At 34.2% G+C, this 230,686-nt stretch carries 213 protein-coding genes, 5 tRNA genes and 6 rRNA genes (2 of these 224 only partly in view); 143 read left to right on the top strand and 81 right to left on the bottom strand.

Annotated features, from left to right (window positions below; all coding sequences use genetic code 11):
* From asnS to ACNRYB_RS02730, 3 genes are all read right to left on the bottom strand, one after another.
* Window positions 1-1,115, bottom strand: the 5' portion of a protein-coding gene (asnS, locus tag ACNRYB_RS02740) for an asparagine--tRNA ligase (RefSeq protein WP_473729156.1). The gene continues 331 nt to the left of window position 1, outside the view; 1,115 of the gene's 1,446 nt are visible here — the first part of the coding sequence; the start codon lies at window positions 1,113-1,115; the stop codon falls past the left edge of the window.
* Window positions 1,116-1,337: 222 nt separating this feature from the next.
* The gene (locus ACNRYB_RS02735; RefSeq protein ID WP_473729155.1) at window positions 1,338-1,634 is read right to left on the bottom strand and encodes a hypothetical protein; all 297 of its coding nucleotides are present in this window, start codon (window positions 1,632-1,634) and stop codon (window positions 1,338-1,340) included.
* 23 nt (window positions 1,635-1,657) lie between these two features.
* Window positions 1,658-4,024: an efflux RND transporter permease subunit gene (locus tag ACNRYB_RS02730; RefSeq protein ID WP_343704830.1), complete on the bottom strand. Its 2,367-nt coding sequence runs from the start codon at window positions 4,022-4,024 to the stop codon at window positions 1,658-1,660.
* A 287-nt stretch (window positions 4,025-4,311) separates the two neighbouring features.
* On the opposite strand from ACNRYB_RS02730, the gene ACNRYB_RS02725 reads away from it, so the two are divergent.
* The 3 genes from ACNRYB_RS02725 (at window position 4,312) to ACNRYB_RS02715 (ending at window position 8,139) form a co-directional block, all read left to right on the top strand.
* Entirely contained in the window at window positions 4,312-5,073 is a 762-nt protein-coding gene (locus ACNRYB_RS02725) for a sensor histidine kinase (protein ID WP_129746558.1), read from the top strand.
* Window positions 5,036-5,755 carry a LytR/AlgR family response regulator transcription factor gene (locus tag ACNRYB_RS02720; protein WP_473729154.1) on the top strand — a complete coding sequence of 240 codons (720 nt, stop codon included), beginning with the start codon at window positions 5,036-5,038 and terminating at the stop codon, window positions 5,753-5,755. Before ACNRYB_RS02725 ends, ACNRYB_RS02720 begins: the two co-directional genes overlap by 38 nt.
* A 113-nt stretch (window positions 5,756-5,868) precedes the next feature.
* Complete coding sequence (locus ACNRYB_RS02715) at window positions 5,869-8,139, top strand: cation:proton antiporter (protein WP_473729153.1); 2,271 nt, start codon at window positions 5,869-5,871, stop codon at window positions 8,137-8,139.
* Between the two features lie 236 nt (window positions 8,140-8,375).
* On the opposite strand, the gene ACNRYB_RS02710 is transcribed toward ACNRYB_RS02715, so the two are convergent.
* The 3 genes from ACNRYB_RS02710 to pyrH form a co-directional block, all read right to left on the bottom strand.
* Window positions 8,376-10,871 (bottom strand): DUF5686 family protein, encoded by a 2,496-nt coding sequence (locus ACNRYB_RS02710; protein ID WP_473729152.1) that lies wholly within the window; start codon window positions 10,869-10,871, stop codon window positions 8,376-8,378.
* A gap of 120 nt (window positions 10,872-10,991) precedes the next feature.
* On the bottom strand, window positions 10,992-11,555 hold the full coding sequence (gene frr, locus ACNRYB_RS02705; RefSeq protein WP_473729151.1) for a ribosome recycling factor: 564 nt from the start codon (window positions 11,553-11,555) through the stop codon (window positions 10,992-10,994).
* Between the two features lie 136 nt (window positions 11,556-11,691).
* A complete protein-coding gene (gene pyrH, locus ACNRYB_RS02700; protein WP_129746553.1) occupies window positions 11,692-12,399 on the bottom strand; it encodes a UMP kinase in 708 nt (235 codons plus the stop codon).
* 157 nt (window positions 12,400-12,556) lie between these two features.
* On the opposite strand from pyrH, the gene ACNRYB_RS02695 reads away from it, so the two are divergent.
* Window positions 12,557-13,072, top strand: a complete 516-nt coding sequence (locus tag ACNRYB_RS02695; RefSeq protein ID WP_129746552.1) for a hypothetical protein — start codon at window positions 12,557-12,559, stop codon at window positions 13,070-13,072.
* Window positions 13,073-13,154: 82 nt separating this feature from the next.
* Window positions 13,155-13,772, top strand: coding sequence for a thioredoxin family protein (locus ACNRYB_RS02690; protein ID WP_473729150.1), 618 nt, complete (start codon window positions 13,155-13,157; stop codon window positions 13,770-13,772).
* A gap of 335 nt (window positions 13,773-14,107) precedes the next feature.
* Here the strand turns inward: ACNRYB_RS02690 and truB are convergent, their stop codons facing one another.
* The 4 genes from truB to ACNRYB_RS02670 all read right to left on the bottom strand — a co-directional run bounded on the left by truB (window position 14,108) and on the right by ACNRYB_RS02670 (window position 16,899).
* Window positions 14,108-14,797, bottom strand: a complete 690-nt coding sequence (gene truB / locus ACNRYB_RS02685; RefSeq protein WP_473729149.1) for a tRNA pseudouridine(55) synthase TruB — start codon at window positions 14,795-14,797, stop codon at window positions 14,108-14,110.
* A complete protein-coding gene (locus ACNRYB_RS02680) occupies window positions 14,797-15,594 on the bottom strand; it encodes an undecaprenyl-diphosphate phosphatase (RefSeq protein WP_473729148.1) in 798 nt (265 codons plus the stop codon). Before ACNRYB_RS02680 ends, truB begins: the two co-directional genes overlap by 1 nt.
* A 90-nt stretch (window positions 15,595-15,684) precedes the next feature.
* On the bottom strand, window positions 15,685-15,939 hold the full coding sequence (locus ACNRYB_RS02675) for a DUF3098 domain-containing protein (RefSeq protein WP_343698127.1): 255 nt from the start codon (window positions 15,937-15,939) through the stop codon (window positions 15,685-15,687).
* 84 nt (window positions 15,940-16,023) lie between these two features.
* Window positions 16,024-16,899 carry a cell division protein FtsX gene (locus ACNRYB_RS02670; protein ID WP_473729147.1) on the bottom strand — a complete coding sequence of 292 codons (876 nt, stop codon included), beginning with the start codon at window positions 16,897-16,899 and terminating at the stop codon, window positions 16,024-16,026.
* Window positions 16,900-17,340: 441 nt separating this feature from the next.
* On the opposite strand from ACNRYB_RS02670, the gene leuS reads away from it, so the two are divergent.
* The 4 genes from leuS to ACNRYB_RS02650 all read left to right on the top strand — a co-directional run bounded on the left by leuS (window position 17,341) and on the right by ACNRYB_RS02650 (window position 22,603).
* Window positions 17,341-20,205: a leucine--tRNA ligase gene (gene leuS / locus ACNRYB_RS02665; protein WP_473729146.1), complete on the top strand. Its 2,865-nt coding sequence runs from the start codon at window positions 17,341-17,343 to the stop codon at window positions 20,203-20,205.
* A 491-nt stretch (window positions 20,206-20,696) separates the two neighbouring features.
* Window positions 20,697-21,545: an alpha/beta fold hydrolase gene (locus ACNRYB_RS02660; RefSeq protein WP_129746545.1), complete on the top strand. Its 849-nt coding sequence runs from the start codon at window positions 20,697-20,699 to the stop codon at window positions 21,543-21,545.
* Window position 21,546: 1 nt separating this feature from the next.
* Complete coding sequence (locus tag ACNRYB_RS02655) at window positions 21,547-22,020, top strand: RNA polymerase sigma factor (protein ID WP_129746544.1); 474 nt, start codon at window positions 21,547-21,549, stop codon at window positions 22,018-22,020.
* Window positions 22,007-22,603, top strand: a complete 597-nt coding sequence (locus tag ACNRYB_RS02650) for a hypothetical protein (RefSeq protein ID WP_473729145.1) — start codon at window positions 22,007-22,009, stop codon at window positions 22,601-22,603. Before ACNRYB_RS02655 ends, ACNRYB_RS02650 begins: the two co-directional genes overlap by 14 nt.
* 64 nt (window positions 22,604-22,667) lie before the next feature.
* On the opposite strand, the gene ACNRYB_RS02645 is transcribed toward ACNRYB_RS02650, so the two are convergent.
* Window positions 22,668-23,663: a hypothetical protein gene (locus ACNRYB_RS02645; RefSeq protein WP_473729144.1), complete on the bottom strand. Its 996-nt coding sequence runs from the start codon at window positions 23,661-23,663 to the stop codon at window positions 22,668-22,670.
* 124 nt (window positions 23,664-23,787) lie between these two features.
* A complete protein-coding gene (locus tag ACNRYB_RS02640) occupies window positions 23,788-24,186 on the bottom strand; it encodes an MmpS family protein (protein ID WP_263524598.1) in 399 nt (132 codons plus the stop codon).
* 167 nt (window positions 24,187-24,353) lie between these two features.
* On the opposite strand from ACNRYB_RS02640, the gene ACNRYB_RS02635 reads away from it, so the two are divergent.
* From ACNRYB_RS02635 to ACNRYB_RS02625, 3 genes are all read left to right on the top strand, one after another.
* Complete coding sequence (locus ACNRYB_RS02635) at window positions 24,354-26,366, top strand: histidine kinase (protein ID WP_473729143.1); 2,013 nt, start codon at window positions 24,354-24,356, stop codon at window positions 26,364-26,366.
* Window positions 26,356-26,985: a response regulator gene (locus ACNRYB_RS02630; RefSeq protein ID WP_239452955.1), complete on the top strand. Its 630-nt coding sequence runs from the start codon at window positions 26,356-26,358 to the stop codon at window positions 26,983-26,985. The genes ACNRYB_RS02635 and ACNRYB_RS02630 overlap by 11 nt, the downstream gene beginning before the upstream one ends.
* Before the next feature lie 102 nt (window positions 26,986-27,087).
* On the top strand, window positions 27,088-27,774 hold the full coding sequence (locus ACNRYB_RS02625) for a zinc metallopeptidase (protein WP_260671646.1): 687 nt from the start codon (window positions 27,088-27,090) through the stop codon (window positions 27,772-27,774).
* A 204-nt stretch (window positions 27,775-27,978) separates the two neighbouring features.
* Here the strand turns inward: ACNRYB_RS02625 and ACNRYB_RS02620 are convergent, their stop codons facing one another.
* The 3 genes from ACNRYB_RS02620 to ACNRYB_RS02610 all read right to left on the bottom strand — a co-directional run bounded on the left by ACNRYB_RS02620 (window position 27,979) and on the right by ACNRYB_RS02610 (window position 30,136).
* On the bottom strand, window positions 27,979-28,449 hold the full coding sequence (locus ACNRYB_RS02620) for an Lrp/AsnC family transcriptional regulator (RefSeq protein ID WP_111365821.1): 471 nt from the start codon (window positions 28,447-28,449) through the stop codon (window positions 27,979-27,981).
* Window positions 28,450-28,703: 254 nt separating this feature from the next.
* The gene (locus ACNRYB_RS02615) at window positions 28,704-29,453 is read right to left on the bottom strand and encodes a uroporphyrinogen-III synthase (RefSeq protein WP_008465120.1); all 750 of its coding nucleotides are present in this window, start codon (window positions 29,451-29,453) and stop codon (window positions 28,704-28,706) included.
* Window positions 29,454-29,467: 14 nt separating this feature from the next.
* The gene (locus ACNRYB_RS02610) at window positions 29,468-30,136 is read right to left on the bottom strand and encodes a DUF4271 domain-containing protein (RefSeq protein WP_473729142.1); all 669 of its coding nucleotides are present in this window, start codon (window positions 30,134-30,136) and stop codon (window positions 29,468-29,470) included.
* 107 nt (window positions 30,137-30,243) lie between these two features.
* Here ACNRYB_RS02610 and ACNRYB_RS02605 point away from each other — a divergent pair, with 107 nt between their 5' ends.
* From ACNRYB_RS02605 to ACNRYB_RS02595, 3 genes are read left to right on the top strand one after another with little or no spacing between them, the layout of a single operon-like run.
* A complete protein-coding gene (locus tag ACNRYB_RS02605; RefSeq protein WP_354591003.1) occupies window positions 30,244-30,969 on the top strand; it encodes a polyprenol monophosphomannose synthase in 726 nt (241 codons plus the stop codon).
* Window positions 30,970-30,979: 10 nt separating this feature from the next.
* Window positions 30,980-32,320: a dihydroorotase gene (locus tag ACNRYB_RS02600; RefSeq protein ID WP_473729141.1), complete on the top strand. Its 1,341-nt coding sequence runs from the start codon at window positions 30,980-30,982 to the stop codon at window positions 32,318-32,320.
* A 9-nt stretch (window positions 32,321-32,329) separates the two neighbouring features.
* Entirely contained in the window at window positions 32,330-32,806 is a 477-nt protein-coding gene (locus ACNRYB_RS02595; protein ID WP_473729140.1) for a DUF4296 domain-containing protein, read from the top strand.
* Here the strand turns inward: ACNRYB_RS02595 and ACNRYB_RS02590 are convergent.
* Window positions 32,801-33,802: an NAD-dependent epimerase/dehydratase family protein gene (locus ACNRYB_RS02590; RefSeq protein WP_473729139.1), complete on the bottom strand. Its 1,002-nt coding sequence runs from the start codon at window positions 33,800-33,802 to the stop codon at window positions 32,801-32,803. The genes ACNRYB_RS02595 and ACNRYB_RS02590 overlap by 6 nt on opposite strands.
* A gap of 184 nt (window positions 33,803-33,986) precedes the next feature.
* Between ACNRYB_RS02590 and tyrS the strand changes: the two genes are divergently transcribed.
* The gene (gene tyrS, locus ACNRYB_RS02585; RefSeq protein ID WP_473729138.1) at window positions 33,987-35,282 is read left to right on the top strand and encodes a tyrosine--tRNA ligase; all 1,296 of its coding nucleotides are present in this window, start codon (window positions 33,987-33,989) and stop codon (window positions 35,280-35,282) included.
* A gap of 255 nt (window positions 35,283-35,537) precedes the next feature.
* Here the strand turns inward: tyrS and ACNRYB_RS02580 are convergent, their stop codons facing one another.
* The 4 genes from ACNRYB_RS02580 to ACNRYB_RS02565 form a co-directional block, all read right to left on the bottom strand.
* Window positions 35,538-36,518, bottom strand: a complete 981-nt coding sequence (locus ACNRYB_RS02580; protein ID WP_473730231.1) for a LuxE/PaaK family acyltransferase — start codon at window positions 36,516-36,518, stop codon at window positions 35,538-35,540.
* A gap of 217 nt (window positions 36,519-36,735) precedes the next feature.
* On the bottom strand, window positions 36,736-37,074 hold the full coding sequence (locus ACNRYB_RS02575) for a T9SS type A sorting domain-containing protein (protein WP_008465102.1): 339 nt from the start codon (window positions 37,072-37,074) through the stop codon (window positions 36,736-36,738).
* 208 nt (window positions 37,075-37,282) lie between these two features.
* A complete protein-coding gene (locus ACNRYB_RS02570) occupies window positions 37,283-38,473 on the bottom strand; it encodes a hypothetical protein (protein ID WP_119793186.1) in 1,191 nt (396 codons plus the stop codon).
* Window positions 38,474-38,610: 137 nt separating this feature from the next.
* A complete protein-coding gene (locus ACNRYB_RS02565; RefSeq protein ID WP_433779355.1) occupies window positions 38,611-41,358 on the bottom strand; it encodes a TonB-dependent receptor in 2,748 nt (915 codons plus the stop codon).
* Window positions 41,359-41,600: 242 nt separating this feature from the next.
* Between ACNRYB_RS02565 and ACNRYB_RS02560 the strand changes: the two genes are divergently transcribed.
* From ACNRYB_RS02560 to ACNRYB_RS02550, 3 genes are all read left to right on the top strand, one after another.
* Window positions 41,601-42,284 carry a response regulator transcription factor gene (locus ACNRYB_RS02560; RefSeq protein WP_008465097.1) on the top strand — a complete coding sequence of 228 codons (684 nt, stop codon included), beginning with the start codon at window positions 41,601-41,603 and terminating at the stop codon, window positions 42,282-42,284.
* A 219-nt stretch (window positions 42,285-42,503) separates the two neighbouring features.
* A complete protein-coding gene (locus ACNRYB_RS02555) occupies window positions 42,504-43,589 on the top strand; it encodes a sensor histidine kinase (protein ID WP_066033437.1) in 1,086 nt (361 codons plus the stop codon).
* Window positions 43,590-43,752: 163 nt separating this feature from the next.
* Window positions 43,753-45,063, top strand: a complete 1,311-nt coding sequence (locus tag ACNRYB_RS02550) for a porin (RefSeq protein WP_473729137.1) — start codon at window positions 43,753-43,755, stop codon at window positions 45,061-45,063.
* 184 nt (window positions 45,064-45,247) lie between these two features.
* Here ACNRYB_RS02550 and ACNRYB_RS02545 read toward each other — a convergent pair whose 3' ends face one another.
* The 6 genes from ACNRYB_RS02545 to ACNRYB_RS02520 all read right to left on the bottom strand — a co-directional run bounded on the left by ACNRYB_RS02545 (window position 45,248) and on the right by ACNRYB_RS02520 (window position 52,942).
* Entirely contained in the window at window positions 45,248-46,327 is a 1,080-nt protein-coding gene (locus ACNRYB_RS02545) for a glycosyltransferase (RefSeq protein ID WP_473729136.1), read from the bottom strand.
* Between the two features lie 216 nt (window positions 46,328-46,543).
* Window positions 46,544-47,119 carry a hypothetical protein gene (locus ACNRYB_RS02540; RefSeq protein ID WP_473729135.1) on the bottom strand — a complete coding sequence of 192 codons (576 nt, stop codon included), beginning with the start codon at window positions 47,117-47,119 and terminating at the stop codon, window positions 46,544-46,546.
* Between the two features lie 63 nt (window positions 47,120-47,182).
* A complete protein-coding gene (locus tag ACNRYB_RS02535) occupies window positions 47,183-50,617 on the bottom strand; it encodes a hypothetical protein (RefSeq protein WP_473729134.1) in 3,435 nt (1,144 codons plus the stop codon).
* A gap of 113 nt (window positions 50,618-50,730) precedes the next feature.
* Window positions 50,731-50,931 carry a hypothetical protein gene (locus ACNRYB_RS02530; protein ID WP_473729133.1) on the bottom strand — a complete coding sequence of 67 codons (201 nt, stop codon included), beginning with the start codon at window positions 50,929-50,931 and terminating at the stop codon, window positions 50,731-50,733.
* A 142-nt stretch (window positions 50,932-51,073) separates the two neighbouring features.
* On the bottom strand, window positions 51,074-52,333 hold the full coding sequence (locus tag ACNRYB_RS02525) for an aspartate kinase (protein WP_473729132.1): 1,260 nt from the start codon (window positions 52,331-52,333) through the stop codon (window positions 51,074-51,076).
* Window positions 52,334-52,453: 120 nt separating this feature from the next.
* The gene (locus ACNRYB_RS02520; RefSeq protein WP_129746530.1) at window positions 52,454-52,942 is read right to left on the bottom strand and encodes a GNAT family N-acetyltransferase; all 489 of its coding nucleotides are present in this window, start codon (window positions 52,940-52,942) and stop codon (window positions 52,454-52,456) included.
* A gap of 171 nt (window positions 52,943-53,113) precedes the next feature.
* Between ACNRYB_RS02520 and fbp the strand changes: the two genes are divergently transcribed.
* A complete protein-coding gene (gene fbp, locus ACNRYB_RS02515) occupies window positions 53,114-54,121 on the top strand; it encodes a class 1 fructose-bisphosphatase (RefSeq protein ID WP_473729131.1) in 1,008 nt (335 codons plus the stop codon).
* Window positions 54,122-54,277: 156 nt separating this feature from the next.
* Window positions 54,278-54,757: a hypothetical protein gene (locus tag ACNRYB_RS02510; protein ID WP_129746528.1), complete on the top strand. Its 480-nt coding sequence runs from the start codon at window positions 54,278-54,280 to the stop codon at window positions 54,755-54,757.
* A gap of 135 nt (window positions 54,758-54,892) precedes the next feature.
* Here the strand turns inward: ACNRYB_RS02510 and ACNRYB_RS02505 are convergent, their stop codons facing one another.
* The gene (locus ACNRYB_RS02505; RefSeq protein WP_008465064.1) at window positions 54,893-55,324 is read right to left on the bottom strand and encodes a TerB family tellurite resistance protein; all 432 of its coding nucleotides are present in this window, start codon (window positions 55,322-55,324) and stop codon (window positions 54,893-54,895) included.
* Window positions 55,325-55,491: 167 nt separating this feature from the next.
* Between ACNRYB_RS02505 and ACNRYB_RS02500 the strand changes: the two genes are divergently transcribed.
* The 5 genes from ACNRYB_RS02500 to ACNRYB_RS02480 all read left to right on the top strand — a co-directional run bounded on the left by ACNRYB_RS02500 (window position 55,492) and on the right by ACNRYB_RS02480 (window position 58,889).
* Window positions 55,492-56,085 carry a HupE/UreJ family protein gene (locus tag ACNRYB_RS02500; protein ID WP_129746527.1) on the top strand — a complete coding sequence of 198 codons (594 nt, stop codon included), beginning with the start codon at window positions 55,492-55,494 and terminating at the stop codon, window positions 56,083-56,085.
* 5 nt (window positions 56,086-56,090) lie between these two features.
* A complete protein-coding gene (locus tag ACNRYB_RS02495; RefSeq protein WP_129746526.1) occupies window positions 56,091-56,522 on the top strand; it encodes a deoxycytidylate deaminase in 432 nt (143 codons plus the stop codon).
* Window positions 56,522-58,099 carry a S41 family peptidase gene (locus ACNRYB_RS02490; RefSeq protein WP_473729130.1) on the top strand — a complete coding sequence of 526 codons (1,578 nt, stop codon included), beginning with the start codon at window positions 56,522-56,524 and terminating at the stop codon, window positions 58,097-58,099. Before ACNRYB_RS02495 ends, ACNRYB_RS02490 begins: the two co-directional genes overlap by 1 nt.
* 16 nt (window positions 58,100-58,115) lie before the next feature.
* Window positions 58,116-58,481, top strand: a complete 366-nt coding sequence (locus tag ACNRYB_RS02485; RefSeq protein ID WP_129746524.1) for a nuclear transport factor 2 family protein — start codon at window positions 58,116-58,118, stop codon at window positions 58,479-58,481.
* A gap of 90 nt (window positions 58,482-58,571) precedes the next feature.
* Window positions 58,572-58,889, top strand: coding sequence for a hypothetical protein (locus ACNRYB_RS02480; protein WP_473729129.1), 318 nt, complete (start codon window positions 58,572-58,574; stop codon window positions 58,887-58,889).
* A 115-nt stretch (window positions 58,890-59,004) separates the two neighbouring features.
* Here ACNRYB_RS02480 and ACNRYB_RS02475 read toward each other — a convergent pair whose 3' ends face one another.
* From ACNRYB_RS02475 to ACNRYB_RS02465, 3 genes are all read right to left on the bottom strand, one after another.
* On the bottom strand, window positions 59,005-59,610 hold the full coding sequence (locus tag ACNRYB_RS02475) for an FAD-dependent oxidoreductase (RefSeq protein WP_129746735.1): 606 nt from the start codon (window positions 59,608-59,610) through the stop codon (window positions 59,005-59,007).
* A 1-nt stretch (window position 59,611) separates the two neighbouring features.
* On the bottom strand, window positions 59,612-59,815 hold the full coding sequence (locus tag ACNRYB_RS02470; protein ID WP_008465053.1) for a hypothetical protein: 204 nt from the start codon (window positions 59,813-59,815) through the stop codon (window positions 59,612-59,614).
* Between the two features lie 107 nt (window positions 59,816-59,922).
* A complete protein-coding gene (locus tag ACNRYB_RS02465) occupies window positions 59,923-60,501 on the bottom strand; it encodes a MarC family protein (RefSeq protein ID WP_091494800.1) in 579 nt (192 codons plus the stop codon).
* Between the two features lie 356 nt (window positions 60,502-60,857).
* Between ACNRYB_RS02465 and ACNRYB_RS02460 the strand changes: the two genes are divergently transcribed.
* The 19 genes from ACNRYB_RS02460 (at window position 60,858) to ACNRYB_RS02370 (ending at window position 85,254) form a co-directional block, all read left to right on the top strand.
* Window positions 60,858-61,427: a DUF3109 family protein gene (locus tag ACNRYB_RS02460; RefSeq protein ID WP_473729128.1), complete on the top strand. Its 570-nt coding sequence runs from the start codon at window positions 60,858-60,860 to the stop codon at window positions 61,425-61,427.
* A 338-nt stretch (window positions 61,428-61,765) separates the two neighbouring features.
* Window positions 61,766-62,743 carry a ribonucleotide-diphosphate reductase subunit beta gene (locus ACNRYB_RS02455; protein ID WP_066033454.1) on the top strand — a complete coding sequence of 326 codons (978 nt, stop codon included), beginning with the start codon at window positions 61,766-61,768 and terminating at the stop codon, window positions 62,741-62,743.
* A 263-nt stretch (window positions 62,744-63,006) separates the two neighbouring features.
* Entirely contained in the window at window positions 63,007-65,400 is a 2,394-nt protein-coding gene (locus ACNRYB_RS02450; RefSeq protein WP_129746521.1) for a ribonucleoside-diphosphate reductase subunit alpha, read from the top strand.
* Window positions 65,401-65,526: 126 nt separating this feature from the next.
* Entirely contained in the window at window positions 65,527-66,369 is an 843-nt protein-coding gene (gene dinD / locus ACNRYB_RS02445; RefSeq protein ID WP_473729127.1) for a DNA damage-inducible protein D, read from the top strand.
* Window positions 66,370-66,611: 242 nt separating this feature from the next.
* Window positions 66,612-68,009 carry a DUF1800 domain-containing protein gene (locus ACNRYB_RS02440; RefSeq protein ID WP_473729126.1) on the top strand — a complete coding sequence of 466 codons (1,398 nt, stop codon included), beginning with the start codon at window positions 66,612-66,614 and terminating at the stop codon, window positions 68,007-68,009.
* A gap of 12 nt (window positions 68,010-68,021) precedes the next feature.
* Entirely contained in the window at window positions 68,022-69,185 is a 1,164-nt protein-coding gene (locus tag ACNRYB_RS02435; RefSeq protein WP_129746519.1) for a DUF1501 domain-containing protein, read from the top strand.
* Between the two features lie 451 nt (window positions 69,186-69,636).
* A complete protein-coding gene (locus ACNRYB_RS02430) occupies window positions 69,637-70,476 on the top strand; it encodes a prephenate dehydratase (protein ID WP_129746518.1) in 840 nt (279 codons plus the stop codon).
* 177 nt (window positions 70,477-70,653) lie between these two features.
* The gene (locus ACNRYB_RS02425) at window positions 70,654-71,799 is read left to right on the top strand and encodes a pyridoxal phosphate-dependent aminotransferase (protein WP_473729125.1); all 1,146 of its coding nucleotides are present in this window, start codon (window positions 70,654-70,656) and stop codon (window positions 71,797-71,799) included.
* 116 nt (window positions 71,800-71,915) lie between these two features.
* Window positions 71,916-72,773: a prephenate dehydrogenase gene (locus ACNRYB_RS02420; protein WP_129746516.1), complete on the top strand. Its 858-nt coding sequence runs from the start codon at window positions 71,916-71,918 to the stop codon at window positions 72,771-72,773.
* Window positions 72,774-72,785: 12 nt separating this feature from the next.
* Window positions 72,786-73,868, top strand: a complete 1,083-nt coding sequence (locus tag ACNRYB_RS02415) for a bifunctional 3-deoxy-7-phosphoheptulonate synthase/chorismate mutase type II (RefSeq protein WP_026728420.1) — start codon at window positions 72,786-72,788, stop codon at window positions 73,866-73,868.
* Between the two features lie 308 nt (window positions 73,869-74,176).
* Window positions 74,177-75,154 carry a ribosome small subunit-dependent GTPase A gene (gene rsgA, locus ACNRYB_RS02410; RefSeq protein ID WP_473729124.1) on the top strand — a complete coding sequence of 326 codons (978 nt, stop codon included), beginning with the start codon at window positions 74,177-74,179 and terminating at the stop codon, window positions 75,152-75,154.
* Window positions 75,155-75,255: 101 nt separating this feature from the next.
* Window positions 75,256-75,708, top strand: a complete 453-nt coding sequence (gene dtd, locus ACNRYB_RS02405) for a D-aminoacyl-tRNA deacylase (protein ID WP_129746513.1) — start codon at window positions 75,256-75,258, stop codon at window positions 75,706-75,708.
* A 64-nt stretch (window positions 75,709-75,772) separates the two neighbouring features.
* Complete coding sequence (locus ACNRYB_RS02400) at window positions 75,773-77,680, top strand: DUF3857 domain-containing protein (RefSeq protein WP_473729123.1); 1,908 nt, start codon at window positions 75,773-75,775, stop codon at window positions 77,678-77,680.
* A 33-nt stretch (window positions 77,681-77,713) separates the two neighbouring features.
* On the top strand, window positions 77,714-79,738 hold the full coding sequence (locus ACNRYB_RS02395) for a transglutaminase domain-containing protein (RefSeq protein WP_473729122.1): 2,025 nt from the start codon (window positions 77,714-77,716) through the stop codon (window positions 79,736-79,738).
* Between the two features lie 244 nt (window positions 79,739-79,982).
* Entirely contained in the window at window positions 79,983-80,309 is a 327-nt protein-coding gene (locus tag ACNRYB_RS02390; protein WP_012022600.1) for a nucleotide pyrophosphohydrolase, read from the top strand.
* 134 nt (window positions 80,310-80,443) lie between these two features.
* Entirely contained in the window at window positions 80,444-81,673 is a 1,230-nt protein-coding gene (locus ACNRYB_RS02385; protein WP_129746510.1) for a 3-phosphoshikimate 1-carboxyvinyltransferase, read from the top strand.
* A 413-nt stretch (window positions 81,674-82,086) separates the two neighbouring features.
* Window positions 82,087-83,136, top strand: coding sequence for a tRNA preQ1(34) S-adenosylmethionine ribosyltransferase-isomerase QueA (gene queA / locus ACNRYB_RS02380; protein WP_008465005.1), 1,050 nt, complete (start codon window positions 82,087-82,089; stop codon window positions 83,134-83,136).
* Between the two features lie 198 nt (window positions 83,137-83,334).
* Window positions 83,335-84,609 (top strand): kynureninase, encoded by a 1,275-nt coding sequence (kynU, locus tag ACNRYB_RS02375; RefSeq protein ID WP_473729121.1) that lies wholly within the window; start codon window positions 83,335-83,337, stop codon window positions 84,607-84,609.
* A gap of 222 nt (window positions 84,610-84,831) precedes the next feature.
* Window positions 84,832-85,254: a YMGG-like glycine zipper-containing protein gene (locus ACNRYB_RS02370; protein ID WP_129746508.1), complete on the top strand. Its 423-nt coding sequence runs from the start codon at window positions 84,832-84,834 to the stop codon at window positions 85,252-85,254.
* Between the two features lie 67 nt (window positions 85,255-85,321).
* On the opposite strand, the gene ACNRYB_RS02365 is transcribed toward ACNRYB_RS02370, so the two are convergent.
* From ACNRYB_RS02365 to ACNRYB_RS02355, 3 genes are all read right to left on the bottom strand, one after another.
* Window positions 85,322-85,894, bottom strand: coding sequence for a hypothetical protein (locus ACNRYB_RS02365; RefSeq protein ID WP_129746507.1), 573 nt, complete (start codon window positions 85,892-85,894; stop codon window positions 85,322-85,324).
* A gap of 148 nt (window positions 85,895-86,042) precedes the next feature.
* On the bottom strand, window positions 86,043-87,839 hold the full coding sequence (locus tag ACNRYB_RS02360; protein WP_473729120.1) for a hypothetical protein: 1,797 nt from the start codon (window positions 87,837-87,839) through the stop codon (window positions 86,043-86,045).
* A 357-nt stretch (window positions 87,840-88,196) separates the two neighbouring features.
* Window positions 88,197-89,753: a hypothetical protein gene (locus ACNRYB_RS02355; protein WP_473729119.1), complete on the bottom strand. Its 1,557-nt coding sequence runs from the start codon at window positions 89,751-89,753 to the stop codon at window positions 88,197-88,199.
* 108 nt (window positions 89,754-89,861) lie between these two features.
* Between ACNRYB_RS02355 and ACNRYB_RS02350 the strand changes: the two genes are divergently transcribed.
* On the top strand, window positions 89,862-92,252 hold the full coding sequence (locus ACNRYB_RS02350; RefSeq protein ID WP_473729118.1) for a penicillin acylase family protein: 2,391 nt from the start codon (window positions 89,862-89,864) through the stop codon (window positions 92,250-92,252).
* A 330-nt stretch (window positions 92,253-92,582) separates the two neighbouring features.
* Here ACNRYB_RS02350 and ACNRYB_RS02345 read toward each other — a convergent pair whose 3' ends face one another.
* From ACNRYB_RS02345 to ACNRYB_RS02325, 5 genes are all read right to left on the bottom strand, one after another.
* The gene (locus ACNRYB_RS02345) at window positions 92,583-93,026 is read right to left on the bottom strand and encodes a hypothetical protein (protein ID WP_473729117.1); all 444 of its coding nucleotides are present in this window, start codon (window positions 93,024-93,026) and stop codon (window positions 92,583-92,585) included.
* A 160-nt stretch (window positions 93,027-93,186) separates the two neighbouring features.
* Window positions 93,187-94,635 (bottom strand): serine hydrolase, encoded by a 1,449-nt coding sequence (locus ACNRYB_RS02340; RefSeq protein ID WP_473729116.1) that lies wholly within the window; start codon window positions 94,633-94,635, stop codon window positions 93,187-93,189.
* A gap of 365 nt (window positions 94,636-95,000) precedes the next feature.
* Complete coding sequence (locus tag ACNRYB_RS02335; RefSeq protein WP_473729115.1) at window positions 95,001-96,509, bottom strand: serine hydrolase; 1,509 nt, start codon at window positions 96,507-96,509, stop codon at window positions 95,001-95,003.
* 74 nt (window positions 96,510-96,583) lie between these two features.
* Window positions 96,584-97,375, bottom strand: a complete 792-nt coding sequence (locus ACNRYB_RS02330; RefSeq protein ID WP_473729114.1) for a helix-turn-helix domain-containing protein — start codon at window positions 97,373-97,375, stop codon at window positions 96,584-96,586.
* 66 nt (window positions 97,376-97,441) lie between these two features.
* Window positions 97,442-98,035, bottom strand: a complete 594-nt coding sequence (locus ACNRYB_RS02325; RefSeq protein ID WP_473729113.1) for a GNAT family N-acetyltransferase — start codon at window positions 98,033-98,035, stop codon at window positions 97,442-97,444.
* Window positions 98,036-98,251: 216 nt separating this feature from the next.
* Here ACNRYB_RS02325 and ACNRYB_RS02320 point away from each other — a divergent pair, with 216 nt between their 5' ends.
* A complete protein-coding gene (locus ACNRYB_RS02320) occupies window positions 98,252-99,595 on the top strand; it encodes an FAD-dependent oxidoreductase (protein WP_473729112.1) in 1,344 nt (447 codons plus the stop codon).
* Window positions 99,596-99,742: 147 nt separating this feature from the next.
* Here the strand turns inward: ACNRYB_RS02320 and ACNRYB_RS02315 are convergent, their stop codons facing one another.
* Entirely contained in the window at window positions 99,743-101,260 is a 1,518-nt protein-coding gene (locus tag ACNRYB_RS02315) for a helicase HerA-like domain-containing protein (RefSeq protein WP_473729111.1), read from the bottom strand.
* A 379-nt stretch (window positions 101,261-101,639) separates the two neighbouring features.
* Here ACNRYB_RS02315 and ACNRYB_RS02310 point away from each other — a divergent pair, with 379 nt between their 5' ends.
* The 8 genes from ACNRYB_RS02310 to ACNRYB_RS02275 all read left to right on the top strand — a co-directional run bounded on the left by ACNRYB_RS02310 (window position 101,640) and on the right by ACNRYB_RS02275 (window position 108,111).
* Window positions 101,640-102,464, top strand: coding sequence for a MotA/TolQ/ExbB proton channel family protein (locus ACNRYB_RS02310; RefSeq protein WP_129746497.1), 825 nt, complete (start codon window positions 101,640-101,642; stop codon window positions 102,462-102,464).
* Window positions 102,465-102,507: 43 nt separating this feature from the next.
* Window positions 102,508-103,119 carry an ExbD/TolR family protein gene (locus tag ACNRYB_RS02305; RefSeq protein ID WP_129746496.1) on the top strand — a complete coding sequence of 204 codons (612 nt, stop codon included), beginning with the start codon at window positions 102,508-102,510 and terminating at the stop codon, window positions 103,117-103,119.
* A 19-nt stretch (window positions 103,120-103,138) separates the two neighbouring features.
* Window positions 103,139-103,696, top strand: a complete 558-nt coding sequence (locus ACNRYB_RS02300) for an ExbD/TolR family protein (RefSeq protein ID WP_129746495.1) — start codon at window positions 103,139-103,141, stop codon at window positions 103,694-103,696.
* A 38-nt stretch (window positions 103,697-103,734) separates the two neighbouring features.
* Complete coding sequence (locus tag ACNRYB_RS02295) at window positions 103,735-104,535, top strand: energy transducer TonB (RefSeq protein ID WP_111365904.1); 801 nt, start codon at window positions 103,735-103,737, stop codon at window positions 104,533-104,535.
* Window positions 104,535-104,765 carry a hypothetical protein gene (locus ACNRYB_RS02290; protein WP_111365906.1) on the top strand — a complete coding sequence of 77 codons (231 nt, stop codon included), beginning with the start codon at window positions 104,535-104,537 and terminating at the stop codon, window positions 104,763-104,765. The genes ACNRYB_RS02295 and ACNRYB_RS02290 overlap by 1 nt, the downstream gene beginning before the upstream one ends.
* Window positions 104,766-104,767: 2 nt before the next feature.
* Window positions 104,768-105,691 (top strand): PstS family phosphate ABC transporter substrate-binding protein, encoded by a 924-nt coding sequence (locus tag ACNRYB_RS02285; protein ID WP_129746494.1) that lies wholly within the window; start codon window positions 104,768-104,770, stop codon window positions 105,689-105,691.
* Between the two features lie 16 nt (window positions 105,692-105,707).
* Window positions 105,708-107,375, top strand: a complete 1,668-nt coding sequence (locus ACNRYB_RS02280) for a tetratricopeptide repeat protein (RefSeq protein ID WP_129746493.1) — start codon at window positions 105,708-105,710, stop codon at window positions 107,373-107,375.
* Window positions 107,376-107,478: 103 nt separating this feature from the next.
* A complete protein-coding gene (locus ACNRYB_RS02275; RefSeq protein WP_066033483.1) occupies window positions 107,479-108,111 on the top strand; it encodes a 7-carboxy-7-deazaguanine synthase QueE in 633 nt (210 codons plus the stop codon).
* A gap of 80 nt (window positions 108,112-108,191) precedes the next feature.
* Here the strand turns inward: ACNRYB_RS02275 and ACNRYB_RS02270 are convergent, their stop codons facing one another.
* Together ACNRYB_RS02270 and ACNRYB_RS02265 are read right to left on the bottom strand one after the other, a co-directional pair.
* The gene (locus ACNRYB_RS02270; RefSeq protein WP_129746492.1) at window positions 108,192-108,737 is read right to left on the bottom strand and encodes a YfiT family bacillithiol transferase; all 546 of its coding nucleotides are present in this window, start codon (window positions 108,735-108,737) and stop codon (window positions 108,192-108,194) included.
* A 16-nt stretch (window positions 108,738-108,753) separates the two neighbouring features.
* The gene (locus ACNRYB_RS02265) at window positions 108,754-109,461 is read right to left on the bottom strand and encodes a class I SAM-dependent methyltransferase (RefSeq protein ID WP_129746491.1); all 708 of its coding nucleotides are present in this window, start codon (window positions 109,459-109,461) and stop codon (window positions 108,754-108,756) included.
* A gap of 72 nt (window positions 109,462-109,533) precedes the next feature.
* On the opposite strand from ACNRYB_RS02265, the gene ACNRYB_RS02260 reads away from it, so the two are divergent.
* From ACNRYB_RS02260 to ACNRYB_RS02180, 17 genes are all read left to right on the top strand, one after another.
* Complete coding sequence (locus ACNRYB_RS02260) at window positions 109,534-110,028, top strand: YkgJ family cysteine cluster protein (protein ID WP_066033485.1); 495 nt, start codon at window positions 109,534-109,536, stop codon at window positions 110,026-110,028.
* 99 nt (window positions 110,029-110,127) lie between these two features.
* Window positions 110,128-111,363 (top strand): ABC transporter permease, encoded by a 1,236-nt coding sequence (locus ACNRYB_RS02255; protein WP_473729110.1) that lies wholly within the window; start codon window positions 110,128-110,130, stop codon window positions 111,361-111,363.
* 407 nt (window positions 111,364-111,770) lie between these two features.
* A complete protein-coding gene (locus ACNRYB_RS02250; protein WP_473728910.1) occupies window positions 111,771-111,911 on the top strand; it encodes a hypothetical protein in 141 nt (46 codons plus the stop codon).
* 359 nt (window positions 111,912-112,270) lie between these two features.
* Window positions 112,271-113,784, top strand: a 16S ribosomal RNA gene (locus tag ACNRYB_RS02245).
* A gap of 129 nt (window positions 113,785-113,913) precedes the next feature.
* Window positions 113,914-113,987 (top strand) — tRNA-Ile (locus ACNRYB_RS02240).
* Between the two features lie 91 nt (window positions 113,988-114,078).
* A tRNA-Ala gene (locus ACNRYB_RS02235) sits at window positions 114,079-114,152 on the top strand.
* Window positions 114,153-114,287: 135 nt separating this feature from the next.
* A 23S ribosomal RNA gene (locus ACNRYB_RS02230) occupies window positions 114,288-117,170 on the top strand.
* A 157-nt stretch (window positions 117,171-117,327) separates the two neighbouring features.
* Window positions 117,328-117,437 (top strand): 5S ribosomal RNA (gene rrf / locus ACNRYB_RS02225).
* Window positions 117,438-119,161: 1,724 nt separating this feature from the next.
* Window positions 119,162-120,675 (top strand): 16S ribosomal RNA (locus tag ACNRYB_RS02220).
* Between the two features lie 129 nt (window positions 120,676-120,804).
* A tRNA-Ile gene (locus ACNRYB_RS02215) sits at window positions 120,805-120,878 on the top strand.
* 91 nt (window positions 120,879-120,969) lie between these two features.
* Window positions 120,970-121,043, top strand: a tRNA-Ala gene (locus ACNRYB_RS02210).
* A 135-nt stretch (window positions 121,044-121,178) separates the two neighbouring features.
* Window positions 121,179-124,061, top strand: a 23S ribosomal RNA gene (locus ACNRYB_RS02205).
* A gap of 157 nt (window positions 124,062-124,218) precedes the next feature.
* Window positions 124,219-124,328: ribosomal RNA gene (gene rrf, locus ACNRYB_RS02200) — 5S ribosomal RNA — on the top strand.
* The 16S, 23S and 5S rRNA genes sit together here with 4 tRNA genes alongside, the layout of an rRNA operon.
* Before the next feature lie 612 nt (window positions 124,329-124,940).
* Window positions 124,941-125,534, top strand: coding sequence for a YdeI/OmpD-associated family protein (locus tag ACNRYB_RS02195; RefSeq protein ID WP_473729109.1), 594 nt, complete (start codon window positions 124,941-124,943; stop codon window positions 125,532-125,534).
* Window positions 125,535-125,635: 101 nt separating this feature from the next.
* Entirely contained in the window at window positions 125,636-126,730 is a 1,095-nt protein-coding gene (locus ACNRYB_RS02190; RefSeq protein ID WP_473729108.1) for an acyltransferase family protein, read from the top strand.
* A 161-nt stretch (window positions 126,731-126,891) separates the two neighbouring features.
* Window positions 126,892-127,311 (top strand): hypothetical protein, encoded by a 420-nt coding sequence (locus ACNRYB_RS02185; protein ID WP_473729107.1) that lies wholly within the window; start codon window positions 126,892-126,894, stop codon window positions 127,309-127,311.
* A 219-nt stretch (window positions 127,312-127,530) separates the two neighbouring features.
* On the top strand, window positions 127,531-127,890 hold the full coding sequence (locus ACNRYB_RS02180; RefSeq protein WP_129749188.1) for a MerR family transcriptional regulator: 360 nt from the start codon (window positions 127,531-127,533) through the stop codon (window positions 127,888-127,890).
* 94 nt (window positions 127,891-127,984) lie between these two features.
* On the opposite strand, the gene ACNRYB_RS02175 is transcribed toward ACNRYB_RS02180, so the two are convergent.
* Window positions 127,985-129,115 (bottom strand): DUF4932 domain-containing protein, encoded by a 1,131-nt coding sequence (locus tag ACNRYB_RS02175; RefSeq protein WP_473729106.1) that lies wholly within the window; start codon window positions 129,113-129,115, stop codon window positions 127,985-127,987.
* 195 nt (window positions 129,116-129,310) lie between these two features.
* Here ACNRYB_RS02175 and ACNRYB_RS02170 point away from each other — a divergent pair, with 195 nt between their 5' ends.
* On the top strand, window positions 129,311-130,429 hold the full coding sequence (locus ACNRYB_RS02170; protein WP_263522057.1) for a TlpA disulfide reductase family protein: 1,119 nt from the start codon (window positions 129,311-129,313) through the stop codon (window positions 130,427-130,429).
* Window positions 130,430-130,512: 83 nt separating this feature from the next.
* Here the strand turns inward: ACNRYB_RS02170 and ACNRYB_RS02165 are convergent, their stop codons facing one another.
* Window positions 130,513-130,908 (bottom strand): helix-turn-helix domain-containing protein, encoded by a 396-nt coding sequence (locus ACNRYB_RS02165; protein ID WP_263522058.1) that lies wholly within the window; start codon window positions 130,906-130,908, stop codon window positions 130,513-130,515.
* Window positions 130,909-131,345: 437 nt separating this feature from the next.
* Here ACNRYB_RS02165 and ACNRYB_RS02160 point away from each other — a divergent pair, with 437 nt between their 5' ends.
* A complete protein-coding gene (locus tag ACNRYB_RS02160; protein ID WP_473729105.1) occupies window positions 131,346-131,960 on the top strand; it encodes a hypothetical protein in 615 nt (204 codons plus the stop codon).
* Window positions 131,961-132,003: 43 nt separating this feature from the next.
* On the opposite strand, the gene ACNRYB_RS02155 is transcribed toward ACNRYB_RS02160, so the two are convergent.
* Both ACNRYB_RS02155 and ACNRYB_RS02150 read right to left on the bottom strand, forming a co-directional pair.
* A tRNA-Val gene (locus tag ACNRYB_RS02155) sits at window positions 132,004-132,078 on the bottom strand.
* Window positions 132,079-132,256: 178 nt separating this feature from the next.
* Window positions 132,257-133,483, bottom strand: a complete 1,227-nt coding sequence (locus tag ACNRYB_RS02150; protein ID WP_473729104.1) for a bifunctional folylpolyglutamate synthase/dihydrofolate synthase — start codon at window positions 133,481-133,483, stop codon at window positions 132,257-132,259.
* Window positions 133,484-133,613: 130 nt separating this feature from the next.
* Between ACNRYB_RS02150 and ACNRYB_RS02145 the strand changes: the two genes are divergently transcribed.
* Complete coding sequence (locus tag ACNRYB_RS02145; protein WP_473729103.1) at window positions 133,614-134,309, top strand: MotA/TolQ/ExbB proton channel family protein; 696 nt, start codon at window positions 133,614-133,616, stop codon at window positions 134,307-134,309.
* 3 nt (window positions 134,310-134,312) lie between these two features.
* On the top strand, window positions 134,313-134,708 hold the full coding sequence (locus ACNRYB_RS02140) for an ExbD/TolR family protein (protein WP_008464192.1): 396 nt from the start codon (window positions 134,313-134,315) through the stop codon (window positions 134,706-134,708).
* Between the two features lie 153 nt (window positions 134,709-134,861).
* Here ACNRYB_RS02140 and ACNRYB_RS02135 read toward each other — a convergent pair whose 3' ends face one another.
* The 4 genes from ACNRYB_RS02135 to ACNRYB_RS02120 form a co-directional block, all read right to left on the bottom strand.
* Window positions 134,862-135,836 (bottom strand): integrase core domain-containing protein, encoded by a 975-nt coding sequence (locus tag ACNRYB_RS02135; protein WP_473728256.1) that lies wholly within the window; start codon window positions 135,834-135,836, stop codon window positions 134,862-134,864.
* Window positions 135,837-136,005: 169 nt separating this feature from the next.
* Window positions 136,006-136,911: an energy transducer TonB gene (locus ACNRYB_RS02130; protein ID WP_473729102.1), complete on the bottom strand. Its 906-nt coding sequence runs from the start codon at window positions 136,909-136,911 to the stop codon at window positions 136,006-136,008.
* 339 nt (window positions 136,912-137,250) lie between these two features.
* Window positions 137,251-138,477, bottom strand: a complete 1,227-nt coding sequence (locus ACNRYB_RS02125) for a Glu/Leu/Phe/Val dehydrogenase dimerization domain-containing protein (RefSeq protein WP_473729101.1) — start codon at window positions 138,475-138,477, stop codon at window positions 137,251-137,253.
* 142 nt (window positions 138,478-138,619) lie between these two features.
* Complete coding sequence (locus tag ACNRYB_RS02120) at window positions 138,620-139,195, bottom strand: chalcone isomerase family protein (protein WP_129748001.1); 576 nt, start codon at window positions 139,193-139,195, stop codon at window positions 138,620-138,622.
* A 495-nt stretch (window positions 139,196-139,690) separates the two neighbouring features.
* On the opposite strand from ACNRYB_RS02120, the gene ACNRYB_RS02115 reads away from it, so the two are divergent.
* The 5 genes from ACNRYB_RS02115 (at window position 139,691) to ACNRYB_RS02095 (ending at window position 143,671) form a co-directional block, all read left to right on the top strand.
* On the top strand, window positions 139,691-140,833 hold the full coding sequence (locus ACNRYB_RS02115) for an acyl-CoA dehydrogenase (RefSeq protein WP_129748000.1): 1,143 nt from the start codon (window positions 139,691-139,693) through the stop codon (window positions 140,831-140,833).
* Between the two features lie 131 nt (window positions 140,834-140,964).
* A complete protein-coding gene (locus ACNRYB_RS02110) occupies window positions 140,965-141,942 on the top strand; it encodes a M28 family peptidase (RefSeq protein WP_473729100.1) in 978 nt (325 codons plus the stop codon).
* Between the two features lie 35 nt (window positions 141,943-141,977).
* The gene (locus ACNRYB_RS02105) at window positions 141,978-142,655 is read left to right on the top strand and encodes an SDR family NAD(P)-dependent oxidoreductase (RefSeq protein ID WP_473729099.1); all 678 of its coding nucleotides are present in this window, start codon (window positions 141,978-141,980) and stop codon (window positions 142,653-142,655) included.
* A gap of 27 nt (window positions 142,656-142,682) precedes the next feature.
* On the top strand, window positions 142,683-143,051 hold the full coding sequence (locus ACNRYB_RS02100) for a four helix bundle protein (protein WP_129747997.1): 369 nt from the start codon (window positions 142,683-142,685) through the stop codon (window positions 143,049-143,051).
* Between the two features lie 5 nt (window positions 143,052-143,056).
* On the top strand, window positions 143,057-143,671 hold the full coding sequence (locus ACNRYB_RS02095) for a SprT-like domain-containing protein (protein WP_129747996.1): 615 nt from the start codon (window positions 143,057-143,059) through the stop codon (window positions 143,669-143,671).
* 100 nt (window positions 143,672-143,771) lie between these two features.
* Here ACNRYB_RS02095 and ACNRYB_RS02090 read toward each other — a convergent pair whose 3' ends face one another.
* The 6 genes from ACNRYB_RS02090 to gcvP form a co-directional block, all read right to left on the bottom strand.
* Window positions 143,772-144,536, bottom strand: coding sequence for an ABC transporter ATP-binding protein (locus tag ACNRYB_RS02090; protein WP_008464208.1), 765 nt, complete (start codon window positions 144,534-144,536; stop codon window positions 143,772-143,774).
* Complete coding sequence (locus ACNRYB_RS02085; protein ID WP_008464210.1) at window positions 144,536-145,282, bottom strand: MlaE family ABC transporter permease; 747 nt, start codon at window positions 145,280-145,282, stop codon at window positions 144,536-144,538. The genes ACNRYB_RS02090 and ACNRYB_RS02085 overlap by 1 nt, the downstream gene beginning before the upstream one ends.
* 79 nt (window positions 145,283-145,361) lie before the next feature.
* Window positions 145,362-146,210, bottom strand: a complete 849-nt coding sequence (locus tag ACNRYB_RS02080) for a glycosyltransferase family 2 protein (protein WP_129747995.1) — start codon at window positions 146,208-146,210, stop codon at window positions 145,362-145,364.
* A 124-nt stretch (window positions 146,211-146,334) separates the two neighbouring features.
* Window positions 146,335-146,859, bottom strand: a complete 525-nt coding sequence (locus tag ACNRYB_RS02075) for a methyltransferase (RefSeq protein ID WP_473729098.1) — start codon at window positions 146,857-146,859, stop codon at window positions 146,335-146,337.
* 296 nt (window positions 146,860-147,155) lie between these two features.
* Entirely contained in the window at window positions 147,156-148,214 is a 1,059-nt protein-coding gene (locus ACNRYB_RS02070; protein ID WP_473729097.1) for a 3-oxoacyl-ACP synthase III family protein, read from the bottom strand.
* A gap of 406 nt (window positions 148,215-148,620) precedes the next feature.
* Window positions 148,621-151,470, bottom strand: coding sequence for an aminomethyl-transferring glycine dehydrogenase (gcvP, locus tag ACNRYB_RS02065; protein ID WP_473729096.1), 2,850 nt, complete (start codon window positions 151,468-151,470; stop codon window positions 148,621-148,623).
* Between the two features lie 194 nt (window positions 151,471-151,664).
* Here gcvP and ACNRYB_RS02060 point away from each other — a divergent pair, with 194 nt between their 5' ends.
* Window positions 151,665-152,477 carry a UbiA prenyltransferase family protein gene (locus ACNRYB_RS02060; RefSeq protein WP_473729095.1) on the top strand — a complete coding sequence of 271 codons (813 nt, stop codon included), beginning with the start codon at window positions 151,665-151,667 and terminating at the stop codon, window positions 152,475-152,477.
* Between the two features lie 20 nt (window positions 152,478-152,497).
* Complete coding sequence (locus ACNRYB_RS02055; protein WP_473729094.1) at window positions 152,498-152,908, top strand: hypothetical protein; 411 nt, start codon at window positions 152,498-152,500, stop codon at window positions 152,906-152,908.
* On the opposite strand, the gene ACNRYB_RS02050 is transcribed toward ACNRYB_RS02055, so the two are convergent.
* From ACNRYB_RS02050 to ACNRYB_RS02025, 6 genes are all read right to left on the bottom strand, one after another.
* A complete protein-coding gene (locus ACNRYB_RS02050; RefSeq protein WP_473729093.1) occupies window positions 152,895-153,356 on the bottom strand; it encodes an SRPBCC family protein in 462 nt (153 codons plus the stop codon). The two genes, ACNRYB_RS02055 and ACNRYB_RS02050, sit on opposite strands and share 14 nt — an antisense overlap.
* Window positions 153,357-153,498: 142 nt before the next feature.
* Window positions 153,499-154,407: a TIGR01777 family oxidoreductase gene (locus tag ACNRYB_RS02045; RefSeq protein WP_473729092.1), complete on the bottom strand. Its 909-nt coding sequence runs from the start codon at window positions 154,405-154,407 to the stop codon at window positions 153,499-153,501.
* A gap of 122 nt (window positions 154,408-154,529) precedes the next feature.
* On the bottom strand, window positions 154,530-154,916 hold the full coding sequence (locus ACNRYB_RS02040; protein ID WP_473729091.1) for a hypothetical protein: 387 nt from the start codon (window positions 154,914-154,916) through the stop codon (window positions 154,530-154,532).
* A 5-nt stretch (window positions 154,917-154,921) separates the two neighbouring features.
* Window positions 154,922-155,281 carry a hypothetical protein gene (locus ACNRYB_RS02035; RefSeq protein ID WP_473729090.1) on the bottom strand — a complete coding sequence of 120 codons (360 nt, stop codon included), beginning with the start codon at window positions 155,279-155,281 and terminating at the stop codon, window positions 154,922-154,924.
* Window positions 155,278-155,559 carry a hypothetical protein gene (locus tag ACNRYB_RS02030; protein WP_066033507.1) on the bottom strand — a complete coding sequence of 94 codons (282 nt, stop codon included), beginning with the start codon at window positions 155,557-155,559 and terminating at the stop codon, window positions 155,278-155,280. The genes ACNRYB_RS02035 and ACNRYB_RS02030 overlap by 4 nt, the downstream gene beginning before the upstream one ends.
* A 56-nt stretch (window positions 155,560-155,615) precedes the next feature.
* A complete protein-coding gene (locus ACNRYB_RS02025) occupies window positions 155,616-156,119 on the bottom strand; it encodes a GbsR/MarR family transcriptional regulator (protein ID WP_129747986.1) in 504 nt (167 codons plus the stop codon).
* Window positions 156,120-156,257: 138 nt separating this feature from the next.
* Here ACNRYB_RS02025 and ACNRYB_RS02020 point away from each other — a divergent pair, with 138 nt between their 5' ends.
* Window positions 156,258-157,520: a cation:proton antiporter gene (locus ACNRYB_RS02020; protein ID WP_129747985.1), complete on the top strand. Its 1,263-nt coding sequence runs from the start codon at window positions 156,258-156,260 to the stop codon at window positions 157,518-157,520.
* Window positions 157,521-157,619: 99 nt separating this feature from the next.
* Here the strand turns inward: ACNRYB_RS02020 and ACNRYB_RS02015 are convergent, their stop codons facing one another.
* The 9 genes from ACNRYB_RS02015 to ACNRYB_RS01975 all read right to left on the bottom strand — a co-directional run bounded on the left by ACNRYB_RS02015 (window position 157,620) and on the right by ACNRYB_RS01975 (window position 167,357).
* Window positions 157,620-158,279: a SanA/YdcF family protein gene (locus ACNRYB_RS02015; RefSeq protein ID WP_473729089.1), complete on the bottom strand. Its 660-nt coding sequence runs from the start codon at window positions 158,277-158,279 to the stop codon at window positions 157,620-157,622.
* A gap of 112 nt (window positions 158,280-158,391) precedes the next feature.
* Window positions 158,392-160,419, bottom strand: a complete 2,028-nt coding sequence (locus ACNRYB_RS02010; protein WP_473729088.1) for a M3 family metallopeptidase — start codon at window positions 160,417-160,419, stop codon at window positions 158,392-158,394.
* A 36-nt stretch (window positions 160,420-160,455) separates the two neighbouring features.
* Entirely contained in the window at window positions 160,456-160,743 is a 288-nt protein-coding gene (locus ACNRYB_RS02005; RefSeq protein WP_473729087.1) for a type II toxin-antitoxin system RelE/ParE family toxin, read from the bottom strand.
* Complete coding sequence (locus ACNRYB_RS02000; protein WP_026727903.1) at window positions 160,743-160,970, bottom strand: hypothetical protein; 228 nt, start codon at window positions 160,968-160,970, stop codon at window positions 160,743-160,745. The genes ACNRYB_RS02005 and ACNRYB_RS02000 overlap by 1 nt, the downstream gene beginning before the upstream one ends.
* Window positions 160,971-161,129: 159 nt before the next feature.
* Window positions 161,130-161,615, bottom strand: a complete 486-nt coding sequence (purE, locus tag ACNRYB_RS01995; protein WP_073418297.1) for a 5-(carboxyamino)imidazole ribonucleotide mutase — start codon at window positions 161,613-161,615, stop codon at window positions 161,130-161,132.
* 105 nt (window positions 161,616-161,720) lie between these two features.
* A complete protein-coding gene (locus tag ACNRYB_RS01990; protein WP_473729086.1) occupies window positions 161,721-162,878 on the bottom strand; it encodes a 5-(carboxyamino)imidazole ribonucleotide synthase in 1,158 nt (385 codons plus the stop codon).
* A 245-nt stretch (window positions 162,879-163,123) separates the two neighbouring features.
* On the bottom strand, window positions 163,124-163,675 hold the full coding sequence (locus ACNRYB_RS01985) for a hypothetical protein (RefSeq protein WP_473729085.1): 552 nt from the start codon (window positions 163,673-163,675) through the stop codon (window positions 163,124-163,126).
* 23 nt (window positions 163,676-163,698) lie between these two features.
* Window positions 163,699-165,801 (bottom strand): TonB-dependent receptor, encoded by a 2,103-nt coding sequence (locus tag ACNRYB_RS01980; protein WP_473729084.1) that lies wholly within the window; start codon window positions 165,799-165,801, stop codon window positions 163,699-163,701.
* Between the two features lie 284 nt (window positions 165,802-166,085).
* Window positions 166,086-167,357 (bottom strand): PQQ-dependent sugar dehydrogenase, encoded by a 1,272-nt coding sequence (locus tag ACNRYB_RS01975; RefSeq protein WP_473729083.1) that lies wholly within the window; start codon window positions 167,355-167,357, stop codon window positions 166,086-166,088.
* 186 nt (window positions 167,358-167,543) lie between these two features.
* On the opposite strand from ACNRYB_RS01975, the gene hpt reads away from it, so the two are divergent.
* The 9 genes from hpt (at window position 167,544) to ACNRYB_RS01930 (ending at window position 177,519) form a co-directional block, all read left to right on the top strand.
* Window positions 167,544-168,074 carry a hypoxanthine phosphoribosyltransferase gene (gene hpt, locus ACNRYB_RS01970; RefSeq protein WP_160782686.1) on the top strand — a complete coding sequence of 177 codons (531 nt, stop codon included), beginning with the start codon at window positions 167,544-167,546 and terminating at the stop codon, window positions 168,072-168,074.
* Window positions 168,075-168,140: 66 nt separating this feature from the next.
* The gene (locus ACNRYB_RS01965; RefSeq protein WP_239452933.1) at window positions 168,141-168,713 is read left to right on the top strand and encodes an adenylate kinase; all 573 of its coding nucleotides are present in this window, start codon (window positions 168,141-168,143) and stop codon (window positions 168,711-168,713) included.
* Between the two features lie 201 nt (window positions 168,714-168,914).
* Window positions 168,915-170,189 (top strand): hemolysin family protein, encoded by a 1,275-nt coding sequence (locus ACNRYB_RS01960; protein WP_473729082.1) that lies wholly within the window; start codon window positions 168,915-168,917, stop codon window positions 170,187-170,189.
* A gap of 87 nt (window positions 170,190-170,276) precedes the next feature.
* Window positions 170,277-171,278 (top strand): GTPase ObgE, encoded by a 1,002-nt coding sequence (obgE, locus tag ACNRYB_RS01955; protein ID WP_473729081.1) that lies wholly within the window; start codon window positions 170,277-170,279, stop codon window positions 171,276-171,278.
* Between the two features lie 233 nt (window positions 171,279-171,511).
* Window positions 171,512-173,656, top strand: coding sequence for a S46 family peptidase (locus tag ACNRYB_RS01950; protein WP_473729080.1), 2,145 nt, complete (start codon window positions 171,512-171,514; stop codon window positions 173,654-173,656).
* A gap of 214 nt (window positions 173,657-173,870) precedes the next feature.
* The gene (locus tag ACNRYB_RS01945) at window positions 173,871-175,226 is read left to right on the top strand and encodes a UDP-N-acetylmuramate--L-alanine ligase (RefSeq protein ID WP_129747975.1); all 1,356 of its coding nucleotides are present in this window, start codon (window positions 173,871-173,873) and stop codon (window positions 175,224-175,226) included.
* 131 nt (window positions 175,227-175,357) lie between these two features.
* Window positions 175,358-176,047 (top strand): RadC family protein, encoded by a 690-nt coding sequence (gene radC / locus ACNRYB_RS01940; RefSeq protein WP_129747974.1) that lies wholly within the window; start codon window positions 175,358-175,360, stop codon window positions 176,045-176,047.
* 3 nt (window positions 176,048-176,050) lie between these two features.
* The gene (locus tag ACNRYB_RS01935) at window positions 176,051-176,737 is read left to right on the top strand and encodes a YjjG family noncanonical pyrimidine nucleotidase (protein ID WP_129747973.1); all 687 of its coding nucleotides are present in this window, start codon (window positions 176,051-176,053) and stop codon (window positions 176,735-176,737) included.
* 2 nt (window positions 176,738-176,739) lie between these two features.
* Window positions 176,740-177,519: a hypothetical protein gene (locus ACNRYB_RS01930; protein WP_473730230.1), complete on the top strand. Its 780-nt coding sequence runs from the start codon at window positions 176,740-176,742 to the stop codon at window positions 177,517-177,519.
* Window positions 177,520-177,534: 15 nt separating this feature from the next.
* Here the strand turns inward: ACNRYB_RS01930 and ACNRYB_RS01925 are convergent, their stop codons facing one another.
* Window positions 177,535-178,812: a replication-associated recombination protein A gene (locus tag ACNRYB_RS01925; protein WP_129747971.1), complete on the bottom strand. Its 1,278-nt coding sequence runs from the start codon at window positions 178,810-178,812 to the stop codon at window positions 177,535-177,537.
* A 171-nt stretch (window positions 178,813-178,983) separates the two neighbouring features.
* Here ACNRYB_RS01925 and ACNRYB_RS01920 point away from each other — a divergent pair, with 171 nt between their 5' ends.
* Window positions 178,984-179,760, top strand: coding sequence for a rhomboid family intramembrane serine protease (locus ACNRYB_RS01920; protein WP_473729079.1), 777 nt, complete (start codon window positions 178,984-178,986; stop codon window positions 179,758-179,760).
* 64 nt (window positions 179,761-179,824) lie between these two features.
* Complete coding sequence (locus ACNRYB_RS01915; RefSeq protein WP_165352460.1) at window positions 179,825-180,331, top strand: hypothetical protein; 507 nt, start codon at window positions 179,825-179,827, stop codon at window positions 180,329-180,331.
* A gap of 1 nt (window position 180,332) precedes the next feature.
* Here ACNRYB_RS01915 and ACNRYB_RS01910 read toward each other — a convergent pair whose 3' ends face one another.
* The 9 genes from ACNRYB_RS01910 to ACNRYB_RS01870 form a co-directional block, all read right to left on the bottom strand.
* Complete coding sequence (locus ACNRYB_RS01910) at window positions 180,333-181,136, bottom strand: DUF2490 domain-containing protein (RefSeq protein WP_473729078.1); 804 nt, start codon at window positions 181,134-181,136, stop codon at window positions 180,333-180,335.
* A 52-nt stretch (window positions 181,137-181,188) separates the two neighbouring features.
* Window positions 181,189-181,923 (bottom strand): 23S rRNA (guanosine(2251)-2'-O)-methyltransferase RlmB, encoded by a 735-nt coding sequence (rlmB, locus tag ACNRYB_RS01905; protein ID WP_473729077.1) that lies wholly within the window; start codon window positions 181,921-181,923, stop codon window positions 181,189-181,191.
* A gap of 84 nt (window positions 181,924-182,007) precedes the next feature.
* Window positions 182,008-182,505 carry a lipid-binding protein gene (locus ACNRYB_RS01900; RefSeq protein WP_473729076.1) on the bottom strand — a complete coding sequence of 166 codons (498 nt, stop codon included), beginning with the start codon at window positions 182,503-182,505 and terminating at the stop codon, window positions 182,008-182,010.
* A 14-nt stretch (window positions 182,506-182,519) separates the two neighbouring features.
* On the bottom strand, window positions 182,520-183,146 hold the full coding sequence (locus tag ACNRYB_RS01895) for an immunoglobulin-like domain-containing protein (protein ID WP_473729075.1): 627 nt from the start codon (window positions 183,144-183,146) through the stop codon (window positions 182,520-182,522).
* A 12-nt stretch (window positions 183,147-183,158) separates the two neighbouring features.
* Window positions 183,159-184,622, bottom strand: a complete 1,464-nt coding sequence (locus tag ACNRYB_RS01890) for a SusD/RagB family nutrient-binding outer membrane lipoprotein (protein WP_473729074.1) — start codon at window positions 184,620-184,622, stop codon at window positions 183,159-183,161.
* A gap of 18 nt (window positions 184,623-184,640) precedes the next feature.
* Window positions 184,641-187,841 carry a SusC/RagA family TonB-linked outer membrane protein gene (locus tag ACNRYB_RS01885; protein WP_129747964.1) on the bottom strand — a complete coding sequence of 1,067 codons (3,201 nt, stop codon included), beginning with the start codon at window positions 187,839-187,841 and terminating at the stop codon, window positions 184,641-184,643.
* A 545-nt stretch (window positions 187,842-188,386) separates the two neighbouring features.
* On the bottom strand, window positions 188,387-189,847 hold the full coding sequence (locus ACNRYB_RS01880) for a SusD/RagB family nutrient-binding outer membrane lipoprotein (protein ID WP_473729073.1): 1,461 nt from the start codon (window positions 189,845-189,847) through the stop codon (window positions 188,387-188,389).
* Between the two features lie 12 nt (window positions 189,848-189,859).
* A complete protein-coding gene (locus ACNRYB_RS01875) occupies window positions 189,860-193,138 on the bottom strand; it encodes a SusC/RagA family TonB-linked outer membrane protein (protein ID WP_473729072.1) in 3,279 nt (1,092 codons plus the stop codon).
* A gap of 87 nt (window positions 193,139-193,225) precedes the next feature.
* Window positions 193,226-194,926 (bottom strand): BamA/TamA family outer membrane protein, encoded by a 1,701-nt coding sequence (locus tag ACNRYB_RS01870; protein WP_473729071.1) that lies wholly within the window; start codon window positions 194,924-194,926, stop codon window positions 193,226-193,228.
* 182 nt (window positions 194,927-195,108) lie between these two features.
* Between ACNRYB_RS01870 and rpsL the strand changes: the two genes are divergently transcribed.
* From rpsL to ctlX, 37 genes are all read left to right on the top strand, one after another.
* Window positions 195,109-195,492 (top strand): 30S ribosomal protein S12, encoded by a 384-nt coding sequence (gene rpsL, locus ACNRYB_RS01865; RefSeq protein WP_007136570.1) that lies wholly within the window; start codon window positions 195,109-195,111, stop codon window positions 195,490-195,492.
* A 24-nt stretch (window positions 195,493-195,516) separates the two neighbouring features.
* Entirely contained in the window at window positions 195,517-195,993 is a 477-nt protein-coding gene (gene rpsG / locus ACNRYB_RS01860) for a 30S ribosomal protein S7 (protein ID WP_008464282.1), read from the top strand.
* 10 nt (window positions 195,994-196,003) lie between these two features.
* Window positions 196,004-198,160, top strand: coding sequence for an elongation factor G (gene fusA, locus ACNRYB_RS01855; protein ID WP_473729070.1), 2,157 nt, complete (start codon window positions 196,004-196,006; stop codon window positions 198,158-198,160).
* 10 nt (window positions 198,161-198,170) lie between these two features.
* The gene (rpsJ, locus tag ACNRYB_RS01850) at window positions 198,171-198,476 is read left to right on the top strand and encodes a 30S ribosomal protein S10 (RefSeq protein ID WP_007803605.1); all 306 of its coding nucleotides are present in this window, start codon (window positions 198,171-198,173) and stop codon (window positions 198,474-198,476) included.
* A 395-nt stretch (window positions 198,477-198,871) separates the two neighbouring features.
* Window positions 198,872-199,489 (top strand): 50S ribosomal protein L3, encoded by a 618-nt coding sequence (gene rplC / locus ACNRYB_RS01845; RefSeq protein ID WP_111379743.1) that lies wholly within the window; start codon window positions 198,872-198,874, stop codon window positions 199,487-199,489.
* Window positions 199,489-200,118, top strand: a complete 630-nt coding sequence (rplD, locus tag ACNRYB_RS01840; protein ID WP_129747960.1) for a 50S ribosomal protein L4 — start codon at window positions 199,489-199,491, stop codon at window positions 200,116-200,118. Before rplC ends, rplD begins: the two co-directional genes overlap by 1 nt.
* Before the next feature lie 7 nt (window positions 200,119-200,125).
* Window positions 200,126-200,416 (top strand): 50S ribosomal protein L23, encoded by a 291-nt coding sequence (rplW, locus tag ACNRYB_RS01835; RefSeq protein WP_008464286.1) that lies wholly within the window; start codon window positions 200,126-200,128, stop codon window positions 200,414-200,416.
* 9 nt (window positions 200,417-200,425) lie between these two features.
* A complete protein-coding gene (rplB, locus tag ACNRYB_RS01830; protein WP_008464287.1) occupies window positions 200,426-201,250 on the top strand; it encodes a 50S ribosomal protein L2 in 825 nt (274 codons plus the stop codon).
* Between the two features lie 6 nt (window positions 201,251-201,256).
* On the top strand, window positions 201,257-201,535 hold the full coding sequence (rpsS, locus tag ACNRYB_RS01825; RefSeq protein ID WP_008464288.1) for a 30S ribosomal protein S19: 279 nt from the start codon (window positions 201,257-201,259) through the stop codon (window positions 201,533-201,535).
* An 8-nt stretch (window positions 201,536-201,543) separates the two neighbouring features.
* Window positions 201,544-201,957, top strand: a complete 414-nt coding sequence (gene rplV, locus ACNRYB_RS01820) for a 50S ribosomal protein L22 (RefSeq protein WP_007803631.1) — start codon at window positions 201,544-201,546, stop codon at window positions 201,955-201,957.
* A gap of 5 nt (window positions 201,958-201,962) precedes the next feature.
* Window positions 201,963-202,721 (top strand): 30S ribosomal protein S3, encoded by a 759-nt coding sequence (rpsC, locus tag ACNRYB_RS01815; RefSeq protein ID WP_008464292.1) that lies wholly within the window; start codon window positions 201,963-201,965, stop codon window positions 202,719-202,721.
* 19 nt (window positions 202,722-202,740) lie between these two features.
* Entirely contained in the window at window positions 202,741-203,166 is a 426-nt protein-coding gene (rplP, locus tag ACNRYB_RS01810; RefSeq protein ID WP_008464295.1) for a 50S ribosomal protein L16, read from the top strand.
* A 12-nt stretch (window positions 203,167-203,178) separates the two neighbouring features.
* Entirely contained in the window at window positions 203,179-203,370 is a 192-nt protein-coding gene (gene rpmC, locus ACNRYB_RS01805; RefSeq protein ID WP_008464297.1) for a 50S ribosomal protein L29, read from the top strand.
* 17 nt (window positions 203,371-203,387) lie between these two features.
* Window positions 203,388-203,648 (top strand): 30S ribosomal protein S17, encoded by a 261-nt coding sequence (gene rpsQ / locus ACNRYB_RS01800; RefSeq protein ID WP_008464298.1) that lies wholly within the window; start codon window positions 203,388-203,390, stop codon window positions 203,646-203,648.
* A gap of 2 nt (window positions 203,649-203,650) precedes the next feature.
* On the top strand, window positions 203,651-204,019 hold the full coding sequence (gene rplN, locus ACNRYB_RS01795; protein ID WP_007803649.1) for a 50S ribosomal protein L14: 369 nt from the start codon (window positions 203,651-203,653) through the stop codon (window positions 204,017-204,019).
* 11 nt (window positions 204,020-204,030) lie between these two features.
* Window positions 204,031-204,345 (top strand): 50S ribosomal protein L24, encoded by a 315-nt coding sequence (gene rplX / locus ACNRYB_RS01790; protein WP_008464300.1) that lies wholly within the window; start codon window positions 204,031-204,033, stop codon window positions 204,343-204,345.
* Between the two features lie 2 nt (window positions 204,346-204,347).
* Window positions 204,348-204,899, top strand: coding sequence for a 50S ribosomal protein L5 (gene rplE / locus ACNRYB_RS01785; RefSeq protein ID WP_008464302.1), 552 nt, complete (start codon window positions 204,348-204,350; stop codon window positions 204,897-204,899).
* Window positions 204,900-204,902: 3 nt separating this feature from the next.
* A complete protein-coding gene (rpsN, locus tag ACNRYB_RS01780; RefSeq protein ID WP_008464305.1) occupies window positions 204,903-205,172 on the top strand; it encodes a 30S ribosomal protein S14 in 270 nt (89 codons plus the stop codon).
* Window positions 205,173-205,250: 78 nt separating this feature from the next.
* Entirely contained in the window at window positions 205,251-205,649 is a 399-nt protein-coding gene (gene rpsH, locus ACNRYB_RS01775) for a 30S ribosomal protein S8 (protein ID WP_008464306.1), read from the top strand.
* Between the two features lie 19 nt (window positions 205,650-205,668).
* Window positions 205,669-206,211 carry a 50S ribosomal protein L6 gene (gene rplF / locus ACNRYB_RS01770; protein WP_129747959.1) on the top strand — a complete coding sequence of 181 codons (543 nt, stop codon included), beginning with the start codon at window positions 205,669-205,671 and terminating at the stop codon, window positions 206,209-206,211.
* A gap of 11 nt (window positions 206,212-206,222) precedes the next feature.
* Window positions 206,223-206,573 carry a 50S ribosomal protein L18 gene (gene rplR / locus ACNRYB_RS01765; RefSeq protein ID WP_008464310.1) on the top strand — a complete coding sequence of 117 codons (351 nt, stop codon included), beginning with the start codon at window positions 206,223-206,225 and terminating at the stop codon, window positions 206,571-206,573.
* 3 nt (window positions 206,574-206,576) lie between these two features.
* Window positions 206,577-207,101 (top strand): 30S ribosomal protein S5, encoded by a 525-nt coding sequence (gene rpsE / locus ACNRYB_RS01760; protein ID WP_085949269.1) that lies wholly within the window; start codon window positions 206,577-206,579, stop codon window positions 207,099-207,101.
* An 11-nt stretch (window positions 207,102-207,112) separates the two neighbouring features.
* The gene (gene rpmD / locus ACNRYB_RS01755; protein WP_008464315.1) at window positions 207,113-207,295 is read left to right on the top strand and encodes a 50S ribosomal protein L30; all 183 of its coding nucleotides are present in this window, start codon (window positions 207,113-207,115) and stop codon (window positions 207,293-207,295) included.
* Between the two features lie 11 nt (window positions 207,296-207,306).
* The gene (gene rplO, locus ACNRYB_RS01750) at window positions 207,307-207,759 is read left to right on the top strand and encodes a 50S ribosomal protein L15 (RefSeq protein ID WP_008464317.1); all 453 of its coding nucleotides are present in this window, start codon (window positions 207,307-207,309) and stop codon (window positions 207,757-207,759) included.
* A 13-nt stretch (window positions 207,760-207,772) separates the two neighbouring features.
* Window positions 207,773-209,119 carry a preprotein translocase subunit SecY gene (gene secY, locus ACNRYB_RS01745; RefSeq protein WP_008464318.1) on the top strand — a complete coding sequence of 449 codons (1,347 nt, stop codon included), beginning with the start codon at window positions 207,773-207,775 and terminating at the stop codon, window positions 209,117-209,119.
* An 8-nt stretch (window positions 209,120-209,127) separates the two neighbouring features.
* Window positions 209,128-209,343 carry a translation initiation factor IF-1 gene (gene infA / locus ACNRYB_RS01740; protein WP_007136545.1) on the top strand — a complete coding sequence of 72 codons (216 nt, stop codon included), beginning with the start codon at window positions 209,128-209,130 and terminating at the stop codon, window positions 209,341-209,343.
* A gap of 12 nt (window positions 209,344-209,355) precedes the next feature.
* Window positions 209,356-209,472 carry a type B 50S ribosomal protein L36 gene (ykgO, locus tag ACNRYB_RS01735; protein ID WP_002987490.1) on the top strand — a complete coding sequence of 39 codons (117 nt, stop codon included), beginning with the start codon at window positions 209,356-209,358 and terminating at the stop codon, window positions 209,470-209,472.
* Window positions 209,473-209,474: 2 nt separating this feature from the next.
* Window positions 209,475-209,849 (top strand): 30S ribosomal protein S13, encoded by a 375-nt coding sequence (rpsM, locus tag ACNRYB_RS01730; RefSeq protein ID WP_008464322.1) that lies wholly within the window; start codon window positions 209,475-209,477, stop codon window positions 209,847-209,849.
* A gap of 8 nt (window positions 209,850-209,857) precedes the next feature.
* A complete protein-coding gene (gene rpsK, locus ACNRYB_RS01725; RefSeq protein WP_008464324.1) occupies window positions 209,858-210,241 on the top strand; it encodes a 30S ribosomal protein S11 in 384 nt (127 codons plus the stop codon).
* Between the two features lie 92 nt (window positions 210,242-210,333).
* On the top strand, window positions 210,334-210,939 hold the full coding sequence (rpsD, locus tag ACNRYB_RS01720) for a 30S ribosomal protein S4 (protein WP_008464326.1): 606 nt from the start codon (window positions 210,334-210,336) through the stop codon (window positions 210,937-210,939).
* 21 nt (window positions 210,940-210,960) lie between these two features.
* A complete protein-coding gene (locus ACNRYB_RS01715; protein WP_008464329.1) occupies window positions 210,961-211,953 on the top strand; it encodes a DNA-directed RNA polymerase subunit alpha in 993 nt (330 codons plus the stop codon).
* Between the two features lie 62 nt (window positions 211,954-212,015).
* On the top strand, window positions 212,016-212,507 hold the full coding sequence (rplQ, locus tag ACNRYB_RS01710; protein ID WP_008464331.1) for a 50S ribosomal protein L17: 492 nt from the start codon (window positions 212,016-212,018) through the stop codon (window positions 212,505-212,507).
* 245 nt (window positions 212,508-212,752) lie between these two features.
* Window positions 212,753-213,862: a glutamine-hydrolyzing carbamoyl-phosphate synthase small subunit gene (carA, locus tag ACNRYB_RS01705; RefSeq protein ID WP_111364448.1), complete on the top strand. Its 1,110-nt coding sequence runs from the start codon at window positions 212,753-212,755 to the stop codon at window positions 213,860-213,862.
* Window positions 213,863-213,973: 111 nt separating this feature from the next.
* Entirely contained in the window at window positions 213,974-215,266 is a 1,293-nt protein-coding gene (gene eno, locus ACNRYB_RS01700; RefSeq protein WP_008464336.1) for a phosphopyruvate hydratase, read from the top strand.
* Between the two features lie 153 nt (window positions 215,267-215,419).
* Window positions 215,420-216,697: a citrate synthase gene (locus ACNRYB_RS01695; RefSeq protein WP_008464338.1), complete on the top strand. Its 1,278-nt coding sequence runs from the start codon at window positions 215,420-215,422 to the stop codon at window positions 216,695-216,697.
* Window positions 216,698-216,759: 62 nt separating this feature from the next.
* Window positions 216,760-217,674 (top strand): dimethylarginine dimethylaminohydrolase family protein, encoded by a 915-nt coding sequence (locus tag ACNRYB_RS01690; protein WP_111424380.1) that lies wholly within the window; start codon window positions 216,760-216,762, stop codon window positions 217,672-217,674.
* Between the two features lie 27 nt (window positions 217,675-217,701).
* Window positions 217,702-218,637, top strand: a complete 936-nt coding sequence (ctlX, locus tag ACNRYB_RS01685) for a citrulline utilization hydrolase CtlX (RefSeq protein WP_473729069.1) — start codon at window positions 217,702-217,704, stop codon at window positions 218,635-218,637.
* A 74-nt stretch (window positions 218,638-218,711) separates the two neighbouring features.
* On the opposite strand, the gene ACNRYB_RS01680 is transcribed toward ctlX, so the two are convergent.
* A complete protein-coding gene (locus ACNRYB_RS01680; protein WP_129748007.1) occupies window positions 218,712-219,338 on the bottom strand; it encodes a MarC family NAAT transporter in 627 nt (208 codons plus the stop codon).
* A 153-nt stretch (window positions 219,339-219,491) separates the two neighbouring features.
* Here ACNRYB_RS01680 and ACNRYB_RS01675 point away from each other — a divergent pair, with 153 nt between their 5' ends.
* The 11 genes from ACNRYB_RS01675 to ACNRYB_RS01625 form a co-directional block, all read left to right on the top strand.
* Window positions 219,492-219,857 (top strand): CoA-binding protein, encoded by a 366-nt coding sequence (locus ACNRYB_RS01675; RefSeq protein ID WP_473729068.1) that lies wholly within the window; start codon window positions 219,492-219,494, stop codon window positions 219,855-219,857.
* 153 nt (window positions 219,858-220,010) lie between these two features.
* Window positions 220,011-220,631, top strand: coding sequence for a recombination mediator RecR (gene recR, locus ACNRYB_RS01670; RefSeq protein WP_129747956.1), 621 nt, complete (start codon window positions 220,011-220,013; stop codon window positions 220,629-220,631).
* Window positions 220,632-220,704: 73 nt separating this feature from the next.
* Window positions 220,705-221,496: a polysaccharide biosynthesis/export family protein gene (locus tag ACNRYB_RS01665; protein ID WP_129747955.1), complete on the top strand. Its 792-nt coding sequence runs from the start codon at window positions 220,705-220,707 to the stop codon at window positions 221,494-221,496.
* Between the two features lie 16 nt (window positions 221,497-221,512).
* A complete protein-coding gene (locus ACNRYB_RS01660; RefSeq protein WP_473729067.1) occupies window positions 221,513-223,960 on the top strand; it encodes a polysaccharide biosynthesis tyrosine autokinase in 2,448 nt (815 codons plus the stop codon).
* A gap of 11 nt (window positions 223,961-223,971) precedes the next feature.
* Window positions 223,972-224,955 (top strand): SDR family oxidoreductase, encoded by a 984-nt coding sequence (locus tag ACNRYB_RS01655; protein ID WP_473729066.1) that lies wholly within the window; start codon window positions 223,972-223,974, stop codon window positions 224,953-224,955.
* A 24-nt stretch (window positions 224,956-224,979) separates the two neighbouring features.
* The gene (locus ACNRYB_RS01650; protein ID WP_473729065.1) at window positions 224,980-226,371 is read left to right on the top strand and encodes a UDP-glucose 6-dehydrogenase; all 1,392 of its coding nucleotides are present in this window, start codon (window positions 224,980-224,982) and stop codon (window positions 226,369-226,371) included.
* Window positions 226,372-226,436: 65 nt separating this feature from the next.
* Complete coding sequence (locus ACNRYB_RS01645; RefSeq protein ID WP_129747951.1) at window positions 226,437-226,901, top strand: UpxY family transcription antiterminator; 465 nt, start codon at window positions 226,437-226,439, stop codon at window positions 226,899-226,901.
* Window positions 226,902-227,179: 278 nt separating this feature from the next.
* The gene (locus ACNRYB_RS01640) at window positions 227,180-228,469 is read left to right on the top strand and encodes a nucleotide sugar dehydrogenase (protein WP_473729064.1); all 1,290 of its coding nucleotides are present in this window, start codon (window positions 227,180-227,182) and stop codon (window positions 228,467-228,469) included.
* Between the two features lie 31 nt (window positions 228,470-228,500).
* Window positions 228,501-229,508, top strand: coding sequence for a mannose-1-phosphate guanylyltransferase (locus ACNRYB_RS01635; RefSeq protein ID WP_129747949.1), 1,008 nt, complete (start codon window positions 228,501-228,503; stop codon window positions 229,506-229,508).
* Window positions 229,509-229,526: 18 nt separating this feature from the next.
* Entirely contained in the window at window positions 229,527-230,573 is a 1,047-nt protein-coding gene (gene rfbB / locus ACNRYB_RS01630) for a dTDP-glucose 4,6-dehydratase (protein ID WP_129747948.1), read from the top strand.
* 49 nt (window positions 230,574-230,622) lie between these two features.
* A protein-coding gene (locus ACNRYB_RS01625; RefSeq protein WP_473729063.1) for an SLBB domain-containing protein crosses the window boundary here: on the top strand, window positions 230,623-230,686 show its beginning. It continues 2,360 nt past the right edge of the window; the window shows 64 of its 2,424 coding nt (coding positions 1-64); its start codon is at window positions 230,623-230,625; its stop codon lies off the right edge, out of view.

Genomic DNA, 230,686 nt, shown 5'->3' with positions numbered 1-230,686 from the left:
GCTGGGTAATCGTATAAAATTACTGGGCATTTAAAGTGTTTTTCTACTAAATAACGTTCGTGTTCTGATTGTAAATCAGCTCCCCATTCGTTGATTAAATATTGGAATTTCTTCTTTTTATTTGGAGTTGAATCTCTTAAAATATCAATTGCTTCAGTGTAAGAAACACGTTTGAAGTTGTTTTCTAAAACGAAGTTCAATTTCTCTAACAGCGCCATTTCGCTTCTTTCAGCCTGTGGTTTTGATTTTTCTTCTTCAAGAAGTCTTCCTTCTAAGAATTTCAAATCGTCTCCACAATTATCCAAAGCATATTTAATTACGTACTGAATAAAATCTTCAGCCAAATCCATGTTGTCGTCAAGATCGTTGAAAGCAACTTCTGGCTCAATCATCCAGAATTCTGCCAAGTGACGAGAAGTGTTTGAGTTTTCTGCTCTAAACGTTGGTCCAAAAGTATAAATCTGACCCAAAGCCATTGCAAAAGTTTCTCCTTCTAATTGTCCAGAAACGGTTAAGTTCGTATGTTTTCCAAAGAAATCTTTTTTGAAATCGATGTTTCCTTCTTCGTTTTTAGGAAGATTATCCAATGGCAAAGAAGTAACTTGAAACATTTCTCCAGCACCTTCAGCATCAGCTCCAGTAATAATTGGTGTGTTTACATAAACGAAACCTTTATCTTGGAAATATTTGTGAACTGCATAAGATAATACTGAACGCACACGCATAATCGCACCAAAAGCATTTGTACGTACACGCAAGTGAGCGTTTTCACGTAAAAATTCTAGAGAGTGCTTTTTAGGCTGCATTGGGAATTTCTCAGCATCAGAATCTCCAAGAATTTCCAATTTAGAAACCTGAATTTCATATTTCTGACCCGCACCTTTACTTTCAACTAAAGTTCCAATTACAGAAACCGCTGCTCCAGTTGTGATTCTTTTTAATGTCTCTTCTGGTGTATTTTCAAAATCAACAACACATTGAATATTATTAATTGTAGAACCGTCATTTAAAGCGATGAACTGATTATTTCTAAAAGTTCTCACCCAACCTTTTGCATTCACTTCCTGTAACGTCGTCGTACTGTTTAATAAGTCTCTAACTTTTGTGTGTTTCATTTTTATATATAATTGATATTAAATAATATTCGTTTTGAACAACTGCAAATATAATCGATAATAATTAATTTTTGAAGCTGTTTCCCGCTCTTCGCTATATCTTTCTATTTTTAAAGAAAAAATAGAAAGGATGCCGCTTCGATCGGGGCTAGGGCATTTGGTTTCATGAGAACCAATTTGTCTTGTTTTGTATTATTTCAGAGATTATGTATGATTCTATAATTAAAATATAAAATCATCTCCAAAGAGTAACGCAACTAAAATTGCTATTAATAACGAAATACAAAAAGCTTTACGGGTTTGGTTTTTTACTAAAAGATTGGATTTTTGTAAAATGAATTTTATTACAACTCCTCCAATCATTGTAAAAACAATAATAGATAAACAAAGAAATATAATGTGGATAAACATTACAAATCGTGCTAATCCATATTGCCCTTCAGCTAAACAATTACTGCTATATAAAAAGAGCAATGCAATTGTCGCAATTCTTCTTTTTAGTATTTTGATTCGTGCCAATTAGTGAAATTCGTGTCTGAAAATTATTTCTCCAAACTCTCCAATTCCTCTTTCCTTGTTTTCTTTTTCTCAAAAGTTAAAACCAATGAAGGCAATACAACTAAATTAGCAAACATTGCAAAAACCAAAGTACAAGAAATTAATCCTCCTAAAGCAATTGTACCGCTGAAGCTTGATAATGTAAAAGTCGCAAAACCTAAAATCAAAACTACAGAAGTGTAGAACGTACTTACTCCAGTTTCTCTCAAGGCACTGAAAACAGATTTCTTTACTTTTCCTTTGTTTTGCATCAGATCATGTTTGTATTTCGCCATAAACTGAATGGCATTATCCACCGAGATTCCGAAAGCGATACTGAATACTAAAATCGTTGATGGCTTTAACGGAATTCCGAAATAACCCATTAATCCCGAAGTAATGCAAAGCGGTAAAATATTCGTAATCAAAGAAGCTGCTACCATTTTGAACGAACGGAATAGATACAGCATCAAAATCGCAATTGTCAAAATCGCAAACAATAATGACTCGATTAAGTTGTGCGCCAAATACGTTGTTCCTTTTTGGAAAACTAAAGCTTTTCCTGTGATCGTAACTTCATAACGGTCTTTCGGAAAAATCTCATCAATTTTTTTGCGCAATTTTCCTTCCACTTTTGCCATTTCATCTGTCCCTATATCTTTCATGAAAGTCGTAATTCTGGCATATTGTCCAGTTGAATCCACATACGCTTTCATTAAGTTTTCTTTGCTGTTTTTGGTTGCATTTTTAGCATAACCCAAAATAAAAGTCTGTTCTTGAGAAGTTGGCAATTGGTAATATTCAGGGTTTCCGTTGTAGAAAGCCTGTTTTGCATATTTAACCAAGTTTACAACAGAAACAGGTTTTGCCAATTCTGGAATTTCAGAAATAGTATTCTGCAATTCATCCATTTTACGAATCGTAGAAGGCTTCATAACACCTTTTTTCTTTTTGGTGTCAATCATGATTTCAAGTGGCATTACACCATTGAATTCTTTTTCGTAAAATAAAATATCTTTAAAGAAAGAAGCGCTTTTTGGCATTTCGCCAATTAAACTTCCTGAAACTTTCATTTGTCTAACTCCATTCAAACTCACAAGAAACAGAACAGCGTAAATGCAATAAACAATTGTTTTCTTGCCTTTAACTATAGCGGTAACCGTATTTAAAAGTGTCGAAATATATGTTTTGTCTAAATGGTATAAATGTTTTGCTTTTGGCAACGGCATAAAACTGTAAATAATCGGCACGATAAAAAGTGTCAGAGTATAAACAGAAAGCACGTTGATAGAAGTTACCAATCCGAATTCAAAAAGTAATTCGTTTCCTGTAATCATCAAAGTTGCAAAACCAATTGCAGCTGTTAAATTGGTCATCAAAGTCGAAGATCCAATTTTTGAAATCACACGCTGTAAAGCTTTTGCCTGATTGTTGTGCAGTTTAATTTCCTGCTGGTATTTATTAATCAGGAAAATACAGTTGGTAATTCCGATAACGATAATTAGCGGCGGAATAATAGCTGTTAAAATCGTGATTTTATAACCAAATAATCCAAGCGTTCCAAACGACCAAGTTACGCCGACAATTAAGATGCAGATCGAAATAAAAGTAGCTCTGAACGAACGGAAGAAGAAAAAGAAAATCAAAGAAACCGTCAATAAAGACGCTCCAATGAAAAGTCCGATTTCGCCTTTCATGTTATCCGCATTGATCGTACGGATGTATGGCATTCCCGAAACTTTAAGGTCAATTCCAGTTGTTTTTTCGAATTTATCGATTTTCGGAACTAAATCATTTAAGATAAAAGTCTTTCTTTCAGCCGTATTTACCAGCGCTTTGTTCATGTAAATTGCAGAACGAACACTTCCGCTTTCTTTGTTAAAAAGCAAACCTTCGTAAAAAGGCAGATTGTGAAACAAATCATACTGAACGCTTTTTAAGTAATTCGCATCAAGCGCTTTGCTTTCGTCAATAAACGGTGCTAAAACAAATTTTTGATTTACAGTATCTTTTTCAAGTTTCTTTAAATCATTCAAAGAAATTACCAAATCAACTTCTTTGGCTTTTTTCAAACCGTTCATTAATTCGGTCCAGGCCGCATAATTTTTTGGTGTAAAGAACTTAGGGTCTTTAAAACCAATAACAATTAAGTTTCCTTCTTCACCAAATTTGTCTAAGAATTTTTGATAATCTTTATTTGCAATATGATCTTTCGGAAGCAAGTTGGCTTCGGTATAAGTCATAGAAAGATTCTTCCACTGATAACCAAAGAAAAGAGTTAAAGCAGAAAGTATAACCAGAATCGTAATTCGGTTTTTAAGTATGATTCGGGCCAGTTTTTCCCAAAATCCAACTTGGACAGTGTTTTTCATAAAATCTTTAAAAATGGATGCAAATGTAGTGAAAAGTGCTCGAAATCATAAATATTCGAATCTATTTTACTTAACGTTAACACAAATTTGATAGTGCTGTTTTTGTCATAATTTGTCTTGTTTTATCTTTAAACCGTAAGGTTTTCCCATATTTGCAAACAATTTCAATTTTAAGAAAACTTAGATTAGATAGTTTTCTAAACGAAAAAGCCTCACACAGATTCAACAGATTGAATCAGATTCAGTAATTTTATTCGTGAATTTGACTTAAATATAAAACGACGCAAATGCAAGAAAACAATACAACAACTTTTATCTTTTTGGCAATTCTGTTGCTTTTAATTGTCATTATTTGTTTCATGGTTTATCAATTAATGCAAACCAAAAAGGCGAAAGAAGATGCAGAAAAAAGTTTTTATGCCTTAGAGTCAAAAGTCAACGATTTGCAATTGGAGAATTTGGAATCAAAACTGAATCCGCATTTGTTTAAGAATATTCTAAATTCGATTCAGTCGCATGCGTATCAGACTTATTTTGCTTTGGATAAACTGGCCAATGTTTTGGATTATATTTTGTACGAAAGCAAAAAGAAGTTTGTAACGGCCAAAGAAGAAATTGATTTTGCGATGAATTTAATCGAAATCAATAAAATTAAAATTAGTCCGCTTTTTGAACTTAAAGTCAAAACCAATATTAATCAGGAAGATAAATTGTATGATCAGCCTTTGCTGGCGCCTTTAATTTCGATTGATTTAATTGAAAATGCTTTTAAACATGCCGATCTTCAAAGTGCAGATGCTTTTATTTCGGTAGTTTTTGAGTTTAAAAATAATGCTTTTTTTATGACGGTTTCCAATAAAATCTCCGATAAAAAAGTATTGAAAAAAGAACGAAGCGGTTTTGGACACGCAACGCTTGAGCACCGTCTTCGCATCATTTATAAAAATAATTTTAAACTCGATAAGTTTATAGAAAACGATGTTTATATTGCTCATCTAAAAATTGATTTACTTGAATACAAAACTGAAATGCTTGCTTCTGGACGATGAAATTCCAGGATTAACGTATCTTAAAATGCTTTGCGAACAGATTCCAGAATTGGAAATCGTGAAAACATTTAATAATCCTGAAAAGCTTTTATCTGATATTCCTGATTTAGATTTTGATCTGCTGATTTCGGATATTGAAATGCCTGGAATTGACGGATTGCATCTGGCTGAAAAATTGCAGGACAAATTGATGATTTTCTGTACAGCTTACAAAGAATATGCAGCAGAAGCGTTTAATATTGATGCGGTAGATTATATTACAAAACCTGTAAAGTTGGAGCGTTTGCAAAAAGCAATCGCAAAAGCTTTTGAACGTTTTGAAAAATCAAATTCAGATAAAAAATTCATTCAGCTTAATACAGACAAAGGAAAAACGCTGTTGTATTTTAATAAAATCCAATATATAAAAACGGCAGCGAGCGATAGCCGCGACAAAACGGTTCTGCTTGCAGATGGAAGTTTTCTAAATTTAAAAAATGTAAAATTCGATACACTTTTGAACGAATTGCCAGATGCCGATTTTTGTAGAATTAATAAAAAAGAAATTGTAGCGGTAAAGGCTATAAAATTTTTTAATCATAACGAAATTGTACTCCATCATTTAGAAGAAAATAATAAAAATACAGCTTTAATCTTAAGCGAAACCTATCGTTCTGATTTTCTGAAAAAGGTAAAATTATAACTTATTACAAAGTTTTTCCGACTTGTTACATACATTGAAAATTAGCTGGAAATTTGCTTTTTCACTTAAAACTCAGTTCTGATATTTGCTGCAATAAATTTAAAGAACGAGTTATGAATAACATTAAGAACTCTTTATTCTACGTAACAATTATTGGCGGTTTTACAGCGCTAATATATTGGGTAATTTCAAAAGGCGCCGCATTAGAAGTGGGGCGAAATATTATAAAGAAAAGCGTTGAAAGTAACCATTGGAAAGACTTTCTTCATTCTATGGTCGAAAACTTGCAGCATCCTTTGGCCATTTTATTGGCACAGATTGTTACCATTATTTTAGTCGCACGTTTATTTGGATGGTTTTTTAGAAAAATAGGACAGCCGTCTGTTATCGGCGAAATGATCGCTGGAATTGTGTTAGGCCCATCTTTGGTTGGAATGTATTTTCCGGAATTTTCAGCAGCTTTATTTCCAAAAGAATCTTTAGGCAATTTACAGTTTTTAAGCCAAATCGGTTTAATCCTTTTCATGTTTGTTATCGGAATGGAGCTGGATTTAAAAGTCCTAAAAAATAAAGCACACGATGCAGTTGTTATCAGTCACGCTAGTATTGTTATTCCGTTTGCTTTAGGATTGTCATTGGCTTATTTTATTTACGAAATCTATGCTCCGATGGGAGTAGAATTTTCTTCTTTCGGATTGTTTATGGGTATTGCCATGAGTATTACGGCTTTTCCCGTTTTGGCGAGAATTGTTCAAGAACGAGGCATGCAGAAAACCAAACTTGGTACTATTGCCATAACTTGCGCCGCTGCAGACGATATCACGGCATGGTGTATTTTGGCAGTTGTTATTGCGATTGTAAAAGCAGGTTCGCTTTTAAGTTCGTTATATGTAATTGGAATGGCGATTTTGTATGTCATTATCATGCTTAAAATCGTTCGCCCATTCTTAAAAAGAGTAGGAGATTTGAACGCAACACGCGAAAGTTTGAATAAACCTGTTGTTGCCATTTTCTTTATTACGCTTTTAATTTCTGCTTACGCATCAGAATTAATCGGAATTCACGCTTTGTTTGGAGCATTTTTGGCTGGAGCAATTATGCCAGAAAACAATAAGTTCAGAAATATATTTATTGAAAAAGTCGAAGACGTTTCAATTATTGTGCTATTGCCATTGTTCTTTGTGTTTACAGGTTTGCGTACCCAAATCGGATTATTGAATGATCCTGAATTATGGAAAATTACGGGGTTAATCATTTTGGTTGCCGTAGTTGGTAAATTCTTTGGAAGTGCATTAGCAGCAAAATTCATGGGGCAAAACTGGAAAGACAGTTTGTCCATAGGTGCCTTAATGAACACTAGAGGTTTAATGGAATTGGTGGTCTTGAATATTGGTTATGATTTGGGAGTATTATCAACAGAGATTTTTACGATGATGGTCATTATGGCTTTGGTAACTACTTTTATGACAGGCCCAGCATTAGATTTTATTGGATTTATTTTTAAAGATAAAGCCACAGCCGTTCCAGAAGAAATTGGAACCAAAAGCAAGTATAAAATTCTGCTTTCGTTTGCCACTCCAGAAAGAGGAAAAAAATTACTTCAAATCGCAAACAGTTTAGTTAAAAAACAAGGAGATAATTCTATTGTAACCGCAATGCATTTGTCGTTAAGCACTGAAGTGCACTCTTTTGATATTAAAGAACATGAACGTAAAATGCTCGTTCCCGTAATTGAAGAATCACAACGTTTGAATCAGAATGTGGTGAGTTTGTTTAAAGTTTCTAATGATATTGATTCGGATATTATTGACACGGCAAATCAAGGAGAATATGATTTGCTTCTGGTTGGTTTAGGACAGTCTATTTTTGACGGAACTTTACTAGGGAAAATATTAGGCTTTACTACCAGAATTGTAAATCCAGATCGTTTGATTGATAAGTTTACAGGAAAAGAAGGATTGTTTGAGAATTCTCCTTTTGATGAAAGAACACGCCATATCATCGCGAAGTCTAAAATGCCAGTAGGAATTTTTATAGACAAAAATTTAGAAGAAGTCAATCAAGTTTTTATACCAGTTTTTAATAAAGAAGATGCTTTTTTAATTGATTATGCTAAAAAACTAATCAATAACAACGGTTCTCAGATTACAGTTTTAGATGCTGGTGGAGAAGTGAGAAATACAAGAGAAATTCAAGAAACCATTCGTTCTATTGAGCAGATTGCCCCAAATCACATCATGGTTATGAATGACAGAACATTGAAGAAAGAGTTTTTAGAAAGCCAAGATTTGATGATTATCAGTCTAGAAAGTTGGAAAAAACTAATAGAATCTCAAAGTATTTGGCTAAATAATTCTCCATCAGTTTTGATTCTTAAACCATAAACTTTTTGAAATTCCAAAAATTTAAAATTCCAAATTCCAATTTTACTTATTGGGGTTTGGGATTTTTTAGCCATGAATTCACGAATTTTAATGAATTTCTTTACGCTGTACTTGTCGAAATCGCACAAATTTACGCAGATTACTAGCGGAAATTTGTGAAATTCATCGATAAAATTTTTGTAAAGTTTTAGTGGGTAAATTTGTGAATTCGTGGCGAAAAAAAATGAATTTTAAAATTAAAGTCCCAGATCAAGAACATAAGAGATCTTAACTGCAATATTATCCTCAAATCTCATTAACTGATTTGGTCCATATCTATAGAATCCGCCTAAACCAAAACCTTTAAAAATTTTGTTCAATTCTATTCCCGATTCATAATACCCTTTATCAAGAGTTTTATATGCTGGCCCGACATGCTGTTCTGGGTTTTCCATGCTTCCCCAAGCCATTCTCGTAACCAAGACCAGTGATGGTCTTACTTTTTTGAAAAGCGTAAGACGGTCAAAACCATGTTTAATTTGAAACATCAAATATTGACTAGAGAAAAACTCATTAAAAAACATCGTTTCAAAAGCATTTCTACCTGCAAATGTGATACGCTGAACGACAGTTTCTTTAGTTAAGTTGTTTGGCGCCGTATTGTACAAATGCGTAATCGGAACATCTCCCATTGCCAATCCTCCCTGCAAAAGCAAACTTGTTTTCTGACGGTTTAAGTATTGTTTTTCGTATTCGGCCTTAAAATCTATTTTGCTAAAAGTAAAATCATTTTCAAACACACTTGGCAGAGATTGTGTGTACTGAAAAGTAAACCTCGGAAATCTTTTATCGCTTTCATTTCTTCCAGTCGGTGTCTGCATATAATTGCTAAATGGCGCCCAAACAATAGAAAGCATTGCTGTGGTCATGACATAGCTAGAGTACAGTTTTCCATTTAGATTAAAAAGATAATCAAATTTTGGTTCAATATAATTTCTTGAAAGTTCTAGAACGGCCTCGGTTTTCGGAATAAATTTGGTTTGAACATTAGCACGCCATCCTATATATTCATAAAAAGTGCTAATATTTATCGGACGCGGATCGTAAATTTTAAAAACACGTTTGTCAACAGAAAAAACAGTACTTGCAATTTCTCGCACATCGTCAGTATAATAACCGTTAAACCAAGTGTTGGTGTGTTTGTCTAATAAAACGCCACCACCGACGCTATATTTAAAAACACCATCTTTTGTTCCGTAAGCGCCGTAGCCTTCAACACGGAAGTATTTAGACAAACGGTCATTCGTAATGCCGCCTACACCAAGACGAAAACCTTCATAATTATTATAACTGATGATTTTTTTCAAGTCCAAATCGACAGGGCCAATCGGATAAAAACCATTAATGATTTTTCGGCCAATTCCTAAACGTTTTTCAATTCTATTTCGAACAGAAAGGCTATCGAGCAATAAATAGGTTTTTTGGCTTTTTAAATCGAGATTTTCTTTGCGGTATGCTTCCCAGAAACTTTCAGGTTTTTTGGCCGCATCGTCTTTAATTTCGATATAAAGCGAAGGGTTTTTTATTGGAGTGTCTGTATTTACTCGAATATCAAAACTATTGCTTTCAGAAAGCAGATAGGTGAAATCTGAGGCTACTTTTTTTCTTCGTTCTAAATTCTCTTCAACATCTCCGTCAAATTGAATCGTACCGCCAAGAATACGAATATCGTCGTCATTTTTTCCTTTTACGATTTTAAAAGTAGTGTTGCTCTGAAACCAGATTTTTTCTTTCGGAATATATTCAAATTCATGAATGCCGCTAATGTCCAAAACGCCTTTAATTCGCATTACTGCTTTCGCGATAGCGTAATTTTCTTTATCAATATACAAAACCCCTTCCAGTCCAGAAGCTCTGTGTTTTGATTTGTTTTTAAAATAAATCATGTATGTGTCACGGCCTCTTATGCTAACGGTGTCTAATAATTTATAATTATAACTTGAAGGAGCATTTTTAGAAATCGGATTTTCGTACTTGGTTTCAAATAATTCGTATTTAGGATCGTAAATCGAAATAGATTGGAGGTTGAAGGCCAGAACTTCATAAATCGGCTGTTTAAAGCCAGCGATTTTTGTGCCTAGAACCGTTTCTTTTAGTTTGTTATTTCCAAACTGATATTGAGAAACTTTTTCAGTTTGAAATAAATGCTGTTTGCTTACAATTTCTTTAAACTTATAATCAGAAGAATCAATGTTTATGATTCTTTTGTTTAAATCTTTATAAGCGGCTGTTGTGTCAATACGGCCGTCAATCGAATCCGGATTGGCGGTTACAATAAGTTTGTTATAGGTTTTGTATTCGAAATTATTAAGTTTCTTTTGCGGATCGTTTACTGCTTTGTTGGCAATAACTTTTTTTATAATATTAAGTGCAGGATTTTCATTAGAAATGATAACTTCTTTTAAATCATCGGTCTGCTGTAAAAGTGAAATCGAATAAAAGGTTTTGCTGTTGATTAAAGCAATAGTTTTCGACTGAAAACCTATATAAGAAACTGTAAGTGATGTCGCAGAGGAACTAATTTTAAAAATAAATTTTCCGTCAACATCTGTAATTGTGTTATTGTTTTCTGAGGTGGTAATGGTGGCAAATGGAAGAGGTTTGTTGTTTGAATCGGTCACGATTCCGTTTATTTGAATTTGCGCCTGAAAAGTAAGCGTAAAAAACAAAGTCAAAAAACAAAATAGCTTCATACAGAATGATATAGTTTCAAAAACGAAAAGAAATTAATTTTCGTATGCAAAAATAGCAATAAAAAAATCCGTCTAGTGCAATAAACCAGACGGATTTTTTATTTTATAATCAAAACTTACTTATACTTTCATGATTTCGGCTTCTTTTGAAGCCAATAACTCATCAATTTTTTTAATGTAAGCATTTGTTAAGTTCTGAACTTCTTCTTCTGCAGATTTACAGATATCTTCTGAAGTTCCTTCTTTTTCCAATTTTTTGATATCAGTATTAGCATCTTTACGAGAATTGCGGATACCAATTTTAGCATCTTCAGCTTCAGCTTTTGCTTGTTTGGCTAAATCACGGCGACGCTCTTCTGTCAAAGGCGGTACACTGATGATGATAACGTCTCCGTTATTCATTGGGTTAAAACCAATGTTAGCGACTAAGATTGCTTTTTCAATAACAGAAAGCATATTTTTTTCAAATGGCTGTAATGTAATTGTTCTAGCATCTGGAACGCTAATTTTAGATACTTGAGAAAGCGGTGTTGCAGATCCGTAATAATCTACAAAAACACCTCCAAGCATAGCTGGAGAAGCTTTTCCTGCACGAATATTAAGAAATTCTTTCTCTAAGTGTGCAATAGTACCATTCATTGATTCCTCAGTACTTTCTAAAATAAAATCTATTTCTTCAGTCATTTTGTTTAGATTTTTAGATTCTTAGAAGATTAGATTTAATTTCTTCTAATTTACGAACTAATGTTATTTTGTTTTTTTGATTGCCTTAAGGTTGAGAAGAATTTAGAAAATCTAAAATTCTATTAATCTAAGCAGTCTATATGTTTACTACAGTTCCTATGTTTTCTCCGTCGCAGATTTTCAATAAGTTTCCAATTTTGTTCATATCAAAAACTACGATAGGCAATTTGTTTTCTTGGCTTAAGGTAAATGCAGTAGTATCCATTACATTTAATCCTTTTTTGATTACATCGTCAAACGAAATAAAATCAAATTTTACTGCAGAAGCATTTTTTTCTGGGTCAGAATCGTAAACACCGTCAACACGAGTACCTTTAAGGATAACATCAGCATTGATTTCTATACCTCTTAAAACGGCAGCAGTATCTGTTGTGAAATATGGATTTCCGGTTCCAGCACCAAAAATTACGATTCTTCCTTTTTCAAGGTGGCGGTCAGCTCTTCTCTTAATATAAGGCTCTGCAATAGATTCCATTTTTAGAGCAGTTTGAAGACGAGTTTTCATTCCTTTATCTTCAAGAGCGCCTTGTAATGCCATTCCGTTAATTACAGTTGCAAGCATTCCCATGTAATCGCCTTGAACTCTGTCCATTCCTGAGCTTGCTCCTGCAACGCCTCTAAATATATTTCCTCCTCCAATAACAATTGCAATTTCTACTCCTTTGTCGTGAATTTGCTTAATTTCATCTGCATATTCGGCTAATCTTTTTGGGTCTATACCATATTGTAAATCACCCATTAGCGCTTCGCCGCTAAGTTTTAGAAGAATTCTTTTATATTTCATGTGTGTGTCGCGTTAATTTGTGCAAATATAGACATATTCTGATTTTTAAAAATAATGTTTGCAAAATTATTTTAAGAAGCTTGAATTAATTAAAATTTTTAATTTTGTAGGAAAATACAATATTTATAAAAATTTAGATCACTAAAAAAAATATCAAATGAAATTCTTAAATGAATATAGTAAAATTGAAGACGAAGGATTTATTAATAATTTTAAAGATGAAGATTTAAGTAATTTAATAAATGAATTGTGTGAATATTGGTTTAAGCATGAGAAATCTGGGAATTCAATGTATTCAAATCCAATTTGGTATTCTTTTGAACATAAGATTTGGAGATTAGGAGAAGATTTGAGGCTTCTTTTAAAGAAGAAAAAGAGCTTTAAAAAATCAATATTAATTCAAAATACAATTATTGATATTCTGAAAAATGATAAATATGGCAAAGGAAGACAAACTTTTGCATTATTGATTGGCGAATTGAAATGTAATTTAACTAAAGATGATATTAAAATGCTTTTAAATGATAGAGATGTTTATGGCCATTTAATTATTTCTTTAAGAAAATTGAAGATTAAAGGTTTTGAAGAAAAAATGAAAATCATTATAAATTCTGAAAAAGGTTGGATAAAGGCAGAAGCTAAAAAGTATTTAGATAAGTCAGCTTCTTGGTAAAATTATCAATAATGTGATAAATGTCATTTCCTCCGTCTTCCTAAAATTCGTATTTTTATTGTATCCTAAAAATGAAATAAATATGAAAAGCATCGTAGCCAAATCATTATTCAATAGTCATCCTTATGTTGAATATAGAAAAATAGTAACCGATTTATTGTTTGAAGGAAAATCAACTGGAAGCGAACAATCAGAAAGTCTTACCAATTATTCAAAATTGAATGAAGCAAGAATGAACCGTTTGGAGAAAACGATTACCATTTCTGATGATATTGCGACTAAACTTCAAAACTTAGACAATCATTATATTTGGCTGGTGTTGTCGGAAGGCTGGTGCGGAGATGCAGCGCAGATTCTTCCAATTTTAAATAAAATGGCTTTGGCTTCTAATAAAAGAATCGATTTGAGAATTGCATTGCGTGATGAAAATGACGATTTAATGAGCCATTATTTAACTAACGGCGGAAGAGCAATTCCAAAAGTAATCGTGATTTGTAAAGAAGCAGGAATTGTACGTGCCGATTGGGGACCAAGACCAAAAGGAGCAACCGAATTAATGGAAAAACATAAAAGAGAAGTTGGCGCTATCGACGAAAAGATAAAAACCGATTTGCAGTTATGGTATCTGGCAGATAAAGGAATTTCAGTTCAGGAAGAATTGGTCGAAATCATGGAAAATATCAAGTATAATCGCCTTTAATCGGATTAATGTGTTGATAAACAGGTGATTTGTTAATAAAATTGTCTTAAAGTCTTTTTGACTTCGATAGAATTTTGTAACTTAGTAAAACTAATCCCACATCTATTATAGCTTTCAGATTTACTCTTTTTATTGGTGTTGATTTAATGGTTAACAATTAAAAGTACACTATTATGAAAAAGTTATTCGAAAGATTTTATGATTTCTTTTCTACATTTTTATTTGGAGGGAAGAATGTGCCTCACTATTAATTTGAGATGAGTATGGAACAACATTACTTGTTTTAGGAGCTTGGCACATTACTTTCAAATTTGTAATGTGCTTTTTTGTTTTAGTTATTTAAAGCTTTCTTCAAATAAAGTAATATCAATCGCATTTTTTACGTCGTAATCGCCAATTTTAGTTCGGCGTAAAACGGTTAAATGCGAACCAGAATTCATTGCTTTTCCAAAATCGTAAGCTAGAGAACGAATGTAAGTTCCTTTAGAACAAACTACTCTAAAATCGACTTCTGGCAATGCAATTCTTGTGATTTCAAATTCGTGAATTGTAGTTTTTCGGCTTTCAATTTCTATTGATTCTCCAGCACGCGCATGTTCGTACAAACGAACGCCATCTTTTTTAATAGCAGAAAAAATTGGCGGTTTCTGATCGATTTCGCCTAAAAACTGTTTTACAGTTTCATGAATTAAAGCTTCGTCAATATGATCGGTTGGAAAAGTCTGATCGATTTCAGTTTCCAAATCATACGATGGAGTAGTAGCGCCGATATAAAACGTTCCCGTATATTCTTTTGCCTGACCTTGAAGTTCGGAAATCTTTTTAGTGGATTTTCCAGTGCAGATTAATAAAAGCCCAGTTGCCAAAGGATCCAAAGTTCCTGCATGACCAATTTTGAACTTTTTAGGAAGCCCGACTTTATTAATTAAAAGGTATTTTAATTTATTAACAGCTTGAAATGAACTCCATTTTAAAGGTTTGTCAATCAATAAAACTTGTCCTTCTAAATATTCTTCAGGTGTCATTATATAATCGTAAGCGGATGAATGAAAAAGTGAATCAATAATAAAATGATTCCGGCAATGATTCGGTAATAACCAAAAACTTTAAATCCGTTTTTAGTCAAAAATCCGATGAAAGTTTTAATTGCTAATAATGCTACAATAAAAGCAACAATATTACCAATTACCAACATGTTTACTTGGTCGTGAGACAGTTCAAAACCCGCTTTGTAATAGTCATAACATTTTTTTGCAGTTGCTCCCAACATAGTTGGAACCGCTAAGAAAAATGAAAATTCTGCTGCAGAAGTTCTAGTCAGTTTTTGAGCCATACCTCCAACAATACTTGCACCGCTTCGAGAAACTCCAGGAATCATGGCAAGACATTGAAATAAACCAATTTTTAAAGCTTTGGCATACGTGATTTCAGTTGAAACTTCTGGATCGTTTGGTTTGTTAAACCATTCGTCTACTTTTAATAAAATTAGACCTCCAATTAGAAGTGAAATAGCAACTGTAACAGGATTTTCTAGTAAATCGTCAATAAAATCGCTTAATAATAATCCTAAAACAACTGCAGGAATAAAAGCGACTAAAAGTTTAAAGTAGAAATCAAAAGTTTGAAAGAAACGTTTGAAGTATAAGATTACAACCGAAAGTATCGCGCCAAGCTGAATTACAATGGTAAAAAGTTTAGTGAAATCGTCATGAGCGATTCCGAAAAAAGAAGAAGCAATAATCATATGTCCTGTAGAAGAAACAGGCAAAAATTCTGTAATTCCTTCAATAATGGCAAGAACAATAGCTTGTAATGTGTTCATTTAGAATTTTAGATTTTAGATTTTAGATTTTAGATTTGTCACCCTGAGCGAAGTCGAAAGGCATTCTGATTAAAAATCTATAAACCTATATTATTTAGATTTTTTGAAGATAGAATATATCGTGATTCCAAAACCGATTAAAACAGTCGTTGGTGCTAAACGAATACGTCTAAAGCTGAAAATGTCTTCATTAAAAACATTTGGATCTTTACTTCCTCCTCCAGACATTAAAATAAATCCTAGCGCAATTACAGCAATTCCGATTAATAGGATTTTGTAATTAATGGCGTCAAAAAGGAATTCCTGTTTTTGAACTTGTTGTTCTTCTTTATTATTGTTTTTCATTTTTATGTGTTTGTCAGCCTGAGCGAAGTTCGAAGGCATTTTTTTTAAATCTAAAATCTGCAATCTAAAATCTGCAATCTAAAATTAATAAAGATCGTCAGTTCTTAAATTCAAGAAACGTTGCGTTGCAAAATGCGTGCTTACCCAAGTAATTAGAACTCCTAATCCGAAAACAGCAACTAAAACCAAACCAGTTAAAATTTTATCCTCTAGAATTCCTAAACCAGGAAAATTAGTGTCTACATATAGTAAAAGCGCGATTAAAGCAATAATAGCTAAACCTGCACCAAGCATTCCAAGTTTTACGCTTCGCATTACAAATGGTTTACGGATAAACGCTTTTGTAGCTCCAACCATTTGCATGGTTTTGATAATAAAACGATTTGAATGTATAGATAAACGCAATGAACTATTGATTAATAAAACTGCAATTACAGTCAAAAAGCCGCTGACGATTAAAATCCACATACTTACTTTTCTGATGTTGTCATTTACAAGATTTACCAATTGTTTGTCGTAAACAATATCTGAAATCATAGCATTTTTGCGGAAACGGTTTTCAATTTTTACGATACTGTCTCTTTCTACATAATCTGCTTTTAAGTGAATGTCGTATGAATTCAATAGCGGATTTTCTCCCAAAAAGGTTAAAAAGTCTTCTCCGATAATATCAGTGTGTTCTTTTGCCGCTTTTTCTTTCGTTACATAAACAAAAGATTTAGCAAAAGGCGCTCTTTTAAGTTCTGTGTTAAATGCTTTGATAATGCTGTCATTTGCTTCATTTTTGAAGAAAACTGTCATAGCGATTTTTTCTTTAAAATCGTCAGCCAATTGTTTAGAATTAATGATGAATAATCCTAGCACTCCCAAAAGGAATAAAACCAAGAATACACTTAATACTACCGAAAAATAAGAGGAAATTAACCTGCGCTTTTGAAATTTATCAAAGTTAGAACTCATAGATACTTAAATTATGTGGTAAAAATAATAAAGAATTTCTTTATTTAAAGTTAATAACAAACTTTTATACTTAAAAGTACGATTTAAATATAGAAAAGAAGTTTTATTTGATGCAAAGTGTTACATGAATAATTAAAGCAAAGAACGCAAAGTTTTGCTTAAGGTCCGCAAAGTAAAAAGTTTGCCACAGATTAAAAAGATTAAAAATTGATTTTTAAGTCTGCTTGAATTCTTTAATCTCTGGCAAAAAAGGAATCTAAGTACATATTTTTAATCGTAATAATTCGTGTTTTTACTTAACCCTAAACAAGTAATTCATTATTTTATTTGTTTGCCAATGAAATAGCTTTGCTACAATGCACAATAAATGTAAATTTGCGGCTAAATTAATTTAGTGAAAAGCTTAGAACCTTAGTAACTTAGAATCTTAGTCACTTAGAAATGAAGTACAATCCAAACGAAATTGAAGCCAAATGGCAAAAATATTGGGCAGAAAGTCAAACTTTCGCAGCAAAAAACAACTCTGAAAAGCCGAAACATTATGTTCTCGACATGTTTCCTTATCCGTCTGGAGCAGGATTACACGTAGGGCATCCACTGGGTTATATTGCTTCAGATGTGTATTCTCGTTTCAAAAGACATCAAGGTTTCAATGTTTTGCATCCAATGGGTTACGATAGTTTCGGATTACCTGCAGAACAGTATGCGATTCAGACGGGACAACGTCCTGAAGATACAACACGTGTAAATATTGACGGTGGAGTAGATAAGGAAGGAAAACAAATTGCGGGTTACAGAAAACAATTAGATAAAATCGGATTCTCATTTGACTGGGCTCGTGAAGTGCGTACGTCAAATCCAGATTATTACAAACATACACAATGGATTTTTATCCAATTATTCAATTCTTGGTATTGCAGAAAACAAGGAAAAGCTTTTGATATTTCAGAGCTTGTAACTGTTTTTGAAGAAAGTGGAAATGCATTGGTTGAAGCAGTTTGTGACGATAACGTAGCGATTTTTACTGCTGACGAATGGAAATCTTATTCTGAAGATCAAAAAGAGAAAATCTTGTTGCAATACAGAATGACGTATTTGGCAGAAACCGAAGTAAACTGGTGTCCAGGCTTAGGAACTGTTTTGGCAAATGACGAAATTGTAAACGGAGTTTCAGAACGTGGAGGCTTTCCTGTTATAAGAAAAAAAATGACACAATGGAGTATGCGAATTTCTGCTTATGCCGAACGCTTGCTTGAAGGTCTAAATGATATCGATTGGAGTGAGTCAATTAAAGAATCTCAAAGAAACTGGATTGGGAAATCGGTTGGGGCTTTGGTAACTTTTAATGTGAAAGATCATAATGGAGTAATTGAAGTTTTCACCACTCGTCCTGATACAATTTTTGGAGTAACTTTTATGACTTTGGCTCCAGAACATGATTTGGTGGCAAAAATTACAACTCCAGAACAAAAAGCAGAAGTTGAAGCGTATATCGAAAAAACAGCAAAGCGTTCGGAACGTGAGCGTATGGCTGATGTAAAAACCATTTCTGGTGCATTTACAGGAGCGTATGCTGAACATCCGTTTACAAAAGAGCCAATTCCGGTTTGGATTGGTGATTATGTTTTGGCTGGTTACGGAACAGGCGCTGTAATGGCGGTTCCTTGCGGAGACGAAAGAGATTACGCTTTTGCGAATTTCTTTAAAGGTCAAAACGGAATGCAGGAAATCAAAAATATCTTCGCAAATGTTGATATTTCTGAAGCGGCTTATGGATCTAAAGACAACGTTGAAATCGCAAATTCTGATTTCTTAAACGGATTAAATTATAAAGAAGGTACTAAAAAAGCGATTGAAAAATTAGAAGAAATCGGTCAAGGAAAAGGTAAAACAAATTACCGTTTGCGTGATGCAGTTTTCTCTCGTCAGCGTTATTGGGGAGAACCATTCCCAGTTTATTACGTGAATGGATTGCCAAAAATGATCGATACACAACATTTGCCAATTATTTTGCCTGAAGTTGAGAAATACTTGCCAACTGAAGACGGTTTGCCTCCATTAGGAAATGCAGCAGTTTGGGCTTGGGATACAAAAGAAAATAAAGTTGTCAATACAGATTTAGTTGACAATGTTTCGATTTTTCCTTTAGAATTAAACACCATGCCGGGTTGGGCGGGAAGTTCATGGTATTGGATGCGTTACATGGATGCACACAATGAAAATGAATTTGCAAGCAAAGAAGCTTTGGCTTACTGGGAAAATGTAGATTTATATATTGGAGGAAGCGAGCACGCAACAGGTCACTTATTGTATTCTCGTTTTTGGAACAAATTCTTAAAAGACAAAGGTTTTGCTCCAACTGAAGAACCATTCAAAAAACTGATCAATCAGGGAATGATTTTGGGTACGACGGCTTATGTTTACAGATTGGAAGGAACAAATACTTTTGTGTCTAAAAATAAAATTGACGGTCAAAATGTACAGCCAATTCGTGTTGATGTTCATTTTGTGAATTCTTCAGATGAATTAAATATCGAAAAGTTCAAAGCTTGGAGAGAAGATTTCAATACAGCAGAATTTATTTTTGATGAAAACGGAAAATACATTGTTGGTCGTGAAGTAGAAAAAATGTCTAAATCATACTATAATGTTGTAACTCCAGATGATATTTGTGCTGAATATGGTGCTGATACATTACGTTTATACGAAATGTTCTTAGGTCCGTTAGAGCAGGCAAAACCTTGGAATACTGCTGGAATTTCAGGAGTTTTTGGTTTCTTGAAAAAATTATGGAGATTGTATTTTGATGATAATGGTTTAATCGTAAACAACGACGAACCAACAAAAGACAACCTGAAATCATTGCATAAAACCATCAAAAAAGTAGCTGATGATATCGAGAATTTCTCTTTCAATACTTCGGTTTCTCAGTTTATGATTTGTGTAAATGAATTGTCTTCTCAAAACTGTCATTCAAGAGCAATTTTAGAACCATTAGCAATCTTGGTTTCGCCATACGCGCCTCACATTGCAGAAGAATTATGGTCAAAATTAGGACATACAACTTCAATTTCAGAAGTGGCTTTCCCAATTTTTGACGAAAAACATTTAATTGAAACGAATAAAGAATATCCAGTTTCTTTCAACGGGAAAATGCGTTTTACAATTGAATTGCCTTTGGATTTAACCAAAGAACAAATCGAAGAAATCGTTATGAAAGACGAAAGAACTCAAAAACACTTGGACGGAAGAACGCCGAATAAAGTGATTATCGTTCCTGGAAAAATCATCAATTTGGTAGGATAACCAAATTAATTTTCAATATAAAAATTCCAAATTCCAATTTTACGATTGGGGTTTGGGATTTTTTTTGTGCTTTGTTTTTTGCCACAAATTACACGAATTTCCACAAATTTTATTTCGAAAAGCTTATAGTTTGTCAGTCTGAGCGAAGTCGAAGACCACACAAGTAACTCTACAAAGATTGACGATTTTGATTGCGGAGCTTCTAGCGTGGTCTTCGACTTCGCTCAGATTGACAATGCATACCGTTCCTCCTTTAGAAGACAAACTAAGAGAAAAACTTTGCGACCTAGCGCCTTTGTGGCAAAAAAAATCGCGCACTTTGCGGTTAAAAACCCGCACCAACATTGGAGTTTGGTCCCGATAGCTGTCGGGATTTATTAAAAATTTAAAAACTTTTGTAACATTTTAATAGTTGCCGTATCAAAAGCATGGATCCGATTTAATTAACAATTTATTGCTATTAGAATTTTAACAACTTAAAACTATTAAAAATGAAAAAGTATATCATCTTAATTATCGCATTCTTATTCTCAGCATTATGTCTAAATGTTTTTGCGCAAACAAAACAATATCCTTTTGAAGTAATTAAAACTGGTAAAGGAAAACAATCTATAATCTTCATTCCGGGATTTGCTTCTTCTGGCGAAGTTTGGAAAGACACTAAAATCGCATTCGAAAAAGACTTCACTTGTTATACACTTACAATGTCGGGTTTCGCTGGAATACAACCACAGCCGAATCCATCATTTGAAAACTGGAAAAACGAAATCGCTGCTTATATAAAAGACAATAAAATCGAAAAGCCAATCTTAATTGGTCATAGTATGGGCGGAGGATTGGCACTTGCCATTGCAGCCGATTATCCAGAATTGATAGGAAAAATTGTTGTTGTCGATGTGATTCCGTGTCTGGCGGCTTTGAGCGATCCTTCTTTTAAATTAAAAGAAAATAATGATTGTTCGCCAATGGTAGCTCAAATGACGGGTATGAACGAAACTCAATTTTACGATATGCAGAAACAAATGATGCCGAGACTTCTGCAAGATCAATCTAAAATGGAGATGGTTATTGGCTGGAGCGTAAAATCGGACCGAAATACTTTTGGGCAAATGTATTGTGACTTTTACAATACCGATTTAAGAGCGAAAATCGCACAGGTAAAATGTCCGTCTTTAGTTTTATTAGAATCTTATTTTATAAATTTAAAACCCGCAATTGAAACACAATATGCAAATTTGAAAACAGCTAATTTTAAGTACGCTAACAAAGGGCTTCATTTTATTATGTACGACGATACCGCTTGGTACATGGAGCAGTTAAACAATTTTATAAAAGCATAAGATGGAATTCGAACAAATATATAAAACCTATTGGGATCGAATTTTCAGGCTTTGCATGGGTTTCGTAAACGATTATGACGCCGCTCAGGATTTGGCTCAGGAAACTTTTATAATTGTCTGGCAGAAATTGGAAACGTTCAGAAATGAATCTTCTATTGGAACCTGGATTTTTAGAATTGCTTCCAACAATTGTCTGAGACAGATAGAAAAGCAAAAACGTTTTCCGAAATCTGAACTTCCTGTTCATCTTTCAGAAGAAAAACTAACCTCATTAGAACCTCAGATTCAATTCTTGTATAAATGTATCGCTGAGCTTCCAGAAACAGATCGTATTATAATTTCGTTAGAATTAGAAGATATCAAACAAAATGAAATTGCTAAAATCGTCGGTCTTTCTGAAGCAAATGTTAGAGTGAAAATTCACAGAATTAAAGAAAAACTGACTCAAAAATTTAAAGAGAATGGACAACGATAATAATATAGATTTTAAAGATTTATGGAAAAAACAATCCGTAAGTCAGCCAGATATGACCGATTTGCTGGCGAGAGTAAACAAATTTAAAAAAACAGGACTGCGCTGTTTATGGCTTACAAATATTTTGCTTTTTGCAACCAGCGCTTTTATTGCCTTTATTTGGTTTTATTATCAGCCACAATTTATTTCGACTAAAATTGGAATTGTTTTGGTGATTTTGGCAATGTTGATTTTTTTAATGGTCTACAATAAATTGTTAGGGAATTATAAAAACATTGAAGCAAATCAAACTAATCAGCAGTATTTGCAAAATCTGATTTCGATTAAAAAGAAACAAAATTTCATGCAGACGAAACTAATGACTTTGTATTTTGTTTTGCTAACAGTTGGAATTTGCTTGTATATGTATGAATACGCAAGTAGAATGAAACCTTTTATGGCAATTTTGATTTATGGAATCACATTGTTTTGGATGTTGTTTAATTGGTTTTATATTCATCCAAAACAAACCAAAAAACAGCAAGAAAAAATAAATAGTCTGATTGAAAAATTTGAAGAAGTTAATCATCAGTTGGAATCATAAAAAAAAGACCCTAAACTAAAATCTAATAATTGTTTTAGGGTCTTAATATAAAAATAATTAAGTTTTATTTTGGAAGGAAACTGCTGTTGTATTGAAAATCACAAGATAGTATCTGTCCTGAAGAATAAGGGGAAGTTTGTGCTCCAACGACAAAACTTGCTTTTAGGTATCCACCTTCTGGTTGGTAAGCAGTCCATTTTTGTTCGCCAATCTGTCTTGATGAAGATCCGTAGCCAGAAAGAAATTTCATAGTGAAAGCAAAATCAGCAAGTGGATTGCTTCCTGATTGTGAAAATCCTGCATATGAAGCTGTATTGGCACTAAAAATAGCAGGATAATAATTCATACCTGTTGTAGGATCGAAAATGTAAGATGTAAATTCCGTATAGTATCTAAAGAAAGTTTTTCCAAAATCATCTTTATGTTTTTCTCTTCCTGCAGTAAAATAGACACGATAAATCCCATCTGTTGTCATAACAGCTAGACCTGTTTTCATTGCTTCATCACCAATATATTTTCCAGTATTGTTTTGTGGAGAAGAATTTGTAAAATCAGTTTCTTTTCCATTAAGTATAATTTTTCCGTCTGTATTAATTACTTCTGCAGTTCTGTTTTCAAATATAGTTATAGCTAAATTAAATTCATTTTTCTTTAGAAGTTTTTCATGTTTTAGGAATAATTTGTTTGCATTATTAGGATCTAAAACTTTTAAGGAATTAAATTCGTCAGCAATACTTTGTATACTAGTGAATTTTGTTTTTTCTCTAAGATCATAAATATTTTTTAATCTGTCTGAATGATAGTTTTTTAGGTTTTTCGAGATTGAATTTTTTGAAGTTTCAGATTGAGAAGTTGAGCTCTGCGTGATGTATTTTTGAGCAGTTTGACTTTCCATCTCTGCTTTTATTGCGGAAATTTCATCTATTTTTTGATCCATTTTTTCAATAGATGAAAAATCTAGAACTTTGGTTTTTGCAACTGCATTTTCTGACGTGGATTCATCTTTAGAACAAGAAGTAATTATCAAGGAGATAATCGCGAATAAGTAAATTCTTTTCATTTTTTAATTGATTTTATTAAAATTTATTTTTTTAATGTAAATTCATTAAAAGAAAAGCTTTGTAATAAAACAAAGCTTCTTCTTTACCAAAAACAAAAAAATTTAAATTCTAAATTTTTATAAATTATTGTCCAAAAACAAAAGAGCCTGGAGCGGCTACGATAATACCATCATTAGTTGCTGTTGCAGTGGTTTCTTTTTCTACTTTTCCGCCAACAATAATTTTAACAGTTAAAGTTTGGCCTTGTGTTCCGCCATATCCACTTACTGTTATTCCAGCTCCATAAGTATCTGCAGAAGCAGTAAATTCTTTACTCCAAGGCAATGAAGTAATATCTACGTTTTGTCCTCCATTACCAGATTCAATATAAGTAGCGCTAAGAGTTCCAGCATAATTTCCAGAAACTTCATATTTTATATCTCTTGAAGACGCTCCTCCATTATCATCATTATCACTGCTGCAAGAAACTGCTGTAAAAGCAAGAGTCATTACGATTGCTAAGGTTTTCAAAATTGATTTCATAATATGTCTTTTAATTAATAATCTGATTCATAACAAAATTAGACCCTTACTTACGGGACGGCAATACCTGATAAAGTGTATTTTTTATTACCTGATATCAGGTAAATGCAAGCAATTTCTTTTTGAAAGTCGTTAAGCTTTAATAACTTTGGGTAAATGCCACATTTATGAAGAAACTCTACGCCTTATTATTTTTTTTGTTTTTTACTGCAATTTCCAATTCACAAGTAATTCTTTCATTAGATGATGATACTGTTTATATTGACAGTATCGTTAAAATCACAAAAAACACAAAATCCGATAGTGTCAAAAGTTTGAATAGTTTTAGATTGTCAAAACTGTTTTTAATGGCTCAGGATGCAAAAAAATCTAAAGAATATTTGGAACAAGCCAATAAGCTTAAAGTCAAATTTCCTTTTCTAAAAGATGCTTCTATTTATTATAATGCCTACAGTTTTATAGAAAAAGGTGATTTGGAGGGTTTTGAAAAAACTTTGCTCGATGCAAATGCCGAACTCAAAAAATATCGAAATAAAGAAGCTTATAAACTTCGCGCGGTGATACTCCAGAATTATGGTATAATGCAACAGCGAAAGAATAATGAGAACGCTTATATGAAATTGCTAGTAAATGAGGCTATTCCGATTGCTAAAAAAAGTGGCGATTACGAATTGATTAGTGCATTAAACAAGGCCGTTGCGATTATTTTTATGAATAATGATGAACGTGAAAAAGCAGCTGAGTACCTAGATCAGGCGCAGAAATATATTGAAAGTGCCACTAAGAAATCGGCAACTTTAGCAGAATCTAAGATGGAAACTTATATTATAAATGCAGAAAATCTGGTAGAGCTGAAACATTTTTACGACGCCAAAGAGATTCTGGATAAAGCTTATGCTACATTAGAAAAATACCCAACATCAAACTTAAACGATTCTTATTTTTATTCGGAAGGACTTTATTACGCTAAACAAAATAAGCACAAAGAGGCATTAGTGAGTTTTGAAAAAGGAATCAAATCGGCAGAAAGTCACCAGAATGCCATTGCAGTACACAGACTGAAATTTGCAGAATATGAAGTGCTTTTTAAACTAAAAAATTATGAAAAAGCCAAAAGCAATCTGGAATATCTCATAGAAAATACAACTATCATTGTCGATAAAAAGAACTATTACAAAGAGCTCTCAAAAGTTTATAATGCGACAAAAGAATATCCGAAAGCGTATTATTATTCGAATAAATACAATGTAATAAACGACAGTCTTAATGATGCTAAATTGAAAAGTGAAATTGTTGAGCTTGAAGCAAAATACAAAAAAGCCGAAAGTGAAAAGAAAATTGGTTTGCTGCAGTCAGAAAATGAAAAAGCGGTTTTGCAGGTTAATAATAATCGTTTGAATATGATGCTTTTTGCGGTGCTTTCGTTTGTATTGTTTCTGACGGTTTTGTTTTTATGGAGTTGGAATAATTATCAGAAAAAGATAAGTTTCCAAAAAGAAGTCAATCACAAACAAGAACTCGAAGCATTAGAGAATCAGCAGAAATTATCTGTTTCAAATGCTTTGATTGAAGGGGAAGAAATAGAAAGAAAAAGAATTGCAAGAGATCTTCACGACGGACTCGGAAGTATGCTTTCTGGCCTTAAAATGCATTTGAATCTTGCTGATCGTGAGAATAAGGAAAATGCTCCGAATATTAATGGTTTATTGAATGATTCGATTAAAGAACTTCGAAATATTTCTCAGAATTTAATGCCAGAAAGTTTAATGAAACTTGGACTCGAACATGCGCTTCGAGATCTATGTGCTTCGCATTCTACAGCAGAAACAACAATCGAATTTCAATATCTGAATAAAAAAACAACCTTGCCACAGCATTTTAAAATTATGATTTTCAGAATCATTCAAGAGCTTCTGAATAATTCTTTGAAATATGCCAAAGCATCGCAGATTTTGGTTTCTTGCTCACAGAATAAAGATGTGTTTTTTATTACTGTAGAAGATAACGGAATTGGTTTTAATGTGGAATATGCAGAAAAAAGGGACGGAATGGGGTTGCGGAATATTAAAAATCGTGTGGCCTTTTTGAATGGAAAACTGGAAATCGATTCTGTCATCGGAAAAGGGACTTCAACTTATATCGAATTAAAATATAACCCAAATCATGATTATGAAGTATAAAACAGTGATAGTAGACGATCATCCAATTGTGATTTCTGGAATTTCAGGTTTGCTGTCGGATTTAGATAATATAGAAATTGTAGAAAAATTTGAATCTGGAATTGCGCTTTTAGATTATATCGAAGACAATAAAGTTGATTTGATTTTAATGGATATTTTCTTGCCTGTAATAAACGGAGTTGATCTGTGTAAAACCATCAAGCAGAAACATCCGAAAATTGTAATTATAGGTATGAGCAGCCAGTCTGAAAGAAGTTTGGTCATGCAGTTTATTCAAAATGGAGGAAACGGGTATATTCTTAAAAACGCTTCTTTTGATGAGTTTAAAGAATGCATTTATAAAGCTATTGATGGCGAAATTGTCTTTAGTGAAGAAGTGAAAACCATAATTAGCCAGCCATTGTCTGAAGATTTAGAAAGAATTCCGGGTCTGAGCAGAAGAGAACGCGATATTGCTTTATTGCTTTCACAAGGAAAATCTACTCAAGAAATCGCTGATGATTTGTTTTTAAGTTTTTTAACCGTTCAAACCCACCGACGCAATATTCTTCAGAAGTACAAAATGAAAAATGTGGCAGAGTTAATTGCTTTTCTACTTAAAAACAACATGTTGAATTAAGTCAAAAGTGCTGAAATGATGTCAAAATGGCATTTTGTTAAAATGGTTCACAATTTGCGGTTTGTTTTGTAAATTTAAAAATCAATCTAAAAACAGAAAAAAATGGGATCAGGATATTTAATTATTGCTGGAGCTATAATGTTGTTCAGCTGGCTGGTAAGTTCGCAGCTGAAGAGCAAATTTGAATTGTATTCGAAGCTGCAACTAAGAAACGGAATGAGCGGCCGTGAAATCGCAGAGAAAATGCTTGCTGATAACGGAATTACAGATGTTCGCGTTATCTCAACACCAGGTCAGTTAACAGATCATTATAATCCATCAGATAAAACAGTAAATTTAAGTGAAGCGGTTTATAATCACCGTAATGCAGCCGCAGCCGCAGTCGCAGCGCACGAATGCGGCCACGCAGTTCAGCATGCAATTGGTTACGAATGGCTGACTATGCGCTCTAAGCTTGTGCCGATTGTGAGCGTTGCGTCAAATTATGTGCAATGGATTTTGATTGCAGGAATTTTAATGATTAAAGTTTTTCCTGGATTATTATTAATCGGAATTATCATTTTTGCTGCAACAACTTTGTTCTCAATTATTACACTTCCTGTAGAATATGATGCAAGTAACCGCGCGTTGGCTTGGCTAGAAAATAAACATATGCTAACGCAAGAAGAACAGGCAGGAGCAAAAGATGCTTTAAAATGGGCAGCAAGAACGTATGTGGTAGCGGCAATTGGTTCTATTGCAACGTTGCTGTACTATATATCGATTTATTCTGGAAGCAGAAGGAACTAATTAGTTAATTGAAATAATTAGTCAATTAGATAATTTATAGTAAAACCCGATAGATTTTTTGAAATCTATCGGGTTTTGTGTTTTGTAAAGTTTGTCTGGCTGAACGGAGTCGAAGCCTTTATAGGTAATTAAGCCCTTCGACTCCGCTCAGGGTGACAGCAGGCATAAAATTATCTAATTTTCAAATTGGCACATTATCTAATTCTAAAGTTGTATTTGCCTATCAATCTGCTGGTCTAATGAAATGAATGTTTCAGTTCTTGAAACTCCTTCAATGGCTTGGATTTTATTATTTAAAAGCTGCATTAAATGTTCGTTGTCGCGACAGATAATTTTAATCAAAACAGACCAGTTTCCTGTGGTATAATGACATTCTAAAACTTCTGGGATTTTGCGGAGTTCTTTTACAGCTTCAGAGTTTCTGGAAGCTTTGTCTAAATAAACGCCAACAAAGGCCATGGTATTATAACCTAGAACTTTTGGGTTTACAGTAAATTTCGATCCAGAAATAACGCCAGATTGCTCTAGCTTTTTTAATCTCTGGTGGATTGCTGCTCCTGAAATTCCTATTTTATTGGCGATTTGCAGAATTGGCTTTCGAGCATCGTCCATTAAGTAACGAAGGATTTCTTTGTCGATTCCGTCAATTTCAATTAAAAGAGAGTTGATTTTCATGACTTATAATTTGAAACTATTTTTGAGATTTGGGTTATCAATAGAAATCAAATGTAGTTAAAATGCATTAGAAAAGGAAATTCCAAATTTTTGAAATTCCAAAAACCAAAACCCAAATTCCAAATTTCAAACATAACCGGTGGTTTCAACCACGGGAGACGACGTATCTAATAAACCCTAAAAAGAAAAATTCCAAATTTCAAGTGCTTGACTTGGAATTTGGAATTTTAAAAATTGAATATTTTTAAAAAGGATTATTTTCCTTTGTTAGCTTCTGCTACATATTTCTCTAGAGCCATTGTCATAGAAGGCGTTTCAGGAGTTGGAGCAAGAATATCAATTCTTAAGCCATGATCTAGAGCCTCTTTCTGCGTTGTGCTTCCGAATACGGCGATTCTGGTGTTGTTTTGTTTAAAATCTGGGAAATTCTTAAACAATGATTTAATTCCTGTCGGACTGAAGAAAGCTAAAACGTCATAATAAACATCAGCTAAATCAGATAAATCACTCATTACAGTTCTGTAGAAAATTGCTTGTGCCCAATCTACTTTTAGACTGTTTAATGTAACAGGAGCATCTGCATTTAATTGGTCAGATGCAGGAAGCAAAAACTTCTCGTCTTTGTACTTCTTAATTAGCGGAGATAAATCTGCAAAATCTTTTGCTCCAACGTAAATTTTACGTTTTCTGTACACAACATACTTTTGAAGGTAAAACGCAACAGCCTCAGATTGACAAAAATATTTCAACCCTTCAGGAACTTTGTAACGCATTTCATCAGCCACTCTAAAAAAATGATCTACAGCATTTCGACTTGTTAAAATGATCGCAGTGTAATGATTAAGATCGATTTTTTGTAATCGAATCTCTTTTGCGCTAACCCCTTCTACATGAATAAATGGTCTGAAATCAATTTTTATTTTGTGTTTTTGTTGGAGCTCAAAGTAAGGAGAATTCTCCACTTTAGGTTCAGGCTGTGACACCAAAATTGTTTTCACTTTCATATTATAAATATTTACTAAGCACTCCCTTTTGTTATCCAATAATAGAGAAAATAATAAGGGGCTATTTCAAGAGCGCAAAGATACAAAATAAAATAAAATAACTTACCGATTATTACGTTTTGATACGTTTTAATTGAAATAAAGTACGAGTATATGCTAATACACAGCGAAATGCCTATGATTGCTAGCGGAATAATCTGTGGAATATTGTTGTAATAGAACAAAACAGCATTGATTGGAAGAATTAAAACGCCGATATAAGTCCTGTATGTTACTTTTTGTAAGTTAAAAAGCTCTACAAATTCGTCAATGTTGAAAGAAGCCGCTACAATTTTCTCAATTAAATACTTTCCTAAAATGAAATAAAGCAGAAAAGTAGCAATGCGGATAAATAATAGCCAATCGGTTTTTGAAGCATATCCAAAAATATTCATCGTGAGCAGAATGAAGAAAGCAAACGATACAACCTGCACAAAAAATAAACCAACCGTAAAGCTGTTTTTCATATGGCTGTTGTCTCGATAAATTTTAGCGTATTTGTCAGAAAAAATAAGTTTACTGAATTCACTAAATCTGGTTTCGTAAGCAGATTTTGTCATAGCAACAACGGCAAAGGTCACCACAAACAAAAGTGTTGCCCAGTCTTTGTTTTCAATAATCCGAGGATGAAGTTGTTCAATCATAGCGATACAAAATTAGTAATTTTTTGATGCAATACTTTTATTATATATTTATTATGAATCAAATGCTATAAAAAGTTTACTTTTGCGGTGAAATTACCGAGAAAAAAATGAATGATAGTATTGTCATAATTCCCACTTATAACGAAATTGAAAACATAGAAAGTATAGTTAGAGCTGTACTTTCGCAGCATAAACCTTTTCATTTGCTGATTATTGATGATAATTCTCCCGATCACACTGCAAAAAAAGTAATTGCATTGCAGGAAGAATATCCCGGAAAACTTTTTTTAGAACAAAGAACTAAAAAATCAGGATTGGGAACTGCGTATGTTCACGGCTTTAAATGGGCTTTGGAGCGCGATTATCAATTTATTTTTGAAATGGATGCCGACTTTTCGCATAACCCAAATGATTTAGAGAAATTATATGATGCTTGCCATTTTGGTGGAGCAGATCTTGCAATTGGTTCTCGTTATGTAAAAGGTGTAAATGTGGTAAACTGGCCTTTAAGCCGAGTTTTGATGTCTTACTTTGCATCTGTTTATGTGAAATTCATTACCGGAATGAAAATTCACGACGCAACTGCTGGTTTTGTATGTTACAAAAGAGAAGTTCTGGAGAAAATCAATTTGAATAAAATAAAGTTTGTTGGATACGCGTTTCAAATTGAAATGAAGTACAGAACTTACTGCGCCAAATTTCAAATTACCGAAGTTCCAATTATTTTTACAGATAGAACAAAAGGAGTTTCTAAAATGAGCAATGCTATTATTAAGGAAGCTATTCTTGGAGTGATTTCGCTTAGATTAAGAAAATTAGTCAATTCATTATAAACCAACCAAAATGAACAGGATTTTAATAAAAAATGCCAAAATTGTAAACGAAGGGACAATTTTTGAAGGTGATGTTTTAATTGAAAACGATCTGATTGTTGAAATTGCAGACAGCATTTCATTAAAAACTTCAGATTGTATTGTAATCGATGCTGAAGGAAATTATTTAATGCCTGGTGCGATAGACGATCAAGTGCATTTTAGAGAACCAGGATTAACGCATAAAGGCGATATCGAATCGGAATCTCGTGCAGCTGTTGCGGGAGGGATTACTTCTTTTATCGAACAGCCAAATACAGTTCCGAATGCGGTTACTCAAGAAATTTTAGAAGATAAATATCAAATTGCGTCAAAAAAATCATTTGCGAATTACTCGTTTATGATGGGTGCAACAAACGATAATTTGGAAGAAGTTTTAAAAACCAATCCAAAAAATGTTGCCGGAATCAAGATTTTCTTAGGTTCGTCTACAGGAAATATGTTGGTGGACAATGAAGCTGTTTTAGAAAAAATATTCTCAAGTACTCCAATGTTAATTGCAGTTCACTGTGAAGATGAAACCACAATTAAAAATAATCTTGCAGCTTTTAAAGAGCAATACGGAGACGATGTTCCAGTAACGGCGCACAATTTAATCAGAAGCGCTGAAGCTTGTTACATTTCTTCTTCAAAAGCGGCGGCTTTAGCAAAAAGAACAGGCGCAAGATTGCATATTTTCCATCTTTCAACAGCGAAGGAAATGGAATTGTTTACGAATAAAATTCCGTTAGAAGAGAAAAAAATCACCGCTGAGGTTTGTGTGCACCACCTTTGGTTTACTGATGAAGATTATAAAACAAAAGGGAATTTCATTAAATGGAACCCTGCTGTTAAAACTGCCGATGATCGTGCAGAACTTTGGAAAGCTTTGAATGACGGAAGAATTGATGTAATTGCTACAGATCACGCGCCTCATACCAAAGAAGAAAAGCAACAGTCGTATCTGAATGCGCCTTCTGGAGGTCCGTTGGTACAGCATGCTGTTGTGGCGATGTTTGAAGCACATCATCAAGGGAAAATCAGTGTGGAGAAAATCGTGGAGAAAATGTGCCACAATCCAGCTAAACTTTTCAAAATTGAAAAAAGAGGATTTATTAAAGAAGGTTATCACGCCGATTTAGTAATCGTTAATCCAAGTTTGCCTTGGAGCGTGAAACCAGAAAATATTTTATACAAATGCGGATGGTCTCCGTTTGAAGGTTATACTTTCAAATCTAGAATCACGCATACTTTTGTAAACGGTGAATTGGTTTATAATAATTTCAAGGTAAAAGATACCAGAGCGGGTAAAAGATTATTGTTTGACAGATAAAAAACAACTATGAAGAATTTTATAGTCATAATATTGGTTTTGTTTCTTTCTATAAGCTGTAAAAAAGAGGTCGTAAATCAGCCTGCAAAGCTTATTGAGAAAGAGAAAATGATTGATATTATGTATGATCTATCTCTTTTGGAAGCCATGAGATATCAGAAGCCATTGTCTATGGATTCAATAGACAGCGATCCTAAAAAGTTTATTTATAAAAAATATAAAGTAGATAGTCTTCAATTTGCACAGAACAACATGTACTATGCTTCGGATTATGAGAATTACAAAGATATGTTTGATCAGGTCAATAAAAGAATTGAAGTGAATCAAAGAGCTGCAGATTCTTTAGCTAAAATTGATGAGAAAAAAGCAGTTAAAGCGAATAAAAATAAACCAAAGGAATTAAAAGAGGTCTCTGTTCAAGGACCGGCGCCAAAAATTAATATTGATTCTATAAGAGAAGCTCACAGAAATAGAAGAAAACTATAGTTTTGAGCTACCAATAATATATTGATGAATATCAGTAAAAACCGTTCCTAGAGCGGTTTTTATTTTTTCGTTGCTATACAGATTTTTTGAATATGAGGCTTTTGCTGTTGCTTTTGTAATGCTTCTCTTTCTAAAGAATAAAGTTGAAAATATTCCGTCAGCGATCCACAATAGATTCATTAAAAAAGGTTTGGCATGAATATGCGGTCTCTTTATTTTAAAAACATCAGAAATCGTGTTTAAAAGGTCCTTAAAAACAATATTTTCAGAGATAAGCGTGAAACGTTCGTTTTTTATATCGCTTTTCATCAATTCATAACTGGTTTTTACAACATCATCAACAGAAATGAAACCAGTACTTCCTAATGTGTAAAACGAAAGTCCTTTTGATACTTTTCGATATATTTCACTGCTTCCTTCATCAAAAATATCCATCATTTTTGGCGGACCTAAAATTACTCCCGGATTTACAACAATAACATTCAAACCTTCCTGTTGTCCTCGCCAAACTTCCATTTCGGCACCATATTTAGAAATGGCATAATCGCTATGCGGTTTTTCGGGATTCCAGTCGGTTTCTTCGGTAATATATGTTTCGTGAGGTGCAATATCTCCTAAAGCGGCAATAGAACTTATATAGCAAAATTTTTCTACTTCTTTAGCAATAGAAAAATTAACCATGTTTGCGGTTCCTTCAATATTGGTTTTTCTAAGGGTTTCTTCGTCTTTTGGATCAAACGAAATAAATGCAGCAGAATGATATACTTGTGTGATGCCGATAAAAGCAGTTTCAAGTGAAGGTATGTCTAGAATATCAGCTTCAAGCCAATTGATTTTTTGAAACAAATGGGCTTTTTTATATAAATCAAAAACCGCTTTTGTTTTCGGAATATTTTTTTCGGTTCTGTAAATTGCCCGCACATTTTCTCCATTTTCGATTAAATGAAGCAATAAATGTGCGCCTACTAAACCAGTTCCTCCAGTTACTAATATCATGTTGTAAAGATAAGTTTTTGTTGGAAAGGTGCAAAGTTGCAGAGGGACAAAGTTGCAAAGGTTTTTTTATAAAGTTGCAAAGTTTCAAAGTTGCAGAGTTTCAAAGTTTTTATGTATTGATATTGTGATTGCTTTTTGATATTGCCAATACCATTGACTATATTTGCGCAAATTATTTAAAAAAATGAAGAATCTAGTTGAAGAATTAAAATGGCGCGGGTTATACCATGATAGTATGCCTGGAACGGAAGAACAATTGCTAAAAGAAGCAACCACTGCCTATATCGGTTTTGATCCAACGGCAGATTCACTGCACATCGGAAGTATGGTACAGATCATTTTATTGGTTCACTTAAAGAATTTTGGTCACAGACCAATCGCTTTAGTAGGTGGAGCAACAGGAATGATTGGAGATCCTTCTGGTAAATCTGATGAAAGAAACTTGCTTGACGAAGAGGCTTTGGCTAAAAACGTAGCCGGAATCAAAAGCGTTTTGTCTCGTTTCTTAGATTTTAATTCAACCGAAGCAAATGCACCGGTAATGGTGAATAACTACGATTGGATGAAAGAATTCTCTTTTATCGATTTTGCACGTGAAGTTGGAAAAAGAATTACCGTAAACTATATGATGGCTAAAGATTCTGTAAAAAAGAGATTTAGCGGTGAAGGTGAGGGAATGTCTTTTACAGAATTTACATATCAGTTAATTCAAGGTTACGATTTCTATCATTTATATAAAAACAACAACTGCATTTTGCAAATGGGTGGTTCTGACCAATGGGGTAATATTACCACAGGAACAGAATTAGTGCGCAGAATGGGAGGTGAGAATGCTAAAGCGTATGCTTTAACAACGCCTTTGATTACAAAAGCAGACGGATCTAAATTTGGAAAATCTGAAGGAGGAAACGTTTGGTTAGACGCTGATAAAACTTCTGTATATAAATTCTACCAATTTTGGGTAAACACGACAGATGTAGATGCTGAAAAATATATCAAAATCTTTACTTTCTTAGATAAAGATACTATTGAGGCTTTAATTGAAGAGCACAAAACAGCTCCGCATTTAAGAGTTTTACAAAAGAAATTAGCAGAAGAGATTACTGTTTTTGTCCACAATAGAGAAGAATTAGAGAAAGCAATTCAGGCTTCAAACATTTTGTTTGGAAATTCAACTGCTGAGGATTTAAAGAAATTGGATGAAGCAACCTTTTTAGAAGTTTTTGATGGAGTTCCACAAGCTGAAATCGCAAAAGCTGATTTAGAAAACGGATTGGATATTATCACTGTTTTAAACGAAAAAACAGGTTTTTTTAAATCAAACGGAGAGGCGAGAAGAGCTTTAACAGCAAATTCAATTTCTGTAAACAGAGAAAAAATCAAAGAAGATTTTGTTTTGACGGCTAATGATTTAATCAACAATCAGTTCGTTTTATTGCAAAGCGGAAAGAAGAATTACTTTGTGATTAGAGTTGTTTAAAAGGTTTAACTGTTTAATCGGTTAATTGTTTAATCGATTTAGTAAAATCTTTTGCATTTAATATATAAATCCCAATGTTCGAAAGAATATTGGGATTTTTTTATTGAAAAAAAACATTCCGTAGGAATGTCTGGTCGGTAGAATTGAAATTTGGTTTGTAATTAACAACGTTCCGTAGGAACGTTTGATTAATGCGGTGAATTAACGATAACCATATTATCGATTAAACGATTAACCAAATCAACGATTAAACGATCAAAGAACCATCAAATTACACCCACGAATATCAGAATTATCAAAACGTCCCAATACCTCGAAAGAGTTGTTCGAATATTTTTTGCCTAAATCCTGCGTAGCTATAAAAGAACATGAATTGATATTGGCCAAATCTATAACATTAATTCCGCCCGTTCTTCCATCATTCACGTAAGTGAGAGCATCTTCTGGATCTCGCACTAAAATATGCATCCAAGAAGGACATTCAAAAATACCTTCGCCTAAAGAATACGCTTGAGCTAAAAGCTCTGTCATTCCGTATTCTGAATGAATAGAAGAAACGCCAAAACCTTTGCATAAAATATCGTGCAATTCTTCACGAATCATTTCTTTGCGTTTTCCTTTCATTCCTCCGGTTTCCATAATAATGGTATTTTGAAGATTGAATTGATGTTTTTCGATTAAATCCAACAAAGCATACGTAACCCCAATTAAGATTACATTTTGGCCTGCTTCGTCCAATTCAAGAAGTTTTTTGATAAGGTCGTCGTGATTGTGCAAATAAAATCCGCTTTCAGGCTGATTAGAGAGTTTTATCAGGTCTTCTACCATATAAATTAACGAAGAGCCTTCGCGTTCTAGATAAGACGGCAAAAGGGCTAAAACAACGTAATCTTCTATATTGCCATAAAACTGAGAAAATCCTTTGCGGTAACTTTCCTCATATAGGGAAACATCGGTCACTAAATGTCGGCTGGTAATCATTCCGGTTGTACCACTGCTGGTAAAAGTTACTTGTGCAGGATCTGTATTAGAAACCACATTGTGACTTTTGAAAAACTGAATGGGTAAAAAAGGAATTTGCTGCAGTGATTTTACCTGCTGCGGATTTACTTTTAAAAAATCACAGAAATCGCGATAGACTTTGTTGTTCTCGTGCTGAAAACGAAACACTTTTAGTGCTATTTTTTCAAATTGTTTCTGACTTGAAATGGTAAAGATATCGTTGGCTGTGATCAAAACTTTTTTTTGCAAAGATATTATATTTAGTGTTCAGTCGCGGTATTCAGTCGCAGTTTTCAGTCGCGGTGCGCAACAAAGTGCATAAACTAAAAACTGTGACTGCAACTGGAAAATTAAAAAAGTGTTCAGTCTCAGTTTTCGGTCGCAGTATTTGACAGGGTTCATAAACTGAAAACTGCGACTGAAAACTAAAAAAAGCTCCAAAGGAGCTTTTTTATCTTATAATGAGTTTTCGTGTTGCCGAAGCGTTCTGTTCGCTTATTTTGATGATGTAAACACCAGGAGGCAGTTCTGAAACACTTAATTCTTTTGATACTAAATGTGCTTGCAATACTTTTTTGCCCAAAAGATCGAACACAATAATTTCTTTCTCTAAATCGTTTTTAGATGATATGTACACTTTTCCGTTTGTCACTGGGTTAGGATACAAGCTGAGACCCTCAATAGAAGTAGATTCTTGAGGTTTTGGTAATTGCTTACTATCTTGCGCCGCGACGCTAAGAGTAAAGAAAAATGCCAATAAGAAAGTAATATAAAAGTAGTTTTTTGCCATCGCATGTATTTGATTACCGTAAATATACAAAAAAAATTACAAAAATGGCGCCAAAAAAAAACATCCTAAATATTTAGGATGTTTTTAACATTATGTTTTAAAAACAATTAGAAGTTACGATGGTTGTCAAGACTAATTGGTAATCATTGAATAAAAAAAACACCTAATAAAAATTAAGGTGTTTTTGAATATTTCGGGTTTTTCTTAATTATAGACCTTTTGTCCATCCAGCAGTCCAAGTTGGAACTCCTGATCCGTTTCCTGCTCCAGTTGCAGTTGCAGATTCTGTGAAAACCTTAGATACATCTACAGTTTCTTTTACAGTGTTTGTACCTTTAGATTTTGTAGTAACATCTTCGAATTTTACGTTAGTTGCAAGCAAGTCAGTTCCAACATAACCGATAGTTTCGTTGTGCTCAACGTCAAATCCGGTTTTCCAACCTTTTAATACAACGTTATCAAATTTACCTTTAGTACCAACTCTTAATTTGAAAGCTTGAGATTCTGAACTTGTGTCAGTTGATCCGAAACCTACTAGAGTAAGATTTTTGATTGTTGGGAAAGAAATTGGAGTAGCTAAGTTGTTGTTAGCATTGTTATCAGCCTCGACACCTCTGTTACCAGCGTTTGTTCTGATTCCGTACCAGTTTTCAGCAGTTCCATTCCATCCTTCAGTCCAGTCGAATAAATCATCACCAACGTTTGTAGCATCTTTATTAGAAACAACTAAGTGAGTAGCGTTAACAGTTCCACCAAACCATTCGAATCCGTCATCAGAGCTTTCGAAAATTTGAACGTAATCAACAACAGTTCCTTTACCAACTCCGAAGAATGAGATACCGTTGAATTCTTTACTTGTGTTATAAGCGTAACCTGGGTATTCAATTCTTAAATATTTAATTGAACCTGAGTTATCATTAGCATCAGTACCGCCGTATGGTAAGTCAGAAACTTCAGCAGATGCAGTTGCTCCAGAATTGATAGGTGCTCTTCCGCAAATAACTAATCCTCCCCAAGATCCTGGTTTAGTTGCAGTTGATGTCATGATAACTGGGCTTGAAGCCGTACCTTGAACATCGATTTTACCACCTTGAGAGATAGCAATATATCTGATAGATTCTACTTTATTTGGATCTAATGTAGTAGCCTCAATAACTACCCCAGGCTTAATTGTAAGTTTAGCGTTTGCTTTAACAACTAATTTACCTGTAAGTTTATAGGTTCCTGATTCTAAGATAACTTCTCCATCATTAATTTCTCCTTGAAGATTGTCTCTTGTTAAGACGAAAGAAGAATTACCTCCAGTGTTTGAATCATTGTTGTCGCTTGAGCAAGATGTTGTAAGTGTTACAAGTGATAAAGTTGCTAAGCCTAAAATTGTTGAAATTGTTCTTTTCATTACTTTTTTAATTAGTAGTTTGTGTTTATGCAAAGATTAAAACTTATGACAGAATGAATGTTAAATCGCTGTAATCTATTTGTTATATGTTTTTTAAAGGAACGTTAAGGAATTGTGACCTCTAAATCTGCCTTTGATTAGAATTGATAGTTCATTCCTAATCCAAATGTCATTCCTTTTTTATAATTGAACACTAAAACGTCTCCGCCAGCATTTTCCTGTACTCTTCTAAATTCTGGATTCAGTAAATTTCTTGCTCCAAAATCAATTCCAAGGTTTTTGTTTATTTTAGTTTTTAAAATAAGATCTAATGATCCCATTGATTTGTCTACTAAATTTCCTTTTCCTAAAGCTCCAATAGCATATAGTTTATCAGAGTAGTGATTGTATGCTAGGGTTGCTGTAATTCCAGCGTCATTTTGCCAGTTTTTAGTGTAAGATAAATCAGCATTCAAAATTAAATCTGAAGCTCCTGTAAAACCAGAACTTGTATCGGTAAGGCTAATGTTTAATGTACTGTTTGTTTCTTCTCTAACTTTTTCGGAATCGATATCCTGATTTGTTTTCATTAATGAAGCATTAAAACCAAAAGAAAGTTTGTTTGTGAATTCGCTGTCTATTTCAAAAAGGTTTTTTCTAGCTTCTAATTCCACTCCATAAGCATAACCTTTATCTCCAATGTTTACCCAAGAAATATCATTTGAAGCAGAAGCAATTACAACTTCGTTAATAGGGTCTAAGATGTATTTTCCGAAAGCAGTTACAGAGAATAATTCATCGCTTTTTGGGAACATTTCCCATTTAATATCTAAGTTATAGTTTTGAGAAGGATATAAGTAAGGGTTACCAATTTTAGTTTCCATTACATCTTCGTAGATAAACAAAGCACGTTCTTTGAATTGTGGTAGAGTATATGTCTTACTTGCAGCTAAACGAAGGTTTTGTTTTTCGTTTAATTCATATTTTAAAACAAGACTTGGTAAGAATTCATTTCTGTCAAATGTGTTTTTTCCTCCACTTGCATCAAGCTGTGTTCTCCATGTAACCATTTGAGAAATTTTCTCATATCTAAAACCTAAAACAGAGCTTAATTTATCCGTTAGTTTATATTCGATACTAGCAAATCCTGCGTGGATATCTTGGTCACCGTTGTAAGTTTGAGGAGTCATTCCTGCAAAAGCGCTAATTCCGAATAGTCCGTTGTCATAATTTTCCTGGTTAAAGAAAGCATCTAAGTTATTTGGCATAACTGGTGTGTTTTGTCCTTGTCCTGTAACGTTAAAGTTAAATTGGATAGCTTCGAAATCGCGTTTTTTGAATTTTCCGTTGTAACCTGCTACAACTTTTCCTTTAGACTCACCATCCTTATCGCTTAATTTGTACGTAAAAGCAAGGTTGGCAGCTGCTTCGTCTTCTTTTAAGTTTTGGTAATATCTTTGGTTATCTGTAATAGTTGTCTGAGCAATTGTATAAACGCCACTTGCACGATCTAAGAACATTTTGTTTTGAGTTCTATCTGGCATATCACCTTTTACAGTATTGTATGAAACCCCCCAGTCAAAATCAATTTTATCAGTTATTTTATGATTACCTAAAAGCTGATTGATGAAAACAGTATTTTGGGTGAAAGTTCCTCTTTGAACTAAAAGATCGGCATCATCATTGTCAAAGTCCCTGTCGCTACCAAAATAGTTGTCTCTAGTTTGCTCAGAAGAGTTAACAAATAAAAAGTTGTAACCAATTTTATGATTTTTGTTTAAGCGGTAATTGGCATTAAACATTCCTGTAGAATTTGTAGTGTAAGTGTATTTTTGTTCTTGAAAAGATCTTAAACTAACCCCTTGAGCATTTACACTTTGGCTCAACCCTTCTCTAAACTCATAACCATTACTGAAACCTGCTGTTCCAAAAACACTAAGTTTTCCTTCTTCGCCAATATTAAATGTTTTACCAGCTTTTAAATTGAAACTTCCTGCATATGGTGCTTCTTTAACCGGGTTTAAACTGTTTTCAAAATTATATCCAGTTAAAGCATTTGAGGGAACACCATAAGAAACAAAACCTGATTTGGTTGGTCCTTGTTGTAATAAAAAGTTATCAGATTGCTGTAATGCATTAGTGTTAACTTTCGACCCTAATGAGATTTCAAACAAACCTTTTCCACGGTAATCTTTAGAAACGATATCTACATTTCCTCCTGCAAAATCTCCGTACATTTTTGATGTATACGATTTGTCGATTGAGATGTATTCAACAATGTCAGTTGAAAATAGATCAAGAGCAATGTTTTTTCTTTCAGGATCGTTTGACGGAATAGGAAGTCCGTTCATTGAAGTAGAATTATAGCGGTCACCCAATCCTCTTACGTAAACGTTGTTGCTTCCTTCCTGTTTGGAAACTCCTGAAGTTTTTACTACAGCTGCAGCTACGTCGCCCACACCTTTTCTAGAAAGTTCTTGAGCACCAATAGATTGTTTGATGTCGACAGCATTTTTTTGCTCCAAAAGTAAAGCAGTTTCCTTTTGTTTGCTTACTGCGGTTGCCTGAACCACTACATCTTTAAGAGTATAACTTCCAGACGAAAGGCCTTGATTAACTGTTACAGTTTCATTTGCTTTTATAGCAACTGGAGCTTCAACAGATTCATATCCTAAAAAACTAAAGATTAAAGTATAATTTCCAGGATTTACGCTTAACGAATATTTTCCGTCTACGTCGGTATTTACGCTAATATTTGTACCTTTAACTAAAACATTAGCAAATGGCAGAGCTGCGTTGTTCATATCCTTGTCAGTCAGAACTCCAGAAATCGTACCTTTGTTTTGCGCGATCGAAATCGTACAGATAAATAATGCAATAAAGAGAAATCTTAAATTGAATTTCATTTTTTTCAGTGTTGTGTTTGTGTCTTATTATTTTTGTGCAAAGAAAGAACCGCTCTGTGAAGTCCATGTTACCGACTTGTTATGTTTTTGTGTTGTTAAGATTATCAAATTGTTACGAGATTAAATTACGGTTAACACCATTTTTTAAAGGTTCTTTTGTTAGTATATTTACCCTGTGAAATAAGAAATATCGAATGTTTAATGAAGAAGTTTCGATATAAAAATCTCAATTTTTGCTATTTATGAAAAAAACACAAACTAAGATTTTATTAGTTGACGATGAACCAGATATCTTAGAAATCGTTGGCTATAACCTTGCTCAGGAAGGCTATCAGATTGTTACAGCTTCTAATGGAAAAGATGCTATAGCAAAAGCGCAGAAAGAGCTGCCAGAACTAATCATTATGGACGTGATGATGGCAGAAATGGACGGAATGGAGGCTTGCGAGCATATTAGAAAAATTCCAGAGTTAAATAATGTTATCATAACATTCCTTACAGCAAGAAGCGAAGATTATTCTCAAGTAGCTGGTTTTGATGCCGGTGCTGATGACTATATTACTAAACCAATAAAACCAAAATTATTGGTCTCTAAAGTAAAGGCGCTGTTAAGAAGGTTAAAAGAACAGGAAGTTGTTACGGATACTTTAAATGTAGGCGGAATCGAAATTAATCGTGAGGAATACAAAATCATAAAAGGCAATGTAGAAATTGCTTTGCCAAGAAAAGAATTCGAATTGTTCTATCTATTAGCTTCAAAACCAGGGAAAGTTTTTAAAAGAGACGAAATCTTGGATAAAGTTTGGGGTAACGAAGTTGTAGTTGGAGGAAGAACAATTGATGTTCACATCAGAAAACTGCGTGAAAAAATAGGCGAAGATCTTTTTAAAACTATAAAAGGTGTAGGCTATAAATTTGAAGTTTAATTTCTCTATAGAAAATGAACTATATAAGTGATAGAAGTTCATTTAAAATTATAGTTTACTTTAAAATAAAAAAGCTCATTTTTGTCAAAGCCTGACTTTGATAAAGATGGGCTTTTCAAAATTATTATTTATTCACAAAAAAAGTTATTTTTAAATGAACTTATATCACTTACATGGTGAAGAAAAATATTCCTTTAATGGTTAATTGTTTTAATATCAATGAAAATTAATTTTAAGAAAACATATAAATTCGCCATAAAATCGGCATTGTATATCAGTCTCTTTACGACAGCATTTGTGCTGATGTTGATGTCGTTATTTTATAAGAATCAATTAAAACATCAAGTTGCGTTTGGAATAATCTTCATTATCGTAATTTATATTTTCTCATTTCTGGTTTTGCAATATCGCGTAGAACGATTTATTTACAGAAGAGTAAAGAAAATCTATGATGAGGTTTCTTTATTAGAATCGACAACATTAATCAATCAGCCGATTAATACCGATATGGAAACGCTTTCGCGCGAAGTGAAAAAGTTCGCGACTGATAAAAAACTCGAAATCGAAATGCTTGAAATTCGTGAGCAATATAGAAGAGAATTTTTAGGAAACGTTTCACACGAATTGAAAACACCTTTATTTACTGTTCAAGGTTACGTTTCTACTTTGCTTGATGGCGCAATGGACGATAAAAATATTAGAAAAAAATATTTAAAACGCGCCGAAAAAGGAGTAGAGCGTCTTATCTATATCGTAGAAGATTTGGATATGATTACTAAATTAGAATCAGGCGATTTGGATTTGAATATGACTGATTTTGATATTGTCGAATTAATTCAAAATGTTTTCGAGTTGCTCGAAATGAAAGCAGACAAAAAGAAAATCAAACTGGCTTTTGAAAGTAAAAATGTACAGTCAGTCATGATTAGAGGAGATAAGGATAGAATTCAGCAAGTGCTGGAAAATCTGATTGTCAATTCAATTAAATACGGAAAGGAAGGCGGCTTGACTGAAGTTGGCGTCGTAAACTTAACTAAGAAAAAAGTTTTAATCCGCATTAGCGATAACGGCGAAGGTGTTGAAAAACAAAACATTCCCAGACTTTTTGAACGTTTTTACCGAGTGGATAAAAGCGGAACTAGATCTGAAGGCGGTTCTGGTTTAGGATTAGCGATTGTAAAGCATATTATTGAAGCACATAAAGAGAAAGTTTATGTAGAAAGTGAGTTCGGAATTGGCTCTGAATTCTCTTTTACGCTCGAAAAAGCAAATAAAACATCAAAAACTGACGTTAAAAAATCGTAACGTCAGTTTTGCTAAAAGCCCTACAACAAAGGTGTTTAACACTAAATAAACATTCCGATTTAGGCCATAACATTAAATTTTTATTATAGTAACATCTGGTTAATGATTTCTTAACATAGGTGCTCCATCTTTGCATCCTGAAATTAAGGGAATTACAGAACTAATGATAAAAAGAAAACTATTGGCAGTTTTATTACTGCTAACTTGTGCAGCCAATGCGCAAGAAACAAACAAACAAGAATTGAATAAGCAGGATGTAAAAAACGAAGTAATGCGTATTTTAGATTCTATAAACAAAGCAAAACTTCCGGAAACAAAATCTGGAGGTGGAGTTGAGGAACATTGGTATGATAGAATCTCTTTAAGAGGTTACGCGCAAATCAGATATAACGGTTTGTTTTCTACAAATGATAAAGTTTCCTGTGAGCAATGCGATAGATCTTGGGGAACAACATCGACGGCTCCAGATGCAAAAGCAAACAACGGGCTTTTTATTCGCCGTGCCCGTTTAGTGTTTTCTGGACAAGTGCATCCAAATGTATTTTTCTATTTTCAACCCGATTTTGCGAGTTCGCCGAGTACAGGAATTCAGAACTTTGTTCAAATTCGTGACCTGTATTTTGATCTTTCTTTTGATAAGAAAAAAGAATATCGGGTACGTGTCGGGCAGAGTAAAATTCCATACGGATTTGAAAATATGCAGTCAAGTTCACAGCGTTTAACTTTAGACCGTGCCGATGCCATCAACTCTTCAATTTTAAACGAGCGTGATTTAGGAGTTTTCTTTTATTGGGCACCAGCCGAAATTAGAAAGCGTTTTGAAATGTTGGTTAAAGATGGCTACAAAGGTTCTGGAGATTTTGGAGTATTTGCTTTAGGGGTTTACAATGGTCAGATTGCAAATAAGTTAGACGGAAACAGAGACTTAAATGTTGTGTCTAGAATAACATATCCTTTTGTTATCGGAAGCCAGATTATAGAACCGGGAATTCAAGCTTATACTGGTAAATGGGCTTTTACAGGAGAAGTTTCGCCAGGAGTTACAGTTAATGATCCGCAATATGTAAAAGATCAGCGAGTTGGAGCGACTTTCGTTTTATATCCAAGACCATTCGGAATCCAGACGGAATACAATATCGGAACTGGACCTCGATACAATCCAGCAACAAATAGAATTGACCAAACTGATTTAAATGGAGGTTACGTTTTGTTAAACTATAAATGGGATCTTAAAAAACAGCGTATTTATCCTTTTGCCAAATTCCAATATTATGACGGAGGAAAAAAATACGAAAAAGATGCTAGAAGTTACGTCGTTAGAGATTATGAATTTGGTGTAGAATGGCAGCCAATTAAAGCATTTGAGCTTACAGCAGAATACGTAGTAGCAGACCGAACTTTTGAAGACAGCGTTTTGCCAGTAAACAGACAGCAAGGGAATGTGCTAAGATTGCAAGTGCAGTTTAACTTCTAAAATCAGTACGCAGATAAAACAGATTCGCTTTCGCGAAGACGCGGATAAAAACTGATTTTTTATTTAAGGGAAAATTCAATTGCCTCCAGCTTTAGCTGGAGGTTTTTTTTATAGGAAGAAACAATAGATAAAATCCGTATAATCCGCGTCTTTGCGAAAGTAAATCCGCTTCATCCGCGTGCAATCACGCAGTTTTGTCCTCAAAAATCTTAAATAATGAATCCCAATCAATATTATTTTCAAATTGGGATAATCCTTTAAATGACTTTACTTTTGATAAATTTTCTATAGTAAAGTCGTCTTGCATGGCATAAGGTACTAGATTTTCTTCTTGAAGTTTTACCGCCAAATATTCCTGTTCATATTGACCTGGAGTTGGAATAAAAAAGGCTTTTTTACCCAGCTTTGCCAAATCCATTACGGTTGTATAGCCCGAACGGCACAATACAAATTCACTTTCGTTAAAAGTCTGTTCAAGCTGTTTGGAATTCATGAAGTTGTAATAAGTAACATTTCCAGCTTGCCATTTTTCCTGCGATTTTTCTACTTTCCCTTGTACAAAAACTACTTTTCCAGAATATTTTGCCGCTTCTTTCTGCAGTTTTTCGTCTAAGAAAGTGCGCTGCGGTTCTGGGCCAGACAATATAATCATCAAATCATATATTTTTGGCGTATCCTTTTTTTTCATGCGGCTCAGCGGACCGATATATTTTAGATTCAGATCACTATTTTTCAAGTGTCCTAAATCTCCCGTCAGGTTTATTTTTTCATTAGAATCTGGAACCCAGCATTCATTGTATTTTTTAATAAAATGCTGATGACATTTACTGGTAAACCAAGTCGTATTTCCTGTCATTACGTTCAATTGATGTGTAATAAAAACAGAAGGCACTTTTTTACTGATAACTCCCAATCTATTATCCGAAATTATACCGTCAATGCCATGTTTTTTTATCCAATGATTCACCATTTTTTTCTCGTCCAAAATAGCAGTAATCATCTTCGGAAGATTTTTAATCAGCTTCCATTTAAAGTTTTTGCCATTTTTAGCATATTCAATATGATAAGAAGGCAGTTCTAAAGTTTGTATATAAGGAAATTCTTTTCGTAATAAAGCCAGAGCAACTCCATCAGAAGCAATAATCGGAATATAATTATTCTCCTGAAGCGCTTTAATAATAGGAATGCATCGAGTGGCATGTCCAAGTCCCCAATTTAATGGAGCCACTAAAATAGTTTTATTCGCAGAATAATCTATACTCATTTTTAACAGTTTTAAAAACGAAGATAGAAAAATATGTTTTTTATGTTATTTCGAAGGTATTACGAAATTATTAATTTAAGGTGTTAAGTTTCTGAGTTGCTAGGCTTCTAAGTTCAAAGATTTCCTGTTTAGAAAACAAGAAAGCCGAACTATAGGTTCGGCTTAATTTGTTAATCTTAGAATCTTAGCAACTTAGAGTCTCAGCATCTTAGAAACTTAATCCTGAATATACGTTTTATTACCATTTTTGTTAATATAGTATTTACCGCCTCTTGGTCCTGTATATACTTTTTTACCATTGTATTCGCCTGTTACTTTGTCTGGTACAGCGGGAGCTTTTTCGTTAGTTTCCTTTAAAGTTTTAGTAGCCGATTTTTTGGCAGCTGTGGCGTCTTTTTTAGTAGCGTCAGCTTTTGCAGTTGTTTTCTTGGCATCGGTTTTGGTTTTGTCAGCAGTGCTTTTTGCTTTGTCAGCGGTGCTTTTTGCTTTATCAGATTCTACAGTAGCTTTTTTTGCATCAGCTTTAGCTTTTGCAGCTTCTTTGTCGGCAGTCTTTTTTGCAGCGTCAGCAGACTCTTTTTTGGCTTTTGTTGAAGCAGTTTTTGCGTCATCTGCTGCTTTTTTAGATTTTGACGCTTCTTTTTTTGCGTCAGCCGAAGCTTTGTCTGCGCTAGCTTTAGTTTTTTTTGCCGAAGCTTCTGTTTTACTTTTCGCAGTTTTTGCAGTTGTTTCCTGAGCATAAAAATTAGAAGAGAAAACAACCATTAAACATAACAATACTAATTTTTTCATAAGGCTAAAAGTTTAAATTTCAATTAAAATTAAACAATTTATTGTCATCTTTTTCGCAACACATTAAAAATATGCACGAAGCTGAACGTTTCCTGTATGAATCGTATTCCCTGTTTCACTTTTCCTCCCTTGATAATTTAAATTAACATCCAAAAAAGACGTAATGTTCTTTTGCAGAAGCAGTTTCCAAACCAAATTTGATCCCGCTTGAAGTCCTTCGAGCATCTGAAAACCGACTGATGAAAATTCATTTCCGTTAAATTTATTTTCATAAAAAGAAAATTCTCCATTCACCGTCACTTTCTTTTCGCCTGCATAAGAAAAAGAAGTTCCGATTCTATTTTGGTCCAAAGTTTCAAAATTTCCCATCTGATTTTTTTTGTTTTGAAGCTCGTAAAAGAAATCCAATTTGGTATTTTTTGAGAATAAATAACTGACTTTCGGAGCGAGTTGCCAGCCTTGAATATCATAGTTTTTTTCAACAAAATCTTTAGAAACCAAATCGGTTTTTATGGTTTTGGTAAAGAAATTAAATAGCCAGCTGTTTTGGTATAAATGGGTGTACTGAATTTGATGCGAATAATTCTGTACATGCTGCGAACCAACAGAAAGCAGACTTTTACCTTTATTAATCAAATAAGAATACGTAACCGAATGTTTCTGCTTACCTCGATTGTAAAATAAACTATTTCTAAAACTCGAATTCAATCCTAAAATATTGTCTTCTGATGAATCAAACGGATTGAGTTCTAGTTTTTCGCCATCGCTTTTTATCTTTCGATCCACTATAAAAGAAGTCTGGTTGTAAAAATAAGACAGCAATTTTTTAAATCCTTTTTCATTCTGCCACTGCAACGGATTCAGAGTTAAAGACTGCGAAAACTTATTTTGATTAGTTTTTATATAAATCTGATTCGGCAAAAATACTCTCACATATCGCGCCTGATCTTGATAAACGGCAACTTCAAACTCTTCCAATTCCTGAATTCCGTTGCCATTATAATCATTCCAAGTATAAACACCTTGACCTGTTGGCACTTCTACATACGTAAATTCTTGTTGTGCAATAGTTCCAGAACTCGTTTCGTAAGCAGTTCCAATCTGCATGAATTGATTAAAAAAGCGATCGTTGTACAGAATTCTCGAATTTAAAGAAGGTTCATTCTGTCTCGATTTATCAGTGAAATCTAAATTTCGATAACTCGCATAAACCGCTAAATCGGTTGTTTTGTTCTGAATCAATTTTGATTTTAAATAATACGTCTGCGAATTATTGACATGCTGTAATAATCCGTTTTGTAAACTATCGTTTCTTCTTTGCAGAAAACCAATTTCCACAAAAACTTTAGTGCTGTCGCCACGTCCTGTAAATACGCCATATTCTGAAAATCTTTGGCTTAAAGCCGAAAATTGATTCGTAACTTTATCTTTTTCCTGATTGTCTTCTAATTGCATACTGCCGCCAACCCAATTTTTTCCAAAATGATATTTGGTTCTGGTTTGATTCCTAATGAATTTTGAAGTCGAAGCTGTGGCGTCAGAATTTAGGAAACTTCCGTTGTTTTCGATCGTCCAATTTTTCAATTTGAATAAAGCGTTTGTTGTATGCCTCGCTCCAGAATAGCTTTCGCTGTAATCTAATTTTTCAAATTGATAAGTCAGCAAACCAATATTTGAAGTTTCTTTTTTCGAAAATAAATCAAAATTTAAACCTGTAACCAAAAGACTTTGATTGCCATAAAGTGTTCCTGTTAAATTCCAGTCACGATTAAATTCGATATTATACAAACGTTCTACCGATTTAAAATTCTGCTGTACAAATTGATAATTTGCAAAAGCATCTAAATTCCAGCTTCTAGAAAAAAGACGTTTTTTAAGATTGGTTTTAAAAGCAATTCCTTCATTATTAGCATCATCAATTCCAGAAAATAAATTCTGGTCATTATTGCTAACGGCCAATTCAAAATCAACCAGCGTTTTTTCATTCGGATTGTATTTCCCTAAAAACGTTGCCACTTGAAGTTTCATTGGAGCAACAAGCTGTACAATTGGTTCGTAATTTCCTTGCAGGATTCCGTTTACAGGTTCTACATATTGATAAATACGTTCAACAGAATTATTGTTTTGAATGATATAATTTCCGGCATTTGCACCAACTTGACTAAATCTTACATTGTACAAAACATCTGCAGGATTATTCGAATATTCATAAACTTCAACCGAATTAATTAGTACTTTTTTGTACAAAATTTTATTCTCTGCATAAGTATCTTCATAGGCAGAAGGCGCTTTCATCAAATTCACATCATCTCCAGCTTGGCTTAAAATCTGAACTTGTTCTGGAGAAAGATTTTGTTGCAATGGCTGATTTTTCATATCATTTTCAGAATATAAATAACCGCCAAAACTCCAATTTTTGTTTTCGTGCGTTGCGCCTGCATATGTTACGAGACGATTGTAATTTCGTTCGGAGTATTGGTATTCGACATTAATACGCATTTCTGAAGTGATGGTAAAAAGCGACGTAAAGACAATTTCTCCCGCATTGTAATCAATCACATAGTCGTTGTTTTCGCCACGTTTTAATAAAACGCCATTTACATAAACACGTTCAGAGCCTGAAATAACGAGAACATACAATTCGCCATTTTGGCCTTTTAGTTTATACGGACCTTGATTGCCTTCTTGACCTGTAAACGTACTTTTAGCATATTGTCCTTTTACAAAAGCGACGGAAGCAAAAACATTGGTTTTACTTTTTTCAGTATCAAAATCAAAGTTGGCAGAAAGTCCTTGAACTTTTTTATTAAAGCCTAAAAATTGGGTTTTTCTGTTTTCTAAAAAGACATCGCCGGCGCGAATGTTCCAATCATCACTAAAAAGTTCTATGAAAATATTGTCAAACTGATCGAGTTTCTGCGAATAACCGCCATCTTGCAACGGAATATTGTTGTCCTGAAGAGAAGCTCTTAAACTCACTTTATCCGATAGTTTTCCTGTAATCTGCAAGTCTAAATTGGAGTTTAAAACCGTACTTTGATTATTTCCCACCGTAACGCCTCGAGTAATGCTTCCGGAAGTTTCCAGACCATCAAAAGGCGTTACTTTTTTTGCATTTGAACCATTATCAATTCGGTATAATTTGTCTGTTCCAACATCACCGCTTACAATCTGATCAGATTTGTAAAGGCTATATTCTTTGGTTAAGAAATCAGGATAGTTAAGATAATTGACAATTAGAGTATCTGAAACCGATTGGAATTTTTCATTTAAAAGCAAATATCCTTTTTGAAAATCGATCTTATAAAAAGTCGAATCGATAGGTTCGTTTTTAGTGTTCAGAATCTGGAAGAATCCAGAGTTGATGGCCACTTTTTCAAGACGAATGGTATCTTTTGAAACAACTACTTTTTTGGTTTTGTACAGCGATTCAGTTTCCTGAGCCTGAAGCGCAGAAAACCAGAAGAAAACCGTCAAAAACAGTAATTTTTTCAACATAAATACTCTAACTCTAAAAAGTCAAAAGTAGTATTTATAATGGGAAATTACGAGGCTTTTATTTATTGAGAAATGGAGTGTTCCGTACTTCCATTTTTTTGTGTAGAAAATTGCTATTGCTTGTTGGCTTTTCCTTTTTTCAATTGTGTATAGGTAATAAGAATAGCCACTGTAGATAAAAACGGGCCAATTACTAACCTAAAATCGGAATAAGAAATGTCTTTGATATCCTTTGTAAGCAACGGACTTAAAGATATACTAATGTATAATAAACCAAGGATGATGAAAACTAATAAAAAGCCCTTTTTGCTCATTTTAAGTTCTTTGTAAAGAAAGTAAATATAATCAAAAAACAGTTAAATAGAGAAAATTCTTTCGAAATAAAAAAGGCTCCACAATTAAGTGAAGCCTTTTCAATAATTTTTGAATTAAATAATTACCTTTTATAAAGCAATGTTAGATTAATTCTTTAGTGACAATCTGCATAGTTTCGCGGCTAACTTGTTTTAGTAGAACTTCTTTGTTTGCCTCGACAGTCTGCGCTGCCTCTTCTGTAAAGTGACGGATTGTATATAAAGTTACATTTTCGCTGTATTCTACTTTGAATTTTTTAGAAAGAATAGCATTCAATTCTGGGAAATTTCCAAATTTATCTTCCACACAAACAGAGAAACTAATTGCTGAGTTCTGAATCAAGTTTACTTTGATTTTAAATTCGTGGAATAAACCAAAAATCTCACTGATGTTTTCTTCCATAATGAAAGAGAAATCAATAGAAGAAAGGGAAATTAAAAGCTGTTCTCTTTTTACAATAAAACATGGATATTGTGGTTCCAAATCTACGCCTTTAGAAACGCAAGTTCCTTTTAATAAAGGATTAACGAATGATTTTACATACAACGGAATTTCTTTTTTCTGTAATGGCTGTAATGTTTTTGGGTGAATAACCGTTGCTCCGTAAAATGCCAATTCGATAGCTTCACGATATGAAATTTGGTTTAACAAACTTGCATTTTCAAAATAACGCGGATCGGCATTCATAACTCCAGGAACGTCTTTCCAGATCGTTACGCTTTCAGCGTTTAAGCAGTAAGCAAAAATTCCGGCAGTATAATCAGAACCTTCGCGGCCCAAAGTTGTTGTAAAATTATTTTCATCTGCACCTAAGAAACCTTGTGTGATATTTAATTGTTTTCTAGGTACATTTTTGCTGATGTTTTGCTGCGTAGTTTCCCAGTCAACTTCTGCATCTCTGTAGTTTGCATTCGTTTTAATGAAATTACGAACATCAAGCCATTGCGTCTGAATTCCTCTGAAATTCATATAGTGGCTTAAAATATTAGTCGAAATCAATTCACCAAAACTTACCACCTGATCGTAAACAAAGTTGTAATTTGGAGATTTATTATGAGCTAGAAAATATTCTAATTCGTCAAACTGAGCATTTACAGCTGCAAAAACTGCATGACTTTCATCTTCAAACAAATCCAATAAGATCTGATTGTGGTATTTTTTAATTTCCTGAACAGAAGCATTTAATTCTGTCGATTTTTCAAAGTAATTCTTGATTACAACTTCGAGAGCATTTGTAGTTTTTCCCATCGCAGAAACTACCAAAATCACGTCTTCATAACCCACTTTTTGTAAAACGTCGTATACGTTTTTAATTCCATCTGCATCTTTTACCGATGCACCACCAAATTTAAATACTCTCATTTTTAATTTTAGATTTTTAGATTTTAGATTTCAGATTCAAACTGAAACCTAGTATTTTGTTTTTTTCTGCCACGAATTGCACAAATTTTCACTAATTAACTCGTGGCGAATAATATTTTTTTATAATTTTTCTAAGAATGAGTTAACTCCAGCTTCATCCATTTGGACTACTTGCCAATCCTCAAGAATTCTTGCACCAGAATTTTTGTAAAAATTTACAGCTGGTGTATTCCAAGCCAAAACATTCCATTCCACTCTTCGCACGCCGTCTCTTTTTCCTTGTTTCATGATTTCAGCATAAAGAGCAGAACCTAAACCGGTGCCTCGCATCTTTTCTTTTACAATCAAATCTTCAAGATGAATTGTCTTTCCTTTCCAGGTCGAATAGCGGTAATAATACAACGCAATTCCAACAATTTCTTTTTGTTTTTCTTCGTTTTCGATCTCTGCAACAAAAACGTGAAATAATGGTTTTTCGCCAAAACCGTCGCGTACTAAATCTTCCTCTGTAATGACAACCGCATCGGGTTCTTTTTCGAATATTGCAAGCTCCTGAATAAGCCCTAACACCGATTTCATATCTTCAGGATTTCCTTTTCTAATATTCATATATTCTTATTTTTAACTATTTATTATCTAAAAAAGCGTCATTTTATTGGATGCTTTTTGCAGATTGTTAGCAAATATACAATAGTAGCAAACAAACAAAATAATTTTTAAATCATTCTCACAAAATAAGCGATATTTGTGACTTAAAAATAAAACTATAACGATTTAGAAATGGAAGAACGCAATAAAACACTGGGAGAGTTTATTATTGAGAACCAAAAAGCATTTCAGTATTCGTCGGGAGAACTCTCGCGAATTATCAACTCTATTCGATTGGCGGCAAAAGTGGTCAATCATAAAGTAAACCAAGCGGGTTTAGTAGATATTGTGGGCGCGGCAGGCGAACAGAATATTCAAGGTGAAGACCAGCAAAAATTAGATGTCTATGCAAACGAAGTATTTATCCAGACGTTAATAAACCGTGAGATTGTCTGTGGTATTGCTTCTGAAGAAAACGACGATTTTATTACAGTTCAGGGGAGCGACAACTGTCATAATAATAAGTACGTGATCTTAATGGATCCGCTTGACGGATCTTCAAACATTGATGTAAATGTTTCTGTGGGAACTATCTTTTCTGTTTTTAGAAGAGTTACTCCAATAGGAACTCCGGTAACTAGCGAGGATTTTTTACAGCCGGGAATAAATCAAGTTGCAGCAGGTTATGTAATTTATGGAACTTCAACAATGCTTGTGTATACGACAGGACATGGCGTAAATGGTTTTACGTTAAATCCAGCGATAGGTACATTTTATCTTTCGCATCCAAACATGAAATTTCCAGAAAATGGGAACATTTATTCGGTAAACGAAGGAAACTATGTCCATTTTCCGCAGGGAGTAAAAAATTACATTAAATACTGCCAGCGAGAAGAAGGAGACAGACCATACACTTCGAGATACATTGGAAGTTTGGTAGCCGATTTTCATCGAAATATGATTAAAGGTGGAATTTATATTTATCCGACAAGTTCAAAAGCACCAAAAGGGAAATTACGTTTATTGTACGAATGTAACCCGATGGCTTTTTTAGCAGAACAAGCAGGAGGAAAAGCAACAGACGGTTTCGGACGAATTATGGAAATCCAGCCAACTGAATTGCACCAAAGAGTGCCTTTCTTTTGCGGAAGCTATAAGATGGTAGAAAAAGCCGAGGAATTTATGGCTGAGGCGAATTAAGTTTTTAGTCTCAGTCTCAGTTTTTAGTCTGGACTATAAATAGCAAACCCGACAGGTTTTTAAAACTGTCGGGTTTTGTTTTTTAATCAATTAAAAAAATAAGATAAAAATAAGTTGCATTTGAGTCTTTTACATATATTTGATTAAAATTATTATATGAAAAATATTACTTTAATTCTTTTTCTAGTGTTAGGTTTTGCAGTTGGATGTTCATCTGATGAAGACAATAAATCAGGAGTGAATTCTTCAATTGTTATTGATGGAATAACCTTTAAACCCAATAAAGCAGTTTACTCCTATCAGCCGGCAAGTTTTGAATCTCAGAAAAGAGTTCGGTTTGTAATAAACAATGAAGGAATGGAAGAATTCTTATATATTGATATTTCGTTTCCTGCAACTCAGAAAAGTTTGACTGGCGAATACTCATTTGGAATTGGAACGGCTGATGAATTATTGGCAATGGCTGAGTTTTATGCTCCAGATAAAAGATATTATATTAGTGGATATTCTCTGAAAATAACAGATAATGGTGATTCTAATTTTAATTTTGAATTTGTTTCTCCAGAAGTTTATGATATAAACAATAAAAAAGTAAATTTTAAAGGTGCGCTAAGCGGAAAAATCGTGATGGAATAACCTCAATAAAATTCAGAATCAATTAAAAATAAAAACCCGACAGGTTTTTAAAAATCTGTCGGGTTTTTATTTTTAGAAGTTTCAAATTTCCAATATCAGTATAAACTGTAAACTGAGACCGAAAACTGAAAACTATTATTTATGCATATGTTGCATTTCGTAGATAAAAGTATCTGCATCTACTTTTTTGTCAACCAATGACAATGCTTTTGCAATAATATAATCTACGTTGCTTGGTGTAAATCCAAGGGCAACACTTATCTTTTTTAGAAGTACTTCTTGTTTGTCTTCAAGCTGATGGTCAACATGCACCATACGGGTTAGGTCATATAAACGCTCTAAGCGTTGAACATATGAATAAGGTGGATTGATCGGATATTTTAAAGGATCGCTAAGAATTTCTTCATATTCCGATTCTGTAATTTCTAAGCGAGAAGCAAGTTTATCTAAAAAGGCTTTTTCTTCTGGATAAACCACCCCATCAGCTAAAGCTACACGAACAATAGCAGAAAAGTGTCCTTTGTTTCTTTGCTTGAATTCGCTATCAAATAATTCTGAAAATGACATAATTAAAAGTGTTTTTGTTAAACAAAGATAAATTTTATTTTAAATTATCGATTTTAAAATTCTCATAAAATTTAACTTTTTTGCTACAGGATTTAACGTCTTCAATCTTTAAGTTTGAAAATTAATCGTAAGTTTACAACCCCTAATTATTTAATTACATTACACCTATGTCACAATTTTGGATTTATTTTCAAATAGGATTAAAACACGTTTTAGACATCAATGCTTACGATCACGTTCTTTTTTTAATCGCCTTAACTGTTCCGTATCTTTTTAAAGACTGGAAAAGAATTTTTTTATTGGTTTCGCTTTTTACAATTGGCCATACTTTGGCTTTAATTCTTTCTGTTTACGGCATAATTGCCATAAAAGTTAACATTGTAGAATTCCTGATTCCAATTACAATTTTAATAACAGCTCTTTATCATTTGTTTACGGCTGGAAAGACCTCAAAAAATGATGGCGTAAATCTAGTATTTTTCATAACTTTATTCTTTGGAATTATTCATGGACTAGGTTTTTCTAATTATTTCAAGACAATTTTAGGAGGCTCTGCAACCTCAAAATTGTTACCTTTGGGAGAGTTTGCCTTAGGAATAGAAGCTGCTCAGCTGGTAGTAGTTTTTGTTGTTCTGGTAATTTCATATATAGTGCAGACAGTTTTCCGTTTTTCAAAACGCGACTGGGCACTTGTAATGTCGGCTTTTATTATTGGAGTTGTAATTCCGATGATTATTGAAAGCCCAATTTGGAACAGATAAATTAAATGGAAGTAAAAAAACTGAATAAATACGATAAAGCATATCTGCGAATTGCAAAAGAGTGGAGCCTGCTTTCGTACTGTAAACGTAAACAAGTTGGCGCTATTATCGTAAAAGACAGAATGATTATCTCTGATGGTTACAATGGTACGCCATCTGGATTTGAGAATTGTTGCGAAGATGAAGACGGGTTAACCCGTTGGGATGTTTTGCACGCCGAAGCAAATGCAATCTTGAAAGTGGCAAGATCAACACAATCTTGCGAAGGAGCAACATTGTATATCACGCTTTCGCCTTGCAAAGAATGCAGCAAATTAATACATCAGTCAGGTATAAAAAGAGTGGTATATCATAATGGATACCGTGACGATTCGGGAATCCAGTTTTTGATAAAAGCTGGCGTAGAAGTAGAACACATTCCTATTTTGGAAGAGTAATGAAATTTAACTCAAAATATTTGCCAATAGTCATAGGAGCAACTTTTGCTCTTGGAACAATTGCCGGAAGCTTGATGAATGCTCCTGCAAGTGACCAGCTTTTGGCTAAAAATTACTCCAAAACCAAACTTAACAAACTCATTGATTTTATCAATACCGAATATGTTGATAGCGTCAATACCGATTCGATTGTAAATCTTACAGTCGATAATATTCTTTCTAAATTAGATCCGCATTCCGTTTATATTCCGCCAAGCGAACAGGCTGAGGTTGCCGAAAGCATGAAAGGAGATTTCGTGGGAATCGGAATCAATTTCTATATGTATAAAGATTCGGTTGCAATCATAAAACCAGTAGAAAACGGTCCTTCAGCAAAAGCAGGAATAAAATCTGGCGATCGAATTTTATTTGCAGGAAAAACCAAATTGTATGGCAGAAAATTACCTTCGGATAGTTTGTTTTCTAAATTAAAAGGACTTCAAGGTTCAGAGATCGAATTGACTGTTTTTAGGAAATCAGAACAGAAGAAACTAAAGTTTAAAGTAAAACGAGATATTATTCCAATTAAAAGTGTTGATGCTTCTTTGCTGATTGGAAATAATGTGGGGTATATCAAAATAAACCGTTTTGCCGAAACTACTTTCAATGAATTTAAAACTGGTTTAACGAGATTAAAACAAAAGGGAATTCAGTCGCTCGTAATTGACCTCCGTGATAATGGGGGAGGTTATATGGAAGAAGCGATTGCTATTGCCGATGAGTTTTTAAAAGACAGACAATTAATCGTTTTCACGAAAAGCAAAAACGGTTCTACTGAGAAAACGTATGCAACAAAAGCAGGAAGTTTTGAAACAGGGAAAGTTTATGTTTTAATTAATGAAAATAGTGCTTCTGCGAGCGAAATCTTAGCAGGAGCCATTCAAGATAATGATCGCGGAACTATTGTTGGAAGACGTTCTTTTGGAAAAGGTCTTGTTCAAAGAGAAATGGACTTTAATGACGGATCTGCTGTGAGATTGACTGTAGCACGTTATTATACGCCAACAGGAAGATCAATTCAAAAACCGTATAAAAAAGGAAACGAAGAATATTTTAAAGAATCTGAAGCAAGAATTGCTACTGGAGAATTGTATGCAAAAGACAGCATAAAAGTAGCAGATTCTTTAAAATTTAAAACTCCTAAAGGAAAAATCGTTTATGGCGGCGGCGGAATTGTTCCAGATGTTTTTGTTCCAATGGAAGCAGAGCATGGAAATGAAAATGTTGCTTATTTATTGCAAACAGGAATTGTTGGCCATTTTGTCTTTGAAGAATTAGATAAAAATAGAAATGCTTTTGCGGGAGATAATTTCAATGAGTTTTTGACTAAAATGAAAAGCTCAGATTTTTATTTCAAAAGATTTAAAAACTATATTTTAATGACAGGTCTGGACTTGAAATTGGATAAAACGAAAGCGCTCGTAAACCGTCATATTACAGCTGAATTTGCACGACAGCTGTTTGGAGAATTGTATTATTATGATGTAATCTTGAAAGATGATGCCATGATAAAAACAATTCTAGCTCCAAAGAAATAACTTCAATCTTTATATCATGAAAATAGAAACCGTTGTTGATGCAGAAATCGAACTCTTGACTGCAATTAAAAAATCGGATGTTATGGCTTTGGAAACAATCCTTCATGATGATTTATTGTTTAATATGCCCGACGGACAAACCATAACGAAAGAGTTTGATTTGGAATCATATCGTTCAGGAAAGCTAAAAATTAATTCTTTGGAAGCATCAGATCAAATTGTGAATATAATTGATGATTCGGCTGTTGTTGCTGTTACAGTTGCTTTAAAGGCAACTTACGATAATAATTCGATCAGTGGAGTTTTCAAATATATAAGAGTTTGGAAAAAATCGGGTAAGAATCTAAAAGTTATTGCAGGTAGCTGTGTTCAGTTGGCGTAAAGTTTGATGCAATAAAATAATATTAACTTAAAATAAAACATTGCGCACCTTGCGTAAATCCTCGCGAACTTCGCGGTTAAACTAAAATATATGAAAAATCTAAAAAGAATCAGTTTTCTAGTGCTCTTAATGACTTTTGTAATCTCTTGTACAACTATGAAAAACGACACGAATGCTATAGTTTCAGGAAAAGTAGACGGTATAGAAGCGGGAAAAGATGGTTACACAGCCAAAATTACAACAGACGCAAAAGAAGTATACTTTGCTACAATCAGTATTGTAAACGTTGGCGGGCCTCAGAATTACAAACAATTAAAAATTGGAGATGTAGTATCTGTTAAAGGAGAAAAATGGAAATCTGAAGATGAAAACCATATTAAAGTAACAGAAATCGTTTCGGTTAAATAAAAAGGCGAAAAACTTAAAAAAATAAACCATATAAGTTATATAAGTTCATTTAAACTATGCGCAAAGCATATGTGAACTTATATAACTTATATGGTTTAATAATTTTTATAGCGTATTATCGAATACTATCGTGAGCGTGAGTCTGCACGCCGTTATTCCATAAAGTTAAAATATCTGTTGCTACAGCAGCGCCACTTCCGGCAGCAATTGCTAATTGACTTCTCCAGCCCGCTAAAGTTCCGATAACATAAATGCCGTCTGCTACTTTGTGATCTTCGTTTTTAAGCTGAATACGCTGTTTTTCTGGAAGTGCTTTTTTGTGAGGTTCAACAAATTGCTTTAAACCTTCAATGTCGAAAGTATTGGCAGATCCAATTCCGACCACGATATTTTTTGTTTGGTATGAATTCTTGTTGGTTACTACGGTAAACTCTGGGTAACTGCCCTCAATTTTCATTACTTTTTCATTTGGAATCTGAGTAATGTGCGGGTAAGTCGTTGCTAAATCCTGTGTGCTTTCAGTTAAAAGTTCAGAACCTAATTTTCCTGGTGTAATTCCGTAAGCGTTATAAAATATTGCCTCTTGTAAAGAAGAATTTTTCTGATGAGTAAAAATTCCGATTTTTTTGTCAGTAACAAAAGTTTTGTTTTTTGCGGATCCTAAGACTAGAGCACAAGACATTCCAGATACTCCTCCGCCAATAATTAAAACATCAAACATATTATCTGTTGTCATTCATTTTTTCTTCAATTCTTTTTGAAATTCTAAAAATCAAAAGAATCAAAACAGCGCAAAATGAAGCGGCGATTCCAATAAAAGCTACCATACTATCTCCTTGAAAAGGGTTTTTAAAGTCTAATAGCGTAATATTAAAAACGATTAAAGCTAATGCCAAAAGCACTAAGATTGAAGTGAAAATTTTCATAAGGTTGTCTTTGTTTTTGTCTAAAATAATAAAGTAGAACTTTATGGGGAAATTGCCTCAAAGTTGTATTTTAGAAATTTTACGGGGTAAATTTATAAAAATAAAATTTAGACAAACAAACCTTTAACATTAGCAGCGAATAATTTAACAGCAATTGCTAAAAGTATTACTCCAAATGTCTTGCGAACCACTCCAAGTCCGTTTTCTCCCAGTAGATTTTCGATTTTTTTAGAAGACTTTAAAACGATGTAAACTAGAATAATATTTAATAAAATGGCAATGATAATATTGATGGTATGAAACTGTGATCGAAGTGATAATAAAGTGGTCATTGTTCCTGCACCAGCAATTAGAGGAAACGCCAGCGGTACAATAGAAGCAGACCCTGGTTCTTCATCACGATAGATTCTAATTCCTAAAATCATTTCTAAAGCCAGAAAAAATAATACGAAAGAACCAGCAACAGCAAATGAATGAACGTCTATTCCAATAAGATTCAATAAACCTTCTCCAACAAAAAGAAAAACAATCATAATTGCACCTGCAACGATAGAAGCTTTCTCAGATTCGATGTGTCCGACTTTAGCTCTTAAATTCACAATAATCGGAATCGAGCCAACAATATCAATTACGGCAAAAAGCACCATACTAACGGTAATGATTTCTTTAAAATCGATTTCTAACATATCGCTTTGATTTTTAGGGTTTAAAAAACTGCTGCAAAAGTAGTTAATAAAGTTAGGTGTTTTTTCGATACAATGCATTTTTGTTATAAAAACATGTTTTATTGGTTAAAAAAGTGATATTTGTAACAATTATTGTTTTCTTTTGCATTTAGTAAAACTTATAATAGGTTTAACCGCAAAGCACGCAAAATTAAATTCGCAAGGTTCGCAAATTAAAATAGGTATTGGAAATGTGTGCGTATAAACTTTGTGAACCTTTGCGCAAATCCTTGCGAACTTTGAGGTTAAATTTTCATCCTATTTTATCTCCTTTCTTTGACTATCTTTGCACTTTATAAATTACAGTATTTAATATCATGTTTCAGTTAGGTAAAACTATTATTTCAGAGGACATTCTGGAAAAAGAATTTGTGTGCAACTTGTCTGCTTGTAGAGGAGCTTGTTGTGTTGATGGAGATGCGGGGGCGCCTTTGAATGAGGCTGAAACTAAAATCTTAGAAGACATTTACCCAAAAGTAAAACCTTTTTTACGAAAAGAAGGAATTGAAGCAATCGAAGCGCAAGGAACTTGGGTAAAAGGAACAGATGGTGATCTAGAAACGCCGCTGATTGATAATAAAGATTGCGCTTATGTGATTTTTGACGGAAAAACGGCACTTTGCGGAATCGAGCAAGCTTACAATCAAGGAGTAGTGGATTGGAAAAAACCTGTTTCTTGTCATTTATACCCAATTCGAGTAAAAGACTTCACAGAATTTGCAGCTGTAAACTATGATAAATGGGATATCTGCGATGATGCTTGTTCGTTAGGAAAAGAACTTGAAGTTCCAGTTTACAAATTTGTAAAAGAGGCATTGATTCGCCGTTTTGGAGAAGACTGGTATTTGGAGCTAGAAAAGGTAGCCGAAGAGCTTAAAAATTCTTAAAAATTAAAGTGTAATTTATACCTTTTTCTCTCTTCATTTTTTGACTCAAAAAAACAAAGTTTTAACTCAAAAAAAACTTTTTAAAACTATTTAAAATTTCTTGCTTTTTATATTTAAAAGTCTATATTTTACGGGGCTTTCAGGTATGATTATTGGCTTTAAATATTTCATTTACAGTAAATTAATTATTGTATGAAAAATGTTTCAAAAAATTAACGTTGTTAAAAACTACAGCAAATTGTGAATAAGTTTGACTTTCATTTTTGGCGTTAATTGACAATCTTTGTAGTCTATTGAATTAGCAAAAAATTCGGTATAAAAATTAAACAAAAATTGTCATGTCTCAAGTAGAACCAATCTTACAAGAAAATAAAAATCGTTTCGTTATTTTTCCTATCAAACATCATGATATTTGGGAATGGTATAAAAAAATGGAAGCTAGTTTCTGGACTGCTGAAGAAATCGATTTGCACCAAGATTTGACAGATTGGAATAACAAACTGAATGACGATGAAAGATATTTCATTAAACATATATTAGCATTCTTTGCAGCTTCTGATGGAATCGTAAATGAAAATTTGGCTGAGAACTTTGTAAACGAAGTTCAATATGCTGAAGCGAAGTTTTTCTATGGCTTCCAAATTATGATGGAAAACATTCACAGCGAAACTTATTCTTTATTAATTGACACTTACGTTAAAGATGAAGCTGAGAAAACAGAATTGTTTAATGCTTTAGAAGTTTTCCCGGCTATTGCTAAAAAAGGAGAATGGGCTTTAAAATGGATCGAGTCAGATTCGTTTGCTGAAAGACTTATTGCTTTTGCTGCAGTTGAAGGAATCTTTTTCTCAGGAGCTTTCTGTTCAATTTATTGGTTAAAAAAACGTGGTTTAATGCCAGGTTTAACTTTCTCAAATGAATTGATTTCTCGTGACGAAGGCGTACACTGTGATTTTGCTGTTCACTTGCATAATCACCATTTGGTAAACAAAGTGCCAAAAGAAAGAATCAAAGAAATTATTGTCGATGCCTTAGATATCGAAAGACAATTTATTACTGAATCTCTTCCAGTAAGCTTAATTGGTATGAACGCGACTTTAATGACACAGTACTTAGAGTTTGTTGCCGATAGACTTTTAGTAGAGTTAGGTTGTGAGCGTGTTTACGGATCTGCGAATCCATTCGATTTCATGGACATGATTTCTCTTCAAGGAAAAACTAATTTCTTTGAAAAACGTGTTGCAGAGTATCAAAAGTCAGGTGTGATGAACAATGACAGCGATGCTCAAAAAATTTCATTCGATGCAGATTTTTAGACAACAAAAAATATTTTAGCGTCTATCTTCTAGAGACACTAAAAAAAGATTACAGATTATTTTTAAAGGTTGAGCCTCTTTCCCCAAGTCGCAGGTTCAATAGCAATTTTTGACGCATTTAAATTCGATTTTCGAATTTGAAACTGGTAACTATTGAGAATTTGGTAATTCTCTAAAATTAATTTAAAAACACGCAATGTTTAAGTGCTGGAATTCGTTTTCTAGTTACTTTAATTTTTTCAATAACCATAAAAGGTAAGCTTATGTATGTAGTAAAAAGAGATGGCCACAGAGAGCCCGTAATGTTTGATAAGATTACAGAAAGAATCAAAAAATTGTGTTACGGCTTGAATGAGCTCGTAGATCCAGTAAAGGTAGCCATGAGAGTTATCGAAGGATTGTATGATGGGGTTTCGACTTCTGAATTGGATAATCTTGCAGCAGAAACGGCGGCTTCTATGACAATTGCGCATCCTGATTATGCTCAATTAGCAGCTCGTGTAGCAATTTCTAACCTTCATTCAAATACCAAAAAATCTTTCTCAGAAACGATGAAAGATATGTATCACTACGTAAACCCAAGAAATGGTCAAGATGCACCATTAATTGCTGATGATGTTTACAAAGTGATCCAAGAAAACGCTGCTTTTTTAGATTCTCATATCATTTATACAAGAGATTTTAATTACGACTATTTTGGTTTCAAAACTTTAGAGCGTTCTTATCTTCTTAAAATAAACGGAAAAATCGTTGAGCGTCCGCAGCACATGTTAATGCGTGTTTCTGTTGGTATTCACTTAGACGATTTGAAATCAGTTATTGAAACTTATGATTTAATGTCTAAAAAGTTCTTTACGCACGCAACGCCAACTTTGTTCAATGCGGGAACTCCAAAACCTCAAATGTCATCTTGTTTCCTTTTGGCAATGCAGGAAGACAGTATCGACGGTATTTATGATACATTAAAACAAACAGCTAAAATTTCGCAGTCAGCGGGAGGAATCGGACTTTCTATTCATAACGTTCGTGCGACTGGGTCTTACATTCGCGGTACAAACGGAACTTCAAACGGAATTGTTCCGATGTTGAGAGTTTTCAACGACACAGCACGTTATGTAGATCAAGGAGGTGGAAAACGTAAAGGAAGTTTTGCTATTTATATCGAAACTTGGCATGCTGATATTTTCGATTTCTTGGATTTAAAGAAAAACCACGGAAAAGAAGAAATGCGTGCAAGAGATTTATTCTTTGCAATGTGGACTTCAGATTTGTTCATGAAACGTGTTCAAGAAGATGGGCCATGGACTTTAATGTGTCCAAATGAATGTCCAGGTTTATATGATGTTTACGGAGACGAATTTGAAGCTTTGTATACAGGATATGAAGCGCAAGGAAAAGGAAGAAAAACAATCCGTGCTCGTGAATTATGGGAGAAAATCCTAGAATCTCAAATCGAGACTGGAACACCATATATGTTGTACAAAGATGCAGCAAACCGTAAATCGAACCACAAGAATTTAGGAACAATCCGTTCTTCTAACTTGTGTACAGAGATTATGGAGTTTACATCTAAAGATGAAATTGCAGTTTGTAACTTAGCTTCAATCTCATTGCCGATGTTCGTTGAAAACGGAGAATTCAACCACGAATCTCTTTACAATGTTACAAAACGTGTAACTCGCAACTTGAACAAAGTAATCGACAGAAACTACTATCCAGTACAAGAAGCTGAAAACTCAAACATGCGCCACCGTCCAGTTGGATTGGGAGTGCAAGGTTTGGCAGATGCTTTCATTATGTTGCGTATGCCGTTTACAAGTGATGAGGCTAAAAAATTAAACCAAGAAATTTTCGAAACTTTATATTTCGCTGCTGTAACCGCTTCTATGGAAATGGCAAAAGAAGAAGGACCATATTCAACTTTCGAAGGATCGCCAATGTCACAAGGAGAATTCCAATACAACATGTGGGGATTGAAAGATGAAGAATTATCTGGTCGTTGGGATTGGGCTTCATTAAGAAAAGAAGTGGTAGAGCATGGAGTTCGTAACTCATTATTGGTTGCACCAATGCCAACCGCATCGACTTCTCAAATCTTAGGAAACAATGAAGCTTTCGAACCATATACTTCAAATATTTACACACGTCGTGTATTATCTGGAGAGTTCATTGTAGTAAACAAACATTTACTAGAAGATTTAGTAAAATTAGGTTTATGGAACGAAGATTTGAAACAAGAAATTATGCGTCATAATGGATCTGTTCAAAACATTAATATCATTCCGCAAGACTTAAAAGATCTTTATAAAACAGTTTGGGAAATGTCGATGAAAGATATTATCGATATGTCTCGTCAAAGAGGATATTTCATTGACCAGTCTCAATCGTTGAACTTGTTCATGCAGGATGCAAACTATTCTAAATTGACGTCAATGCACTTCTACGCTTGGCAATCTGGTTTAAAAACAGGAATGTACTACTTGAGAACAAAAGCGGCTGTAGATGCGATTAAATTCACATTAAACAACGATAAAAAAGAGGAAACAGCTCCATCATTAGTTCAGGAAACTGAATCAATCAGTGTTGAGGATTACAAAGCAATGCTTTTAAAAGCGCAAGCGGCAGATCCTGAGGATTGTGAGATGTGTGGGTCTTAATAAATGGAATTTAATTGATAAGTTATAATCTGTCAAAATTGAAAGAAAATATCTACATTTGCTAAATAATAAGAGGAAGTTAAATCATATTTTAACTTCCTTTTTTAATTTAAAAGATAAGATTAAATGAAAAATGAATTAATTGAAAGTTTAACTAATGATTTTGAAGATCATTCTCAAAAAACTGAAACGGGTATAGAATTTTGGTTTGCTAGAGATATTCAGCATCTGCTTGGTTATTCAGAATGGAGAAATTTTAATAAAGTTATTTTAAAAGCAAAAACATCTTGTGAGATCACGGGACATCTAGTGTTAGACCATTTTGTTGACGTCAACAAAATGGTTGTTATTGGTTCTGGAAGCGAACGTGAAATTGATGATATAATGCTTACAAGGTATGCATGTTATCTAATTGCTCAAAATGGAGATCCGAGGAAAGAGCCAATTGCATTTGCGCAAAATTATTTTGCAATTCAAACAAGAAAGTTTGAGGAAATAGCTAAAAGAATTGATGATTGGGAAAGATTAAATGCAAGACAGAAACTTACATTATCTGAAAAAGAATTGTCAGAGCTTATTTTTGAAAAAACGGGGAATGATAAAAACTTTGGAATAATTAGAAGTAAAGGGGATCAGGCATTGTTTGGAGGTAAAAATACTTTGCAAATGAAAAAGAAGCTTGGTGTTCCCGAAAGTAGGCCATTAGCGGATTTTTTACCAACAATTGTTATAAAAGCAAAAGATTTTGCAACCGAAATTACTGTTTTCAATACTAAAGATAAAGGTTTGTCAAATGAGATGAGTATTTCTTCTGAACATATTAAAAATAATAAAGGAGTTAGAAAATTATTATTAGATAGAAAAATTGTTCCTGAAAATTTACCAGCAGAAGAAGATATAAAGAAGTTGGAGAGAAGAGTTAATTCAGATACTAAAAGTATTGAAAAGAATCCTGATAAATTGAGCTAATTGTTCGAGGTTATTTAAAATATTTTTTTGGAATTAGAATCTTTAAAAGTTGAAAAGCAGTTATTGTAATGATAACTGCTTTTTTTGTTTTTACTGAAAAAATAATATTTCTCAAAAAATTCCACGTTCTAATTAATACCAAAGACTTTTAAAACTTAGCATCTTAGTAACTAAGTAACTCAGAATTTTCTCTTTTAAACCTTTTAAAGAGAATCAAGTCTTATTGTAATAATTTCTGAACGATGAAAAAAAGCAGTCTTTGGTCCTTACGATTAGGTTTTTCAGGAAAACAAGCTTCAAAAATTGAAAAACTCGGCTTAGAAAAATTTCTAAAGCAATCTTATAATTCGAAGTTTGACAAAGAAATTCCAGGCTTTCTTCAAGATCAGCCTAAAACTACTTTAGAGTTGAAACAAGTTCGAGAAATCATCAAAACTTCAGACCCCGAAACCAAAAAGGAAATTCAGAAAAAAGAAAATCAAGCAACTGCCGAATTCAAAAAATGGTGGATTTCTAAAATGAGAAACGATGAATTCCCGCTTCGTGAAAATATGGTTTGTTTCTGGCACAATCATTTTGTTTCGACCTCCCAAAAAGTAAAAATCAATTACTGGATTTACCAGCACAATATGATTTTGCGCGAAAATGCTTTTGGCAATTTTAAAGAATTAACCAAACAGATTCTGAAATCAAATGCTATGGTTCGGTATCTGGATAATGGCGATAATAAAAAGGGGAAAGTCAACGAAAATTTAAGTCGTGAATTATTGGAACTATTTACAATCGGAATTGAGAATTATACCGAAGATGATATAAAAAACGGTGCAAAAGCTTTAGCAGGTTTAAATATTGGAGATGATGGTGCAGTTTACAGAAAAAATATTGAAGACAATAGCGATAAAATTTACTTCGGAAAAACTGGAAATTGGAAGTCAGATGATCTGGTTGATATTATTTTCGAACAAAAAAACATTCCGTATCTCATTACCCAAAAAATCCTGAAATGGTTTATTTATGATAATCCGCCCGAAGATTTAGTAGTTTATTATGGCGATTATTTCCGAAAGCAAAAGTTTGAGATCGAACCTTTATTGACTAAAATCTTTACGGAAGAATTTAAAAAAGAAAATTCTGGAAGTAAAATCAAAAATCCGCTGGTTTATATTTTACAGCTTTGTGACGAATTGCAGATGGAGAATGTGAACGATGCCGCAATTATGGCATTCATAAAACAGCAAGGAATGGATTTGTACAATCAGGTTAATGTAAAAGGTTGGGACGGTGGAAATTCCTGGCTGACGTCGCAAATTTATCTTCAAAGAAACAATACAGCCGATTTATTATGCAGCGGAAAAAGTCTGAATCGAAAGATTTTGAAAACGATGATGAACGGAGTTGAAAAAGAAAAATCGGAATATGAAAAAGTTGCCGTAAAAGTCGCTTTTGATTCGGATGGAAATAATAAAACTATTATTTCGGAATTGTCAGACCGATTATTATTTACCGTTAGCGATTCGGCTCAAAAAGACATGGAAAATCTTTTGAAATACGATTTTGATCCCAAAGATCCGCATGCTGATTTTGCTGTTGTTCGAGTGTTTAATTACATCACAAAACTTCCAGAATATCAATTAATCTAAAAAGCAGGAATCATGAACAGAAGAAATTTTCTAACATTGACAGGAACTTTCACAGGCGGATTACTTGTGCTTCCTGATTTTTTACACGCTTTTGGTTCTCAGAACAATTTGGTTGTGGGAGAACAATGTGTCGTTTTTGTACAGCTGAATGGCGGAAATGATGGTTTAAATACCTTTATTCCATATGATGATCCATTGTATTATGATTTGAGAACGAAGATTGCATTAAATAAAGATTTGGTTGTCGGAAAGAACAAAGGAATGGCATTTCATCCTTCACTAAAAGATTTTGCCCAAATGCAGCAAAACGGAGATTTAACGGTAATTCAGAATGTGGGTTATCCAGAACCTATTCGTTCGCATTTTAGAAGCCAAGAAATTTGGCAGACTGCAACAGATTCTAATAAATATATAAACGAAGGCTGGCTCGGAAGATTTCTGGATTTGCAATGCAACGGACATCATGCAACAGCGGGAATAAATTTAGATTCGATTGACAATTTGGCTTTAAAAGGAGTTGAACCTAATTTTATAACCGTAAAAGATCCAAACCGATTTAAAGTCAAATCAAAAGAAGAAAATGTGACTTTATCTCAGAATCCGCATTTGGATTTTGTTCGAAAAATTGCCAATTCGGTTACTGAAGGCTCTGATGAAATCCAGAAAGCTTTGGCAAAATCCAAAACCGAAATCAGTTATCCAAAAACAGAATTATCTAAAAACTTAGAATGGATTGCGAGATTGATAAAAGGAAACCTAAATTCAAAAGTATATTATACTTCATTAAACGGATTTGATACACACGATAATCAACTCGCGATTCACGAAAAAAAATTAACGGATTTAAACGATTCATTATATAGTTTTTATTCCGATTTAAAACAGTCACAATTATTGCAGAATGTCACAATAGTAGTTTTCTCAGAATTTGGACGAAGAGTAAAAGACAACGGCAACGGAACCGATCACGGAACTGCGGCGCCAATGTTTGTCATTGGAGGAAATAACAAAGGCACAATTTTAGGTAAAAATCCAAATCTCGCAGACTTAGATAACGGCGATTTAAAATATGAAATAGATTTTAGAAGTGTGTATGCATCTTTATTGAAAGAGAAAATGAATTTCGATTATGCTAAAATCGGAATTATGAATAAACCTGTTTCTGGATTGTTTTGAGTGAAAGATAGCTACGAATTCACGGGTTTTTATTTTTAAAATCTGTGAAATTTGAATTAAATATGCATAAAGATTTGCGCTAATTCGTGAATTCGTGGCGAAAAAACTTAGAAGCTTAGCATCTTAGAACCTCAGAAACTCATTTTAATATTCTCATTTTAAGCCGTTTTTTTTATATTATCATACAAAACCTGCTAAATTTGTTAAGAAATCCTTTTTTGTTTCATAAAATGCAATCTTTTTTTTGGCGCACTAAAAATAATTTATACATTCGCAAAGAATTTACAAAATAACACAAACAAAATGGCAACTAACCGTTTTTATTTTAGCAACAATTTTTATTTCTTCTTTAGTAGAAGTCAGGATTGTGCTATGGTTATTTGAGAAAAATTTTAAGACAAATAAAACTAATATACAATCCTGATGCAAATCAGGATTTTTTTTTGACTATATGACAACGAAAATTGCAATACAAGGTATTAAAGGATCATTTCATCATCAGGTTGTGAAAGAGTATTTCGCTGAAAATGTGGATATTGATGAATGTTTGTCTTTTGAAGAATTGATCGACAGCCTTATTGCCGGAAAATCTGATCAGGCTGTAATGGCGATTGAAAACTCGATTGCAGGGCCAATTATTCCGAATTATGCTTTGATTGACAAGAACAATCTGCACATAATTGGAGAGCATTATTTAAACATTCAGCAGAATTTAATGGCTTTAAAAGGCCAGAAAATTGAAGATATAAAAGAAGTTCATTCGCATCCAATGGCACTTTTGCAGTGTATGGATTTCTTGAAACAATATCCAAATATCAAATTGGTTGAGGATAAAGATACAGCTGAAACAGCTAGAAGAATTCAAGAAAAACAGTTGACTGGAATTGCGGCAATAGCAAGTGTAACCGCTTCTGAAATGTACGATCTTGATATTATTGCATCATCGATTCAAACGATCAAAAACAATATGACACGTTTCGTAATCATCAAAAAGCAAAATTCATTTTTGCCGGAAAGCGAAATCAACAGAGCCTCTGTAAAATTTGAATTGGATCACAAAAGAGGAAGCTTAGCGGCAGTTTTAAATGTAATGAGCGACTGCAAACTGAATTTGACAAAAATCCAGTCGCTTCCAAAAATTGAAACACCTTGGAAATATTCATTCTTCGTAGACGTAACATTCGAGAAATACGAAGATTTTGCAAAAGCCAAAACGTTATTAAACATTATGGCAGAGTATTTTAAAGTATTGGGAGAATATAAAAATACAAAACCTTTAAGTGAGTCTTAAAAGTTGATTTTAGATTGAAGATTAACGAATTAAGATTTTAGATTGTCAGGCTGAGCGGAGTCGAAGCCCAGGTTCCAATTGGAAAGCCCTTCGACTTCGCTCAGGATGACAAGTCAAAAAAGAAAAGCATAAAGCTTACGGCCTAAAGCCTAAAGCAAAATATAAAGCAATAAAACAATGATTACAACAGCAAAACGATTAGACACAGTTGAAGAATACTACTTCTCATCAAAACTAAGAGAAGTTCGTCAGTTGATGTCTGAAGGAAAATCGATCATCAATATGGGAATTGGAAGCCCTGATTTGAGTCCGTCAAAAGCAGTAATTGAAGCAGTAGCTGCAGCAATTCAAGACGAAAACGGGCATGGTTATCAAAGCTATCAGGGATTACCAGAAATGAGGCAGGCGATGGCAGATTTTTATAAAGATCAGTTTGGTGTTGAAGTGAATCCTAATAATGAGATTTTACCATTGATGGGCTCAAAAGAAGGAATTATGCACATTTCGTTAGCATTTTTAAATGAAGGCGATCACGTTTTAATTCCGAATCCAGGTTATCCAACTTATACTTCGGTAACCAATTTGGTTCAGGCAGTTCCGGTTTATTATGATTTAAAAGAAGAAAACGGATGGGAACCAGATTTTGAAGTTTTAGAAAAATTAGATCTTTCGAAAGTAAAAATTATGTGGCTGGGGTATCCGCACATGCCAACAGGAGCGAGAGGAAGTTTAGCGTTATTTGAAAAATTGGTAGCTTTTGCTAAAAAACACAATATATTATTGATCAACGACAATCCGTACAGTTTTGTTTTGAATGATAATCCGATGAGTTTGTTGCAAGTTGAAGGAGCGAAGGATGTGGCTTTAGAATTGAATTCGCTAAGTAAAACATTCAACATGGCTGGCTGGAGAGTCGGAATGGTTTTAGGAAATCCTGAAATTATCGATGCGGTTCTAAAAGTTAAAAGCAACATGGACAGCGGAATGTATTATGGGATTCAAAAAGGTGCAATTGCAGCGTTAAAATGTGATAAATCTTGGTTCGAAGACCAAAACAAAATTTACAGACGCCGAAGAGAATTAACGGAGAAATTAGCTGAAAAGTTAAACTGTAAAGTATATAAAGAAGGAGTTGGGCTTTTTGTCTGGGCTAAACTTCCGGAAGGAATAGATTCAGCAGAGAAGTTCATTGACGAAATATTATATGAGAAACATATCTTCATTACGCCGGGAACCATTTTCGGAAGCAACGGCGAAAGATATATCAGATTCTCATTGTGTGTAAAAGAAGAAAAAGTACAAGAAGCGATTGATCGATTTTAGAGTATTAAGATTTTAGAAGCAAGAATCAAGACTTTTATCCAGATTGTCAGGCTGAGCGAAGTCGAAGCCATTTAATTGGAATTTGGAATTTTAAGACTTGAAATTTTTAAAAAAATATGAAAGTATACGTAATAGGAATAGGATTAATAGGCGGTTCGATGGTGTTGGACATCAAAGGGCGTTATCCTGATGCTACTATTTTAGGAATCGATAATAACGAAAAACATTTGCAGGAAGCAATTGATCTTGGAGTTATTGATGAAGCGGGAAGTTTTGAAGATTTGCAAAAAGCCGATTTTGTAATTGTTTCGGTTCCTGTAGATGTAGCGCTGACGGTTTTGCCTAAAGTTTTGGACGAGGTAGGAGATAAAACAATTGTTTTTGAAGTAGGATCGACGAAAAAGCCAATTTGTGAAGCAGTAGCCAATCACCCGAAAAGAAGAAATTTTATTGCTACGCACCCAATTGCAGGAACAGAGTTTTCGGGGCCATCGGCAGCAATAAGAGGTTTGTTTCAAGGGAAAACAAATATTATATGTGAGGTAGAAAAGACGGCTTTTAAATTGCAAGAAAAAGCATTAAATCTTTTTACTTCAATCGGAATGAGAATTCGATATATGGATCCCGTTTCGCACGATAAACACATTGCTTACGTTTCGCATTTATCGCACATTAGTTCGTTTATGCTTGGAAAAACAGTAATGAACAAAGAAAAAGACGAACAGGATATTTTTGATATGGCGGGAAGTGGATTTGAAAGCACTGTTCGTTTGGCAAAAAGTTCACCTGCAATGTGGACACCAATTTTTAAACAAAACAAAGAATACGTTCTGGAAACCTTAGAAGGTTATATCGCAAATTTAACTCAGTTTAGAGATTTGCTGGCAGACGATAATTACAACGCCATTTTTGAAGAAATGGAAGGCGTAAATAAAATTAGAGAAATATTAAACGGAATAACTATAAAAAAGTAAACTATAAAAACGATGGAAAATAAGAAAGAAATGAGAAAGTGGTTAGAAGATTTCAATTTAAATCACCCACTTGTGATAGCTGGACCTTGTAGTGCAGAAACTGAAGATCAGGTTTTGAAAATCGCTCACGAATTAAAAGATTCAAAAGTAAGCGTATTCAGAGCTGGAATCTGGAAACCAAGAACTCGTCCGGGAGGATTTGAAGGTGTTGGTGAAATTGGATTAAAATGGTTGCAAAAAGCTAAAGCTGAAACTGGTTTATTAATGGGTACTGAAGTGGCAACTGCGGCTCACTGTAAACTAGCTTTAGAACACGATATTGACGTATTATGGGTTGGTGCACGTACAACAGCAAATCCTTTCGCGGTTCAAGAAATTGCTGATACTTTAAAAGGAACTGATAAAATTGTTTTGGTGAAAAACCCTGTAAACCCAGATTTAGCTTTATGGTTAGGTGGTGTTGAGCGTTTACACATGGCAGGTATCGAGAAATTAGGTGTTATTCATAGAGGTTTCTCTACTTACGAAAAAACAAAATACAGAAACATTCCAGAGTGGCAGATTGCTATCGAATTGCAAAATAAATTCCCTGATTTACCATTAATCATCGACCCATCTCACATTACTGGAGATCGTAAAATGATTTTCGAAGTAACTCAAGAGGCCTTAGATTTGAACTACGACGGTATGATTATCGAAACTCATATTGATCCAGACAACGCTTGGTCTGATGCGGCTCAGCAAGTAACTCCAGATGCTTTGAAACAAATCATTAAAGATTTGACTATCAGAAAAACGGATGATACTACAGATGAGTACAGCCAAAAAATGAAAAAATTAAGAGCTAACATCGATGTTTTGGATGCTAACTTATTAGAGTTATTAGGAAAACGTATGAAAGTAGCTGATGAAATCGGTCAGGTGAAAAAAGACGCTAACGTTGCGATTCTTCAAAACAACCGTTGGAACGAAATCTTAGGAAAAATGATTTTAGAAGGTGAGAAAAAAGGTCTTACTGAAGAATTCGTTTTAAGAATGTTCAAAGCAATTCACCAAGAAAGTATCGGTCATCAAGAGAAAATTTTCAACGCATAATTTTCTTTTCAAACATATAAGTGATATAAGATAATTTAAGTTTTATGAAATAGTATTTCAAAATTTTCTTATAGCATTATTTGAAAATAGATTGTTTTTTAAAAATCCCTATTACTTTGAAAGAAGCGATGGGGATTTTTGTTTTTAAAACATAGCCCAAGGTTTCAACCTTGGGAACGCAATCTCTATCCCAATCTTTATCTCTCAAGGTTGAAACCTTGGGCTATGTTTAAAATTATTCATTTATCTTTGCAGGGATTTAGGCTAAAAACTAAAATCAGAAATCTAAAATCAACAATTTGAATTGAATGACAGGAACCGTATATAAATCTACAGGAAGCTGGTATACCGTAAAATCTGAAAAAGGAGATTTTGTGGAATGCCGTATGAAAGGGAAATTCAGAATAAAAGGTATAAAAAGTACCAATCCTATTGCTGTAGGCGATATAGTCGATTATGAGTTGGATGAAACTTCGGATGCTGTTACGGGAACGATTCATAATATTCACGAAAGAAAAAACTATATCGTTCGTAAATCAGTTAACTTGTCTAAGCAGATTCATATTATTGCTTCTAATATCGATCAGGTTTTCTTATTGATTACAATTGATAATCCGCCGACGACGACAAGTTTTATTGATCGTTTTTTGGTTACGGCTGAAGCATACGGAATTGAGGCTATTCTTGTTTTCAATAAAATCGATACTTTAAATGATCAAACTTTAGATGATCAGCTTTATCTGCAACATATTTATTCTGAAATTGGATATAAATGTCTTCGAATTTCATCAACAGAAAACCAAGGCGTTGACAAGCTGAAAGAAATGATGATTGGAAAAGTAAGCATGTTTTCTGGACATTCTGGAGTTGGGAAATCAACTTTGGTAAATGCAATGGAACCAAGTCTTCATTTAAAAACTTCCGTGATTTCAGAACAAAGCAAGCAAGGTCAGCACACAACTACTTTTGCTGAAATGTATGATTTGTCTTTTGATGCCCGAATTATAGATACACCTGGAATTAAAGGTTTCGGAATCGTAGATATGGAACCATCAGAAATTAGTGGCTATTTTCCAGAATTCTTCAAATTAAAAGATCAATGTAAGTTTAACAATTGTTTACACAAAGAAGAACCGCATTGCGCTATAAAAGCTGCTTTGGAAAAAGACGAAATTGCTTGGTCACGTTACAATAGTTATCTTAAAATCTTAGAAGGTGATGAAGAACATTATCGTACAGATACGTATGGTGAAGATCGCGCCGCGAGTGATGAAACACGTAAGTAATTATGAATTGTGAATGGTTAATTATGATTAACTTAAAGAGTTCAATAATTATAACTTCTAAATAAAAAATCAATAAATAATAATTTACAATTAATCATTAAATGAAAATCGTTCTTCAAAGAGTTTCCGAAGCATCTGTAACTGTCGATTCTAATATTGTTGCAGATATTAAAAAAGGTTTACTGGTTTTAGTCGGAATAGAAGATGCTGATACGCAGGAAGACATTGATTGGCTTGCTGGAAAAATCATAAAAATGAGAATCTTTGGTGATGAAAATGATGTTATGAATTGTTCGGTTCAGGATATTGATGGTGATATTATTGTTGTGAGTCAGTTTACACTTCATGCATCAACAAAAAAAGGAAATCGTCCTTCTTACATAAAAGCTTCAAAACCAGATTTTGCAATTCCGACTTACGAAAACTTTGTAAAATCGATAGAAAAAGAATTTGGTAAAAAAGTGCAAACCGGAATTTTTGGTGCAGATATGAAAGTAAATCTACTAAATGATGGGCCTGTAACTATTGTCATGGATAGTAAAAACAAGGAGTAAAATATTATTAAACATTTGTTAAGGATTTCGCAAAAAAATATATATTTGACGAAAATACCTACTAATGAAAAAACTCTTTTGCGCATTCTTTTTTTTCTTATTTCTTGTTAATTCTTCTGCTCAAAAGAGCGATTATTCTATACTATCAATACCCGATAGTCTTAAGCAAAATGCCAATGCAGTCCTTCGATTAGACCAGATGGATATCGTTATCGCTTCGCAAAGAAGCATGAATATCAAAACGCAAAGAATAGTTTCTGTTTTAAATGATAAAGGACTAAATGATATTGACGCCTATAGTCATTATGATAAAACAACTTCAATCAAAAATATTGAAGCGATTGTTTATGACGCATTTGGAAACGAAATTAAAAAAATCAAGCGAAAAGATTTTAGAGATCAAAGCGCTGTAAGTGGCAGTACTCTTTTTTCAGATAACCGTGTGCTTTATTTAGATTATACTCCAATTTCATATCCTTTTACTATTGTTTATACATGCGAAGTTGAAACTTCGAATACCGCATTTATACCACAATGGTATTTTTTAGGCGGTTATTACTTAAGTGTAGAAAAATGTGTTTTGAATGTTACTTTTCCAAAAGAATTGGGCTTTAAAAAGAAAGAGTTCCGATTTAATGGTTTCAATATTAAAAAGACAGAAGAAACAGATACCAAACTAAGTTATTCAGCTACCAATCTTATTGCTCAAAAACAAGAAGATCTTAGTCCTAATCCAGCAGACCTTTTTCCTAAAGTCATGATGGGATTAGAGAATTTTCACCTAGAAGGAGTTGATGGAAAAGCTACAACATGGGAAGCATTTGGTAAATGGTATGGAGAAAAAATCCTAACAGGAACTACCATTTTGCCAGAAGAGACAAAAGCAAAAATCAAAGCTTTGGTTGGGAATGAAAAAGATCCCGTTAAGAAAGCAAAGATTATTTATGATTATGTTCAAAAGAAATCCAGATATGTAAATATTGCTGTTGGAATTGGCGGATGGAAACCAATGCTGGCCAGCGATGTAGATCGCTTAGGTTATGGAGACTGTAAAGCATTATCAAATTATACAAAAGCACTTTTGGAGGTTGTAGACGTCCCGTCTTACAATACTATTTTATATGGAGATCGCTACAAGTCAGATATTCAAGCTGATTTTGTTTCGATGCAAGGAAACCACATGATTTTAGCAGTTCCAAACCAGAATAATTATATCTGGTTAGAATGTACAAGTCAAGATGATCCGTTTGGATATCAAGGTGTTTTTACAGATGATCGCGATGTTTTGGTTGTAAAACCAGAAGGAGGAGAAATTGTTCGCACTAAAATCTACGACGATCGAGGAAATATCCAAGATGGAAAAGGAACTTACACAATTGATGGATCTGGAAATTTCTCAGGAACATTAAAAATTGCATCACAAGGAAGTCAATATGCATCTAAATCTCGAGTAGAAACCATGCAGCCAAACGAAAAAGAAGAACATTACAAAGAGTATTGGGATAATATCAACAACTTAAAATTGGGTAAAATTACTTTTACAAACGATAAAGAGAATATTCGTTTTACTGAAGATGTTCAGTTAAGCGCAACAAATTATGGAACGTTGACGGGTAATAAAATGATTTTCGTGGTTGATGCTTTTAATCAATATACAGGAAATATAAAACGAGTCCGAAACCGCAAAAATCCATTTCAAATTCAGCGTGGCTATTTAGATACAGATGAAATTGAGATCAATCTTCCTGATGGTTATAGCATCGAATTTCTGCCATCTAATTATGAGTTGAAAGGGAAATTTGGCGAGTACAAAACCGAAATCGTTAAAAAAGACAATAACAAACTAACCTATAAGAGATCTATGTTTCTGAACAAAGGAAAATATTCTAACAAAGAATATGATGAATACCGTTTATTTATGGAACAAGTTTCAAGAAACGACAATGCCAAAATAGTCCTAACCAAAAACTAACAATTGTAAACTAAAATAAACCAAAAATTACCAATGAAAATTATTAAATTATTTAGCCTCACTGTGATTTTGTTGATCGGCTCAAAATCGATTTCTCAGGAATTTAAACTAGGAAAAGTGTCTGTTGCAGAACTTGAACAGAAAGTACATCCAAAAGATTCATCTGCTGCCGCTGCCATTTTATACAAAAGAGGAAAGGCAAGAATAGACTACGATCAAAACACAGGATTTGTAACTTATTTGGATGTTGAAACCCGTATTAAAATCTATAAAAAAGAAGGATATAATTGGGCCAATGAGGCAATTTGGTATTACTACGGTACTGATTTTAAAGAGAAAGTATCGGTAAGTGATGCTGTAACGTATAATTTGGTAGGGGGTAAAATTGAAGCTACAAAACTGAAAAGTGATGGAGTATTTGATGAGACAGTAAGTAAATTTAGAAGCCAGAAGAAAATCACGATGCCGAATGTTAAAGAAGGTTCCGTTATAGAATTCAAATACAGCGTTAGAAGTCCAGATGTACTTATTCGCGATTGGGATTTTCAAACAAGTATTCCAGTAAATTATTCAGAATTTAAAACATATGTCCCTGAATATTTTGTTTTTACTCCAGCCCAAAAAGGGTATGTTTTTCCTAAGGTAGTATCTGAAAAATCTAACAAATCATTCATTATAAACTCAAAAGAAAGATACAATACAGGAGGCCTTGGAGGTGGAGCAACAAAGACCGAATTTTATCAAGATAAAATTGAATATATAGAGACTCAAACTACTTATACTGCAGAAAATTTTGCAGCAATGAAAGATGAATCGTATGTAAATAATATAGAAAACTACATGTCATCGGTTTCACATGAATTGTCAATGACGAGATTTCCAAACAAACCTATAAAACAGCTTTCTACAGATTGGAATTCAGTTGTGAAAACAATTTATGATTATGAAGATTTTGGTCCAGAATTAAATAAAACAGGATATTTTGAAGACGACCTGAAAAAACTTCTTGCCGAAACAAAAACACCAGAAGAGAAAATTTGGGCGATTTTTAATCATGTAAAATCAAACGTGAAATGGAATAGTTATACAGGTTATAGCTGTGACAATGGTGTAAAGAAAGCCTACAAAGAAAAAACAGGAAATATTGCCGACATTAATTTGATGCTTACAGCAATGCTTCGTTATTCTGGTTTAATGGCAAATCCGGTTTTGGTGAGCACGCGTTCTAACGGAATTGCGCTTTTTCCTAACAGAACAGCGTTTAATTATGTAATTACGGCTGTAGAAACACCAAACGGATATATTTTATTAGATGCTTCCGAAAAATTTTCAACTCCAAATATTTTACCGCTTAGAGTTTTAAACTGGTCGGGAAGATTGATTAGAAAAGATGGATCATCAGAAGAAATTAATTTAATGCCAGAAAAAACTTCGGCAGACAATGTTTTCATGAATTATAGTATTGATAGTACTGGTAAAATTACAGGTAAAACAAGAAGACAATGCATGGATTATAATGCAATGATCACACGAAGTAATATTGAAAGTTTAAAAGAAGAGGAATATTTAGAAAAACTAGAAAATCAAAATAATAAAATAGAAATTAGTGAATATTCAAAAACGAATGAAAAAGATATACTTCTTCCTATTATAGAAACGTATTCTTTTACAGGAAATAATCTGTGCGAGTTGATTGGCGACAAAATATATGTAAATCCGATGCTGTTTTTTACCAACGATAAAAATCCTTTTAGACAAGAAGTGCGAGAATATCCGGTCGATTTTAGTTATCCTTTTTCGGATAAATATAATATCACAATTAAAATTCCAGAAGGATTTGCAGTTGAAACATTGCCAGCTCCAGCGGCTGTAACGATGGAAGATAATTTGGGATCTTTTAAGTTCAATATTCTAGCTAATGGAGATACTTTACAATTGTCTATTTTGCATCAGATAAATGAAGCCATTGTTTCTGCTGAAAAGTATGATATGCTGAAAGAATATTACAAGACAATGATTGCTAAAGAAACAGAAAAAATCGTTTTAAAACGTATTTAAATTATGCCGAGATTTCTTCAAAATTAAATGAGAAAGTCAACTTAAAAATAGCAGCGAATAAGCTGCTATTTTATTTAAAAAGGGAATTTATTTTTCAGTTACAGAAAACAAAATTCAAATTGTGAGCGAAAAAGAAATCAACAATAGTATTTTTGCAGCTGAGGATTACGGAATGATAAAAGAGTTTTTTCAGAAGATGATCGTAAGCCAAAATGAAAAAATAATTCTTAAAAAGATATAGAAGATGGATTTGAAAAATGCACAGCTAGATGTTGATACTTGGATAAAGGAACACGGAGTTCGCTATTTTAACGAATTGACAAATATGGCACAACTAACAGAAGAGGTTGGTGAAGTTGCCAGAATTATTGCCCGTCGTTACGGAGAACAATCTGAGAAAGAAAGTGATAAAAACAAAGATTTAGGTGAAGAATTGGCAGATGTTGTTTTCGTTGTCCTTTGTCTGGCGAATCAAACAGGAATAGATTTGCAAGCTGCTTTTGACAAAAAAATGGATTTAAAATCGGTTAGAGATAAAGATCGTCACAAAAACAATGATAAATTGAAATAATTGTGAAATATCTCTCATAAGTTTTGAATTATGAGTTTTCAATTTTGAATTATGAATGGGGAGTGGTAAATTGCGGGGCTGAATTATGTTTCTAATCATTCATAATTCATAATTCACAACTTACAATTAAAAAAATGAATTTAAAATTAAGCACGAATTCACCATTCACCATTGATGATTCGCAACTAAATATCACCGGTTCTAAAAGTGAAACAAACCGTTTATTGCTTCTAAAAGCATTATTCCCAAACATTACTTTAGCCAATACTTCAAACTCAGACGACAGTGAAGTAATGCAGAAAGCATTAATAGGAAATGATGAAATCGTAGATATTCACCACGCCGGAACTGCAATGCGTTTCTTGACTGCTTATTTTGCTGTAAACGAAGGCAGAGAAGTAGTTATGACAGGTTCGAGCAGAATGCAAGAACGCCCAATCAAAATCTTGGTTGATACTTTAAGACAATTGGGAGTTGAAATCTCTTATGAAAAAGAAGAAGGCTATCCGCCAATCAGAATTAAAGGAAAAAAAGTTACGGCTTCAAAAGTTACTTTGGCAGCAAATGTGAGCAGCCAATATATTTCGGCACTTTTGCTTGTAGCTTCAAAATTAGAAAATGGTTTAGAGCTGACTTTAGAAGGAGAAATTACTTCGATTCCATATATCAAAATGACTTTGGCTTTGCTAAAAGATTTAGACATACAAACAAGTTTTCAAGGAAACGTAATTAAAGTTTATCCAAAACAATTTGTAGAGTCAAAAGAAATGGTGGTAGAATCAGATTGGAGTTCGGCTTCTTATTTCTTTAGTTTGGTTGCTTTATCTGAATCTGCTAAAATAACTTTGAGCAGTTATAAAGAAAACAGCCTTCAGGGAGATTCGGAATTAGTTTCGCTGTATGAAAAAATGGGAGTGAAAACGACTTTCCAAAACAATAAAATGACTTTGGAAAAAGTAGCAGGTTTCAATTATCAAGATGTAAATTTCGAATTGAACAATACGCCAGATATTGCTCAGACTATTGTAGTTACTTGTTTAGGTTTAGGAATTGGATGTCATTTGACAGGTCTTCATACTTTAAAAATTAAAGAAACCGACCGATTAGAAGCACTTAAAATAGAACTTACTAAATTAGGAGCGAATATTTCTGTAACTAATGACAGCTTGACTTTAATAAAATCTGATAATATAAATCACGATGTAAAAATCGGAACATATAACGATCATCGTATGGCAATGGCATTTGCGCCATTAGCAATAAAAGTTCCAATTATTATAGAAGATGCTGGAGTAGTTTCAAAATCATATCCAGATTTCTGGAATGATTTAAAAACTTTAAACTTTCAAATTTCAGAATTGTAATTTTTTTTGAACCATATAAGAAAATATAAGTTCATTTAAATTAAAGCATAATAAGACATAGCCTCTGGTTTTAACCAGAGGTTTTTTTATGTCCTAGTTTGAATATAATCGCAAAGTTTGTCATTTCGACGAAGGAGAAATCTTCGCAAGTAGCTCCGCAATCAAAATCTAATCTTTGTCGAGTTTCTGGCGAAGATTTCTCCTTCGTCGAAATGACAATAATATGTTGAAAATGTTTTTTATAGAAAAAAATACATTTTTAATGGTTCGTGAAACCTCACAAAATCAAGGGCTTTTGAAAATAAAAGCCAAAACACTTGACAACGCCTATCTCACAATCGTATATTTGCATCCGATTTAAAATTTTAGATAAACAAATCTAAAAGCTACACTCTAAAATCAACAATTCAAATATGAAATTATCACACTTCAATTTCAACTTACCGAAAGAACTTTTGGCTGAATTTCCAGCAGAAAACAGAGACGAATCTCGCTTAATGGTAATTGACCGTAAAAAAAACACTATCGAACATAAAATGTTTAAAGACGTGATCAACTATTTTGATGACGGAGACGTTTTAATTCTTAACAATACAAAAGTTTTCCCTGCTCGTTTGTATGGGAACAAAGAAAAAACTGGAGCTAGAATTGAGGTTTTCTTATTAAGAGAATTAAATTCAGAGCAACGTTTATGGGACGTTTTAGTAGATCCTGCCAGAAAAATCCGTATTGGTAACAAACTTTATTTTGGAGACGACGATTCGTTAGTTGCTGAGGTAATTGACAATACAACATCTCGTGGAAGAACTTTACGTTTCTTATACGATGGTTCTTATGAAGAATTCAGAAACAAATTGACTGAACTTGGAGAAACTCCAATTCCTAAATACATCAACAGAGACGTTACTCCAGAAGACGCTGAAAGATATCAGACAATCTACGCAAAAGAAGAAGGAGCTGTAGCGGCACCAACTGCTGGTTTACACTTCTCTAAACACCTTTTGAAAAAATTAGAAATCAAAGGAGTGAACTTTGCTGAGGTAACTTTGCACGTAGGTTTAGGAACTTTTAATCCAGTTGAGGTTGAAGATTTATCTAAACACAAAATGGATTCTGAGGAATTAATCATTACACAAAAAGCTTGTGATATTGTAAACGAAGGAAAAGCAAAGAAAAAACGTATTTGTGCTGTAGGAACAACTTCTATGCGTGCAATTGAAAGTTCTGTTTCTTCTGCAAATACTTTGAATCCTTACGAAGGATGGACAAATAAATTTATTTTCCCTCCTCACGATTTCAGTATTGCAAACTGTATGATTACAAACTTCCACACGCCAAAATCAACATTATTAATGATGATTTCTGCTTTCTGTGGTCACGATTTAATGAAAAAAGCATACGAAGAAGCAATCAAAGAAGGATACAAATTCTATTCTTACGGAGATGCGATGTTAATTCTTTAATCGGAACTTATTATATAAAAAGACCCGACGAGTTTTTTAAACTTGTCGGGTCTTTTTATTTTCAGTCTCAGTCACAGTTTTCAGTCACAGTCTGAATACTGAGACTGAGACTGAAAACTGTGACTAAAAAGTAAACTTGTTAAATTTAATCGAAATATTTCAAAAGGTGTTATTTTAGCATCCAAAACAAAAAACACAATGACTTTTCAAAATACACGCGAATTTGCACGAGGGCTAGATTCGAAAGACGCATTAAACCATTATCAAGATCAATTCATTTTTCCAAAAGTGAATGACAAACGAGTAATTTATTTTACAGGAAATTCTTTAGGATTACAGCCAAAACGTACCAAAGCTTATATCGATGAAGTAATGAATGATTGGGCTGAACTTGCCGTTGAAGGTCATTTTTATGCTGAAAAACCTTGGTGGGATTATCAGGAAAGATTTTCTGAACCGTTAAGCAAAATTGTAGGTGCGCTTCCGTCTGAAGTTACAGTGATGAATACTTTGACAGTAAATCTTCATTTGCTGATGGTTTCTTTTTATCAGCCAACAAAAACGCGTTATAAAATTATCTGCGAAGAAAAAGCTTTTCCATCAGATCAATATATGTTTCAAAGCCAAGTAAACTTTCACGGATATAAAGCTGAAGATGCGATTGTAGAAATTAAACGTAGAGAAGGAGAACACAATATTCGTTTGGAAGATGTTTTGGCAAAAATTGAAGAAGTTGGCGATGAGCTTGCTTTAGTTTTAATTGGCGGAGTAAATTATTATACGGGACAAGTTTTTGATATTAAAACCATAACTGCTGCCGGACAAAAAGCTGGAGCAAAAGTAGGTTGGGATTTGGCACACGCTGCCGGAAATATCAAATTAGAACTTCATGATTGGAATGTAGATTTTGCTGCTTGGTGCAGTTATAAATATATGAACTCAGGTCCAGGAAATGCTTCGGGTTGTTTTGTTCACGAAAAGCATCATAATTCAGACTTGCCAAGGTTTGCAGGATGGTGGGGACATAACAAGGAGCGCCGTTTTAAAATGGAGCCTACTTTTGATCCCGTTCACGGTGCAGACGGATGGCAGATTAGTAATCTTCCGGTTCTTTCATTAGCGCCGTATTTGGCTTCTGTAGAAATGTTTGCTGAGGTTGGAATGGATGCATTAATTGCAAAACGCGATCATATTACTTCTTACTTAGAATTTATTCTTCATGAAATAGATAAAGAAGTAGAAAGTACTTTCGAAATTATTACACCTTCAAATCCTGAAGAAAGAGCTTCGCAATTATCTGTTTTCCTTCATGGAGAAGGAAGAGCTTTGTTTGACTATTTAATGAAAAACGGAGTGATCACAGATTGGCGTGAACCAAACGTAATTCGTCTAGCACCAGTTCCACTGTATTGTTCTTATGAAGATATGTATGACTTTGGACAAATTCTTAAAAAAGGAATCTTAGGAAAATAAGGTTTTATCTAAAAGAAATAGTAAACTACATGGAAACGTTGTCAAAAAAAACTTTGCGTCTTCGCGCCTGTGCGAGATTAATTTCTTTCAGCTTGGCGAATAAAACTTAGAGCGAAACAGACATTAATCTTCAAATCTTATAACCTTTCAAAAAAATTCTGTAACAAAGGTTATAACAGATATTTCGTAATTTGTAATGTATAATTTTAAAATTACAAGATCATGAAAGGCTTATATATTTTATTGACCGTGATATTTTTAACTTCTTGTCAACAACAAAACAAAGAAGATATAAATAAAGCCAAACAAGCCAGCATTGATTCAATGAAAGTCGAGATTAACAAACAGCGTGTTATCGATTCGATGAAGACTGAAATGGCAAAATTAAACGAGGAAAAAATCGAAGCTCAAAAAGAGAAAGTTGTTGTAGTGCATCAGCAAGATGCAACAGCTGCACCAGCTAAAAAGAAAGGTTGGAGTGCAACTGCTAAAGGCGCTGTAATTGGTGCTGGAGTTGGAGCTGCAACGGGAGCTATTGTTAGTAAGAAAAAAGGAGAAGGTGCCATTATTGGTGGTTTGGCTGGAGCTGCCTTAGGAACAGGAACAGGAGCTGTTATTGACAGTAAAAACAAAAAGAAAGAATAGTAAATTTATATATTAAATAAAAAATGGCAGTCGTTTTACTTGACTGCCATTTTAATTAAGTGCTTTTTCATTTAGATTCTAATAGATATTCTCTTCCGCAAGAGTCAACATATTTAAGCAACTCGAGTTTGTCTTCATTATTGTACCATAATTTAAAATAAGATTTGTCTGGAAATTGATATTCATCCCAAACAATTCCAGATCCCTGATTACCAGTTTGATTGCCAATTAAATTCAATACTTTATTACGTTTCATGCCTAATTTAATTTTGCAAAAATCGTTTATAGTAATTTTTTCAATAACTGATTCTGAAGTTTGATATCTAAAAGGTCTAAAGTTTTTATTAGATGAATCTAATTTGTATTCTTTTGCACAAGCATCAATAAAATACATTTGAATTAGTTTATCATTTTTGTAAATCAGTTTCATTTTGCATTTATAGTCTAATTTATAAACAAAACTAGATCTTACTTTTTGGTATGATGCACCAATGATTTTTTCTGCATCAGTACGTTTTATGCCAATTTCGATTTTGCAAAAATCAGAAAGTTTCAAATTGTTAGAGAAGGAAGGGTAAGTTGAAAATAAAATCAAAACAAAACATTTTAAAATATGTTCTTTAGCATAAATCTTTTTCATAAATTGAATTTTAAAAAGTAAAACGAGTTTAAAAAATATTGTGTTGTAACCTGCAAGTTATTAATTCTGATATGTAAAAATTGATTTTTTTCCATTTCATTAAAAAAAACAAATCCCAAAATTATTTTATAATTTGGGGTTTTCAATTTTAAACCAACTCTGAAACGGGAATTTTTATACCAACTAATTCTGATTTACAAGAATCGAGTTGACCAAGATGACCCTTAAAGACTGACGTCGATTCAAATAAATTTTTATAATACTCAATTCCATCTAACAGGTTAGATTTAAAAGAATTCCACTTTTTAAGCTGAGCTGAGGTAAGTTCTCCAGAAACAGATTGAATTTCATTTCTAAAATAACTGATATACATTTTAAGCTCTTTTATAAACAAGTTTGGGCGCTCAGTTCTAATAACTGATTTTCCTTGATAGATATGCTGGATCATTTCTTTTAAAGACACTTCCTGATCAAAATACGCCAAGTTTGGTCCGGGGCAAATTACTACGCCTTGTGCCTGACCTTTTATTTTAATGTTGTTTTCTAGATAAGAAGCATTTGCCAAACCAACGCACAGACACGATTTCTCAGTAATTTTAATTTTGCTTTTTTCAAATTCATCAGTAGATAAAGAATCCTTTTTTGCCTCTAATTCTTCCAGTTTTATATCTTGATATTTTTTTGAAGCTGTGCAAATTCCGTGCGGATCGTATTCTTTGCTTAAAGCTAAAAATTTCTTCGGGCATGAACTTCCCGCTTTATTCTCGTGAATTCGTTTTTGCTTTAAGAATTCGTTTGTAGTTCCTTTTAAAGTATTGAATGGAACTCCCAATGGAGAAATATTGCTTAAATAAAAATCATCTTCTTTGGCATTCATCAATAAATTTCGAGTTTCTTTATCTACAGATGTCGCTTCAGGAACTAATAAAAATGGCGAACCCCAACCAACAGAATCAACATTATATTCGTCTAATAAAAACTCATGTTCTGCCGCTGTTCCAACACCACCTTGAACGGTAATTTTCAATTCTAAAGGATTTTCTGGAAAATGCTGATTTTTTGCCTGTAAAGCTTTAATCATTAATTCGTGGGCAGATTGTATCAATTGATCTTTTTTCTGCTTGAATTCTTCTAAAATAGTACCCAGAAGAAGTCCATCGGTTGCAAAAGCGTGTCCGCCGCAGTTTAATCCTGATTCGATTCGATATTCTGAAACCCAAAGACCTTTTTTAGCCAAGAAATTTCCTTGAATCATTGCCGATCTAAAATCGCTTACTTTTAAAATAATTTTCTTTCTAAGCTCGTTGTTTTCATTCGGAAAAAAATCTTTGAAGTTTTCGAAGTAGCCAAATAATCTAGGATTCATTCCAGCGGAAAGAACAACAGAAGATTCCAGATTGCTATTTGCAAAACCCCTTAAAGCTGCATGAGCATCATTAAATTCAATTGGAAGCTGTTCGTTTTTGATGAAATTATCTTTGTCTAATTTCGTCATAATGTTAACATCAATTTCACCTGGAAAAAGATGTGTTTCAATATAATTTTGAATATTCTCTTTAAAAGCAATTCCGTCGTCTAATAAATTCTGAAATCCTTTTTTGATATCAGAAGTATTTGGCAGCATTGACATGAAATTCTCTAAAGCAGTTTTGCTTTCTGCTAATTCTGTTTTGAAATTTTCGAATTTCTCTTTTACAATTTTATCGACTAAATTTAAATAAGAGGTAATTCTTTCAGCGCGGTAATCATGAAATTTTTGAGTAATTTCTTCGTAAGGAATATTGAATTTAGTGCTGTAAAAATTACGCATCTTCTCAATCAGATCATCGTCGGCCAAAGCCACAACAGATGAAATTCCGTACTGCGCTACTCGAATCGGACTGTCAATTGTATAAGCAAGTCCCATTACTGGAATATGAAAAGTATGCAGATTATTTTTTGTCATTTGTATTCGGATTAAAATAGAAGCAAATGAAAAAAAATAAATTCTCCTAAAACCTGATAATTGTCAGGTTTGCAGATTGGTTGCCACGAATTACACGAATTACACGAATTAACACGAATTGATTTTTTCTTAAATGTTATGCCTTCTGGTTTTTCAGAATGAAAAAGATATGGATTACTAATCATAAAAATATAGCCCGCGGTTTCAACCGCGGGAAACGCATTGCGAGGAACGTATTGTGGAAATCCGTTGCGTTCCTGCGGTTGAAACCGCAGGCTATGTTGCCAGAAAGATTTTAAAAAATAATTCGTGAATTACTTCGCCTGTTCGCTATCGCTTGAGCCGTGGCAAAGAAAATTAAATTAAAATCTTCTTCAAAGACTCCGCAATGCTTCTCCACAAAAGATTGTAGAACGATCTGTCTTGAAGGCGTTCGACTTCGATTTCTGCGGTTTTGGCTCCATCTTTCGAATCGTTTTTGACTAATAAATTGGCAACAGCAGTTTTGAGTTTGGCTTCTTTTTCAGGATTTTTTTTCTTGTATAATTTGACTTTAAGATCATCATAATCTAAAGAAGCATTTCCTTTTGATCCATTATCGTTTCCGTAGAAATTAAAACGGTATTTATTGAAAGTTCCAGTAAACGTAGTGTTGATGTACGGTTTGGTGAATCTTGTCATGGCGCCAACATCGAAATTTGAAATTACGCCTTGAATATGAAATCCATCACTTTTGTCTAGTACATTAAAACTCCAATCGACATCAAGAGGAGAATTTTTCATAAAAATACAATTGACTTTGATTTTTACATCATCCGTTTTTTTTAACCCAAAACCACTTCGCAGATTGGTTGCCTGAAGATTGAATTTGTCGAAAGTTAGCATTCCCGGTCCTTTAGCAACATCAAGCTCTTCTTCGTAAACCAATTTCGATTTTAAAACTTGCAAAGTGTCAATTTGAAGGGGGAATTTCAGATTTCGCAGTAAATGATTATAAAGATATTTTTTGCTTGGATCATCTTTCAACATTTTTCCGCGATAAATATTGGCATCAAAATGATGAATTACAAGCGAATTTGCTTTAAAATAAAAGCGATCATTTTTGAAACCCCAATCCATTTTTGCAACTTGAGCCGAGTCAAATTTTAAATTGTAAATATCTTTTTCTTTATCAAGATGTTTTACAAATTCGTATCGTTCAAATTGAGGAAGATTTGAGAAATTATTAATCTTTAAAAAATTCTTTTCGGTACTTATTTTTCCAATATTGATGTAATAGAAACCATTTGGTCTATAAAACAAACTGTCGCAAACTAGAGCATACTTTTCATATCGAATCGGAATTTTTTCTTTCAAAGTAGCATCTGTAATTAAAATGCCTTCTAGTTTTAAAAGGATTTTTTTTACGCTGAAAATAGGTTTTTCAGAATCTAGAGAAACAACATCAACAGATCCGTCGTTGAGGTAAATATTCGAAACTGCTATAATTTTTCGGAACGGATCAATAATTTCTTTTTCAATGCTTTTACTGTTATTGATTAATTTTTCGCCTTTTTTGTATAAAATGATTCGTGGTTTATTAATAATGATACTCTCAGCTTGAATGATGTCACGAAAAGCCAAATCCCAAATGTTGAAGTGTTTTATGGTGACGGATTCGATTTTTGAAAAAAGCCCATTTTTACTGTCTTTAGGCTCGTTTTTCGGACTTACAAGCAAAGTCTGGGCATTAATATTTCTAGAAAAAAGAGAAACTTCAATTTTTTCATAATTGATATTATATGCGGTTTTATTTTTTTCGTGAATAATGATTGGAAGTTGTTTTTTGATCCAGTAATTCAATCCGACATTGGCGAGAATTACTATTACAAAAAGAGAAATTACTACAATCGCTATTTTTTTATAGATTGACATTTATAGTATTAATTTTAAATACATAAATTTAGAGTTTTAAAGACGATTGTCTCTTATAAAATTTTTTAGAAAAATTACATTATTACAAATTTCATCCTCTTTCAGAATATGAGAATAATTAAAAAAATCCTGTTGGCCTTATTGGTTCTTATAGTAATTCTTGCGATTGGTTTGTGCGCTTATATTTTTCATTTAAAGCCTAAATATGAAGGCTCATTAGAATTAAAAAATCTTGAAAAAGAAACAACGGTCTATTTTGACGATTTTGGAGTGCCTCATATTTATGCAGATTCTGAAAAAGATGCCATGACAGCACTTGGTTATGTGCATGCACAGGAACGATTGTGGCAGATGGAATTGTTACGCCGTATTGCTCCCGGTCGTTTGTCTGAAATTTTTGGAGGAGTTGCACTTAAAAACGACAAATTTTTTGCCGGAATTGGAATTGAAGAAGCTTCGGCGAAAGCCATTGCGAAATTGGACAAAAACAGCGAAAGCTATAAACTGACTCAGGCTTATCTGGACGGAATTAATCAGTATTTGGAGGAAGGAGTTACGCCCATAGAATTTACTTTGGTTGGCGTAAAAAAGCAAAAGTTTACTATAAAAGACGTTTATAATATTTTTGGTTATATGTCTTTTAGTTTTGCGATGGCTCAAAAAACAGACCCATTATTGACAGATATTAAAAATAAATACGGTGCTGCTTATTTGAAAGATTTGGGTATTGAAGGAGAATTTAATAATACCAGAATTAAAATCTCAAAAGAAAAAACTGAGGAATATACTGAGATTTCGAAATCTATAACCGCAATGCTGGATCAATCTCCAATTCCTCCATTTGTTGGAAGCAACAGTTGGGTTGTTGGGCCTCATAAATCGAAAACTGGGAAAGTTATTTTTGCAAATGATCCGCACATCGGATTTTCGCAGCCTGCAACTTGGTATGAAGCGCATATTGTAACACCAAAACATGAATTATACGGCTGTTATTTAGCAGGAACTCCATTTCCGCTTTTGGCTCATAACAGAGATTACGCTTACGGTTTAACGATGTTCGAAAATGATGATATCGATTTTTATCAAGAAAAAAATAAAGCTGATGATGCTTCTCAATATCAGACTCCGATAGGTTTCGGTAAATATGAAATCAGAAAAAAAACGATAAAAGTAAAAGATTCTTCAGATGTAGTTTTGGAAGTTAAAATTACACGTCATGGTCCAGTTATGAATGATTTTATCGATCGTTTGGAAAAGAAAAATCCGATTGCAATGTCTTGGACATATACAAGAGAGCCGATTCAGATTTTAGACGCGGCTTACGGTCTTTCTCATGCTAAAAACACTACGGATTTTAAAAAGTCTGTGAGTTTAATTGCTGCGCCTGGATTGAATGTTATGTATGGCGATGCTAAAGGAAATGTGGCTTGGTGGGCGAGCGGGAAATTGTACAGACACAATGAGGGCGTTAATACACATTTAATTTTAGACGGTTCAAGCGGAAAAGATGATATTACTAAGTTTTTAGATTTTGAAGAAAATCCGTCAGCTGAGAATCCAGCCTGGGGATATGTGTATTCTGCCAATAATCAGCCTGAAGCTATAGATAATGGCTATTTATATCCAGGATATTATCTGCCAGAAGATCGCGCCAAAAGAATCTCGGGAATTTTAGATGCAAAATCTGATTGGGATAAAGAAGCTATCAGCAAAATGATTTATGATAATACTTCTGATGTTGCTGTTGAGGTAGTAAAAAACTTAATTGCAAGTTTAGACAATAAACCGCTTTCGTATAATGAAAAAGAAGTTTTGGGGATTTTAAAATCTTGGAAAGGAACAACAAATGTTGATGACGTTGCACCAACGATTTACAACAAATGGATTTATCTGTATCTAAAAAATACTTTTGAAGACGAAATGGGAAAAGATAATTTCAATTTGTTTTTGGGAATTTCTTTAGGAAAACAAGTTATTGCCAATCAGATAAAAAATGAAAATTCGGTTTGGTGGGATAATATTAAAACAAAAAATGTAAAAGAAACGAGAACAGACGTTGTTTCAAAATCTTTTCATGATGCTGTTATTGCTTTGCAAAATCAGTTAGGAGAAAATATTTCAGAATGGAATTGGGGAAAAGTGCATACCATAGAACATGAGCATCCATTAGGAAAAGTCAAAGCGCTTCGCGGATTGTTTAATGTTGGGCCGTTTAATTCTCCAGGTTCAAATGAAGTAATCAATAATTTATTCTTCGGATTTAATGACGAAGGAAAATATTACACCAAAGGCGGACCTTCAACACGAAGAATCGTCGATTTTGCCGATGTCGAAAACAGTTGGAGCATCTTACCAACAGGTCAATCTGGAAACCCTTTCAGCAAACATTACAGCGATCAAGCCGAAATGTACAACGCAGGAAAGTTCAGAAAAATGAAACTAAACAAAGACGAAATCATAAAGACTTCAACGAAATTGGTTTTGAAACCGAAGAAATAGTTTTTGCTTTCAAAGTTTCAGGTTTCAGGTTTCAAGTTACAATCTTTGTCAAAGTTTAAAAGCAAGTAGTAAAGGGCTTTGATAAACGATAAATTTAAAGTTGGTTTGCGTATTTTTGTCATTTCGACGAAGGAGAAATCTCCGTGAGAAGCTCGACAAAGATTGGACTTTCGTTACGGAGTTACTTGTGGAGATTTCTCCTTCGTCGAAATGACAAGGATTGTGTTTTTTATTTAAAGCTAAAGTCCCTTATCTATTTGATTTCAAATTTTGACAAAGATTAAAAAAACTTAGAATCTTAGTATCTTAGTATCTCAGAACCTTAGCATCTTATTTAGAAACATATTTCCCCTTCACAATATCATCAGCAAAAATGTTCAGATTATTGATAAGTACTTTATTATTGGTCATTACATTTTGGGACTGATAAACGTTGTCTTTTTCGTAAGCTTTTAATAAAGTTTCCAATTCAACTTCGTCAAAAACAACAAAACTATTGTAGATCGCATCTCTGAAATTTTTGTAATTAATGCTCTGCGTAATTTCAATAGCTTTTTGTTCGTTCCAACCTTCTTTTGCCGAAGCCTCATTTATTTTTGAAAGGCAGAAATCAATCACATGATTTTTATAGCGAGTTGCCTCAACAATTCTGTCTATTATAATTTTGTTCTGCTGACTTGGCATCAGCGGCTGACTGTTTTGCGATAAAGATTTAGAAGAAATAAAAAGACATAACAATACAGCTAAGAAACTGTGATTTTTTAGATTTTTCATAGGTCATTCAGTTATTTTGGGTGGGCTAAAATAGTATTTAAAAAAAATAATTCACCGAATTTGGATGTCCCAAGTTGTAACAAAAAAGCTCCGAAAAAATAGATTTTATATCTACTTTTTCGGAGCCTTTTATAAGAATTTAATCTACAATTATTTGCCTTTATTTTTTAGAAAGTTCTTCCAAAACTTTTTTTCCGCCTTCATTTGTAGGATCCAATTCAACAGATTTTTTATAGTTGACCATCGCTAGTTTTTTGTCTCCATCTGCTAGATAAGCTTCGCCCAAACTATCATAAACATTTCCAGATTTAGGGAAAGCTTCTACGTTGATTTTGAAAACTTCAATCGCTTCTTTCTTTTTTCCAGTTTGCAATAATTGATATCCAACTCTATTCATGTCACCTTCTTTAATGGCATAAGTTGGATCGCTTTTTAGCTTTTTGTAGGCTTCTGTCCCAGCCGTTGCACCTTTTTCATTATAAATATCTAATAAATCAAGAGCCAACGATTTTTTTGGCTGATTAAATGGCTGATTGTATAAGATATTGCGAATTGCAGTATTCATTTCGCCTAAAACAGTTCCACCAGTGTTATTCAATAAAACAACAAGATTTTTGTCTTTAGGAATTCGAGAAATAATGGTATTAAATCCGTTGATACCACCTCCGTGTTCAACAACAGTCAATTTATCGTTTCCGTTTGGAACATCATAAGTCGACCATCCGTATCCGTAAAAACCATTCCAAGCTTTTATGTAAGGTTTGAATAAAGATTCCATTGATTTTTCAGAAAGTAATTTATTGGTATAAAGTGCCTGATCCCACAAATACAAATCTTCTACAGTAGAATACAAAGATCCAGCGGCGTACGGAATACTCATGTCAAGATAAGAGGCATTGACAATTTTCTTTCCTTCTTTTTCATAACCGGCAGCTCTGTTTTTTATAATAACTTCGCTATGGTCGTAACCGGTATTAACCATTTTTAGAGGCGTGAAAATCGTTTCCTGTAAATTCTGCTCGTATGTTTTGCCTGTAATTTTTTCGATAATGTATCCTAATAAGAAATAACCCGAATTACTATAATTGAACTTTTCACCTGGAGCAAAATCTAATGGAAGACTAGAAAATGTTTTTACAAATGCTTCTGGAGTATAAGGGTTTTTTGCTTTATCTCTAAGGAAATTTGGCGCGTTAGTATAATTTGGAATTCCAGAGGTGTGAGTCAATAAGTGATGAATTGTGATTTTATCTCCATTTTCTTTTGGATAATCAGCAAGATAAGTAGTAATTGGAACATCTAGTTTGATTTTTCCTTCTTCTGCCAGTTTTACAATCAAAAGAGCGGTAAATTGTTTACTGATAGAACCCAATCTGAATTTAGTATCTGGCTGATTCGGAATATTCCATTCCATGTTGGCAGAACCAAAACCTTTTTTGAAAATTACTTTTCCATTTTCTGCTACCAAAGCAGAACCGTTAAATTGTCCGTATTCGTTATATTTGTTAAGAAGCTGTTCAATTTGCTGTGCTTTATCTTGGGCAAAAGTGCTAAAGGATGAAAATTGAAAAGCAACAAAAAGTGCAATAAGCTTGATTGATTTTTTCATAATGGATTGATTATGGATTTAAGATTAATGAATTCGTTTTAGATTGATGATTGAAACTCTATAACAAAAAGATATTCAGTGTATTAATCAAAAATATGATTTTTTTACGGAATAAATAGATGTCTTAAAACTTTAGACGATTGATTTGCAATTTGGTTTCAACAAAAAGTTGTTTTTTTTATTTTTTTTCAGAATATAAAAAAGTAGAGCACAGACCTGTTGCTTTAAAACTAGGTCTATGCTCATAACTAACAAATATTTTTATGCTATTAAGCAGTCAAAATTTTACTTATGTACAATAATAAAAGGATAAATAATTTTAGCATGTTTTCAGATTAAAGTTAATATCTGATTGAAGTGGAAAATTATTTTGTTTCGATATCTACTATTTTTCTACCGTTTTCTCCGAGATAATGCACCACAATATTTTCGTAAACTTTATAGCCATCATCGACATTGGTAAAAATTACCAAACCCTCTTTCGTTTTGGGAAGCAAAATAAAAATAGTCTGAACGCCTTGATCTGCGCCGCCATGAGATAGAGCATAGTTTTCATTTCCTAAATCGTAGATTTCAAAACCTAAACCAAAATATTTGTTCTTTTTGGTCTGAACTTGATGCGAAATCATATCTTCAAAAACTTTTTTGCTTAATCCTTCGCTATTTATAACGCTCGATAAAAATCTGCCATAATCTCCAATCGTGGTCAATAAATCATCGGCTGCATTTGCCGATTTATTTTTAGTTGGTTCGTAAGCATTGCCATTTTTGTCATAATTGATGGCATATCTCGAAAGATCTATTTTATCATTCCAGATCAATTGAGAATCGGTCATTTTTAAAGGTTCAAAAACTAATTCTGAAGCCAATTGATCTAATGTTTTGTGGAATTTTTTCTCCAGAGCTTTTCGCAAATATTCAAATCCTTCCCCAGAATACTGATATTTAGTTCCCGGCTTAAATTTGAAATCTAATTTTTTGGACTCATTAAAAGATCTCCAATTTGGAAAACCTGTTTGATGACTCAAAACAATTCTCGTGGTCAGTAATTTTAAATAAGGATCTTTCGCAATATCTGGATCAGTCCAATATTTATAAAGCGGTTCGTCCAAATCCCATTTTCCGGCACTTACTAATTTTAAAACAGTTATAGCAGTTACAGGTTTTGTTAGCGAAGCCACATTCCAAATTGTATTATATGGTGCAGAAATGCCTTTTTTGAGTTCGCCAAAAACTTTTACCTGTTTTAGTTTTCCGCTTTCAATAATTCCAATTCCCAAAGCGGGAACATTATTTTCTTTAAGCCATTTTTCGGTTTCCTGATCATTGTCAAAAAGATTTGATATTCCAGCACTAGAACTTGTCATTTGATGATTATAACTCAGCGATCTGGCTAGTTTCCATTCTTTATTTTTTAAAAGCCATAAATGGGTAAATTTGGCAAAACTTCCAGCTTGTTCCTTATTTCCAACAGAACTTTCGTAAAAACGATGCATTCCCATTTGAATGGCACCATATAAAATGCCATTTTTGTATAAAGGATAAATTTCTGTGCTTCCCGCTATTAATTCTCTTCTGTAATTATATTTTCTTGTTGGAGAACAGATGCCATTTTGAAATGTTTTTAGAAATCTTGCCTTATCAGAAATACTGTCTTTATCGTGGTAAAATTCAAAATCTTCAGTATAAAGATTTTCAAACTGCTTTACATCGCAGGTATTAAAACCAATGTTGAAAAGAAGACTGTCTTTTGACATAATGGTTTTATATAAAGCTGAACTTTTATCCTCCTGAGAAAATCCAAGTTGGATTTGGATGAATAAAATTCCAATTAAAAGAAATTTTAGTGGAATAAGAGATTGATTAGCTTTCATTTGTGATTGATTATTTGATTGATTTAGCAAAAGTAATTCAATCAAAAATCACAAAATTGTATAAATGCGAAAACTTATCTTTTATGAGAAAGAAAATACGAATCAGGATCGAATGTTTTCGGAGTAGTTTTCGTTACGTCTTTAAACTTTCTTATAAAATGGGATTGATCAAAATATTTATTGTAAAGCGCAATATCAGTCAGTTTTAATTTTTCTAAATCAGAATTCACCATTTGATCGACTGATTTTCTGAATTTCAAAATCTGAATATATTTTTTAATCGTTAATCCAGTTGCTGTTTTAAACTTAATTTGAAGTGAGCGTTGAGAAGATTTTAAAGTGTCGCTAATTTCTGAAACAGTGACTTCTTCTTTGTTTTTAATGATTTCGCAAATTTTTTCAATTGTGTTTTTCTCTGAATTTAAATCGGACAAAGTTTCAAAATAGCTATTTATTGTATTTAAAATCATTTCAATATCAGAATCAATCTGAATTTTAAAAGGCAATTCCTCAGGATTAATTTTGATAATAGAATCGGTAAAATCACTTAAATCATATTTCGGAAACATTGAAAGTGTCCAAGTATGCAGTTGAGTAATGGTAACTTTAGTTTTTGGCTGTATATTAACCAAAACTTTATTAGTCATTTGAGAACAAAAGTAAACACCTTCGTTCATCTCATATTTGGCTTTACTAGTATGAACTTCGATGGAATTTCCAGTTACAAAAGCGAGATTGAAACAGCCGTTTGGCAGAACTAGTTTGTTTTCGATCAGGCTTTCGCCAATGCTGTTGTCCAAACACCAAATTTTATTGACGAATCTTTCTGTTTTTTGAGATACGTAATGTTCTGAGTATAGTTGCATTTTAGTCTGCGATATCAATTGATGATCTGAAATCGCAGACTAAATTACATTTTTCTCCATTATTGTTTATACAAACTCTGCAAAATAATCTCGTTTAGTTTTCTGCCATTCCTCCAAAATAATACTGAAATAAACATCATCCTTGCTTTTTCCTTCAGAATCGACATAATTATTTCTAAAAACGCCTTCTTTTATAGCGCCCAGTTTTTCAATGGCTTTTTGAGATTTTAAATTTTCAAGATCTGCACTGAATTGTATTCTTCTAAACTGAATTTTCTCAAAACCAAAATTCAATAATTCATATTTGCACGCTTTGTTTAAACCAGTTCCCTGAAAATCTTTGCCGTACCAAGTCCAGCCAATTTCACATTTTTGGCTTGCGTGATTCAAATAGCCATAACGCGTGCTTCCAGCAACTCTATTTGTAGCTTTATCTATAATAAGGAATGGATAACAAATTCCGTCTGCTTTTTGTTTTAATGTGCTCTTTATATAGTTTTCAAAATCTTGATTGTTTCGGATATACATTCCCATATACTTCCAGATTTCATCATCAAAAATAATTTCATTGAGTTCTATATTTCTTTTGCTTTCAAACGGAACTAAAAGCACTTTTTCATTCTCTAATATAATGTCTGACTGCAGAATTTCGCTGTTCATGAATTTTGAGTTTAACTTATGGAAATATTTTAATACAAAACTAATTGTTTAATTTGTGTAAATAAATCTAATAAAATAACATTTTGTTATATTTTTAAATTATTAAGAAACGGGATAAATCTTCGGGAATCATTATTTACAACATTTGTTCGTTTATTTTAAGGCTCATGTATAATTATTAGTTATTTTTACGACCCAATATTAGATTTTCCCTCGATGCAAACATCATTAAAAATTGCAGTTGTTGGTTCAGGACTTGTAGGGTCACTTCTGGCAATTTATCTTAAAAGAGCGGGTCACACCGTTCATGTCTATGACCGTAGTCCCGATATTAGAAATATAAATTTTTCTGGACGTTCTATTAATTTAGCAATGTCAAACCGTGGCTGGAAAGCTCTGGATGCAGTAGGCGTTGGCGATTCAGTTAGAGAAATTGCAATTCCGATGGATAAACGCGCCATTCATTTGGTAGATAAATTAAATTTTCAGAATTACGGACAGGAAGGCGAATCTATATATTCTATCTCAAGAGGAAAACTAAACAGAAAAATGATCGATCTTGCTGAAGAAGCTGGAGCCGAGTTTCATTTTGAACAAAAAGTTTGGGATGTTACTTTAAACGATGCAACGCTTCATATCGGCGAAAGCGAAAGGGGCGAGTGGGAAGAAAGAAAATTTGATATGGTTTTTGGTGCCGATGGCGCTTTTTCTAGAATTCGTCACAGAATGCAACGTCAGAGCATGTTTAATTATTCTCAAGAATTTTTGAATATGGGCTATAAGGAATTAAATATTCCAGCCAATCCAGATGGAACGCATAAGTTAGATAAAAATTCATTTCATATTTGGCCGAGAGGCGAGTACATGTTAATTGCACTTCCTAATCTTGATGGAAGTTTTACATGCACTTTATTTATGCCTTTTGAAGGAGAAAATTCTTTTGAATCGCTAACCGACCGTAAAATGGTGGAAGATTTCTTCGAGAAAAATTTCCCAGATTCTATTGAAGTAATTCCAGAATTGGCAAATGATTTCTTTAAAAATCCAACTAGTACTTTGGTTACCATGAAATGTTTCCCTTGGACGTACGAAAACAAAATTGCTTTGATTGGAGATGCTTGCCACGCCATAGTTCCGTTTTACGGACAAGGTATGAATGCTGGTTTTGAAGATATCACTGTTTTGAGCGAAATGATTGAAAAGTACCAAGACGACTGGAAAAAAATATTTACCGAATATCAAATCTCCAGAAAACCAAATGCCGATGCCATTGCAGAACTTTCATATCGAAATTTCTTAGAAATGAGTACTAAAACAGCAGATGAAAAATTCTTGCTGCAAAAGAAAATCGAAAAAGTCTTCTCAGATAAATATCCAGACAAATGGATTCCGCTTTACAGCCGCGTTACTTTTAGTGACCGCCCGTATGCTGAAGCTTTAGCAATTGGAGATTATCAAAACGGAATTATGGAAGAAGTTCTTAAAATGGACAATATCGAAAACATCTGGGACACACCAGAAGTTGAAAATAAGATTTTGGAGCTCCTACAGAAAGCATAAATATTTTAAACCAGATAAGTTAATATAATGCTTTGTGTGTAGTAAACCCGACAGGTTTTTAAAACCTGTCGGGTTTGGTATTTAGTGGCTTAATATAATTAGACGTATAAAATTAAATGAACTTATATAACTTATAGGGTTTAAGTTTTATTTCTTAAAGATTTTGGTCAATACACCAAAAACACCTCTTATAAAAGTAGCGCTTGTTACCACTTTCAGAACAGATTTTGTGACAACTTCTGTAGTGCTAGGTCCTGATTTTGATGTTTTAGCTGGAGCTTGTTCTTCTTGCTGAGTTGCAGCTTCTGCAGCATCTGCTAGTTTTTTGTTTAAAATTTCAAAAGCACTCTCGCGATCAATTTCTTCAGCGTATTTCTTAACTAATTTCGATTTGCCGTTTATTTCATCAATTTCAGATGGAGATAAAACATCCATTCGGCTCATTGGTGCACGCATCATAGTAGCAACAAGCGGAGTTGGAATACCTTTTTCGTTTAATGCCGTGACCAAAGCCTCTCCAATTCCCAAACTCGTTAATAATTCATCTGTCTTATAATAAGGAGAAGTAGGGTAATTGTCGGCTGTTTTCTTGATTGCCTGACGGTCATTTGCTGTGAAAGCTCTCAGCGCATGCTGAATCTTTAATCCTAACTGAGCTAAAACCCCACTCGGAACGTCCATTGGATTTTGTGTAACAAAATAAATTCCGACACCTTTAGAACGAATCAGTTTTACTATTGTTTCGATTTGTTCCAGAAGTGCTTTGCTGGCTTCATTAAAAATTAAATGTGCTTCGTCAATAAAGATTACCAATTCAGGCTGTTCTGCATCTCCCTTTTCTGGCATCTTCTGATAAATTTCAGCCAAAAGGCTTAGCATAAAAGTTGAGAATAATTTTGGCTTATCCTGAATATCTGTCAAGCGGATGATATTTACATAACCCTTTCCGTTTTCATCAATGCGCATTAAATCATCAGTTTCAAATGATAATTCGCCAAAAAACAAATCGCCGCCTTGCTGTTCTAGTTCAATAATTTTTCTAAGAATTGTTCCTGTTGTAGCCGTTGAAATTTTTCCATAACTAGCAGCTATTTCGTCTTTGCCTTCCTCAGTAATATAATTGATTACTTTTTTAATGTCTTTCAAATCCAATAAAGGCATTTGGTTATCATCACAATATTTAAAGATAACTGCTACGACTCCTGCCTGCGTATCATTCAAATCTAAAATTCGCGAAAATAAAACAGGTCCAAACTCAGAAACTGTAGCACGAAGGCGAACTCCATTTTGTTTAGATAGAGACATCAATTCAACAGGAAATGCTGCTACATTATATGGTATATTAATTTTAGCATGACGTTCTGTAATAAAACCTTCTTCTTTACCTTCTTTGGCAATACCACTGAAGTCGCCTTTAATATCCATCATCAATACAGGAATTCCCGCATTAGAAAGCTGTTCAGAAAAAACTTGAATTGTTTTGGTTTTTCCTGTTCCAGTTGCGCCAGCAATTAATCCGTGACGATTTAAAGTTTTTAACGGAATTTTGACATGTGCTTCTGCAATTGGCTCACCATCAAGAATTGCACCTCCAAGTATGATGCTGTCGCCCTTAGATGAGTACCCAGTATTTATGTCTGCAATAAAATTCTCTTTTTTATTCATGTTTTTATTTGTAATTTAGATTGTTATGAATATTGCTTTGTTTTTGGGCGCTTTTTATGTGGTTTTTTTTAGTAAGAAAAAGCTTTTTTTGATTGAAAATTTAATAAAAAAAAAATTCGCAGCTTTTTAAGAAGATAACAAAGGAATCTTTGAATATTTACTAAAACGTTGTAATTTTTCCAATTATCGTCCTTTTTTTTGTTTTATCTAAAAAATGGTGCGACCAATTTAATGAGATATTTTTTAATTTGAAGTTAAATTTCGGTCAATTAAATTAAAAAAAGTTTTTTTATTTAAACTAAACGTATAAATTTGCTCCTCTACAAGTTAAATATAACTAAAAAATAAAAATTATTTAAAACTATTAAAATTAAAAAAAATGGCAAACGTTAAAGTTAAAAAAGAAAGCACTTCAAATGGGGGAGGATTGATTACGGGAATCATTATTGTTGCGTGTATCATAGTAGGGGTGTTTATTTGGAAAGTAATCATGGGGAATCCAGCTAACTTTGAAGGAGGAAACTCTGAGACAGGTCACCCAATCAATACTTTAGGGATGGTGTACAAAGGAGGTTTCATTGTACCAGCATTGTTAGGTATGCTTTTAATGGTTGTTGTTTTTTCTATTGAAAGATTTATTGTTATCGGTAAAGCTGCAGGAAAAGCTAACCTTGACAAATTCATGAAAAGTGTTCAAGGAAGTATTAAAGAAGGAAACATCGAAGCTGCTATCGCTTCTTGCGACAAACAACAAGGTTCAGTTGCAAACGCAATTAAATCAGCTTTAGTAAAATACCAAGATGTTAAGAAAGAAGGATTCAACAGCGAAGAAGCTTCAGAAGTAATCCACAAAGAAATTGAAGAGGCAACTTCATTAGAAATGCCAATGTTAGAGAAAAACATGACTATTATCTCTACTTTAGTATCTTTAGGTACATTAGGAGGATTATTAGGAACTGTATCTGGTATGATTAAAGCGTTTGGTGCGTTAGCTTCTGCTGGTACTCCTGACCAAGCTGCTCTTGCAACAGGTATCTCTGAGGCACTTATCAATACTGCTACAGGTATCTCTACTTCTATCTTAGCAATTATTTCTTACAACTTCTTTACTGCTAAAATTGACGATTTAACTTACTCTATCGATGAGGCTGGTACTACTATCGTTAATACTTACAGAAAATTCAGAGGAAGTTTAAGACAATAATTAATTTTTGATATTTTTTATCAAAAAAATAAAATAAAAGATAATGGCTAAAATTAAAATGAAAAAGAAGTCTACATCGACAGATATGACTGCGATGTGTGACGTAGCGTTCCTTTTGCTTACGTTCTTTATCTTAACCGCTACTGCTAAGGTGCCTGAGGCATTACCTGTAGATATGCCTGCTTCTGTTGCGATAAGTAAACTGCCAGATACTGATTTGGCTATTATTACAGTAGGAAAAGGGAAAGTATTTTTTGACATCAAAGGAAGAGAAGTTCGTAAAAGAACTCTTGAGGGTATGGGTGCAAAATATGGTATTGAATTTTCAGAAGAAGATAAAACCAAATTTGCTCTTATGGATGATTTTGGTGTGCCAATTACAGGTTTAAAGCAAATCATTGGTATGAAAGCGGCGGAAAGAACCAAAGCAAACCAACCTGGAATTCCTTTGGATTCATTAGATAATCAATTAAAAGAATGGCTTCTAATTTCTAGAAGAGCTACAATTGATTTAGATGACAAAGAATTGCAGATTGCGATTAAAGGAGATGCTAAAGAAGAATATCCAAAAATCAAAAAGATTATGGATATTTTGCAAGATCAGAAAATCAATTCCTTTAACTTAGTTACAGGTAAAAGAGGAAGAGACTTTTAATTAAAAAATATACACTAAGATGGCTGAATTAAATACCGGCGACGGCGGTGGTGGTAAAGGTGGTAAAGTAAGAAGTAAAAAGCAGAATTCGAAAGTCGATTTAACAGCGATGGTGGATTTGGCATTCTTATTGATTACATTCTTTATGTTAACTACTTCGTTGTCAAAACCTCAATCGATGGATTTATCATTGCCTAATAAAGATGATAACGAAAAAGATGCTAAGGATACTAAGGTAGACGAGAATCGTACTATGACAGTAATGTTAGGTGGCGATAATAAAATGGTTTACTATATGGGGTTATTGGCAACACCAAAAGTGGGACCAAAAGACATTGCATATGGTAAAGATGGTATTCGTAGAGAATTACTAAAACAAAAGAAAAATGTTTTGGCTTATTCTGCAGCTTTAGGGAAACCTAAAAACGGAATCATTGTGATCATTAAACCAACTAAAAAATCAAATTATCGTAATTTGGTTGATATCTTGGACGAAATGGCTATCACTGGAGTTGATACGTATGCGATTGTTCCTGAGTTTACACCAGAAGAAGCAAAAGTGATAGATAAAAAATAAGAGCGATCTTAGTTTTATCGACTTAAAAATCAAGAAGTATGAAATTAGATATTATAAAAAATCAGTGGCTTGATATCGTATTCGAAGGACGTAATAAGATATATGGAGCATACGAGCTGAGAAAATCAAACGGAAAAACAACTGTGAAAGCACTTGTTATTGGTTCTCTTATCTTTAGTGCTGCTGTTGCTGCTCCTCTTATTGCGAGTTTGTTGCCAGACTCTACAGAAGAAGAAGAGGTTAAAGAGGTTAAGATGGCCGCGGTAAAATTACCTCCTAAAAAAGAGGAAGTTAAGCCTAATATGCCACCGCCACCGCCACCACCACCAAAAGTGGATCAGGTTAAATTCGTTAAACCTGTGGTTGCAAAAGCGGAAGAAGTAACTGAAGACCCACCAAAAATTGTTGATTTAAAAGACAAAAAAGTTGGTGCTGAGACTATCAAAGGAGATCCAGATGCAGTTTTAACTGTTGATGAGCCAGTTGGAAAAGGACCAGTAGCAGAGGTGGTACAAGAAGATAACACTGTATATAACACAGCTGGTATCGAAGTAAAACCAGATTTCCCAGGAGGTATAGATAAATTCTACAAATTCGTAGGAAACAACTATAAAACTCCAGAAGAAGAAGGTTTAAAAGGTAAAGTTTACGTTACGTTTGTAGTTGAAAAAGACGGGTCATTAACAGATATTAAAGTTTTAAGAGATATCGGTTATGGTACAGGAGCAGAAGCAATTCGTGTTCTTAAAAAATGTCCAAAATGGACTCCCGGCGAGCAAAATGGTAAAAAAGTTAGGGTATTATACTCTCTTCCTATTACTATTCAATCTGCAGAATAATGTTAAAAGATATGCTTAATAATATTCAGAAGAAATCGCTCAAAGAGCGATTTCTTCTTGTTTTAGGAATACTGTTTTTTTTAATTTATCTTGTGCTCGGTTTAATGATTATGTTTTGGGAAAAACTTCCGCTAAACATGGAATGGAAATACAGATATGCCTTTGGTGGATTGCTAATTGTGTATTCGGGAATAAGATTTTTAAGATTAATTAATTCAAAAGAAGAATAATTATGTTGAAATATAGTAAGGCTTTGGGTTTGGTTGTTTTTGTCTTTTTGTTTGCCATGTGCAACCAAAAAAGCAAAAGTGAAACTGAAAAAGAGACCATTTTGAAAGGATCACTTGATATTGCGGTTGACGAAACAGTTAAGCAAATTGTAGACGATCAGGTTGCTGTTTTTGAAGGTACTTACTATAATGCAAAAATTACGGTTAAGCCAAAATCGGAAGCTGAAGTAATTAATGATTTATTAAATCAAAAAGCTAAAGTTGCAATTACGACTCGGGATCTTACTGCAGAAGAAGTAGCTCGTTTTGACAAAAGCAAGATTAAGCCAAGGGTAACTCCTTTTGCTCATGACGCTATTGCCTTTATTTCGAGCAAAAGCAATAATGATACATTAATCGCGTTGAAAAGTGTGATTGATTTCATGCAAGGTAAAACAGATGGTAAAATTAAAGGCCTAGTTTTCGATAATCCTAATTCAAGCACTGTTCGTTACATGAAGGAATTAGCGAAGGTGAATGAAATACCTAAAACAGGAGTTTTCTCATTTAAAACAAATAATGAAGTAATCAAATTTGTTTCAGAAAACGATGGAATGATTGGTGTTATTGGTGTAAATTGGTTTTATCAGCCAACACCTGATATGACTGAAACTATTAATAAGATTAATGTCCTTTATGTTAAAGGCTTAAATAGTAATGAATATTACAGTCCTACTCAAAATGACTTAGAAATTGGAAAATATCCTTTGGCACGTGATTTGTTTATTATCAATTGTCAAGGTTATTCGGGACTTGGAATGGGGTTTGCTTCATTCATAGCTGGAGATATTGGACAGCGCATAGTCTTAAAATCAGGATTGTTGCCATATAAAACTCCAGGACGAAAACTAAAGATTAGAAGTGAAATTATAAAAGATAAAGAATAAATTAATTACAATAAAGATGAATAAATTTAAAATTTTTAGTCTTGCATTAGTTGCTTCGGCTACCGCGGCAAAAGCGCAAGATATCAACCAAGCAAAGAAGGCAATTGATGCTGAGCAATTTGATAAAGCAAAAACAATCCTTAAATCAATCATCAAGAGTAAACCTTCAGATGGGGAAGCAAATTTTGTTTTAGGAAATGTTTATTTAAACCAATCTGTTGTCGATTCTGCAAAAATCTATTACAATAATGGATTACAGGCTTCAGATAAGAAAAACTTAAACTATATTGGATTAGGACAATTAGATCTTGATGCTAAGAATAGTGCAGCCGCTCAAGCTAATTTTGCTTTAGCAACTAAAGACATGAAGAAAAAAGATGTAAATGAATTTATTTATATCGCTAGAGCTTACATGAATTCTGAAAATCCAGATTATAAAAATGCTACTGAAGTTTTAAAAAGAGCTTTATTAGTTGATCCTCAAAATGCACAAGCATTATTAGCAATTGGTGATGCTTACTACGGAGCAAACAACCAAAATGATGCTTATAAAGCTTACCGTGATGCTTTTACTGCTGACAATACTTTGTTGAGAGCGAAAATGCAATTAGGAGTTTTATTAAAAGGGGCTAAATCTTATGACGAAGCAATTAAGTCATTCAATGAAGTTATCGCATTAGATGCTAACTACGGGCCAGTTTACAGAGAGCTTGCTGAAACATATTACAAATGGGCAAGAAACAAGCCTTCTACTGCTAAAGTTAACTTGCAAAATGCAATTACAAATTATGAGAAGTACTTAAGTTTAACAGATTACTCTCTAGATTCTAAAATGCGTCACGCAGATTTCTTGATCTTGGTAAAAGATTACAAGCAGTTAGAAACTGTTGCAAACAAAATGATTGCACAAGATAAAGTAAATCCAAGAATCTACAGATATTTAGGATATGCCGCTTACGAAAACGGAAACGTTGATGTGGCTATTAAATCTATTGAAGATTTTATTAAAGCTCCAGGAAACAAAGTTATCGGAAGAGATTATTATTACTTAGGTTTAGCTAAAATTAAAAAGGGAACTGGAGCTGATGGTACGGTAAATCAAGCGGCTTTTGACTCTGGTTTGGCAGATATCAAAAAAGCGATTGAATTAGAGCCTCTAGTAGTTGAAGAATTCGCAGATTTTGGAAAAGAATTATTCGGTAAAAAGCAATATGCGCAAGCTGCTTCTATTTTTGAACTTGGAGCAAACAACCCTGAGTCTAAAAATTACTTAGATGACAGTGTTTATTATGGAATTTCTTTATACTATGGTAATGCTAGTAAACCAAAAGAAAGCCGTGATGCTGTTGCTTTAGGAAAAGCAGATGCAGTTTTTGATAAAATTTTAACTACAGCTCCTAGCTATGATGAAGCATATTTATATAAAGCTAGAATCAACTCTTTATTGGACAAAGATGATTTGATCATTAAAAACTACGAAGAGTATGTTACTAAAATTTCAGCTAAAGGTGCAGAAGAAGTGGCTAAGCCAGCTGTAACTAAGAAATTTATTGAAGCTTACAACGGCATTGGTGCAGCTTATGCTAATACAGATAAAGCTAAAGCTATTGAATATTTCAATAAAACTTTGGTTTTAGATCCTGCAAATTCTTATGCTACACAATCTATAAAAGCTTTAAAATAATTAGAAGATTTTAAAGAGAATAAAAAGAAACCGATAGTTCAAAAAACTATCGGTTTTTTGTTCCGTATATTATTGACTATCTTTGCACTCTTAAAATAGTATAATGTTACCAAAAGAAATACAATTAGAAGTAAATAAAGGAGCTATGCTTCCTTTGATGGAAGAATTTTATACCATTCAAGGAGAGGGTTCACATACAGGAAGAGCGGCTTACTTTATTAGAATTGGTGGATGTGATGTGGGATGTCATTGGTGCGATGTGAAAGAAAGCTGGAATGCCGAGATTCATCCTCCAACGAAAGTAGATTTAATTGTTGAAAATGCTGCAAAATACGCTGATACAGTTGTTGTAACTGGCGGAGAACCTTTGTCTTGGGATATGACGCTTTTGACAGAACGTTTAAAAGAGAAAAATTTAAAAGTGCATATTGAAACTTCCGGCGCTTTTCCGTTATCCGGAACTTGGGACTGGATTTGTCTTTCACCAAAAAAAAATAAGCTTCCAACGCAAACAGTGTATGATAATGCTCACGAGTTAAAGGTGATTATTTACAATAAACACGATTTTATTTTTGCTGAAGAACAAGCAGAATTAGTAAACGATAATGCAATTTTATTCCTTCAGCCAGAATGGAGTAAAAAGGAAGAGATGACTCCGCTTATTGTTGATTATGTTATGAATAATCCAAAATGGAGAGTTTCGTTGCAAACGCATAAATATCTTAATATTCCATAAAACAAAAAAATCTCTTCATGTGAAGAGATTTTTTTGTTTTATGGAAGTATACAAACTGTGTAAAAAATAAACAGATTTTATTATTTCCAATTTTTATATTTTTTCAAAGTGGTAATGTGCGCCAAATGATGGTTTCCGTGCCAAGCATACATTCCGATCATTCTTTTAAGTTTGATTTCTGAATTATCAGCAGGATGTACAAAGGTTTTTTCTAAATCAGATGTTGATAAACTTCGCATGATATAGCCTAATCTGAAATGAAGTCCTTTTAATAGATCTAGAGTTGGTTGGATTGGCATTGTCAGATTGTCGCTTAATTCAGACCAAAGCACTTCGTCATAAGGCTTAATTACAGGATTGTTTTCTGTTAAAGCCCATTTTAGGCGAACATAGCAATTCATATGGCTTTCGGCACAATGATGAATAACTTGTCTTACTGTCCATCCGCCAGGTCTATAAGGAGTATCCAGTTGTTCGTCGGTTAAATGAATCGTTTCTTTTGCTAGTTTTTCAGGGAGAGTTTCAATTTCTTTGATTTTTTCAGAAAGATATTCTGTAGAATATTGTTCTGGCGCTGTAAATTTCCCAATAGGATATTTTAATTTGTCTAAATCTAGTTCATTCATGGTTTTATGGTTTATTTTAAATGGAAAGTTTAGCTAAGTAATCGTAATGTTCTCCTTCGAGAATAAGCTCGCAGTTAAGACCGTTGGCAATTGCCGCATTTTGAAGCGTATTATAATCCAAATACAACCAGTCAAAAGGTTCTTCTTTTTGTCCTTTATAGCTAATGTTAAAAACAAGCTCACCGTAATAATCATTATCAGACGGAATCCATTTTCCGCCGTCTTCATCTTCATCAAACATATAAATGATGTCAGAACTGTCAATTAAAATTTGTCCACCAGGATTTAAAAGGGATTTTAATTTAGATAAATATTTGTTGCAGTTTTTTAGCTGGCCAAAAATCCCTGTTCCGTTCATTAGAAGTAAAATTGTGTCAAATTTTTCTCCTTCAAAATCTAAAATATTTTCAACTTTAGCATTTTTTATTCCTCTAAGACGGCAGGTTTCAACTGCTTTTTCTGAAATATCGATGGCGGTTACATCTAGACTGCGTTCATTTTGCAATGATAAAGCGTGACTTCCCGCGCCACATCCTACATCTAATATTTTTCCTTTAGCTAATTGCAAAGCCTTTTGCTCAATTTTAGGCATTTCATTATAAGTGCGGAAAAGATATTCAACACTCATTTCGTCTTCTTCAGAAATCGAAGTTTCGGTGATAATATCTTCAGGCGAGTTTTTGGTGTAAAAATCAAATATTGCTTTCCCAAAAAGATCTTTCATTGTTTTAGTTCAAAGTTTAAGGTTTCAAGTTCAAAGTTGTTTAATTTTGCAAATCAACTTTAAATATTAAACTTGAAACAGATTTTAAATAACTTAAGTAAGTTAGCCAAAGATAAGCATAACGAGAATAAAAAGTATTTCGATAAGCTTAAAAAGAAACCGCCAAAAAATTTAGATTACATTATGCAGGATTTGCACGATGCTGAATTTAAGAAAACGGATTGCTTAAAATGTGCTAACTGCTGTAAAACAACGGGGCCATTATTTACTTTGGCAGATATCGAGAGGATTTCAAAACATTTTAGACAAAAGCCACAGCAATTTATTGATCAATATTTGCGAATTGATGAAGACAAAGATTATGTTTTGAAAAGTGTTCCCTGTACTTTTTTGGATAATGAAAACTATTGCATGATTTATGATGTTCGTCCAAAAGCCTGCCGAGAATTTCCACACACAGATCGAAACAAATTTTATCAGATTTCAAACTTAACTTTGAAAAACGTCGAAATTTGTCCAGCGGCATATAATATAGTAGAAGAAATGAAAAAGAAATTGCCTTTATAAATCAAAACAGGCAATTGTTTGCAAGAACATCTCAATTTTCCTTTTTAAGATGTACTTTTGAGAAAGGAATGATTAAACAACCCAAAGAAAACTGATAATTTGAATTTAGAATATTTTATAGCCAAAAGACTTATCACTGCAAAAGATTATAAAAGCAGTATTTCGGCGCCTATCATAAAAATTGCTATTTCTGCAATTGCAATTGGAATTATTATGATGATAGTCTCCGTGGCGACAGGAATAGGTTTACAGAAAAAGATTCGTGACAAAGTTTCGGCATTCAATGGTCAGATTATAATTTCTAATTATGATAATAATAACTCAGAAGTTACAACAGTACCAATTTCGAAGAAACAAGATTTCTATCCCAATTTTAAATCAGTTCCAGAAGTAAGCCATATCCAGGCAGTCGCAAGTAAAGCAGGAATTATTAGAACAGAAAATGCATTCGAAGGAATCATTTTCAAAGGAGTTGGAGCAGATTACGATTGGAACAATATAAAAGAATATATTGTAGAAGGTAAATTGCCAGATTTTACTAAAGCATTGAATGAAGATGTTATTGTCTCAAGATTTCTGGCAGATCGCTTAAATTTGAAAATAGGAGACGAGTTCAATACCTTTTTTATAAAAGAAGAACAAGGCAAACTGCCAAATAGTCGCCGATTTAAAATTGCAGCTATATTTAATTCAGGTTTCCAAGATTTTGATGCTACTTATATAATTGGTGACATTCGACATATTCAGAGAATCAATAAATGGAATGAAGATCAAATTGGGGCATTTGAGATTTTTGTCAAAGATTTTAATGAAATAAAAGCAACGGGAAATAAAGTTTACGAGGCAACTTCGTCTAATTTAGACACAAAAACCATTGTGGAAAAATACAGTTATATTTTCGATTGGCTTCAGCTGTTTGATTTTAATATCGTAATCATTTTAGGAGTTATGATTTTGGTTGCGACAATTAATATGGTAGTGGCGCTTTTGGTTCTTATTTTAGAAAGAACACAAATGATTGGTATTCTAAAATCGATGGGGGCAAATAACTGGTCAGTCCGTAAAATATTTTTGTATAACGCCTTTTACTTGATTCTGCGCGGATTGTTCTGGGGAAATCTAATAGGTATTTCAATTCTTTTAATCCAACAGCAATTTGGAGTAATTCAGCTTAATCCTGAAAATTATTATGTTAATCAAGCGCCAGTTTATCTAAACTGGGTATATATACTTTTGTTAAACTTGCTTACTATTAGTGTTTGTTTCTTGGTATTGTTAATTCCTTCATATGTAATAACGAAAATATCTCCAGTAAAAGCCATTCGCTTCGATTAGATAATAAAGTTAAGCATGTGCGATCCGACAGGTTTACCTGTCGGATTTTTTTTTTGGAACATATAATATAAGTATGTTTTGTCAGTCTGAGCGTAGTGGAAGGCGTTTTTAGATTTGGAATCTGTTTTATTGGGAGCTTAATCCCGCTATGCGCTTCAATCTTTTGGGGCCGAACCCCGGCCCCAAAAGGATTTCCGCTCCTATCGGGGCTAAGAAAGCGGTTTCAGGAGAGGCAATTCGGGAAATGGAAGATTTCGTAAGCATGAAAAAACTTTTGAAAAAGGCGCCAAATGCTGAAAATCCGATAAAAACTGATGTCGGAAAGTATGGCAAAATAAGAAAATACCAGACATACGAAGAAAAGCCTTACGTTCTGTGAAAAATATCCAAAATGTAAACTCCGCGTTATGAGAAGGTTAGGGGAAAAGGCAGAAAAACTTAAAAAAAACTCTTTAAAAAAGCTTGGAAAAGCGGAAAAAGGCACTACTTTTGCACCCGCAACGGCGAAAAGCGCTCTTAGACATTCCGGCAGCCTGATCACATTTTAAGGAAAGAGATTTTCGAAAAAAAAGATTGAAAAAAGCTTGCGGGAAAAGAAAAAGCTTTTTACATTTGCACCCCGCAAAACACGGAAGCTCATTGAAGGATTGGAAGAAAAACGGAAAAGATGAGGCGATAAGAAAGCTTCAAAAATTTTTCAAGTTTTTCTTGCGAGAAACAGAAAGAAGTTTTAGTTTTGCACCCGCTTTGAAACACAAGCGGAAAAAGAAAAAGACACGTTCGTAGACATATTGAATTGACAGCCGTTTTGAAAGAGATTTCAAAACAAAATAGAATAAGAGTAATGGAATCGAAAGATTTTTAAAAGAACCGATAGCAAGGCGTCGCATATACATTATTAAAATATACGATGAAGAGTTTGATCCTGGCTCAGGATGAACGCTAGCGGCAGGCTTAACACATGCAAGTCGAGGGGTAGAGTTCTTCGGAATTTGAGACCGGCGCACGGGTGCGTAACGCGTATGCAATCTGCCTTCCACAGAGGGATAGCCCAGAGAAATTTGGATTAATACCTCATAGCATAACCGGACCGCATGGTTCGGTTATTAAAGTCACAACGGTGGAAGATGAGCATGCGTCCCATTAGCTTGTTGGTAAGGTAACGGCTTACCAAGGCAACGATGGGTAGGGGTCCTGAGAGGGAGATCCCCCACACTGGTACTGAGACACGGACCAGACTCCTACGGGAGGCAGCAGTGAGGAATATTGGTCAATGGGCGCAAGCCTGAACCAGCCATGCCGCGTGCAGGATGACGGTCCTATGGATTGTAAACTGCTTTTGTACGGGAAGAAACACTCCTACGTGTAGGAGCCTGACGGTACCGTAAGAATAAGGATCGGCTAACTCCGTGCCAGCAGCCGCGGTAATACGGAGGATCCAAGCGTTATCCGGAATCATTGGGTTTAAAGGGTCTGTAGGCGGTCTTGTAAGTCAGTGGTGAAAGCCCATCGCTCAACGGTGGAACGGCCATTGATACTGCAGGACTTGAATTATTGGGAAGCAACTAGAATATGTAGTGTAGCGGTGAAATGCTTAGAGATTACATGGAATACCAATTGCGAAGGCAGGTTGCTACCAATGGATTGACGCTGATGGACGAAAGCGTGGGTAGCGAACAGGATTAGATACCCTGGTAGTCCACGCCGTAAACGATGGATACTAGCTGTTGGGGGCAACTTCAGTGGCTAAGCGAAAGTGATAAGTATCCCACCTGGGGAGTACGAACGCAAGTTTGAAACTCAAAGGAATTGACGGGGGCCCGCACAAGCGGTGGAGCATGTGGTTTAATTCGATGATACGCGAGGAACCTTACCAAGGCTTAAATGCAGACTGACCGATTTGGAAACAGATCTTTCGCAAGACAGTTTACAAGGTGCTGCATGGTTGTCGTCAGCTCGTGCCGTGAGGTGTCAGGTTAAGTCCTATAACGAGCGCAACCCCTGTTGTTAGTTGCCAGCGAGTAGTGTCGGGAACTCTAACAAGACTGCCAGTGCAAACTGTGAGGAAGGTGGGGATGACGTCAAATCATCACGGCCCTTACGCCTTGGGCTACACACGTGCTACAATGGCCGGTACAGAGAGCAGCCACCCCGCGAGGGGGAGCGAATCTATAAAGCCGGTCACAGTTCGGATCGGAGTCTGCAACTCGACTCCGTGAAGCTGGAATCGCTAGTAATCGGATATCAGCCATGATCCGGTGAATACGTTCCCGGGCCTTGTACACACCGCCCGTCAAGCCATGGAAGCTGGGGGTGCCTGAAGTCGGTGACCGCAAGGAGCTGCCTAGGGTAAAACTGGTAACTAGGGCTAAGTCGTAACAAGGTAGCCGTACCGGAAGGTGCGGCTGGAACACCTCCTTTCTAGAGCCCAAAGTGTTAGCCGGAAGGCACGCTTGGGAAATAAGATGCCTGTTTTAGGTTTTGGATCGTGAAATTGCATTACTCTTGCTGTTAATTTAAAGAAATAAACTTTTAAGTAAAAAAAAACAGAGTCTCGTAGCTCAGCTGGTTAGAGTACTACACTGATAATGTAGGGGTCGGCAGTTCGAGTCTGCCCGGGACTACTTTTTAAAGCTTGAAGAGAAGGAAATTCTAGAGTTGAAGCGTTATGAATCTTAATTCATAATTCATAATTCACAATTCATCATTAGATTTGGGGGATTAGCTCAGCTGGCTAGAGCGCCTGCCTTGCACGCAGGAGGTCAACGGTTCGACTCCGTTATTCTCCACGAAGCTGCCGTAAAAACGGTAGGTAAAAGTTCATTGACATATTGGGATAAGAAAATAATAAGAAAGTAGAAAGCGTTTTTATCGGCAATGATAAAAACAAAAAAAACGGTCTTGTTCTAACAGGCAAGATTGGTGCAATAAGCAAAATAAGGGCGCATGGGGGATGCCTAGGCTCTCAGAGGCGATGAAGGACGTGATAAGCTGCGAAAAGCTGCGGGGACGGGCACACACCGATCGATCCGCAGGTATCCGAATGGGGCAACCCGCTATATTGAAGATATAGCACACCGATAGGTGGGCAAACCCGCTGAACTGAAACATCTAAGTAGGCGGAGGAGAAGAAAACAAAAGTGATTCCGTAAGTAGTGGCGAGCGAACGCGGATTAGCCCAAACCGGCATTGTTACGGCATTGCCGGGGTTGTAGGACCGCGACATTTCATGCGCAAGGAACCGGAAGCTTCTGGAAAGGAGCGCCATAGAGGGTGACAGCCCCGTATGGGCAACGAGCGTAATGGATAGCGGCATCCTGAGTAGGGCGGGGCACGTGAAACCCTGTCTGAATTCGGCGGGACCATCCGCTAAGGCTAAATACTCCTGAGAGACCGATAGTGAACCAGTACCGTGAGGGAAAGGTGAAAAGAACCGTGAATAACGGAGTGAAATAGATCCTGAAACCATGCGCCTACAAGCGGTCGGAGCCCTTTCGTGGGGTGACGGCGTGCCTTTTGCATAATGAGCCTACGAGTTAACGCTGCTGGCAAGGATAAGTGGTTAAGCCATGGATCCGCAGCGAAAGCGAGTCTGAATAGGGCGCTTTAGTCAGTAGTGTTAGACGCGAAACCGTGTGATCTACCCATGGGCAGGTTGAAGCTGTGGTAACACACAGTGGAGGACCGAACCGGTTGACGTTGAAAAGTCTTCGGATGACCTGTGGGTAGGGGTGAAAGGCCAATCAAACTCGGAAATAGCTCGTACTCCCCGAAATGCATTTAGGTGCAGCGCTGATAATAGTTATATAGAGGTAGAGCTACTGATTGGATGCGGGGGCTTCACCGCCTACCAATTCCTGACAAACTCCGAATGCTATATAATGTTTTGCAGCAGTGAGGGCTTGGGTGCTAAGGTCCAAGTCCGAGAGGGAAAGAACCCAGACCATCAGCTAAGGTCCCCAAATATATGCTAAGTTGAAAGAACGAGGTTTGTCTGCCCAGACAGCTAGGATGTTGGCTTGGAAGCAGCCATTCATTTAAAGAGTGCGTAACAGCTCACTAGTCGAGCGGACGAGCATGGATAATAATCGGGCATAAGCATATTACCGAAGCTATGGATTTGCATGTATGTGCAAGTGGTAGGGGAGCATTCTGACAGGGCTGAAGGTGTATCGTAAGGTATGCTGGACCGGTCAGAAAAGAAAATGTAGGCATAAGTAACGATAATGCGGGCGAGAAACCCGCACACCGAAAAACTAAGGTTTCCACAGCTATGCTAATCAGCTGTGGGTTAGTCTGGACCTAAGGCGAACCCGAAAGGGACAGTCGATGGCCAACGGGTTAATATTCCCGTACTTCTTATTGCTGTGATGGGGTGACGGAGTGATGAAAGCGCCGCGAACTGACGGAATAGTTCGTTAAAGCACCTAGCTATAGGCTCTCTAGGCAAATCCGGAGAGTTTGGTGAAATGCGATAGTACTCGGAGTCTTCGGACAAAGAGATAGTGCGCCTAAGGGCTTCCAAGAAAAACCTCTAAACTTCAGGCAGTAAGAACCAGTACCGTAAACCGACACAGGTAGTTGAGGAGAGAATCCTAAGGTGCTCGAGAGATTCATGGCTAAGGAATTAGGCAAAATAGACCTGTAACTTCGGGAGAAAGGTCGCCCCGAGCAATCGGGGCCGCAGTGAAGAGGTCCAGGCGACTGTTTATCAAAAACACAGGGCTCTGCAAAATCGCAAGATGAAGTATAGGGCCTGACACCTGCCCGGTGCTGGAAGGTTAAGAGGAGATGTTATCTTCGGAGAAGCATTGAATTGAAGCCCCAGTAAACGGCGGCCGTAACTATAACGGTCCTAAGGTAGCGAAATTCCTTGTCGGGTAAGTTCCGACCTGCACGAATGGTGTAACGATCTGGACACTGTCTCAGCCATGAGCTCGGTGAAATTGTAGTAACGGTGAAGATGCCGTTTACCCGCAGTGGGACGAAAAGACCCTGTGCACCTTTACTATAGCTTAGTATTGACCTTGGATAAATGATGTGTAGGATAGGTTGGAGACTGTGAAGTGGCGTCGCCAGGCGCTGTGGAGTCATTGTTGAAATACAACCCTTTGTTTATCTGAGGCCTAACCCCGTGTTGCGGGGGACAGTGCTTGGTGGGTAGTTTGACTGGGGTGGTCGCCTCCAAAAGAGTAACGGAGGCTTCTAAAGGTTCCCTCAGTACGCTTGGTAACCGTGCGTAGAGTGCAATGGCATAAGGGAGCTTGACTGAGAGACATACAGGTCGATCAGGTACGAAAGTAGAGCATAGTGATCCGGTGGTTCCGCATGGAAGGGCCATCGCTCAAAGGATAAAAGGTACGCCGGGGATAACAGGCTGATCTCCCCCAAGAGCTCATATCGACGGGGGGGTTTGGCACCTCGATGTCGGCTCGTCACATCCTGGGGCTGGAGAAGGTCCCAAGGGTTGGGCTGTTCGCCCATTAAAGTGGCACGCGAGCTGGGTTCAGAACGTCGTGAGACAGTTCGGTCTCTATCTACTGCGGGCGTTAGAAATTTGAGTGGATCTGATTCTAGTACGAGAGGACCGAATTGGACTAACCTCTAGTGTATCTGTTGTCCCGCCAGGGGCACCGCAGAGTAGCTACGTTGGGAAGGGATAAGCGCTGAAAGCATATAAGCGCGAAACCCACCACAAGATGAGATTTCTTTTAAGGATCGTGGAAGATGACCACGTTGATAGGCTACAGATGTAAAGGCAGTAATGTCACAGTCGAGTAGTACTAATAATCCGTAAGCTTATGCACAGACTTTTCCTCCCCGCCCTGCGGGGAGGAAGGAACTTTCTTAACTAGAAAAGCTTATTTGTTTCTTTATCCCAGTATGTTAAAATATTGTCTGATTGATCATTAACAATTCACAATTGATAAATAACAGTCGGAAGCTGCTTGCAGCGAATAGCCTTAAGGTGGTTATTGCGGCGGGGCTCACCTCTTCCCATCCCGAACAGAGAAGTTAAGCCCGCCTGCGCAGATGGTACTGCAGTCATGTGGGAGAGTATGTCGTCGCCTTTCTTTTAAGAATCCTCATCATTAATCTGATGGGGATTTTTTTGTTTTTGGAAAATAATATTGAAGCCGTGTGGGAGACACGGCAACTATGGGGCCGTCGCCTTTCTTTTAAGTCCTTCTCGATTTGTCGGGCAGGATTTTCTGCTTTCTGGCAGGTTTGCTTTGAAAATTTAACCGCAGAGAACTTAGTCGATGATTCTTCTTGAGAGTTATGAAGTATGTAAAGCTGTATGGAGATCCACATTAGGATTTAGCTGAAAAGAGTGCAATGAGTTTTATTTTGTAGTCCTTGCAAAGTGGTAAAGTTTGCAAAGTTTATTGAGGTGTAATTGAAGCTGAGAATTTTTAATTCTTTGAGTTTGGAATTTTGTCCCTAAGTTTTAGAATTAGAATTTCTTTTGAAAAATAAACTCTTCTTTATACAGGATCGCGTTAGGGATATAAGACGTATCATTTTGCTAAATGTTGCACTTCTAAAGCTTTTTTTGTAAAAGATTTAGCGGGCAGTCTGACTCGAAGGAAGCTCTCTATTAGTGTGCTTAAATATTTACTGCTTGTTGTTTTTGAAGACAATGTGTATGGTAATTTTTTTTGAATTTTATTTATACTCTTTTGAATTAAATTTCTTTTGGTTAATAATGTTTTATTTATGCGGGATTCTTCTGAATGGAGGGAGTGTTCTTTTTTGATGCTTGTATTTCCGTAAGCCTGGATAATGCTTTTCTCAAAAAAATATGGTATAGTCTGATTAGGTATGAAGGTGTCTAAAATAATTTTGCAATTAATTTTTGACAAATATTTTTCTGCATTGTTTATCTTTACTTTTGAGGTTAATTATGAATTGATAAAACTGGTCTTTTTTTCTGTGAAGATGTTTCTAGATATTGGATAACTGTCATGTTTTGGTTTTGTAAAAAAATGCAAAAACGAGTAGCAATTTCTTTATTGATGAATGTTATTTTAAATTTTGGATAGAAAGATGTTCAGATCTGTTTGTGTTTTAAAGAAAAAAGCAAAAGGATTTCCGCTTCTATCGGGGCTATGGCACCGGTTTCCAGAAGAAGCTTTCGGCTTTATTTGTCTTCTAAAAACGGCACTAAAGATTAAAAACGGCAGAAAAATGGCTTTCGCGCCTTAGCGTCTTTGCGGCAAAATAGCCCAAAGGACAGCAGAACGCAGAAAAATCCTTCAAGCGTTTAAAAAAACTTTAGTCTGTAAAGCATCCGTTGCCAGACAGTTAAGAAATAATCTGAAAAAAGATTGAAAAAAGTCTGGGAAAAGTGTTGGAAAAGCGGAAAAAGGCACTACTTTTGCACCCGCAACGGCGAAAAGCGCTCTTAGACATTCCGGCAGTCTGATCACATTTTAAGGAAAGAGATTTTCGAAAAAAAGATTGAAAAAAGCTTGCGGGAAAAGAAAAAGCTTTTTACATTTGCACCCCGCAAAACACGGAAGCTCATTGAAGGATTGGAAGAAAAACGGAAAAGATGAGGCGATAAGAAAGCTTCAAAAATTTTTCAAGTTTTTCTTGCGAGAAACAGAAAGAAGTTTTAGTTTTGCACCCGCTTTGAAACACAAGCGGAAAAAGAAAAAGACACGTTCGTAGACATATTGAATTGACAGCCGTTTTGAAAGAGATTTCAAAACAAAATAGAATAAGAGTAATGGAATCGAAAGATTTTTAAAAGAACCGATAGCAAGGCGTCGCATATACATTATTAAAATATACGATGAAGAGTTTGATCCTGGCTCAGGATGAACGCTAGCGGCAGGCTTAACACATGCAAGTCGAGGGGTAGAGTTCTTCGGAATTTGAGACCGGCGCACGGGTGCGTAACGCGTATGCAATCTGCCTTCCACAGAGGGATAGCCCAGAGAAATTTGGATTAATACCTCATAGCATAACCGGACCGCATGGTTCGGTTATTAAAGTCACAACGGTGGAAGATGAGCATGCGTCCCATTAGCTTGTTGGTAAGGTAACGGCTTACCAAGGCAACGATGGGTAGGGGTCCTGAGAGGGAGATCCCCCACACTGGTACTGAGACACGGACCAGACTCCTACGGGAGGCAGCAGTGAGGAATATTGGTCAATGGGCGCAAGCCTGAACCAGCCATGCCGCGTGCAGGATGACGGTCCTATGGATTGTAAACTGCTTTTGTACGGGAAGAAACACTCCTACGTGTAGGAGCCTGACGGTACCGTAAGAATAAGGATCGGCTAACTCCGTGCCAGCAGCCGCGGTAATACGGAGGATCCAAGCGTTATCCGGAATCATTGGGTTTAAAGGGTCTGTAGGCGGTCTTGTAAGTCAGTGGTGAAAGCCCATCGCTCAACGGTGGAACGGCCATTGATACTGCAGGACTTGAATTATTGGGAAGCAACTAGAATATGTAGTGTAGCGGTGAAATGCTTAGAGATTACATGGAATACCAATTGCGAAGGCAGGTTGCTACCAATGGATTGACGCTGATGGACGAAAGCGTGGGTAGCGAACAGGATTAGATACCCTGGTAGTCCACGCCGTAAACGATGGATACTAGCTGTTGGGGGCAACTTCAGTGGCTAAGCGAAAGTGATAAGTATCCCACCTGGGGAGTACGAACGCAAGTTTGAAACTCAAAGGAATTGACGGGGGCCCGCACAAGCGGTGGAGCATGTGGTTTAATTCGATGATACGCGAGGAACCTTACCAAGGCTTAAATGCAGACTGACCGATTTGGAAACAGATCTTTCGCAAGACAGTTTACAAGGTGCTGCATGGTTGTCGTCAGCTCGTGCCGTGAGGTGTCAGGTTAAGTCCTATAACGAGCGCAACCCCTGTTGTTAGTTGCCAGCGAGTAGTGTCGGGAACTCTAACAAGACTGCCAGTGCAAACTGTGAGGAAGGTGGGGATGACGTCAAATCATCACGGCCCTTACGCCTTGGGCTACACACGTGCTACAATGGCCGGTACAGAGAGCAGCCACCCCGCGAGGGGGAGCGAATCTATAAAGCCGGTCACAGTTCGGATCGGAGTCTGCAACTCGACTCCGTGAAGCTGGAATCGCTAGTAATCGGATATCAGCCATGATCCGGTGAATACGTTCCCGGGCCTTGTACACACCGCCCGTCAAGCCATGGAAGCTGGGGGTGCCTGAAGTCGGTGACCGCAAGGAGCTGCCTAGGGTAAAACTGGTAACTAGGGCTAAGTCGTAACAAGGTAGCCGTACCGGAAGGTGCGGCTGGAACACCTCCTTTCTAGAGCCCAAAGTGTTAGCCGGAAGGCACGCTTGGGAAATAAGATGCCTGTTTTAGGTTTTGGATCGTGAAATTGCATTACTCTTGCTGTTAATTTAAAGAAATAAACTTTTAAGTAAAAAAAAACAGAGTCTCGTAGCTCAGCTGGTTAGAGTACTACACTGATAATGTAGGGGTCGGCAGTTCGAGTCTGCCCGGGACTACTTTTTAAAGCTTGAAGAGAAGGAAATTCTAGAGTTGAAGCGTTATGAATCTTAATTCATAATTCATAATTCACAATTCATCATTAGATTTGGGGGATTAGCTCAGCTGGCTAGAGCGCCTGCCTTGCACGCAGGAGGTCAACGGTTCGACTCCGTTATTCTCCACGAAGCTGCCGTAAAAACGGTAGGTAAAAGTTCATTGACATATTGGGATAAGAAAATAATAAGAAAGTAGAAAGCGTTTTTATCGGCAATGATAAAAACAAAAAAAACGGTCTTGTTCTAACAGGCAAGATTGGTGCAATAAGCAAAATAAGGGCGCATGGGGGATGCCTAGGCTCTCAGAGGCGATGAAGGACGTGATAAGCTGCGAAAAGCTGCGGGGACGGGCACACACCGATCGATCCGCAGGTATCCGAATGGGGCAACCCGCTATATTGAAGATATAGCACACCGATAGGTGGGCAAACCCGCTGAACTGAAACATCTAAGTAGGCGGAGGAGAAGAAAACAAAAGTGATTCCGTAAGTAGTGGCGAGCGAACGCGGATTAGCCCAAACCGGCATTGTTACGGCATTGCCGGGGTTGTAGGACCGCGACATTTCATGCGCAAGGAACCGGAAGCTTCTGGAAAGGAGCGCCATAGAGGGTGACAGCCCCGTATGGGCAACGAGCGTAATGGATAGCGGCATCCTGAGTAGGGCGGGGCACGTGAAACCCTGTCTGAATTCGGCGGGACCATCCGCTAAGGCTAAATACTCCTGAGAGACCGATAGTGAACCAGTACCGTGAGGGAAAGGTGAAAAGAACCGTGAATAACGGAGTGAAATAGATCCTGAAACCATGCGCCTACAAGCGGTCGGAGCCCTTTCGTGGGGTGACGGCGTGCCTTTTGCATAATGAGCCTACGAGTTAACGCTGCTGGCAAGGATAAGTGGTTAAGCCATGGATCCGCAGCGAAAGCGAGTCTGAATAGGGCGCTTTAGTCAGTAGTGTTAGACGCGAAACCGTGTGATCTACCCATGGGCAGGTTGAAGCTGTGGTAACACACAGTGGAGGACCGAACCGGTTGACGTTGAAAAGTCTTCGGATGACCTGTGGGTAGGGGTGAAAGGCCAATCAAACTCGGAAATAGCTCGTACTCCCCGAAATGCATTTAGGTGCAGCGCTGATAATAGTTATATAGAGGTAGAGCTACTGATTGGATGCGGGGGCTTCACCGCCTACCAATTCCTGACAAACTCCGAATGCTATATAATGTTTTGCAGCAGTGAGGGCTTGGGTGCTAAGGTCCAAGTCCGAGAGGGAAAGAACCCAGACCATCAGCTAAGGTCCCCAAATATATGCTAAGTTGAAAGAACGAGGTTTGTCTGCCCAGACAGCTAGGATGTTGGCTTGGAAGCAGCCATTCATTTAAAGAGTGCGTAACAGCTCACTAGTCGAGCGGACGAGCATGGATAATAATCGGGCATAAGCATATTACCGAAGCTATGGATTTGCATGTATGTGCAAGTGGTAGGGGAGCATTCTGACAGGGCTGAAGGTGTATCGTAAGGTATGCTGGACCGGTCAGAAAAGAAAATGTAGGCATAAGTAACGATAATGCGGGCGAGAAACCCGCACACCGAAAAACTAAGGTTTCCACAGCTATGCTAATCAGCTGTGGGTTAGTCTGGACCTAAGGCGAACCCGAAAGGGACAGTCGATGGCCAACGGGTTAATATTCCCGTACTTCTTATTGCTGTGATGGGGTGACGGAGTGATGAAAGCGCCGCGAACTGACGGAATAGTTCGTTAAAGCACCTAGCTATAGGCTCTCTAGGCAAATCCGGAGAGTTTGGTGAAATGCGATAGTACTCGGAGTCTTCGGACAAAGAGATAGTGCGCCTAAGGGCTTCCAAGAAAAACCTCTAAACTTCAGGCAGTAAGAACCAGTACCGTAAACCGACACAGGTAGTTGAGGAGAGAATCCTAAGGTGCTCGAGAGATTCATGGCTAAGGAATTAGGCAAAATAGACCTGTAACTTCGGGAGAAAGGTCGCCCCGAGCAATCGGGGCCGCAGTGAAGAGGTCCAGGCGACTGTTTATCAAAAACACAGGGCTCTGCAAAATCGCAAGATGAAGTATAGGGCCTGACACCTGCCCGGTGCTGGAAGGTTAAGAGGAGATGTTATCTTCGGAGAAGCATTGAATTGAAGCCCCAGTAAACGGCGGCCGTAACTATAACGGTCCTAAGGTAGCGAAATTCCTTGTCGGGTAAGTTCCGACCTGCACGAATGGTGTAACGATCTGGACACTGTCTCAGCCATGAGCTCGGTGAAATTGTAGTAACGGTGAAGATGCCGTTTACCCGCAGTGGGACGAAAAGACCCTGTGCACCTTTACTATAGCTTAGTATTGACCTTGGATAAATGATGTGTAGGATAGGTTGGAGACTGTGAAGTGGCGTCGCCAGGCGCTGTGGAGTCATTGTTGAAATACAACCCTTTGTTTATCTGAGGCCTAACCCCGTGTTGCGGGGGACAGTGCTTGGTGGGTAGTTTGACTGGGGTGGTCGCCTCCAAAAGAGTAACGGAGGCTTCTAAAGGTTCCCTCAGTACGCTTGGTAACCGTGCGTAGAGTGCAATGGCATAAGGGAGCTTGACTGAGAGACATACAGGTCGATCAGGTACGAAAGTAGAGCATAGTGATCCGGTGGTTCCGCATGGAAGGGCCATCGCTCAAAGGATAAAAGGTACGCCGGGGATAACAGGCTGATCTCCCCCAAGAGCTCATATCGACGGGGGGGTTTGGCACCTCGATGTCGGCTCGTCACATCCTGGGGCTGGAGAAGGTCCCAAGGGTTGGGCTGTTCGCCCATTAAAGTGGCACGCGAGCTGGGTTCAGAACGTCGTGAGACAGTTCGGTCTCTATCTACTGCGGGCGTTAGAAATTTGAGTGGATCTGATTCTAGTACGAGAGGACCGAATTGGACTAACCTCTAGTGTATCTGTTGTCCCGCCAGGGGCACCGCAGAGTAGCTACGTTGGGAAGGGATAAGCGCTGAAAGCATATAAGCGCGAAACCCACCACAAGATGAGATTTCTTTTAAGGATCGTGGAAGATGACCACGTTGATAGGCTACAGATGTAAAGGCAGTAATGTCACAGTCGAGTAGTACTAATAATCCGTAAGCTTATGCACAGACTTTTCCTCCCCGCCCTGCGGGGAGGAAGGAACTTTCTTAACTAGAAAAGCTTATTTGTTTCTTTATCCCAGTATGTTAAAATATTGTCTGATTGATCATTAACAATTCACAATTGATAAATAACAGTCGGAAGCTGCTTGCAGCGAATAGCCTTAAGGTGGTTATTGCGGCGGGGCTCACCTCTTCCCATCCCGAACAGAGAAGTTAAGCCCGCCTGCGCAGATGGTACTGCAGTCATGTGGGAGAGTATGTCGTCGCCTTTCTTTTGAAAACCCCGTTTCGTTAGAAACGGGGTTTTCTGTTTTTATTGGTTTTGGAAAAAAAACTGTTTCGGCCAGCCGCGTTAGTGATGGAAGCGGCATCCTTTTGCGGGACACTCAAAACTTCTTTTTTACCGTACCCTTCTCCCGCAAAAGATACAGCGGACAGCACGGCCCGAAGGGAAACGCCAAACCAATAAAACTATTTATTCTTGTAGTCGTTTTTTGTGTTTTAATTGCATTAATTTTAATTTGTCAGTATTATTCCAGTTTTTTATTAATAAGCTCTTTAAAACTATTTTAATAAGCTAAAATTAGTGGTTTCTCAATTGAGTTTAGTTTTTATATTTAATTTTGGTTTAAATTTGATTTATGATGAAAATGAAATTAAATGACAGAACTAATTCAAATTATATAGTTTTCAAGAATTAGATGTAGATACAGGGGCTTGCCACTAAAAGAAGTTTTTTAATTTATGACCTCAATGGGTAGTTTTTGAACAGAATGCATCATTTGAAAATTTTCAAACTTGCGAAGAAAAGAGTAATTATTAAAGGGGTTTGAATTTTAAATATATAAAATGCTAAATTTATATACTTATTAAACTAATCCATTATGACAAAATATAGCACAAACTCTAAAGTTGATTTTTATTTTGAAAAGGCTGAGAAATGGAAAGCTGAAATTAAAGAAATGAGAAAAATTGTTTTAGATTGTCATTTGTCTGAAGAATTGAAATGGGGATCTCCTTGTTATACTTTCGAAAAAGCAAATATTGTATTAATCCATTATTTTAAAGAATATTGCGCTTTTTTGTTTTTCAAAGGTGCTTTAATGAGAGATCCAAATAATATTTTGATTCAACAGTCAGATAATGTGCAGGCGGCTCGTCAAATTCGATTTACTAATGTTGAAGACATTTTGGCGAAAAAAGAAATTTTAAAAAAGTATATTTTTGAAGCTGCTGAAATTGAGAAATCAGGACGAAAAGTAGAACTGAAAAAAGTCTCTGATTTTGAAATTGCTGAAGAACTTCAGAATAAATTTAATTCTGATGCTAATTTTAAAAAAGCTTTTTATGCTTTATCTCCTGGAAGACAACGAGCATATTTGCTTCATTTTTCACAACCTAAACAATCCAAAACTAGAGAAGCGAGAGTGGAAAAAAATATTTCACGAATTTTAGCTGGAAGGGGATTGAATGATTAAATAGTTAGTAGTTTTGAATAAATCTGATTTTGATTTGAATATTAATTTGTAGAACTTGCAACGTTACCAAATCACCTAAATTATAAGTTTATTACAATCTAATGAATACAAGCCAGTCAACTACAACAATTCTTGAAACAAAACAGCATTTTGAAATTTTAGACGGATTAAGAGGCGTCGCTGCTTTTGCAGTAGTTGTGTTTCATTTTATGGAATGGATTTTTAGTGATCCAAGTAAAAATTTTATCGGACACGGATTTTTAGCTGTCGATTTTTTCTTCTGTCTCTCAGGTTTCGTAATTGGGTATGCTTATGATGACCGCATTGTAAAAATGGGACTTCGCAATTTTTTTATTGCTAGAATTGTCAGACTTCATCCGTTAGTTGTTGCGGGTTCAATACTTGGTTTATTGGCTTTTTTATTTGATCCTTTTGGAGGTTATTTAGAATTGTACAGTACTGGGAAAATTATTTTAACATTTATCTGTTCAATTTTTCTTATTCCGTTTCCAGTTATTGCTGATCGCGGATTTAATTTGTTTAGTTTTAATGCACCGGCTTGGTCGCTTTTCTGGGAATACATAGCCAATATAGTTTATGCTTTTGTACTTTATAAAATTAGAAGAAGCTTTTTATTGCTATTAACGATATTATCTGCGGTGGCTATTTGTTACGTAGGATATAATTCTGGCAATTTATTAGGAGGTTGGAGTGGCCCGACTTTTTGGGATGGATGCGCTAGAATTTCATATTCTTTTTTAGCTGGCTTACTTATTTATAGATCTAGTTGGATTATTAAAAACAAACTTGGTTTTGGTGGATTAACCTTTTTATTGCTATTAGCTTTTGTTATGCCGTTTTCAGAATGGAATTGGATTTCAGAACCGTTAGTTGTTTTACTTTATTTTCCATTATTAATTTCTTTAGGAGCAGGCGCTATCTTAAAACCTGGATTGAAAAAAGCTTGTATTTTTTCAGGAAAAATATCCTATCCATTATACATGACGCATTATGCCGTTTTATGGATGTTTGGAAATTATTATACCAATTATAAACCAAATACAACACAATTGACTTTAATTGTAATAACTTCAGTTGTTTTGTTGGTCGGATTCGCTTATTTAGTAATGGTTGTTTATGATATTCCGTTAAGGAATTATTTAAATGCTAAAAGAAAAGAAAGACTGGCGAAATAAAAATCTTTAGCCTAATCATAATAAAAAACTCCATTACTTCTAATGGAGTTTTTTATTATTTTTTGTTTTGAGTTATGATCTTCTAATGAGTATTTAATCAGAAATTAGCTTAACTTGATCTCGATTTTCCATTCGTTAAAACTATTAAAACCAAATAAACTATGAAATTTCCAATAATTACAACTTTACTGCTATTACTAAGCACAATTAATATTTACTCACAAAAACTAAATTGCCAAGATTTTAGAACGGGTAAATTTGAATTAATAGATGAATTAAATCAGCAGAAATATATTTATGAGCGATTCGAAAATTTTCAAACTGAAGAAACATTCGATATGAAAACCGGAAAAGTTTTTGAGGAAAAAGGCTATTACATTTTAACATGGATAAATGACTGTGAATATAATTTAAAATTAGATACAACTAAAACGAAGGGAGACGATATTGCTTTAGCTGTAAATGCAAGAGGTGGTGTTAATTCCAGAATAGTATTTGTTGATGGTAGTTGCGCTATCATTGCTGTAACAATTGCAGACGAGGAAATTGAAACTGCCTATGGAATGTGTAAAATTAACTAGTGCTTCTTAAATATAAATAAGTATTCAATCTTAATAATGAGAAATAGACTTTTGATAATAAAATTTACAAAAAGAGTAAAAACATTGTGTAATGTGTCTTGTTGTAAAAATGTTTTTGTCTCATTTCTTGCGTTTTAAAAACAAAAAAATAGTATATTTGAAACCTAAAAGTACAGACTATGCTCTATGCTTTATTGTTTTGTTAAAAAAATAAATGATATGCTTGTAAACGAATTATCAAAAAAAACGGGGTTGTCAATTCATACTATTAGATATTATGAGAATTTAGGAATGATTAAAGGATTGACTAATGAAAATGTGACATCTAATAATTATAAACATTACGATGCTAATACTATTGAACGTTTAGAAATCATTATAGAAGCAAGGGAAGTTGGTTTTACTTTAGCAGAAATAAAGAAAATATTAATCAGTTGGTTTGAAAGTACTGATTCGAAACCAGAAACGCTTGAGCTTTTTCAAGCCAAGATAAAAGAGATTGACGATAAAATGAGATATTTCAAAAAGACCAAGAGCCTTCTCGAAAAAGTATGTGAAAAAATAAAAAGTAATGATTGATAAATTATTATCAATTAATTAGTTTTAAAATTTGACTATAAAAAAAAACTCCATTATTTCTAATGGAGTTTTTTTTATGTAAATGCTTTGCAATTTATTGTAAACTACACCATTTGATTAGTTCAGGATATATTAGATCGATTTTCTTTTTTTTGTTTTTATTTCTAAGATTTTTCAATTCTTCATTGAATTCTTTCATCTTTATAAATCCTCGCTCAATCATTATGGCGTTTACTTCGTTATTGATTTCTTGAAGTAATTTTGTATCGCCTTTGTAAATTTCCTCGGCATATAAAATAAAAACACCGTAAGTCATGTATTCATTAAATACTTTATAGCCGTCCGGATAATATTCTGTTCCGTATGCTTTGGTATTAACCCATTTTTCGCGGTCTTTCAAGGCAGTATTAATTTCCGATTTAAATTTTACACTCGGTTTTTCTACATAATTGTGATCAATTTCTGTAAACATACTTCTTGTGTTAAAAGCTTCGTTGTTTTTTTCAGATCGGTCTTTTTCTTTTTGAATCGTTGGTAAAACCATTTCAATAAGATGAAAATTATTGTTTTCGTAGCCGCCAGTATAATTAAGGCCATTTATTAATGCAGAAGTATATACAATGTAACTGTTGATCTTTGTGTCAAAATTCTTTTCTAGCCAATTCCATTGTTTCTGAAGATTTGAATACTGTTTGTAATCTGAAATGATTTTGTCATAAAAAGGTTTTTCAGATTTGTAGAATTCATTGAAATTAGTTTTTTTAGCAAAAGCTTCAATTTCTTTTTTGTAAGTCGTAATCGGATTTACTTCAATTTTTACGTTTGCAACCTTATTTGCTGGTAAAATATAATTAGGGTTTGGAATTAAAATCTCATTTTTTAAAAAGTAAGTTTGAGCGTTTCCTGTAAAGAAGATATAATTAAGCGGATTCTTTGTTAAAAGAGAATCCATTGTCTTGATAATTGGTTCATCTTTATAAGACTTGAATTGTTTCAAAACGCGTTGGTAATAATCTCCTTTTTGTTCAAACATATCATCGTTTCCTAATCCAAAATCGGTAATTGCTAACATGATCGTAAGAAGTTCTTTTACTTCATTAATTTCAACTGTCGATTTTCCTTGATTCTCTTTTTTGAATTCTTCAGAAAAATTTACTTTTTCTGATTGTGCAAATGCAGCAAATGATAATATTAAAGCGAAGGCGGATAAAATTTTTGTTTTCATAGAATTAATTAATTTCAATTTGAATTACTTTGGCTTAATAATAATTTTTTGGAAGTGTAAATTTCTTGCAAAAATACCTCGAATGCAACTTTGATTTATACTGTTTTTTTATAAATTCGATTTGGAATTCTGAATTTACTTCTGTTAAAAATGCATGTTCTATTTATAGCACATTGAAAAAAAATATAAAAATCTATGAATAAATTTGTTACGCTTCTATTGTTGATGTTTTTTATTACAATTAATGCTCAAAAAGGTTTTAAAGTATCAGGTGTTTTAGAAGGATTTAAAGAAAATACTATTGTGCAAATTGAAAAACAAGGGATAATTATTGATAGTTGTTACTTGAAAAATAAAAAGTTTCAATTGAAAGGTTTTTTAGACGATGCTCCTTCTATAGTTTATTTATATGTTGGAAAAGGAGATGAAACAAAGAATTTGTCTTTTTTTATTGGCAATGAAGATGTTGTAATAAACGCAAAAATTCAAGATTTTCCATATGATGTACAGCTTCAAGGAGCTAAATTTGATAAAGAACGCTACTTGTTTGATCAGAAGGAAAAGAGACTAATGATAGAAAGAGATCAATTGGTAAAGAATATGTTTTTACTTAGAGATCAGAAAAAATGGAATGATAGCTTGCAAAATGCATATTGGTCCCGAAAAGAGCCGTATGGAATAATTATAAAAATTGATAAGGAACTAGATTATATTCAAAATGAATTCATTCGAAATCATATTAATTCATTTTATGGATTAAGCTTGCTTAATTCTTATAAAACAGAAATTCCATTGAATGAAGTTAAGGATTTATTGGATAAAGTAAAACCTGAATTAAGAAATTCTATTTATTTTAAAACCATTGAAAGTCATGTGAAATATCCAGACTTAAAAATTGAAGATAAATTTTATGATTTTTCGGGAGTAGATCAAACTGAAAAAGCGGTAAAGTTCTCAGGCTATTTTAATGGAAAATATATTTTACTTGATTTTTCAACGCTTTACTGTAGTTGGTGTTTAAAGGCAATTCCGAAACTTGATGAATTGAAAAACAACAATTCAAACAAACTGGATATTGTCACTTTTTATGTAGACAAAAAAAGAAAAGATTTTGAAGGATTGGTTAAAAAACATTCAAAAGATTCCAACGTTGTGTGGGATCAACAAGGAAGATTTAGCGAAACTTATGCAAAATACAAAGTCTTTGGGACTCCAACATTTTATCTTTTTGCGCCAGATGGGAAACTAGTTGAAAAATTCGATGGTTATTCTGAAGAGCTTGGTGAAAAAATCCAGGAAATTATTAATAGATAATTTTCAGTGGCTATTTATGAAGGGTTCTAAAGCATAAAAAAACTCCATTAGGAATAATGGAGTTTTTTTATGCTTTAAAAAGGTTATTTTCCTTTTACTATTTTTTCGAGATATTCAACTTTGTCTTTTTCTGCTTGTACTAAACGCTCATAAAGTTCTACAATTTTATCAAGTGGATTAAAAGTAGGTTGAACATTGATTCCATTTATTGTTGAAGTGTCATGGCTATTAAATGTATTATTGATAATACTTAAAATAGTTTCATCACTATAATTCTTAATGCCTTCAGGTGTAACGCCAAGCGCTTCTGCAACTTCAGCTAGTCTTGTGTCGTCTATAGTTTCACTGTTTTCAATAGCAGAAACCGTTTGTTGACTAGTGCCTAAAGCTTGTGCCAATGCTTCTTGTTTCATATCGCGAAGTTCACGAATACGGCTAATATTTCTTCCGATGTGTTTTGGTCTTGATAGTGTGCTCATAATTCAAAGATAATAATTAAGTGAATAAACCAGAACTGTAAAAAACAGATTTTAAATGTATGTTACAGATTTTCTTGGGGAGCGGTAAACAAAAATACGATTTTTATGGTAAGGATTTTGAATTCTGTTCTCAGTCTTGATTTTAGACAAAGATTTGTCATTTCGAGGGACGAGAAATCACACTAAAAATTCCGTAAAGTATTTCGCCAATCTGTGTCGATTTCCGAGTGTGATTTCTCGTTCCTCAAAATGACAAGATTGTGTTGAATTAAACTTAAAAATAACTTTTACGAGCCTGTTTGCAAACCATTTTTTACAGGATTTGAAGAAAATTTCAATAGAATAATTCCTCTTTTTGAAGATCTGTTGTTTATTATGCTCGTAAAAATAAATTAGTTAGATTTACTTTTTATATTAAAATATTAAAAAGAAGAAAGATGAATGAGCATCACGAAGGGTTTTTGAAAATTTTAGGAGAGTTAAATGAAACTGAAAATAAATTAAAAGCTACTGAAACATATAAAATAGTAGATGAAATTTCCGATTTATATTTAAAAGACGGATTTGGCAAAGCTTATATCAAATTGATTGAAATAGATAAGGAGAAGCAACTGATTGTTAATAATTACATCGATTTAATTGATATTTATTTTTACGAGAATAATTTATTAATTAAAAACTCAAAGGATAAAGCCATAATTGATTTAATTCAGTCATATTGTGGTGGTTTCAATGATGATGCATTAGATTATCTGGAAAGATTCGCCTATAAAACTTGTGATGAGCAACCTTATGCATTGACTATTTTGTTATTGCTAGCCAAAGTTGAAAAAAGACAAGAAGAAACACTTAAAAATGTACGAATGAATTTCAATTCTTTTGATGTTAAAATTCAGGATTTTGTTAATGATTATTCTTCTGCTTTATTTACAGACAGAAAAATAAATTTTGTTTCGAACAATAGAAATTTTCAACAGAATAACATGAAAGACACAGAGAATATTTCTAGAGAGGAAATAGGCGAAAAAAAATGGTGGGAATTCTGGAAATAAAATAAGCAAAAAAAACTCCTTAATTTCTTAAGGAGTTTCTTTGTGGGCGATGAGGGGTTCGAACCCCCGACCCCCTCGGTGTAAACGAGGTGCTCTGAACCAGCTGAGCTAATCGCCCTATTTTACTAGGTTGCTATCGTTTGTGATTGCGAGTGCAAATATACGCTAGTTTTTGAGTTCTGCAAAGAAATTCGAATAAAAAATAAAACTTTTTTAAAAATAGTTTATATCTCCTTGTTTATGAATTTGTTATTAAAATGATTTTTTTGAAGTTTTTTCTACATCAAAAGTATATTTTAGTTCAAAGGCAATTCGGCAACAACAAAAGTGCTTCCGCCAACGTAAATAAAATCATTTTCTGAGGCATTTTTCTTTGCTTCCGCGAAAGCGATTTCAACAGAATCGTATTTTCCTCCTATTAAACTGAAACTTTCGGCTGCATTTTTTAAAGTTTCAGCCGGCAAAGCTCGCGACGAATTTGGATGGCAGAAATAATATTGTGCATCTTTTGGGAAAAGCGGTAAAATAGAATCCAGATCTTTGTCATTTACAACACCCAAAACTATATGCAGTTTTTCGTATTTCTCGTTTTTCAGCTGATTCATTACAACCGATAATCCGTGTTTGTTGTGTGCTGTGTCACAAATAATTTTCGGGTCTTCTCCCAATTGTTGCCATCTGCCTTGCAAACCTGTATTTTTTACAACATTCAGTAAGCCTTCTTTTAGTTGTTCGGTCGAAATTTTAAAATCGGTTTCATTATTCAAAATCGAAATCGTCTGCTGAACCGTTTTTTTATTATGAAACTGATAATCTCCAATCAAATCAGACAAATAAATCTGATCAATTAAATCTGAAGCAAAATAAATCGGCGAGTTGTTTTCTTCGGCTTTAGCCAAAAATACAGGTTTTGTTTCATCGGTATATTCGCCAATAACAACAGGAACATTCGGTTTTATAATTCCCGCTTTTTCGCCTGCAATGGCTTCCAGAGTATTTCCTAAAAATTGTGTGTGATCAAAACCAATATTGGTAATTACCGAAACCAAAGGCGTAATAATATTGGTAGCATCCAATCTTCCGCCCAAACCAACTTCGATAAGCGCAATATCTACTTTTTCTGCGGCAAAATAATCAAAAGCCAAACCAACCGACATTTCGAAGAAACTCATATCATTAGCTTCAAAAAAGGATTTATGTTTTGCTACAAAATCAATAACAAACTCTTCTGAGATTTCTTTTCCATTGATTTTAATTCTTTCTCTAAAATCTTTTAAGTGCGGAGAAGTATACAAACCCACTTTGTAACCAGCTTCTTGAAGAACTGAAGAAAGCATGTGCGAAGTAGAACCTTTTCCGTTTGTTCCCGCTACGTGAATGCATTTCAGCTCGTTCTGCGGATTGCCAAGATGAGCTGCCAATAATTTGATATTCGTTAAATCTTCTTTATACGCAGAAGCACCTTGCAATTGGTACATTGGAAGCTGATTAAACATCCAATTGGTAGTCTCTTGATAGTTCATTTGTTTAGATAAAATGGTTGTTGATTGAAATAAATTTCGATTTTTGTAGTTTAATATTACAGCGAAAATTATCTTTATTGCAAATTTCAAATATTTTTTAGAATTAATTATTAAAAACCAGAATTAATATATGTTTACTTTTATTCAGTTACAAACAGATACAATCGCAAATGCTTCAAATGTAGTGGTCGAAAAGATCGCAGCACCGCAAAATGAAATTTCAATGTTTGGTTTCATTATGAAAGGGGGAGTGTTCTTAATTCCGATTGCGATTTTATTGTTTTACACTATTTACTTGATTTTTGAACGTTATATGTACATTAGCCGTGCTTCAAGAATTGACAGCAGATTAATGCAAGATATTGGCGAAAAATTACATTCTGGAAATATTGAATTGGCAAGAACGATTGTAGAAAGAAACAATACTGCAGCTGGGAATATCTTGAAAGAAGGTGTTCTAGTAATTGGAAGACCAATCGCTGAGATTGAAGCCAACATGGACCGCGCTGCCGATATCGAAATTGGGGAAATGGAAAGACATTTGGGCCATCTTGGACTTATTGCTGGTATAGCGCCAACGCTAGGTTTCATCGGAACAATTTCTGGGGTTATCAAAATTTTCTACAGCATTTCGGTTACCGAAAATATTAGTATCGGAAATATTTCTGGAGGTTTATACGAGAAAATGATCAGTTCTGGTTCTGGATTAATTGTGGGGATTATTGCTTATAGCGCTTACCACTTATTGAACGGAAAGATTGATAATTTTGCTTTAAAAATTCAGAAACAGATTTTAGAATTTGTCAATATAATTCAAAGAGCATAAGCCATGTCTATTAAAAGAAAAAGAAGATTTCACGCCGAAGTTGCGACTTCATCTTTGAGCGATATCATGTTTTTCCTGCTGTTGTTTTTCTTAATTATCTCAACACTGGCAAATCCGAATGTGATTAAGATGACATTGCCAAAAGCTAAAGCGAATGAAAAGACCAATAAACAGCTAATTAGTTTATCGGTTACCGAAGATAAAAAGTTCTATATCGACAAACAAGAAGTAGATTTTGAAAACTTGGAAACGAGTTTAATGTCTAAAATAGGAACAGATAAAGAGCAAACTGTTGTAGTTCGAATTCCGTTTAATCTGCAAGTTCAAGACTTAGTAGATGTTTTACAGATAGGAGTGAAGAACAATTTGAAGTTTGTAATTGCCACAAGTCCGAAGTAGTCATTGCGAGGAACGAAGCAATCACAATAAGGAATGTGCCACAATCTTGTCATTTCGACGAAGGAAATCTCAACAAGTAACTCCGTAATGAATATCCAATCTTTGTAGAGCTTCTCGCGAAGATTTCTCCTTCGTCGAAATTGTAAAAGTTACTTATTTCGGTAACGGATTTATCATTTCGATTGGCTTTTTTCCATCAATTCCCTGATGTGGTCTTTCATGATTGTAATAATATAAATATTGCAGCAATTCTTCTTTTAGTTCTTCTTGAGAATCAAAATCTGTATCTCTCAATAAATCCTCTTCCAGAGTTCTCCAAAATCTTTCTACTTTGCCATTTGTCTGCGGACGGTAAGGTCTTGTATATCTGTGTATGATTCCAAGTTCCATCAGCATTCTTTCAAAAGGATGCTGGTGCTTTACTTTACTTGTTTTTATTCCAAATTCAGCGCCATTATCAGATAATATCTCTTCAAATTTTATTTCATAATGGCTGCTTAGGATGTTTAAGCATTTTAATGACGCAAACATTACAGTTAAACTGGTAATGTCAGGAACCAATTCTGCCCAGGCAATCCGGCTGTAATCATCAATTACACAGACTAAATAGAGTTTTTTGTTTTCTCCGCGAATTATGCTTTTACTTAAATAATGACAATCAATATGACCCAGCTGTCCCATTCTTTCTTTGATTATTTTCTGATGATTCTTTTTAATCTTCGGAGTTAATCTATTTATTTTATGTCGTTTTAAAATATTGTAAACTCCAGAATATGATGGTGTATGTTTTCCTAATTTGGGATTTAAGATACTAACAATTTCATATCTGTTGTTTCCTTTTTCTCTTAATTCAATTACTTTTTGCTCTATAAAAGGCAAAGGACGTCTGGTTTTATATTTTGGACCCCGCTTTTGAGGCAATAAATCTAAAGCCTTGCCACTTTGCTTATAGCGGTTATAATATTTTAAAAAACTTTTTCTGCACGTGTCATTTGCTGCATAAAAATCCATTGCCTTTTTATACAATGGATGTGTTTTGTTTTTTACCTGTTCATATTCTTTTATTAAAAAACGATACTTCTCTAAATAGTTTCGCTCTAAAGTCGAATCTTGACTATTATTTCTCATCTTAACAAAATTTATTAAAGTTAAATTTTGTTACCGAATTATCTAACCTTTACAGAAATGACAAACGAGGCGAAGTGAGTATGTCGAAATAAAACTCAATAAAAAAGGCTTTCAGATTTCTGAAAGCCTTTTTCTATGATAACAGTTTAAATCTGTGTAATTCGTGTTTTTAATCCAAACTAAAATTATAAATAATTTTTCCAACTTGTTTAGCAGGAGCATCACTATCAGATTCCCATTTGGTATTCATTGCGGCAATCCTTGCTTGATCTAGTAAACATTTCGCAGTATTTGTTGTTCCTTTAATTCCAGCTGTTGCGCTTATCGTTTTTCCGTTCTGATCCACGCTAACTTCAACGACAACTTTACCTTCTTCATTACAAGTATATTTTGGTGCCGGTTTAGATAATGCTTTTCTGTTTCCTAAAGAATATCCAGTTCCGCCGCCAGAACCGCCACCAGTTCCTGCTCCGTAACCGCTTCCGGTTCCAATGCCATTTCCGGTTCCGTTACCGCCACCAGTTCCTCCGCCAGAACCACCACTTCCGTAGTAACCGCTAGAGTTTAAACTTCCGTTAGATTTTCCTTTATTTCCTGCTGCTTTATCGTCTCCGTCACCACCTTTGTTCGAACCCTTTATAATGCTTGCTAATGCATCGTTTGTCGAATTAGAAACTTTTGGTTTCTCCGGTACAGGTTTTTGTATCGGTTTTTCTACTGGAACAGGTTTCTTTGGTTTTTCTTTGGTCGGAATTACAACATCATTATCGGCAGTTGTGTTTTCCTGTGTAATTATCGATTCTTCTTCTGGAGTTGCTTTTGCAGGAGCTTGTTTTACATTGTTTTTTACATCCAGAACTTCGCTTTTATAATTAGCGCCAGAACCTAAATCGCTGTCTCCAAAATTTATGGTTACGCCACCGCCACCTCCGCCACCATCAGCAAGAGCTACGTTATTCTCTGGATTGTATGGAGGCCAGAAACGTATAAAAAACAGCAATAGAATTATTATTGCATAAATAGCTGTTGTGAATAGCAATGATTTCTTTTGATCTGAAGAAATAGACGAACTCATTTAGATTCTAAATTTTGAAATGTATTATTTTAAAAACGTTTAAAAGTAGTAAAAATTGTTTAGAATGAAAGGAGAATTTAATCGCGCATTAAGTGTTTTTAGAAATTAATTATAACGCAAAGTTCACAAAGGCTTACGCAAAGAAACGCAAAGTTTTTATCTGTTTAATTTGAGAAATCTTTAGATAAAAGTTCACAAAGTTTATATAGACACAGCTTTGCGAACTTAATATTTAGATATTGTAAAATATCTTAGCGTGCTTTAAGTTAAAATCTATGGGTACAAAAAAAACGAGCCAAATAAAAATCTGGCTCGTTATATATTAAAGTATAAAATATATTACACTAACTGTTTCAATGCAATCTCAAAAGCAGTTGCACTGATATTTGTTTTAGACGAACTCAAAGCATGCGCTTTAACGATCGCATTTTTAATAGTTTCTGAAGTGTCATTAAAAATTGCCTCGTCTGTCATTTGAACTTTTTTCTCCATGAAGTAAGCAAAAACTCTTGCCATTCCGCAGTTTGAAATAAAGTCAGGAATCAAACTTACTTTGCTGTCTACTTCTTCCATAATAGAACCAAAGAAAATTTCTTTGTCAGCAAAAGGAACATTTGCTCCACATGAAATAACTTCCAATCTGTTTGCAACTAAACTGTCAATTTGAGCTTGAGTTACCAATCTTGAAGCGGCGCAAGGCGTGAAAATCTCAGCGCCAATTGTCCAGATTTTAGAATTGATTTCCTCAAACGGAATCATATTGTCGGCAACTAATTTGTTTCCGTCTTTGTTTAAAAACAAAGTTCTGATTTCTTCAAAGGAAAAACCTTCTTCTTTTATTAATCCGCCATCGCGGTCAATAATTCCGATAACTTTTGCTCCCATTTCAGCTAAATAGAAAGCCGCTGCAGAGCCTACGTTTCCGAAACCTTGCACAATTGCTTTTTTATCTTTAATGTCTCCACCATAAGTTGCATAAAAATGACGAACTGCTTCGGCAACACCAAAACCAGTAATCATATCAGCAACTGTATATTTTCTAGTTACGTCTGGTGAGAATTTTGGGTTCTCGATAACCTTAATTACACCTTGACGCAATTGCCCGATTCTATTAATTTTATCAGCTTCTGTAGGTTTAAAATGTCCGTTGAAAACTCCTTCTTGCGGATGCCAAACACCACATTCTTCTGTCATTGGAATTACTTCGTGAATCTCATCAACATTCAAGTCTCCTCCAGTTCCGTAGTAGCTTTTCAATAAAGGAGAAACCGCTTTGTACCAACGCTGTAAAACACCTTTTTTGCGAGGATCGTTCGGATCAAAATTTATTCCAGATTTAGCGCCACCAATTGCAGGACCAGAAACAGAGAATTTAACTTCCATTGTTTTTGCTAAAGACAAAACTTCATTCATGTCTAAGCCTTTTCTCATTCTTGTTCCTCCACCAGCAGCTCCTCCGCGAAGTGAATTAATAACAGTCCACCCTTCGGCTTCTGTTTCTGAATCTTTCCAATTGAAAACAATTTCAGGTGCTTTGTTTTCAAATTGTTGTAATAAATCTTTCATTTTGTTGTGATATGTTTATTTTGCGTAAATGTATAAAATAGAATAATGCGAATAATGTATTTTGCATCAAATTTATAAAACAAAAAAGAAAAGCCGAAAACTATTTGGTTTTCGGCTTTTGGAATATTTAAAAAATTAAGATTTATTGTCCTAATAAGTGTTTTTTCAAAGTTTCGTCTACTGGTTTGTCAGAAAGCCAGATTCCGAATAATGCTTTTTTGAAATCGAATCCAGGAATTTTTCCTTTTAAAACTTCATTTTTACTCACGTAAACATTTTGATCTAACGGATTGTACGCTAAAATGAAAACATCTTTTTCTGTAATGGCATCGCTTAAAAAGCTCTTTAATTGCTCAATTCTAGGGCGCAATTGTTCCAAATTTGCACCAGCAGATTTTTCAAAACCTGTATTCATTGCTTTTGTTAATTTGCTAGAAGAAACCATAGAAGAAGTGATTTCGATTCTCACAGCCATTTCTGTGTCACTGTCAATAATGAATTGTGGATCTTGAGTTAATTGAGATAAATACAATGCCTGAACATAAACTTCTAACCACATTTTTGATCTTCCGCCTGCTCCGTTTAATTGTAATGACTTGCCTAGAAATTCTATTTTTCTAGGAACTGTAACGCCATTAACATCGATTTGAGTTTGTGCTGAAACAGTAGAAAATTGCAAGCTTAGAAGGATTGTCAGTAAAAGTAAAATCTTTTTCATATTCATCAATTTTTTATTTTTAGGGCAAAAATAATAGTAATTTATCAATATTTAGGTCACATTGAAAATGTTTTTTTACTAAAATTTTCATGTTTAATTTTTGTATTGCATTAGCAATCAATTTAGTAAGAGTAGGTTTACGTAGTTTTACTGATTTTAAGAATTGTTTAATTTTCTGACTGATTAAAAATGGCTTTTTTTAGAATTAAATACTCTTTCTGAACCAATTTTTCAATTAAAAATTTTAGAGAAATTGTTGTCAAATTGATGCTCTTTTGAAAAAAAATATAAATAATAACGAAAACGTTATCGTAATCTTTGCTGATCTATTAATTTTATATGCGCGCATTGTAATTTAAACATTAAAAAATTATCTTTGGAAGCCTTTGCACAAAATAATAAGGCATCGAAAAAACACAAAAAACATAAAAAAATCATCAACTATAGAAATCTGTTTTGAAATCTGGTTGAGAAAAACATTTAAAGTAAACTACTATGGATTTTAATCTTACCGAAGAACATTTAATGATTCAGCAGGCAGCAAGAGATTTTGCTCAAAATGAATTATTGCCGGGAGTTATTGAACGTGACGAAAAACAAATTTTTCCAAGTGAGCAAATCAAAAAAATGGGTGAGCTTGGATTTATGGGAATGATGGTTGATCCTAAATACGGAGGAAGTGGCCTTGACGCTATTTCTTATGTGATTGCAATGGAGGAAATTTCTAAAGTTGATGCTTCTGCTTCTGTTGTAATGTCGGTAAACAATTCATTGGTTTGCTGGGGATTGCAAGAATATGGAACTGAAGAGCAAAAACAAAAATACTTACCAGGTTTAGCTTCTGGAGAAATTCACGGTGCATTTTGCTTAAGCGAACCTGAAGCTGGAAGTGATGCAACTTCGCAAAAAACGACAGCGATTGATATGGGAGATCATTATTTAGTTAATGGTACAAAAAACTGGATTACAAACGGAAATACTGCATCTGTATATTTGGTAATTGCACAAACTCATCCAGAATTAAAGCACAAAGGAATTAATGCTTTGATTATGACTAAAGATATGCCAGGTTTCTCAATTGGCCCGAAAGAGCAAAAAATGGGAATCCGCGGTTCTGATACGCATTCTTTAATGTTTTCTGATGTGAAAGTTCCAAAAGAAAACAGAATCGGTGAGGATGGTTTCGGATTTAAATTTGCGATGAAAACTCTTGCTGGAGGTAGAATTGGTATTGCATCTCAAGCTTTAGGAATTGCTTCTGGAGCTTATGAGTTGGCTCTAAAATATTCTAAAGAGCGTAAAGCTTTTGGAACTGAAATCTGCAACCACCAAGCAATTGCTTTTAAATTGGCAGATATGGCAGTTAATATCGAAGCTGCGCGTCATTTATGTATGAAAGCAGCTTGGGATAAAGATCAGCATAAGAGTTATGACGTAAGCGGTGCAATGGCTAAACTTTTTGCTTCGCAAGTTGCAATGGATACAACGGTTGAGGCTGTTCAGATTCATGGAGGTAACGGATATGTAAAAGAATATCATGTAGAGCGTTTAATGCGCGATGCAAAAATCACTCAGATTTACGAAGGAACTTCTGAAATTCAAAAAATCGTAATTTCTAGAGCGGTTATTGCTGGATAAATAATCTTAGAATTTTTTTTAAACCCTTTCGGCTTTTAGTTGAAAGGGTTTTTTTATGAATATTCTATTACTTTTCATAAGTTTATAGTCCAATAAATTTTATTATCAATCATCAATAAAAACAGAAAACCATGAGAAAGCTATACTTTTTGCTTCCAGTTATTTTTTTAGCCTGTAAATCGGGAACTTCAACAACGAAGGAAAATGAAGTAAAAACAGATTCAAAGCCAATAGAAATCAGCTATAAAGTAAAAGAAAATGAAATCTCAGATTTTCTTAAATACCTTTCTTCTGATGAATTAGAAGGTCGTGAAACCGGAACAAAAGGAATTGAAAAAGCTGCGGTTTTCTTGGAAGATTTTTTGAAGAAAAATAAAATCAAACCTTATTTTAAAACCTATAGAGATACGTTAACAAATTTTGAACCGGTAGCTTTTAATATTGTTGGTGTTATTGAAGGAACTGATCCTGAACTTAAAAAAGAGTTTGTGGTATTGAGTGCGCATTACGATCATATTGGTATTGAGAAAAAAGATCAGGCCGATAAAATAAATAATGGTGCAAATGACGATGCTTCGGGGGTGACTTCTGTAGCGGCAATGGCAAAATATTTTAGCGAAACAAAATCGAATAAGAGAAGCATTTTAATTGCGTTTTTTGCTGGCGAAGAAAAAGGATTATTAGGATCTAAAAGTTTAGTTCAGAAATTGAAAAAACAGAATTTTAATCTTTATACCCAATTAAATATTGAAATGATTGGTGTTCCGATGAAAAGAGATTACCTAGCTTATATTACTGGTTTCGATAAATCTAATATGGCGCAAAAAATAAATGAATACACTGGGAAAAACACTATCGGCTTTTTGCCAAAAGAAGCAGAATATCAATTGTTCTACCGTTCTGATAATTATTCATTCTTTCAAGCTTTTGGCAAACCATGTCAATCTTTAAGTACTTTTGATTTTGAAAATTTTGATTTTTATCACCATGTTTCAGATGAATTTAAAGTAATGGACATTCCTCATATAACTAGATTCACACAAGAGTTATTGCCAGCCGTTACCAAAATTGCGGTTTCGCCTACGCAAGAAATAACCATGAATAAATAAGAGGCTGTTTTACAGCATTTGATTATTTTTGCTCCATGAAAAATATTATCGTTACAGGAACAAGCAGAGGAATTGGTTATGAATTAGCCTTGAAATTTGCTGAAGCCGGCCATCAAGTTTTGGCCATTTCCAGAAAAATACCGCAAGCACTTTTAGAAAATAAAAACATAACTTGTCTATCTGTTGATTTGGCAGATGAAACTGCTTTAGATCAAGTTGAAAATTTCCTTTCTTCAACTTGGAAAAAAGTAGATGCAGTAGTTCATAATGCAGGAGCCTTACTTTTAAAGCCTTTTACAGAAACTACTCAAGCAGATTTTGAAAGTATTTATAAAGTGAATGTTTTTGCAGTGGCGAATTTAACTCGTATCTGTATTCCGTATTTAGAAAAAGGAAGCCATGTTGTTACGATTAGTTCTATTGGCGGAGTTCGCGGAAGTTTGAAATTTGCAGGATTAGCGGCTTACAGTTCTAGTAAAGGAGCAGTAATAACTTTAACTGAATTGCTAGCAGAAGAATATAAAGAAAAAGGAATTTCTTTTAACGTTTTGGCTCTTGGCTCTGTTCAAACCGAAATGCTAAACGAAGCTTTCCCTGGTTATCAAGCGCCAATTTCAGCAGAAGGAATGGCAACTTATATTTATGATTTTACGCTTAACGGAAATAAGTATTTTAACGGAAAAGTTTTAGAAGTCTCTTCAACAAACCCTTAGTTAATTATAAATTATGAGTTATGAATTATGAGTGAGAGTATTGTGAAAACTAAAAGTTTTGAGTTAGCTGTAAGAGGAGTTAATTTTTATAAATGGCTAGTTGCGGAAAGGAAAGAATTTATAATGAGTAAACAATTTTTACGTTCTGTTACCTCTGTTGGTGCAAATGTTCGTGAAGCTGTAAATGCACAAAGCAAACCTGATTTTATTCATAAACTGTCAATTTCTCAAAAAGAATGTGATGAGTCAATGTATTGGTTAGAAATATTAATTGCAACAAATTATATTTCTAATGCTGAATTTGAATCAATTCATAAGCAATGTGAGGAAGTGCTAAAGATCATAAAAAGTATAATCATAACGTCAAAGAAAAAACTCAAAACTCATAATTCATAATTACCTTGAGCGAAACTTTAGCTAAATATATTCCAGAACATGCGGTAAAACCCGTTTTCGATTTGATAGTGGCCAATCAGGTTCATTTGAAAATTGTAAACGAACGCCAGACGCGTCATGGAGATTATAGACGCGGTCCGAGTGGAAAGCATGAAATTACGGTTAATGCTAGTTTGAATAAATACAGGTTTTTAATCACTTTAATTCATGAAATTGCACATTTGGTTGCTTTTGAAAGGTTTGGAAGAAATATAAAACCGCATGGTAATGAATGGAAATTTACTTTTCAAAGATTGATGGTTCCTTTTATTCGGCCAGAAATATTTCCAGGACATATTTTACCTTTGTTGGCGAGGCATTTCAAAAATCCTTCAGCAAGTAGTGATACAGATACAACTCTTTCTTTGGCTTTAAAGCAATATGACAAAGAGAATGACAAGAACTATGTTTTTGAAATTCCCTATGGGAGTATTTTTAGAATCAAAAATGGTAAAGTTTTTAAGAAAATAGCTGTTCGCACAAAACGTTTTGAGTGTTTAGAAATCAGCTCAGGAAAAACCTATCTTTTTAATCCAAATGCGGAGGTTGAATTAATTACTTTAAAAAATTCCAATACATAAATTTCAAATTCCAATAATTGGAAAAATCAATAAAAAAATCCCAAATTCCAAGTTTACTACCATTGGAATTTGGGATTTTAAAATATTGGAATTTAAAAGACTATAATCCTTTCAAATAAGCTTCACGTACTTTCTTAAATAAGTTTGAAGAATAAACGAATTTGACGATTGCTTCATTATCGGTTCTAAAGATTTCTTCTTTAGTTCCCTGCCAAGCTTTTAATCCTTTTTTTAAGAAAACGATATTTTCACCGATTTCCATTACAGAGTTCATATCGTGCGTGTTGATTACGGTAGTGATATTGTACTCTTTTGTGATTTCCTGAATCAAGTTATCAATCAAAATCGAAGTATTTGGATCTAAACCTGAGTTTGGCTCATCGCAAAATAAATATTTGGGATTGTTTACAATAGCTCGCGCAATTGCCACACGTTTCTGCATACCTCCAGAAATTTCAGAAGGTAATTTTTTATGAGCGTCTACCAGATTTACTCTTTCTAAAACAAAATCAACACGTTCTTTGATTTGTCCTTTGCTATTATTGGTAAACATTTTTAATGGAAAAGCCACATTTTCTTCAACAGTCATAGAGTCAAATAATGCAGAACCTTGAAATACCATTCCGATTTCAGTTCTCAAGTCACGTTTTTCATCTTTATCTAAGTCAGAATAAACTCTTCCGTCAAATTCAATTGTTCCTGAGTCTGGCGTGTGAATTCCTAACAACGTTTTTAATAAAACTGTTTTTCCAGATCCACTTTGTCCAATAATCAAATTGGTTTTTCCAGTTTCAAAGACCGTCGAAACGCCTTTTAAAACTTTGCTGTCACCAAATGATTTTTCTATATTTTTTACTTCTATCATTATCCTAATAATAATTGAGTTAATATATAATTTAGAAGGATAATAGTAACCGATGTCCATACAAACGATGTTGTACTTGCTTTACCAACTTCTAATGCACCACCCTTCATATAATAACCATGAAAAGACGGAATTGTTGCCAATAACATAGCAAAGATTAAAGTCTTGATAAAGGCATACGTAATATGAAAGGGTATGAAATCTTTCTGTGCTCCCATAATAAAATCTGCGCCCGTTGAAAATCCTCCGTAAGCGCAAGCAAGCCATCCTCCAAAAATTCCTAAAAACATACTAATCCCGATTACAAAAGGGTACATTAATAAAGCTATAATTTTAGGAAAAACAAGGTAGTTTACTGAGTTAACTCCCATAACTTCTAAAGCATCAATTTGTTCTGTTACACGCATTGTTCCGATACTTGAAGTAATGTAAGATCCCATTTTTCCAGCCATAATTACCGAAATAAAAGTAGGAGCAAACTCCAAAACTACAGATTGACGCGTTGCAAAACCAATTAGATATTTTGGAATCAAAGGATTAGTTAAGTTTAATGCCGTTTGGATAGCAACAACTCCTCCAATGAAGAAAGAAATAAAGCATACAATTCCAAGTGAATCAATAATCAAATCGTCTATTTCTTTGAAAATTAAATTTTTCATAACCGACCATTTGGTCTGTTTATTGAAAATTTCTTTCAGCATTAAAAAATATTTTCCTATTTGGGATAAATAACGAATTAGCATCATAAGTTTTAAATATTGGCTAAGGTAAAAAGAAGTTATGAGTTTTGGGTTATGAGTTCAGTTTTTTCGAGTGTTTTACTGCTCAAATTAACTTTTCTTTCATTTTTTTTAAACGATAATTTCTAATAAACGTAGCTTGTTCAGGAGTTACAAGTAAAGGAGTTTTGGCGCTTTTAGCTTTCATAAATCCTTTAATGTAATCTAAAAATAGAAATGGTTTTTTCTTCATCATCGCCAGTTTTGCCGAAGCAATTGCCGTAATCCAAAAACCATAACCTAAAGTATAAAAAGCTTCGCCTTGTTTATAACGAGCTGTTTTGTTGTAATTTGCACCAGTCGGTTTTAGATGTTTTACATGTAAAGATTGGTCTGTAACTATTTTCCAATCGTAATATTTGCAAAGTAATTCATCTACAGTATCCCAACCCATCGCTGGTTTTAAACCGCCAATTTGCTGAAAAGTTTCTTTGCGATACGCTTTTAAAGCTCCTCGAATATGATCTTTATCGGTTAGATTTTCTAAAACCCATTCGCCGTTTTTATCAATATAACAAAATCCGCCAACCATTCCGATTTTTGGATCAGATTCGAAATGTTTGATTATGGTTTCAAAGTAGTTTGGAGGAAAAATTAAATCGCCATCTATTTTTACAATAATATCGTAATCAGAATCCAGAGTTTCAAAACCTTTTTGAAATGCCTGAATTACTTTGCTTCCTGGCAAATGAATCGCATCTGAAGTTTTGTTTACAACAGAAATGTATGGATTTTCTTTTGCAAATCCTAAAACAACTTCTTCTGTTTTATCAGTTGAATTGTCATTTACGACTACAACCTTTGAAGGCAAAACGGTTTGTGTAATCAAAGATTGTAAAGTCAAGCCAATTAAGTCTTGCTCATTGTGCGCAGGAATGACGATGTAATATTTCATTTTAAATTCCAATTTTTAAATTCCAAATTCCAAACCTTGAGAATAAATCCCAATCTTCTAAAATTCCAAATTCCAATCTTAACGATATGGTTAAAATTGGAATTTGGAATTTAAAATTTGGAATTTATTTAATCTTTTCCGCAACAACAATATAATATCTCGGAGTGAAATATCTTAATAACGGTCTGATTCCAAGTTTTTTTACTGGATGTGTAAATTGTAAGCGGTCTGTAATTTTCCATCCCGTTTTTTCTAAAAGCCAGTCCAATTGCCAATCTTCAAATTCGTGGTAATGTCTGTCCCACATATCGGTTTTAGAACGATATGCTGGCGAGAACCATAAACGCAACGGAATTGAAATTAATAATTTGTCACATTTTACATTCTGTAAAATCGTGTAAGGATTTAGTAAATGTTCGAAAATTTCAAATGCTGTAAAAACAGTATATTCTTCTGTTTGTAAAGCAGTATGATCGTTGTCTAAATCTTCTCCTTTAGTGTTTTTTACAGTATAACCGTTTTCTTCCATTATTTTAGAAAATGGATTTGGTACGCCAAAATCAAAAATGGTTTCAGATGTGCTAACGTGTTTTTTTAAAAACTCTAAAGTAAGTTTGAATCTTTTATTCGGAAACGTTTTTTCGTACATAGTCATTGCGAACGAATCTCTCGTTCATGAATTGTTAATTAGGTCGCAAATATACTAAAAAAGTATTCAGTGTTCAGTTTTTAGTATTCAGTTGAGGTGCTAAGTTTTAAAATGGATTTCTCGCAATCCCGATAACTATCGGGAGCGGAGTCGCAAAGTTTTGATAAAAAAATAAACCATATAAGTAATCTAAGTTCAATTAAGAGAAAACTTAATATGTCTTATATTACTTATATGGTTAAAAAAAACTTCGCGACTTCGCGTCTTTGCGAGATTATTTCACTCGACTTTAAATTTTAATATCTATAAACAAAAGCATTAATGTTCATTCCTGCTCCAACCGAAGCAAAAATAAGAACGTCACCTTTGTTGATTTCGTGGCCTTCAACTTTTCCTTGAAGAATTAAATCGTATAAAGTAGGAACAGTTGCAACACTGCTGTTTCCTAAATCGTGAATACTCATTGGCATGATATCTTTAGGAGCTGTTTTGTCGTATAATTTGTAGAAACGTTCGATGATCGCTTCGTCCATTTTTTCGTTTGCTTGATGAATAAGGATTTTTTTAACTTCATCTATTGCAATTCCGCTTTTATCTAAACAGCTTTTCATTGCGCACGGAACATTGCTTAAAGCAAATTCGTAAATTTTACGTCCGTACATTTTAATGTATTTCGTATCTGGATCTAAATCTTTATTGTATGATTTTCCAAAGAAAAGATAATTAGCTTCATCAGTTGCGTAAGTGGCACTTTCGTAAGCCAATAATCCTGTTTCGTCTGTTGAGGCTTCTAAAATTGAAGCGCCAGCGCCGTCAGAATAAATCATTGAATCACGATCATGGTCGTCCACAACTCTTGATAAAGTTTCGGCACCAATTACCATTACTCTTTTTGCCATTCCAGATTTGATGAAAGCATTCGCTTGTAAAACGCCTTCAATCCATCCTGGACATCCAAAAATAATATCGTAAGCCACACACTTAGGATTTTTAATTCCTAGTTTGTGTTTAACACGTGTTGCTAAACTCGGTAAAATATCAGATTGAGTAGTTCCTGGTTTTACATCTCCAAAATTATGGGCGATGATAATATAGTCTAAAGTTTCGGCATCGATTCCTGCATTTGCAATTGCTTTTTGAGCAGCAAAAAAAGCTAGGTCAGATGCTGTGTATTGTGGTTCGGCATAACGGCGATTTTCAATTCCAGTAATACCTTTAAATTTTTTAATTACGACTTCGTTCGGATAGCCAAATGGAGTTCCATCTTCATTCAAAAAAATATGTTTGTCAAAGTCTGTGTTTTTTACTTCTAAATTAGGAATGTAACTCCCAATACCAATTATTTTTATTTTCATTATTTCCCTTAATTATCCGATAAATTTAGCGCTAATGTATAAATAATATTATGATAACTATCATAAAAAATAGTATGCATGCATATAATTATGAAATAACAATTTTTTGGATGATATATTGTGTTTCTGTTAATGATTTTTTAATATTTCCTAGATTTCAAACGATTGAAGGCGATTATGAATGTGAAGTTTTTTTAATGTTATTTTGATTTTCTGAAAATAATTTCACAAAACATTGGCTAAAAGTTATGTTTCTTTAAATCAGATTTCTTCTTTGGTGTTTTCTTTGAAAAAAGTTTCAGGTTTCACGTTATGTTGAAACCTGAAACCTGAAACTTGAAACAAAACAAAACCCGACAAGTTTTAAAAATCTGTCGGGTTTGGATATTTATTAGAAAACTAATTTTTAGCTTTCCATGTAAGCTTCAATAGGAGCACAGCTGCAAACTAAATTTCTGTCACCGTAAGCGTCATCTACACGACGAACAGATGGCCAGAATTTATTGTCAGCGATATAATCTAATGGGTAAGCTGCAGTTTCTCTAGAATAAGGGAAATCCCAAGAATCAGAAGTTAACATTGCTAATGTGTGCGGTGCATTTTTCAATACGTTGTTTTTATCATCTGCAGTTGCTGCTTCGATTTCTTTTCTGATTGAAATTAAAGCATCACAGAAACGGTCTAACTCAGCTAAATCTTCAGATTCAGTTGGCTCGATCATTAAAGTTCCAGCCACAGGGAAAGAAACCGTAGGAGCGTGGAAACCGTAATCCATTAAACGTTTAGCGATATCACCAACTTCAATTCCGTTTTCTTTGAATGCGCGGCAATCTAAAATCATTTCGTGAGCAGCTCTTCCGCATTCTCCAGTGTAAAGAATTGGGTAGTGTCCTTCGAAACGAGATTTCATGTAGTTGGCATTCAAGATAGCGTGCTCTGTAGCGCTTTTTAATCCGTCAGCACCCATCATAGTGATGTAGCCGTAAGAGATTAAACATACTAAAGCAGATCCGTAAGGAGCAGATGAAATAGCTGTAATTGCTTGTTCACCGCCTACTTTTAAGATTGGATTTGTTGGCAAGAACGGAACTAATTTTTCGTTCACACAAATTGGTCCAACACCAGGTCCGCCACCACCGTGAGGAATAGCGAATGTTTTGTGTAAGTTTAAGTGACAAACGTCAGCGCCAATTGTAGCAGGATTTGTTAATCCAACTTGTGCGTTCATGTTTGCACCATCCATATATACTAATCCGCCGTTTTCGTGGATTAATTTTGTGATTTCAATAATTGAAGATTCGTAAACTCCGTGAGTAGAAGGATACGTTACCATTAAACAAGATAAGTCATCTTTGTGTTCAATAGCTTTTGCTCTTAAATCTTCTACGTCAATATTTCCTTCTGGAGTTGTTTTAGTAACAATGATTTTCATTCCAGCCATCGCAGCAGAAGCAGGATTTGTTCCGTGAGCAGATGAAGGAATCAAACATACATTACGGTGACCTTCGTTTCTTGACATGTGGTAAGCACGAATAGCCATTAAACCTGCATATTCTCCTTGAGCTCCTGAGTTTGGCTGTAAAGTTGTTCCAGCAAATCCAGTAATTACATTTAATTGCTGCTCTAATTTTTTAAGCATTGTAATGTAACCTTCCGCTTGCTCAACTGGTGCAAACGGGTGAATGCTGTTCCAGTTTGGCATTGAAAGAGGTAACATTTCAGAAGCTGCGTTTAATTTCATAGTACAAGAACCTAAAGAAATCATCGAGTGATTCAATGATAAATCTTTACGCTCTAATTTTTTGATGTAACGCATCAATTGGCTTTCCGAATGATGATTGTTGAATACATCATGTGTCAAGAAAGAAGAAGTTCTTTCTAGTGAAGCCGGTAATTGGCTAGCTTCACTTAATTCAGAAACAGAAACCGTTTCTTTTCCTAAAGCCTCAGCAAAAATCGCAATAATTTGGTTGATGTCAGAAATCGAAGTTGTTTCGTTAAATGAAATCGAAACTGATTCAGCATCAGGATAGAAGAAGTTTACTTCGTTTTTCTCAGCAACCGCTTTTACTTTTTGAGCATCAGCTTTTACTAAGATTGTATCAAAGTAAGCTGAGTTAATTTGGTAAACTCCTAATTTATTTAAAGCTTCAGCAGTAGTCACTGCAGAGGCGTGAACTTTGTTTGCAATATATTTCAAACCTTCTGGTCCGTGGTAAACAGCGTACATTCCAGCCATAACTGCTAATAAAACCTGAGCAGTACAGATGTTTGAAGTCGCTTTTTCACGTTTGATGTGTTGTTCACGAGTTCCTAAAGCCATACGTAAAGCACGGTTTCCATTTGTATCAACAGAAACTCCGATGATACGACCCGGCATAGAACGTTTGTATTCATCTTTGGTTGCAAAATATGCAGCGTGAGGTCCACCATAACCCATCGGAACACCAAAACGCTGAGTTGTTCCAACCACTACAGCAGCTCCCATTTCTCCCGGAGAAGTTAAAGTTGCAAGTGATAAAATATCAGCAGCAAAAGCTACTTTGATTTCATTTTCTTTTGCTTTAGCAACAAAAGCACTGTAATCGTTTACCTGACCGTATTTTCCTGGATATTGTAAAATAGCTCCGAAGAACTCATTTGAAAAATCAAATGTTTCGTGATTTCCAACAACCAATTCAATTCCGATTGGAGTTGAACGTGTTTGAAGTACAGATAAAGTTTGTGGTAAAATTTCTTCAGAAACGAAGAATTTATGTGTATTGTTTTTCTTTTGATCTCTTGTACGAACATCAAATAATAAAGCCATAGCTTCTGCAGCAGCAGTTCCTTCATCAAGCAAAGAAGCGTTGGCGATTTCCATTCCTGTTAATTCGATAACTGTAGTCTGGAAATTTAAAATAGCTTCCAAACGACCTTGTGCAATTTCTGCTTGGTAAGGCGTGTAAGCTGTGTACCATCCTGGGTTTTCAAAGATATTTCTTTGAATTGGAGCAGGAACGATAGTTGGGTGATAACCCAAACCAATGTACGATTTGAATACTTTATTTTTCTTTCCTAATTCTTGAATATGATTTGCAAATTCATATTCTGTCATTGCAGGATCTAAATTCAAAGGTGCTTTTAAACGAATATCATCCGGAAGGGTTTCGTAAACAAGTTGCTCAATTGAGTCAACTCCAATTGTTTTCAGCATATGCTGAAGATCGGTTTCTCTTGGACCAATGTGTCTTAAAGCAAAAGCATCTGTTTTCATGTAGCTATCTAAGTTTTTTAAAATTAATGTGTTCGTGCACTTTTACTGCGCGAATCACATTTAAAAGTAAATGTGTTGTTTTTTGTGCCGCAAAATTAAGTATTATTAATAATTTATTAGGTATTTTTAACTTCATTTTTTATCAAATTTCTAACTAATGGTATGATTTGTTAATAAAAGATTAGATTTGAGGTATGATAGTATCAAAACGCATCTTAGATTTTTATCTAAATAGCAGTATTCATGTGGCTTTGTCGTGTTATGCACTTGTGCGAATAACATTTCATGTGTTTCATATTCAATATGATGAACCGATGGCGCTTTTTGTTTTTTTTGGAACAATTGTAGGATATAATTTCGTAAAATATGATGCGCTGGTTCGCGTAAAGAAAAATCCAATAGGAACGCAACTAAAAATTATTGCCGTTTTGAGTTTTATTTCGGTCGCTTTAGTCGGTTATTATTTTTTCCATTTAAAGAGAATTACGCAAATAGTCTCAGTCGGAATTTTTGCCATAACGGCGCTTTATACTTTACCTTTTTTTCCAAACAGAAAAAATGCCAGAAACTGGGCAGGTGTAAAAATTTATATTGTCGCACTTTGCTGGGTTGGAGCGACTTTAGTTTTACCATTAATAAATGCTGAAATTCCGTTTACCACAGATTTTTTCATTAAATGCATTCAGCGTTTTATACTGGTTTTTGTGCTGATTCTGGTTTTTGAAATTTTAGATTTGGCTAACGATGACCCACATTTACAAACCGTTCCGCAGACAATCGGAGTAAAAAGAACCAAGATTTTAGGACTTTCACTTTTAGTTCCGTTTTGGTTTTTGGAGATTTTAGTATCAACTTTTAATTATCATGACGCCTTCATCAATTTGATAATGGTCATTATGCTCATGCTTTTTATCATTTTCGCCAATCCAAACCGATCTAAGTATTATACTTCTTTTTGGGTAGAAGCTGTTCCAATTTTTTGGTGGCTGATGGTGGTTTTTTTGTAAAATTTAAACTTAAATTATTTATGGAAGAACAGGGAAAAGAAATAATATATTTTCTGAGATTTCGTTTTACGTTTTTACAATTTTGGGCATTATTCTTTGGGTGGAATTTCTTTATCTGTTTTGTCTGGCCAGTTTTGATTGATTCTTATTTTGGAGTTACCATTTTTGTTTGCGCTTTTTCCTTAGTTTTTGCAATTGCAGTTAATAATACACTGGCTTTATTCTTATTGGTTTTATTTCATATTAATAAGAATATTGTAATTTTTTATCAAAGAGCAATGTTGTTTATCAGCGCTTATTTAGGAACATGTGTTTTTAGTTGGTTTATGCCTCCAATGAGTATTTATGTTTTTTTAGAACATTTATTTATAAATACGCTTACCATATTTTTGTATTACACAATGGCAACAAAAGCAACTAATAACAGTTAGTGAATTCTGCATGTTTTTTTAGAACTTTATTTCTTTCTAGAAGAAAATTTTGCAGATGATTTTTTAAAAACAGATTGTCAAATAATTTTCCGAAAATTCCATACGGCGTTTCATATTGCAATTTGTCTTTCATAATTGTAAAACCATTTTCTTCTTCAAAAAAGTGTTCATGTTTAAACGATTTGAATTTGCCTTTCTCCATTTCATCTACAAAATAATCATAGAGATTCATTGCTGTAATACAGCTTTTGTGTGTGAGATAAAATCCGAAATGTTTGCCACGCCAAGTTACCGTTTCGTTTAAATTTATTAGACCTGAAGTTATGCCGTCAATAGCTTTTTCCTTTGACGGACTTGCTGATTGCTGATGAATGTCTATGTTTCTTGAGACATCAAAAACGATTTGTTTAGATGCTTTTATTTTGGTTGTGAGATTTATTGTTGTCATGATTTTCTTTGTTTTGTGTGTTGTTTTGTCATTTCGAGCGAAGGGAGAAATCACACTAGAAACTCCGCAATCAAAATCGTCAATCTTTGTCGATTCTCTAGTGTGATCCCTCGTTCCTCGGGATGACAAAAAAGACGTAATATTATTTTACTAAATCTTTAAAAGCATCATCAATCTCCCCAAACTTAAATTCAAACCCATTTTCCAAAAGCCGACTCGGAATTACATTTCTGCTCTTCAAAACCAATTCCGTTTCCGTTCGAATGATAAAAGAGCCAATTTCTAAGAAAAATTTATTTAACGGAATTCCGAATGGAAAACCAACCGCTTTTCTAAGTTTCTGCATAAAATCAATATTTCGAATTGGAGTAGGAGAAACAACATTTACAATTCCTGAAATTTCTTTTTCAATAATAAAATCAACCGCATTTGCAAAATCATCTTCATGAATCCAGCTCACAAACTGATTGCCATTTCCTTGTTTTCCTCCAAAACCAATTTTTGCCAAATTCTTTAATGGAATAAAAGCGCCACCATTTTTGCCTAAAACAATAGAAGTTCGCAAAGCTGTTTTTAACGTCCTTGGAGTTTCAGTTTTAAAAAATGCTTTTTCCCAAGAAAGGGCAACATTTATAGAAAAGTCATTTCCAATTTCACCATCAGTTTCGTCCATTTGTTTATCTAATGAAAAACGATAAATAGTTGCGGTTGATGAATTCAGCCAATGTTTAGGCGGATTTTGACATTTTAAAATTGCTTTGTTTAGAATTTTCGTGCTTTCAATTCTAGACCAAAGAATTTCTTTTTTATTCTCTTTCGTATAACGGCAATCAACCGATTTTCCTGCGAGATTAATTAAAACCGTTGCATTCTCTAATTCCTTTTCCCAACCTGTAAAAGTTCTGGCATTCCAGTTTACATATTTAATTCTGTCAATTGTCTGAGATTTTCCTCGAGTCAGAATTACAATTTCTTCAAATTTATTTTTGAAATGATTTACTAAAACTTGTCCGAGAAAACCAGTTCCAGATGCTATAATGAGTTTGTTCATTGTGTTGATTTTTTTAGCCACGAATTACACGAATTACACGAATTTTTAAAATGTGTACAGTCTGCATTAAAAATAATTAGTGAAAATTTGTGTAATTAGTGGCAAATCCTTACAGTAAATATTTAAGCTTTAAAAACCAATCTTTCTTCTTGCTGCGCTTCCTTAGCTTTTCTTTTTCCTCTAAAAAAGAAATATAAATTGAAGAACAACATTATGCCAAGATAAATAGAAAATCCACCAATTTTATAACTCAATCTTTCAATTAATTCCTGATAACTGTCTTGGCTTAATTGCAGTTCTAGAATCATTAATGCAAAACCAATATTTAAAAGATAGAATCCCGTTTCAAAAAGTTTGTTGGTTGCTTCAGCGATTTCTTCTCGGCCTTTAAAAATGTCCAACATAAAAATTTTCCCGTTTTTAAAAAGAGTCTTAGAAACATAATAAGTTAAAAATAAAGCAACTGGCAAGTAAATTCCGTATCCGATTAAGATTTTTGTAGTTTCCATAATATTTAGTTTTTGTTGTTGTTAATTAATTTTTGAATGTATTTAGTTATAATTAAAATGTTGAGGTAATGTAGGATTGAAATAATAAAAATTATGACAGCTGTTTTGATGCAAATCGTTTCAATTACTTGAGTAGAAGAGATAATTTTTTGCCAGGAAATTAAAGTCATTGCACAATAGCCAATGTTCAAAAGATAGTAGGCCAAGAGCAAAACGTGATTTATTCTTTGACAAATATCCGCGTGATTTGGGATTAAATCTGCAACGTAAATATTTCCGTTTTTGTAGCAGATTTTTCCAACTTTTAGAATGATGAAAGTTGTAATGCCGAGATAGATTAAATATCCAATAATGTTGAAATTCATAATTTCTTTTTTTGATTATAGATAATAAACGTTAGAAAGAATATTAAGGCAACTGGTAATAAGAAAAGCCAAGTAAATTCTCCATCCCAGATCAAAAAGAAAAAGATTACGAGTGAGAAATAAATGTAAATGAATTTGTTTTTCGGAAACAAAATAAGAAATAGAAATGCAGCTAAAACTTGTAATGCTCCTGTAATTGCTATTCCATAAGCACCTGCGAGTAAAAACGTTAATGCACAAATATTGATAATTTCCATTATTTTAAAAGTTGTTTTCATAGTTACTATTGTTTTTAAACTTTCAGAAAAAATTGAAAGTTTGAATTAAATTTTTTTTATTTCATCATTTTTATAAACAATTTCCCAAGCCAGTTATCATTAAATTCAGTCATTTTGTCCAACATATTATCTGCTTTTAAAACAAAATCATAGAGTTTAGTGGTTTGATCAACGAAGTGTTTTTCTTCTGCCGAATCTTTAGCTTCAATTGTCGAAACTTCTTTTAAGATTTTCAGCGTTGGCTTAATTTCTCTTTTGCTTCTTTCTCTAGAAATTTTAACTGCTAATTCGTCCAAATCTTTTTCAGCTGTAAAGAATTCTTTTCTTTCGCCTGCTTTAAATTCTTTGTATACAATTCCCCAATCCATTAAAGCTCTTAGGTTCATACTTGCGTTGCCACGCGAAATTTGCAATTCTTCCATAATGTCTTCCATAGAAACAGGCTCGTTTGAGACCATTAATAAAGCATGGATTTGCGCCATCGTTTTATTAATTCCCCATTGAGAACCTAATGCTCCCCAGGTTTGTACAAACTTATTTTTTGCTTCTTTGAATTCCATGAGTCAAATGTAGGTGAAAGTTTTTAAACTTTCAAAAATAATTGAAACTTATTTAACAAATTATAAAGTTGTGTTAATTCAAACCCTGAAATTTTTGATTAAATAATGATACAGCTATTTTTGTAAAAATCACATTTTATGGAATTATACTACACATTTTCGGTGCTAATTGTATTGGCATCATTCTTCGCCTATTTAAATTTAAGATTTTTAAAACTTCCAGGAACCATCGGAATCATGATTATTGCGATGTTGGTTTCAGTTGGAATTCGCCTGTTAGGAGATTCTTATTTTCCTGCTACGACAAAACACTTTTTTGATCTGATAAAAGAATTTGATTTCAACGAAATCCTGATGGGAGCAATGTTGAACTTTCTTTTATTCGCAGGAGCTTTGCACGTAAACATGTTTGATTTGAAAGAACAAAAAGTTCCTATCATGATTTATTCGACAGTAAGTGTCGTTTTATCAGCTTTAATTATTTCTGTTCTACTTTATTATATCGCACCGCTTTTAGGTATAACTATTCCTTACATATTTTGCTTGGTTTTCGGAACTTTAATTTCTCCAACCGATCCAATTGTGGTTTTGGGAGTTTTAAAAGAAGCCAAAGTTCCTAAAAGGATAGAAACTAAAATCGTTGGTGAATCATTGTTTAATGATGGAGTTGCAGTTGTAATGTTTGCGGTTGTTCTAAAAATGGCAACCGATCCGACATTTGATGCTACTTTTGGTTCAATTAGTTGGTTGTTTATCAAAGAAGGAATTGGCGGACTTTTATTAGGAGCCATTTTCGGATTTACGGCATCAAAGGTGATGAAGAAAATAGATGATTATAAAGTTTCTGTTCTTATAACACTTTCTATTGTAATGGGAGGATTTTTAATTGCTCAAAGTTTGCACGTTTCTAGTCCACTAGCAATGGTTGTTGCTGGATTGATTATTGGGAATTATGGTAAAAAAGTGGCCATGAGTGAAGTGACTAAAGATTATTTAGGCAAATTCTGGGAACTTATTGATGAGATTTTAAATGCTATATTATTCTTATTTATTGGCTTCGAATTATTATTACTTCCTGATTTGAACAAACAATTACTGACAGGTTTTGTGGCAATTTTCATTGTACTTTTTTCAAGATTAACCTCAATAGTTTTACCATGGAAATTCTTCGATATATTCAAATTCTTCGGAATAAAATCTGCTTATAACAAAGGTTCTTTGATGGTTTTGGTTTGGGGCGGAATTCGCGGTGGAGTTTCTATTGCGTTAGTACTTTCTATGCCTGAAAGTGAATATAAAAATCTGCTTTTGGAAGTAACTTATATTGTAGTTTTATTTTCTATTGTTGTTCAAGGATTGACAGTTGGGAAATTAGCTAATAGGGTTTTGGAGAAAGAGTAAGAAGTATAGAGAAAAGAGCAAAGAGGAAAGATTTCTATTCTTTGTCTTTAGATTCTTAAACTGAAAACCCTGCAAGTTCTTTTGCAGGGTTTTGTTTTTTTATCGTTTATCTTCTTTCGAATAATTAGATTCTCCATTAATATTAATTTCTCCGCCTAAAAAACGAGGTTCGCGATTTCTTAAAACATCAAAAAACGATTTAAAAATAGAGCCATATTCTCTAAAGCGAACATAATTATATCCTAAATATTCTCCTCGATTTGCAGAATATCCAGCCGATTTAATTCCGAGTTTTTGGCCAATATAAATGGCACGATTCAAATGATATTCCTGTGAAATTAAAGTTGCTTTTTTAATCTTGAAAATATGTTTTGCACGATACATTGTTGAATACGTATCGAAACCTGCATAATCAATAAATATTTTGGTTGTGTCAACTCCGTGATTAAAACAGTAGTTTTTCATAACCGTTAATTCATCATATTCATCTCGGCCATTATCTCCCGAAAGCAGAATTTTATTGATGCGTTTTGCTTTCCAAAGCATAATTCCTGCATCTAGACGATCTTTTAAATATTTGCTTGGTTGATTTCCGTTAATTCCTGCGCCAAAAATAATTCCGACATCATTCTTTGGGAATTTTTTTATGGAATAATAAATATTCTTTTTGGTCGAAGATTTTACGTAATAATTTACTGAGATAATAGCAATCAATCCGATAATGGCAAGATAAAGCGCTATTTTAAAATATTTTTTCACGGCTTGTATTTGTAAGATTAAGATTTAAAAACACGAAGATAGCTAAAGTAAAATCAAATAAAAAACCGAAGTATTTCTACCTCGGTTCTAATTATCTAATATTCTAAGAAGTCTAGAGAAGTCCCGCTCTTTTCAACAAAGCCTCAGGTTTTGGTTCTTGTCCTCTGAAACGTTTGTACAAAGTCATTGGATGTTCTGTTCCTCCTTTAGAAAGAACATTGTCTTTGAATTTTTTCGCAATTTCTTCATTAAAGATTCCATTTTCTTGGAAATATTCAAAAGCGTCAGCGTCTAGAACTTCTGCCCATTTGTAGCTGTAATATCCAGAAGAATATCCACCTTGGAAAATATGAGAAAATGCCGTACTCATCGCATTTTCTTTTACATCAGGATACAATTGCGTATTGGCAAATTGTTCTGTTTCGAAAGCTTTTAAATCTGTGATAGAAGTTGGATCTTGTCCGTGCCAAGCCATATCTAATAATCCGAAACTTAACTGACGTAAAGTCGCTAAACCTTCTTGGAAACTTGCACTTTCTTTAATTTTCTGAACATATTCGATTGGAATAATTTCTCCCGTTTCGTAATGATTCGCAAACAAAGCCAAAGCTTCCGGTTCGTAACACCAATTCTCCATAATCTGACTTGGTAATTCTACGAAATCCCAATAAACAGAAGTTCCAGATAAACTTGGGTAAACCGTGTCAGCCAACATTCCGTGCAATCCGTGACCGAATTCATGGAATAAAGTTGTTACTTCATTAAAAGTCAATAATGAAGGTTTTGTTTCGGTTGGTTTTGTGAAGTTGCAAACATTAGAGATGTGCGGTCTTTCGTTTACGCCATCTTTTACATATTGCGATTTGAATGAAGTCATCCAGGCACCATTTCTTTTCCCCTTTCTTGGGAAGAAGTCTGCGTAGAAAATAGAAACTAAATTGCCATCAGCGTCTTTTACTTCGTAAGTCGTAACTTCTTCATGATATTTATCAATATCAAAAACTTCGGTAAAAGTTAAACCGTATAATTTTTTGGCAACTGTAAAAGCGCCGTCCAAAACTTTTTCTAATTGAAAATAAGGTTTCAGTTTTTCATCATCTAAATTAAAAAGCTGTTGTTTTAATTTTTCAGAATAATAAGCACCGTCCCATTTTTCTAATTGGTCGATTCCGTCTAATTCTTTCGCGAAAGCAGTCAATTCAGCAAACTCTTTTTGAGCTGCAGGTTTTGCTTTTGCAAGTAAATCATTTAAAAAAGAAAAAACTTTTTCCGGACTTTCGGCCATTCTTTCTTCCAGAACAAAATGCGCGTGCGTTTTATAACCTAATAAATTTGCTCTTTCGTGACGAAGTTTAGCAATCTTCAAAACGTTTTCTTCATTGTTGAATTCGTTCTTCTGGAAACCTTTTGCTCCAAAAGCAATTGCCATTTTTTTACGCAATTCACGATTGTCAGCATAAGTCAAAAACGGAACATAACTTGGATGATCTAAAGTAAAGATCCAGCCTTCTTTTTCCTGATTTTTAGCTAATAGTCTTGCGGCTTCGATTGTGCCCTCTGGTAAACCTGATAAGTCTTTTTCATCAGTTAAATGCAATTCGAAGTTGTTGGTTTCAGCCAAAACATTTTCGCCAAACTGTAAACTCAATTTCGATAATTCTTTGTCGATTTCTCGTAATTGATTCTTTTTTTCTTCTGGAAGATTGGCTCCGTTTCTTGAAAAGCTTTTGTATTTTTTATCTAGTAAAGTCGTTTGTTCCGCGTTGAGGTTCAAACTTTCTTTTTGATCATAAACGGCTTTTACTTTCGCAAACAAATCAGCATTCAAACGAATGTCGTTTCCGAATTCTGAAAGCCAAGGTGAAACTTCCTGAGCAATTTTCTGCATTTCGTCATTCGTTTCAGCCGAATTCAAATTGAAGAAAATACTAGAAAGACGGTCCAAAATATCGCCTGAATAATCCATCGCTACGATAGTGTTTTCAAAAGTCGGCGCTTCAGGATTATTTACAATCGCATCAATTTCGGCTTTAGCCAAAGCTATTCCTTCTTGAAAAGCCGGAACATAATCTTCGATTTTAATTTGCGAAAAAGGTGCGGTGTTATGTTTGGTGTTAAAGTATTGTGTTAATACGCTCATATTGTTTATGCTGTTTAAAAATATAAATTTAGAAAATCATAATTTGAATTTCTCCGTATCCTGAAAAGTATTCCAAAAACGAAGCAATTCTAAATTAGTGTTTTCGATACGATAATAAAGTGAAATATGTTTGGTAATGACAATTTTGTAAACATTTTTATAATTTGTTTTGAGAAATAAAACATTGTCATTTTTTAAAAGTGCAATTGTGGTATTTACTTTTTTAATGAAATTTTGAGCAACATTTTCAGACCATTCAGCTTCCAAATAATCGATGTTGTTCCAAAAGTCTTGTTTAGCTTGTGGAGACCAAATTACATTCATTATTTAAAGTATTTTGAATAACGATTTTTAGTTTCTTCCATAACAACATCATGTGAAATTCCTTCATTATTATCTAAAGAATAAATAGCCTCATTTATTTTGCTTTTTTGTTCTTCTGAAAGATTTTCTTTGGATTGAATGAACTCGACAATTTCCTGAATTAAATCGGGATTTTCAATGTCTAAAACTATTTTAGCGAGCTCTATTTTAGAAGTTTGAATGTTCATTTTGCTTTTTTCTCAAAGTTAAGTTTTTCTTTTAGAAATTTTTATAAGTATTCGTTAATTCTTACAGTGGTTGATTTCGCAAAGATTCGCAAAGAAAAAAACACAGAGATTCGCAAAATTTTGCGTGTCTCTGTGTTTTCTTTATGTATCTCTGTTAAATTACTTTTTTAAACCTTCAGCCGCTTTATTAACCGCCGCTTTCAATTCTTCTTTATAAGAAATAATAGTATCTAAAACTTTTTTGTCGTGGCTTCCGATGATTTGCGCTGCTAAAATCCCAGCATTTTTTGCTCCGTTTAAAGCTACAGTTGCAACAGGAACGCCACCCGGCATTTGCAGAATCGATAATACAGAATCCCAACCGTCAATTGAATTGCTTGACTTTACTGGAACTCCAATTACTGGAAGCGGGGACATTGAAGCCACCATTCCCGGTAAATGCGCCGCACCGCCCGCACCGGCAATAATTACCGAAATTCCGCGGTTGTGTGCATTTTTACTGAAATCGAATAATTTTTCCGGCGTTCTGTGCGCCGAAACGATATCTACTTCAACTTCTACATTAAATTGTTTTAATATGTCGATTGCATCTTGCATAACTGGCATGTCTGAGATGCTTCCCATTATAATAGCTACTTTGCTCATGTGTTTTTGTTTGTTTTGTTTCAGGTTTAAAGTTTCAAGTTTTTGTTGAGACTGAAAAACTGTTTATTTTGTTTTAAGTTGTGAACTGTTACTGAACACTAAAAATTACTGACCACTGATCACTCTAATAGTATTCTTCACTTCTTGCGCAACTCTTCTCGCCTCAGCCATATCTTCATTTACGATTGTCACGTGGCCCATTTTTCTGAAAGGACGCGTTTGTTTTTTACCGTAAATATGTGGTGTAACTCCGTTCCATCCTAAAATAGTCTCGATGTTTTCGTAAACTACATTTCCAGAATGCCCTTCGGCACCAACTAAGTTTACCATAATTCCGGCAACTTTGCTGTCTGTGTTTCCTAACGGAAGATCTAAAATTGCGCGTAAATGATTTTCGAATTGTGAAGTATAACTAGCTTCGATTGAATAATGCCCAGAATTGTGCGGACGTGGCGCAACTTCGTTTACCAAAATTTCGTCGTCCTGAGTCTGGAACATTTCAACTGCTAAAAGTCCAACGTGATTGAAATTCTCTGAAACTTTCAAAGCTACCGCTCTTGCTTTTTCAGCTACTTTATTGTCGATTCTTGCTGGACAGATTACGTATTCAACTTGGTTGGCTTCTGGATGAAATTCCATTTCGACAACAGGATATGTTTTCATTTCTCCTGAAGGATTTCTAACCACAATTACTGCCAATTCGTTTTTGAACGGAACCATAGTTTCTGCAATACATTCTACATTTGGAAGATTATCTAAATCCGATGCTTGACGAACTATTTTTACACCATTTCCGTCATAACCAAATTCGGTGCATTTCCATACAAAAGGCATCTCGACTCCGCTCGATGTGACAGCAGATTTTAATTTATCTAGATTTTCAAATCTTTCGAAAGGTGCAGTGGGGATATTATTTTTAGCGTAAAAATCTTTTTGAACGCCTTTATTCTGAATTCCTTTTAAGGTTTGTGGAGACGGATATATTTTTAAACCTTCGTTTTCCAATTGCGTTAAAGCTTCAAGGTTTACCAATTCGATTTCGAAAGTCAAAACATCGACTTGTTTCCCGAAATTATAAACGGTATCATAATCCATTAAATCGCCTTGAAAAAATTTGTTGCAGGCAATTTTACTCGGCGCTTCGTCGCTTGGATCTAGTACGTAGGTTTGTATGTCAAATTTTCTGGTGTCGAACAGAAGCATTTTACCTAATTGTCCGCCACCTAATATTCCTAATTTAAAATCAGAAGAAAAATAATTCATTTTGTGTTGTGTTTTTGCAAAGATACTTTTTAATCTTTTTTTAGCCAAAATTTAGTTTTTCTGCCACAGATTAAAAGGATTAGAAAGGATTTTTTTGTTTGCCACGAATTGCACAAATTTTCACGAATTATTTTTTTTAAAATTCGGTCTAAAAAAATTAGTGAAAATTTGTGCAATTCGTGGCAACTAAAACTCCACAAAGAAAGAAATCTTTTTAATCCTTTTAATCTGTGGCCAACAAAAAACTATTTTATTTTCTTCAAAACTTCTTTGGCTACGGCTTTGTAGGCTGCGGAATGGTCTCCGAAATCTTTATCGATTATTACTTTTAGTTCGGGATGAATCCAGTCGTAATAATTTCCTAGAATATATAAAGTTCTTATCGAATACGCTTTTGTAGCGACTTTGGTATCGTTGATTAGCCAATCAAAAGAAGCTTCGATGCAGTTTTGAAGATTTTCTTCGGAGAGTTTTATGCTGTTTTCGCTTTTCTTATAATGTGATTTTACTAAAAGCTGAACGATTTTTGCAATCGGACGCATGGCACTTTCGTCTTTTAAAACTTTCAGATTTGAACAGAAAAAATCGAGGTGAGGCTGGAGCCAAAGCAATTCTTCGTAAGAAACAAATTCTAAAATCCAGCAGGCTTTGTGGTTGTTTTTGTCTTCGGGTGAAAAACAAATTGAAACTAATGCGCTGAAAAGTGAAGGGTTTTCTAAAACATCTTGCGCGGTTTTGAGGCGGTTTTCTCTATAAGCATTAACATAATCCAGTTTTTTCTGCAGTTCGGAAAGCATTGTCTTTGAAATTTAATACGCCACTAAAATAAATAATTTAATGAGATAATTCCGTAATAGTTTATAGGTAATCCTGGATAGTAAAATCTTGGTTGTGCATTTCCGATAGCAGTTGCATTAGTTAAAATCATCGAAGCGTATTTTTCGTTCGTAACATTATTTATTCCTGCGTCTAAATGTGCTTTTAATCCCGATAAAATTTCAAATTGATATCCTGTTTTTAAATTTAATAAAGAATATGAATCTGAAAAATCGACGTTTGAATCATTCATCGGAATTTTATCTGTAAACTGAAAATCGGCTGAAAAATAAAATCCTGAATTGGTATTGAAATTAAAACCTGCACTTGCGGTATTGGCTGGAACCCCGGTTAATTTGTTTCCAGAATAATCATTTCCGTTATCAACAAATTCTTTAAATTCATAATTTCCGATTGAAGTTCCTATATAGGAATTTAAATTGAAAAATCTGCTAATCGGCCAATTATGATTTAGCGAAATTTCAACTCCCTCATGAAAAGTCTTTCCAGCATTTACACCTTCATATTGATCATCACCGATTCTTTTGGCAACCAATAAATCTTTAATTTCCATTCGATAGACTGCAATTTCAGCATATAGTTTTTTGCTAAAAAGATGAAGTTTGCTTCCTAATTCAAAATTGTAACCTCTTTCGGGTTTGATGTTTTGATTGATATTTCCCGTTGAAGTTAACGTTTCTTCGGTTGCGGGAAGTGAAAATCCTCGGCTTGCAGAAAAGTAAAAAGTTTGAACTTCATTTGGTTTAAATAAAAGAGAAAGTTGTGGCGAAAAAATGCCATCATAACTATATTCTTCCTTTGGATTATTCTCGGAAGCGGGAAAACCATTCTGCAATTCAAATTTGGTTTTGTTGTAATTTAAACCTGCTTGAATTTCAAATCGATCAGAAAGTAAAGTTCTGATTTGAGAAAAAATATTATAAAAATGCCTTTTCTGGTCGGTTGCAGTAAGTGGATCGCCTTGCAAACTTCCGTTTCCATTATTCTGCTGATATAAGTTTTCGAAAGTATTCCCGCTATAATCATCTCTGAAATATTCTAATCCCGCAATAAATTGATTTTTAATTTTTCCGATATTGAAATCTCCCGAAAATTGAGTTCGTACACCCGAGGCAAAAGTATATTGGCGCAAAATATCAAAAGGTCGCGGTTCGTTGCTGTCTTTGTAATTGATAAAAACGGAAGTCGAATTTTTTAAGTTTTCATTAATTGAAAAATCATAAGCCAGTCCGCCCAAAGTTGATTTGTATTCTTTAAAACCTTTTGAAGCAACCCAAGTCGGCGCGCCTGCCTGTGGATTATTTTCGAAAGTTGTTTTATTAATCGAACTCGGAATGTAAGCTTTCAAATAAGTGTAGTTTGAAAAGTACGTCAGTTTGCTGTTTTTCTTTCTGAATAATTCTCCGCCAAGTGTAATTCCTTCGCGATTGTAAGCGCTGTTTTCGCGCCAGCCGTTGGTTTTTAAATTGTGATAACTCAGATTTAAAGAAGCATTATTTTCATTCAAATTAAAAGAAACTCTATTTTTCAATAATCCGTAAGATCCAAAAACAGAACTTATTTCGGCTTTATAATTTCCTTTTTTTAAAGTTTGAGGCGAAATCAAAATTGCGCCACCTAATCCAGCGCCGTAAATACTAGAAAGTGGTCCTTTAATAACTTCAATTTGATTGATGTTTTGAAGATCAATATCGTCAATTAAGGTTTCGCTGTTTCCAGAAGTTAACGGAATGCTTCCGTAAAAAGCTCTGATTTTATTAGTTCCATACGGCGTTCTTGCGCCAATTCCTCGAATCGAAATTCGGGTTGTAGTGATATTTGAAGATTGCATGAAAACGCCAGGAATTGTATTTATCACGTTGCTGATGTCTGTAGTGTTATTTTGAAGTAATTCTTTTTTAGATAAAATGCCAATCGAAGCGGGGCTATTTTGCAAATCACGATTAATATGAAGCGGACTTATTAAAACTTCGTTCAGTTTTTGAGTTTTGTCAGAATCAATATTTTGGACTTCTTTTTCTTGTGCGGAACTATTTTTAGAAATGAAAAGAACAAAAAGAAGCAAAAAATATTTTTTAAAAGGCATAAAAAGAGCAGATTTAAAATGCAGTTTTATTTTAACACATAGAAACATAGTATTGATTGAGGCAAAAAAGGCGTTTTACTTGTCAAAAGCCACATAGTAACTATGTGTGAAAACTAGTTTTCTTAGTAACATCTTTTTAAACAAAAATCTATGTCTCTATGTGTTTAAAATGTTTATAGTTTGTGCAGAAAGCAATCAAATTTAAAAATCAATATATTTTTAACCGCAAATTCACGCAAATTGATTTGTGAAAATCTGTGTAATTTGTGGTTGAATTAAGTGATTTATTTCGCTGTCACTTTCCAAATAGTATTACTGCTGTCGTCGTTTACCAAAAGCGATCCGTCATTCATAACCGTTACCGCAACTGGACGTCCGTAAACTTCTGCTTTGTTTTCGTTAGAAATAAATCCGGTTAAAAAATCTTCTGGTTTTCCTGAAGGTTTCCCATCTTTAAAAGGAACGAATAAAACTTTATAACCTGAAATTTTTGAACGGTTCCAAGAACCATGCTGTCCTACAAAAACTCCATTTTTATATTTTGCTGGAAATTTATCTTTAGTATAAAATGCCAATCCTAATGAAGCGGTATGAGAACCAACAGGAACATCGGGAACAATTGCTTTTTCAACCAAATCTTTTCTTTCGCCTTTCATTCTTGGATCTGGAATACTTCCAAAATACGAATATGGCCAACCGTAGAAACCGTCTCTTTTTACACTGGTAATATAATCAGGAACAAGTTCGTCTCCTAATTCGTCGCGTTCGTTTACTGCTGTCCAGAGTTCTTTATTCACAGGATTCCAATCCATTCCAACAGGATTTCTTAGTCCCGAAGCAAAGATTTTTTCTCCTGTTCCGTCAGGATTAATTTCGAGAATTGCCGCACGACGAACTTCTTTGTCCATTCCGTTTTCTCCATTATTACTTCCAGAACCTACAGAAACGTAAATTTTACTTCCGTCAGGACTTGCCAATAAATTTCTAGTCCAATGATTATTGTAGCCGCCTGCAGGAAGTTCAAGGATTTTTTCTCCTTTTGTTTCCAGTTTCAGCGGATTGTTTTTATAAGGATAGCGGTATAATCCATCGGTATTAGCAATGTAGAAAAAGTCTTTTAAAACTAACATTCCAAAAGGTTTGTTGAGTCCAGAAATAAAAACTTCGCGAGTTTCAAATTTTCCGTCTTTGTCTTTATCTCTTAAAACTGTGATTTGATTTTTACTCGATCTCGTTCCGCTTTCAACCACAAAAATATCTTGGTTTGGCGCAATATAAGTCCAACGCGGATTTTCGAATCCGTCAGCAAATTTGGTTACCGTAAAACCTTCAGGTGCTTTTGGTGTCTTGCCAGCTGGCCATCCAATTACTTTACTATTATTCGTTTTAGATTCGGTTGCATAGGGCGGAGGAAGCGTAATATCTCCAATGGCAGTTTTTACAACATTGCCTGGCTGTTTGCCAAGCGCTTCTTTTTCTTCTTTTTTTACTTGCCCATTGCAGGCAGTCATTAAGGCTAGTAGTGGTATAGATAATAGGGATAAGGGTTTTTTCATCGGTTTTTTGTAGTTAAATGATTATATCACAACAATTTACTGAAATTTAGAATAGGGTCAAAAAATAATTTGTAAACATTAACTGATATTTAACATTCATAAAAAATATCTCGATACAGTTTATTTTGATAGAAGCTGTTAAGTTCTAATTCTTTATCTTTGTCCATTATTTTAAAAAGAAAAATAATGATACAACTTCACGATAAACAATTTGTTCCGTTTATTTCGGCTAAAGAAATTGATTTTGCTTTAACTAAAATGGTGGCTCAGGTAGAAGACGATTTTGGCGATGACACACCAATTTTTATTGGGGTTCTGAATGGCGCTTTTATGGTAGTGTCAGATTTTCTGAAAAAATATAAAAAGCCTTGTGAAGTTTCGTTTATAAAAATGGCTTCGTACGAAGGAACTGAAACGACAAATACCGTTAAAGAATTAATTGGAATCAATCAGGATCTTTCAGGAAGAACAGTAATTATCATTGAAGATATTATTGATACTGGAAATACTATTGAAGAATTAAAGCATTTGTTTAAAGCACAAAACGTAAAGCATTTTAAAATCGCGACTTTGTTCTTTAAGCCAGAAGCATACAAAAAAGACATCAAAATAGATTATATCGGAATTCGAATTCCGAATAAATTTATTGTTGGTTACGGTTTAGATTACGATGGTTTAGGAAGAAACCTAACCGAAATTTACAAATTAGCAGAATAACAAAACACAACTAAATATTCATTTAAAGACTTCTGAAAGACAGAAGTAACAACACTCATTTCAATTATGATTAACATCGTTTTATTTGGAAAGCCTGGTGCAGGAAAAGGAACTCAGGCAGAATTTTTAAAAGAGAAATACAATTTAACGCACCTTTCGACAGGAGATATTTTTCGTTTCAATTTAAAAAATGATACTGAACTAGGAAAACAAGCAAGAGTTTTTATGGACAATGGAGAATTGGTTCCTTGCGAAGTAACAACTGCAATGTTAATTGATGAGGTGAAAAAACACCCAGATACAGCAGGATTTTTGTTTGACGGTTACCCAAGAACAATCAACCAAGCTGAAGCTTTAGACAAATTTTTGCCAACAATCGGATCTAGCGTAACAGCTACAATTGCTTTAGAAGCTGATGACGAAATTTTGGTAAAACGTCTATTAGAAAGAGGAAAAACAAGCGGAAGAGCTGACGATCAAGACGAAGAAAAAATTCGTGTGAGATATCAGGAATACAATGAGAAAACAGCTCCTCTAATTGGATATTATAAAGAACAAGGTAAGTTTCATGCTGTTGATGGTATTGGAACTATCGAACAAATTACAGAGCGCTTAACGTCAGTTATAGATAATTTGTAGAAGCTTTCCAGCTGTACGTTACATTCCGATAATTATCGGGACGCAAAAAACTATTTTTCTAACTCTAAAACGGGCTTTTCAAATGTTTTTGACAATCAATGTTTTTGGGTTAGAAAAATTAGTTTTTTAATTGACAGCCATTTATATTTAAGATTACAAATTACATTTAACGAGACCATTTTATAACGAATCCACTATCAATTGGAAATACTAATTATATTTTTTCTAATTCTATTAAACGGAGTTTTCTCCATGTCTGAAATCGCATTGATTTCGGCCCGTAAAAACAGGTTGGAAACAGCAGCGAAAAAAGGCAACAAAAGTGCTAAAACAGCACTCGATTTAGCCAATTCCCCAAATAAGTTTTTATCTACAGTACAAATCGGAATTACCTTAATCGGAATTTTGACGGGTATTTATTCTGGTGACAAAATTACAGCAGATGTTGAACTTTTTGTGGCAGGAATTGCAGTTCTAAAACCTTACGCGCATTCAATCGCAGTGGGAATTGTAGTTGTAGTTTTAACTTTCTTTTCTTTGGTTTTAGGAGAATTACTTCCAAAACGAATCGGATTAAATTATCCAGAAGCAATTGCAAAAATGGTTGCAATGCCAATGAAAGTGATTTCGATTATTACAGCTCCATTTATTTGGTTATTAACTTCATCAACAGATTTCTTGTTGAATGTTTTTCAGATCAAACCAACTGCTGACGGAAAAGTGACCGAAGAAGAAATTAAAGCCATCATTAAAGAAGGAACAGAAGTTGGAGAAGTTCAAGAAATTGAACAAGATATTGTGGAGCGTGTTTTTCATATCGGTGATAGAAAAGTAAATTCTTTAATGACGCACCGCAAATCGGTTGACATGTTGCCATTAAAAGCCGATAAAGACAAAATTAAAGAGCTGGTTGTTCAGGATCTTCATGCAGTTTATCCAGTATACAACGATAATTATGATGATATAGTTGGAGTTGCAACGTTAAAAAATATTTTCGCCAATATTGAAAATGATAATTTTGATTTTTCATCTATAATAACTGAAGCGCCTTATTTAATGGAGCAGACTACAGCTTATAAAGCTTTAGAAAACTTCAAGAAAACAGGAATTCACTACGCTTTGGTTTCGGACGAGTATGGAGTTTTTCAAGGTATGATTACATTGAATGATATTCTGGAAGCTTTAGTAGGTGATGCCTCGGAATTTTACAAAGACGAATTCCAGCTTATAGAAAGAGAAGACGGTTCATGGCTAGTTGACGGACATTATTCGTTACACGATTTTTTAACGTATTTCGAATTAGACGAGCTGACAAACGATTACGAAGTAAACACCGTAAGCGGAATGATTATGACTGAGCTTTCGCATATTCCAAAAGAAGGCGAAAAATTGGTTTGGCAAAAATTCATTCTAGAAGTAATCGATATGGACGGCGTTAAGATTGATAAAGTTTTAGTAAAAGCGCTTAAAGAGTAAAATTTGTTTCAAGTTTAAAGTTTCAAGTTGGTTGACGTTCTGTTGACTTGAAACTTGAAACATGAAACTACACATAAACAAGAAAAAATGACAGAAGGAAATTTTGTAGATTACGTTAAGATATATGTTTCATCCGGAAAAGGAGGGAAAGGATCTACGCATTTACATAGAGAGAAATTTATTGAAAAAGGTGGTCCAGACGGTGGAGATGGAGGTCGAGGCGGACATGTGTATTTGGTTGGAAATAAAGGACTCTGGACATTATTTCATTTAAAGTTTGCACGTCACATTAAAGCAGGTCACGGTGGAGATGGAGGTTCTGACAGAAGTACAGGTGCAGACGGAGAAGATAAAATCATTGAAGTGCCACTAGGAACTGTTGTAAAAGACAAAGAAACTGGAGAAACACTTTTTGAAATTACAGAACACGGAGAGAAACAAATTCTAGCAAGAGGAGGAAAAGGAGGTTTAGGAAACTGGCATTTTAGAAGTTCTACAAACCAGACACCTCGTTATGCACAGCCAGGTTTGTTGGGTGTAGAAATGGATGTGGTTTTGGAATTGAAAGTTTTGGCCGATGTTGGTTTAGTTGGTTTTCCAAATGCTGGAAAATCTACTTTATTATCTGTTTTGACTTCTGCAAAACCAAAAATCGCCGATTATCCGTTTACGACTTTAAAGCCAAATTTAGGAATTGTTGCGTATAGAGATTTTCAATCTTTTGTAATTGCTGATATTCCTGGAATTATTGAAGGAGCCGCAGAAGGAAAAGGTTTAGGTCATTATTTCTTGCGTCATATTGAGCGTAATTCGACTTTATTATTTTTAATTCCAGTGGATACTGCTGATATTAAAGGCGAATATGATATTTTGGTAAACGAATTGACTAAGTATAATCCTGAAATGTTGGATAAAGAACGTCTGATTGTGATTTCAAAATGCGATATGTTAGATGATGAATTGAAAGCAGAATTGAAAGCTGAACTAGATGTTACTTTCAAAGATGTTCCGTATATGTTTATTTCGTCTGTTGCACAGCAAGGTTTGACAGATTTGAAAGACAGGCTTTGGAAAATGCTTAACGAATAAGATTCTAAGTTTCTAAGATTCTAAGCTCAAAAGAGAAAACTTAGAATCTTAATTGCTTAGTATCTTAGTAACTTTTCAAAAAAGGTGTTCTGTTCTCAGAGCACCTTTTTTGTTTTATAATGTTAAATTCGTAATAAACTGCTAAAAATATAGTGTCATTTTTAATTTTAAGATTGTTTAGGTTGAGATAATTGCTAAAATGGCTTATATTCGCATCACTTAAACAAAATAACATGAAAAAAGTAATTTTATTCTTGACCATGTGCCTTATGGCTTTCCCTATGAGAGCCGATGAAGGAATGTGGTTTTTGATGTTTATCGAAAGATTGAACCATAGAGATATGGAAAAAATGGGCTTGCAATTGACAGCCGAAGAAATTTACAGTATTAATCACCACAGTTTAAAAGATGCTATTGTACAATTCAATGGAGGATGTACTGCAGAAATCGTTTCTAATACTGGTTTGGTGTTGACAAATCACCATTGCGGTTATAGCGCAATTGCAGAACTTTCTTCTGCAGAACAAAACTATTTAAAAGATGGTTTCTGGGCTAAAGATCGTAGCCAGGAAATGAAGCCAAAATCTTTGTTTGTTCGTTTCTTCGTTCGTATGGATGATGTTTCTAAAAGAATCTTATCTAAAGTAAACGATCAAATGACTGAAACGGAAAGAAACAAAGTGATTCAGCAAGAAATCAGTTTGATCGAAAAAGAGAACAGCGAAAACGGAAAATATACAGTTTCTGTTCGTCCTTTCTTTCAAGGAAATGAATATTACTATTTTGTTTACCAAGATTATACAGACGTTCGTTTAGTTGGAACGCCTCCTGAAAGCGTTGGTAAGTTTGGTGGAGATACAGACAACTGGGAATGGCCTCGTCAAACAGGAGATTTCTCTATGTTTAGAGTTTATGCTGACAAAGACGGAAATCCAGCTGCTTATTCTAAAGATAATGTGCCATTACAGCCAAAACACTATTTGCCTGTAAGTTTAAAAGGTGTTAAAGAAAATGATTTTGCAATGATCTTAGGTTATCCAGGAAGAACAAATCGTTGGATGCCAGCTGGAGGAATTGAGCAAAACATTAAATATGCTTATCCTGCATGGGTTGAAGGTGCTAAAACCGGAATGGATGTTATGAAAAAGTATATGGATAAAGATGCAACTGTTCGTTTACAGTACGCTTCTAAATATGCTTCGACTGCAAACTACTGGAAAAACCGTCAGGGTATGATCGATGCTTTAACAAAAGCAGGAACGGTTGATACAAAAGCAGAACAAGAAGATAAATTCTATGAGTGGGCAAGTAAACCTGCAAATAAAGAAAAGTACGAGAATGTAATTCCGACTATCAACGATTATTACAGAGAAACAAATTTAAAAGCGCGTCATGATAATTATTTGACTCAGCTTTTACGTACTTCTGCTTATGCTACAGGACCAGCTAATTTAGGTAATGCCTTAATTGCTTACTACAAAGAAAATGATGCTAAAAAAGCTGAAATGCTTCCTAAAATCAATGCAATGGTAGAAAGCATTTATGGAGATTTTAATGCACCATTAGAAAAAGATGTTCTAACGGCTCAATTGAATTTATATGCTTCTAAAGCTGCTGAGTATGGACTTGCTCCAGAAATTGCAAAAATGAAAACGGCTAACAATGGTGACTTTACTGCTGATGTAGCAAAAGCAACTGAAATTAGCTATTTTACAACTAAAGAGAAAGTATTGGCATTTTTAGCTGATCCAAAACCATTGGCAATTGTACACGATCCGTTGTATATTATTTCTAATGATTTATTGACAAAATACCGTTCTAAAACAGACGATCAAGCAAAAGCGGATGATGGTTTTGCTGCTGCTTACCGTAAATTGGTTGAAGGTTTGAGAGAGTCTAAGTTGAACGCAATTAAATATCCTGATGCAAACTCTACTTTGAGATTGACTTACGGAAAAGTTCGCGCTTTACCTGCAGATCCTCGTAACGATGCAAAAATCAACAACTATACAACAATGGAAAGTATGGTTAAAAAATACAAAGCGGGAGATCAGGAATTTGACTTGCCAGCTCGTTTATTAGAATTAAACAAGAAAAAAGATTACGGACAATATGCTGATAAAGCAGGTTACATGCCAGTAAACTTCTTGACAGATAATGATATTACAGGAGGGAATTCAGGTTCACCAGTTCTTAACGGAAAAGGAGAATTAATCGGAATTGCTTTTGACGGAAATATCGAAGCAATGGCTGGAGACGTAATTTTCGATTCTAAATTACAAAGAACTATCAACGTTGATATTCGTTACGTACTTTGGATTATAGACAAATACGCTGGAGCTAAAAACATTATCGACGAGTTGACGATTGCTAAATAATCTTAAATTCTGAATTCTGAATATAAAGCCCGACAGGTTTCTGAAACTTGTCGGGTTTTTTATTTTCTTCTAATTAATTTATCTCCAAAACCAAATGTGGCATATTATATTTCCTTATTTTTGAAGAATAATATAGTTAGAGAATCTACGATATAAAATAATCAAATGACAAATTCGGGTTTGGGATTTGGAATTTAAATTTTGGAATTTTTAAATGAAAACACATTTCATCGCCATCGGCGGAAGCGCAATGCACAATCTGGCATTAGCATTACATAATAAAGGATACCAAGTTACTGGAAGCGACGATGCTATTTTTGAACCTTCAAAATCAAGACTAGAAAAAAAAGGAATTCTTCCTTCAGAGCTGGGTTGGTTTCCAGAAAAAATTACTTCTGATATTGATGCTGTTATTTTAGGAATGCATGCAAAAGCAGATAATCCTGAATTGTTGAAAGCGCAAGAATTAGGTCTGAAAATCTATTCTTATCCAGAATTTTTATACGAACAATCTAAGAATAAAACGCGCGTTGTAATTGGAGGTTCTCACGGGAAAACGACTATTACATCGATGATTTTGCATGTTATGAATTATCATAATATCGCCGTCGATTATATGGTAGGAGCACAGCTGGAAGGCTTCGACACGATGGTTCATTTAACTGAAGAAAATGATTTTATGGTTTTGGAAGGCGATGAGTATTTGTCTTCTCCTATTGACAGACGCCCAAAATTTCATTTATATCAGCCAAATATTGCTTTAATTTCTGGGATTGCTTGGGATCATATCAATGTTTTTCCAACGTATGAAAACTATGTCGAGCAGTTTGAGATTTTCATCGAAAAAATTACAAATGGCGGAATTTTGGTTTACAATGAAAATGATCCAGAAGTAAAACGTGTTTCTGAGGCAGCAACAAATCCGATTAGAAAAATTGCATATTCAACTCCAGAATATTCTGTAAGTGATGGTGTGACTTTATTAAAAACTCCAGAAGGCGATATGCCGATTGAAGTTTTTGGAGCGCACAACTTAAACAATCTTGCAGGAGCAAAATGGATTTGTCAAAATATGGGCGTTGACGAAGCTGATTTCTACGAAGCAATTGCAAGTTTCAAAGGCGCCTCTAAACGTTTAGAAAAAATTGCTGAAGGAAAAGGTAAAGTAGCTTACAAAGATTTTGCGCATTCTCCAAGTAAAGTGGCTGCGACAACAAAAGCAGTGAAAGAACAATATCCGAACAGAACTTTGGTGGCATGTTTAGAATTGCATACATACAGCAGTTTAAATGCGGCATTTTTAAAAGAATACGAAGGCGCTTTAGATAATGCTGATGTTGCAGTTGTTTTCTATTCGCCAGATGCTGTGAAAATTAAACAGCTTGAAGAAGTGACTTATGAACAGATTGCTGCTGCTTTCAACAGAAAAGATTTAATCATTTATACCAATCCAGCAGAATTTAAAAAATATTTATTCAACTTAAATTTAGATAATTCGGCTCTTTTATTAATGAGTTCTGGAAATTATGGAGGTTTGAATTTTGATGAGGTAAAAGGATTGATTTCTTAATTAGTCAATTAGAAAATTAGATAATGTGTCAATTGCTTTGCAGTTGGCACATTTTTTTTTAATTATCTCACTATGTTTTTGAAAGATTTTTCTTGTTTTTTTAAGTATCTTCGCATCTTAAAATCATAATTATGGAAGTGGGACATTTCGCTATAAAAAATTGGTCAGATGATGATAAACCTCGCGAAAAATTAATGCTTAAAGGGAAAGACGCTTTGAGTGACGCTGAATTATTAGCAATTTTAATCGGGTCAGGAAGTCGTAATGAATCTGCGGTTGCATTAAGCCAACGAATTTTAGCCTTTACAAAAAATCTAACTGCTTTGGGAAGAATGTCTATTTCGCAATTGATGCAATTTAAGGGTATAGGTGAAGCAAAAGCGGTTTCAATAGTTTCGGCTTTAGAACTAGGCAGAAGGCAGAGAATAGAAGACGTTTTAAAGGTTAAAAAAATAACTTCAAGCAAAGGTGTTTTTGATATTATGCAACCCATTATCGGAGAACTTCCGCATGAAGAATTTTGGGTGCTTTTTCTTAATAATTCTAATAAAGTAATTTATAAATCACAATTAAGCAAAGGAGGTATCGCGGGAACAATTGTAGATATACGCTTGGTTTTTAAATTAGCTTTAGAAAATGGTGCTACAGGCTTGATTTTGTGCCATAATCATCCTTCTGGAAGTTTAGTTCCAAGTAGTGCTGATAAACAAATCACCAAGAAAATTAAAACTGCAGGAGAAATTTTAGATGTTAAAGTTTTAGACCATGTTATTATTACTGAATCAAAATATTATAGTTTTGTAGATGAAGGAATTTTTTAATACATGAACACCAATATTACTGACATCTTTTTTGATTTAGATCATACGCTTTGGGATTTTGATAAAAACTCAGAAATGGCTTTTGATCGAATCTTTAAAAGTAAATATCAAGAAATCGCTACTCAAGATTTTATTAAAGAATATATTCCGATCAATCAAGAATGTTGGAGATTGTATCAGAATGATAAAATTACACATCAGGAGTTGCGTTATAATCGTTTAAAGCTATCTTTTGATGCTTTAAATTATGCAGTTTCAGAAGAGAATATTTTTGAAATTGCCAACGATTATATTGAGTTTCTTACTGATAATAATTATCTTTTTGATGGAGCAATTGAAGTTTTGGAATATTTAAAACCAAAATATAAACTGCATATAATTACAAACGGATTTGCACATGTGCAGGAAAAGAAAATTAATAACGCTTCGCTTGGAGGTTATTTTAGTACAATTACAAATTCGGAACTAGCAGGTGTTAAAAAGCCAAATAGTATTATATTTGATTATGCATTAAAATTGGCTAATACTTCAAAGGAAAACAGCATTATGATTGGAGACGATTTTGAGGCAGACGTAAATGGAGCTTTAAATGCTGGTTTGGATGCTATTTTCTTTAATGAAAAAAAGATAGATGTTTCTGGGAATTATAAACAAATTAACCATTTATTAGAACTAAAAAAATATTTATAATGATGAAGATTAAATTTTTACTCGCAGCAATTTTATGTTCAGTTGTTGGATTTGCGCAATCTATTAATGATTACAAAGCTGTAATTATACCTTTAAGATACGAGTTTATGAAGACTGACAATCAATATCGTTTGGCGACTTTAAGTAAACAGAATTTAGTTAAAGCTGGTTTTGAGGCTTTTTATTCAAATGAACAGCTTCCTGATGGTTATACTGATCGTTGTCAAGTTTTGTATATTGACGTGAAAAAAGATAATGCTTTTTTGGTGACTAAACTTTTTGTTGAATTTAAGGATTGTTACGGACAGGTGGTTTATACATCTGAGGTAGGTAAAAGTAGAGAAAAAGAATATGAAGTTGCTTATAAAGAAGCGTTAGATAATGCTTTTACATCAGTTTATGCTTTGCATTATAAATATAGCGGTAAATCTCTTGCTTCGGCTAAAGTTGCACAGAAAATTACAGCAGAAAGTTTGGCAGCAACAGCCTCTGTTGCTCCTGCGGCAGCGGCAGTAAAAGTGGCAATAACGCCTGCAGCTCCCTCGCCAGATTTAAAAGATCCAAATTTATTGTATGCTCAACCTACAGAATCAGGTTACCAATTAATCGATAAAACACCAAAGGTGGTAATGAAGCTTTTTAAAACATCGCAACCAAATGTTTATATTGCTTCCAAAGATAATGTTCAAGGTTCTTTAATCCTAAAAGAAGATGGACAATGGTATTTTGAATCTTATCAGAATGATAAATTAGTTTCAGAGAAAATTGTAGTTAAATTCTAAAATACAAAATACGGTTTAATAACCGTATTTATCTTTCCAACGGTTCTTTAAAAATTCGCGGGTACTGTTCTCTCTAGAATTGTTTCCGGGATTGTAAAGAACCGTTTCTTTTATTGCATCTGGCAAGAATTCTTGTTCGGCAAAATTGTTGGCATAATCATGCGAATATTTATATTCATCTCCATATCCTAGTTCTTTCATTAATTTAGTAGGAGCATTTCGCAAATGAAGTGGAACAGGCAAATCGCCAGTTTGTTTTACCAATTGTTGTGCATTTCCTATTGCCATATACGAAGCATTGCTTTTTGGAGAAGTGGCCAAATAAATAGCACATTGGCTTAATATGATTCGGCTTTCTGGATATCCAATAGTGGTAACGGCTTGAAAAGTATTGTTGGCCATTATCAATGCAGTTGGATTGGCATTGCCAATATCTTCGCTCGCCAGAATTAGCATTCTTCTAGCGATGAATTTAACATCTTCGCCGCCTTCAATCATTCTGGCTAGCCAATAAACAGCTCCATTTGGATCGCTGCCGCGAATAGATTTTATGAATGCAGAAATGATATCATAATGCTGTTCGCCAGTTTTGTCATAAAGAACAGTATTTTGCTGTACAAGTTCCAAAACACGATCATTGGTTATTGTGATTTCGTCACCAGCAGAAGCATTAACAACCAATTCAAATACATTTAGAAGTTTTCGTCCGTCACCACCCGAAATTCGAAGTAAAGCTTCTGTTTCTTTTAGATTTATTTTTTTTGTCAATAAATAGGTGTCAGTTTTCATTGCTCGCTCTAACAGAGCTTCTAAATCGGCTTTTGTAAACGCGTTTAATATATAAACTTGACAACGTGACAATAATGCAGGAATCACTTCAAAACTTGGGTTTTCGGTTGTAGCACCAACCAAAGTTATCCAGCCTTTTTCTACAGCGGCTAAAAGTGAATCTTGCTGTGATTTGCTAAATCTGTGAATTTCATCAATAAATAGAATGGGATTTTTAGCAGTAAAAAGTCCGCCACTTTGTTTTGCTTTATCGATAACATCACGAATGTCTTTTACCCCTGAGTTTATAGCGCTAAGAATATAAAAAGGTCTTTTAGATTCTTGTGCAATGATTTGGGCTAAGGTTGTTTTACCTGTACCTGGAGGCCCCCAGAAAATCAATGAAGGAATTATTCCTTTTGAAATCTGTTGTGTTAGAGAGCCAGTTGGCCCAACCAAATGCTGCTGGCTGATATAATCTTCTAATTTTTGCGGACGAATACGCTCTGCTAAAGGTGCTTCCATACTACAAAATTACTATTTTAAGATTTAAATATCATTCATTCAAAAGTTAAAACGATTTGCAGAGAAAAGGATTGTTCCAATTTGAGACATTTTTTTAGTGGATATGACAAAATATCAGTAAAATATTTTTGGATAGTTTTTTGAGTTCTCTTAAATGTTATTCTGTAAAATATGAGCGATACTAATTTTAAGTTTTCAAATTCGGTTGTTGGACTTCCGCTGTTTTGTGTTCTTTTTTTATGGGTTGTGTATTGGCTTCAGATTCGGTTCGATTTTGATTTTTATCGATACGGAATTTATCCTCGAGATCTTTTAGGGCTTCGTGGTGTTTTGTTCAGTCCATTTATTCATGAGAATTTAGATCATTTATATAATAATAGTATTCCGCTTGTAATACTCTTGGCTGCGATGCAGTTTTTTTATCCAAAACAAACATTTGGTGTTATTAGTTATGGTATTCTTTTTTCGGGATTGATTACTTGGGTTGTTGGAAGAGAGAATTTCCACATCGGTGCCAGCGGATTGATTTATGTTCTTGTTAGTTTTATTTTTTTTAAAGGTATTCAAACTAAATATTACCGATTGGTAGCTTTGTCTTTGACAGTAATTCTATTGTATGGCGGAATGATATGGTATGTTTTTCCAGATGTCGATCAATCTATTTCTTGGGAAGGACATTTGGCAGGACTTATTACGGGTTTTGTTTTGACTCTGTTTTATAAAGCACCTGAATATGCAAAACCAATTGTTTATGACTGGCAACGCCCTGATTTTGATCCAAGCAATGATCCTTTTATGAGGCATTTTGATGAAGATGGAAATTTTGTTACTTTCTTTCATGAAGAGGAAGAAAAACAGGAGGAATACTTTTTTTCTAGTCATCCAGTAAATTATATTATAACTAAAAAAGAAGAACAAGAAGAGCAAGAAGAGCAAGAAGAAATCTGATCAATATTTATTTTGAAATAAAAAGGTTAAATTTGTTAGATAACGATTTAATCTTTTGAGCATTATGAAGAAAATAAAGTTTTTGGTTTTGTTCTTGTGTTTTGTTATTTACACAAAAGGCATTGCTCAATGTGAAATAAAAAATAGGGTGCAGGCAGATGGAAGTATGATATACTATTTTGAGCCAGCCGTATTTTATACTACCAAATCAAAATCATTAAAAATTAATATTGTCACTGATAAAGAACATTATTTTGTTGCATTACAGCCAACACCATTTCCTGAAAAGAAAGTTGGAAAAAAAATCAAAGACGATTTAATAATTCATTTGGCAGATAATAAAACTTATAAGTTAGCTCATTACGATACACAATATCGACGTAACGATTCCATCATGCAAGTCCTTTATTTGATTGATGATAAAGACCTCGAGTCATTTTCTAATTATGAGGCTATTAGTGCAGAAATAAATATGCAAGGGACTGAATTTGTTCGAAGCTATAATTTTAAGCTTCATAAAAATGCTATTGCGGAACAACTTAAATGTTTTTTAAAGAAGGAAGAAAACTAAATTATTCTTCGTCCTTTATTTCAGGATGTTTTTTGGTTTCTATTTTCTTTTGAAGATTTCGAAAAAGATTATTGAAGGTTACAGTAAGGGAAGCAGCATTGGTTGTTTGATTTCCATTATTCCTTGGAAGATACTCGTTGCAATAAGTTAATTCTAGCTGAAAATCATCCGAGAATAAATAACCGGCGCCAATATTCAACCGATTCCGATCAAAGAAACTTTCACCTGTAACTTTTGCGCCAGATTTGAAATAGAGTTCATCTGAAGCAATTGCATATACTACACCTTCTCTTAGTATTTTACTATTGATTGGTTGTATATATTTAATCTGCTGACGGTATCTAAAAACATTTTCATATTGATCGTCTTCATTTCTAATGTGACGATATTCAGTACGCATTCTTGTGCTTAAAGTGTAACCGGTTTTATGAAAGTAATAAATGCCTTGAAGAGCAAAACGCCATTCAGGAGATTCAAATTGACCTATCTCAGGAACATCTCTATTGTTGAAATAGGCAATAAAAGCAGAGAATTTCCATCTCGGAGAAAAGTAGTAATGTCCCCAACCCCTAATAGATCTTTGAATGGTATTCTCAAATAAGTTGCCTGAAGATTCTGTACTGCTGTAAGCGGCGGCAAAATCTATTTCAGTTGCCCATTTTTTGCTTAAAGTTTGGTTAAACTGAATTTCATTCCAGAACTGATTGTACGTAGTATTTTGTCCGTAGCTGTTTGTAATTAATGAAATTACAAACAGACATCGGAATATTATAACTTTTGATTTTGAATTAGATTTTGAAAGCATTAATTAAAGGTATTTAATTATTTCATTCGCATCTTAATCTCTCAATGTATTTTTAGGTTCTTTGTCGAACGGCTTCGTATAGGAAAGCACCACAGGCAACAGATACGTTTAAAGATCCTATAGATCCAAACATGGGTAACTTAGCTTTTTCGTCTACTATTTTCAAAACAGAAGGGTTTATTCCTCGATCTTCAGATCCCATAATAATTGCTACTGGCTCAGCTAATGAGATGTCATATATGTTTTGATCTGTTTTTTCAGTCGCAGCTACTGTTTTTATTCCAGAGCCTTGTAGATAAAAGATAGCATCTTTTATATGTTCTACTTTGCAAATAGGAACATTAAATACTGCCCCAGCAGAAGTTTTAACGGTATCTCCATTTACTGGTGCAGAACCTGCTTTTTGTATAATGATTCCGTTTACACCAGTACATTCTGCTGTTCTAATAATTGCGCCAAAATTTCTAGCATCTGATATTTGGTCCAAGATAAGAAAAAGAGGTTTTTTACCTGACTCTATTGTAGATTCAACTAGATGTTCTAAATCTATAAAACCAATAGGAGAGATGGTGGCTACAACTCCTTGATGATTATTTGGAGTAAGACGATTTAGTTTTTCTACAGGCACATAAGAGAAGTTAACGTTTGCACGTTTCATTACCTTCATTAAATCTTTCATAAGCTCACCAGAAATATCTTTCTGTATGAAAACTTTATCCACTTCTTTTCCTGCCTGAATTGCTTCTATGATGGCTCTAATGCCAAATATTTGATGTTCTTTTTCCATTGGACAAATATAGGTAATATGTTTATATAAAAAAACCACCCCAAATTAATGGGGCGGTTTAAATAAAATGCTATGAGCAATTTTTTAGTGTTCGTCTTCTTTGAAACCAGTTCTCTTGTAACCTTTTATTTCATAAATGGTTCCTGGGTCATCTGAGAATTCAGCTTTAAAAGAGATGCCATCAACAGTGTGACCTCCAGTAGTTTTAGTGTCATTTTTAGTGACTTTTCCATCTGTTATATTTACAGTGATTTCATCTCCAACATCACTTGCTAATTTATTTCCTGCAAATGATAATGAACCTAAGGTAACTGGTGATTTAACTTTAAAAGCCCAGATTTTACCATGGTCATCGATCCACATTTCTTTTCCATCATTTGCTGATGTATTATAAGTAGAAAGAAGAGTATAATTAACTGCTAGTTTTCCGTCAACGAATGTTTGGACATACCAATCTCCTGACATTGATTCAGTTGATGTTCCTCCTGGATCTGTATCTCCAACTTCATCACAAGCTACAAATGACGTAAGTACAAGTATTGCTACAAGTACACGTGTTATATTTAGTTTTAATTTTTTCATTGTAATGTGTTTTATTATCGTTTAAATATTCTTTCTGCTGTTCCAAATACTGCTGAAGCATAGATAACCCATTTCCAGTTGTTTTTGTCAGTAATAGTTCCTACGTTGCTTTCTGCAGATATTCCTGATTCAGAAGCGCTTGGGTTGTAAGGAGCATAAACCTGTTTGTCATCTATGTTGTAGAATTCCATTTTCAACAAATCAGCAGGTACGTTATAACCAGTTGCGTTGTCACAGCTGTATTTTCTGTCTCCAAGTTTAGTTACAACATTCGGATTGCCATTTCTAAAGAAAGTACCAGTCAAATCAATTGTACTTGGTTTGTTACTCAAAACTACTATTGTACGAGTTAAGTAAGCAGGGAAACCATCACTATTTGTAGCAGAGTATTTAATTTTGTAAACAGTTGGTTTGCTAGTGTCTACTGTACCATCGATTTTCACTGGAAGAGCTTTTCCGTCAGCTTCAGCATCTACTCCTGCTTCTGTGTATGTATCTCCTTGAGTTAGAACAACAAGAGCATCTCCATGCATAGTCATGTTCGCATAAGCTGTTACTTTTGAAACATTGTCAGTATCTGCTTCACATGAAGTAAACAATAGTCCTGAGACTATCATTAGGGATATATATATTTTTTTCATTGTTTATTTTTTTTAGTTAACGTCCCACCAAACTGGAGCAGTTATTTTTGCTAAAGCTGGAGCATTTGGATTACGTGTTTTTACAGTATTTGGTAAAACAAGTCTTCTAGGGAAAACATCACCTGTAACATTCTCAACAGATATTGCAAATTGTCCTGGGATATAATCTTCATCTGTCTGAGGAACAGCTGATTCTTTTGGGAAACCAGTTCTATTTTGTTCGAAGAAAGATTCGTAACCATTTCCAGGGAAGCTAGCAATCCATTTTTGAGTGATAATTGCTTCAATTTGAGCAGTAGCTCCTGTTGCAGGGAATTCATATTTTCCTCCTGGAGCTAAGAAAGCAGCAGGGCTTCCAACTGGACCAGTAATTGGAGCAATAGAAGTAGTGTTGTCGTATTTCTTGAAGTTTGCAGCAACACCTAAATCGTATTTTTCTTTAGCTCCTGCACCTCCATAATATCTAACAAGAGCTTCTGCTTGCAAGAAGTAACTTTCTTCTGCACTCATGAAATATAAAGGAGTTTTTGCGTATAACGTTACTAATGAAAGTCCAGTAGCTCCATTTTCGAAATCTCCTTGGTTATTAGGTACTCCTGCTCCGTAATACTTATTCAAACGAGGGTCAGCATTTGCTTGTAAGTAAAGGTATAAAGTTTTACTAGCTCTAAGGTTTAATGTTGTATTTAACTGTCTTCTGTCAGTTTCATACAATGGATTACTTCTGTCAGCAGCATCTTCAAATTGAGTCATTGCAGCATCAACATCTAAGAATTCTGCACCAGAATCAATTAAACTTTTAATACCTGATTGCGCCAATGTAGGATTTACTTGTGTTAATCTAAGGTGTAATTTTAACAATAAAGAGTTACCAAATTTTGTCCAATTAGACATTGTACCATTAAAGATAAAATCATCTTTTCCTGGCGCAGCTCCAACAGAAGAACTTAGATCTTTAGATAAAGCTAATTTTAAATCAGCAATCATTAAATCGTAAGTTTCTTTACCTGTATTGAATTTAGGTTGCAAGAAATTTGGGTTATTTGCTTCAGTATAAGGAATTGCATCATACCAGTCTGTTAAAATTTGCGAAGCTTCAACTTCAAGAACAGTAGCAATTAAGTAATAGTTCCAGTTTCCTTCAGCTTCAGCTTGTTTTTTTACAACTCGAATGTCGTTTAAAGCATCATACATTGCAGTCCATGCAGTTTGGAAATCATTTGTTCCAAGGCTGTACTGGTCAATGTTTTTATACTGATTTGAAGTAGTGTTTTGTGTCCAGAATTGAGACCAAAACCCTCCAATTAGAGCATAGTATGATCCTTGGGCACCAGCAAGACCAGCAATACCTGCAGGCAAAATAGTGCTATTAGCTTGTCCAGGAGGCAAAGCATCCGGGTCTCTATTAATGTCAAATGTTTCATCACATGACACTAATAAGAAAAGTGCTGTTATTATTGTTGCTATTTTTTTCATTTTCTATGAATTATATTTTTAGAATGATAATTTTAAAACTCCACCTACTGATCTTTGTGATGGGTTAGCTCCAAATTCTCCAAACTCAGAGAGTACTCCAGTTCCGTAAGTTCCTATTTCAGGGTCAACATATGGGTTTTCTCCAGGAGTCCACATGAAAAGGTTTCTTCCGTAAATACCAACTGTGATTTTGTTTAATCCCATGTTTTTAGTAAGTGTAGAAGGGAAGTCATAATTTAAAGCGATTTCTCTTAATCTTACAAAAGTTTTGTCAATTACATGCGTTTTTTCAATACCAGGGTTATTTCCTGTGTTGTAGAAGTTTGTATAAGTGCTATATGTAAGAGGTGTTGTGTTCTCTGTATATGTTACAGCTCCAGTTGTTGCATCTACGTGCTCATTAACTGAGTTAGGAACTATAAATGCATTTCTGTCATTATATGTAGTTTCTATACCATTACCAACGAAGTGAGAAAGTCTCTTAGTGTAAGAGTAGAAATCTCCTCCTTGTTTCCAGTCTAATGAGAATGATAAATTAAAGTTTTTGTATTTGAAAGAGTTTTGTAATCCCATAACAAAATCACGTTGTGCGTTTCCAACTTTTTGGATATCATCACTTACTTCATACATTCCAGTAGATGCATTTACAATGTATTGACCTTCAGCATTTGTTTTAGGAACTTGTGAGTAGAAACTACCAATAGGATCACCTTTAGTTGCTCTCATAGTTACACCATAAGCAGGAAGTAAATCAATATAATTACCACCTGTGTTTAATGACGTTACTTCGTTTAAGTTTTTAGTAAATGTGTAAGTTACGTTCCATGTAAAGTCCTGATTTTTAATTGGACTACCTGAAACAGAAAGCTCAATACCTTTGTTTACAACATCTCCAGCGTTAATAGCTTTGATAGTGTAACCTGTTGATGGATCTAAAGGTAAGTCTACGATAAGGTCAGAAGTTGTTTTGTGATACAATGCAACATCATAGCTAATTCTGTTTTTGAAGAAAGATCCTTCAGCTCCAACTTCATATTCTACTGTACTTTCAGGTTTTAACTCTGGATTACCAAGTCTTCCTGATGCTTCGAAGAAACTTACTCCTCCAATTGGAGATGCAATTATACCAAAGTTTGCGTTAGCAGTACCAGAGATATATGAATCTGCTGTTGTGTATGGCCTTGTGTCATTTGCAATTTTTGAAGCTGCTGCTCTTAATTTAAGGAAAGTATTTCCGTTATCAATTGCAATTGCGCCTAATGATAAAGATGGGTAGAAATACGAGTTATTACCTATTGGTAATGTTGATGTAAAATCTTGTCTAGCTGTAGCCGTTGCAAAATATCTGTTTTTAAATGCAAACTCAGCAGATGCGTAAACAGCTCCTGTTTTTCTAAGAGAGTTTGATTGATCAATTACTGGTCTTAAAGCTGAGTTCGAAAGCTCATAAAATCCTGGAAGACCTAAATTTGTTACAGAATTTTTCAGTATATCAGATTCTCTTCTATTGTAGTTAAAACCTCCTAAAAGATTTAATGTCCAATCTTCACTTAAGTTTGTGTTGTAATTAAGGTTGAAGAAAGTATCAAACTCACTGAATTCTGATCTTGATTCTGTTACACCTCCTACTACTGGATTAGCACCAGCAATTGCTTGAGGAGTACCTGGCTCATAATTTACAATTGCACCGTAGCTCTTAAGTCTTTCTGTTCTAATGTTACCACCAATTTGCCATGAAGCAGTAATCTTGTCAGTTATTTTGTAACTTAAATTAACGTTTCCGAAAAGGTTATGTCCGTATACTTTTGTGCTATTCTCGTTAATTGAAAAATATGGATTAGCAGCATAAGGAGTAAAATAGTAATCTGGTGTATTAAAGATATTGTTTTTGTAATCTTTTAAATCTACAATACTAATGTCTCTAGGAATTTGTAATAAATCCTGTTGCAAAGTTGAACCTTGTCCAGCATCATCACCCTGACCTGTATTAACTACGCTTTGGTCTTTGTAAACATAATTAATAGAAGATCTTAATGTTAGTTTTTTACCTTTTAATCCACCATTAAATCCTAATGATTGTTTTTTGTATAAATCTGCATCAGTTGGTACAACACCATCACTGTTTACATTTGAAAAAACTAAAGAGAAATCAGAATTGTCTCCACCACCGCTTAGGGTTGCAGATTGTGTAGCTAGTGTACCTGTGTTGTAAAAATCTCTTACGTTATTTTTTAAACCAACATAAGGTTTGATTTGTTGAGTATTGTTGTAAACTGTACCCCATGGTCTAACCTCTCCATTGAAAGCAGGTCCCCATGAACCATTTTCGTTACTGTAAGAATTAGATCCTGAGAATCCTAGTCCATTCCAACCTTGACCAAATTGATTTTGTAAATGTGGAACTCTTGCTACTTCGCTGAATTCTGTTGAAGCTAATAAATCAACTTTAATTCCAGAGTTAGCTTTACCTTTTTTAGTAGTAATGATGATTACACCACCACCAGCTCTTGAACCATATAATGCTGATGCAGCCGCTCCTTTAAGAACAGTCATGCTTTCGATGTTATTTGGGTCAATGTCACTGATTCCGTTACCAGTATCATACGATCTTGTTGATGTAGCAGTTCCGTTATTACTAGTACCAGTTGCGGTATTGTTAATCGGTGTTCCATCAACAACATAAAGTGGACCATTGGCGTTTGTAATACTGTTTAAACCACGAATAACTACTTTAGTTGCAGCCCCTGGCTGAGAAGGTGCAGTAATGTCAACCCCTGCGATTTTACCAGAAAGAGTTTCAAATGGGTTAGTGTTAACTACTTGTGTTAGTGCATCCGCTTTTAAAGTTGTTGTTGCGTATCCAAGAGATTTTTTCTCTCTTTTGATACCAAAAGCAGTTACAACTACGCCTTCAAGTTCCTGCGCTCCTGCATCCGCCATTTTAACATTTACAGAAGAAGAACTCGCAGCCACTTCTTGGGTTTTCATCCCGATGTAGCTAAATACCAAAACTTGGCTTGAAGAAGCTTTGATAGAATATTTACCATCAAAGTCTGTTTGCGTTCCCGTTTTAGTTCCCTTAACTAATACACTAACACCTGGTAAAGGCATTCCTGCATTGTCAGAAACTGTTCCCGAAACAGCTCTTTCTTGCGCAAAAGAAAGTTGCGCAACTAGTACTAATAAAAGCACTAAGAATCCATTGAACTTTAGTTTCATTTTTAAATATTTTGAATTAGTCCGACAAAAATCTTAATAATTTGTTAATCTACCTAATTTAAAAAGCTTTTTTTTTAGTTAAATAATGATTTTAAGGTTAGATTTTGATGTTTTATAGATAAAATCTGGTTCAAAATTACAAATCCGCAATTTTTAGTGTTAAATTTGAGGATAATTAAAAATTTTATCAAATGACTAAATGTTAAATTTATAGATGAAGCCTGTTTAAATGTTTTTTTTATAACTTTTGTCTTAAAAAAACAGTCTGCTTTAACGCTGAAATTTGTTAAAAAAATCGTGAATCTTTAATAGTCAGTATAGAGGGATATATAAAGTGCTTTATGTTGTGATATTGTTTTGAAAATTAAGCAAAGTTTTTTAGCTCCTAAACAATAGGGAAAATGAGGTTTTCTTTTTAATGGTTTTTAATATTCTTTTGCTCTGAAATCTTGATCAAGGCAATTTAAATGTAAAGTTTAAGTTAATAGTTTTTTTAAGAAAAAGCGATTGCATTATCTGCAGCCGCTTTTTCGTTGCATTATAATTTAAAATTTATCCCAGAACAACTTAGTTTCTACAGCGTCACCGCCAATTGCGGCACTTGCTTCTGTGTAACTTGTTTTATTTAGTGACTGTTCGATGATTGGATATGTATAGCGCATTGGAAAGCCTGACACGGCATCTGGCGGTGCAACCAAAGCGGGGAAGTCTAGCCTTCTGTAAAATGACCAGCCTTCGAATGAATTATTGTAAAAAGCGATCCAGCTTTGTGTTCCTATTTTTTGTTTCCATGTTCCTTGAGCAGTTGTGTATGCAACATCAGGATTTGCTAAATAAGTTGTAGCATCAGCTTCTGTACCTCCCCAGTCTAAAATGGAAGCGGTTATTGCTGCATTATAATGTGCTTCTGCATCTGAAGGAGTTCCGTATAAAGATCTTTCAGCAGCTTCCGCCAATAGAAATTCAGCTTCAGCATAGTCTAAGATTGTTCCTGGAAAGTCTGGAGCCTGAATCGTTGGCGTAATATGTGTTTTTTGTGCGAATGAATTGCTCGCGCCATTTTCTCCTCCAATATATTCGATTTCTGGTGTCGATGGATCATCCATATTGTCGTCAAAGTATTTTGAACGTCTTGGGTCACTCAAATTGTTCATCATATCTATTATAGTGCTAGTTGGAACAAAATCAGAACGGCCGCTCGCAACAAGATCTACATATAAAGGATTGGTATTTGGTGTGGCTGTAAGATACTTTAAATCTGCATTGTCAAGATTTGATGAGAATACAAATGGAGCTGCACTTGATACGGTCGCTTGTGCCAATGCACTTTCGGTAGGGATATCAGAAATGGTTATACCCATTCTTAATTTTAGTGTGTTTGCAAACTTAATCCATTTTGTTATATCTCCTCCGTATATTCTGTCATTGTCTCCAAAGCTTTTACCGCCAGTATCTAATTTGGCTATTGCATTGTTTAATCGCGTGATTAAATCTTTGTAAATTGTTAAGCCGTCATCGTACTTTGGTGTTTTGTAGTTAAGGTTTATAGCTTGAGAATATGGAACATTCCCGAATGTCTCAACTAATATAGCATAGGTGTAAACGTTTAAAACTTCTATGATTGCAAGTTTGTTTTGTTTATCTAAAGGGTTTTCTGTTAGGCCAAGCGGTGTGTTAGTAATGTTTTTGGCGCTTTGGTCTAAGTCCTTTAGTACGTCTTTATATAAGAATTGCCAGTGTTGTTCTGGGATTGTTCTTGTGACTAAGTCGTAATTACTTTCGTCTGTGTAAACCGTCTCTGTAAAATACTGATTAATTAATCTAATAATGTTGTTGTTGACATTTGTGTTTGTCATTTGATCAACCAAACTTTTTTGGGCACTTGTAAACAAAGCTTCTCCCGGTACATTTGATGGATCTTTTACGTTCACATTTAATTTTTCTATATCATCAGAGCAGGACGAAAATGTTACTGCGGTTAGTATGATTATAAATATTTTTTTCATGATTTCTTGATTTTAAAATTGGATTTTAATGTTGAAGCTAATGTCTCTTGTAGATGGTAAAGATCCTGTTGAGTAGCCTTGTAAGTTACCAGCTCCTAATCCTGATTCAGGATCTGCATCTGGTAAGTTTTTGTGTATAATCCAAAGATTTGTTCCAACAACGCTAAAAGTCATTCCGTTCATGAATGTGTTTTTTAATACCTTTTCTGGTAAAGAATATGTAATTGCTGTTTGTCTTAGTTTGATATAGCTCGCATCATATACAAATGCTTCATCTGGCAAACCTCTTCTGTACCCTTGAGCTCCAAAACGGCTTGCTTCAATTCTGGTAGTATTTACTGAGCCATCAGGGTTTACTCCTGGATTTATAAATCCTCCACTATCAGATCCAGAAGTCAAAGGGTTTCTGATAGGGTTTCCTAATTCATTTAAATAAGCTGTGTCATCTGGCAGACCTGTTGCTAAACCATAATAACGGTCTAGTGAGAATATCTGTCCGCCTTTTTGCATATCTATTAAGAATTCAAAAGAGAAGTTTTTATAAGTGAATTTGTTGTTTAAACCTCCTGTGTAATCTGGATTTGCATTTCCAATTGCATTATCTGATGTTGAAGTTTTTATATATTGACCATTACTTGGGTCAACAACTCGCTGTCCGTTTAAGTAAGTGTATTTTGTACCATATATTACACCATATGGCTGTCCGATAGCGGCATTTATTGTTACACCTCCTTGAAAAGATCCTAATTGTAGATTATCGATACCATCTAATAGGTCTAATACTTTGTTGCGATTTTTGGCAAAGTTTAAATTTACTTCCCACGAAAAACTATCTGTTTTTATCGGAGTACCATTTAAACTTATTTCAATTCCTTTGTTTTCAATTTCTCCAGCATTAATCAATTCGTATAAATATCCAGTAGAAGCAGTAAGCCTTAATGGGATTATCTGGTCAATCGAATTAGATTTGTAGTATGAGAAATCAAAGCCTAATCTTTTTTTGAAGAAAGAAAGTTCTAAACCTGCTTCGTAGCTTTTTGTGCGTTCTGGTTTTAGGTTCGGATTGTTCTTAGTGTCTTTTACTGATGCTGATGCTGCTCCAAATGCTGTGTTAACTGCATAAGTGTCTAGGACTCTGTCAAAACCGGGGCTGTTTCCAACTTCAGCATAGTTAAGTCTTACTTTTCCAAAGGATAGCCAGTCTGCCTTTACGAATTTAGAGAATACAAAACTGGTAGAAACAGAAGGGTAGTAGTAAGAACTATTTGCTTCGGGAAGAGTCGAAGAGTGGTCTCTTCTGATTGTTCCTTCAAGGAATAAATAATCTTCATATCCGAAAGATGCGCTTCCGTAAAGACCATCCACGCCTATAGCTTCATCTCTTTCAATAGGTGCTAATAATGGACTTACAGTATTTTGTAAGGAATATAATTTTGGTATAGCAAGTCCGCCGTTTGTTGCTGCGAATATTGAATTGTAGTAACTTCTTCTAATGTTGACTCCGACAACACCTTTTAAGTTTAACTTTTCTGTGATGTCTGTGTTGTAGTTCAACATGAAGTCATAGTTGTATTCGCTGAAGCCAATGTTTTTTCTTGAGTAGCCTGATGATGCTGGGCTTCTGTTAAGAGAGCCATCGCCACCTCCAGTTCCAATTCCGAAATTAGATGGTACACTTCCAATAGCTCTTCTTTCTTCTTGTAGTTCGTCATACGTGTCAACGGAAACTCGGCCAAAAGCATCTAACCAACTTGCGATTTTATAGTTTAAAGAAACATTTCCAATAAATCTGCTTCTGCTATCTGATTCGTAATTTTCATAGCGTTGAAAATAAGGGTTATCCCAAAATATTGGAGTCGGATTAGTGTATGAGTTAGGGTTCCATGTTACATTTCGTCCAGTAAGTTGATAAGCTTGTTTTAGGCCTTGTATGTCAACGTTAGTTTGCCACCATTGTCTGAAATTTCCAGCGATGTTGTCATTGTATCCTGTGCTGTTTCTACCAATTGTACTCGTTTTTGTGAAATTTCCATATCCCGCTACGGTTAATTTGTCGTTGATCAGGGTAGATGCGTTCAATGTGAAAGTGTTTCTCTTTAAACTACTGTTTGGCATTAAACCAGTTTGGTCAAGATTATTGGCTCCTAATCTTAGGTAGCCATTTTCTAAGCCTTTGTCTATTGAGAAGGAATTGGTAAGAGCTACTGGTTTTTCAAAGAAAGTAATTGGACCATTTTTTGCAGCTACCCAAGGTGTAGCTTTCATGTAATTTGGTGATTCAGGGTAAAATGCATCCCATTGATAAACCATTAAGTTTGGGTCAAAAGCTTGTCCATATGAAGCGTCTTCAGTTAATGGAGTTACATTATCTAAAATTCCGTCTCCATTTATATCAATATGATCTAAATACGAATCTTCGTCGGGACCATAATAAGGTCCATATCCACCACCGTATTGTTTTTGGTATTTTATGAAAGTGCTTTTGTCGATAGAACCAATTGTTACGCCTGAATTAACAGTAACGGAGAAGCCTTTTGCTTTTTTGTTTCCTTTTTTTGTTGTTATGACAACAACTCCATTAGCGGCTCTTGATCCATAAAGGGCACTTGCGGCAGAACCTTTAAGTACATTGATAGATTCGATGTCTTCGGGGTTAATATCTGATGCGGCACTTCCGTAATCATAACCTGCTCCTGATTGTTCCTGATCTCTTGTGTTTGAATTGTTATTGCTTACAGGAACTCCATCAATAACGAATAAAGCTTGATTGTTTCCTGTTAGAGAAGAATTTCCTCTAATTACAATATTAGTAGAGCCTCCAAAGTTTGTGGTTCTTTTTACTTGTACTCCAGATACTTTTCCTGATATTGCATTTACAAAGTTGTCGCTTTTAACTGCGGCAAGGTTTTCTCCTTTAACTTCTTGAGTTGCGTAACCAAGAGATTTTTTTTCTCTTGATAATCCTAAAGCTGTAACTACAACTCCCTCTAGTTGTTGTGCGTCACTTGATAGTTTAGCATTAATTTTTGTTGCGCTAGCTGGGAATTCTTGTGATTTCATTCCAATATAGCTAAAAACTAAAATTTGATTTGGCGATGCTTTGATGGAATATTTTCCATCAAAATCGGTTTGTGTTCCAGTTTTTGCTCCTTTTATTAATACGCTTACGCCTGGTAAAGGCATATTTGCATCATCGGTAACAATACCTGAAACAGTTCTTTCTTGCGCAAAGGTTAACTGCGCCATTAGTGCTAGTAAAAGCACTAAGAATCTGTTTGGTTTTGATTTCATATTGTCAAATATTTTGGATTAGTCATGTAATATTCGTAAATACTTGTTAAAAATCCTAATATTTTGTTAATGATTTTTTGTAAAAACTTAAAATTTAACATTATAACAGATTGTTATTATGCTGTTATAAAATTTTATTTCGGTTTGATTTGTGCTACCATTGGCTATAATGGTCTTTAATAAACCATTTTTAGTTAGTAGTCCTAAACCTATACCAGCACTGAATAAACTGTTGAATTTTTTGCTGTTTTTTATTGAGGTTTGGTCTTGATAGATTCCGTAATCAAGAATGGTGTGCATGTATAAATTTGAGCTAAGTAAATATCTGTATTCTGTAATGAGTAAACTAGTAAAATTTCCTTGCAGACTATTTTCTGAAAAGCCCCGAATCGAATTTAGTCCTCCAAATCTAAAAAGTTCATTTGCAATATAATTGTTGCTTTCTAAGTATAAGATTTGTGGATTGATGTATATAAAGTTTCTTTTATTTAATTCGAAATTATAAGATAGATTTAGATTGGCGTAAAACTGATTGCTTGTTCCTGCTGTTTCAGGATTGCTATTTGTTTCTCTTTTTCCAAAACCAAGAATTGAACTTAAAAATGCTTTTCCTGGCATTAGGATATTGTTAGAGTCTATTTTTTTGTATTCGTATGTAGATGTAAAGTAAGAATTGTTAAAATCGCTGATAAGAGAATTATTGATATTTTGGATATCGCTCGATTCTGTAGATTGATATCCTAGGTAGATTTTAGAGTTGTAGTTTAGATAGTATCCCAGATTGATATCTGTTTTAGTGTTCTGAAATGTGCTGTCTTGCTTGAAAATATTTAATTGTGCTTTTATTCCGATAGGAGATTGAAATAAATAGGGGATTTCGAGTTTAGTGTTAAAGGTTTTTTGTTGATTGCCGTCGCTCTTCCAGTAAAGTGAAAATTTTTCGGCAGCGCGAAGTATGTTCGTGAGCGAAATGTCCAGATAGCCATTTAGAATTAATTTTTTGTTCTCGTCGTTTGAGAATCCAATATATCCGTCAAAATTACTTGCTTTTCTTCTTTCAATGTAAGTATAGACTTTTGTGGAGTCTTGGGTGAATAAAATTTCGGGGTATTTGGTTTGAGAAACAAATTCAAAACTGTTTATATCTTCATAAAGTCTTTTTACGGTTTCTTGGTTGAATGTTCTGCTAGTGTATTTTTTATTTAATTGTTTTAATGCTCCTTTCGGGAAGTAATCTTTTAAGGAGGGATCTGTGTAATTTAAAATAATGGAATTTAGTGTTCTTTTTTTTTCGGAATTAAGATTTAGGTCAGCATAAATTATGGAATTCTTTTTTTTGATATTTGCTAGATTGATTTTGGAAAATGCAAAACCTGCTTTCTCATTGTTTGAAATTTCTTGATTAAGGAAATTTTCAAGTTCCGTAAAAGGGATAATTATGCTGTCTTTTGTGTTTTTCTTATATTCATTAAAAAAGCTATTTACACCTATATATATATGTACTTCTTTGATTTTGGTTTTTAAGTCTATAAATGCTGTATATGTGCTGTCGTTTATCTTTTTGGTTTCTAATATTTTAGAATCTATATAGCCTTGTTTTGAGAGTTTGTTTGTTACTGAAAAAAGTTCGTTATTTAATGATTTTATGTTTACGTGTTTTTTTGCATATGAAATTGAATCAATAGTTTGGTTTTGCTTTTTGTTGATTCCGTTTATTTTTAGGTGAAAAGACTGTGCGAAACAATTTACGGATAATAGTAAAATGAGTATGTAATATAATTGTTTCAAAAGCAATTGTTTTGTTAGTTAAATGTGAAGCAAATATCTAATGTTTCTTTGTTAAATCATAGATATAAATAATGTTGTTGAAAATTAATGATTTAACGTTTGTATAGTGAAAATTATTTTATACATTTGCAACCCCGTAAAAAGCGGGAATTTAATAAACATAATAATTTTTAGTATTAATTATGCCAACAATTCAACAATTAGTAAGAACAGGAAGAACTCAGATCACTAAGAAGAGTAAATCGGTTGCTTTAGATTCTTGTCCTCAAAGAAGAGGGGTTTGTACGCGTGTTTACACTACTACACCAAAAAAACCAAACTCTGCAATGCGTAAAGTTGCGCGTGTACGTTTGACAAATGGTAATGAGGTGAATGCTTACATCCCAGGAGAAGGACATAATCTACAAGAGCACTCGATAGTATTAGTGCGAGGTGGAAGGGTAAAAGATTTACCAGGTGTTAGATATCACATCGTTCGTGGAGCGCTTGATACGTCAGGTGTTGCAGGAAGAACGCAAAGAAGATCTAAGTACGGTGCTAAACGCCCAAAAGAAGCAAAAAAGTAATTTAAAAACTTTTAAGAAAAAGACATGAGAAAAAGAGCGGCAAAGAAAAGACCACTTTTACCGGATCCAAGGTTTAATGACCAATTAGTAACACGTTTTGTGAATAACTTAATGTGGGATGGTAAGAAATCTACAGCTTTTAAAGTATTTTATGATGCTATTGATATCATTGAAACTAAAAAGCAAAATGATGAGAAGACTTCATTAGAGATTTGGAAAGATGCTTTAACTAACGTTATGCCTCACGTAGAAGTACGTAGCCGTAGAGTTGGTGGAGCTACATTCCAAATTCCAATGCAGATTCGTCCAGATAGAAAAATTTCTATGGCAATGAAGTGGTTGATACTTTATTCAAGAAGAAGAAATGAAAAATCTATGGCGCAACGTTTAGCTGCTGAGTGTTTAGCTGCTGCTAAAGAAGAAGGTGCTGCGGTTAAGAAAAGAATGGATACTCACAAAATGGCAGAAGCTAATAAAGCATTCTCTCACTTTAGATTTTAATTCGTAAGAAATGGCTAGAGATTTAAAATATACAAGAAATATCGGAATCGCTGCTCACATTGATGCTGGTAAAACAACAACAACTGAGCGTATTCTTTTTTATACTGGAAAATCACATAAAATTGGTGAGGTTCATGATGGTGCTGCAACAATGGACTGGATGGCGCAAGAGCAAGAAAGAGGTATTACAATTACTTCTGCTGCTACAACTTGTACTTGGAACTTTCCAACTGAGCAAGGTAAAGTTTTGCCAGATTCAAAAGCATACCATTTTAATATTATTGATACTCCTGGGCACGTTGACTTTACTGTAGAGGTAAACCGTTCTTTACGTGTGTTAGATGGTTTGGTTTTCTTATTTAGTGCTGTTGATGGTGTTGAGCCTCAATCAGAGACTAACTGGAGACTTGCTGATCAATATAGAGTTCCTCGTATGGGATTCGTAAATAAAATGGACCGTCAAGGTGCTAACTTTTTAGCTGTATGCGGACAGGTTAAAGATATGTTGAAATCGAATGCGGTTGCAATTACTTTGCCTATTGGTGATGAAGCAGATTTTAAAGGTATTGTTGACTTAGTTAAAAATCAAGCTATCGTGTGGCATGATGAAACTCAAGGAGCGACTTTTGATGTTGTGGATATCCCGGCTGATATGGTTGATGACGTTAAGCATTACCGTTCTATTCTTATCGAAGAGATTGCGACTTATGACGAAAATCTTTTAGATAAGTATATGGAGGATGAGAACTCTATTACAGAGGAAGAGATTAACAATGCATTGAGAGCTGCTACAATTGATATGGCTATCATTCCTATGCTTGCTGGTTCTTCTTTTAAAAACAAAGGAGTTCAGTTCATGTTAGATGCTGTTTGTAAATATTTGCCATCTCCATTGGATAAAGAAGGTATTGAAGGAATTCACCCTGATGATGCTGAATTATTAGAAGAAGATCAAACTAAAATTATCCGTAGACCAGATGTAAAAGAGCCATTTGCTGCTTTGGCATTTAAAATTGCTACTGACCCATTCGTAGGTCGTTTAGCTTTCTTCCGTGCTTATTCTGGACGTTTAGATGCTGGTTCTTATGTTTTAAATACTCGTTCTGGTAACAAAGAGAGAATTTCTCGTATTTACCAAATGCACGCTAACAAACAAAATCCAATCGAATTTATTGAGGCTGGAGATATTGGAGCTGCTGTAGGATTTAAAGATATCAAAACTGGAGATACTTTGTGTGATGAGAAGAGTCCAATTATCTTGGAATCTATGAAATTCCCAGAGCCTGTAATTGGTATTGCTATTGAGCCAAAAACTAAAGCTGACGTTGATAAAATGGGTATGGCTTTGGCTAAATTAGCTGAAGAGGATCCAACGTTTACTGTAAGAACTGATGAGGCTTCAGGTCAAACTATTATTTCTGGTATGGGTGAGCTTCACTTGGATATCTTAGTTGATCGTATGAAACGTGAGTTTAAAGTAGAGGTTAATCAAGGTGAGCCGCAAGTAGAGTACAAAGAGGCGTTTACTAAATCTGCTCAACATAGAGAAACTTACAAAAAACAATCTGGAGGTCGTGGTAAATTCGGTGATATCGTATTTAGAATTGAGCCTGCTGATGAAGTTGATGGTAAAGTTCCTGTAGGATTACAGTTCGTAAATGAGGTTAAAGGAGGTAACGTTCCTAAAGAGTATATTCCTGCTGTTGAAAAAGGTTTCCGTGAAGCTATGAAAACTGGGCCTTTGGCTGGATATGCTGTGGATAGTTTAAAAGTTACTTTATTGGATGGATCTTTCCATCCTGTGGATTCTGATGCTCTTTCTTTTGAATTAGCGGCAAGAATGGGTTATAAAGAGTCTGGTAAAGCCGCTGGAGCTGTTATCTTGGAGCCTATTATGAAAATCGAAGTTATCACTCCAGAAGAAAATATGGGTGATATCGTAGGTGACTTGAACCGTCGTAGAGGTCAAGTTAATGATATGGGTGATAGAAACGGAGCGAAAACTATTAAGGCGGATGTGCCATTAGCTGAGATGTTTGGTTATGTTACTACATTAAGAACATTGTCATCTGGTAGAGCAACATCTACAATGGAGTTTTCTCATTATGCAGAAACACCTTCTAATATTTCAGAAGAGGTAATCAAAAAAGCAAAAGGTAACGCTTAATTTTAAGAAAATGAGTCAAAAAATCAGAATAAAACTAAAATCTTACGATCACATGTTGGTAGATAAATCTGCTGAAAAAATCGTAAAAACAGTAAAAACTACTGGGGCGGTTGTAACAGGTCCAATTCCATTACCAACTCACAAAAAACTTTTCACTGTATTGCGTTCTCCGCACGTTAACAAAAAAGCGAGAGAGCAATTTGAAGTAATGTCATACAAGAGATTGATTGATATTTATTCATCTTCATCTAAAACTATTGATGCTTTAATGAAACTTGAATTGCCAAGTGGGGTTGAAGTAGAGATTAAAGTATAATTTTTTTATATTTTTTTATATAAAAAGCGAGGCATTTTTTGTCTCGCTTTTTTTGTTTGTAAAAGTTAGTTTTAATTAGTGGAATTTTAAAGGTTTGTGATTTTGTAGATTTTGTAAAAGCCTTTGTTTTAAAGGGATGTGAGTTTTTTTTGCTGTGATTTTATTAATTAATTGTTATCAGTAAAATGTTTGCAGATGGGGAAAATAAGCTTCAATTTTAGTGTCAATAAAGTTTGTTTTGACGGTGTTTTGATGCTTGGATTTTGATAATGAGCGATTTAATTTTTGTAACCGTTTGGTTTATTCGATTTTAATATCTACTTTTGCACTCCCTGTTTGGAAATTTCTGTTATTTTCAAATTGAAGGGAATTTTAGTAATTAATAATTAATATTTATGTCTGGGTTAATTGGTAAGAAAATCGGCATGACTAGTATCTTCGATGAAAACGGGAAAAACATTCCTTGTACAGTAATCGAAGCTGGACCATGCGTTGTTACCCAAGTCAGAACCAACGAGGTTGACGGGTATGAAGCGTTGCAACTTGGTTTCGATGACAAAAACGAGAAACATTCTACTAAAGCTGCTTTAGGGCACTTTAAAAAAGCTGGAACTGTTGCTAAGAAAAAAGTCGTTGAATTCCAAGATTTTGCAACTGAACAAAAATTAGGAGATCTTATTGATGTTACTATTTTTGAAGAAGGAGAATTTGTAGATGTACAAGGTGTGTCTAAAGGTAAAGGTTTCCAAGGTGTTGTTAAACGTCACGGTTTTGGTGGTGTTGGGCAAGCTACTCATGGTCAGCACAACCGTTTAAGAGCGCCAGGTTCTGTAGGAGCTTCTTCTTATCCATCTAGAGTATTCAAAGGAATGCGTATGGCTGGAAGAATGGGAGGAGAAAATGTAAAAGTTCAAAACCTTAGAGTTTTAAAAGTAGTTGCTGATAAGAATCTACTTGTTGTTAAAGGATGTGTTCCTGGACACAAAAACTCTTATGTAATCATTCAGAAGTAATGGAAGTAAAAGTATTAGATTTCAACGGAAAAGATACTGGAAGAAAAGTTCAACTTTCTGATTCAGTATTCGCAATTGAACCAAACAATCACGCTGTATATCTTGATGTTAAGCAATATCTTGCTAATCAAAGACAAGGTACTCATAAAGCTAAAGAAAGAGCTGAAGTTGCTGGAAGTACACGTAAGATTAAAAAACAAAAAGGAACTGGTACTGCTCGTGCAGGAAGTGTTAAGAGTCCATTGTTTAAAGGTGGTGGAACAGTTTTCGGACCAAGACCAAGAAGTTATTCATTCAAATTGAATAAAGGTTTAAAAAGATTGGCTAGAAAATCTGCTTTCTCAATCAAAGCAAAAGAGTCAAATATCGTAGTTGTAGAAGACTTTAATTTTGAAGCGCCAAACACTAAAAATTTCATTAACGTTTTGAAAGCTTTAGGGTTAGAGAATAAAAAATCTTTATTTGTGTTGGGTGAGTCAAATAAAAACGTATATTTGTCGTCACGTAATTTAAAGGCTTCAAATGTCGTAACTAGCTCAGAATTAAGCACTTACGCAATATTAAACGCTAACAATTTAGTGCTTTTGGAAGGTTCTTTAGAGTTAATTGAAGAAAATTTAAGTAAATAATAGGAATATGAGCATCATAATTAGACCTATAGTAACGGAAAAAGTAACCAAAGAAAGTGAAGTTCTAAACCGCTTCGGATTCGTTGTTAACAAAAAAGCAAACAAAGTTGAGATTAAGAAAGCTGTAGAGGCTGCTTATGGAGTGACTATCGTTTCTGTTAACACAATGAATGTGAGACCAGATAGATCTACTAAATACACTAAAAGTGGTTTAATCAGTGGAAAGACAAATGCATACAAAAAAGCAATTGTTCAAGTACAAGAAGGAGAAACAATTGATTTTTACAACAATATCTAAGATAGAAAAATGTCAGTAAGAAAATTAAAACCTATTACCCCGGGTCAGCGATTTAGAGTTGTGAATGGTTATGACGCTATTACAACTGATAAGCCGGAACGCTCTTTGATAGCACCGATAAAAAACTCAGGAGGTAGAAATAGTCAAGGAAAGATGACCATGCGTTATACGGGTGGTGGTCACAAGCAGAGATATCGTATCATCGATTTCAAAAGAACTAAAGATGGAATTCCAGCTACAGTGAAATCAATCGAATACGATCCAAATCGTACTGCATTTATTGCTTTATTAGCTTATGCTGATGGAGAGAAAACTTATATTATCGCTCAAAACGGATTGAAAGTGGGTCAGAAATTAGTTTCTGGACCAGAGTCTCAACCAGAGATCGGTAATACTTTGCCTTTAAGCAGAATTCCTCTTGGAACTGTTATATCTTGTATTGAGTTACGTCCAGGACAAGGAGCTGTTATCGCTCGTTCAGCTGGAACTTTTGCTCAGTTAATGGCAAGAGACGGGAAATACGCAACAATTAAAATGCCATCAGGTGAGACAAGATTAATCTTGTTGACTTGTTCAGCTACAATTGGAGCTGTTTCTAACTCTGACCACCAATTAGTTGTATCTGGTAAAGCGGGTAGAACAAGATGGTTAGGAAGAAGACCTAGAACTAGACCAGTAGCGATGAACCCTGTTGATCACCCTATGGGAGGTGGTGAAGGACGTTCTTCTGGAGGGCACCCACGTTCAAGAAACGGATTGCCAGCTAAAGGTTACAGAACTCGTTCTAAGAAAAACCCGAGTAACAAGTATATCGTAGAACGTAGAAAGAAATAATAAGATATGGCACGTTCATTAAAAAAAGGACCTTTCGTTCATTATAAATTAGACAAGAAAGTTCAAGAAAACGTAGAAAGTGGTAAAAATGCAGTTGTTAAGACTTGGTCTAGAGCTTCAATGATTACACCAGATTTCGTTGGACAAACTATCGCAGTTCATAACGGTCGTCAATTTGTACCAGTTTACGTAACAGAAAACATGGTAGGTCACAAATTAGGAGAGTTTTCACCAACTAGATCTTTTAGAGGTCATGCTGGAGCAAAAAATAAAGGTAAAAAATAAAAGAAGCAATGGGAGTTCGTAAAAGAGAAACAGCAGATGCGAGAAAAGAGGCTAATAAGTCTATCGCTTTCGCAAAATTGAATAACTGCCCTACTTCACCTAGAAAAATGCGCTTAGTAGCGGACTTGGTAAGAGGTCAGAAGGTAGAAAGAGCACTTAACATTTTAAGATTCAGTTCTAAAGAAGCTTCAAGAAAATTAGAAAAACTATTATTATCTGCAATCAATAACTGGGAGCAAAAAAATAGTGAAGGTAATTTAGAAGAAGCTGGATTATTTGTTAAAGAGATCAGAGTAGATGGTGGAATGATGTTAAAAAGACTTCGTCCAGCTCCACAAGGTCGTGCACACAGAATAAGAAAACGTTCTAATCACGTAACAATCGTGCTTGGAGCTATCAATAACACACAAAGCAATTCTTAAGCAGCATGGGACAAAAGACAAATCCAATTGGAAATAGACTTGGTATCATCAGAGGATGGGACTCAAACTGGTATGGTGGAAATGATTACGGCGATAAATTAGCTGAAGATCACAAAATCAGAAAGTATATCCACGCTCGTTTATCAAAAGCTAGTGTATCTAAAGTAATCATCGAGAGAACTTTGAAACTTGTAACCGTTACTATCACTACTGCTAGACCTGGTATCATTATCGGAAAAGGTGGACAAGAGGTAGATAAGTTAAAAGAAGAACTTAAGAAAGTTACTGACAAAGAGGTTCAAATCAACATCTTTGAAATTAAAAGACCTGAGCTAGATGCTTATCTTGTGGCTACAAGCATCGCTCGTCAAATCGAAAGCCGTATTTCTTACAGACGTGCAATCAAAATGGCTATTGCTGCTTCTATGCGTATGAACGCTGAAGGTATAAAAGTTTTGATTTCTGGTCGTTTAAATGGTGCTGAGATGGCGCGTTCAGAAGGTTTTAAAGAAGGTAGAATTCCTCTATCAACTTTCAGAGCTGACATTGATTATGCTTTGGCTGAAGCTCATACTACTTACGGTAGAATGGGTATCAAAGTATGGATCATGAAAGGTGAAGTTTACGGTAAGAGAGAACTTTCTCCACTTGCTGGAATGGACAAAAAACAATCTGGTACAGGTGGTGGAAAAGGTGGAGATGCTCCTAGAGGCAAATCTAACTTTAACAAAGGTGGAAAACCAGACGCTCGTAAAAGAAAGTAAATTTTTAAACTAAAGAAAAATGTTACAGCCTAAAAGAACAAAATACCGTAAGGTACAAAAAGGTAGAATGAAGGGTAACTCTCAAAGAGGGCATGAACTTTCAAATGGAATGTTTGGTATTAAATCTGTACATGAAGATGGAATGTTCTTAACATCTCGTCAAATCGAAGCTGCACGTATCGCTGCAACTCGTTACATGAAGAGAGAAGGACAATTATGGATTAAAATTTTCCCAGACAAACCTATCACTAAGAAACCTCTTGAAGTACGTATGGGTAAAGGTAAAGGAGCAGTTGAGTATTGGGCTGCTGTTGTTAAACCAGGAAGAATTATGTTTGAAGTTGGAGGGGTTCCATTGTCAGTTGCAAAAGAGGCTTTACGTCTTGCAGCTCAAAAACTTCCAGTAAAAACTAAGTTCGTCGTTGCTAGAGATTTCGAAGCATAATTTATATTTATTATGAAACAATCAGAAATAAAAGATCTTTCTGCAGCGGAGTTGCAAGAAAAGCTTAGTCAAACTAAGAAAGTATATGCTGACCTAAAAATGGCTCACGCTATTTCTCCAATTGCTAACCCACTTCAAATCAGAAGCGTTAGAAGAACAGTTGCAAGACTAGCTACAGAGTTAACTAAAAGAGAGTTACAATAATTGTATTCTGCTGAAAGATGGAAGAAAAAAGAAATTTAAGAAAAGAAAGAATAGGTGTTGTTACTTCAAATAAGATGGATAAATCTATCGTTATTTCTGAAGTAAGAAAAGTAAAACACCCATTATACGGTAAGTTCGTGTTGAAAACTAAAAAATACGTTGCACACGACGAAAAAAACGACTGTAACATTGGTGATACTGTAAGAATTAGCGAAACGCGTCCTTTAAGTAAAACAAAATGTTGGAGATTAGTTGAAATCTTAGAAAGAGCTAAATAATTATGGTACAACAAGAATCAAGACTAAAAGTAGCAGATAACACGGGAGCTAAAGAAGTTTTAACTATTCGTGTTTTAGGAGGTACTAAAAGAAGATATGCCTCTGTTGGTGACAAAATTGTAGTTTCTATCAAAGATGCAACTCCAAACGGAAACGTGAAAAAAGGAGCTGTTTCAACTGCAGTTGTTGTGCGTACTAAAAAAGAAGTGAGAAGAGCTGATGGTTCTTATATCCGTTTCGATGACAATGCATGTGTTCTTTTGAATGCTGCAGGGGAAATGAGAGGAACTCGTGTTTTTGGTCCGGTAGCAAGAGAACTTCGTGAAAAACAATTCATGAAAATTGTATCATTAGCACCAGAAGTGCTTTAATTCGTTTTAAGATGATAAAGCTAAAAATAAAATCAGGAGATATCGTAAGAGTTATTGCTGGAGACCATAAAGGTGCTGAAGGTAAAGTTTTACGTGTTTACCGTGAAAAAAACAAAGCGATAGTTGAAGGTGTTAACTTGGTTTCAAAACACACTAAACCAAGTGCTAAAAACCCTCAAGGTGGTATCGTTAAGAAAGAAGCTTCTATTCAAATTTCTAACATTGCTTTAATTGATCCTAAAACTAAGGAGACAACTAGAGTAGGTATCAGAGTAGAAGGAGATAAGAAAGTAAGATTTTCAAAAAAATCTAATCAAGTACTATAGTAATGGCATATACACCTAGACTAAAAGAAGAATATAAGAGTAGAGTAATCTCTGCTCTTAAAGAAGAGTTCGGATATACAAACGTAATGCAAGTTCCTAAACTTGAAAAAATCGTTTTGAGCCGTGGAGTTGGTGCAGCTGTATCTGATAAAAAACTTATTGACTATGCAGTTGATGAGTTAACAAAGATCACTGGACAAAAAGCAGTATCTACAATTTCTAAGAAAGACGTTGCGTCTTTCAAATTAAGAAAAGGGATGCCTATTGGAGCAAAAGTAACTTTACGTGGAGAAAGAATGTATGAGTTTTTAGATAGACTGATTACTTCTGCTTTACCACGTGTTAGAGATTTCAATGGTATTAAGGCTACTGGTTTTGACGGAAGAGGTAACTACAATCTTGGAGTTTTAGAGCAAATCATTTTCCCAGAAATTGATATTGACAAAGTAAACAAAATTTCAGGAATGGATATTACATTTGTTACTACTGCAAAAACAGACAAGGAAGCGAAGTCATTATTGGCTGAATTAGGATTACCTTTTAAAAAGAATTAAGACATGGCTAAAGAATCAATGAAAGCCCGCGAGGTGAAAAGAGAGAAAACGGTAGCTAAGTATGCTGAGAAGAGAAAAGCTTTATTAGAAGCTGGAGACTATGAAGGTTTACAAAGATTACCAAAAAACGCTTCACCTGTTCGTTTGCATAACCGTTGTAAATTGACTGGAAGACCAAGAGGTTACATCCGTCAATTCGGTATTTCACGTGTAACTTTCCGTGAAATGGCTAACAATGGATTAATTCCAGGTGTGAAAAAAGCAAGCTGGTAATTTAAAAAAGTTTATAAATTGATTAAAGGTTCAGGAAGCGGGGTGCTTCCTGAAAACCATAATCGCAATCAAATACATATGTATACAGATCCTATTGCAGATTATTTGACTAGAGTTCGTAACGCTGTGGCTGCAAACCACAAAGTTGTTGAAATTCCAGCTTCTAATCTTAAAAAAGAGATAACTAAGATCTTATTTGATCAAGGTTACATCTTAAGTTACAAATTTGAGCAGAACACAGTTCAAGGTTCTATCAAAATTGCTTTAAAGTATGATAAAGATACTAAAGAGCCTGTAATTAAAGATATCCAAAGAATTAGTAAACCTGGTTTACGTAAATATGCAGGTGCTGCCAAATTACCAAGAATCCTTAACGGATTAGGAATTGCTATCGTTTCTACATCAAAAGGTTTGATGACTGGAAAACAAGCGAAGCAATTAAATGTAGGTGGTGAAGTAATTTGTTACGTATACTAATTTTTAAAGACTAAATAAGATGTCAAGAATAGGTAAAAGTCCAATTGTAATCCCTGCTGGTGTAACTGTTGAAGTTAACGAAGGTGTTGTTACAGTAAAAGGAAAGAAAGGTCAACTAACTCAGGAGTTCTCGGACGTAACTGTAAAAGTTGAAGGCGATCAGATTTCAGTTGAAAGATCGTCTGATTATAAAGACCAAAGAGCAAAACACGGATTATACAGAGCTTTAATCAATAACATGATTTTAGGTGTATCTGAAGGTTTTACAAAAGAACTTGAATTAGTTGGAGTTGGTTATAGAGCTTCAAACCAAGGTCAAAAATTAGATTTAGCTCTTGGATATTCTCACAATATTGTTTTAGAAATTGCTCCAGAAGTATCTTTAGAAACAATATCTGAAAAAGGTAAGAACCCTATCGTAAAATTAACATCATTTGATAAACAACTTTTAGGTCAAGTTGCTGCGAAAATCAGAAGTTTCCGTAAGCCTGAGCCATACAAAGGAAAAGGTGTTAAATTTGTGGGTGAAGTATTAAGAAGAAAAGCAGGTAAATCAGCTTAAAATATAAGATTATGTCATTAACAAAATCTGAAAGAAGACAGAGAATTAAATTCAGAATTAGAAAATCGGTTAGTGGTACTGCTGCAAGACCTAGACTTTCTGTTTTTAGAAGTAATAAAGAAATTTACGCTCAAATCATTGATGATGTAAATGGAGTTACTATCTTAGCTGCATCTTCTAGAGAAAAAGAAATAGGAAAAGGTACTAACGTTGAAGTAGCTGCTGCTGTTGGAAAACTAGTTGCAGAGAAAGCGTTAAAAGCTGGGATTGATACCATCACTTTTGACAGAGGTGGATATTTATATCACGGTCGTATTAAATCATTAGCAGAAGGCGCAAGAGCCGCTGGACTTAAATTCTAATATATTATGTCTAAATACAAAAATGTAGAATTGGTAAAACCTAGTGGTCTTGAATTAAAAGATCGTCTAGTTAGTGTGAATCGTGTTACTAAAGTTACAAAAGGAGGTAGAGCTTTTGGTTTTTCTGCTATTGTAGTTGTAGGTGATGAAAATGGAGTAGTTGGTCACGGATTAGGAAAATCTAAAGATGTTTCTGAAGCAATTGCGAAAGCAGTAGAAGATGCTAAGAAAAACTTAGTGAGAATTCCTTTGAATGGTCAATCTGTTCCTCACGAACAAAAAGGTAAATTTGGTGGTGCGCGTGTATTCTTAATTCCTGCATCTCATGGTACAGGAGTTATCGCTGGTGGAGCTGTTCGTTCAGTTCTTGAGTCAGTAGGTATTCACGATGTATTGTCTAAATCTCAAGGATCATCAAATCCACATAACGTAGTTAAAGCAACTTTTGATGCTTTATTACAAATGAGAAGTGCTCATACTGTTGCAAAACAGAGAGGTGTTTCTTTAGAGAAAGTTTTTAAAGGTTAATTCAGGAAATTATGGCTAAATTATTAGTAAAACAAGTAAGAAGCAAAATCAACTGTCCTCTTTCTCAAAAGAGAGGGTTGGAAGCTTTAGGTCTACGTAAAATTGGACAAGTTGTGGAGCATGAGTCAAATCCTGCTATCCTTGGGATGATAAACAAAGTTAAACACTTAGTTTCTGTTGAAGAAGCTAAATAACAAATACTGTTATGAATTTAAGTAACTTACAACCTGCTGAGGGATCTACACACAATCAAAATAAAAGATTAGGTAGAGGAGAAGGTTCTGGAAAAGGTGGTACTGCTGCACGTGGACACAAAGGAGCAAAATCTCGTTCTGGTTATTCTAAAAAGATTGGTTTTGAAGGAGGTCAAATGCCACTTCAAAGACGTGTACCTAAGTTTGGTTTCAAAAACATCAATCGTAAAGAATACGAAGGTGTTAATTTAGATACTCTTCAATTATTAGTTGATAACGGTGTAATTACTGATTCTGTATCAATGGCAGATTTCGTAGCAAATCGTCTAGCTTCTAAAAATGAAATCGTTAAGATTTTAGGTAGAGGAGAATTGAAAGCAAAATTAAAAGTAACTGCCCACAAATTTACTGCTACTGCAAAAGCTGCTATTGAGGCTGCTGGTGGAGAAGCTGTAACTATATAACTTATCTATTAAGATGAAGAAATTTATTGAATCAATAAGTAATGTTTGGAAAATCGAAGAACTAAAGAATAGAATCTTAATTACTTTAGGATTGCTTTTAGTATATCGTTTTGGAGCACACGTTACGCTTCCTGGAATTGACGCAACGCAATTGACTGGTTTAGCGGGACAAACTAAAAATGGTCTAGGATCTATTCTAGACATGTTCACCGGGGGTGCTTTCTCTAAGGCTTCAGTTTTTGCCTTAGGTATCATGCCTTATATTTCTGCGTCTATTGTTGTTCAGTTGATGGGAATTGCGATTCCATATTTACAAAAACTTCAAAATGATGGGGAAAGTGGTAGAAAAAAGATTAATCAAATCACTCGTTGGTTGACAATCGCTATCACATTGGTTCAAGGTCCAACTTATATCTATAATTTATACAGAACATTGCCTAGTAATGCATTTTTGCTAGGCTTTAATTCACCTGAATTTTTGTTCTCGTCTGTTATCATTTTAGTTACTGGTACAATTTTTGCTATGTGGCTTGGTGAGAAAATTACAGATAAAGGTATTGGAAATGGTATTTCATTGTTAATTATGGTTGGTATTTTAGCTCGTTTACCGCAAGCTTTTATCCAAGAGTTTACAACTCGTGTTACCAATAACAATGGAGGTCCAATGTTATTAGTTATTGAAATTATTGTGTGGCTGTTAGTTATCATTTCTTGTGTATTGCTTACAATGGCAGTACGTAAAATCCCAGTACAGTATGCTCGTCGTACTACAACTGGAGATTACGAACAAGATTTGGCAGGAGGTAATAGACAATGGATTCCTCTAAAGCTTAATGCTTCTGGAGTTATGCCAATCATTTTTGCTCAGGCAATTATGTTTATCCCTGCAGCTGTGGCTGGATTGTCTAAATCAGATACATCACAATCTATTGTTGGTGCATTTAGTAATATGTTTGGTTTCTGGTATAATTTTGTTTTTGCAACTTTAATTATTGTATTTACATTCTTTTATACTGCAATCACCGTTCCTACTAACAAAATGGCTGATGATTTAAAAAGAAGCGGTGGTTTTATTCCAGGCGTTCGTCCAGGAGCAGAAACTTCTGATTTCCTTGATAAAGTGATGTCTTTAATAACTTTCCCAGGATCTTTATTCCTTGCTTTGATTGCTGTGTTCCCAGCTATTGTTGTAAGTATTATGGATGTACAACAATCTTGGGCAATGTTTTTTGGAGGTACCTCATTAATAATTATGGTTGGTGTTGCAATAGATACTATTCAACAGATCAATTCATACTTGTTAAACAAACATTATGATGGTTTAATGAAGACTGGTAAAAATAGAAAAGCAGTAGCTTAATATTATTTATGGCAAAACAATCAGCAATAGAACAAGACGGATCAATTATAGAAGCATTGTCAAATGCTATGTTCCGTGTAGAGTTAGAAAATGGACATATTGTAATTGCTCATATTTCTGGTAAAATGCGAATGCATTACATCAAATTATTACCTGGTGATAAAGTGAAACTAGAAATGAGTCCTTACGATTTGTCAAAAGCAAGAATTACTTATCGATATTAAAGGATATTCACTATGAAAGTTAGAGCATCAGTAAAAAAGAGAAGTGCCGAGTGCATTATCGTGCGTAGAAAAGGGAGACTGTACGTAATAAACAAAAAGAATCCTAGATTTAAACAAAGACAAGGATAATTATGGCAAGAATAGCAGGGGTAGATATCCCAAAAAACAAAAGAGGTGTTATTGCACTTACCTATATCTTCGGATTAGGAAAAAGTAGAGCTATTGAGATTTTAGAAAAAGCTCAAGTTAGCCAAGATAAAAAAGTTCAAGATTGGAATGATGATGAAATCGGAGCAATTCGTGAAGCTGTTTCATTTTACAAAATTGAAGGAGAATTACGTTCTGAAATTTCTTTAAACATTAAACGTTTAATGGATATTGGATGTTACAGAGGAATTCGTCACAGATCTGGTCTTCCATTAAGAGGACAAAGAACTAAAAACAACTCAAGAACAAGAAAAGGTAAAAGAAAAACTGTTGCTAACAAGAAAAAAGCAACTAAATAATAAGTAATATGGCTAAAGCAACTGCAAAAAAACGTAAAGTTATCGTTGAATCAACGGGTGAGGCTCATATTTCTGCCACTTTTAATAACATTATTATTTCTTTGACTAATAAGAAAGGTGAAGTTATCTCTTGGTCTTCAGCTGGTAAAATGGGTTTCAGAGGTTCTAAAAAGAACACTCCTTATGCAGCTCAAATGGCAGCAGAAGATTGCACTAAAGTAGCACTTGAGGCAGGACTTAAAAAAGTGAAGGTTTATGTAAAAGGACCAGGTAACGGACGTGAGTCTGCTATCCGTTCTATTCATAACGGTGGAATCGAAGTTACTGAAATTATTGATGTTACTCCAATGCCACACAACGGATGTCGTCCTCCAAAAAGACGTAGAGTTTAATTTTTTATTTTTATAGTATAATCAAGGTAGAACATAAATTATCGAAGGATTAGACCTGAATTCATAATTTCTACCTTAAAATTTTTTTTAAAATGGCAAGATATACTGGTCCTAAAACCAAAATCGCTCGTAAATTTGGCGAGGCAATCTTCGGAGATGATAAATCTTTCGAAAAAAGAAATTACCCACCTGGACAACACGGGATGGCTAAAAAAAGAGGAAAAAAATCTGAGTACGCTGTTCAGTTAATGGAAAAGCAAAAAGCTAAATATTCTTATGGAATTTTAGAAAAACAATTCAGAAATTTATTCGAAAAAGCATCAGCGACTAAAGGAGTAACTGGTGAAGTTCTATTACAATTATGCGAAGCAAGATTAGATAATGTTGTTTTCAGAATGGGAATTGCTCCATCTAGAAGAGGTGCGCGTCAAATCGTTTCTCACAGACACATTACTGTAAATGGAGAGGTAGTTAATATTCCTTCTTACCACCTTAAGCCTGGTGATAAAGTTGCAGTTCGTGAAAAATCTAAATCTTTAGAAGCTATCGAACGTTCTTTATCAAATTCAAGTCATGTTTATGAATGGATTACTTGGAACAATGATCTTAAAGAAGGAACTTTCGTTTCTGTACCTGCAAGACTTCAAATTCCAGAAAACATTAAAGAACAATTAATCGTAGAGTTGTACAACAAATAATAATTGACTTAGTCGAAATTTATGGCAATATTTAATTTTCAAAAGCCCGATAAAGTTATCATGATCGATTCAACCGATTTTGAAGGTAAATTTGAATTTAGACCTTTGGAACCTGGTTACGGATTGACAGTTGGTAATGCACTTAGAAGAGTTTTGCTTTCAGCATTAGAAGGTTATGCAATTACATCTGTTCGTATCGAAGGTGTAGATCATGAGTTTTCTACTATTTCAGGTGTTGTTGAAGATGTTACCGAAATTATCCTTAATCTAAAACAAGTACGTTTCAAACGTCAGATCGAAGATATCGATAATGAATCAGTTACTATTTCTGTTTCTGGTAAAGATCAATTAACAGCAGGTGATTTTCAGAAATTTATTTCAGGTTTCCAAGTTCTAAATCCAGACCTTGTTATCTGTAACTTAGATTCTAAAATCAAATTGAATTTCGATTTAACTATCGAAAAAGGTAGAGGATACGTGCCTGCTGAAGAGAACAAAAAACAGAATGCTGCAATTGGAACGATTTTTACAGATTCTATTTTTACTCCGGTAAAAAATGTAAAATATGCAATCGAAAATTTCCGTGTTGAGCAAAAGACGGATTACGAAAAATTAGTTTTTGAAATCAAAACTGATGGATCTATCAATCCTAAAGATGCTCTTACTGAAGCTGCTAAAGTTTTAATTCACCATTTCATGTTATTCTCTGACGAAAGAATTACACTTGAGGCTGACGAAATTGCACAAACAGAATCGTATGATGAAGAGTCATTGCATATGAGACAATTGCTTAAAACTAAGCTTGTTGATATGGATTTATCTGTGAGAGCATTAAATTGCTTGAAAGCGGCTGAAGTTGATACACTTGGTGATTTAGTATCGTTCAATAAAAATGACCTAATGAAATTCCGTAATTTTGGTAAAAAATCTTTAACTGAGCTTGATGAACTTGTTGCAGTGAAGAATTTAACTTTCGGAATGGATTTAGCTAAATACAAATTAGATAAAGAATAATTTACTTCATATTTTGCTCTCCATGGTGGATTGTAGCAAGATGAAGATAAAAAAAACACGTCATGAGACACGGAAAAAAATTCAACCACTTAAGCAGACAGACTGGACATAGAAAAGCTATGTTGGCTAATATGGCTTGTTCTCTTATCGAGCACAAACGTATTAACACTACTGTTGCTAAAGCTAAAGCGCTTAAACAATTTGTTGAGCCTTTAATTACAAAATCAAAAGAGGATACGACTCACAATCGTCGTATTGTTTTTGCTTACTTACGTAACAAATACGCTGTAACTGATTTGTTCAGAGATGTTGCTGCTAAAGTAGGTGACCGTCCAGGTGGATACACACGTATCATTAAAGTTGGAAATCGTTTGGGAGATAACGCTGATATGGCGATGATCGAACTTGTTGACTTCAATGAACTTTACAACGGAGGTAAAAAAGAAGTTAAAAAAGCGAAAAGCCGTCGTGGTGGTAAAGCTAAAAAAGCTGAAACTGCTGCTCCTGAAGCCCCTGCTGCTGAATCAGAAACGACTACTGAAGCTTCTGAATAATTATGAAAGTAATCATTCTATAAAAATCAAGGATAAACTAATTTTTAGTTTATCCTTTTTTTTTGATTTTTTTGGAACTGCAGAAATGTAACTTATTTAAAATGATAGGTTTTATTTTTATGAGTGAAAGTTTTAAAAAATCTTGGAAGGGCTATTTTAAAGAAGTAAATTTGCAAAATTCTAATTACACTTAAAACCTTGATTAGGTTTTATAACTTGATTAAAAAAACAATACAAATTAAATAATGAAATACACAACACGACAAAGCGCCATTTTATTACTTAGTGACGGAACAATCTTTCACGGAAAATCTATCGGAATTAGCGGTAAAACTTTTGGTGAAGTTTGTTTTAATACTGGAATGACTGGGTATCAGGAAATTTTTACTGATCCTTCTTATTTTGGGCAAATAATGGTTGCTACAAATACACATATCGGAAACTATGGTGTTAATGATTCTGAAGTGGAATCTGATAGTATTAAAATTGCCGGTTTAGTTTGTAAAAACTTCAGTTTTAATTATTCTAGAGAAAATGCTTCTGGAAGTTTAGAAGATTATTTTGCTAAACAAAATTTAATCTGTATTTCTGATGTTGATACTCGTGCACTTGTAAGTTACATTCGTGATAACGGTGCTATGAATGCTGTTATTTGTACAGATGGAACTTCTATAGAAGACTTGAAGAAAGAATTGGCTAATGTGCCAAATATGGAAGGTTTAGAGTTGGCATCAAAAGTTTCTACTAAAGAACCATATTTCTTTGGTGACGAAAATGCTACTTACAAAATCTCGGCTTTAGACCTAGGTATCAAAAAGAATATCTTGAGAAATCTTGCAAAAAGAGATTGTTACATTAAGGTGTATCCTTTTGATTCAACTTATAAAGATATGTCGGAGTTTAATCCAGATGGATATTTCTTGTCAAATGGACCTGGGGATCCAGATCCTTTATTTGGAGCAATTCAGGTGGCAAAAGAAATTTTAGCAGATAATAAACCTTTGTTCGGAATCTGTTTGGGACACCAAGTAATTGGTCTGGCAAATGGAGTTGAAACGTATAAAATGTTTAACGGACACCGAGGAATTAATCACCCAGTTAAAAACATCATTACAGGTAAAGGTGAAATAACTTCTCAAAATCACGGGTTCGCTGTTAGAAAAGAGCAATTAGAAAATCATCCAGAATTAGAAATTACCCACGTACATTTAAACGATGGAACTGTTGCTGGAATGCGAATGAAAAATAAAAATTGCTTTTCTGTGCAATATCACCCAGAGGCTAGCCCTGGCCCACATGATTCGTCATATTTGTTTGACCAATTTGTAGAGAATATTAAAAGTAGCAAAGCCTAAAACGATGTAGTTAATAAATAAACGGGTTTAATGACTAAAGCTCGTTTATAGTATTAAATATTTTTATAATTTCGAAAAAAAAATATAATTTATTAATAAAAAACAAAAATAATGAGTATTATAATTAAAGTTCACGCAAGACAAATTCTTGATTCTAGAGGTAATCCTACTATTGAAGTTGATGTAGTAACTGAAAATGGAGTTTTAGGTAGAGCTGCTGTTCCATCTGGAGCATCAACTGGAGAGCACGAAGCTGTTGAATTACGTGATGGAGGTAAAGCTTATCTAGGTAAAGGTGTTTTGAATGCAGTGAATAATGTAAATACTATTATTGCTGAAGAATTAGTTGGAACTTCTGTTTTCGAACAAAACACAATTGACCAATTAATGATTGATTTAGATGGTACTCCAAACAAATCTAAATTAGGAGCTAATGCTATTTTAGGAGTTTCTTTAGCTGCTGCAAAAGCTGCTGCTAACGAACTTGGTTTACCATTATACAGATACGTAGGCGGTGTTTCTGCTAACACACTTCCTGTTCCAATGATGAATATCATCAATGGAGGTTCTCACTCTGATGCACCGATCGCATTCCAAGAGTTTATGATTTTCCCAGTAAAAGCAACTTCTTTTACACATGCAATGCAAATGGGAACTGAAATTTTCCACAACTTGAAAAAAGTATTACACGACAGAGGTCTAAGTACTGCTGTAGGTGATGAAGGAGGTTTTGCTCCAAACTTAGCAGGTGGAACAGAAGATGCTTTAGATACTATCAAATTAGCTGTTGAAAAAGCTGGATATTCTTTCGGAGACGAAATTATGATTGCTCTTGACTGTGCTGCTTCTGAGTTTTATGTAAACGGTAAATACGATTACACTAAATTTGAAGGTGAAACAGGAAAAATCAGAACTTCTGCTGAGCAAGCTGAATACTTAGCTGAACTTGCTGCTAAATATCCAATTATCTCTATCGAAGACGGTATGTACGAAGATGATTGGGATGGATGGAAAGCTTTAACTGAAAAAATTGGAGATAAAGTTCAATTGGTTGGAGATGATTTATTTGTTACTAATGTTGCTCGTTTGTCAACTGGTATTGAAAAAGGAATTGCTAACTCAATCTTAGTAAAAGTAAACCAAATTGGTACTTTAACTGAAACAATTGCTGCAGTAAACATGGCTAAAAATGCTGGGTATACATCTGTAATGTCTCACCGTTCTGGAGAAACTGAAGATAATACAATCGCAGACTTAGCTGTTGCTTTGAACTGTGGGCAAATTAAAACAGGTTCTGCTTCTCGTTCAGATCGTATGGCTAAGTACAACCAATTATTAAGAATTGAAGAAGAACTAGGAAGTACAGCTTATTTTCCTGGTTTAAATGCTTTTAAAATCAAATAATTCTACAAATTATATATTGGAAAAAAACATCCGCCGAGGCGGATGGTTTTTTTTTGGACTTTTAACAAATTCATAGCAGTATTCTTTTTTTAATTAGTCTTAAATTCATTAGATTTGATAAATTATTATTTAAAGAATTATTTCCAGTATATTATGTCAAAAATAGCTACATTAGAAATAGATGGTAAAAAGGTTGAGCTTCCAGTAATCACAGGGAGTGAAAACGAATCAGCTATCGATATCAACAAATTACGTGATTTAACAGGTTATATTACACTTGATCCAGGTTATAAGAATTCAGGATCTTGTACAAGTGAAATCACCTTCCTAGATGGAGAAGAAGGAATTTTACGTTACAGAGGATATTCGATCGAAGATCTTGCTGAAAAAGCTAGTTTCTTAGAGGTCTCATATCTTTTGATTTTTGGTGAATTGCCTACTGCTGCACAATTAGAAGACTTTGAAAATGGTATTAAAAAGCATTCTTTGGTAAACGAAGAAATGAAAAATATCATTGACGGTTTCCCTAAAACAGCTCACCCAATGGGAGTGTTATCTGCTTTAACAAGCGCTTTAACAGCTTTTAATCCTAAAGCGGTTAACGTTGATAACGAAAAAGAAATGTACGAAGCTATTTGTAAAACAATGGCAAAATTTTTAGTGATTGCTACATGGACTTACAGAAAATCTATGGGTTATCCTTTAAATTACTATGATAATACAAAAGGTTATGTAGAAAGCTTTATGCAATTAATGTTTAAATTGCCTACAGGACCTTATGCAGCAAATCCAGTAATCGTAAATGCGTTAGATAAATTATTCATTCTTCACGCAGATCACGAACAAAACTGTTCTACATCTACAGTTAGAATGGTAGGTTCTTCTCATGCTGGTTTATTTGCTTCAGTTTCGGCAGGAGTTTCTGCACTTTGGGGACCACTTCACGGTGGAGCAAACCAAGCGGTACTTGAAATGCTTGAAGAAATTAACAAAGACGGTGGAGATACAGATAAGTTTTTAGCGAAAGCGAAAGATAAAAATGATCCATTCCGTTTAATGGGATTCGGACATAGAGTTTATAAAAACTTTGACCCGAGAGCTAAAATCATCAAAAAAGCAGCAACAGAAGTATTAGAAACTTTAGGTGTTGAAGATCCGATTTTAGATATTGCAAGAAAATTAGAAAAAGCTGCTCTTGAAGATGAGTACTTCAAATCAAGAAACTTATATCCAAATGTTGACTTCTATTCTGGAATTATCTACAGAGCTTTAGGAATTCCAACTGATATGTTTACTGTAATGTTTGCTATTGGAAGATTACCAGGTTGGATTGCGCAATGGAAAGAAATGCGTGAAAATAAAGAGCCAATCGGAAGACCAAGACAAATTTATACAGGACATCCTTTAAGAGAATTTAAGTCTAATAAATAAAAAACGAAAGCTTCACTTTACTGTGAAGCTTTTTTTATATTTGCTCAAAATATAATAAAGTTATGTTGCAATTAAATGTAAAGAACGAAACGTCTCGGCTTCGTGCTGTAGTTCTGGGTTCTGCTGTTCATAATGGTCCAACTCCAACTATAGAAGAGGCTTATGACCCTAAATCATTGGAACATATTAAAGCAGGAACTTATCCTGTAGAAAAAGATATGGTTGCTGAAATGGAAGCTTTTAATGCTGTTTTTCAGAAATATGATGTAACTGTTTATCGTCCAGAAATGATTGAAAATTACAATCAGATTTTTGCTCGTGATATTGGATTTGTAATTGACGATGTTTTTGTAAAATCTAACATTCTGCCGGATAGAGAACGCGAATTGGATGCGATTCAATATGTAATTGATCAGATTGATCCCTTAAAAGTGGTTCGTCCTCCAGAAGAAGTTCATATTGAAGGAGGAGATGTCATGCTTTGGAATGATCATATTTTTATTGGAACCTATAAAGGAAGCGATTATAAAGATTATATTACTGCAAGAACGAACATGCATGGTGTAAATTATATCAAATCTCTGTTTCCTAATAAAATTGTAAAGGAGTTTGATTTAGTAAAATCTAAGTTAGAAGCAAGAGACAATGCTCTGCATTTAGACTGCTGTTTTCAGCCTGTTGGAAAAGATAAAGGAATTATCTATAAAAGAGGTTTTCGTGAAGAAGCAGATTATCTTTATCTAGTAAAACTTTTCGGAAAAGAAAACTTATTCCATATCGAAAGAAATGAAATGTATAATATGTTTTCGAATGTGTTTTCAATTGATGAAAATGTAGTGGTTTCTGAAAAGAATTTTACAAGATTGAACAACTGGCTTCGTGAAAATGGTTTTACGGTTGAAGAGATTCCGTATGCTGAAATTTCAAAACAAGAAGGTTTATTGAGATGTTCAACTTTGCCATTAATTAGAGACTAAAAACTAGTTTCAAAAAAAATATAAAAAATGAAACAAACTACTAATGCTATCGTGATGATTCGCCCAGTTGCATTCAGAATGAATGAACAGACGGCAGTCAATAATTATTATCAAAAGGTATTAGACGGACTTTTGCCAAGTACTGTTAATGCTAAAGCACAGCAGGAGTTTGATGCTTTTGTAGAAAAGCTAAGAGCGGTTGGTGTTGATGTAACAGTTGTTGATGACAATTTAGAGACTGATACTCCAGATAGTATTTTTCCAAACAATTGGGTTTCATTTCATGAAAATGGAGATGTAGCGCTTTATCCAATGTTTGCTGAAAATCGTCGTCAAGAACGCCGTGAAGATATTTTGGATACTTTGGAAGAAAAAGGATTTGAAATTTCTAATATCATGGATTATACTTCTGCAGAAGAAGACGGTATTTTCTTAGAAGGAACGGGAAGTTTGTTATTGGATCGTGCAAACGGAAAAGCATATTGTGCTTTATCTCCAAGGGCAGATGAAGAATTGTTTATAGAATTCTGTGAAGATTTTGATTATGCTCCAGTTATTTTCGAAGCTTTTCAAACTGTTGATGGCGAACGCAAATTAATTTATCACACTAACGTGATGATGTGTTTAGGTGAAACTTTCGCAGTTATTTGTGCAGATTCTATTGATGATAAGAAAGAGCGCAAAATGGTTTTGGATAATCTGAAAGAAGATAAGAAAGAGATCATTTTAATTACAGAAGATCAGGTAAATAATTTTGCTGGAAATATGCTTGAAGTTCGCGGAAAAGATGATAAGAGATATATTGTGATGAGTGCTTCTGCACACCAGAGTTTGACTCCAAAACAAATTGTGCAGCTGGAAAATCATGCAGAAATTTTAAGTTCAAGTTTGGATACGATTGAAGCTTGCGGAGGAGGAAGTGCTAGATGTATGATGGCCGAAGTTTTCTTGCCAAGAAGTTAAAAGAAAATATTTGGTAAAAAGAAAGGGATAAAGGCATTAGATTTATCCCTTTCTTTTTTAGAATATGATTTGAGCTAGAAATTTCCTTTTATAATATTAACGATGGCACTTACAATGTATTGAATGCCGATAGAAATAACTATAAAACCAACAATTCTTGAAATAGCAACAATTCCTGATGCTCCTAAAATTCTAGCTAAATAATGTGCGCTTTTTAAAATAGCAAAAATGGCTACAGCAATAGCTAAAATAGCTAGCGAAGAAATTATGATTTCATTTATTTCGTGGTGTTCTTGATAAAACGCTATTAAAAGGGACATAGATCCTGGTCCGGCAAGCATTGGTATTGCTAATGGTGTAAGAGCGATATCATTTCTTTGTTGCGCCTCATTTTCAATTTTTTTGTTGATTCCTCGTTTTTTGTTGAATTTACCTGAGAGTAAAGAAAATCCAGAATTAACAATTACGATTCCGCCAGCGATTCTTAAGGCATCAATGCTAATGCCGAAGAAAGTTAGAACATATTGGCCAATAAAATATGAAACCAATAATATGATAAAAACGTTAATAGCAGTCCAAAGAGAAATTCTAGATCTTTCTTTTTGCGAATCATGTTGTGTTAATCCGACGAAAATGGGTACTGTTCCTATTGGATTTAATACCGAAAACAATGCGGCAAATAGATAAATGAATAATTCCATATGATATTGGTTAGTGAAGTAAATGTAGTTATTTTTTGATGCTTTTGCATGAAAATATGTTATGATTATGTTTTTATTGGTTATCGATTCTGAATCAAAGATGTAGGACTTAATCATTCTTTTTTGATTACTTTTGCAGTCTAAATAAAAACTATGAAAAGTAAAAAAACATTAGTTATAGGAGCATCTACAAATCCTGAACGTTACTCTTTTAGAGCTGTTAATATGTTGGTTGGTAAAGGGCATTCAGTATTAGCAATTGGACAAAAAGCGGGAGAGGTTGCAGGAGTGAAAATTCAGACTAAGACAATGCCAGTTAAAAATATCGATACCATTACTTTGTATCTAAATCCTGTTCGTCAAAGAGATTATTATAATTATATTATAGAATCGCATCCTAAACGTGTAATTTTTAATCCAGGAACAGAAAACCCAGAATTCTATCAATTGTTAGAGTCTAATAGTATTGATGTAGAAGTTGCTTGCACCTTAGTTTTGTTAGCTACAAATCAATATTAAATTTTCGAAATATCTTAGAAATAGGTTTTTGAAAAATGCATTTATTTTGGATAGAAAAGAAAGGGGTTTCGTAATAATTTTTAAATATCGTTAAGGCTTGAATTTAATGGCTGTAGTGTAGGCTTAACCATTAAAAGTATTACATTTGTCGTCATGGAATTTTCATCAAAATTAATTGAAAAAGCAGTAAACGAAATGTCGCAATTGCCAGGTATTGGCAAACGTACAGCACTTCGATTGGTTCTTCATTTGTTAAAACAACCTAAGGAACAAACGGCCTTTTTATCGCAAGCATTATTAAATATGCGAGAGGATATTAAATTTTGTGAAAGTTGCTATAATATTTCTGATACTAAAATTTGTGAAATTTGCGCTAATCCAATTAGAAATCACGAGACAATATGTATTGTCGAAGATATTAGAGATGTGATGGCGATAGAAAATACTGGACAGTTTAAAGGAATATATCATGTCCTTGGCGGGAAAATTTCTCCAATTGAAGGAGTTGGCCCCAATCAGTTGAATATTTCTAGTTTAGTGACAAAAGTGAAATCTGGAAATGTAGCGGAGATTATTTTTGCATTAAGCTCAACTATGGAAGGAGATACAACAAATTTTTACATCTATAAACAAATTGCAGATTCTGATATTATAATTTCAACAATCGCAAGAGGAATTTCGGTTGGAGATGAATTGGAATATGCGGACGAAATAACATTAGGACGAAGTATTTTACACAGAGTCCCTTTTGAAAAAACATTTAAAAATAATTAACAAAGCCCCAAACAAAAGTTAGGTTTTCCTGAATATTAAATGGAAAAGCTATACTTGCCATAAAATTGAACGAATGACAAAAAAAAGCTTTTTTCTATTCTTATTAATTTCAGTATTACTTACATCATGTATTCCTATTAAAGATCTGGTTTATCTTCAAGATAAAGATGGTTCAAACGAACAAACAGCGATTGCAGCAGTCGAATCAAAACCATATAGATTACAGGTAAATGATATTTTAAAAATCAATATAAAGGCAATTGATCCGAAATTGGTTTCCATTTTTAATACGACAGAGGACGAAGGAGGGCAAGCAGGAAGAAGTGAATCGGCTTTATATTTTGATGGTTTTACAGTTGATGATCACGGAAATATTAGAATGCCAATTTTAGGAGAGATAAATGTAATAGGTTATACTCTTGAAGAAGTTCGTGTAAAAATTGAAAAAAAATTATTGGAGGAATATTTTAAAAGTGAAGCTAATATTTTTGTTACAGTTAAGTTGGCTGGTTTCAGATATACTATTAATGGGGAAGTTGGAAGTACAGGAACCAAAACATTATTTAAGGATAATGTAACCATTTTGGAAGCTGTTGCAAATGCGGGGGACATAACAACAGTTGGTAATAGAAAAGAGGTGACCGTAATTCGTCAAAGTCCTACTGGTGTACAAATGCACGATATTGATCTTACAGATGTTAATGTAATGAAGTCGCCTTATTATTATTTACAACCAAATGATTATATCTATGTAAAACCATTGAGACAAAAAACTTGGGGAACAGGTCAGACGGGAATACAATCTATAGGGACAATAATTACATTGTTATCTCTGGCTACAACAGTTTACCTAATAATAAAATAAAAAATAGATTTTTAAAATGTTAGACATTAAGGATTTTGCCATTTTTGAAAATCATTCTCATTTTGATTTTAAAGGATTTCTATTAAAAATTGCAAGTTACTGGAAATGGTTTCTAGTAAGTTTAATTATTGCTTTCACAATTGCTTATCAGATAAACATTCGTAAAGAGAAAATTTACGAGATGCAGACAATGATTTCTATCAAGGAAGAAAACAACCCCTTTTTTACATCAAATACAAGTTTAGTTTTTAATTGGGGAGGTATCTCTGATCAAGTAAATGGAATTTCTACAATTCTTCAGTCAAGATCTCATAATGAATTGGTTGTAGATAAACTTCAGTTTTATATTGATTATTTAGAACAAGGAAAATATAATTTAATTGATTCTTATGGGTCGGTTCCATTTTATATCGATATCGATAAGACAAAAGGACAGATTGTAAATTCATTAATTAATATAAAGTTTTTAAATGAAAATGAATATCAAATCCAGATTCCATTTGAAAGCAACTCCGTTTCATTGATTACTTATAACAACAATTCTTATAGCAATACTTCTGTACAACCTGTAACCTTCATAAAAAAATACAAAGTTGGGGAAAGCGTAAATCTCCCGTTTTTGAATTGGAAGTTACAAATCAATGATAATCCAGGTTTTTACAAGGGTAAAGAATATTTTGTCAGATTTAATGATTTTGACGGGACGGTATCTCGATATAAAGGAATAAATGTAGACTCTGGTAAAAGCGGTGGGTCACTATTGACTTTGTCAATGCAGGGAACAAATAAAACCAGAATGGTTGATTATTTGAATTCTACTGTAAAAATGCTTATTAAAATTCAGCTCGACGGCAAAAATCAATTCGCAACAAATACTATTAGGTTTATTGATAGTACTCTTGTGGCAATGGAATCTCAGCTTAAACAGACTGGTAATGAATTAAAATCTTTTCAAAAAGATAAAAATATTTACGAAATAGAAGGCGGTGGTTCTAAAGTTTCAGAAAAAATAATGGATTTTGATGTTGAAAGGGACCAACTAACAAGAAAAATTGCTTACTATAATTCGTTAAAATCATATTTAAATAGTAGTACCGATTATTCTAGATTGCCTGCCCCTTCTGTTGCAGGAATTGAAGATCCAAATATAGTAGCAAATGTTTCTAAACTTATTGCACTTTCTACTCAAAGATCAGAAATGGCTTATGCTGTAAAAAGTGAAAAAATATTTAAGGATTTTGATAATCAAATGGCAGCAGTAAAAAACGTTCTTCAAGAAAATATAGTTACTGCAAAAGCTTCTTTATTATATGATTTATCATTGGTGAACGCAAAAATTGGTCAAGCTGAAAGTACAGTAAAAAGACTTCCAGCTGAACAGCAAGAGTTATTGAAAATCAAAAGGAAATATGATTTAAATGATAACATCTATACAGAATTTCTTCAAAAAAGAAATGAAGCAGAAATTGTCAGAGCGTCTAACTTGTCAGATATTCACTTTATTGATCCTGCCAAAGATATTGGCGGAGGTTTGATCGGTCCTAAAACTTCTGTTAATTATGTAATGGCTTTGTTTTTAGGAGTTTTGATTCCCTTATTGTTTGTTTTTGTAATTTTCTTTATTAATAATTCAATTCAGAATACTGAGGATATTAGCAAATTGACTCAAATTCCATTGCTTGGTGTAATTGGGGTTAATAAGGATTCTGGAAGTTTGGCAGTTTTTGATAAGCCAAAGTCAGCACTTTCGGAGGCATTTAGAGGGATTCGATCATCACTTCAGTTTTTATACAAAAAACAGCTAGTTAGCGGATCAAAAACATTAATGATTACTTCTTCTATTAGTGGTGAAGGAAAAACATTCTGTTCTATTAACATTGCTACAGTTTTTGCCTTAAGCGAAAAGAAAACTGTAATTGTTGGTTTAGATTTAAGAAAACCCAAATTAGCAGATGAATTCCAAATAAAATCATCTTTAGGAGTTGTTAATTATTTAATAAAGCAAAATAGCTTGCAAGAAATAACCAATTCGACGCAGATTCCAAATTTAGATGTAATACTTTCCGGGCCAATTCCTCCGAACCCTTCAGAGTTGATTTTAAGTGATGGAATGAAAGAGATGATTGATGAATTGAAACAGAAATATGATTATATTGTTTTGGATACCCCGCCAGTAGGTTTAGTGGCTGATTCGTTAGAATTGGTTCAGTTTGCAGATGTCACATTATATATTGTAAGACAAAACTATACTAAGAAAGACATGATAACGTTGTTAAATACGAGACTTAAACGAGGCGAGTTAAGCAATGTGAGTATTGTATTGAATGGTTATGAAAATAAAGCTAAATATGGTACTGGTTACGGTTATGGTTACGGCTATGGAGCTTATTCGAATGGTTACCACGAAGAAGAAGTCAAAGTTGGATTTTGGAAAACATTCATGAATCGAATTAGAAAAAGCTAAAAGTTGGATAAATGGAAAATAAAGCAAAAGATACGATTTTAATTACGGGAGGAGCTGGATTTATAGGTTCAAATCTAACTGAGTATTTTTTAGGCTTAGGCTATAAAGTTGTCTGTTTGGATAATTTTTCTACAGGTCATCGTTATAATTTAAAAGATTTTTTAGACAATTCAGATTTTAAATTAATCGAAGGTGATATCCGAAATTTAGCAGATTGCAATCTGGCTGTTGAAGGAGCTGATTTTGTTTTGCACCAAGCAGCTTTGGGTTCTGTTCCTCGATCAATAAAAGATCCAATTACAACCAATGATGTAAATGTTTCTGGGTTTTTAAATATGCTGACTGCTGCACGCGATGCAAAAGTAAAAAGATTTGTATATGCAGCAAGCTCTTCAACTTATGGAGATTCTCAAGGATTGCCAAAAGTAGAAGATGTTATAGGGAAACCGTTGTCTCCTTATGCCATTACTAAATATGTAAACGAGCTGTACGCGGAAATTTTCAGTAGAACCTATGGTTTAGAAACAATTGGCCTTCGTTATTTTAATGTTTTTGGAAGAAAACAAGACCCTAACGGAGCGTATGCCGCTGTAATACCAAAATTTGTAAAACAGTTTATGAATCATGAAAGTCCTGTAATTAATGGAGATGGGAATTACTCTCGTGATTTTACTTATATCGATAATGTTATTCAAATGAATGAATTGGCAATGACTTCTCAAAATCCAGAAGCCATTAATTCAGTTTACAATACTGCATTTGGTGATAGAAATACATTAAATGATTTGGTTAAATATTTAAAAGAATATTTATCCGAGTTTGATCCAAAAATAAAGGATGTTCAGGTTATTTATGGAGAAAATAGAGCAGGTGATATTCCTCATTCGCTGGCAAGTATTGAGAAAGCAAAAAATATGTTAGGATATAATCCAAAATATTCTTTGCAAGAAGGATTGAAAGAAGCAGTTGGGTGGTATTGGAATAATTTAAAATAAATAGATCAAGATAAAATAGATCAAATGAAAATTACAAAAATTTGTTGCATTGGTGCAGGATATGTTGGTGGGCCAACCATGGCCGTTATAGCGCAAAAATGCCCGCACATTCAAGTTACAGTTGTTGATTTAAACGAACAAAGAATAGCAGGTTGGAACGATCCAAATCCTAAAAATATTCCAATATATGAGCCAGGTCTTTCTGAAATTGTAGCAGAAGCTAGAGGTAGAAATCTATTTTTTTCTACAGATGTTGATAAGGCAATAGACGAAGCTCAAATGGTATTTATTTCAGTAAACACTCCTACCAAAACTTATGGTAAAGGTAAAGGAATGGCAGCTGACTTAAAATATATTGAATTATGTGCTAGACAAATTGCAAGGGTAGCAAAACAAAATAAAATTGTAGTCGAGAAATCAACTTTACCAGTTAGAACGGCCGAAGCAATTAAGAGTATATTGGATAACACTGGAAATGGTGTTCAATTTCAAATTCTCTCTAATCCAGAGTTTTTGGCAGAGGGAACTGCGGTAACCGACCTGTTAAATCCAGATCGTATTTTGATTGGTGGAGACACAACTGAAGGCGGTGAGGAAGCAATTAATGCATTGGTTGATGTTTATTCAAATTGGGTAAATAAAGATAGAATTTTGACAACAAATGTTTGGTCATCAGAATTGTCTAAACTTACAGCAAATGCATTTTTAGCACAACGTATATCTTCAATAAATGCAATGTCAGAACTTTGTGAAAAAACAGGCGCAGATGTGAATGAAGTTGCGAGAGCTATTGGCATGGACAGCAGAATAGGACCAAAATTTTTAAAAGCTTCTGTAGGATTTGGAGGTTCTTGCTTTCAAAAAGATATTTTGAATCTGGTTTATATAGCAAAGTCATACGGATTAAATGAAGTTGCAGATTATTGGGAACAAGTGATTATTATGAATGATCATCAAAAAAGAAGGTTCTCAAATAAAATTGTTCAAACATTATATAATACTGTAGCCGATAAAAAAATTGCATTTTTGGGTTGGGCTTTTAAAAAAGATACAAACGATACTAGAGAATCTGCCGCAATTTATGTTGCTGATGACTTAATAAATGAACAAGCTAAAATCTCAGTCTTTGATCCGAAAGTTTCTAAGGATAAAATGTTAAACGACTTAGATTATTTGGAAACAAGAACAAGTAAGGAAAATATTGATGCTTTGAATGTGTTTGAAAATGCTTATGAAGCTTGTAAAGGAGCACATGCTGTTGCGATCTTAACGGAGTGGGATGAGTTTACAGCTTATGATTGGAAAAAGATTTACGACTCAATGCATAAACCAGCTTTTGTTTTTGATGGAAGAAATATTTTGAATGCTAAACAATTAGAATCAATAGGTTTCGTTTATAATGGTATTGGGGCATAAATTGGTTTTGTAGTTTGAAGAGATATGAAGTGATACGAATTTGCTTCATTCATAAAGAAGAAAAAATGAATTGGTACGTAGTTTATACAAAACCTAAATGGGAAAAGAAAGTTGCTGATAAGCTTAATCAGCTGGGAATCGAATGCTATTGTCCTTTAATTACTCAGGTTAAACAATGGTCAGATCGAAAAAAGAAAATTGAGATGCCACTTTTTAATTCTTATGTTTTTGTACAATTACCCGATTCAGAGCGAAATTTAGTATTTCAAGTTGCTGGTGTTGTTAGATATTTGTTTTGGCTTGGAAAGCCTGCAATTGTTAAGGATCAAGAAATTGAAATTATTAAAAAAAGTCTAAAAGCAACAAATATTAGCGATATATCGGTTTCGACGTTTCAAGTTGGTGATAAGATCAAATTAGAGTCGGGAGCATTCAGTAATCAAAACGCAATTGTACAAGAGGTATCTAATAGTTATTATGTCCTAGTCTTAGAAGCATTAGGATGTGTATTGAAGATAAAATATAAATGATTCTAAAAATCAGAAGATAACAGAAGAAAAAGCCTTTTGGGATTTTTTTCTTCTGTTTTTTTATTATGTATTTATTTACAGTCTGATTAATAGGTTATTGTAATTATTTGTTTTTGCATTGTAAGTTGTTTTGCTAGTATTACGTGAAACCGTATTGAATTACTAGACTTATTATGCTATATTTGCCGAAAATGATTAATTTAGGTATCTGAGTCAGAATTTTGTGACTGAGAACGGCGAAGCCATGAGTTTAAGTGACCAGAATAAATTAAAAAAATATGAAGTTGGAAAATAATGTAAGAATTGCAGTTATAGGCTTAGGTTATGTAGGATTGCCTTTAGCGCGATTATTTGCTACCAAATATTCAGTTATTGGCTTTGATATAAACGAATCAAGAGTTAGTTCCTTAAAATCTGGAACCGATAGCACTTTAGAAGTCGAAGACGATGTTCTACAGAAAGTTTTAGTAAAAAGCTTAAATGAAGAAAAAGGTTTGTACTGTACTACATCAATAAATGATATTGATGAATGTAATTATTATATAGTTACTGTTCCTACTCCTGTGGACAAAAATAATAGACCAGATTTAACTCCTTTGTATAAATCGAGTGAAACGGTCGGAAAGGTTCTTAAAAAAGGAGATATCGTTATTTATGAATCAACTGTTTATCCTGGAGTAACAGAAGAACAGTGTGTGCCAGTTCTAGAGCAGGTTTCTGGCCTAAAATTTAATGAAGACTTTTTCGCAGGGTATTCTCCCGAAAGAATCAATCCTGGAGATAAAGAACATACAGTTGAAAAAATTTTAAAAGTTACTTCAGGCTCAACTCTTGAGATAGGTTTAAAAGTTGATGCACTTTATAAATCCGTAATTACAGCAGGAACACATCTTGCGCCGACAATAAAAGTTGCAGAAGCGGCAAAAGTTATTGAAAATTCTCAACGAGATATTAATATAGCTTTTGTTAATGAATTGGCAAAAATATTTAATTTAATGAATATTGATACCCAAGAAGTATTAATGGCTGCTGCTACGAAATGGAATTTTTTACCTTTTAAACCAGGTCTTGTTGGAGGGCATTGTATAGGAGTTGATCCTTACTATTTAGCACAAAGAGCACAAGAATTTGGATATCATCCTGAAATAATTTTGGCCGGAAGACGTTTAAACGATAGCATGGGAGAATACGTCGCTTCACAGATCGTAAAGCTGATGATAAAAAAAGGAATTTCAGTTAATGGTGCTAGTCTGTTAATGTTTGGAATTACTTTCAAGGAAAATTGTCCAGATGTCCGTAATACTAAAATTGTTGATGTAATAAAAGCTTTAAAAGATTACGGAATAATGGTAACTGTTTTTGATCCACTTGCTAATATTGAGGAAGTAGAAAGAGAATACAAACTAGAAACTGTAAATATTTTGCCTAAAGAAAAATTTGATGCATTGGTATTAGGAGTAGCACACTCTGAATTTCTTAAAATTGATTTTTCAAATTTGCAAAAAGACAAAAGTTTAATTTATGATGTAAAAGGAGTTTTAGGATCTTTAGCTGATAATAGGCTTTAAGTTTTAAAATTTCTTTTTTTATTTAAAATATATGAGTTCAAATAAATCTATTACACATGTAATTCTTACGGGAGGAGTTGGAAGTAGACTATGGCCTCTTTCGCGTAAAAGTCGACCAAAACAATACCTTGAAATATTTGATGGGAAATCTTTATTTGAAATGACTGTCGAACGGAATAGTCATTTAGCAAATAAGGTGATGGTGGTTGGAAATGTTGATAATTTTCAATTAAGTGGTGAAGTAATGGATAAAACAAATACTTCATATATAAATATTGTTGAAGCTACCCCTAGAAATACCGCTGCGGCAATTGCATTTGCAGCATTTGCTTCAGAACCAAATGATATTTTAATTATAACTCCTTCGGATCATATTATTGATTTAATGGAGAATTATAATAACGCAATAAATGAAGCTATCTCTAAAGCTGATGAGGGATTTATTGTGACTTTTGGCGTAATTCCAACTAAGCCAGAAACAGGTTATGGTTATATAGAGGCAAAGGGAGATAATGTAGCTTCATTTCGTGAAAAGCCAAACGAAACCACTGCAAAGGAGTTTATTGCAAAAGGTAATTTTCTTTGGAATAGTGGTATGTTTTGTTTTAAGGCAAGTGTCCTTTTGGAAGAATTAAAACAATTTCAACCAGATGTTTACAGAAAATCAAAACAGGTATGGGAAGCAAGTAAAGAAGGTTTCTTAGATTTAGATTTATCTATGGAAATTCCATCAATAAGCATCGATTATGCCGTAATGGAAAGAAGTAAAAAAATTAAAGTTGTACCAGCTTCTTTTTCTTGGTCAGATTTAGGCTCTTTTGAATCTGTTTATGATTATTTAATATCTAAAGGGCATCCGACTGATGCTAAAGGGAATATGGTTATTGGATGTGATAAACATACGACCTTCCTTGGTTTAGAAAATACAATTTTTGTCTATACAGATACTGCTAATCTGATTTTGCAGAAAGAGAGTTCACAAGACGTAAAAGATATTTATACTGAATTAGAAAAACAGAATTCAGAATTATTAAAGTAAAGTAATCAAAAAGATAAAATGAAAAAAATTCTTATAACTGGAGGTGCTGGTTTTATTGGATCACATGTAGTGAGAAGATTTGTTAATAAATATCCAGAATATCACATTTTCAATTTGGACGCATTAACTTATGCAGGAAATCTTGAAAATATTAAAGATATTGAAGATAAGTCTAATTATACCTTCGTAAAAGGAGATATAGTTGATGAAGTTTTCATTAGTGAACTTTTTTCAATACATAGTTTTGATGGTGTTTTGCATTTAGCAGCTGAATCTCATGTTGACCGTTCGATCGAAGATCCCTTAGCATTTGTTAAAACAAATGTAATTGGCACCATGAATTTGTTAAATGCGACAAAAAACCAGTGGAAGAATAATTTTGATGGAAAAAGATTTTATCACATTAGTACAGATGAAGTGTATGGAAGTTTAGGGGTAGAAGGATTATTTACCGAAACAACTGCGTATGACCCTAATTCACCTTATTCTGCATCAAAAGCAAGTTCAGATCATTTTGTTAGAGCTTATGGTGAAACTTATGGTTTGCCTTATGTTTTGACAAATTGTTCTAATAATTATGGATCTTATCATTTTCCTGAAAAATTAATTCCTTTATTTATAAATAATATAATTAACAATAAGCCGTTGCCAGTATATGGAGACGGAAACTATACTCGTGATTGGTTATTTGTTGAAGATCATGCTATTGCAATAGATCTGGTTTTTCATGAAGGAAAGAATCATGAAACTTACAATATTGGTGGGTTTAATGAATGGAAAAACATTGATTTAGTGAAATTATTATGCCAAATTATGGATCAAAAGTTAGGAAGATCAGAGGGAACTTCTCAACAATTGATCACATTTGTGAAAGATAGACCAGGGCATGATTTAAGATATGCAATAGATGCCTCTAAAATTAATAAAGAGTTAGGTTGGAAACCAACTGTAACTTTTGAAGAAGGCTTAGAAAGAACAATTAACTGGTATCTAAATAATGAAGAATGGTTGCAGAATGTTACATCTGGAGCTTATAAAGATTACTATAAAAAACAATACTCTTAAACGAATTATTCTTACTTAAACTTAATTTTTTAAGATTAAACAAATCAACATGAAAAAAATAATATACGTTCTTATTCTGTTTTTTACTTTTATATTTTCCTATCATGTTAAGG

The sequence above is a fragment of the Flavobacterium sp. CR10 genome (assembly GCF_055814415.1).
This window is presented reverse-complemented; position numbering and strand designations above follow the sequence as displayed.

What these genes read in the sequence shown, in the direction of transcription:
- carA (WP_111364448.1), top strand. Translation starts at nt 212,753, where the DNA reads ATGAAATACACAACACGACAAAGCGCCATTTTATTACTTAGTGACGGA.
- recR (WP_129747956.1), top strand. Translation starts at nt 220,011, where the DNA reads ATGGAATTTTCATCAAAATTAATTGAAAAAGCAGTAAACGAAATGTCG.
- ACNRYB_RS02080 (WP_129747995.1), bottom strand. Translation starts at nt 146,210, where the DNA reads ATGAAATATTACATCGTCATTCCTGCGCACAATGAGCAAGACTTAATT.
- ACNRYB_RS02725 (WP_129746558.1), top strand. Translation starts at nt 4,312, where the DNA reads ATGCAAGAAAACAATACAACAACTTTTATCTTTTTGGCAATTCTGTTG.
- ACNRYB_RS01680 (WP_129748007.1), bottom strand. Translation starts at nt 219,338, where the DNA reads ATGGAATTATTCATTTATCTATTTGCCGCATTGTTTTCGGTATTAAAT.
- ACNRYB_RS02575 (WP_008465102.1), bottom strand. Translation starts at nt 37,074, where the DNA reads ATGGCAAAAAACTACTTTTATATTACTTTCTTATTGGCATTTTTCTTT.
- ACNRYB_RS02180 (WP_129749188.1), top strand. Translation starts at nt 127,531, where the DNA reads ATGCTTGTAAACGAATTATCAAAAAAAACGGGGTTGTCAATTCATACT.
- ACNRYB_RS02430 (WP_129746518.1), top strand. Translation starts at nt 69,637, where the DNA reads ATGACAACGAAAATTGCAATACAAGGTATTAAAGGATCATTTCATCAT.
- ACNRYB_RS02530 (WP_473729133.1), bottom strand. Translation starts at nt 50,931, where the DNA reads ATGAGCAAAAAGGGCTTTTTATTAGTTTTCATCATCCTTGGTTTATTA.
- ACNRYB_RS02640 (WP_263524598.1), bottom strand. Translation starts at nt 24,186, where the DNA reads ATGAAATCAATTTTGAAAACCTTAGCAATCGTAATGACTCTTGCTTTT.
- ACNRYB_RS01915 (WP_165352460.1), top strand. Translation starts at nt 179,825, where the DNA reads ATGAAGAAAATAAAGTTTTTGGTTTTGTTCTTGTGTTTTGTTATTTAC.
- ACNRYB_RS02670 (WP_473729147.1), bottom strand. Translation starts at nt 16,899, where the DNA reads ATGAGTTCTAACTTTGATAAATTTCAAAAGCGCAGGTTAATTTCCTCT.
- ACNRYB_RS02300 (WP_129746495.1), top strand. Translation starts at nt 103,139, where the DNA reads ATGGCTGAATTAAATACCGGCGACGGCGGTGGTGGTAAAGGTGGTAAA.
- ACNRYB_RS02570 (WP_119793186.1), bottom strand. Translation starts at nt 38,473, where the DNA reads ATGAAAAGAACAATTTCAACAATTTTAGGCTTAGCAACTTTATCACTT.
- ACNRYB_RS01945 (WP_129747975.1), top strand. Translation starts at nt 173,871, where the DNA reads ATGAAAACACATTTCATCGCCATCGGCGGAAGCGCAATGCACAATCTG.
- ACNRYB_RS02160 (WP_473729105.1), top strand. Translation starts at nt 131,346, where the DNA reads ATGAATGAGCATCACGAAGGGTTTTTGAAAATTTTAGGAGAGTTAAAT.
- ACNRYB_RS02535 (WP_473729134.1), bottom strand. Translation starts at nt 50,617, where the DNA reads ATGTTGAAAAAATTACTGTTTTTGACGGTTTTCTTCTGGTTTTCTGCG.
- rplQ (WP_008464331.1), top strand. Translation starts at nt 212,016, where the DNA reads ATGAGACACGGAAAAAAATTCAACCACTTAAGCAGACAGACTGGACAT.
- ACNRYB_RS02360 (WP_473729120.1), bottom strand. Translation starts at nt 87,839, where the DNA reads ATGACAAAAAATAATCTGCATACTTTTCATATTCCAGTAATGGGACTT.
- ACNRYB_RS02340 (WP_473729116.1), bottom strand. Translation starts at nt 94,635, where the DNA reads ATGAAAAAATCAATCAAGCTTATTGCACTTTTTGTTGCTTTTCAATTT.
- ACNRYB_RS02130 (WP_473729102.1), bottom strand. Translation starts at nt 136,911, where the DNA reads ATGAGTTCGTCTATTTCTTCAGATCAAAAGAAATCATTGCTATTCACA.
- ACNRYB_RS01715 (WP_008464329.1), top strand. Translation starts at nt 210,961, where the DNA reads ATGGCAATATTTAATTTTCAAAAGCCCGATAAAGTTATCATGATCGAT.
- ACNRYB_RS02440 (WP_473729126.1), top strand. Translation starts at nt 66,612, where the DNA reads ATGAAAAAAAGCAGTCTTTGGTCCTTACGATTAGGTTTTTCAGGAAAA.
- rplV (WP_007803631.1), top strand. Translation starts at nt 201,544, where the DNA reads ATGGGAGTTCGTAAAAGAGAAACAGCAGATGCGAGAAAAGAGGCTAAT.
- ACNRYB_RS02310 (WP_129746497.1), top strand. Translation starts at nt 101,640, where the DNA reads ATGGCAAACGTTAAAGTTAAAAAAGAAAGCACTTCAAATGGGGGAGGA.
- ACNRYB_RS02285 (WP_129746494.1), top strand. Translation starts at nt 104,768, where the DNA reads ATGTTGAAATATAGTAAGGCTTTGGGTTTGGTTGTTTTTGTCTTTTTG.
- ACNRYB_RS02060 (WP_473729095.1), top strand. Translation starts at nt 151,665, where the DNA reads ATGATAGTATCAAAACGCATCTTAGATTTTTATCTAAATAGCAGTATT.
- ACNRYB_RS02520 (WP_129746530.1), bottom strand. Translation starts at nt 52,942, where the DNA reads ATGAATATTAGAAAAGGAAATCCTGAAGATATGAAATCGGTGTTAGGG.
- rpsL (WP_007136570.1), top strand. Translation starts at nt 195,109, where the DNA reads ATGCCAACAATTCAACAATTAGTAAGAACAGGAAGAACTCAGATCACT.
- rpsS (WP_008464288.1), top strand. Translation starts at nt 201,257, where the DNA reads ATGGCACGTTCATTAAAAAAAGGACCTTTCGTTCATTATAAATTAGAC.
- ACNRYB_RS02305 (WP_129746496.1), top strand. Translation starts at nt 102,508, where the DNA reads ATGGCTAAAATTAAAATGAAAAAGAAGTCTACATCGACAGATATGACT.
- ACNRYB_RS02435 (WP_129746519.1), top strand. Translation starts at nt 68,022, where the DNA reads ATGAACAGAAGAAATTTTCTAACATTGACAGGAACTTTCACAGGCGGA.
- ACNRYB_RS02030 (WP_066033507.1), bottom strand. Translation starts at nt 155,559, where the DNA reads ATGAAAACAACTTTTAAAATAATGGAAATTATCAATATTTGTGCATTA.
- ACNRYB_RS02170 (WP_263522057.1), top strand. Translation starts at nt 129,311, where the DNA reads ATGAATAAATTTGTTACGCTTCTATTGTTGATGTTTTTTATTACAATT.
- rplD (WP_129747960.1), top strand. Translation starts at nt 199,489, where the DNA reads ATGGAAGTAAAAGTATTAGATTTCAACGGAAAAGATACTGGAAGAAAA.
- ACNRYB_RS02470 (WP_008465053.1), bottom strand. Translation starts at nt 59,815, where the DNA reads ATGAAAATTTTCACTTCAATCTTAGTGCTTTTGGCATTAGCTTTAATC.
- ACNRYB_RS02420 (WP_129746516.1), top strand. Translation starts at nt 71,916, where the DNA reads ATGAAAGTATACGTAATAGGAATAGGATTAATAGGCGGTTCGATGGTG.
- rplE (WP_008464302.1), top strand. Translation starts at nt 204,348, where the DNA reads ATGGCATATACACCTAGACTAAAAGAAGAATATAAGAGTAGAGTAATC.
- fusA (WP_473729070.1), top strand. Translation starts at nt 196,004, where the DNA reads ATGGCTAGAGATTTAAAATATACAAGAAATATCGGAATCGCTGCTCAC.
- ACNRYB_RS01990 (WP_473729086.1), bottom strand. Translation starts at nt 162,878, where the DNA reads ATGAATTATTTTTCTTCTGATTTTAAATTAGGAATATTAGGTGGCGGA.
- ACNRYB_RS02250 (WP_473728910.1), top strand. Translation starts at nt 111,771, where the DNA reads ATGAGAAGGTTAGGGGAAAAGGCAGAAAAACTTAAAAAAAACTCTTTA.
- rsgA (WP_473729124.1), top strand. Translation starts at nt 74,177, where the DNA reads ATGACAGGAACCGTATATAAATCTACAGGAAGCTGGTATACCGTAAAA.
- ACNRYB_RS02615 (WP_008465120.1), bottom strand. Translation starts at nt 29,453, where the DNA reads ATGAAAGTGAAAACAATTTTGGTGTCACAGCCTGAACCTAAAGTGGAG.
- ACNRYB_RS02710 (WP_473729152.1), bottom strand. Translation starts at nt 10,871, where the DNA reads ATGAAGCTATTTTGTTTTTTGACTTTGTTTTTTACGCTTACTTTTCAG.
- leuS (WP_473729146.1), top strand. Translation starts at nt 17,341, where the DNA reads ATGAAGTACAATCCAAACGAAATTGAAGCCAAATGGCAAAAATATTGG.
- ACNRYB_RS02680 (WP_473729148.1), bottom strand. Translation starts at nt 15,594, where the DNA reads ATGAACACATTACAAGCTATTGTTCTTGCCATTATTGAAGGAATTACA.
- kynU (WP_473729121.1), top strand. Translation starts at nt 83,335, where the DNA reads ATGACTTTTCAAAATACACGCGAATTTGCACGAGGGCTAGATTCGAAA.
- ykgO (WP_002987490.1), top strand. Translation starts at nt 209,356, where the DNA reads ATGAAAGTTAGAGCATCAGTAAAAAAGAGAAGTGCCGAGTGCATTATC.
- ACNRYB_RS02605 (WP_354591003.1), top strand. Translation starts at nt 30,244, where the DNA reads ATGAATGATAGTATTGTCATAATTCCCACTTATAACGAAATTGAAAAC.
- ACNRYB_RS02505 (WP_008465064.1), bottom strand. Translation starts at nt 55,324, where the DNA reads ATGTCATTTTCAGAATTATTTGATAGCGAATTCAAGCAAAGAAACAAA.
- rpsQ (WP_008464298.1), top strand. Translation starts at nt 203,388, where the DNA reads ATGGAAGAAAAAAGAAATTTAAGAAAAGAAAGAATAGGTGTTGTTACT.
- ACNRYB_RS02050 (WP_473729093.1), bottom strand. Translation starts at nt 153,356, where the DNA reads ATGACAACAATAAATCTCACAACCAAAATAAAAGCATCTAAACAAATC.
- ACNRYB_RS02315 (WP_473729111.1), bottom strand. Translation starts at nt 101,260, where the DNA reads ATGAATAAAAAAGAGAATTTTATTGCAGACATAAATACTGGGTACTCA.
- ACNRYB_RS02365 (WP_129746507.1), bottom strand. Translation starts at nt 85,894, where the DNA reads ATGAAAAAGATTTATGCTAAAGAACATATTTTAAAATGTTTTGTTTTG.
- rpsC (WP_008464292.1), top strand. Translation starts at nt 201,963, where the DNA reads ATGGGACAAAAGACAAATCCAATTGGAAATAGACTTGGTATCATCAGA.
- ACNRYB_RS02655 (WP_129746544.1), top strand. Translation starts at nt 21,547, where the DNA reads ATGGAATTCGAACAAATATATAAAACCTATTGGGATCGAATTTTCAGG.
- rpsJ (WP_007803605.1), top strand. Translation starts at nt 198,171, where the DNA reads ATGAGTCAAAAAATCAGAATAAAACTAAAATCTTACGATCACATGTTG.
- ACNRYB_RS02425 (WP_473729125.1), top strand. Translation starts at nt 70,654, where the DNA reads ATGATTACAACAGCAAAACGATTAGACACAGTTGAAGAATACTACTTC.
- rpsN (WP_008464305.1), top strand. Translation starts at nt 204,903, where the DNA reads ATGGCTAAAGAATCAATGAAAGCCCGCGAGGTGAAAAGAGAGAAAACG.
- ACNRYB_RS02415 (WP_026728420.1), top strand. Translation starts at nt 72,786, where the DNA reads ATGGAAAATAAGAAAGAAATGAGAAAGTGGTTAGAAGATTTCAATTTA.
- ACNRYB_RS02320 (WP_473729112.1), top strand. Translation starts at nt 98,252, where the DNA reads ATGCAAACATCATTAAAAATTGCAGTTGTTGGTTCAGGACTTGTAGGG.
- ACNRYB_RS02620 (WP_111365821.1), bottom strand. Translation starts at nt 28,449, where the DNA reads ATGAAAATCAACTCTCTTTTAATTGAAATTGACGGAATCGACAAAGAA.
- ACNRYB_RS02500 (WP_129746527.1), top strand. Translation starts at nt 55,492, where the DNA reads ATGTCACAATTTTGGATTTATTTTCAAATAGGATTAAAACACGTTTTA.
- pyrH (WP_129746553.1), bottom strand. Translation starts at nt 12,399, where the DNA reads ATGAAATATAAAAGAATTCTTCTAAAACTTAGCGGCGAAGCGCTAATG.
- ACNRYB_RS02485 (WP_129746524.1), top strand. Translation starts at nt 58,116, where the DNA reads ATGAAAATAGAAACCGTTGTTGATGCAGAAATCGAACTCTTGACTGCA.
- ACNRYB_RS02715 (WP_473729153.1), top strand. Translation starts at nt 5,869, where the DNA reads ATGAATAACATTAAGAACTCTTTATTCTACGTAACAATTATTGGCGGT.
- ACNRYB_RS02115 (WP_129748000.1), top strand. Translation starts at nt 139,691, where the DNA reads ATGGATTTTAATCTTACCGAAGAACATTTAATGATTCAGCAGGCAGCA.
- ACNRYB_RS02195 (WP_473729109.1), top strand. Translation starts at nt 124,941, where the DNA reads ATGACAAAATATAGCACAAACTCTAAAGTTGATTTTTATTTTGAAAAG.
- ACNRYB_RS02565 (WP_433779355.1), bottom strand. Translation starts at nt 41,358, where the DNA reads ATGAAATTCAATTTAAGATTTCTCTTTATTGCATTATTTATCTGTACG.
- ACNRYB_RS02125 (WP_473729101.1), bottom strand. Translation starts at nt 138,477, where the DNA reads ATGAAAGATTTATTACAACAATTTGAAAACAAAGCACCTGAAATTGTT.
- dtd (WP_129746513.1), top strand. Translation starts at nt 75,256, where the DNA reads ATGAAAATCGTTCTTCAAAGAGTTTCCGAAGCATCTGTAACTGTCGAT.
- ACNRYB_RS02020 (WP_129747985.1), top strand. Translation starts at nt 156,258, where the DNA reads ATGGAATTATACTACACATTTTCGGTGCTAATTGTATTGGCATCATTC.
- ACNRYB_RS02010 (WP_473729088.1), bottom strand. Translation starts at nt 160,419, where the DNA reads ATGAGCGTATTAACACAATACTTTAACACCAAACATAACACCGCACCT.
- rplX (WP_008464300.1), top strand. Translation starts at nt 204,031, where the DNA reads ATGATAAAGCTAAAAATAAAATCAGGAGATATCGTAAGAGTTATTGCT.
- rplO (WP_008464317.1), top strand. Translation starts at nt 207,307, where the DNA reads ATGAATTTAAGTAACTTACAACCTGCTGAGGGATCTACACACAATCAA.
- ACNRYB_RS01920 (WP_473729079.1), top strand. Translation starts at nt 178,984, where the DNA reads ATGAGCGATACTAATTTTAAGTTTTCAAATTCGGTTGTTGGACTTCCG.
- rpsK (WP_008464324.1), top strand. Translation starts at nt 209,858, where the DNA reads ATGGCTAAAGCAACTGCAAAAAAACGTAAAGTTATCGTTGAATCAACG.
- ACNRYB_RS02525 (WP_473729132.1), bottom strand. Translation starts at nt 52,333, where the DNA reads ATGAGAGTATTTAAATTTGGTGGTGCATCGGTAAAAGATGCAGATGGA.
- ACNRYB_RS02325 (WP_473729113.1), bottom strand. Translation starts at nt 98,035, where the DNA reads ATGAACAGCGAAATTCTGCAGTCAGACATTATATTAGAGAATGAAAAA.
- ACNRYB_RS02385 (WP_129746510.1), top strand. Translation starts at nt 80,444, where the DNA reads ATGAATTTAAAATTAAGCACGAATTCACCATTCACCATTGATGATTCG.
- ACNRYB_RS02555 (WP_066033437.1), top strand. Translation starts at nt 42,504, where the DNA reads ATGAAAATTAATTTTAAGAAAACATATAAATTCGCCATAAAATCGGCA.
- ACNRYB_RS02550 (WP_473729137.1), top strand. Translation starts at nt 43,753, where the DNA reads ATGATAAAAAGAAAACTATTGGCAGTTTTATTACTGCTAACTTGTGCA.
- ACNRYB_RS01900 (WP_473729076.1), bottom strand. Translation starts at nt 182,505, where the DNA reads ATGAAAAAATTAAAACTAAATATAACACGTGTACTTGTAGCAATACTT.
- ACNRYB_RS02600 (WP_473729141.1), top strand. Translation starts at nt 30,980, where the DNA reads ATGAACAGGATTTTAATAAAAAATGCCAAAATTGTAAACGAAGGGACA.
- truB (WP_473729149.1), bottom strand. Translation starts at nt 14,797, where the DNA reads ATGACACCTGAAGAATATTTAGAAGGACAAGTTTTATTGATTGACAAA.
- ACNRYB_RS01975 (WP_473729083.1), bottom strand. Translation starts at nt 167,357, where the DNA reads ATGAAAAAACCCTTATCCCTATTATCTATACCACTACTAGCCTTAATG.
- rplB (WP_008464287.1), top strand. Translation starts at nt 200,426, where the DNA reads ATGTCAGTAAGAAAATTAAAACCTATTACCCCGGGTCAGCGATTTAGA.
- ctlX (WP_473729069.1), top strand. Translation starts at nt 217,702, where the DNA reads ATGAAACAAACTACTAATGCTATCGTGATGATTCGCCCAGTTGCATTC.
- rplP (WP_008464295.1), top strand. Translation starts at nt 202,741, where the DNA reads ATGTTACAGCCTAAAAGAACAAAATACCGTAAGGTACAAAAAGGTAGA.
- hpt (WP_160782686.1), top strand. Translation starts at nt 167,544, where the DNA reads ATGATACAACTTCACGATAAACAATTTGTTCCGTTTATTTCGGCTAAA.
- ACNRYB_RS02610 (WP_473729142.1), bottom strand. Translation starts at nt 30,136, where the DNA reads ATGATTGAACAACTTCATCCTCGGATTATTGAAAACAAAGACTGGGCA.
- ACNRYB_RS02275 (WP_066033483.1), top strand. Translation starts at nt 107,479, where the DNA reads ATGTTACCAAAAGAAATACAATTAGAAGTAAATAAAGGAGCTATGCTT.
- frr (WP_473729151.1), bottom strand. Translation starts at nt 11,555, where the DNA reads ATGACTGAAGAAATAGATTTTATTTTAGAAAGTACTGAGGAATCAATG.
- ACNRYB_RS02465 (WP_091494800.1), bottom strand. Translation starts at nt 60,501, where the DNA reads ATGTTAGAAATCGATTTTAAAGAAATCATTACCGTTAGTATGGTGCTT.
- ACNRYB_RS02450 (WP_129746521.1), top strand. Translation starts at nt 63,007, where the DNA reads ATGTATGTAGTAAAAAGAGATGGCCACAGAGAGCCCGTAATGTTTGAT.
- rplR (WP_008464310.1), top strand. Translation starts at nt 206,223, where the DNA reads ATGTCATTAACAAAATCTGAAAGAAGACAGAGAATTAAATTCAGAATT.
- ACNRYB_RS02135 (WP_473728256.1), bottom strand. Translation starts at nt 135,836, where the DNA reads ATGAGAAATAATAGTCAAGATTCGACTTTAGAGCGAAACTATTTAGAG.
- fbp (WP_473729131.1), top strand. Translation starts at nt 53,114, where the DNA reads ATGGAAGAACGCAATAAAACACTGGGAGAGTTTATTATTGAGAACCAA.
- ACNRYB_RS02075 (WP_473729098.1), bottom strand. Translation starts at nt 146,859, where the DNA reads ATGTACGAAAAAACGTTTCCGAATAAAAGATTCAAACTTACTTTAGAG.
- rpmD (WP_008464315.1), top strand. Translation starts at nt 207,113, where the DNA reads ATGGCTAAATTATTAGTAAAACAAGTAAGAAGCAAAATCAACTGTCCT.
- ACNRYB_RS02480 (WP_473729129.1), top strand. Translation starts at nt 58,572, where the DNA reads ATGAAAAATCTAAAAAGAATCAGTTTTCTAGTGCTCTTAATGACTTTT.
- ACNRYB_RS02100 (WP_129747997.1), top strand. Translation starts at nt 142,683, where the DNA reads ATGAGTGAGAGTATTGTGAAAACTAAAAGTTTTGAGTTAGCTGTAAGA.
- ACNRYB_RS02085 (WP_008464210.1), bottom strand. Translation starts at nt 145,282, where the DNA reads ATGATGCTAATTCGTTATTTATCCCAAATAGGAAAATATTTTTTAATG.
- ACNRYB_RS01935 (WP_129747973.1), top strand. Translation starts at nt 176,051, where the DNA reads ATGAACACCAATATTACTGACATCTTTTTTGATTTAGATCATACGCTT.
- ACNRYB_RS02560 (WP_008465097.1), top strand. Translation starts at nt 41,601, where the DNA reads ATGAAAAAAACACAAACTAAGATTTTATTAGTTGACGATGAACCAGAT.
- gcvP (WP_473729096.1), bottom strand. Translation starts at nt 151,470, where the DNA reads ATGAAAACAGATGCTTTTGCTTTAAGACACATTGGTCCAAGAGAAACC.
- ACNRYB_RS01640 (WP_473729064.1), top strand. Translation starts at nt 227,180, where the DNA reads ATGAAGTTGGAAAATAATGTAAGAATTGCAGTTATAGGCTTAGGTTAT.
- rpmC (WP_008464297.1), top strand. Translation starts at nt 203,179, where the DNA reads ATGAAACAATCAGAAATAAAAGATCTTTCTGCAGCGGAGTTGCAAGAA.
- ACNRYB_RS02040 (WP_473729091.1), bottom strand. Translation starts at nt 154,916, where the DNA reads ATGGAAACTACAAAAATCTTAATCGGATACGGAATTTACTTGCCAGTT.
- ACNRYB_RS02460 (WP_473729128.1), top strand. Translation starts at nt 60,858, where the DNA reads ATGTTTCAGTTAGGTAAAACTATTATTTCAGAGGACATTCTGGAAAAA.
- ACNRYB_RS02355 (WP_473729119.1), bottom strand. Translation starts at nt 89,753, where the DNA reads ATGTCAATCTATAAAAAAATAGCGATTGTAGTAATTTCTCTTTTTGTA.
- ACNRYB_RS01875 (WP_473729072.1), bottom strand. Translation starts at nt 193,138, where the DNA reads ATGAAATCAAAACCAAACAGATTCTTAGTGCTTTTACTAGCACTAATG.
- ACNRYB_RS02165 (WP_263522058.1), bottom strand. Translation starts at nt 130,908, where the DNA reads ATGAGCACACTATCAAGACCAAAACACATCGGAAGAAATATTAGCCGT.
- ACNRYB_RS02645 (WP_473729144.1), bottom strand. Translation starts at nt 23,663, where the DNA reads ATGAAAAGAATTTACTTATTCGCGATTATCTCCTTGATAATTACTTCT.
- ACNRYB_RS02270 (WP_129746492.1), bottom strand. Translation starts at nt 108,737, where the DNA reads ATGAATGAACTAGATTTAGACAAATTAAAATATCCTATTGGGAAATTT.
- rfbB (WP_129747948.1), top strand. Translation starts at nt 229,527, where the DNA reads ATGAAAAAAATTCTTATAACTGGAGGTGCTGGTTTTATTGGATCACAT.
- obgE (WP_473729081.1), top strand. Translation starts at nt 170,277, where the DNA reads ATGACAGAAGGAAATTTTGTAGATTACGTTAAGATATATGTTTCATCC.
- ACNRYB_RS01925 (WP_129747971.1), bottom strand. Translation starts at nt 178,812, where the DNA reads ATGGAAGCACCTTTAGCAGAGCGTATTCGTCCGCAAAAATTAGAAGAT.
- ACNRYB_RS02140 (WP_008464192.1), top strand. Translation starts at nt 134,313, where the DNA reads ATGTCTATTAAAAGAAAAAGAAGATTTCACGCCGAAGTTGCGACTTCA.
- ACNRYB_RS02105 (WP_473729099.1), top strand. Translation starts at nt 141,978, where the DNA reads ATGAAAAATATTATCGTTACAGGAACAAGCAGAGGAATTGGTTATGAA.
- ACNRYB_RS02510 (WP_129746528.1), top strand. Translation starts at nt 54,278, where the DNA reads ATGAAAAATATTACTTTAATTCTTTTTCTAGTGTTAGGTTTTGCAGTT.
- ACNRYB_RS01895 (WP_473729075.1), bottom strand. Translation starts at nt 183,146, where the DNA reads ATGAAAAAAATATATATATCCCTAATGATAGTCTCAGGACTATTGTTT.
- radC (WP_129747974.1), top strand. Translation starts at nt 175,358, where the DNA reads ATGGAAGTGGGACATTTCGCTATAAAAAATTGGTCAGATGATGATAAA.
- ACNRYB_RS02675 (WP_343698127.1), bottom strand. Translation starts at nt 15,939, where the DNA reads ATGAAAAACAATAATAAAGAAGAACAACAAGTTCAAAAACAGGAATTC.
- ACNRYB_RS02185 (WP_473729107.1), top strand. Translation starts at nt 126,892, where the DNA reads ATGAAATTTCCAATAATTACAACTTTACTGCTATTACTAAGCACAATT.
- ACNRYB_RS02280 (WP_129746493.1), top strand. Translation starts at nt 105,708, where the DNA reads ATGAATAAATTTAAAATTTTTAGTCTTGCATTAGTTGCTTCGGCTACC.
- ACNRYB_RS01985 (WP_473729085.1), bottom strand. Translation starts at nt 163,675, where the DNA reads ATGCTTTCCGAACTGCAGAAAAAACTGGATTATGTTAATGCTTATAGA.
- ACNRYB_RS01690 (WP_111424380.1), top strand. Translation starts at nt 216,760, where the DNA reads ATGTTGCAATTAAATGTAAAGAACGAAACGTCTCGGCTTCGTGCTGTA.
- ACNRYB_RS02150 (WP_473729104.1), bottom strand. Translation starts at nt 133,483, where the DNA reads ATGAACTATCAAGAGACTACCAATTGGATGTTTAATCAGCTTCCAATG.
- ACNRYB_RS02635 (WP_473729143.1), top strand. Translation starts at nt 24,354, where the DNA reads ATGAAGAAACTCTACGCCTTATTATTTTTTTTGTTTTTTACTGCAATT.
- ACNRYB_RS02145 (WP_473729103.1), top strand. Translation starts at nt 133,614, where the DNA reads ATGTTTACTTTTATTCAGTTACAAACAGATACAATCGCAAATGCTTCA.
- ACNRYB_RS02000 (WP_026727903.1), bottom strand. Translation starts at nt 160,970, where the DNA reads ATGAACATTCAAACTTCTAAAATAGAGCTCGCTAAAATAGTTTTAGAC.
- ACNRYB_RS02545 (WP_473729136.1), bottom strand. Translation starts at nt 46,327, where the DNA reads ATGAGTATAGATTATTCTGCGAATAAAACTATTTTAGTGGCTCCATTA.
- tyrS (WP_473729138.1), top strand. Translation starts at nt 33,987, where the DNA reads ATGAAGAATCTAGTTGAAGAATTAAAATGGCGCGGGTTATACCATGAT.
- ACNRYB_RS02370 (WP_129746508.1), top strand. Translation starts at nt 84,832, where the DNA reads ATGAAAGGCTTATATATTTTATTGACCGTGATATTTTTAACTTCTTGT.
- ACNRYB_RS01665 (WP_129747955.1), top strand. Translation starts at nt 220,705, where the DNA reads ATGACAAAAAAAAGCTTTTTTCTATTCTTATTAATTTCAGTATTACTT.
- rplW (WP_008464286.1), top strand. Translation starts at nt 200,126, where the DNA reads ATGAGCATCATAATTAGACCTATAGTAACGGAAAAAGTAACCAAAGAA.
- ACNRYB_RS02400 (WP_473729123.1), top strand. Translation starts at nt 75,773, where the DNA reads ATGAAAAAACTCTTTTGCGCATTCTTTTTTTTCTTATTTCTTGTTAAT.
- ACNRYB_RS02330 (WP_473729114.1), bottom strand. Translation starts at nt 97,375, where the DNA reads ATGCAACTATACTCAGAACATTACGTATCTCAAAAAACAGAAAGATTC.
- ACNRYB_RS01660 (WP_473729067.1), top strand. Translation starts at nt 221,513, where the DNA reads ATGTTAGACATTAAGGATTTTGCCATTTTTGAAAATCATTCTCATTTT.
- rpsD (WP_008464326.1), top strand. Translation starts at nt 210,334, where the DNA reads ATGGCAAGATATACTGGTCCTAAAACCAAAATCGCTCGTAAATTTGGC.
- ACNRYB_RS02055 (WP_473729094.1), top strand. Translation starts at nt 152,498, where the DNA reads ATGGAAGAACAGGGAAAAGAAATAATATATTTTCTGAGATTTCGTTTT.
- ACNRYB_RS01910 (WP_473729078.1), bottom strand. Translation starts at nt 181,136, where the DNA reads ATGCTTTCAAAATCTAATTCAAAATCAAAAGTTATAATATTCCGATGT.
- rpsM (WP_008464322.1), top strand. Translation starts at nt 209,475, where the DNA reads ATGGCAAGAATAGCAGGGGTAGATATCCCAAAAAACAAAAGAGGTGTT.
- ACNRYB_RS02475 (WP_129746735.1), bottom strand. Translation starts at nt 59,610, where the DNA reads ATGTTTGATGTTTTAATTATTGGCGGAGGAGTATCTGGAATGTCTTGT.
- ACNRYB_RS02175 (WP_473729106.1), bottom strand. Translation starts at nt 129,115, where the DNA reads ATGAAAACAAAAATTTTATCCGCCTTCGCTTTAATATTATCATTTGCT.
- secY (WP_008464318.1), top strand. Translation starts at nt 207,773, where the DNA reads ATGAAGAAATTTATTGAATCAATAAGTAATGTTTGGAAAATCGAAGAA.
- ACNRYB_RS02295 (WP_111365904.1), top strand. Translation starts at nt 103,735, where the DNA reads ATGAAATTAGATATTATAAAAAATCAGTGGCTTGATATCGTATTCGAA.
- ACNRYB_RS01655 (WP_473729066.1), top strand. Translation starts at nt 223,972, where the DNA reads ATGGAAAATAAAGCAAAAGATACGATTTTAATTACGGGAGGAGCTGGA.
- ACNRYB_RS02265 (WP_129746491.1), bottom strand. Translation starts at nt 109,461, where the DNA reads ATGAAAGATCTTTTTGGGAAAGCAATATTTGATTTTTACACCAAAAAC.
- rpsH (WP_008464306.1), top strand. Translation starts at nt 205,251, where the DNA reads ATGTATACAGATCCTATTGCAGATTATTTGACTAGAGTTCGTAACGCT.
- ACNRYB_RS01645 (WP_129747951.1), top strand. Translation starts at nt 226,437, where the DNA reads ATGAATTGGTACGTAGTTTATACAAAACCTAAATGGGAAAAGAAAGTT.
- ACNRYB_RS01890 (WP_473729074.1), bottom strand. Translation starts at nt 184,622, where the DNA reads ATGAAAAAAATAGCAACAATAATAACAGCACTTTTCTTATTAGTGTCA.
- ACNRYB_RS01635 (WP_129747949.1), top strand. Translation starts at nt 228,501, where the DNA reads ATGAGTTCAAATAAATCTATTACACATGTAATTCTTACGGGAGGAGTT.
- ACNRYB_RS02335 (WP_473729115.1), bottom strand. Translation starts at nt 96,509, where the DNA reads ATGAAAGCTAATCAATCTCTTATTCCACTAAAATTTCTTTTAATTGGA.
- ACNRYB_RS01885 (WP_129747964.1), bottom strand. Translation starts at nt 187,841, where the DNA reads ATGAAACTAAAGTTCAATGGATTCTTAGTGCTTTTATTAGTACTAGTT.
- ACNRYB_RS02120 (WP_129748001.1), bottom strand. Translation starts at nt 139,195, where the DNA reads ATGAAAAAGATTTTACTTTTACTGACAATCCTTCTAAGCTTGCAATTT.
- ACNRYB_RS01650 (WP_473729065.1), top strand. Translation starts at nt 224,980, where the DNA reads ATGAAAATTACAAAAATTTGTTGCATTGGTGCAGGATATGTTGGTGGG.
- ACNRYB_RS02495 (WP_129746526.1), top strand. Translation starts at nt 56,091, where the DNA reads ATGGAAGTAAAAAAACTGAATAAATACGATAAAGCATATCTGCGAATT.
- ACNRYB_RS02660 (WP_129746545.1), top strand. Translation starts at nt 20,697, where the DNA reads ATGAAAAAGTATATCATCTTAATTATCGCATTCTTATTCTCAGCATTA.
- ACNRYB_RS02395 (WP_473729122.1), top strand. Translation starts at nt 77,714, where the DNA reads ATGAAAATTATTAAATTATTTAGCCTCACTGTGATTTTGTTGATCGGC.
- ACNRYB_RS02690 (WP_473729150.1), top strand. Translation starts at nt 13,155, where the DNA reads ATGAAAAGCATCGTAGCCAAATCATTATTCAATAGTCATCCTTATGTT.
- infA (WP_007136545.1), top strand. Translation starts at nt 209,128, where the DNA reads ATGGCAAAACAATCAGCAATAGAACAAGACGGATCAATTATAGAAGCA.
- ACNRYB_RS02090 (WP_008464208.1), bottom strand. Translation starts at nt 144,536, where the DNA reads ATGATAGAAGTAAAAAATATAGAAAAATCATTTGGTGACAGCAAAGTT.
- ACNRYB_RS02695 (WP_129746552.1), top strand. Translation starts at nt 12,557, where the DNA reads ATGAAATTCTTAAATGAATATAGTAAAATTGAAGACGAAGGATTTATT.
- ACNRYB_RS01930 (WP_473730230.1), top strand. Translation starts at nt 176,740, where the DNA reads ATGAAGATTAAATTTTTACTCGCAGCAATTTTATGTTCAGTTGTTGGA.
- ACNRYB_RS01675 (WP_473729068.1), top strand. Translation starts at nt 219,492, where the DNA reads ATGAAAAGTAAAAAAACATTAGTTATAGGAGCATCTACAAATCCTGAA.
- ACNRYB_RS01695 (WP_008464338.1), top strand. Translation starts at nt 215,420, where the DNA reads ATGTCAAAAATAGCTACATTAGAAATAGATGGTAAAAAGGTTGAGCTT.
- ACNRYB_RS02490 (WP_473729130.1), top strand. Translation starts at nt 56,522, where the DNA reads ATGAAATTTAACTCAAAATATTTGCCAATAGTCATAGGAGCAACTTTT.
- ACNRYB_RS02625 (WP_260671646.1), top strand. Translation starts at nt 27,088, where the DNA reads ATGGGATCAGGATATTTAATTATTGCTGGAGCTATAATGTTGTTCAGC.
- ACNRYB_RS02730 (WP_343704830.1), bottom strand. Translation starts at nt 4,024, where the DNA reads ATGAAAAACACTGTCCAAGTTGGATTTTGGGAAAAACTGGCCCGAATC.
- purE (WP_073418297.1), bottom strand. Translation starts at nt 161,615, where the DNA reads ATGAGCAAAGTAGCTATTATAATGGGAAGCATCTCAGACATGCCAGTT.
- ACNRYB_RS01980 (WP_473729084.1), bottom strand. Translation starts at nt 165,801, where the DNA reads ATGCCTTTTAAAAAATATTTTTTGCTTCTTTTTGTTCTTTTCATTTCT.
- ACNRYB_RS02630 (WP_239452955.1), top strand. Translation starts at nt 26,356, where the DNA reads ATGAAGTATAAAACAGTGATAGTAGACGATCATCCAATTGTGATTTCT.
- ACNRYB_RS02070 (WP_473729097.1), bottom strand. Translation starts at nt 148,214, where the DNA reads ATGAAAATAAAAATAATTGGTATTGGGAGTTACATTCCTAATTTAGAA.
- ACNRYB_RS02350 (WP_473729118.1), top strand. Translation starts at nt 89,862, where the DNA reads ATGAGAATAATTAAAAAAATCCTGTTGGCCTTATTGGTTCTTATAGTA.
- ACNRYB_RS01965 (WP_239452933.1), top strand. Translation starts at nt 168,141, where the DNA reads ATGATTAACATCGTTTTATTTGGAAAGCCTGGTGCAGGAAAAGGAACT.
- dinD (WP_473729127.1), top strand. Translation starts at nt 65,527, where the DNA reads ATGAAAAATGAATTAATTGAAAGTTTAACTAATGATTTTGAAGATCAT.
- ACNRYB_RS01950 (WP_473729080.1), top strand. Translation starts at nt 171,512, where the DNA reads ATGAAAAAAGTAATTTTATTCTTGACCATGTGCCTTATGGCTTTCCCT.
- ACNRYB_RS01880 (WP_473729073.1), bottom strand. Translation starts at nt 189,847, where the DNA reads ATGAAAAAAATATTTATAATCATACTAACCGCAGTAACATTTTCGTCC.
- ACNRYB_RS02345 (WP_473729117.1), bottom strand. Translation starts at nt 93,026, where the DNA reads ATGAAAAATCTAAAAAATCACAGTTTCTTAGCTGTATTGTTATGTCTT.
- ACNRYB_RS02650 (WP_473729145.1), top strand. Translation starts at nt 22,007, where the DNA reads ATGGACAACGATAATAATATAGATTTTAAAGATTTATGGAAAAAACAA.
- ACNRYB_RS02110 (WP_473729100.1), top strand. Translation starts at nt 140,965, where the DNA reads ATGAGAAAGCTATACTTTTTGCTTCCAGTTATTTTTTTAGCCTGTAAA.
- ACNRYB_RS02190 (WP_473729108.1), top strand. Translation starts at nt 125,636, where the DNA reads ATGAATACAAGCCAGTCAACTACAACAATTCTTGAAACAAAACAGCAT.
- ACNRYB_RS02595 (WP_473729140.1), top strand. Translation starts at nt 32,330, where the DNA reads ATGAAGAATTTTATAGTCATAATATTGGTTTTGTTTCTTTCTATAAGC.
- ACNRYB_RS02390 (WP_012022600.1), top strand. Translation starts at nt 79,983, where the DNA reads ATGGATTTGAAAAATGCACAGCTAGATGTTGATACTTGGATAAAGGAA.
- ACNRYB_RS02005 (WP_473729087.1), bottom strand. Translation starts at nt 160,743, where the DNA reads ATGAATGTAATTTGGTCTCCACAAGCTAAACAAGACTTTTGGAACAAC.
- rplC (WP_111379743.1), top strand. Translation starts at nt 198,872, where the DNA reads ATGTCTGGGTTAATTGGTAAGAAAATCGGCATGACTAGTATCTTCGAT.
- ACNRYB_RS02590 (WP_473729139.1), bottom strand. Translation starts at nt 33,802, where the DNA reads ATGATATTAGTAACTGGAGGAACTGGTTTAGTAGGCGCACATTTATTG.
- rplF (WP_129747959.1), top strand. Translation starts at nt 205,669, where the DNA reads ATGTCAAGAATAGGTAAAAGTCCAATTGTAATCCCTGCTGGTGTAACT.
- ACNRYB_RS02035 (WP_473729090.1), bottom strand. Translation starts at nt 155,281, where the DNA reads ATGAATTTCAACATTATTGGATATTTAATCTATCTCGGCATTACAACT.
- ACNRYB_RS02045 (WP_473729092.1), bottom strand. Translation starts at nt 154,407, where the DNA reads ATGAACAAACTCATTATAGCATCTGGAACTGGTTTTCTCGGACAAGTT.
- rplN (WP_007803649.1), top strand. Translation starts at nt 203,651, where the DNA reads ATGGTACAACAAGAATCAAGACTAAAAGTAGCAGATAACACGGGAGCT.
- ACNRYB_RS02455 (WP_066033454.1), top strand. Translation starts at nt 61,766, where the DNA reads ATGTCTCAAGTAGAACCAATCTTACAAGAAAATAAAAATCGTTTCGTT.
- rlmB (WP_473729077.1), bottom strand. Translation starts at nt 181,923, where the DNA reads ATGGAAAAAGAACATCAAATATTTGGCATTAGAGCCATCATAGAAGCA.
- queA (WP_008465005.1), top strand. Translation starts at nt 82,087, where the DNA reads ATGAAATTATCACACTTCAATTTCAACTTACCGAAAGAACTTTTGGCT.
- eno (WP_008464336.1), top strand. Translation starts at nt 213,974, where the DNA reads ATGAGTATTATAATTAAAGTTCACGCAAGACAAATTCTTGATTCTAGA.
- ACNRYB_RS02290 (WP_111365906.1), top strand. Translation starts at nt 104,535, where the DNA reads ATGTTAAAAGATATGCTTAATAATATTCAGAAGAAATCGCTCAAAGAG.
- rpsG (WP_008464282.1), top strand. Translation starts at nt 195,517, where the DNA reads ATGAGAAAAAGAGCGGCAAAGAAAAGACCACTTTTACCGGATCCAAGG.
- ACNRYB_RS02025 (WP_129747986.1), bottom strand. Translation starts at nt 156,119, where the DNA reads ATGGAATTCAAAGAAGCAAAAAATAAGTTTGTACAAACCTGGGGAGCA.
- ACNRYB_RS02540 (WP_473729135.1), bottom strand. Translation starts at nt 47,119, where the DNA reads ATGAAAAAATTAGTATTGTTATGTTTAATGGTTGTTTTCTCTTCTAAT.